This is a genomic window from Sinorhizobium sp. 7-81 (genome assembly GCF_030124405.1).
GTDB classification, from domain to species: Bacteria; Pseudomonadota; Alphaproteobacteria; order Rhizobiales; family Rhizobiaceae; genus Sinorhizobium; species Sinorhizobium psoraleae.
The window spans coordinates 985,803-1,162,929 of record NZ_JASKLT010000002.1 but is presented as its reverse complement, the minus strand read 5'-3'; the positions used below and the strand labels follow the sequence as shown (position 1 = coordinate 1,162,929).

The following is a 177,127-nucleotide window of genomic DNA, read 5'->3' as shown; positions in this document are numbered from 1 at the left end:
GCGGCCGATGCGCTTGCCCTGGACATAGCGGCGGAAGAGAAAGTCGGGAAAGATGGTGAGCAGCGAGCAGATCAGGAATTCCAGCATGGCTCACCCCCTTCGCTCGATCTTGTCGTCGCCAGGAAACGGTGGGGCTTCGAGTTGCACCCATTGCGGCTCGTTCGAGCGCGGCGCCCTGGACGGCGGCGCATTCGGCGGCGACTCGGATGTCGTCGTCGCTCCGCTCTGTTGCGGCCCACGCGTATCCGCCCTCTCGTCGCGGCGGGCAATCCTGGCGAGCGAGCGGGCGATCGACTTCACCGGCGAGGCAAAGTCCGGAAATTCGACCATGGCGAGCAGCAGCGCGGCGATCCAGAACAGATGATTGTGGGTGAAGAGAGCGATCAGACATAGCACGCCGATGATCTGCAACTGCCCCTTGCTGGCGCCATGCGCCATGTGTTCGGGCAGCGCGTGCAGCCTGAGATACAGAATGCCGACCAGGAAGACCATCAGCAGCACGAAGACGAGCATCACGGTAAAAAGGACGTCCGTCTGCCCTGGCGCGGTTATGAAAGGCGGCAAATGGTCGACCGCGGCCGGATGCGACTCTTCCATCTCTGCACTCCTCTTTGCTGAAGTCCGGCCGTAAACTCAATTGCTCCGCGAAAATACTTAACTCCAAATGGAATGATACGCGAAAATATGCTCCGCTGGCATTGATCGCAGTCAAAGTCGACACGTGACAGGGTCGCTCGATTACCCTCGATGGTGAACTGCCTCAATGGCATCTGTAAGCGTCGAATGACGTATGCTACGGTATGTTACTGCAACGTGGTCGCAGGCGGCCGTACCATCTCCAAGAGCGCGTTGCATGAGGCGCACTCGCCGCCCCGCTTGAGGCGGAGCATGCGGGAGACGGCGTCCTTCAGTTCAATGTTCGCCGAAACTGCGCCCTGAGCGACGGCGTTGCGGCAGGCCGCGGACGTTTTGGCTTTGCTTTGCTGCGTGGAAAAGTGAGGGCGAGAATGGATGACGATCCATCCCGAGCGAGTCCGGTCCGAGGTGACCCAACCGGTCGATCATCCATCGAGGCAAAGATCACCGAGATTGTCAGGATCGGCATAGTCGCGCTTTTCGCCTATTGGTCCCTGACGCTAATCGCCCCATTCGCGATCATTCTCGTCTGGGCAGCGATCTTGGCCGTCGCGCTTTATCCGGCCCACGCCGCCCTTGCAGCCATGCTCGGCACCCGGCCTCGGCTGGCAGCGGTCCTGATCACGGTGGTCTGTCTGGCCGTCATCGTCGGTCCGCTTGCGGCCATTGCCGTCAGCTTTGCCGAAGGAGTCCAAACGCTGCTTGCAAGACTAGACAATGGTTCGTTGCTGGTACCAGTACCCCCCGAGAGTGTTCGCAATTGGCCAATGATCGGCGAGCGCATTTATGCTGCCTGGGGTATGGCGTCTGGCAATCTTGAGGCTGTTCTAAGGCAACTCGAGCCTTCGCTGCTGCAGGCGGGGAGCAAGGCTCTCGGCAAGATCGCGAGTATCGGCGTCGACTTGCTCGGCTTCGTGGTTTCCGTGCTTGTTGCCGGATTTCTTTTCGGATCCGGAGAGCGGCTCGCGGAGACTGCGCAAGGCTTCGCCAGCAGGATGGGTGGGGACAGGGGCGTCGGGTTCGTGCGGCTGGCGGTGGCAACGATTCGCAATGTGGCACGCGGCGTTATTGGCGTTGCGCTGCTGCAGGCGTTTCTCTGTGCACTGGTGCTGAGCCTGTTCGACGTTCCTGCACCCGGTGCAATCGCCTTCGTCGTGCTCATTCTCTGCATCGTTCAGATCGGGCCGGCGCTGGTTTTGCTACCCGTGATAATCTGGGCCTGGGTGGCGATGGACTTCGGCCCGGCAGTCTTGTTTACACTCTTGCTGACACCGCTCTTTATCATCGACAACGTTATGAAACCTATCTTGGTGGCGCGCGGGCTTTCAACGCCAACGCTTGTCATCTTGCTAGGGGTGCTCGGAGGCACGCTCTCCTACGGCCTGATCGGCCTGTTCCTGGGGCCGATCGTCCTTAGTGTCTTCCATGATTTGCTGATGATCTGGATGCATTCGGGTGCGGTGCCGGAAAAGTCGCTGCCTGAGTCTTCACGATTGCCGCGCCAGACGTGACCATTTACGTGGGGCGCATCACTGTAGCGAATGTCCTTTGCTCGAGGCCTGTTCAGACTCAATTTTCGGGGACCGATACGCCCGCCTCTCGCAAACCTTCGATGAAGTGCTGCTGGTCCTCAGGACGACGAATTCGCAAGGCGACCTCCTTTCGGATGTTCTCGAGGAAGCCTGGAGCGTTCGTTTTCAGCCATTTCTCTTCTTCGTGTGCCTGGTCCGACTTGCCGAGCTTCCCAAGAATAGCAAGCAATATGACGCGATAAATCGGATTGGCGCGAAGGTCGGCCAAGTGCGCCCATCGCTCAGCGGCGACGTAATCGCCTCTGATATAGGCGCAGACCGCCAGGGCCGCCTCAAAATACCCTACCGGGCCTGGGTTCTGCGCGACGGTTTCCGACAAGAGCTCGCAACCAGGATGCCACTGACCCGACAGAGCAAGCCGGAAACCATATTCGCCGGCGAGTTCAGTGTCGTTAGGATTGATGGCAAACGCGCGCGCCCCCACCGCCAAGGCAGCGTCGACTTCGCCCCGGAAGAAAAGAGTGAGCATCTGTGCTTGCAGGGCGCGTACGTCCTGGGGATCCAGTTCCACGGCGCGTACCGCTGCCTCGATCGCCCGCTCCAGCGACACCGGGGACGACCGATCAAGACGATACCGGAAACGAAGCTCGTCGATATAGGTCATTGACAGAAGCGCCCAAGCCGTAGCGTAGTTCGGGAATTGCCGGGTCGCGTGCTGAAGGCATTCCTGAACAGACGCATGCGTTTGCGGGTTCAAATCGCTGCGATAACCATAGTAGGCCAAGGTGCATGCATATGCTTCCCAATCGTCCGGAATTGACTGCGTGAACTGCGTGGCATTCGCCTGGAAAACAACGCCATAGGGTTGTGCCACGGCGGTCGCCACGGCGGCGGCGGCTTTCTCCTGCAGTTCGATGATCTTATGCGTTGCTAAGCTCTCGTCATAGTTGTTTGCCCACATTACCGACCCGTCGGACCGTAGGATGAGTCTTATCCCAAGCCGAAGCCTTTCGCCATCGAGGCGAACCCGCCCCTCCAGCGCATAGGCCGGTCCGCCGTCGGTGTCCGACGAGTCATCGGGGTTTTCACGGGTGACGACGATGATCTCCTTGAACTTGGCAATCTTGCCGACGACCTCGTCGGCGAGTCCTCGCGTTATCATCGCCGAGTCTGGTGTTCCGGAGAGATCCTCAAACGGTGCGACAACCAGTTTCGGGATGTTAGGTCGAATGCGGCCGGTGTTCGCGTCGTAGTCTGCAGTGATAGAAGGGCGAAGGAGAGCACTTGCTGCCAGGCCGCCAAGGGCAAAAGTAAGCGCCGCAATTCCGAACCAAATCCATCGTCGAAAATGTTGAACGGAAGAATCCCATCTGGCGCTTAAAGAGGAACCGAGGTCAGCCGCGCTCTGCGCGTCGACGCGCCTTTCGAACGTTGGCACGTAGGCGCCTTTCGGTATCCTGATCACGATCGGGTCGTTGCGGCCCGACACGAGATAGTAGCGTTCGAGCGCGCGACGAATACGGCCCGCTTCGATCCGCACCGCTGGATCCGTTTGAGCGTCGAAAGAGGAATCTCTACCGAAGACCTCGGTTGCTATCGAATACGCCTTTATACGGTCGGCCCGGCCTGCAACGGTCTCCTCAATGACGTAGGCCAGGAACTTGCGCGCGCGGTCCGGCGCATCGAACTCGGTGCTGAACCGAATTCGATCGAGTTGTGCAAGAATTTCCGCGTCGGTGGGTAGAGCAGTTGTCGGTTCGACCCGGACGCCCCGCTGGTCTGCTACCATGTCCGCCCCCAATCGACACAACGCAAGCTTGTGTCCAGCGGTACTGTAAGCTCCCGTATCTTACGTCCGCACCCGGTCAAAGCGCAATATATATTAGACCGATGTATTAAAGTTGTATTTCATTTCGAACTCGGAGGGGTGGAGCGAAATGAACGGGCGATCAGGGTGGAGTGACGAGGAACACGGCCTGGCAGCGGCCTTGCGTCGGTTTCCTGCACGCTCGTTGCAGATCAGGGAGTTGTCGATCCGCGACGAGAGCTTCAGGGGGATGTGCGAGGACTTCGCAGCCGCTGAAAACGCGCTTGCTCACGCCGATCAGCTTCCTTTTCACGTACGCGAGGAGCGCCGCGCGGAGTTCAGGAGCTTGGTAGAGAGCCTGGCGGCAGAGATTGAGCAGGCGCTCGGGCCGGCGAAAGGTCTCATCTAATTAGAGAGTTTGCCGCTTTACCTGGCGTCGGAGCCGGCGTCCGAACGGTCTGCTCGCTGTTCAGCGCGCAGAATACAAGGAAGATCCGCTGGATCAGGGTTCTTGTAAGGCAAGGGGCACAGTATTGGGAGTCGAATAATGCATACGTCAATATTGGCTCACTCGGGGAGATTCATAGGTACCGTCCCCATGGGGCCGCATACGCAAGGGGAAGTCGAGTCGAGGCCGATCAGCAGCTTCGTCAACGGACAAAGCATTTACTCTTCCGGGGAAAGGGCCGGTCAGGCCTACCGAGTAGAATTCGGGGCCGTTCGCGTGTACCGCGTGCTTGCGAACGGCCGACGACAAATTCTTGCATTCCATTTCGGAGGAAACTGGTTCGGTCTGCAAAATGAGGACCTGCACCGTTCCAATGCCGAAGCGATAGGCATCACTGGTGTAAAGAGCGTCAGCCTGCACGAAGATCCGCTTATCTGGCAGGGTTTGTTGCCCGCGGTGTTGGAGAACTTCCTGTCGGCTCAGGAACACCAATTGGTCATTGGCCGCCAAAGCGCCGTCGAAAGGGTCGCGGCATTCCTACTCGAAATGTCGGATCGTTCGGGTCATTCGCATAGGTTCGAACTATCCATGCCCCGCGTCGACGTCGCCGACTATCTCGGGCTGACGATCGAGACCGTTTCGCGTTCGCTTACGAAGCTGAAGAACAAGCGCATTATCAACTTGTACGGTGCTCGCGGCATCGAGATCCTTGAGTATCGCGCGCTTCAGAACTTGTGTCTTTAGTGATTTGCCCAACATCGACCTTTGTACTGCAGGGTCGAAGGCACTTTTGGCGCTCCGACATGGAGGAAGGAGCGGGGCGGAGGCGGGGCCAAGGCTCAAACGAGACCTCTGTCGGCAGTGTACCCGCTGTGGCTTCGAAGTCGCATAATCTATCATTGGTAACCACAGGTTGCCGGGGGCACAAGCGGCGGCGCGACCCCGCAGGCTTGGGAGCGAAAATGAGCCTACCGCCCCCCCTGTATTGACGCACCCTGTGTCCAAACACCTCACAAGCAGATGCAAACGACGAACTGCGCATCGCGACTGCAAGTGGCTAGACCGCCGGAGTGCCACGGGTGAGTGCCGCGACCCTCTTCACATGCGCCACCGCTGCCGTGCCGCCGGCAGTCTTGATGAACAGATCGAGCGTCTCCTCGTCATCGGCTCCAACCGGCATCAGCGCCTGATCCATGTAGACCTTTGAAGCCGGATCGCGGGAGATCCTGTAGGCGGTAGCAGCCAACCGGACGATCGCGCCTGCGAGCGCCACATGCTTGCGCGCCGTCTCCCATATAAACTGCGGCCAAAAGATCAGCGGATGTACCCGCTTCATGCCCGGCCGCCGCTCCGACGGCCGCTTCAGGCGCAGAAGACCGCTCTGCAGCGGATGGACGTTTTCGAGCGGCACCATCGTCGCAAAGGAAACGAGCAGCTTGATGAGGCTTCCAAGCGGCACGCCCGTCGCGGCCGCGCGGCGCAGCAGCGTCTGCATGTGCTCGGGCGAATAGTAGAGCTGCCATGCCTCGCGGTAGATGTTCTCCCACGCCTCACGGCTCATCCCCGGATGCGCCGTGCACACATGCTCGACATCATAGACGTTGAGGTCGGCCGCCATCTCGACGCCGCTCTTCCACAGCTTCTGATGGTCCTCCGAGCCCGGCAGCGGCGTGAGGACGAAGAACTCGACGATGTCGACCGGCAGTTCGTGTTGGATGATGGCGATGTCGCGCCGGATGGTCTCGGGCGTATCCGCCGGAAAGCCGAGGATATAGCCCGCGAGCGTCATGATGCCCTGCGCCTTCCAGGCAAGCAGCATCTTGCGGTATTCGGTGATCTTGTTCTGGTGCTTCTTTGCTGCGGCGAGATTGTCCGGATTGACGTTCTCGAGGCCGATGAAAACGCGGGTAACGCCGGCGCGCTTTGCCTTCTCAATGAAGTTCGGGATCTTGTGGCAGAGCGTATCGACCTGGATCATCAAGCCGAGTGGAATACCGTCTTTCTCTCGTAGTTCGATCAGCCGGTCGAAGATCGCCTCCCATTCCTTATTGCGGGCGAAATTGTCGTCGGTGATGAAGAATTTGTGGACGCCCTGCGCCCAGTTCATCCGCACCAGCTTCTCGATGTCGTCGGCCGAACGGAAGCGCGACTTGCGCCCCTGCACGTTGATGATCGTGCAGAAGGAACATTGATAGGGACAGCCGCGCCCGGCATCAAAGCTCGTGCTAAGGCCGAACGTGTGAGCGACGTTTTCCTTCGGCAGGAACGGGACCGGCGTGCCGTCAAGGCCGGGCAGGTCGTTGATGAAGTTGTAGATCGGCGCTAGTCTGCCGGTCGCCGCATCCCGCAGCACCGCGTCAAGACGGCCCTCGGCCTCGCCCGCAAACATGGAAATGCCCATCTCCCGGCACGCGTCGAGTTCTACCGCCTTGCTGTCCAGCATGGCAAGACAGCCTGACACATGAAAGCCGCCCAAGGCAACGGGGATGCCAACCGCGCGGAACGGCCGCGCAATATCGAGGGCGCGCGGAAACTGGTTGGATTGGACCCCGACAAGAGCCACCAAGCCAAAATTATCGTGTCGGCTAAACATACGCAGGAGCGCCGGGAAATCGATCCGCGTATTCGTCTCGTCGATCACCGTAATATCGATGGAAACATCCGGGCCGAGCACCTTGCGCTCAGCACAGTCAGCGGCAATGCCATAGAGCGCGGCGAGTGAGTTCGAGGGGATCATCGCGCGCCACCAGCGGATCACGTAGCCATCGTCATCATAGTGCGAGGGCTTGATCAGGATGAGCTGGAAACGTCTCCCCTCAGCTTCCGAAACATGCGACAAGGTTGTATCTTTCGCGTTTGAAGCAATGGCGAAGCCTAACAGAGCCTTGCCACAAGGCAAGACCACGCAAATTCTTTCATTTCTCAGTGCAATCTGCGGAGCCGGTACAAAAACTCTCTTCCTCAGGCGGTAACCCGTCCGGCGGTTGCCAGAACGGGTCGGGCGCAACTTAGCGCTCTGGCGACACTGTTCACCGATCAGGCAGTCTTTGCTACACTGCTCGCGGCGGCAATAGCGCGTTCTGGTCGATCCGCCATGGTGGAGGCGTGGGTGCTATTTCGGCTGGCCATAGCGTGTGGTCTCATTGCGGCAACAGTCGCCGTTCAAGCATCTTTCATGTCCGCCGGGCTTGGTGTTTTTCGCAGGTTGGAAAGAGAACGTCGAGACTTCCTGCTTCGTTACCCGACGCTGGTGACCGTCGTCTGGATAATCTACCTGATCACTCCGATTGCGCTTGATGTCGTGCTCTGGGCAACCTTCTACTATCTTGCGCAAGCGCTGCCTAACTTTGATGACGCGCTCTACTTCTCGACCGTCACCTTCACGACGGTCGGCTATGGCGACATCGTTCTCGGCAAAGACTGGCGCCAGGTTGCAACTTTCGAGGCCGTCAATGGCTGGATCATTTTTGGATGGGCTACGGCACTGATGATGGCCGTGATCCAGCGTCTACATTTTCACGGAGACAGCCAGGCAGGATAGGGCCAAGACCGTGAGTGGCGGATGCCTGCGAACTCACGCCGATGGCGGCAAGAGAAACAGCGTGAGTCCGAAAATGGCATAGACCGCCAGCGCCATGACGCCGGCATACCAAGCTGCGCGCCCACCGTTGGACAAGAGCGTTGCGGCCATCGTTGCAATCAGCATCATTGCGACCGCCCCGGGCCAGAACTGCAGGGACATCGGCTCCGGACCAACAAAATAGCTGACGAGCACCAGGACCGGGGCGACGAAAAGCGCGATCTGTGCGGCGCTGCCCAATGCAATGCCGACGCTGAGGTCGAGGCGATTGGCGCGCGCCGCCGAGAAAGCGGTTGTCATTTCCGCAGCTCCGCCCACCAAGGCTACGACGATGAACCCGACGAAGGCAGGCGTCATCCCGAGACGTTGAGCAGCGACCTGTACTGAGCCGACGAAGATCTCACTGACCATCGCGACGAAAAGCGTGACGCCAACCAGCACAACGATCCCGACCGCAAGCGGCCACGGTTTCTCATCCTCGTCGACGTGGCCGCCGCTGGTGAAAAGCTCCCGGTGCGTCTTCAGGGAAAACAGCATGCCAAGTCCATAGACGGCGATGAGGAGCAGAGAGAGGCTCAAGCTCAGTTGCTGTGAGAAGGTGCCGGCGGGGACGCGGTCCACTTCGCTGATAAGGGAGGGGACCAGAATCGCGATCGTGGCAAGGAACAACAGGCTAGCCTGAAAGCGTGCGCTAACCCTGTTGAACTCCTGCAGGTGATGCTTGAGACCTCCGACGAAAAACGCACCGCCAAGCATGAACAGCGCATTGGTGACGATCGCGCCCGCAATCGACGCCTTGACCAATAGATATTGGCCTGCATGCAGGGCCGCGAGCGAAATCACGAGTTCGGTCAGATTGCCGAGCGTGGCATTGAGCAAGGCGCCGAGGGTATCGCCCAATTTCGCGGCGACGGCCTCGGTCGCGCGGCTCAGCAGTGCCGCGAGCGGCACGATCGCTGCGACCGATAGGAGGAACAGCAAGGTATGCGCCTCGGGCGATACTTGCTCTAGCAGAATGACGGCGGGGACGAAGAGGATAAACACAAGGAGAGGGGTTCGCCGAAGCTCACTCAGAGCAGCCCTTGCAGCATTGGCCGAGGATGGCGGCACAATGGAGCGTCTACCCTGGAAATCGCGCATCGGATCGTCCTCCGGCCTCAGGCGCACGCCGCAGAATGCGCCCATGAAACTGTTGCTACACCGCTTGCAGCGCATCGATGCGCATCAACCCAAGGCGAATGCGCCCCGCACCTCCTCTAATCGGCGACCACACTCGTCGTCCGGATCGAAGCGGTCGATGAACTGCACGATCGCCTCGGTGCTCGGTCGGAGATCGCGTTCGAGACGATGCAGGACAAAGACGATCATCACATTGAAAAAGGGTGTCCGTCTGCCCCGGTGCGGTGAACGGCTTGCAATTTGGTTGGCCGCAGCCGGACGCAACGATTGTTAGATCTCTGCGCTCCCTCTTTAAAGGCCCGGCAAGAATCCAATTGCCGGCGAAAACGCTCAACTCCCAAGCAAGCAGGTCACGACTGATTGTCTTGATTATTCAAATAGAATGATACGCAAAAACATGCGGCTGGCATTGATCACAATCAAAGGACATGGGACGGCCACGAGCCCGATGCGAGCCAGTTTATTTGCCGCGCCACGCATTTCGAGGGCTCTGGCTGCCATTCGGCAGGCAGCAGACCGAACTTCGGTCAGGCCGTGAAAATCACGAGGAACCCGGCTGAGGCAGTTGGCTTCTGGCTAGCCTCTTCAACTTCACGAAGGAGATGCCCACCATCCAAGTTTCTGATTTAAAAGGCCTTCGAGAAATCGAGAGACCTTTTACGTAGCGCCCCTTGTCGGCCGCTTTTCCGAAGACCTTTCGACGCCTGCACTGGCCAGGGACGGGAAAGAGAATTGGGGTGACTGACGATGCCGGCTTGGAGTTCACCGGCGTCACTTACACGCCGCAATGGCGGCCCACACAACAAAGCCGGCCCATGCTATCCGCACAGGCCGGCAAGTCGGCAAATCCGCAAAAAACAGCTTCATCGTCGCTGAAAAACACAGGCAGTTTAGGAGCGTGGGCAACTTCGAACCACGGACTTAAGTCCTACATCGATGGGTTAAAGGTCCGACGACCGTTGCTGAATAGATCCTCCAGAACATATCCCTAATCGCTTACGGAATGACGGAGGTCCCCAACTGCCGCCGTGGGCGTGCGGGAGCCCTACTGAATGTCCTTAAATCGAATACGATTTAAGGACATCCAGCCATTCAAAGCACTACAGCGTCCCTTGCGCGTCTAAGACGCGCGGCGCTGTAGAGCGACGCGAACAGTCCCTTCTGTCACCGCTTTGGGACTCCCGTAGCAAAATTCGGCTCCGGAATTTCGCTTCAATGCGCCACCTGCGATGCGGCCGACATCACCTCCTCCGGTGCCGGAGCACGGAACATATTGCTGCCGTCCGGTGTCGCTTCGGTGAAACACCAGCGCACCACCCCATCCCTGTCGAGCAGGAATTGTCCGACGAGCTGGCCCATGCCGGTCGCTATCATTCGGCTATCGTCATCCGTGATCTCATAGTCATCCGTCTTGTCGAGATATTCCGAGGCGACAATCGGGTTCATCGGTTCGGGCAATTCGCCGGGCATGTCGATGCGCATCGCCGTTACCGTCGGCATGCCAAGCTTGTGCGGCCAATCATCCTCGTTTTCGGTGAACTCCAGATTCGGCAGACCGAAGGCGCGATGCGAGATCCGTTCCGGATCGGCCGCGGCGAGAAGGTTCGGCAGGGGGTGGTAGCGGAAGTAGAGCCGCGCCCGGTCGGTCGGTGTATTCACAACCGTCAGGCTTTCGACGCCCTTTTCGTTCAACGCCCCCTTGAGCTGCGCCATGGCGGCAATGTGCCGGCGGCAAAACGGACAATGCAGGCCTCGAAACAGGCCGACCAAAACCGGCTTGCGACCGCGAAAATCGTCAATGGCGATCTTGCCCTCCCGCGTGATCGCGTCGAGCACGACGTTCGGCGCACGATCGCCGGGCTGCAATGGCCCTGTGCTGCGATATTCGACCATGATTGCTCTCCTCCCGCGACGGTACGGCGCCAGACATCTTCGCGGCAAACGATCGCGGTAATCCTTGAGTCCAGGCCGCTGTCTCGGACCGACAGGCTTCATCTGGCAGCGCGATGCCTTAGTCGAGAAACGGCAATATCACCAATGCTTCAGGATCAAGATCGTGACGCACGCAGAGGTCTCGAGCCAGTGTAAAATAGCGCTCGGCCTCGTCCAGATCTCCCGCGTCGAGGCAGAGCGCTCCAAGGCCATCATAGCATGGAAACAGGACCTGTGCTTCGCCCGTTTCGACCGCGAGATCGAGCGCCTCGCCGTAAAGGCGGCGGGCGTCGTTCGGCTGGTCGTGGCATTGGTATATCTGCCCGAGCACAAGCAGGGAAACCGGCAGATGATCGCGCTGGTCGAGAGCGCGGTCGATTTCGATCGCCTTCTCGGCAGCCGGCACTCCGTCGGCCGCACATCGGTCGGTGAAGGTACAGTAGGCGACGGCGAGATTGGTTAGCAGCCGTGCCTCGAAGCCGAGATCGCCGGCACGCCGCGCCATGTTCAGACCGCGTCGGCAGACATCGATCGCGAGCTTCGGGTCCACGATCGTATAGAGCACGCCGAGGTTCGTGTACCCGCGGCAGGCCGCCTGCATCAGGGTGGCCGCCTCGGCGACGGCAACACTCTCCTCCACCGCGGCGATCGCCTCGCGCCGGCGGCCGCGCCGCGCAAGCGCCACGCCCTTGGTGTTCAATGCCTCCGCCGTAACCAAGGCTGCCTCGCGCCGCATCTCGTCACCGGCGTCGAGCCCCAGGTCCTTGACCCGGCTCAACGCTTCGTCCGCCCACTCCGAAGCAGCAAGATAGTCGCCCATGCGGAATGCAAGATGTCCGCGCTCCTGCAGAAGCGAAGCGCTCTCCACCGGCGCATCCACCCTTGCGAGGAGAACGGCAGCTTCGGTGAAATTCGCCTGGGCCTGTTCGCGATTGCCGGCCTCCCAGAGGAGATGGCCGAGCTTGCGAAGGATCCGCGCGGAGGCCACCGGGTCGGCCGAGACGCGTTCGCAGGCGAGCAGTGAGCGATAATGCTCCTCCGCGGCACCGCGCTCACCGGCCGGGCCCAGGAGATCCGCGACGCGCTCGCGGGCGACGAACCATTCCGGCCTTTCTTCGCCCAGGGCCGCAAGGGCCGCCATGGCCTGCCGATAGTAGCGGATGGCATCCTCGTTTGCGCAGAGCTGGCGCGCCCGATCGCCGGCCGCCATCAGATACCGTGCGCCCTTGCTCCGGTCTTTCGACTGGCTGAAGTGATGGCCGAGCAGCGCCAGTTCCTCGAAGCGCTGCGGGTTCTCGCCGTAACGACGCTCCAGAGCCTCGGCGATGGCCGCATGAATTTCCGCGCGACGCTTTACGAGCAGGTTGTTGTAGACGACCTCGTGAAACAGCGACTGCATGAAACGATAGGTCTGCGACGATCGCTCGCTCCCCGCCTCTTCTATGATTTCCGTGTCGCAAAGCAGTTCCAGACCCTGGTCCACGTTGGCTGGCGCGACAGCGATGCTCTTTAGCAGGTGCGCCTCGAAGCTCGGGCCGATAACCGCGGCGCAGTGGACCAGCCGGCGCACCTCCTGCGGCAATCGGTCGATTCTCGCGAGCAGTATCGCCTCGATGCCGATCGGAATGTCGACGGTCGCTTCACCGCCGGCCACGTGCCAATGGGAATCATCGCGCCTGAGCATGTCCAGGTCGATCAAGCTGCGGACAATCTCCTCGACGAACAGCGGGTTGCCACCGGCCCGACGCAGGATCCGCTCACACAGTTCTTTGGGCAGGCCGCCTTCCCCGAACAAGGCCGAGAGGAGGCGTTGGCCATCGGGCGCGGATAGGGGTCCGAGGCGCAGGGCGGTGAGACTGGTGCGGCCGGGCGCGAGCCGGTCAGCACCGGCATCCGGGCGCTGCGTCGTCAAGAGCATCAGCGGCCTGCGATCCAGCCTGTCCAGCGCGAAACGGAGCGCCTCCAGCGATGCCGAGTCGGCCCAGTGCAGGTCCTCTATGACGAGAAGCAGCGGCGCCTGGTCGAGTCGCCGCTCCAAGATGGTCCGGATGGCGGAGAACAGCTGTCGCCGAACCTGTTCCGGAGCGACGTGCTGCAGCATTCCATCGCGATCGCCGATGCCTAGAATATGAAAGAAGAGCGGCATGAGCTGTTCGATTTCCGCGGGCGGAAAGCCGATTTCCGCGAGGCCGAGCGACAGGCCCTCCTGCGTCTGCTCCGGTGTGTCGGTCGAAGATATGCCGTAGGCGCTGCGCAGAACCTTCGCGAGCGTTCCGTAGGAGGGCTCGCCGAGTGGAGAGCATCCCGCCCGCCGCACGACGACGTGTGCGAACGATGCGTCTTCGGCAAGGCCGGCGAGAAAATCGTTGACGAGGCGCGACTTGCCGATGCCTGCTTCGCCGGTAAGCCGCACCAGTTGCGCCGTGCCGCCGCAGGCCAGCGCAAGACAGTCGCGCAAGCGGCCGATTTCCTTGTCGCGCCCGATGAGCGGCGCGCTCAGGCCGAGCGCATCAAGCCCCCGCGCCGCGCGTGGCACCTCGAGCGCCCCGGTCAGACGATGAACGTGTACGCTGCCCGCCTTGCCCCGCAAGGCGACCGCCCCAAGCGTCTCATAGGCAAAGGCATGTCGCGTGAGGCGGTGCGTCACCGGCCCGACGAGTATTTCATCCGGACCGGCCATCGATTGCAGGCGCTGCGCGGTGTTCACCGTATCTCCCGTGACCGAATAGGATTTGCTGTCGCCCGCACCGAAGGCGCCGGCGACGACAGGCCCGGTATTGACGCCGATATGGAGGTTCAGCGGCAGGCCGATCCGTTTCCGCCAGCGTTCGCCCACCTGCGCCGCCCGACGCACCATTTCCTGCGCGGCACGGAGCGCCCGTTCCGGATCGTCCTCATGCGCCACCGGCGCACCGAAGAGGGCGAGCAGCGCGTCGCCGATGAACTTGTCGACGAACCCTCCGAATGCTTCCACTGCTTCCGTCAGTTCCTCGAAGAGTTCGTTCTGCAGCGCCTGCAAAGTCTCCGGATCGACCTGTTCGCCGAGGGCGGTGAAACTGCAGAGATCGGCAAAGACGACCGTGACCGTGCGACGATCGGCGCCGCTGTCCACGCTCGAACGTGCCGGCGAAACTACCGGTAACGCCGTCCCGGAGACTTGAGGCCGCGGCAAAGGGGCGGATCGGGGCACGGACGGCGCCGAAGCACTGACCTGGGTGCCACATTGCGGGCAAAAGGCGAAATGCGGCGGACAGGAATAGCCGCAGCCGGGACACAGGATCTGCTGTTTCGCACCGCACTTCGGGCAAAACGCAAAACCGCTCTCAATTTCGTAACCGCATTCGTGACAATTCATCTCGAACGAACCCTCGAGAAAGTCCGCCATGCCCAGGAGAAGCCCCGGCCACTCGGGCATGAATGCCCGATGACAATGGACTTGTTGCATTGGCTTGGCAAGCAAACGCGGGATAAGCGGCGCGGCAATGCGCGGCGACACACGGCAATCGCATCAAGGTCCGCGGAAATAATCTGACGCAAAAGATGACGCGCGCGCAATTTTGCGCTAGTACCCTGCACCGGCGCTCCAGGATCGCCATATACGCGCAATGACTTTCGTCCGTGAAGGGAACACGTTCATGCCTGCCTATCGCTCCCGCACCACCACCCACGGCCGCAACATGGCCGGCGCCCGCGGCCTCTGGCGCGCGACGGGCATGAAGGACAGCGACTTCGGCAAACCGATTATTGCAGTGGTGAACTCGTTTACCCAATTCGTGCCGGGTCATGTGCATCTCAAGGATCTTGGCCAGCTCGTCGCCCGCGAGATCGAGGCGGCCGGCGGCGTCGCCAAGGAATTCAACACGATCGCCGTCGACGACGGCATCGCCATGGGCCATGACGGCATGCTCTATTCGCTGCCCTCGCGCGAGATCATTGCCGACAGCGTCGAGTACATGGTCAACGCGCACTGCGCCGACGCCATGGTCTGCATCTCCAACTGCGACAAGATCACCCCCGGCATGCTGATGGCGGCGCTGCGCCTCAACATCCCTGCCGTCTTCGTCTCCGGCGGTCCGATGGAAGCGGGCAAGGTCGTGCTGCACGGCAAGAAGCACGCACTCGATCTGGTCGACGCCATGGTCGCCGCCGCCGACGACAACATTTCCGATGAAGACGTCAAGGTTATCGAGCGTTCGGCCTGCCCGACCTGCGGCTCCTGCTCCGGCATGTTCACGGCGAACTCGATGAATTGTCTGACCGAGGCGCTCGGCCTTTCGCTCCCCGGCAACGGTTCGACGCTCGCCACCCATGCCGATCGCAAACGCCTCTTCGTCGAGGCCGGCCATCTGGTGGTCGATCTCGCACGCCGCTACTACGAACAGGAAGACGAGCGCGTCCTGCCGCGCGCGATCGCCTCCAAGCAGGCCTTCGAGAATGCAATGACGCTCGACATCGCCATGGGCGGCTCTACCAACACCGTGCTGCACATTCTCGCCGCGGCTTATGAGGGCGAGGTCGATTTCACCATGGACGACATCGACCGGCTGTCGCGCAAGGTGCCGTGCCTGTCGAAGGTTGCGCCCGCGAAGGCCGACGTGCATATGGAAGACGTGCACCGCGCCGGCGGCATCATGTCTATTCTCGGCGAACTCGACAAGGGCGGCCTCATCAACCGCGACTGCGTGACCGTGCACAGCGAAACGCTCGGCGACGCCATCGACCGCTGGGACATCACCCGCACGTCGAGCGAAACCGTCCGCGACTTCTACCGCGCGGCTCCCGGCGGCATTCCGACACAGGTCGCGTTCAGCCAGGACGCGCGCTGGGAGGATCTCGACACCGACCGCGAGAAGGGCGTCATCCGCTCGGTCGAGCACCCTTTCTCGAAGGATGGCGGCCTCGCCGTGCTCAAGGGCAACATCGCGCTCGACGGCTGCATCGTCAAAACGGCGGGCGTCGACGAGAGCATCCTGACGTTTTCCGGCCCTGCGCGGGTCTTCGAGAGCCAGGACGCCTCCGTCAAGGCGATTCTCGCCAACGAGATCAAGGCGGGCGACGTCGTGGTCATCCGTTATGAAGGCCCGAAGGGCGGCCCGGGCATGCAGGAGATGCTCTATCCGACGAGCTATCTGAAGTCGAAGGGCCTCGGCAAGGCTTGCGCGCTGATCACCGATGGCCGCTTCTCCGGCGGTACCTCTGGCCTCTCCATCGGCCACGTTTCGCCGGAAGCGGCGAATGGCGGCACGATCGGCCTCGTGCGCGAAGGCGACATGATCGACATCGACATCCCGAACCGCACGATCAGCTTGCGCGTCGACGAAACCGAGCTTGCCGCTCGCCGCTCCGAGCAGGACGCCAAGGGCTGGAAGCCGGCCGAGCAGCGCAAGCGCAAGGTGACGACGGCGCTCAAAGCCTATGCCGCCTTTGCGACCTCTGCCGACCGCGGCGCCGTCAGGGATCTCGGCGACCGGTGATCGGCGCAACTCGCAAACGCAAGAAGGCTCCCGTCGCGGCGGGAGCCTTTTCGTTGCGAGCCGCTTGAATCACATGTAACGGGTCTCGGCTGGCGCGTTCCACCAGTTGTTGTGCAGCCCGTCCATGTACTGGATCGGCAAGGCCGCAAGCACGGCCGGATCGACATCGTCGAGGCATGCAATGTTGATGGAGACGAAGGCGCCGCCGATCTGCTCGACATATCCATGGCCATAGGGCGCCACGCCGCAAGTCGTGCAGAACCGGTGATGACCGCTCATCGTAGCGAACTGATAGTCTCCGATGCCGGCCTCCTCGCACATCAGCCGGAAATCCTCAGGCTTCACGTTCGCGCCCCAATAGCGCGTTTTCGAGCAGTACGAGCAATTGCAACGGCTGGTCCCGGCCTCGAGATCAGCATCGACCTCGTAACGAATCCGTCCGCAATGGCAGCTCCCCTTGTAGGTCGTCTTCATCATCGTTCCTCCGCCTGAACAGCCGCAATGTCGTACCGCATGACGACACGGCGCTGCCGAGATCAGCACGATCTTCGGCGGAAAGCCATCCTTATTATCCACGGCTTTCGCGGGGGCAAGGCGGCCGCACGGCGTTGTCCCTTCTCGCGGCATGCGGGAAGAAGGTCGCGGCAGCGGGATCAAGGCAAGCCACGAAACGACCAGCCAGCCGTCAGGTGAGCGCCAGCAGATCGGCGCGCAAACGGTCCGCGCCGCCTTCACCGAGGCTCCTGTCGACCGCTTCATGCGTATCCTTCCAGATCGGCACGGCTTCCGCGAGCAAACTCCCGCCCTCCGCCGTCAGCCTCAGACGCCTGAGACGCCGGTCAGTCGAGTCGACAAAAACCTCGACGAGACCGCGACGCTCGAGCGGCTTCAGCGCCGCCGTCAGCGTCGTCCGGTCCATGGCAAGCAGGGACGCCACCGCGCTCATGCTCGGCGGTTCCGGCCGGTTGAGCGACATCATCAGTGAGAACTGCCCATTCGTTATGTCGAGCGGCCTCAACGCCTCGTCGAACTGACGGGCAAGCGCCCGGGCGGTGCGCTGCACGTGCAGGCACAGACAGGTATCCTTCACGAAAAGGGTGGTGGAAAATGGTATCGGCGGCGACTTTGACATGGCTGAGTAATGTTGATATCAACGTAATTAGTCAAGTGCTACATTTCGTGAGGAGGAAAGAGCATGAGACCGGACCATGCCGTGGTGTCACGTGAGGAGTGGCTGAAGGCGCGCAAATCGCTTCTCTCACTGGAAAAGGAACACACCCGGCTACGGGACAGGATCAATGCGGAGCGTAAGGCTCTGCCCTGGGTGAGGATGGACAAATCCTATGTCTTCGAAACCCTTGCCGGCCCCAAGACATTGCCGGAGCTTTTCGACGGGCGCAGCCAGCTGGTCGTCTATCACTTCATGCTTGGAGAGAACTGGGAAGCGGGCTGTCCAAGCTGCTCGTTTCTCGCCGACCACTTCGCCGGCATGCTGCCGCATCTAAACCACCACGACGTCATACTGATCGCGGCTTCGAACGCGCCGCTCGCCAAGATCGAAGCCTATCGCAAGCGGATGGGCTGGCATTTCCCCTGGGTATCCGCCTGGGGCAACGACTTCAACCGCGATTTCCATGTGTCCTTCACACCCGCCGAACTCGCAGGCGACAAGGTGATCTACAATTTCAGCGAGATCGACAGCGGCGACGCCTATGAAGAGCTTCCCGGTCTCAGCGCCTTCTACAAGGACGAGGACGGAACCGTCTACCATACCTATTCCACCTATGCTCGCGGCCTGGAGGAACTGGTCGGCACCTTCATGCTGCTCGATCGGGCGCCCAAGGGCCGGAATGAAGGCACGATCATGGATTTCGTGCGGCGCCACGACGAATACGAAGAAGCGCCCAGGCAAAGCGCCTGAGCTTGATATGAACGAGGAACCAATCGGCATTCCCGCGCGTTGCTACGTTTCGCGGAGTTCCAGGTTGGAGCGCCGCGTCTCGCCATGGAGGGATCAATGAAGGCGGAACCGCAGGAGGAGCACCGCTGGCTGGAACAGCTGCTCGGTGAGTGGGAAGTCATGTCGCAACCGTCAACCGACACCGGCCAGTCGCAGGCGCCATGGACGGAAAACGTCCGTTCGATGCAGGGCCTATGGTTCGTCTGCGAAGGACAAGGCACGATGCCGGACGGCCGCATCGGCCAATCGTTGATGACTCTCGGCTTCAATCCTCAGACCAACCGCTATGTCGGCACCTGGGTCGGCTCCATGATGACGCATATGTGGATCTATGACGGCGTACTCGAAGACGACGGCAAGACGCTGACGCTCGACTGTGAGGGGCCGGATTTCGACAGACCTGGCAGGTCCGCCAGATATCAGGACGTGATAACCCTCATCGACGCCGACCATCGCAGGCTGACGGCCCGTGTCCAGACCGAAGACGGGAACTGGAAGGAGATCATGGCCGCGGAATATCGCCGACGCTGACGCATGGCGCCCAGAACTATGCAGCTGCTCTGCGACAACGACATGCTTAAAAACGAGGATGCAAAGCGCGTTGCTTGAATTCATTGAACGCGACGCGGCTTAGTCGACGGCAAGCAAACCACTGTTCCGCTGCCGCGAATGGCAGCGCAATCCCCCAACAAAACCGGAGGACAGACAATGACGGGTCAGCATGGGAAATTCGTCTGGTACGAACTGATGACGACCGACACGAAGGCCGCCCGAACTTTTTACGAGAACGTGATTGGCTGGAGCGGCAGCGATGCCGGCATGCCGGGCATCGAATATACGCTGTTCTCCATGGGTGGTCAGCAGGTGGCGGGATTGATGACGATGCCCGAGGGCGCGCTCGAGATGAATATCCCGCCGGCGTGGCTCGGCTATGTCGCGGTCGATGACGTGGACGCGGCCGCCGCCAAAGTCGCCGCAGACGGCGGCAACGTCCACCGCGCTCCGGATGACATCCCTGGCGTCGGCCGCTTTGCCATCGTCACCGATCCGCATGGCGCCGTGTTCGCGCTGTTCAAGGGGACAAGCGAGGCGCCCCAGGCCCTTGAGCAGATGGCGCCTGGAAACGTCGGCTGGCACGAACTGATGGCCGGCGATCTCGATACCGCCTTCGCCTTCTATTCCAACCTGTTCGGCTGGACCAAGGACCAGGCCATGGACATGGGCGATATGGGCACCTACCAGATCTTCTCCTGGAACGGCACGCAGATCGGCGGCATGATGACCAAGCCGGAAGACATTCCCGCTCCCTATTGGCTCTATTATTTCAACGTCGAGGCGTTGGACGCCGCGATCGAGCGAGCAAAATCCGGCGGCGGGAAGATCGTCCTGGAGCCTATGGAAGTGCCCGGCGGCGCCTGGATCGTCCAATGCATAGATCCGCAGGGCGCCCTTTTTGCCCTCGTCGCACCGAAACGGTGACGGCGCAGTTTCGGACGCACGGGCCTAGAGCGCCGTGCGTTCAAACGAACGCACAAAGGACGCTCTAGCACTTGGATCTAGAGCATCTTATCCGCTTTCGGTGATTCCGCCTGAAAGCGGGATACTCTAGTCGACACGTGACTTTTTCTCATGAGCGAGGGGCATCCCGGCACGAGTGCCCCTCGCTCGATGCTCTCGGCAGTGGCCTGCCCGTGTGGGAGTCACGCTGTAACCGTCTCGACGCTGACCCGGCGATCGCTTCCCCGCTGAACCGGCTCCGGCATCATGCGGGCATACCTGGCGAGAAAATCGAGGACGGCACGGACGCGCGCGGGAAGCGCGCCACCCTGACCAAGGAACACGGCATGGATTTCTTCCAGATCGCCGGGATTTAGATCTTCCAAAACGGGAACGAGCCGTCCGACGCGAATGTCGGTGCGAACCGTGAATTCCGCAAGCCGAGCCAATCCGGTACCGGCAAGGGCGAGATGACGTAACCCCTCGCCGTCGCTTACCTGCAGCGTCCCGGAAGCCGGCATGACGATCGTTTCTCCGTCTGCTTTGATCGGCCAGCCGTCGACGGCGCGTGCGTAGCAGAAGCCGAGCCGGTTATGAGCCTTGAGCTCTTCGATGTTCGAGGGCGTCCCGTATCGGTCGAGATAGGAGGGAGCCGCCACGACCACCATTCGCGTGGCGCCGAGCTTGCGGGCAAGCAGCGCCGAATTCTTCAAAGGTCCTGATCGGATCGCGATATCGGCTCGCGCCTCCATTAGGTCGACCACCGCATCGGTCTGGACGATGTCGAGCGAGACGGCGGGAAAGCGCTCCCGGAATTCCGGCAGGAGCGGCATCAGGACATGGGTTGCAAAAGAAGCGCTCACATTCACCCGAACCCGTCCTGTCGGCATTTCGCCCCCGGCGGCACAGCGTTCGGCCTCTTCGATATCGGAGAGAATGCGGGCGGTGCGCTCGTAGAAGGCACAGCCCTCCGGCGTCAGTTGCAACCGTCGCGTGGACCTGTTGACGAGGCGGACGCCGAGCCGATCCTCAAGCCGGAGCACGAGTTTGCTGACCGCCGAAGGCGTCATGCGATAGTGGCGCGCTGCCGACGAGAAGCCGCCAAGCTCGACCGCTTTGGCGAACACTTCCATTTCCCCCGAGCGATTGACCGAGAGTCGCGACATATGACTTCAACTCACAAATGATGTTCCGAACTGCAGTCTAGCTCCAAAACGCAAGCAGCGCCATGTTCATGTCTCGATAGGTGTTGAGACAAAAAAGGAGTTGCAAAATGGAGTATCGACGGCTTGGCTCGTCCGGTTTGAAGGTTCCGGCGCTGAGCTTCGGCGCAGGCACGTTCGGCGGCAAGGGCCCGCTCTTCGGCGCCTGGGGCACGACGGACGACGCGGAAGCACGCCGGCTCGTCGACATCTGCCTCGAAGCGGGCGTCAACCTCTTCGACACGGCGGACGTCTATTCGGATGGCGCCTCGGAGGAGGTACTCGGCGCGGCGATCAAAGGCCGCCGCGGAAAGGTGATCCTTTCCACGAAAATGTCGCTTCCCATGGGTGACGGCCCGAACGACGCAGGCTCATCCCGGTCGCGTCTCGTCGGTGGCGTCGACGCGGCGCTGAAGCGTCTCGGAACCGACTATATCGACCTGATGCAATTGCACGCTTTCGACGCCGGCACGCCGATAGAGGAAGTGCTGTCGACGCTCGACGACTTGGTGCGCGCCGGCAAGCTCCGCTATGTCGGCGTCTCCAATTTCTCCGGCTGGCAATTGATGAAATCGCTCGCGCTCGCCGAGAGATACGGCTATCCCCGCTACGTCGCGAACCAGGTCTATTATTCGCTGGTTGGCCGCGACTATGAGTGGGAACTGATGCCGCTCGGCATCGATCAGGGTGTTGGGGCGCTGGTCTGGAGTCCGCTCGGTTGGGGTCGGCTGACCGGCAAGATCCGCCGCGGCGAGCCGTGGCCGGCCGGAAGCCGGTTGCATGACACCGCAACGTTCGGACCGCCGGTCGACGATGACAAGCTCTACGACATCGTCGATGTGCTCGATGCCTTGGCGGAGGAAACCGGCAGGACGGTGCCGCAGATTGCCATCAACTGGCTTCTGCAGCGGCCGACCGTTTCGAGCGTCATCATCGGCGCGCGCAATGAAGAACAACTCCGGCAGAACCTTGGCGCTGTCGGCTGGTCGCTCTCCGCCGATCAGGTGGCACGCCTCGACAAGGTCAGCGCCGCGACGGCGCCCTACCCGCATTTCCCCTATTACAGGCAGGAAGGCTTTGCCCGCATCAACCCTCCGCCGGTCTGAGAAATACGACACGGCGCAAAGGAAAGCCGGCAGCAATCGCGCTGCCGGGGTTTCGGCTTGCTTTCTTTCTTCGCATTGCACAAAATTCTCTCGAATGGCCGGCAACGGACCGGCCATCGAGGGGAAAAATCTGCATGTCGATCAAGGCCAGTGTCTACCACCTCACCCACTACACCTATGACCGACCGGTAAGGCTCACACCGCAAATCATCAGGCTGAAACCGGCGGCGCATTCCAAGACCAAGGTCATCAGCCATTCTCTGAAGGTCTCGCCTGCCAACCACTTCGTCAATCTGCAGCAGGATCCTTACGGCAACTACCTCGCCCGCTACGTCTTCCCCGATCCGGTGACGGAATTGAAGATTGAGGTCGACCTGGTCGCCGACATGACCGTCTACAATCCGTTCGATTTCTTCGTCGAGGAGGAAGCGGAGCACTGGCCTTTCCGCTATCCCGAAGACCTCAGCGAGGATTTGAAGATCTACATGGCGCCGGAGCCGATGGGGCCAAGACTTTCGGTATTCATGGAGAGCGTCGACCGATCGCGCCAGCGCACCATCGACATGGTGGTCGGCCTCAACACGCGGCTGCAGAAGGAAATCGGCTATGTCATCCGTATGGAGGCGGGTGTCCAGTCGCCGGAAGAGACACTCGGCAGTGCCAAGGGTTCGTGTCGCGATTCGAGTTGGCTGCTGGTGCAGATCCTTCGCAACCTCGGCCTTGCCGCCCGTTTCGTCTCCGGCTACCTCATTCAGCTTACGCCGGATCTGAAGGCGCTCGACGGCCCGTCCGGCACCGAATACGATTTCACCGACCTTCACGCATGGGCCGAGGTTTACCTTCCGGGTGCCGGCTGGGTCGGGCTCGATCCAACCTCCGGCCTGCTTACCGGAGAGAGCCACATTCCGCTTGCTGCCACCCCGCACTATCGAAACGCCGCGCCCATATCAGGGGAGTTCTTCGGCGATCCGGACACGAGAACCGATTTCGCCTTCGACATGAAGGTCGCCCGCGTCGCGGAGCATCCCCGCATCACCAAGCCTTTCTCCGACGAGAGCTGGGATGCGCTGAACGCGCTTGGCGACAAGGTCGACCGCGTCCTCGCCGAGAATGACGTGCGTCTGACCATGGGGGGCGAGCCGACCTTCGTCTCGGTCGACGACTTCGAATCCGACGAATGGAACACGGCCGCAGTCGGTCCGACGAAACGCGAGAAGGCGGACACGCTCATTCGCCGCCTGCGCGACCGCTTCGCGCCGGGGGGCTTCCTGCATTATGGACAGGGCAAGTGGTATCCGGGCGAAAGCCTGCCACGCTGGACCTTTTCCCTTTACTGGCGCAAGGACGGCGTACCGATCTGGCGGGAGGCTAAGCTGATCGCCGAGGAAAACGGTCGGCACCAGATCGCGGAGCGGGACGCCGAGCGCCTGCTCGTCGCGATCGCCGGCGAACTCGACGTCGATGCGGACATGGTCGTCCCCGCCTACGAGGATCCGGCCGAGTGGATCATCAAGGAGGCGAACCTTCCGGACAATGTCGATCCTTCCAATTCGAAGCTTAAGGATCCCGAGGAGCGCAGCCGCCTTGCCCGCGTCTTCGAACGCGGCCTGACGACCCCGACGGGCTATGTTCTGCCGGTGCAGGCCTGGAACGCGCGTGCTGGCGGACCACGATGGATGAGCGAGAAATGGAAGACGCGGCGCGGCCGGATTTTCCTCGTTCCCGGCGACAGCCCGGTCGGCTATCGCCTGCCCCTCGGCTCGCTGCCCTACATCGCGCCCTCCGCCTACCCCTATATCAATCCGGTGGATCCGACCGTTCCACGCGAAGACCTGCCCGATTTCAGCGAAAACCGGGGCCGGGCACAGCACTCACGCTTCCAACCGTCCGAGGAGCCGCAGACACCGCTACCGCCCCCTCGCGACGAGATCGACGGCGACGTCCGCACCGCGATCAGTGTCGAGCCACGCGACGGCCGGCTCTGCGTCTTCATGCCGCCGACAACGAGCATCGAAGAATATCTCGATCTCATCGCTTCGACCGAGCGGGCGGCCGCCTCGCTCGGCCTGCCGGTGCATATCGAGGGTTATCCGCCGCCGCAGGATGAGCGCATCAACGTCATCCGCGTTGCCCCGGATCCCGGCGTGATCGAGGTCAACATCCATCCTGCCGCTAACTGGCGGGAATGCGTCGACATCACCACGGCGATCTACGAGGAGGCCCGTCAGAGCCGGCTCGGCACCGACAAGTTCATGATCGACGGCCGCCATACGGGAACGGGCGGCGGCAACCACGTGGTCGTCGGCGGCCGCAGCCCCAACGACAGTCCTTTCCTGCGCCGGCCGGATCTGCTGAAGAGCATCGTGCTGCACTGGCAGCGCCACCCTTCGCTCTCCTATCTCTTTTCCGGCCTCTTCATCGGGCCGACCAGCCAGGCGCCGCGCATCGACGAGGCGCGCCACGATTCGCTCTACGAGCTGGAGATCGCACTTGCGCAGGTGCCGCCTCCCGGGTCCGATCGCCCTCCCCCCTTGCCGTGGCTGGTGGACCGGCTGTTCCGCAACCTGCTCGTCGACGTCACCGGCAATACCCATCGCTCTGAAATCTGCATCGACAAGCTGTTCTCTCCGGACGGCCCGACCGGGCGGCTCGGGCTGATCGAGTTCCGCGGCTTCGAGATGCCGCCGAACGCGCGCATGTCGCTCGCCCAGCAATTGCTCGTCCGCGCGCTCATCGCCCGCTTCTGGAAAAGCCCGATCGGCGGCGGCTTCGTGCGATGGGGTACGGTCCTGCACGACCGCTTCATGCTGCCGCATCATGTCTGGCAGGATTTCCTGGACGTGCTTGCCGACCTGCGCGCCCATGGCTTCGATTTGAGGTCCGAATGGTTCGAGGCCCAACTCGAATTCCGTTTCCCCTTCTGCGGCGAGGTCGAATACGAAGAGGCGAAGCTCGAGCTTCGCCAGGCCCTCGAACCGTGGCATGTGATGGGGGAGCAGGGCGCGATCGGCGGCACCGTGCGCTATGTCGATTCCTCGGTCGAGCGCTTGCAGGTGAAGCTCGAAACCGCCAACCCGGAGCGCTACACGGTCGCCTGCAATGGCCGTCCCGTGCCGCTCTCAAGGACCGGGAAAGGCGGCGTGGCCGTCGCAGGCGTCCGTTACAAGGCCTGGCAGCCCGCCTCCGGCCTGCATCCGGTGCTGCCGGTCAACACTCCCCTTACATTCGATATTTATGATACATGGTCGAATCGGGCGATCGGCGGCTGTATCTACCATGTGGCGCATCCCGGCGGGCGCAGTTATGAGACATTTCCGGTCAACGGCAACGAGGCCGAGGCGCGCCGTCTGGCGCGCTTCGAACCCTGGGGCCACACCACCGGCGGATATCGACTCCAACCCGAGAGCCCGCCGGCAGAATTTCCGCTGACGCTCGACCTGAGACGCCCGGCAGGAGTGTAGATGGCGAAGAAACAGACGGCAGAGGCGACAGAGCAGGATCGGCTCGACGGTGACCCGGTGTTCGGTTATCGCGCCCTTCCGGGTGTCGCCGACGAAATGCTCGATCCGCACGGCAATGTCCGACCGGTCTGGCAGCGGCTGCTCTCGACCCTTGGCCGTCTGGACGAAACGGATCTCGCCAACCGCTTTGCCCGCGCCGACCGCTACCTCCGCGATGCCGGTGTTTTCTATCGAGCCTATGGCGGCAGGGGGAGTTCTGAACGGAGCTGGCCGCTATCCCACATTCCCGTCCTGATCGACGAGGCGGAATGGGCGGTCGTTTCGCAAGGGCTGATCCAGCGCGCCGAACTGCTCGAACGCGTGGTCGCCGACATCTACGGCGAAAACCGGCTGGTTGAGGAAGGGCTGCTGCCCCCCGCCCTCGTCGCCTCCAATCCTGAGTTCCTGCGCCCTCTCGTCGGCGTCAAACCGGCCGACGGGCATTTCCTGCACTTCTGTTCCTTCGAGATCGGCCGCGGACCGGACGGTAACTGGTGGGTGCTTTCCGACCGGACCGAGGCTCCCTCGGGGGCCGGCTTCGCGCTGGAAAATCGCGTTGCGACGACGCGCGCCTTTTCCAACCTCTATGCCGAAACCCATGTGCACCGATTGGCGGGCTTCTTCGGCGCCTTTCGCGATACGCTCCAGGCTCGAAAACAACATCCGGACGACCGCATTGCCGTCCTCTCGCCCGGCATCGCCAACGAGACCTATTTCGAACACGCCTATATTGCCCGCTATCTTGGCTTCATGCTGCTCGAAGGCGAGGACCTGACGGTCGTCGGCGGCCGGGTCATGGTTCGCACGGTTGCCGGCCTCAAGCCTGTCGGCGTGCTCTGGCGACGCCTCGACGCCGCCTTCGCCGATCCGCTCGAACTCAATCAGTCCTCCCATATCGGCACGCCCGGGATCGTCGAGGCGCTCAGGGCCGGCTCCGTCTCGATCGTCAATGCGCTCGGCTCCGGCATCCTGGAAACGCGCGCCTTTCTCGCCTTCATGCCGGCGATCTGCCGTCACCTGCTCGGCGAGGAGCAAAAGCTGCCGTCAATCGCTACATGGTGGTGCGGACAGCAGTCCGAACGCGACAATGTCGCCGGCAATATCGAGCGCATGGTGATCGGCCCTGCCTATTCGACCCGCCCGTTTTTCGACGACAACGGACAATCCGTTCTTGGTACTTCGCTTTGCGAGGGAGGCAGCTCCGTTGCGGAGCGCCTTGGGACCGGTGGCGGCAAGCTGGTGGGTCAGGAAGTCGTCACGCTCTCGACGACGCCCGCCTGGGTGCGCGGCCGGCTGACGCCGCGGCCGATGAGCTTGCGGGTCTTTGCCGCGCGCACGCGCGACGGCTGGCAGATCATGCCTGGCGGCTTCGCGCGCATCGGCTCCGGCGACGACGTGGCTGCGATCGCGATGAAAGCGGGCGGCACGACCGCCGACGTCTGGATCGTCAGTGACAAGCCGGTCGAGCGCACGACGCTGCTCCCGGCCGAGGAAAGCTTCACGCGCAACATGCCGGGCAGCCTGCCGAGCCGCGCGGCCGACAATCTCTTCTGGCTCGGCCGTTATATCGAGCGGGCGGAAGGAGCCCTCAGAATCCTTCGCGCCTGGCACGGACGGTTCGCCGAAGCCGCCGACCCGAATATGCCGCTTCTGAAGGACGTCACCGACTATCTGGCCGCCCTCGACATCAACGCGCGCCAGCCGGTGCCCGACAGCCTGCTTGCCAATATCGACAGCGCGCTCTTCAGCGCAGGCAACATCCGCGACCGGTTTTCGCCCGATGGTTGGCTAGCTCTCAACGACCTGTCGCGGACGGCGCGAAAGTTCCACGCGACCGTGCAGGCCGGCGACGACGCTACGCATGCGATGACGATTCTGTTGCGCAAGCTCGCCGGGTTTGCCGGTCTCGTCCACGAAAACATGTATCGCTTCACCGGCTGGCGTTTCCTGTCGATCGGTCGTTACATCGAGCGCGGCCTGCACATGACCCGCCTGCTCGGGCACATGTCGGGGCCTGAGGCTCCGGACGGAGCCTATGACATGCTGCTCGAGATCGGCGACAGCGTCATGACCCACCGCCGCCGCTACAACGTCAACACCGCGGCCTTGACCGTCACCGACCTGCTCGCCCTCGATCCGCTCAATCCGCGCTCGATCCTCTATCAGTTGAACGAGATCAAGACGGAGGTCGAGCTCCTGCCGAACGCCTTCGTCAACGGCCAGATGTCTCCCTTCTACCGCGAGACGATGCGGCTTCATTCCGGCCTTGCGGTGATGACGCCGGAGGCCATGACCGCGACCGTCTACAAGCAGCTCGAACGGGACCTGGAACGGCTCTCGGATCTGCTCGCGCAAACCTATCTCGGCTGAGGGCGCGGCCTTGATGCTCTACGATATCAATCTGAAGATCACCTACGGCTACGAGGTTCCGGTTGCCGGCGGGCGCCATCTCGTGCGTGTGCTGCCGGCCTCGATTCCAGGTCGTCAACGCCTTGTCGTCGGCTCGATAAGCTGCCAACCGACCCCGGGCGAGCGGGTCGAAAGCGTGGACTTCTTCGCCAATCCGACCACGTCGATTCTTTTCCGTTCCGTGCACGACAGCCTGGCCATTCGCATGCAGGCGCGCGTTCAGGTCGAAGCGCAGGCGCTCACCGCCGATCTTTCTCCGCCGCTTGCGGGTCTGCCGGCTCAGCTCGCCGCGTACTGGTCCGTCGACGCGGAGGCTCCCCACCACTTCGTCGGGCCGAGCCCTCTCCTGCCGGACGCTCCGGAGATCGCGGCCTACGCACGCACGATCGCTGGCGAGGGAATGACCGTGCGGCAGATCGGGGCGGCGATCTGCGAGCGCGTCCACCGCGACTTCGTCTACGACACCGAGGCGACGACCGTGAACACGACGGCTGCGGAAGCCTTCAAGCTCAAGCGCGGCGTCTGCCAGGATTTCACCCATGTGATGATTGTCGCTCTTCGCAGTCTCGGTATTCCGGCCGGCTATGTCAGCGGTTTCCTCAGAACCTTGCCGCCGCCCGGCAAGGAGCGGCTGGAAGGCGCCGACGCGATGCATGCCTGGGTTCGATTCTGGTGTGGCACCGCCGGCGGCTGGATGGAACTCGACCCGACGAACAATATTCCGGCCGGCACGGATCACATCGTCGTCGGCCACGGCCGCGACTATGGCGACGTCGCGCCCGTCATCGGCGTCCTGAAAAGCTATGGCAGCCAGACGACGGAGCAGGCGGTTGACGTCATTCCCGTCGATTGATCCGAATTGATACAAGCAGGTCCCGTTTCGGAACAATCAAGCCGCCGGGAAACCGGTTGAAATCATGGACTTTCGCGCAATTCGCTAAAATTCAAGCAATCGGCTGAACGGGACCGTAACGTGTCGCCGCTAGATGTCCGCCCCAAGCTTGCAATGAATTTCTTGGGGTGTGCGGAGATGGTAAGACGATCAATGGTGAGCCGGTCCTTCGGCATGATGCTGAAGGACCGCGGCGGCAATTTCGGAATGATGACGGCGCTGGTGGCGCCGCTGCTGTTGGCCGCGGGTGGCGTTTCCATCGACATGGCCAACATGCTGATGACCAAGAACCAGCTTCAGGACGCGACCGATGCCGCGGCGCTGGCCGCGGCTTCCGCGCTGGTCTCCAATGAACAGCCCAACATCGAAGCGGCCAAGTTGATCGCGCGCAAGTTCCTGAAGGCGCAGATGGCGGGCTCGAGCGCGACGGACAGCCCTGCCGCGGGCGAACCGGAACGAACGCCGGCCACACGGGCGGCGGACAGCCCAACGCCAACTTCCGAGACACCGGACTGGGACGATATCAATGTCTCGGAGGTGAACATCATCGAGACGCCCAACGGCACCAAGGGGAAATCCTTCAAGGTCTCGATCGTCAACAAGCACCTGATCCAGTTCAACGCGATGACGCGCCTCCTCGGCACGGATTCGATCGAGCTTGAAACGCGGGCAACGGCGGAAAGCGCGACCGAGAGCAAGAACGCCTTGTCGATGTATCTCGTGCTCGACCGCTCGGGTTCGATGGCCTGGAAGACGAATACGGTCGATACGACGAAGTCCAAGTGCCCCAATTATACCGAGGCGAACTGGGGCAGATATCCGAACCTGTCGGCGACCAGCCCGTGCTACGTCACCAAGATCAACGCACTGAAAACGGCCGCTGGCGATCTCTTTGCCCAACTCCTGCTCGCCGATCCGGAATCGATCTATGTTCGCACCGGCGCCGTGTCCTACAACGCGTCGCAGGATCCCGCAGGCAGCCTCGCCTGGGGAACGACCGGCGCGGCTGCCTATGTCAACGCACTGGTCGCGACCGGCGGCACGGCCTCGGGCAACGCCTTCAAGACCGCCTATCAGAAGGTGATCGCATCGACGGAAGACACGGCGCACAACGGCAAGAACGGACAGATTCCGACCAAATACATCGTCTTCATGACCGATGGCGAGAACAACTACGCCAACGACGACACCGTCACCAAGTACTGGTGCGACATCGCAAAGGCCAACAAGGTCCAGATCTACAGCGTTGCCTTCATGGCACCGGACCGCGGCCAGGCTCTGCTGAAATATTGCGCTTCCTCAATCTCGCATTATTTCGAAGCCGAGGAAGCGGCCGACCTCGTCGCCGCCTTCAAGGCAATCGGCGAACGCGCCTCCGCCATGGTCTCCCGCCTCACCGAATAATCGAACCAAGACCACGCTTGCGATGTCGTCCGGCTCCAACGGGCGGCATTTTTCTTTGTGCCGCCGACCGAAAAACGCGTTGCGAACCGCTCCGCGCACAAGCATGCGCTGTTTTAATCCTTTTAAAAACACCTGTTGCAAGCGCTTCGGATCGATGCATAAATTGCCTTATCTCTCCCGGTCGGCTCCGGCCCGCGGTCTCCCACACGCAAAAAGGGCAAACAGAAAAAGGTATGACATTTCTTATGATGAACCGGCTCTCCACCTCCGAACTGCCGCATCCCGCGCCGAGGTCGTCCGAGCCAGGCCAACTCGCGGTGGAGATCCTCGAACGCCTCAAATACCGCATAGGCAAGGACCCGAAAGTCGCCAAGCCGCATGACTGGCTCACGGCCGCCATTCTCGTCGCCCGTGACCGCATCACCGACAAGTGGATGGATTCGACCCGCAAGACCTATGCGACCGGCGCCAAGCGCGTCTACTATCTTTCGCTCGAGTTCCTCATCGGCCGCCTGATGCGCGACGCCATGACGAATATCGGCCTGATGGACGAAATGCGTGACGCGCTGGCGTCACTCGGCGTCGATATTGACGTGATCGCTGGGCTCGAGCCTGATGCAGCGCTCGGCAATGGCGGCCTCGGCCGCCTTGCCGCCTGTTTCATGGAATCCATGGCGACGGTCGATGTGCCCGCCTATGGCTATGGCATCCGCTACATGCACGGCCTGTTCCGTCAGCAGATGGCCGACGGCTGGCAGGTCGAACTGCCCGAGACGTGGCTCGCCCACGGCAATCCCTGGGAATTCGAACGGCGCGAAAGTTCCTATGAAATAGGTTTCGGCGGCGGCGTGGAAACCGTCAACATCGACGAGGAAGTTCAGCGCTACGTCTGGAAGCCGGCCGAACGCGTCATCGCCACCGCCTTCGATACGCCGGCCGTCGGCTGGCGCGCGAAACGCGTCAACACGCTGCGCCTGTGGGGTGCGCAGCCGATCGATCCGATCCTGCTCGACGCCTTCAACGCCGGCGACCACATCGGCGCACTGCGCGAAAGCAACAAGGCGGAAAGCCTGACACGCGTGCTCTATCCGGCCGACGCGACACCATCCGGGCAGGAGCTGCGCCTGAGGCAGGAATATTTCTTCTCATCCGCCTCGCTGCAGGACATCCTGCGTCGCCATCTGCAGCAGTATCCAGATTTCACGTCGTTGCCGGATGCGGTCGCCATCCAGCTCAACGATACCCATCCGGCCGTGTCCGTCGCGGAACTCGTGCGACTCCTGACCGACGTTCACGGGCTCGATTTCGAGCAGGCCTGGGACATCACCCGACGCACTTTCTCCTACACCAATCATACGCTGCTGCCGGAAGCGCTGGAGAGTTGGCCGGTGCCGCTCTTCGAGCGGCTGCTGCCGCGCCACATGCAGATCGTCTACGCCATCAACGCGAAAATTCTGATCGAAGCGCGCAGGCAGAAGCACGCGACCGACGAGGAGATCCGCAGCATTTCGCTCATCGAGGAGACGGGCGAAAGGCGCGTGCGCATGGGCAATCTCGCCTTTGTCGGTTCGCATTCGATCAACGGCGTCTCGGCGTTGCACACCGAACTGATGAAAGAGACGGTCTTTGCCGATCTGCACCGGCTTTATCCGGACCGCATCAACAACAAGACCAACGGCATCACGCCGCGCCGCTGGCTGATGCAGTGCAATCCGGGCCTGTTCGGTCTCATCCGCGAGGCGATCGGCGACGAGTTCATGGACAATACCGAGGCGCTGCAGGCGCTCGGGGCCTTTGCCGACCAGGCGGACTTCCAGGAGAACTTCGCCGCCGTCAAGCGCGCCAACAAGGTGAAACTCGCAAAGCTCGTCCAGAGCACCCTCGGCATTCGGCTCGATCCGTCTGCGATGTTCGACATTCAGATCAAGCGCATCCACGAATACAAGCGGCAGCTCCTGAACATCATCGAGGCCGTCGCGCTTTATGACCAGATCCGCTCGCATCCCGAACTCGACTGGGTGCCGCGCGTCAAGCTCTTCGCCGGTAAGGCGGCGCCGAGCTATCATAACGCCAAGCTGATCATCAAACTTGCGAACGACGTCGCTCGCGTCATCAACAATGACCCAGCCGTGCGCGGTCTCCTGAAGATCGTCTTCATCCCCAACTACAACGTGTCGCTTGCCGAAGTGATGGTGCCGGCCGCCGATCTTTCCGAACAGATCTCGACCGCCGGCATGGAGGCCTCCGGCACCGGCAACATGAAATTCGCGCTCAACGGCGCGCTGACCATCGGCACGCTCGACGGCGCCAACGTCGAAATGCGCGACTGGGTCGGCGAGGAAAACATCAAGATCTTCGGCATGACCGCGGAGGAAGTGGCGAAAGCGCGGGCGGAGGGGCACAACCCGCGTGCCATCATCGAAGGCTCACGCGAGCTCTCGCAGGCGCTCGCCGCGATCGCCTCGGGCGTTTTCTCGCCCGACGACCGAAATCGCTTCTCCGGTCTTGTCGACGGGCTCTACAACCATGACTGGTTCATGGTCGCCGCTGATTTCGAGGCCTATGCCAAGGCACAGCGCGAGATCGATCAGCTCTGGACCAGGCCATCCTCCTGGTACGCGCAGGCGGTCCGCAATACCGCCCGCATGGGCTGGTTCTCGTCCGACCGCACGATCCGGCAATATGCCGGCGAAATCTGGAGAGCTGGATGACGGTTTCGCCCGGTAAGGACCCAGCGCCCGCCCCGTCCGGTGTGCTGCCAGCGCCGGACATCGCGGCAATACTTTCCGGCAACCATCATAATCCCTTCGCGGTTCTCGGCGTTCATGCGGCCGGCAAAAGCTATGTCGCCCGCTGCTTCATCCCCGGCGCCGAGGACGTGACGGCAGAAACGCTCTCGGGCAAGGAGATCGGCACGCTCCAGCGCCGCGACGATGCCGGCTTCTTCGAAGGCGTCGTATCGCTGCGCAAGGAACAGCCCATCCGTTATCGCGCGTCCAACAGCGGCGGTGAATGGATCGTCGTCGATCCCTACAGCTTTGGTCCCGTCCTCGGACCGATGGACGACTACTACATCCGCGAAGGCTCGCATCTCAGGCTCTTCGACAAGATGGGCGCCCATCCGATCTCGCACGATGGCGTTGAAGGCTTCCACTTTGCCGTTTGGGCTCCGAACGCGCGACGCGTTTCGGTGGTCGGTAATTTCAACGATTGGGATGGACGGCGCCATGTGATGCGTTTGCGCGCCGACACCGGCATCTGGGAGATTTTCATTCCCGGCGTGCCGGCCGGCACGCCGTACAAGTATGAAATCCTCGATAGCGAAGGGACACGCCTGCCGCTGAAGGCGGATCCCTTCGCCCGCCGCTCCGAACTCCGCCCAGACACCGCGTCAATGACGACGGGCGAGATCGCGCAGGTATGGGACGACGAGGCGCATCGCCAGCACTGGGCCGAGGTCGATCCGCGCCGGCAGCCGATTTCCATCTACGAGGTGCATGCAGGCTCCTGGCAGCGCCGCGACGATGGCGAGATGCTCTCGTGGGACGAACTGGCGGACCGGCTCATTCCCTACTGCATCGACATGGGCTTCACGCATATCGAGTTCCTGCCGATTTCCGAATTTCCGTTCGATCCTTCCTGGGGCTACCAGACCACAGGACTCTACGCGCCGACTGCTCGTTTCGGCGAACCTGAGGGGTTCGCCCGCTTCGTCAACGGCTGCCACAAGGTCGGTATCGGCGTCATCCTTGACTGGGTGCCGGCACATTTCCCGACCGACGAGCACGGGCTTCGTTGGTTCGACGGTACGGCGCTCTACGAGCATGCGGATCCGCGCAAGGGCTTTCATCCCGACTGGAACACGGCGATCTACAATTTCGGTCGCCAGGAGGTTCTGGCTTATCTGGTCAACAACGCCCTCTATTGGGCGGAGAAGTTCCACGTCGACGGCCTGCGCGTCGATGCCGTCGCGTCGATGCTCTACCTCGATTATTCGCGCAAGCACGGCGAGTGGGTGCCGAACGAATATGGCGGCAACGAGAATCTGGAGGCCGTCCGCTTTCTGCAGACGATGAACACCCGGCTCTACGGCATCCACCAAGGGGTGCTGACGATCGCCGAGGAGTCGACCTCCTGGCCGAAGGTTTCGCATCCGGTCCATACCGGCGGCCTGGGCTTCGGCTTCAAATGGAACATGGGCTTCATGCACGACACGCTGCAATATCTTGCGCGCGAGCCCGTGCACCGGAAGTTCCATCACAACGACATGACCTTCGGGCTGCTTTACGCGTTCAGCGAGAATTTCGTGCTGCCGCTGTCGCATGACGAGGTCGTGCACGGCAAGGGATCCCTGATCGCCAAAATGGCCGGCGACGACTGGCAGAAGTTCGCCAATCTCAGGGCCTACTATGCCTTCATGTGGGGTTATCCCGGCAAGAAGCTTCTGTTTATGGGCCAGGAATTCGCTCAATGGCGCGAATGGTCGGAGGAGCGCGCGCTCGACTGGAACCTTCTCGAATACAATCTGCACGAGGGCATGCGTCGTCTCGTGCGCGACCTCAACGGCACCTACCGTTCGAAAGCAGCGCTGCATGCACGCGACTGCGAGGGCGAGGGCTTCGAGTGGCTGATAGCCGACGATCGCGACAATTCGGTTTTCGCCTGGCTCAGAAAGGCGCCGGGCGAAAAGCTCGTGGCCGTCGTCACCAATTTTACCCCGATCTACCGGGAAGGTTACGACATCCCGCTTCCGGTGGCGGGGCGATGGAAGGAAATCCTCAACACCGATGCGGAGATCTACGGAGGGAGTGGCAAGGGCAACGGCGGTGCCGTGCATGCGGAGAGAAAATCGACGGGAATAACGGTCGCAACCATCACGTTGCCGCCTTTGGCAACACTGATGCTGGAGCAGGAGTAGCGCCTTCGTGCGCGACAGACGAAGCGAAAAGTACTTGCGTGGGCCGCGAGGCGTCTGAACCGCCTGGCCGTCCTCGAAGAACAGTGATTTTGGGGAGGACAAATGGTGGAAAAGCGTACACAACCCTTGGCCCGCGATGCCATGGCCTATGTTCTCGCCGGCGGCCGCGGCAGCCGACTGAAGGAATTGACGGACCGCCGCGCCAAGCCGGCCGTCTATTTCGGCGGCAAGGCGCGCATTATAGATTTCGCGCTCTCCAATGCATTGAATTCCGGTATCCGCCGCATCGGGGTCGCTACCCAATACAAGGCACATTCGCTGATCCGGCACCTGCAGCGCGGCTGGAACTTTTTCCGCCCCGAGCGCAACGAGAGCTTCGACATCCTGCCGGCAAGTCAGCGCGTCTCCGAAACGCAATGGTATGAAGGCACGGCGGATGCCGTCTATCAGAACATCGACATCATCGAGGACCACGGTGTCGAGTACATGGTCATCCTTGCCGGCGACCATATCTACAAGATGGACTACGAACTGATGCTGCAGCAGCACGTCGACTCCGGCGCCGATGTAACGGTCGGCTGCCTGGAAGTGCCGCGGATGGAAGCGACCGGCTTCGGCGTCATGCATGTCGACAATCAGGACCGCATCATCGCCTTTGTCGAGAAGCCGGCCGACCCTCCCGGAATTCCCGGCACTCCGGACCTGGCGCTCGCCTCCATGGGCATCTATGTGTTCCACACCAGGTTTCTGATGGATCTCCTGCGCCGCGACGCCGCTGACCCGAAGTCGAGCCGCGACTTCGGCAAGGACATCATCCCCTACATCGTCAACAACGGAAAGGCGGTCGCCCACCGCTTCACCCGGTCCTGCGTTCGCTCGGACTTCGAGCGGGAAGCCTATTGGCGCGACGTGGGCACGATCGACGCCTACTGGCAGGCCAATATCGACCTCACCCATGTGACGCCCGAACTCGATATCTATGACAACACGTGGCCGATCTGGACCTTTGCCGAAATCAAGCCGCCGGCAAAATTCGTCCATGACGACGAAAATCGCCGCGGGTCGGCAACATCCTCTCTTGTCTCCGGCGACTGCATCATCTCGGGCGCAACGCTCAACCGCAGCCTGTTGTTCACCGGCGTCCGCGTCAATTCCTACTCCAGGCTCGAAAATGCCGTTGTCCTGCCAGATGTGACTATCGGTCGGCACTCGACGCTGCGCAACGTGGTCATCGACAGCCGCGTCGTGATCCCGGAGGGGCTGATCGTCGGCGACGATCCGGAACTGGACGCCAAGCGCTTCCGCCGCACGGAAAGTGGCGTCTCCCTGATCACGCAATCGATGATCGACAAGCTGGGAATGTAGGTCTGCCGCGTATGAACATCCTGTCCGTTGCGTCCGAGGTCTATCCGCTTGTCAAGACCGGGGGGCTCGCCGACGTCGTCGGCGCCCTCCCGGCGGCTCTCGTCCCGCACGGTATCAGGACGCGCACGCTTGTGCCCGGCTATCCCGCGGTGTTGCAGAAGCTGAAGAAGAAAAAAAAAGTCGCCGGATTCGACAACCTGTTCGGCCATCCGGCGTCCGTTCTGGGAGCCGAGATCGACGGGCTCGACCTCCTTGTCCTCGACCAGCCCGCGCTCTATGCGCGCGACGGCGGCCCTTATCTCGACGCGACCGGGCGCGATTATCCCGACAATTTTCGCCGGTTTGCCGCCCTCTCGCTGGCGGCCGCGGAAATCGCCGGCGATAACGTCATCCCGGGCTGGAAACCGGACATCGTCCATGTTCACGATTGGCAGACCGCGCTGACGCCCGTCTACATGCATTTCGGCGCGGCGCGCGATACGCCGACCGTGATGACGGTTCATAACATCGCTTTCCAGGGGCAGTTCGGCGCTTCGATCTTCCCGGAGCTCGGCCTGCCGCCGGAGGCCTTCTCCATGCAATTCGTCGAATATTACGGCGATGTCGGCTTTCTGAAAGGCGGCCTGCAGACAGCGACGGCGATCACGACGGTGAGCCCCTCCTATGCACAGGAGATTCTGACCCCGGAATTCGGCATGGGCCTCGACGGCCTGCTGGCAAGCAGGGTCACGGACCTGAGCGGGATCGTGAACGGCATCGATGCCGATACTTGGGACCCGCAGAAGGACCCCCATATCGTCCGGCATTTCGGCAACGGCACGCTGAAGCAGCGCGCCGTCAACCGCAAGGCGCTCGAAGAACGCTTCGCGCTGGAGAAGGGCAAGGGCCCGATCTTCTGCGTCGTTAGCCGGCTGACCTGGCAGAAGGGCATGGACCTTCTCGCCGAGGTGGTGGACGACATCGTTGCGCTTGGCGGCAAGCTGGTTATCCTCGGGTCGGGCGATGCGGCGCTCGAAGGCACATTGCTTGCAGCCGCCTCACGCCACCGCGGACACATCGGCATGGTAACCGGCTACGACGAGGCGCTGTCGCACCTGATGCAGGCGGGCTCCGACGCGATCATCATCCCGTCGCGCTTCGAGCCGTGCGGCCTCACCCAGCTCTATGGTCTGCGCTACGGTTGCGTACCGATCGTCGCCCGCACGGGCGGCCTCGCCGATACGATCATCGACGCCAACGAGGCTGCGCTATCGGCCAAGGTCGCCACCGGATTCCAGTTCGCGCCGATCACGGCCGGCGGATTGCGCCTTGCGATCAGGCGCGCGTTCCGTGCATACAGCGAACCGAAAGTATGGGCACGCCTGCAGAATCAGGGCATGAAGTCCGACGTCTCATGGGCCAAGAGCGCGGAACGCTACGCCTCGCTCTATTCCGGTCTCCTCGCGAAAGGCTAAGACAGATGATTAAAACCGTCTCCACCAACCCCTATGGCGATCAGAAACCCGGCACGTCCGGCCTGCGAAAGAAAGTTCCGGCGTTCCAGCAGAAGAACTATGCCGAGAACTTCATCCAGTCGATTTTCGATTCGCTCGAAGGCTTCGAGGGTCAGACGCTGGTGATCGGCGGCGATGGCCGCTACTACAATCGCGAAGTCATCCAGAAGGCCATCAAGATGGCGGACGCGAATGGCTTCGGCCGCGTACTTGTCGGCCGCGGCGGCATCCTGTCGACCCCGGCCGCTTCCAATGTCATCCGAAAATACAAGGCTTTCGGCGGCATCGTGCTGTCCGCGAGCCACAATCCCGGCGGGCCGACCGAGGATTTCGGCATCAAATACAATGTCGGCAACGGCGGCCCTGCTCCGGAAAAAGTAACGGACGCGATCTTCGCCCGCACCAAGGTCATCGACAGCTACAAGATCGCCGAGGTCGCCGACGTCAATCTGGACCTGGAAAGCTCCCACCAAGTCGAGAACATGACGGTGACCGTCATCGACCCGGTTGCCGACTACGCGGAACTCATGGAGAGCCTGTTCGACTTCGCGGCAATCCGCAAGCTGATCGCCGGCGGTTTCCGCGTGGTCTTCGATGCGATGAGCGCGGTCACCGGCCCCTATGCCAAAGAGATCATCGAGAGGCGGTTGGGAGCACCAAAAGGCTCGGTCATGAATTTCATACCGTTGCCCGACTTCGGCGGCCACCATCCGGACCCAAACCTGGTGCACGCCCGCGCTCTCTACGAAACCATGATGGCGCCTGACGCCCCGGATTTCGGCGCCGCCTCCGACGGCGACGGCGACCGCAACCTCATCATCGGCAAAGGCATCTTCGTCACGCCTTCGGACAGCCTCGCAATGCTTGCCGCCAATGCGCATCTGGCACCCGGCTATGCCAAGGGACTGGCCGGAATCGCGCGCTCGATGCCGACCAGCGGCGCCGCCGATCGCGTGGCGGAAAAGCTCGGCATCGGCCTCTATGAGACGCCGACCGGCTGGAAATTCTTCGGCAACCTGCTCGACGAGGGTCTGGCAACGATTTGCGGCGAGGAGAGCGCCGGCACGGGGTCCAACCATGTGCGCGAGAAGGACGGGCTCTGGGCGGTGCTGCTTTGGCTCAATATCCTTGCCGTGCGGAAGGAAAGCGCGCTCGACATCGCCCGCAAGCACTGGGCGACCTACGGCCGCAACTACTATTCGCGCCACGACTACGAAGAGGTCGATACGGACGCCGCCAACGGTCTCATCGCAGCGCTGAGAGACAAGCTCGCCAGCTTGCCGGGCAAGAGCTTCGGCGCGCTCACTGTCGAGAACGCCGACGATTTCTCTTACAACGATCCGGTCGACAAGTCGGTCAGCAAGAACCAGGGCATCCGCATCCTCTTCAAAGGCGGCTCGCGTGTCGTCTACCGCCTTTCCGGTACTGGAACGTCGGGCGCAACCTTGCGCGTCTATATCGAGCGGTTCGAAGCCGACTCGGCGCGCCACGACCTCGACACGCAGGCAGCACTCGGCGATCTGATCGCCGTCGCCGACGAGATCGCCGAGATCAAGAAGCGCACCGGCCGCGACGCGCCGAGCGTGATTACCTGACGGCTGGCCGCGCGCTCTGCATTTGAGATCAACGACCGGACAAAGGTGCGCCCTTCATGCCGACTGCCGGAATTTCGCGCCTTGGGGCGACACCTACGTCGGGGGGGACACACTTTGCAGTCTGGTCCCGCAATGCCGCGCGCATCGACCTCTGCCTGTTCGACAAGACCGGCAGCAAGGAACTCCGTCGCCTACCGCTCTCTCGCGACGGAGACGTTCATAGTCTGACGCTCGCTGACGCGCCGGCCGGCACCCGCTACGGCCTGCGCGCCGACGGCATCTACTCGCCTGAGCATGGGCTCTGGTTCGATCCGTCGAAGCTTCTGGTCGATCCCTACGCGATCGAGCTCGATCGCCCTTTTCGCCATGATCCCCGTCTGACCGTCTTCGGCGAGGAGACCGCCGATCTGGTGCCGAGAGCGATCGTGACCGAAACGAAGGCGGTAAAGGTAAAACCGCCACTGTTCCAACCGGGCGGACTGATCTACGAGGTGGCCGTCAAACCGTTCACCATCCTGCACCCGGGTATTGTCGAGAAGAAACGCGGTACCGTCGCCGCACTGGCGGAGCCGGCGGTTATCGACCACCTGAAGCGCCTCGGCGTCTCGGCGGTCGAACTGATGCCGATCGTCGCCTGGATTGACGAACGGCACCTGCCGCCGCTCGGTCTGCACAACAGTTGGGGCTACAATCCGATCGCCCCGATGGCGCTCGATCCGCGGCTGGTGCCCGGCGGCGTCAAGGAACTGCGCAAAACCGTCGAGACGCTGCACAAGGCCGGCATCGGCGTCATCCTCGATCTCGTCTTCAACCATTCCGGAGAAAGCGATCGGCTTGGGACGACGCTCTCCATGCGCGGGCTCGACAATCTCATCTATTATCGCCACGCGACCGATCGACCCGGCGAACTCATCAACGACACCGGCTGCGGCAATACCATTGCCTGCGACCACCCGATGGTGCGCGACCTGATCCTCGCCAGCCTCCGCCACTTCGTGCTCAATGCCGGCGTCGACGGCTTCCGCTTCGACCTCGCATCGATCCTCGGGCGCGACATGAGCGGCTTCCGCCGCGACGCCGCGCTTTTTGCGGCCATCGCCGCGGATCCGGTACTTGGCGACCGCGTTCTCATCGCCGAACCTTGGGACACCGGTCCCGGCGGCTACCAGCTCGGCAATTTCCCCGAACCCTTCCTCGAATGGAACGACCGCGCGCGGGACGACATTCGCCGCTACTGGCGCGGCGACCGGCACACGATCGGCGCACTGGCGACCGCGCTCGCCGGCTCTTCGGACACATTCTCGCGCTGGGGCGAGACGGCCACCCGCAGCGTCAACTTCATCGCCGCGCATGACGGCTTCACGCTGACGGATCTCGCCTCTTATGCGCGCAAGCACAACGAGGCGAACGGCGAAGACAATCGCGATGGCCACGACGAGAACTATTCGTGGAACAATGGCGCTGAAGGCCCCATCGACGATCCGGAAATCGCGGCAGCGAGACGGGCCGACGCCATGGCGCTTGTCGGTACTCTTTTTGCCTCGCGCGGTACGATCATGCTGACGGCCGGGGACGAAGGCGGGCGCAGCCAGCGCGGCAACAACAACGCCTATGCGCAGGACAACGCAGTGACCTGGCTCGATTGGGCGAAGCTCGACCCGAAACTTGTCGACCACACGGCCGCGCTCTCAGCGATGCGCCGGCGTTTCGACGTCTTCGCCGGGACGGAGTTCTTCACTGGCAAGGGCGACGTCGCCTGGCTGCGTCTCGACAGCCAACCCATGACGCTCGAGGATTGGGAACATCCGGCGACCGACAACCTCGTTATGCTGCTTGCGACCGGGGACCTGGAGCAGCGGCGAGCGACCCGGCTCGCCGTGGTCATCAACCGCGGTCATGCGCCGCATCCCTTGCGCCTTCCGACGAGCCTCGATGGTGCGTGGCGCGACGCTCTTTCCAAGGCGGCGGCGCCCGCTTCTGTCGCTCCCCGCTCCGTCAGCTTTTTTGTCGAGATTTTCTGAGTTTTTACCATCACTTGCTAGGTCTACCCCTACCGGCCTATAGATCGGTGGGAGGCCCATGTTTCAGGACAATCATATGCCGCAAGACATTTCACTTTCGGACGTCAAGAAGCTAATCGGCCAGGAGATCGGCGTCTCCGACTGGATCACCGTAACCCAGAAGACCATCGATAATTTTGCCGAGGCGACAGGCGACTATCAGTTCATTCATACGGACCCGGTGCGCGCCGCGGCGGAAACGCCGTTCGGAGGCACGATCGCCCACGGCTTCCTGTCGCTCTCGCTGCTTTCGGCGATGAACTACAATTGCCTGCCGAAGATCCGCGAGCAGACGATGGGCATCAACTACGGCTTCGACAAAGTCCGCTTCGTCGCGCCGGTGAAGAGCGGCGCCAAGGTGCGCGGCCGTTTCATTATGGCCGACGCCCGCTTTCGCGGCGCCGGCATGCTGATGATCACCTATGACGTGACAGTGGAGATCGAGGGCGAACGCAAGCCCGCCTTGACCGCGACATGGCAGACGATCATCCAGTTCGATCCGAAGGATCGGCCGGCCGATGCCTGAGCGAGCGGAAAGCGAGGAGCTTGTCCGTCGAGCCTTTCGCGGCCAGGGCAAGTCCTGCGAAGAACTCGATTCCCCGTTCATGGCTCGGCTCTGCAGGCTGGCAGCTGAACGGCTCGATGGCGAAAGCGCTGTCGGCAGCCGGGTCATTGGCTGGCAAGGCGATCCTTCGTCCAAGGCGGACTCCGTGGCGCTGCGGCTGGCCGGTGCGCTGCATGCCCTTGTGTTGTCGAATCGAGACCCGGCGCTGATTTCGTGTTATCCGCCGAATGTTGCCGACGACGAGACGCTCTGGGGAGCGTGCGAGGCTGCCTTCCGGAAACATGATGATTTTATCCTCGACCGTCTGCGTTCAGCGCCGCAGACGAACGAAGTGCGCCGGTCCGGCGCGCTGCTTGTCGGCTTTCTCACCCTGACTCGCGCCTTCGGCAAACCTTTGGTCCTTTCGGAAGTCGGTGCGAGCGCCGGCTTGAACCTGCACTGGGACCGCTACGGCTACGATCTTTCCGGCAGCCAATGGGGCGATATGGGATCCGGCGTCATCATCTCGCCCGAGTGGTCGGGAGTAGTGCCGCCCGGCGGGCCGGTCGAAATCGTCGGACGGGCAGGATGCGACATCAACCCACTCGATCCTGCAAACGAAGAGGACCGGTTGCGTCTGCTCTCCTACGTTTGGGCCGATCAGCCGGACCGGATCGAGCGGACCCGGAACGCGCTGGCGATCGCGGCGGCATACAGTAGTCCCATCGAGCGCGCAGACGCTGTCGACTGGCTGAAACGGCGCCTCGTCCATCCGTTCCCCGGTGCGATCCACGTCATCTACCACTCGGTTGCCTGGCAATATTTGCCTGAGTCCGCCCAGCAAGAAGGCGAGGCCGTGATCGCGGCAGCAGGAATGGCGGCAACGGCAGATGCACCGCTCGCCCGGCTGCAGATGGAGGCGGATGGCTTGCGGCCCGGCGCCGCGCTCTCGCTCCAGACCTGGCCCGGCGGTGAGAAGAACCTGATCGGCCGGGCGGATTTCCATGGCCGATGGATTGAGTGGACCGGCTTGCCGAGGAAAGGATGATTTCACCGTTCAATGAAACAATGAAATGATCTAAGGGCCGTCAGAATGTGATCACATGACGGATCACCCGACCCTGGTCGAGAAGATCGAAAGCCTCGTTGATTTCTTCGAGCGGCCCCGTGCTCGATAGCAGCCGATCGACCGGCAGCTTGCCGCGCTGGAAGAGGGCGATGAATCGCGGGATATCCCGGCTCGGCACGCAGCTTCCCATGTAGCTGCCGCGAATCGTACGTTCCTCGGCAACGAGACTGACCGCCGGGATCGAGATCTGGCTCGAAGGGTGGGCAAGTCCCGCCGACGCCGTCAAGCCGCCGCGCCGGGTGATCCGGTAGGCGAGCTCGAATGCCTTCACCGATCCCGCCGCCTCCACCGCATGATCAACGCCGCCGCGTGTCGCCTCGCGGATCTTCTCGGCCGCGTCCGGATCGCCGGCCAGGAACGCGTCGGTCGCGCCGAGCTGGAGCGCCAGCTTCAGCTTGTCTTCCGACAGGTCGACGGCGACGACACGTTCGGCGCCAGCGGCAATTGCGCCTAGAACCGCCGCCAACCCGACGCCACCGAGGCCGACGACGGCGACCGACTGACCGGGCCTGACCTGGCACGTGTTGACGACAGCACCGACGCCGGTCAACACGGCGCAGCCGAACAAGGCCGCTTCGACCATCGGCAGGTCCGCCTCGATCCTGACGGCCGAGTGACGCGAAACGACGGCATAATCGGCAAAGGCGGAAACGCCGAGATGGTGATGCACCGGAACCGCATCGCAGTGCAGACGGCGTTCGCTTGAAAGCAGCGCCCCCTTGCCGTTTGCCTCTGCACCCGGAATGCAGAGCGCCGGCCTGCCTTCCGCGCAGGGCAGGCAATGGCCGCAGCTCGGCATGAAGCTCATCACCACCCGATCGCCGGGCACGATGTCGCGCACACCGCTGCCGACCGCCTCCACGGTACCGGCCGCCTCGTGACCAAGCGCCATCGGCACCGGACGCGGCCGATCGCCATTGATGACCGAAAGATCGGAATGACAGAGACCGGCCGCGCCAATTCTTACCAGGAGCTCGTCGGGCCCCGGTGGATCGAGGTCGATGACTTCAATCGAAAGAGGCCGGGTATTGGCATAGGGGCCCTCGACCGGAGATTTCCTGAGCAGCGCGACACGGGTTTTCATAAACACCCTCTCGATGATTCACCCGACAACACCATAGAGAGCGCCGGCGCAGAGGGGCAAGGCATCGCCTTGGCAGAGTCACACCTCAAAAAGAAAGCGGCGGATCGACCGCCGCTTTGATTTTGTAGACACCGGGCGCGACTGCTGTGGCGCTCAGTGACCCGCGTCCTCGGCACCCTCCGAGAGAAGGCCGAACACATAGGGCGAAAACGACCGCCAGCACTCGACGCGGAACGCATCCTTAGCCGTCCGGAACAGGACGATCTCCACCTTGCCGAGCACCGTGCGCGAGCAGGCGCCGACCGGAAAGATCGCAAGCGACAGGTCCTGCGGGCAACCGCTGTTGATCGCCACCTCGGCACCCGGGCCGCTGACTATAACAGCCGAGTTGCGGTGGGAAATGTCGACCGCCGAATGCATTACGCCGCTTGACGCGGCAGCCGCCATCAAATCCTTGCCGTCCTCGTCGATCACCAGCCATTCATCGGGGCCGAGCCAGAGCGCGTGGCGACCGCCGGTCGAGGCGGACGTCTTCGGCCGCACCGGCAGAGTGGCCCCGAGCGCCGCGGAGAGAGCCGAAACCGCGTCCGGTGCCGCGCGCAGCGATATCCGCGAGGCGGGCGCCGCGGGCGTCAGGATTGCCGCCGGCGAGCCGCCACGGAGGCCGGCGAGCGGAGCGTTGCGGATTGCAGTTGCCTGGTCAGCCATGGAGGCGACCTCCTTCCTTGTCAAAGAACACCATGTCGCTCACCTCGACGGCGATCGTCCGGTCGGCCATCGGGATGTAAAGGGTCTGCCCGAGGCGCTCCCGTCCACCGGCGACCACCGCCAGCGCGATCGACCGGCCGCAATTTTCCGACCAGTAGGACGAGGTGACATGGCCGAGCATGGTCATCGGCTTCGGTTCGTTCGGATCGGCAACGATCTGCGCGCCTTCCTCCAGAACCACCTTCGGATCCTTGGTGAGGAGACCAACGAGCTGCTTGCGACCGTCCTTGACGAGGTCCGGGCGCTTCAGCCCGCGAATGCCGACGAAATCCGGCTTCTTCTTCGATACCGCCCAGGAAAGGCCGGCATCGTCCGGTGTGAGGGTCCCGTCGGTATCCTGGCCGACGATGATGTAACCCTTCTCGGCGCGCAGCACGTGCATGGTCTCGGTGCCGTAGGCGCAGGCGCCCATCGGTTCCGCCCGAGCCCAGATCGCCTCCCATACGGCCTGGCCGTAGTCCGCCGGAACGTTGACTTCGAAGCCGAGTTCGCCGGTAAACGACATGCGGAAGAGCCGTGTCGGCACACCGCAGATCCGGCCTTCGGCAACGCTCATGTGCGGGAAGGCTTCATTGGAAAGATCGATGCCTTCGACGAGCGGCGCGATGATCTCGCGTGCCTTCGGACCCTGCACCGCGATGACGGCCCATTGCTCGGTGGTCGACGTGAGCCAGACTTTCAGATGCGGGAACTCCGTCTGCAGGTAGTCTTCCATGTGGTGCATGACGCGCGGCGCGCCGCCGGTCGTCGTCGTCACATGGAAACGGTCCTCGGCAAGACGGCCGACGACGCCGTCGTCATAGACGAAGCCGTCGTCGCGCAGCATGATGCCGTAGCGGCAGCGGCCGGGCTTCAGGTTGTCCCAGGCGTTCGTGTACATCAGATTGAGAAACTTGGCCGCGTCGGGACCGACCACCTCGATCTTGCCGAGCGTCGACGCATCGAAGACACCGGCCACATCGCGCACTGTCTTGCACTCGCGGGCGACCGCTTCGTGCATCGTCTCTCCGGCCTTCGGATAGAACCAGGCACGCTTCCAGTTGCCGACATCCTCGAACTCGGCGCCTTGCGCCTCTTCCCAGGCATGCATCGGCGTCTTGCGAGCCGGATCGAAGAGGCTTCCGCGCGAATGGTTGACGATGGCGCCGAAGGTCACCGGCGTATAGGGCTGCCGGAAGGTGGTCAGCCCCACCTGCGGGATCTCCTTGCCGAGCGCTTCCGCCGCGATGGCCAACCCGTGCATGTTCGAGAGCTTGCCCTGATCGGACGCCATGCCGTTGGTGGTGAACCGCTTGATGTGCTCGATCGAATGCATGCCTTCGCGCACGGCCAGGCGAATGTCCTTGGCGCAGACGTCGTGCTGGAAGTCGATGAAGGCCTTGACCGTGGTGTCCGCCCCCGCTCCTTCCGCTGCTCCGATCATGCCGCCCGTCCAGGCGAAGGCATTCTCGCCGGAGATCGCGAGTTGCGATCCGTTTTCAGCACCCGCGCCGCGCGCCGCCAGTTCACCGGCTGCAAGCGCCTCGTCGATCGTCGCCTGAAGATCGTCCGTGCCGTTGCACGCACCGATGGAGAGGCATTCCTGGGCATAGGTGCCCGGCAGGAAGCGCTCCGTCGCGGCGTCGAACTTCACCTTGCCGCGCGACTGCGAGAAGAGGTGCACCGACGGCGTCCAGCCGGCGGAGACGAGCAGTGCATCGACGGTGATCTTGCGCGCAGCACCGCCGCCCCTTCGGGAAACGCTGATCGAGGAGATCCTGAGCTTGCCCGCGGTGTTGACGACCGAATGGCCCGTCAGCACTTCGATGCCGAGCCGGCGCGCTTCGTTGAGCACTGCCTCGCCGGGCTTGTCGCGGCTATCGACGATAACAGGCACGGCGACTCCCGCCTTCCTGAGATCGAAGGCGGCCTCGTAGGCGGAATCATGCGCCGTGTAGATGCCGACCTTGGTGCCGACGGCGACGCCGAAGTGGTTGAGATAGGTGCGTCCTGCCGACGCCAGCATGATGCCCGGCCGGTCGTTGTTGGCGAAGACCATGTGACGCTCGATCGCGCCGTTGGCGAGAACGACCTTCTTCGCCCGCACCTGCCAGAGCCGCTCGCGCGGCAATGCCTTGTCCGGCGACGCGAGATGATCGGTTACCCGTTCGATGAGGCCGACGAAATTGTGGTTGTAATAACCGAACGCGGTCGTGCGGGTCAGCACAGTGACATTGTCCCTGCCCGCGAGCGCCTTGCCGGTCGCCTGCGCCCACTCGTAACCCGGCTTGCCGTCGATGACGGTGCCGCTGTCATAGTGGAGCGCTCCCCCCAATTCCGACTGCTCGTCGCACAGGATGACCTTGGCACCAGCCTGGGCGGCGGCAAGCGCCGCCGAAAGGCCGGCAACGCCGGCGCCGACAACGAGCACGTCGCAATGCACGTAGCGGCTCGCATAATGATCCGGATCGGCTTCCGTCGGCGCAACGCCCAGACCGGCAGCGCGGCGGATGAAGGGTTCATAGAGTTTGTGCCATGCCGCCTTCGGCCACATGAAAGTCTTGTAGTAGAAGCCGGCTGCGAAGAAGGGTGAAAGCAGGTCGTTGAACCCGCCGACGTCGAAGGCAAGGGAGGGCCAGCGGTTCTGCGACGAGACTTTCATTCCGTCGAAAACTTCCTGCACCGTAGCGCGCACGTTCGGCTGGCGCCGCGCCGCGTCGCGCGATACGTCGAGCAGCGCATTCGGCTCCTCCGCGCCGGCGGAAAGAATGCCGCGCGGACGGTGGTATTTGAACGAACGGCCGACGAGGTGGATGCCATGGGCAAGCAGTGCCGAGGCGACCGTATCGCCCTCGAGCGCCGTCAGCGTCCGGCCGTCGAAGGTAAACCGGGCGGTGCGGGCGGGCGTCAGGCGCCCCGCACCCGAAATGCGATTGGCTCCGCTCATTTCGCCACTCCTTCCAAGGCCTCGTAGGTTTCAACCGCGGCGCTCGTCTTCGGAGCGGCGCCGATCTCGGGTTTCGGCTCGCCTGCCTTGTAGGTCAAATGGAAGCGGTCGCTCACCGTGTCGCGCGCTGCGTTGAAGAAGCGACCACAGCCGTGGATGTGCCGCCATCTTTCATAGATCAGACCCTTGGGATTCTGGCGCAGGAAGAAATATTCCTCGAACTCCTCGTCGCTGATCTCAGCGATGTTGGTCGGTCGGGCGATGTGGGCATCGCCGGCATTGCGGAACTCGAGCTCGGAGCGCTCTTCCTCGCAATAGGGGCAGTAAATCAGAAGCATCTGGAATTCCTCGCGTTAGAGCGCCGCTCATTCCGTGGAATGGGCAGAGGTCGCTCTATCCTTTCATTCTAGTGCGCAACGGCGGCAGCGGCCGCCTCGTCGATGAGCCGCCCGGTGCGGAATCGCTCGAGCGTCAGGCCGGCAGCGAGCCTGTGGGGCTCGCCTCGCGCGATGAGATGGGCAAAGAGATTGGCCGAGCCCGGAGTCGCCTTGAAACCACCCGTTCCCCAACCGGCATTGAGGTACAGGCCCGGCACCGGCGTGACGCCCTGGATCGGCGAGCGGTCCTGCGTCACGTCGACGATGCCGCCCCATTGCCGCATCATCTTGACGCGGCGGAACATCGGGAAGAGTTCGCAGATCGCGTCCAGCGTATGGGTGATGATTTGCAAGCCGCCGGTCTGCGAATAGGAATTGTACTGGTCGGTGCCGGCGCCGATGACGAATTCGCCCTTGTCCGACTGCGAGATATAGGCATGCACCGAGTTCGACATCACGACGCAAGGGAAGATCGGCTTCAAGGGCTCGGAGACGAGCGCCTGTAGCGGCTGGCTCTGCAGCGGCACGCGCACGTCGGCCATCTGCATCAAGACCGAGGAGTGACCGGCAGCAGAGATACCGACCTTCTTCGCGCCGATAAAGCCACGATTGGTATCGACGCCAATCACGCGACCGGTTGCATCGCGGCGGATGCCCGTCACTTCACAGTTCTGGATGATGTGAACGCCGCGGTCGGAAGCACCGCGCGCATAACCCCAGGCGACCGCATCGTGACGCGCGGTGCCGCCGCGCCGCTGCAGCGCCGCACCGTTTATCGGATAGCGAGCGGTCTTCGAAATGTCGAGCGGCGGACAATAGGCCTTGGCCTGTTCCGGCGTCAGCCACTCGTTGTCGATACCGTAGAGCCGGTTGGCATTGATGTGCCGCTTGAAGGACTGCTGGTCGTGGATATTGTGCGACAGCATCATGACGCCGCGCGGCGAATACATGACGTTGTAGTTCAGATCCTGCGACAGGTTCTCCCAGAGCTTCAGCGAATGCTCGTAGATGTCCATGCTCTCTTCATAGAGATAGTTGGACCGGATGATCGTCGTGTTGCGGCCGGTGTTGCCGCCGCCGATCCAGCCCTTTTCGAGCACTGCGACATTGGTGATGCCATGCTCCTTGGCGAGGTAATAGGCAGCGCCCAGACCATGCCCGCCGCCGCCGATGATGATGACGTCATATTCCTTGCGCGGCTCCGGCGAGGCCCAATGCGGGCCCCAGCCCTTGTGGCCGCGCAGCGCCTCGCGCGCCACGGCAAAAACAGAATATTTGCGCATCCGCCTGCTACTCCATGAACCCCGAGAAAACGTGTTGTTGGCGTTAGAAATCGCAAATCTGAGAGCCGCGCAACGTTTCTTTTGCGACGCGATTCGGCCAACTTGAGCGGACTTGCGACATCGTGTTAAACACCCCGATAAGCCGCCATTCAGGGGCCGGCAGCGCAGAAGAAGCCCGAACTTGTGTTTTTTTCCGACCCGCTCGCGCTGTCGTCACTGGACTTTGCCCGCACGATCTGTTATCCGATTTTTCAATCGTCGAGCTGTCAGCTCAGCGAACGCAAATTTTTTTGCCTCCCCTTACCTGGCGGTGGGGCTTACAACTCGAAACAAAGGAACGGGATTCACGTGCAGGTACTTGTCCGCGATAACAATGTCGACCAGGCGCTCCGCGCTCTCAAGAAGAAGATGCAGCGCGAAGGCATTTTCCGCGAAATGAAGATGCGTGACTTCTACGAGAAGCCGTCCCAGAAGCGTGCGCGCGAAAAGGCCGAGGCCGTCCGCCGCGTTCGCAAGCTGGCTCGCAAGCGCGCACAGCGTGAAGGCCTTCTGGCTCGCTGATTTGTCGTTTTTTCGACGTTTTCTAATGTAAGTCGTGGCGGGGGCGAGATATCGCCGCCGCCTTTTTGTATGGACACCATGTCCGTCGGCAAGCTAGCGTGATGCGTCAGCTTGCGACGGTCAGCCGCCCGGACGGGATAAGCCGGTCGGATCGCCGGAGGATCTGATGAACCCTGGCTGGAGCCCCGCGTATTCGCCGGTCTCCGTAAACGGAAAGCCCGAAGCTTTCGGGACCTTGTCGCATTGAGGGATCGACTTTGACATTTGCTGCCATGACTGCGGACGTCTCCGCCATCCGTGAGGCGCACCGCCGCCACCAGCGCAGGCCGAAGCTTGCTGCCATGCTCATCCTCGGCTCCGCCCTGCTGCTTGCAGGCTGCCAGACCGACAACTCCGAATCGATGATCCGCGTCGAGCGGGCGCAGGGCTCGGAGGAAAACATCGCCTCGCTGTCGAGCGTCATCGCTTCCAACCCGAGCGATCCGGAAGGATATAATGTGCGCGGCTCGGCTTATGGTCGTGCCGGTGAATTCCGCCGGGCGCTTGCCGATTTCGACAAGGCTATCGAGCTCAACCCGCGCTTCTTCCAGGCCTATGCCAATCGTGCACTCGTCCAGCGCAACATGGGCAACCAACAGGCCGCAGTGGCTGACTACAACGCCGCGCTGCAGATCAACCCGAACTATGATGTCGCTTATATCGGCCGCGGCAATCTCTATCGCCAGGCCGGCCAGCTCGATGCCGCCTTCAACGATTTCAACAAGGCGATCCAGCTCGACACGAGCGATCCCCGCGCCTATCACAATCGCGGCCTGATCTATCAGGCGCGCAACGAGCATGGGCAGGCGATCGAGGATTTCTCGACGGCGATCTCGCTCTCGCCGAGCTCGCCGGAACCCTATAACGGCCGCGGCATTTCCTATGCCGCCCAGGGCGATGACGACAATGCCTTTTCTGATTTCAACACCGCCATCAACCTGAACGGCAAAGTGGCGGAGTCCTGGGCAAACCAGGCCCTGATCTATGAGCGCCGCGGTGAAAAGGCCAAGGCATCGAAGTCCTATTCGCATGCGCTTTCGCTCGATCCCAAATACGAGCCGGCCCGGGCGGGTCTCGCTCGTGTGAAATCGATGTCCTGATCCGATTTTGCAGCTTTCTTGACGCCCGCGACGATCTCGCGGGCGTTTTTTTGTGCTCTCCTCGACATGCGGAACACGTCCGGGCCCACCCCGGCATGGCGGAACCTTCACGGGTCTCAATCCGTTTGACCAATGGCTTCAATAACGGAGACTGAGCCATGATCAAGCAGACCTTCATCGCAGCGGCCGCCTTTGCTGCCCTTTCGGGCGCTGCACCCGCCGCTGCGCAAAGCTATGTCACGCTCGGCCGCCTTACCTGCGGCTCGGAAGGCGGCGCAGGGCTCATCATCACTTCGACGAAGAACCTCATGTGCACCTACAGGCCCGCCAACGGTGCGCCGACCGCCGTCTACGCGGGCATGATCCGGAAGTTCGGCCTTGACGTCGGCGCGACCGGCAAGAGCGTGATGATTTGGGACGTGCTGGCAAAGACCGGCACGCCGGTAACGGCGCACGCCCTTGCGGGCGAGTATTACGGCGTCGGAGCCGATGCGAGCTTTGCCGTCGGCGGCGGTGCCAAGGTGATCGCCGGTGGCACGAACAAGGCTTTCATGTTGCAGCCGGTGAATGTCCAGGTCCAGGAGGGGCTGAACATTGCCATCGGCGTCGACCAATTGACGCTGGCGCCCGCAGGCTGATCATCGCACCAGAGTCCGCCATGTCGCGGAAAACAGGCTCAAGGCCCCGGTCAATCCGGGGCCTTTGCCATTCAGACATGCTCTGGGGCAGCTCAAGCAGAGCGAACTGCAACTGTTCGAACGAGCAAATGTCGAATAGCTTATGGTATCGGTCATTTGCCCGCAGGTGGCAGCAAGAGGCAGATGTCGTCAGGAAGAATGATGAACGACCAGCAGATCCGCGAGCTGATACTATGGACATCCGAGCAGGGAATCCGGGGGAGCGAGGAACCCGAGCTGCTCGCCGGCTTCTGCGAGCGGTGCCAAGAGGCCGGAATCCCCATCGAGCGTGCGCTCGGCCTGATCGACACGCTTCATCCCGAAATCGAGGGCCGTTCCTTCACTTGGGACAGCGAAAGCGGGGACGTCCCCGAGGTCACTCCCTATGGATCGACCGCCACCGGCGAGATGCAGGCGAGCTGGCAGCGCTCGATCTTCTATCACATGCTCATGGAACGTCAGGCGGAGCGCCGCATCCGACTCGCCGCTGAAACGTCCATTCCCTACAATTTTCTCGACACGTTGAAGGCCGAAGGGCACACGGACTGCTTCACCACGATCCACTACTTCACCGATCAGGGCCGCGTCGGCGAGATGGATTGCTTTTACTCCTATTGGACGACGAAAAAGAAGGGGGGCTTCAGCGAAGAGGACCTCAATGCCCTGAGAGTGCTGTTGCCGACGCTTGCGCTCGCCGTCAAGGCGGCCTCATGCGTACGCATCATCGGCACGCTTGCCGATGTCTATCTCGGCCAGGACGCCGGGCAGCGCGTCGTCAAGGGCAGTATCGTGCGTGGGTCGGCCGAGAAAATCGAGACCGTCATGTGGTTTTCCGACCTGCGCAACTATACGCGGATCTCCGATACGGTCGCACCAGAGGAAATCATTCCGCTTCTCAACGACTATGCCGGAACCGTGATCACCGCCATCCACGACCACGGCGGCAGCGTCTTGAAGCTCATCGGTGACGGCGTACTTGCAATCTTCAAAGCCGAGGACCGCGCCAGCGCCTGCGCCTCGGCAGTCGCCGCCGAGCGGCAGTTGCGCCTGATGCTGAGCGAGATGAACGCACAGCGGCTCGAAGACGGAAAGCCGACGACCGACGTCTACCTGGGCCTGCATATCGGCGAAGTCTTTTACGGCAATATCGGCAGCCAGAGCCGGCTCGACTTCACGGTCGTCGGCCCGGCGGTCAACGAGGTAAGCCGGATCGCGTCGATGTGCCGGTCGGTCGAACGACATGTGATCATGTCTTCGGAATTCGTCGAGGCGTGCCCACCTGCGCTTCGCGCCGACGCCGTGTCGCTTGGCCGTTTTGCGTTGCGCGGCATCGCCCGTGCAAGGGAGCTTTTTACCTGGGACCCGGAGATTGCTGCCGGTTGATTCTTACGACATCACATCGTCTTACGACATCGCATCGGCGGAGCGCTTCTCGGCGAACACCCTGACCAACCAATCGATGAACACGCGCACGCGCGGCGAAAGCTGCCGACTGCGCGGATAAAACAGCGAAACCGGCGTCGGCGTCGGCCGGCAATGCTTCAAGACCTCGATAAGCGTGCCGTTTTCCAGGTCGCTCTCGACGTGGTAGCGCGGCGCCTGAATGAGGCCAAGCCCCAGCCGCGCCGCCGCCACGAAGCTTTCCGCCGCGTTGACGGCGACGGTTGCCGGCAGCGTAACTGTGCGAACAACCGTCTCCTCGACAAACTCGAGCGGCAGCAGATTGCCCGTCGCCGAGGAGCGAAACCCGATCATCCTGTGTCTATCGAGGTCGTCGATCGCGCTCGGCAGGCCGAAACGCGCGATATAGGCCGGGGAGGCGCAAGTGATCTCATCGAGCATCGCCACGCGCCGTCCGATCATGTCGCTTGTTTGCGGCTCGCCGACACGCAACACACAGTCGATACCCTCCCGGACCAGATCCACCAGGCGATCCCCTTCGCTCATGTAGAGTTCTATATCGGGATAAGTTTCGAGAAAGGCCGGAAGGCTGGGTAGGACGAAGTGTCGTGCCAGCGTGCCGTGAACATCGACCCTGAGAAGCCCCTTTGGCTTCGCCCCGGCAAACGCACCCTCGGCATCCTCGATATCGTCCAGAATGGCGATGCAGCGCTGATAATAGGCCTCGCCATCAAGCGTAGGGCTCACATGCCGCGTCGTGCGCTGCAGGAGCCGCACACCGAGCCGCGCCTCGAGTTGCTTGACCGCATCGGTCACGGTCGAGCGCGGCAGGCCGAGATCTTCGGAGGCGAGCGTGAAGCTTCTCCGCTCGATGACGCGGGAAAAGACCCGCATGGCATCCAATCTGTCCATTGTTCGATTAGTCCGGATAGTGTTGGCGAGTAACGCATGATTATCCGTAATCGAAACAGGGGCATCTTCTCCTTGTCAACACGCAATGCGCTTCAATCGAAGGAGAGAAGAGATGTCTGCAAATACGAACAAGGTTGCAATCGTCACTGGCGCCTCGCGCGGCATTGGCGCCGCCATCGCCGAACGCCTGGCAAGGGATGGCTTTACCGTCGTCATCAACTATTCCGGCGAAGCCGCGCCCGCCGAGGCGCTGGCGCACAGGATAGAGGAGGGAGGCGGCCGCGCCCTGACCGCCAAGGCGGATGTCAGCAGCGCCGAAGCCGTGCGCCGGATGTTCGATGCTGCGGAAACGGCGTTCGGGGGCGTGGATGTCCTCGTCAACAATGCCGGTATTCTGAAGACCGCCACGCTCGCCGACACCGGCGACGACGAATTCGACCGCCAATTCGCAATCAACGCAAAGGGCACATTCAACACGATGCGCGAGGCCGCAGGGCGGATGCGAGATGGTGGCCGGATCGTCAATTTCTCATCGACGACGTTGGCGCTGAACATGCCCGGCTACGCTGCCTACAACGGCACCAAGGCGGCGGTCGAAGCCTTCACCCGCGTCTTCGCGAAGGAACTGCGCGGTCGCAACATCACCGTCAACGCCGTCGCCCCCGGCCCGATCGCCACCGATCTCTTCCTTACCGGCAAGAGCGACGAGCTGATCGCCAATTTCGCCAAGATGCCGCCGCTCGAACGGCTTGGCCAACCGGACGACATCGCCAATGTCGTCGCCTTCCTCGCCGGTCCCGACGCCGGCTGGGTGAATGGCCAGGTCCTGCGCGCTAACGGCGGCGTCGCCTGAGCGTACCCATTCAATTCAACCCAATGGAAGATCAACTCATGAGCAAGGACGTTATCGTCATCACCGGCGCCTCCAGCGGCTTTGGCGCCCTCACCGCCCGCGCACTCGCAAAGGCGGGGCATGTGGTTTATGCCGGCATGCGCGCAACCGACGGCCGCAACGCAACCCAGGCCGAGGCGGCGAAAACATTCGCCGTCGAGAATGGCGTCGATCTTCGGCCAATCGAGTTCGATGTCATCTCCGACGACTCCGTCGACGCGGCGATCGCCAGGATCGTCGCCGATCAGGATCGGATTGATGTAATCGTGCACAATGCCGGCCATATGTCCTTCGGTCCCGCCGAGGCGTTCACGCCGGACCAGTTTGCCGCGCTTTACGACGTCAACGTGCTCTCGACGCAGCGCGTGAACCGGGCTGCCCTTCCCCACATGCGCAAGCGGGGCAAGGGGCTGGTTGTATGGGTTTCGTCTTCGAGCACGCGCGGCGGCACGCCGCCTTTCCTGGCGCCCTATTTCGCCGCCAAGGCCGCGATGGACTCGCTCGCTGTCTCCTACGCCTCCGAACTCACCCGTTGGGGCATTGAAACCGCCATCATCGTCCCGGGCGCCTTCACCAGGGGAACCAACCACTTCGCCCATTCCGGCACACCGGCGGATACGGCGCGCGCCAGCGAATATACCGAAGGTCCGTACAAGGGTGTGCCCGAACAGGCGCTGACGGGCTTGGCCGCACTCGAGCCGGCCGATGCTGACGCGGGCGCCGTTGCGGCTGCCATCGTCGATATCGTCAAAATGCCCTTCGGCACCCGTCCTTTCCGTACACACGTCGATCCCTCTCAGGACGGCGCGGAAATCGTCAATGGCGTCGCCGACCGCGTTCGGGCGGAAATGTATCGCAACATCGGGCTTCAGGATCTGCTGAAGCCGCATGTCATCGGCTGATCTTAAAGATTCAGGCTCGCCACCGATCGCAGGCGACGATCGTTTACCCGTGTGGCCGGAGCCTCGGATGAAGCTGAGCAGTTCCAGGAGAAGTGTCTAACGGTTTCTCCGTCCGGAATTGCGTGGCGTTCAAACACAAAGATGCCCGCCTCGCGGCGGGCATCTCCGTCTGAATTCTGCGATCTCGTCAGTGATTGATGGCCTTGACGATTTCCTCGGTGACTTTTTTGGCATCGCCGAGCAGCATCATCGTGCCGTCCTTGTAGAACAGCGTGTTGTCGATGCCGGCATAGCCGGAGCCGAGCGAGCGTTTGACGAACACGCAGGTCTTGGCCTTGTCGACGTCGAGGATCGGCATGCCGTAGATCGGCGAGGTCTTGTCGTCGCGCGCCGCCGGGTTGGTGACGTCGTTGGCGCCGATAACATAGGCGATATCGGCCTGGGCGAATTCCGAGTTGATATCCTCGAGCTCGAAAACCTCGTCATAGGGCACGTTGGCCTCGGCGAGCAGCACGTTCATATGGCCGGGCATGCGCCCGGCGACCGGGTGGATGGCGTATTTGACCTCGACGCCATTTTCCTTGAGCTTGTCGGCGAGTTCCCGGAGCGCGTGCTGCGCCTGTGCCACCGCCATGCCGTAGCCCGGCACGATGATCACCTTCGAGGCGTTCTGCATCAGGAAGGCGGCGTCGTCGGCCGAGCCCTGCTTGACGGTCCGCTGGATGCCGTCGTCGCCGCCGGCTTGCGCCGTCTCGCCGCCGAAGCCGCCGAGGATCACCGAGACGAACGAGCGATTCATGCCCTTGCACATGATGTAGGAGAGGATCGCACCCGACGAGCCGACCAGCGCGCCGGTGATGATCAGCGCCAGGTTGCCGAGGGTGAAACCGATGCCGGCCGCCGCCCAGCCGGAATAGGAATTGAGCATCGACACGACCACCGGCATGTCGGCGCCGCCGATCGGGATGATGATCAGAACGCCGAACACCAGCGACAGGAGAACGATCGCCCAGAAATCGAAATGGCTTTCGGTCAGTGCCAGCCCGATGATGAAGAAGACGACGAGGGCGACGAGCGCGATGTTGATCGCATGGCGGTAGGGCAGAAGGATCGGCTTGCCCGACATGCGGCCGTCGAGCTTCAGGAAGGCGATGACCGAGCCGGTGAAGGTGATCGCGCCGATGGCGACGCCGAGCGCCATTTCGACGAGCGCCTGGGCGTGGATCGCACCGATCTCGCCGATGCCGAACGAGGACGGCGCATAGAGCGCAGCGGCGGCCACCAGTACCGCGGCAAGGCCGACGAGCGAATGGAAGCCGGCAACGAGCTGCGGCATCGCCGTCATCGGAATGCGCTTGGCGATGTAGGCGCCGGCACCGCCACCGAGCGCAAGTCCAAGCACGATCAGCAGGAACCCGCCGACCGACGGCTGCGCCAGAAAGAGCGTCGTAACGATGGCGATGCCCATGCCGATCATGCCGTAGGTGTTGCCCCGGCGGCTGGTGGTGGGGTGCGAAAGGCCGCGGAGCGCCATGATGAAGAGGACGCCGGAGACGAGATAGAGGAAGGCTGCGAAATTAGCGTTCATCGGCCGGCCTCACTTGTCTTTTTTCTTGTACATGGCGAGCATGCGCTGGGTGACCAGGAAGCCGCCGAAGATGTTGACCGAGGCAAGCGCCAGCGCGACGAAGCCGAAACCGGTGGCAAGCCCCGAAGCCGAGATCCCGACCGCCAGCAGCGCGCCGACGACGATCACCGAGGAGATCGCATTGGTCACCGCCATCAGCGGCGTATGCAAGGCCGGCGTTACCGACCACACGACGTAGTAACCGACGAAGATCGCCAATACGAAGATCGCGAGACGGAAGACGAAAGGATCGATAGCGCCGCCGGTGGCGCCATGCGCGACCGCTCCGGCCGCATCGGGCACGTATTCGGCCGCGGTCCTGACCGCTTCGACCGCCCGTTCGAGATCGGTGAGCGCCTTGTCGAGAAGTTCATTCGCCATCACTTGTCCCCCTCTTTCGCGCCGCCGAAGGCTGGGTGCACCACGGCCCCGCCGTGGGTCAGCGCCGTCGCCTTGACGAGCTCGTCCTCCATGTTGAGCGCCAGCGCCCTGGTCTCCTTCGAGACCATCGTCTCGAGGAAGGTGACGAGGTTCTTGGCGTAGAGCAGCGAGGCGGAAGCGGCGATGCGGCCCGGCACGTTCAAGTGGCCGATGACCTTGACGCCATCGACGGCGACGACCTTGCCGGCTTCCGCGCCCTCGACATTGCCGCCACGCTCGACCGCGAGGTCGACGGCAATCGAGCCGGGCTTCATCGTCTTCAGCATCTCGCGCGTGACCAGACGCGGCGCCGGCCGGCCGGGAATCAGCGCCGTGGTGATGACGATATCCTGCTTGGCGATATGCTCGGCGACAAGCGCGGCCTGTTTCCCCTGATATTCCTTCGACATCTCCTTGGCGTAGCCGCCGGCGGTCTCGGCCGCCTTGAACTCTTCGTCCTCGACGGCGATGAACTTGGCGCCGAGCGAGGCGACCTGCTCCTTGGCGGCGGGCCTGACATCGGTGGCCGAGACGACAGCGCCGAGACGCCGCGCGGTGGCGATCGCCTGCAGACCGGCAACACCGGCGCCCATGACGAAGATCTTCGCCGCCGGCACGGTGCCAGCCGCCGTCATCATCATCGGCAGCGCCCGATCATATTCGCAAGCCGCGTCGATCACCGCCTGATAGCCGGCGAGGTTGGCCTGGGACGACAAGACGTCCATCGACTGCGCCCGGGTAATGCGCGGCATCAGTTCCATGGCGAAGGAGGTCAAGCCCGCGCCGGCCATCGCCGCGATGGCGGCCTCGTTGCCATAGGGATCCATGATCGCGATGACGATCGCGCCGGACTTGTAGCTCGCGATCTCGGCGTTTGTGGGCCGGCGCACCTTCAGCACCACGTCGGCGCTCGCGGCATCCGCCGTCGGCCCGATGCGCGCGCCAACCTTCTCGTATTCCGCATCAGGAATGCGCGACCTCAGGCCGGCGCCGGCCTCGACGACCACGTCGAAGCCCAGCGACTTCAGTTTCTTGATGCTTTCGACCGAACCCGCGACGCGCCCTTCGTGCGCATCCGTTTCCTTGGCGATAAAGACAACCTCGCTCACAAGTCCCCTCCCGACTCGCAATCGAGCCGAGGCCGGACCACGAGTATCTTGTTCGACTGCTGGAGCGACCACCCTTATGGCGGGCCGCATCCATGGTGACAGGCACTCTTCCGTCGAAGGCGGGCACGCCCGCCGCCGAAAACGTTCCTCACGCGGTGAGGTAGAGCCGGATTGCGTCCGACGGCCGGAGACGGGGCGCCCTCCTGCCCCGCAACCGGCAAGGAATGTCAGAGAAACCGGTCAGCGAAGAAGGAAGAAACCGGCCACGTTGAGGATGATCAACAGCACGAGCGAGCTGAAGAAGCCCATCGTCGTGAAGAAGGCCGCAGCCATCGCAATCAGCAGCGTTGCGCAGAACAACGTGCCGTATTTCGTCGCGTTCAGGAAGAGGTTGTAGGTCTTCTCATGCTCGGAATAGTCCATCGGAGCGCCCGTTTCGACCGGTCCCGAATGATGCTCTGCCATCGTCCAATTCTCCCAGAATGCTGCGGGGCGCGGCCAGTGGCCCCGTCCGCCTTTCAAACTTGATCCACGACGGAACCGCCTGCCGGGCATGTGAGCAGACAGTCCTTTAGCTCCGCATACACAATGCGAAAGCCATGCGCAACGAAAACTCGCCCGCCAGACTGCGGCATAAACGATATCCTGTTCGCGCTCTTTCGTTGGCTGGAACCGACCTGCCTACAGCGCCGCGCGTCCAAATCGGACGCGCAATGGGCGCTGTAGCATTTTGCATCCTGCATGTTTTTATTCTTAAACCGGCTGCGATTTAAGGAAACATTCGGTCGTCAGCCGCTCGCGGAGAAGCGAGAGGAGGCGCGACGGTAGCCGCCTTGCGCAATTCGCGCGGTCGGCAGGATCGTCAGCGGTGCGAACGGCACCTCGTTGCGGTCCGCAAACATCATCCGCCGCTCGAACGGTTCGGAGTCGAAAATCGGATAGCGATCGAGGATGGAGGGTCGTTGACCACGCACCCGCGCGACCAGCAGGGCGCCGTCGGCATTGTAGACACCCAGATTTTCCCGGCACGCCACGACCGTCTCGGAGGCAAAGATACGCTTGTAGAAGGCCGCATGGCGCGGTCGGCAAGCCGTCAGGCAGCGGTCGGCGGTGAAATATTCACAAGCCATCGCGACCGGCCGCAGCGTCAGATAGGGCAGCGCCCGCATCTCGTCGCCTAGCACCTCAGGGTCCACGGCAAGCCGGCCCGGATCGATCAGCACCATACCCGCGTCCAGGAAGGTATCGATCTCCGGACCGAAGATAATTCCGGACGTGCTTGCCCGATGGTCCGGCGTCACGTGATGGACACGCACCGTGCTGACCAGGCTTTCGTCGAGGTAGATGCCGAAGACATAGGCATGGCTGTCGAAGTCGAGGTCATCGATCAGTGTCGACCCTGTCAGCTCCATCAGGTTGACGGCCTTGTAAGCCTTGTACCTGAGCCGCGCGATGTCTTCCATGTCCTCGCCGGTTTCGACGCGCCTGTATTCGACGCGATCGAGCAGTTGCATCAGCTTCTCGGAAAAAATCCCAGGCTCCGCCTGGCGCCCATCAGCACCCATCAATCGACCCCCATAGTTAACAAAGGGTTAACCTATTGACGGTTGACGAGGTGGCAACCACAAAATGACACAGACTGCACTTAACCTTTTGTTAACCTTAACAAAGGGTTAAGTTTTATGGTAAATCCGCAAGTTGAGGACCGAAAACCATCGGCGAGAGGCCGCTGCGGGCGGAATTGCGGAGCGCGGCAGATCTTGAAACGAATGCGCCAGGGTTAAGACACGGCGTCAGGCGATGCGTTGGCTGGACGACTTCGTGGCTCGTTTCCGTGCACCTTGCTTGCACAAGGCGTCGATTGCGGAGGCCGGCATCGGTGCTGCGAAGACATAACCCTGTATCAGATCGGCGCAGTTGAACTCATTGATCAGCTGCAGCTGATCCGCAGTCTCCACGCCCTCGACAACCGTTTTCAGGCCAAGGGCACGGGCGAGATTGGCGGTGCCCCGCAGCAGCTTGAAGCGGCGCGCGTCTTCACGGATGTTGCGAACGAAGGACCGATCGATCTTGATGATGCCCGCAGGCAGCGCATCGAGATAGCTGAGGCTCGAATAGCCGGTCCCGAAATCATCGATGGCGATGGTTATGCCGCGGTCATGCAGGTCTCGGAGGATGCCCTGGACCTTGGTCGGCTCATCCATCAGGCAGCTTTCCGTCACTTCGAGGTGCAGCCGCGCCGGGTCCAGCCCCGTTTCCCGCAGTGCCTCGGTGACTATTGAAGCGATCTCGTCGCCCCTGAGATCGAGGACCGAAAGGTTGACCGACACGGATACGTCCGCCGGCCAGCGCATGCAGTCCGTGCATGCCTGGCGCAGAACATAGCGCGTGATGTCGGTGACGACCCCCATCTCTTCGGCAAGCTGGATGAACACGTTCGGGGGCACAGGCCCACGCTCCGGATGCGTCCAACGCGCCAGCGCCTCGCAGCATTCGATCCGCGATCCGTCCGGAGTGAACATCGGTTGGTAGGACAGGCTCAAGCTATTTGCGGCGAGCGCGTCGCGCAGATCGCTCTTGAGCTTCTGCCGGTCGAGATAGCGGGCGTCCATCTCGCCTTCGAAGGCCGTGCAGCCACCCTTGTTCTTTGCCTTGGTCTCCGAGAGCGCCAGATCCGCCTTGATCTGCAGTTCCTCGAAACGGAAATCGCCGCTTTCCACGATGACGAAGCCGGCGCTCATGGTCATGTTGAACGTGAAGCCGCCGGCCACGTAAATGCCACGCATGCCGGCATGCACGGCCCGGATCCGGTCTTCCAGATCGGAGGCATTTGCCTTGTTGGGAAAGAAGACCACGAACTCGTCGCCCATCAGGCGGGCGGCAATCGCATCGTTGCCCGCAAGGCTCTTGAGGCGTTCGGCGATCGCCTGAAGCAGCTTGTCGCCGACGATATGCCCTCGTGTATCGTTGACGTGCTTGAATTCCGCCACGTCGACGAGGAGAAAGCCCACGTCGCGCTGATGCCCGCCATTGGCAAGCATCGCGTTATGGGCAAGTTCGGCAAAATAGTCTCGGCTCGGCAGTCCCGTCAGCGTATCGAAGCGAACCATCTGCAGGATCTGCCTTTCCGCCTGCACGCGTGCCGTCACATCCTCGAAGATCAACACGATCTCGCCGTTGTCGCGTCGATTCGCCGAAAATTCGAGCGAGAGGTCCTGTGACGTGGAGATCAGCGCTCGCGACCGCTTTCCCTGGATGAGCAAATCGAGCTGCCGCGCGATCTTGTCCTTGTTGTCCGCGCCAAGCGACATGCGGTCGGCGGCATGTTCCAGCACTTCGCTGAGCAGGCGGTCCTTGAGATCGGCCTTGTCGCCGAGCCTCAGGAGTTCGCAGGCGCGTTCATTCGCGACCACGATGCGATTGTGGCCGTCGAGCATGAAAAGCCCGTGGGTCATGTTGTTGAGTGCCGCGTCGAACTGCCCGGCAATCGTCGCGATTTCCCGCGCGGCGAGGACATTCTCGTAAAGAAAGGCGCGCACATTGTTCGCCATCGTCCAGGTGGTCAGGATGAAAGGCAATATCAGCACCGCCAGGACGAGCATGTAGGGGTCTTGCAGGGTCAAGAGACCGACCACGATCGGCAGGCAGGCCGCCGACGACAACAAAAGGACTGCCCGTTCGGAACCATAGTTCCGGCCCACAAGCGAGATCATAGACGCGAGCGTCACCGAAATGCACGCCAGTTCGGAGAAGGAATCCTGACTGACGGCGATTGCATATCCGCAGGCAATGCCGCAGGTCAGCGTCACGCTCACGCCGCCGACGATGTATCGGTTCTCCCATTTTCTGACGGTCGCGTTGTCGGCGCCGGAAAAATCCTGCCGGTCGAACCGGGCCATGTCGATGTTGCGCAGCGCCCAAACGACGACAATAGTCGCGGCGCAGGTCAGATAGAGGGGATCGGAGGTCTTGAGAAAGACAAGCAGGAAGGTCACGACATGCGACAGCATGCCGATCACCAGCGTCCGGCGATGTTCATAGAGCGAACTCACAGACGACAGGTAGACATCTGTCGGAAGAGCGCCCCGTTCATTGGGCATCATGAACCAAGCTCCGGGTTTGCCGGATTGTTAAGGTCGAGGACTTAACGAAAGATTTCGCCTAACTTCCCGAAAGACCTGCCAAATTGCAGGATAGCTTGCAAAACGGCATTGGGGTAGATGCACCGATTCAACCCAGTATTGTAGAAGACTCGAAATAAGCCCGGCTTTCACAACCAAGCATAGTATTTCTGCGTCAGAAATTCGGACTGCGACTTGCACATTTCTTCGACTGGCTGAGGCGCCGCTGCTTTTTTCCGGATGAAATGGTTACCCGACCTTGAAGAAATGCCCTTAATTCCTGCCGCGCTCATCTCCGGAGCCGCCGGACGAACCGGGTCGCCGGCCGCGGATCATCGGCAACGATTCTCCATAGTTGACTTTAACCAATATCTGACTGCAAGGCTTTTTCGAACGGAAACGGAGTTTGATGATGTCGAAACCTGTCGTTGCGGTCCCTTGCGACTTTCGCGAATTCGACGGCAATGTCTGGCATGTTGCCGCCCATCAATATGTGCGTGCGGCGGTCGAAGGCGCTGGTGTCATGCCATTTCTCATTCCCGCGCTGGAAACCGGCAATGACATCGATGAGATCCTCGATCGCGTCGACGGCGTTCTCGCCAGCGGCGCACGCTCCAATGTCCACCCTTCCCTCTACGGAAGGCGAGCGACGGACGCTGACGGTCCGTTCGATCCCGGTCGCGATGCCACCAGCCTGCCGCTGATCCGCCGCGCGCTTGATCGCGGCATTCCGCTGCTCGCCATCTGCCGCGGCATTCAGGAGCTCAACGTTGCCCTCGGCGGCACGCTCGCGACCGAAATCCAGGACCAGCCGGGCATCTGGGATCATCGCAAGCCCGATGTCCCCGAACTCGACGTCGCCTACGGCATTCGCCAGGACGTGATCGTCAAGGAAGGAAGCTGCCTGGCGCCCGTTCTCGGCGTCGGCCGCATCAGGGTCAACTCCCTGCACCGGCAGGCGATCGCCGCGACCGCGCCGCGCCTCGCCGTCGAAGCGGTAGCCGACGACGGTACGATAGAGGCGGTGTCGGTCATCGGCGCCAAGGCCTTCGCCGTCGGCGTGCAATGGCATCCGGAATACTGGGTGAAGACCGATGCGCCCTCGGCCTCGCTTTTCAAGGCCTTTGGTGATGCGGTGCGTGGCTATAGAGAGGCGAAGGCCTGATCTCGCTGGCTCTTTGAGACCACGCAATTCCGGACGGAAACGTTACACACTTTTCCTGGAATGCGCTTTCAGCCTTTGCGCCGGAACGGCGTTTCAACGACCGGCGTGAGGGCCTCTCCGGTCGAAAACCACGCCTTCAAATTGTCGACGACGAGATCGGACATTGCATTGCGGGTCACCACAGACGCGGATGCCACATGCGGCAGAAGCGACACGTTCGGAAGGGCCAGCAGGGCCTCCGGCACATGTGGCTCATTTTCGAAGACATCGAGCCCCGCTCCCGCGATGACACCGTTCTGGAGGGCCGCCACCAGCGCGGCCTCGTCCACGGTCGAGCCGCGGCCCACATTGATCAGCACGCCCTGCGGCCCGAGCGCCGCCAGAACATCGGCGTTGACGGCCTTCAGTGTGCTTGACGTGCCCGGTACGATCACGATCAGCGTGTCGACCGCTTCGGCAAGACTCTTGAGGCTCGAATGATATGCAAAGGCTAGCCCCTCGCGCGGCGTGCGTGTGTGGTAGGCGATCGAGACGCCGAAGGCTTCGAGTCTCCTTGCGATCGCAAGGCCAATCCGCCCCAGGCCGAAGAGCCCGATTTTGCGCCCCCGGAGCGAGAGCGGGGAAAGCGGAAAGGCCCCTTCCCGGATCCAGCGGCCCTGCCGCAGCCATTGCTCTGCCTGCGGCAGGAGCCGCAGCGTGTTGATGAGTAGGCCGATCGCGGTATCGGCGACTTCCTCGGTCAGGACATCCGGCGTGTTTGTGACGACAATTCCTCGCGCCGCCGCGCGGGTAACGTCGACGCCGTCATAGCCAACGCCAAAATTGGCGACGATTTCGAGATGAGGAAATGCATCCATGAGGTCCACCGGCAGGCGGCCGGAGACCGCTATGCCGACGACATCCGCCATGTCCGGCGCCACCAGCTCCGCATCGGCCCGTTCCATGCGCACGATCTCGAACATTTCAGGGAGCCGGTCGAGAATGCGCTGGTTGATCTTGCCGGGCACGAGAATTCTGGGACGGCTCTCGGACATGGATGCTCCTTTCAGGAACCTTTTCAGGCGGTGACGCGGAGCGGACCGGTCGACTGGCGAATGCGCATTTCCGGCTTTATCAGGTGGATGCCGTCCGGCTCATGGCTGCCGGAGAGCTTGTCGAGAAGCGCCCGCGCCGCGCTGCGGCCGACGTCGGCCTGACCGTTCCAGACTGTCGTCAGCGCCGGAGTCGCAATCGAAGCTTCCTCGAGATCGTCGTACCCTGTAACCGAAATATCGACACCCGGCACCAGCCCGGCGCGGGCGATGCCGTTCATCATGCCGATCGCCACCAGGTCGTTCCAGCAGACGACCGCCGTCGGCTTTTGCGGCAGCGACAAAAGATGCACCGCCGCCTCGAAGCCGCCCTGCTTGGAGCGAGGACCGGGAATGCGTAAGTCGGGATCGACGTCGATATTCGCCTTGCGCAGCGCGTTCACATAGCCCTGATAGCGATCGCGGCCGGTCGAGGTCTGGTCGGTGCCGCCGACCATTGCGATGCAGCGGTGGCCGAGCCCGATGAGGTGATTGGTCGCGAGCGAAATGCCATAGGCGTCATCGCCGCGGAAGATCGGCACGTCGAGTCCTTCGATCGACCTGGCGATCAGGATCGCCGGCATGCCGTTGTCCTCGGCAAGCTGGATATCTTCAGGTGGGGTGCCGATCGCCGGCGACATGATGACGCCGTCGCCGCCAAGCTGCAGCAGCGTCTCGATAAAGTCGCGCTGCTTCTCGACGGAATCGTAATGATTGGAGAGGATGAAGGTCTGCTTGTCGCGATCGAGTTCAGCCTCGATCGCCTTGAGGATTTCACCGTAGAACGGATTCATGATGTCGTGCACGACGACACCGATGATCCCCGAACGCGACGTCCTCAAGCTGGCGGCGCGGCGATTGTATATATAGCCGAGCGCCCGTGCCTGCTCCTTGATCTTATCGCGCGTAACGGTCGCCACCAGCGGGCTGTCACGCAATGCCAGGGATACTGTCGCCGTTGAAAGGCCGAGGGTTTCCGCGATTGTCGAAAGCTTGACCTTTTGCGCCACTATGCCCCCCAATTTCAACCGATCTCGTCAGCCCGTTTTAAATCCTCTTTAAACTGTTTAAATCGCCGCCGCAATCGGGAAGTGTCACCGCAGGGGCACGGATCAATCGGGCGCCCTTGCCGCCTGCAGATTGCTGTCGACCACGCGCAGAAGTTTGAGGAGGGTACGCACCTGCTTGTCGGTCAGGCCCCGTGTGGCGAGCTTTTCGGAATGCTGCCCGGCCTCCGCAATTGTCTGCAGCCGCTCACGCCCTGGCGCGGTCAGGTAGACCTTGGTCAGCCGCGCATCCTCTTCGTCCGGGCGGCGTTCCAGGAAGCCTTGCGCCTCCATGCGGCCGATCGTGCGTGTCATCGTCGGCGCCTTGACGCCGAGCTTTGCAGCGAGAGCGCCTGCCGTCAGGCCGTCGGTCTCGGCCAGCGCGAGCATCACGCCATCCTGCCCCGCATAAAGGCCGCTTTCATGCAGATTGCGGGAAAGTACGGTGCGCATCGAGCGCGCCGCCTGTACAAGAACTGAAGCAAGGTCGTGCGGCTCGACGGCAAGCTCGTCCCTCTTCTTGCCGTTCTTGCCTTTCTTTTCGGCCTTGCTCTTCTTGCCCATTGGACCTCCCGCCGAATCCCGTACACTTCCCTTTATAGCAATACAGCTTGTGATTACGAACTGTATGACTCAAATAACAATTTTACGACAATCGGGACGGAGAACCGAAGAGAAATGTCGATGCCCGAGGCCCACTGGAACGATAATCCCGCAGACCTCGCACCTTCCGAGCGGAAGGAATGGATCGCGGTGCTGCCGCTCGGCGCGCACGAGCAGCATGGGCCGCATCTTCCCGTCGAAACCGATCGGCTGATCGCCGAGGGCATCGTTCGGCGCGTCATCGCGGCGCTCCCCGAGGACCTGCCGGCGACGTTCCTCCCGGTCGAACCCGTCGGTTATTCGGTAGAACACATGGATGCGCCCGGCACGCGCACGCTCGCCTATGACGAGGCGATCGGCCGCTGGCTCGGGATTGCCGAAAACCTCCAGCATCTCGGCATCCGCAAATTCGTGATGCTGAACGCCCACGGCGGCAACTCGCCGTTGATGACGATCGTCGCGACCGAGGCGCGGGTGCGCTTCAACATGCTCGCGGTCGCGACGAGCTGGACCCGTTTCGGGCAGCCGGAAGGGTGGATCAGCGCCGAGGACAAGGCGCTCGACGTTCATGGCGGCGACATCGAGACCTCGGTCATGCTGGCGCTCCATCCGGACAGGGTGGACATGACGCGGGCCGCCCGGTTTCCCTCCCGCCAGAGCGACTTCACCGCCCGCTTCAAGCATTTGCGCGCCTACGGTCCGCATGCGTTCGGCTGGAAGATGTCCGACCTTAACCGGGAGGGCGTCGCTGGCAACGCCGGCGCGGCGACTGCCGCGCGTGGTGATGTCCTCCTCACCCACGCGGTGAAAGGCATCATCGAACTACTCGAGGACGTGAAAGCTTTCGACGTCGACGAACTTGCCTAAGACCGCTGGTCGCCCGCGGGCGGACACGACAACATCCGGAGAACCGCCTCGTGACGATCGGCGTCATCGGCGGTGCCGTGCGCGGCTTTCCGGCGCTCGCCGAGCTCCGCTTGCAACTCGGAAAGCCGGTCCTGGAGCTCCGGCGAGCCGGGCGTGGTGACGATAGCATTTCGAGCGAAGGACGAGAGGCGAGCGCGCGACGAAATCGCCCGCCACTATTTGCGCATTGTCCCGTCATCTCCTATATGAGGACGCGACATTGATGCCCGCGGCGCATCGCCAATCCTCGAGGCTCCTATGACCGAAACATCCACGCAGAAGCCGATCCCCGTCACCGTGCTCACGGGCTATCTCGGCGCCGGCAAGACGACGCTCCTCAACCGCATCCTCAGCGAGAACCACGGTCGCAAATACGCGGTTATCGTCAACGAGTTCGGCGAAATCGGCATCGACAACGACCTGATCGTCGAGTCGGACGAGGAAATCTACGAGATGAACAACGGCTGCGTCTGCTGCACGGTCCGCGGCGACCTGATCCGTGTCGTCGAGGGGTTGATGCGCCGTCCGGGCCGCTTCGATGCGATCATCGTCGAGACCACCGGCCTTGCCGATCCGGTGCCGGTCGCGCAAACCTTCTTCATGGATGACGACGTTCGCGCCAAGACCGAGCTCGACGCGGTCGTCGCACTGGTCGACGCCAAGCACCTGCCGCTGCGTCTCAAGGACAGCCGCGAGGCCGAGGACCAGATCGCCTTCGCCGATGTCGTTCTCTTGAACAAGACCGATCTGGTGACACCGGAAGAGCTGGAGCGGATCGAGGCGACGGTGCGCGTCATCAATCCGTCCGCTCGCATCTACCGCACACAGCGCTCCGAGATCGACCTGACGAAGGTGCTCGACCAGGGCGCCTTCAATCTCGAGAAGGCGCTCGAAAACGATCCGCACTTCCTCGATCAGGATGAGCATCACGATCACGTCTGTGGTCCCGACTGCGATCACGACCACCACCATCATGATCATGATCACCACGATCACGATCATCATGACCATCGCCATCATCACCACGATCATGGCCCCTCGCCCATACACGACGTGACGGTGCAGTCGATCTCGCTGCGCGGCGGCGAGATGAACCCGGACCGCTTCTTTCCGTGGATCCAGAAGATCACCCAGACCGATGGTCCGAATATCTTGCGGTTGAAGGGCATCATCGCTTTTGCCGGCGATGCCGAGCGCTACGTGGTCCAGGGCGTGCACATGATCATCGAGGGCGACCACCAGCGCGCCTGGAAGGACGGCGAAAAGCGCGAGTCGCGACTCGTCTTCATCGGCCGCGATCTCGACCGCGAGAAGCTCGAGCGCACCTTCAAGGCCTGCGAGGTGCAGGCATGAGCCCGAATAAACAAGAGAGCCTGGCCAACTAATGCCGACAGTCGCTCCGCTCGATCTCGAAGGCCACGTCGTCGGCGTGGCCTTCCTCAAGGACACACCGTTCTTCGCCGAAGCCTCCGGCACCATCCATCGCCTCGACCATGGTCACAGGACCATTGAAGCCCATGACGGCCTGCTCTCGCTCGACCGTGACGAAGCGAACGACAGCCTGCTGACCGGCGGCGAGGACGGCAAGGTCATGCGCATTCTCGCCGACGGCACGACAAGCCTTGTTGCCGAAGCGCCACGCAAATGGATATCGCAGGTCGCGGCCGGGCCCCAGGGCGCCGTCGCCTATGCCTATGGCAAGACGACGCATGTTCGCCTGGCCGACGGCACGACAAAGGATTTTCCCGAGGAGCGCACGGTCGAGGGCATTGCCTTTGCACCGAAGGGCCTGCGCATCGCCGTTGCCCGCTATAACGGTGTGTCCATGCATTGGGTGGCGATCGCGGGCCAGCCGGTCGATCTCGAATGGAAGGGCGCCCATACCGGGGTCACATTTTCTCCCGATGGGCGTTTCGTCGTCACCAGCATGCAGGAGAACGCGCTGCACGGATGGAAGCTCGATGCCAAGGCGGGGGCCGAAGCGCGCCACATGCGCATGACCGGCTATCCGGCCAAGGTGAAGTCGCTCTCCTGGTCCGCCAAGGGCAAGTGGCTTGCCTCTTCCGGCGCGCCAGCCGCGATCGTCTGGCCGTTCCAGGGCAAGGACGGACCGATGGGCAAGGCGCCGCTCGAACTCGGCACCCGCGCCAACATCATGGTGACGGCGGTCGCCTGCCATCCGGGCGAGGACGTCGTCGCCATCGGCTACGAGGACGGCATGATCCTCGCTGCCCGCTTCGCCGACAGCAAGGAAGTGCTGCTGCGCCGACCTGGAAAAGGTGCAATCACTGCCATGACGTGGAGCAAGAACGGCCGCCAGCTCGCCTTCGGTTCGGCGGCCGGCGACTGCGGCGTGGTGGATCTTGCTGGATAGCCTGTCTTCCGCAGTGCAGGCTGAAGGCCCCTCACCCTAGCCCTCTCCGCGCAAGCGGGGCGAGGGGACGCCAGACGGCAATGATTATTCCTTGATTTGGTGGCGAAGCGGCCGCCAAATGTCCCTTCTCCCAGCCTGTGGGGAGAAGGTGGCGGCAGCCGGATGAGGGGCGAATCGCAATCCGCTTCACCGTAAGCCTCACCACTCGAGTTCCAGATGCGGCCGCCCGTTGGAGGTCTTTTCGACCGTCCGCCCGTTTTCGTCTATCGTCGCCGTCACCCTCTGGCGAAACGCCGAGAAGCTTTCGAACGTCACGACGTCGACCGGCTCATCGAACTTGAACGTCAGGCGATAGCGCCTCGGTTCAGCGCTTATCGCATGAACCGAGAGGATTTCCGCCTCGAAAGCCTGGCCGAGATAGTGGCCCTTCACCCGCGACCCCAGCATCCAGGGATTGAACGGCTGGCGGTTGCCGGCGGCGGCGTGAAGCGTATTCCAGTCGCGGTAGCCGTATTTCGTGGCGACGAGTTCGAGCGATTTGGAGTGGCTGATCGCTTCGCCCTCGGCCGCGAGCCGGGAACGCAGGCGTCTCGCCTGGTCCTTCAGCGCATCGAGTGCGGGGAGCGTCGGTTTTCCATGCGTCATGACAGGGTCTCCTGTTGCGGCATGCAATTTTCAGGATGGGTGCCCGCATTGCCATCGGTTCGCATGCCGTTTCGGCGTGACCGTGTCGAAAAGAGGGACTTCACCAAAGCTTCAAGCTCGCGGACGGCAGGGGCCCTCGCCCGTCGCCTCCATAGGGGAAGACAGGAAGGCTGTCAAACGCGCGTCGCTCGCAGCAACAATGGCGACGACCTCACCAACGAGGCGAACCACGCTTGCGCGCACGCCAAAGCTGTGGGAGGACTCTGCGTCGCGAAGGGAGGACACCATGAGTGAAGTCACCATTCTTGCATTCGCGCTCGTCGCTTTCATCGGCATCGCGACCCCCGGACCAACCGTGCTTCTTGCGCTCACCAATGGCTCTCGCCATGGCGTAAGACGGGCGATATCAGGCATGATCGGCGCCGTCCTGTCGGATTTCGTGCTGATCGGCGCCGTGGCGCTCGGTCTCGGCGCGCTGCTGGCCGCGTCCGAGTTCTGGTTCACGGTCGTCAAATGGCTGGGTGCCGCCTACCTCGCGTTTCTCGGCATCATGCTGCTGCGCTCCCGCGGCACACTGGACATCGCCACCGATCGCGAGAGCGACGGCGGCGCGGCCACGAAACGCGCGATCTTCCTCAAGAGTTTCCTTGTCGCAGTCACCAATCCGAAGGGCTATCTGTTTTTCTCGGCCTTCCTGCCGCAGTTCATCGAGCCTGCCCTGCCGCAGGCGTCGCAATACGCGGTACTCGCCACCGTCTTCGCTTCGATCGATTTCGTGGTGATGTTCGGCTATGCGCTGATCGGCTCCCAAGCGGTCCGTTTCCTCAAGCGATCCGGCGCCATCTGGCTCGATCGTGTGTGCGGAGGCGCGCTCCTGGCGCTCGCGGGATCGCTGGCATTTTACCGGCGCGCTGCGAACTAACCTGCGGCATCGGAGGACGGCGCATGATCGGATACACGATGGTCGGAACAACGGATCTGAAGCGGGCCGAGCGATTTTACGACCCGTTGATGGCGCTGATCGGTCAGGAGCGCTGCTATTGTGATGAACAGGTTACCTCCTGGGGGCGGAGAGATGACGACAGGGCTCCACGCTTCTTTACGGGTTACCCTTTCGACGGCAGCCGCGCCGCGGTTGGCAACGGAACAATGACGGCCTTTCTCATCGAAAGCGCAGACTTGATCAACCGGATGTTCGAGATCGCGATGGAGTGCGGGGGCCGGGACGAGGGGAAACCCGGCTTCCGCCCGCAATATGGCGATGGCTTTTACGCGGCCTACGTGCGTGACCCAGATGGCAACAAACTTGCTTTTGTCTGCTACGATGCCAGGAAACAATCGGCGTCCCGAACGTGAAGGCAACGCGGCCGGAAGCAGCGCCCCCAAAACACTACAGCGCCCCCGCGCCATTTCGGCGCAGGAGCGCTGTTCGTTGTCCGCCTCCGCAGGGTGAGAGGCGGAGATCTCAGGCGGCGTGCTTGAGCGGCGGCAGGGCGAGCTTGCGGCCGCTCGCCACCAGCATTCCAGCCGCACCATCGAGCCAACCGTCCTTGAGCTCGAGCGCCAGGAAACGGTTACGCTCGAACGGTCCCGGCATGACGAGATGCTGCGCCCGCGCGGCGAAGAAGCCGAAGCGTTCGTAGTAGGCGGCGTCGCCGACGAGCAGGATTGCGCCATGACCACGGTTCTTGGCTTCCTGGATCGCCGCCCGCATCAGCATGCCGCCGATACCCCTGCCCTCATGCGCTGGGTCGACGGCAAGCGGGCCAAGGAGAAGCGCGGGAACGGGATGACCTTCCGGGTTTACGCCCGCTTCGACATTCCAAAGACGGACCGTGCCAATCACGTGACCGTCCTGGTCGCGCGCGACAAGGGCAAGCCCCTCGGCCGGTACGCGGCCGCGGCGCAGCTTTTCCGACGACTTCCGGCGACGGTCCGGGCCCATCGCGCGGTCGAGCAGGCTTTCGCGTGCGACGACGTCGCCCGGATTTTCGGAGTCGATCACAAAGGTGGACGGCGCGAAGAACGCGCGCATGGCATCAACAACAGCGGCCATCGGGGCCTCCCGTCATCAAAACCGCTTCAGGCGGATCGGATAAGAATTGTGAAATTGCCGCTCCCGCTTCATCGCGGGAGCAGGCAGGATCAGATCACATAGGCCTTCAGCGGCTCGAAGCCGTTAAAGGCGACGGCCGAGTAGGTCGTCGTGTAGGCGCCCGTGCCTTCGATCAGAACCTCGTCGCCGATCGTCAGCGAGATCGGCAGCGGATACATGTTCTTCTCATAGAGCACGTCGGCCGAGTCGCAGGTCGGGCCGGCGAGTACGCAGGGCTCCATCACGTCGGCGTCGCGTGCTGTGCGGATCGGATAGCGGATCGCCTCGTCCATCGTCTCGGCGAGACCGCCGAACTTGCCGATGTCGAGAAAGACCCAGCGGTGGTTGTCGTTGTCCGACTTCTTCGAAACAAGCACGACTTCCGCCTTGATCACACCCGCATTGCCGACCATGCCCCGGCCCGGCTCGATGATCGTCTCCGGGAGCTTATTGCCGAAGTGCTTCTTCAGCGCACCGAAGATCGCCTGGCCATAGGCTTCGGCCGACGGCACGTCCCTGAGGTACTTCGTCGGGAAGCCGCCGCCCATGTTGACCATCTTGAGCTCGATGCCCTGTTTGGCGAGCTGCACGAACACGCGCTTGGCGTCGGCAAGCGCCGAATCCCAGGCATCGAGCTTCGTCATCTGCGACCCGACATGGAACGACACGCCATAGGAGACGAGGCCGAGCTGATGGGCGTAGACGAGCACGTCGACGGCCATCTGCGGCACGCAGCCGAACTTGCGCGACAGCGGCCATTCCGCACCTTCGCCATCGGTCAGCACGCGGCAGAAGACGCGTGCGCCGGGAGCGGCACGCGCGACCTTCTCGACTTCCTCATGGCTGTCGACCGCGAAAAGGGACACGCCCAGCGCATGAGCGCGGGCAATGTCGCGCTCCTTCTTGATGGTGTTGCCATAAGAAATGCGTTGAGCGGTCGCACCGGCATCAAGCGCCATTTCGATTTCAGCGACGGACGCGCAATCGAAATTGGAACCGAGACCGGCGAGAAGGCGCAGGATTTCCGGCGCCGGGTTGGCCTTGACGGCATAATAGATCGAGCTGTCGGGCAGCGCGTGGCGGAAGGCCTTGAAATTGTCGCGCACGACGTCGAGGTCGACAACGAGGCACGGGCCTTCCGGTCGTCGGGTGTTCAGGAAGTCGATGATGCGTGCGGTGGTCATAGCCATATTCCCCTGATCCATTAGACTCCACAACTGTGGAGGACAAAGGGCATACGCGCGCTTGCACTGGTGCCAGCCGGTGGAGACCCCGGAACCATGCATGCGCTCGATGCGCGAAACGGTGAATCGAAGCCCGCAAAGGCTAAGATTCGGCTTTGTCTGCCATGGATTGGAGGGAATATCCCAACCGCACTTCCGGCAATGAAGGTGTGCCTCTTCAGTAACCCCGGCTGTTGGAAAGCCGGCAGACACCAGAAAGGCCCGCACCGTCGTTGCTTCAAGATGTCCTCGCATTTCCCGGTTGGCCGGAATAGCGACTGGAGGGGTTAGTTCCAGGTACCTTACCGATAACCTCACCTAATCGAGGGTCGGCGGACACCCACAGGCACGTGCGACTTTGGGCAAGGGCGTAGGTAAGAAAAAACCTTGTCGTAATCAAGAGTTTTTTGCGTTCCGCAGTTGAATTTTTTCCGAACCCGACGACATTGTCGGTGTTCACATTCACTGAACAATCGAACCTGCCGGAACGGCCGCGCTAAGCCATTGCAGATAAAAGGACTTCCTCCAAAATGCCAGGCAAGGGCGCAGACACAAACCGGCGCAAGGTCGAGCGCAGGCGGCCCGGTGTCGCGCACGTCCTCCGGCAGGCGAGAGATTGCGGGCGAATCAGCCCGGCGAATATGAGATGAAAGAAGGTCAGCCATGGACACCTTGACCCGAATCCGTGCCTTCATCGACGTCGTGGACGCGGAAGGCTTTTCCGCGGCCGCCCGGCGCGTCGGGAAATCCAAGGCGCTTCTGTCGAAATATGTGCGTGAACTGGAAGACGAGCTCGGCGCCCTCTTGCTGAACCGCACGACGCGGCAATTCTCGCTGACCGAGGCCGGCCACACCTACTACCGAACGGCCTCCGAGATCCTGAAGGAAATCGACAACCTCGCCGATCTCGTGCGCGCCAACAATTCCGATCTGCGCGGACGGCTGCGCATCACCGTGCCGCGGACATTCGTGGATGCGGAAATCGGGCAGTCGCTGATCGACTTCGGCAAACAGCATCCTGAACTGTCGCTCGAAATCGTATCGGACGATCGCTTCATCGATCTTGTGGAAGAAGGCTTCGATGTGGCGGTCCGCATCACCCGACTCGAGGATTCGACACTGATCGCCCGCAAACTCGACGACTTCCAGGTGCTGCTCTGCGCCTCGCCAGACTTCGTGGCGAAGGTCGGCCCACTCAACCATCCGAGCGAACTCTCGAAGATCCCGTGCATTCTCGATACCAACGGCCGGTCCTATTCGAACTGGCGCTTCGTCGAGCCGGACGGCTCGACCTTCACCGTCCCGGTGAACGGGCCGATCGAGGTCAACAGCCCGCTCGCCTCCGCGCGCGCCGCCGTCACCGGCATCGGGATTGCGCCCGTTCCGGACTTCATCGCCCGGCCGAAGATCCTTTCCGGTGAGTTGGTGACGTTGTTCGATGACTTCCTGCCGAAGGACCGCGGCATCTACGCGATCTATCCGCATCGGCGTTATCTGCCGGCGAAGGTGCGCACCTTCGTCGATTTCCTGCACGGCTGGTTCCGCTCGCGATGACCGTGCCAGGGCGAAACGCTGCATCGCCAAGTCCCAATTCCGTCCCATTTGCAGTACATTCGGAAGACGATTCGTCCGGCTCGGGCCAAAAAGGATTTCCACTCCCATGAAAATGCAACGCCTCGTCATGGCCGGCCTCGCGACGCTCGTTGCGCCCGCCCTGGCTGTCGCCCATCCGCACATTTTCGCCGAAGCACGGCTGGAGATCGTTTCCGACGACAAGGGCGAGATCGGCGAATTGCGCAACGTCTGGCGCTTCGACGAACTGTTCTCCGCAAGCGTCGTGCTCGACTTCGACAAGAACTCAAATGCGACCCTCGACCCGGACGAACTCAAGGAGGTCGGCCAGACGGTTCTCGAATCCCTGTCGGAATACAATTACTACACGACGATTTCCGACAACGGCAAATCGGTGAAGGTGAACAAGCCCGACAGCATTACCGTCGACTACAAGGACAACCAGCTCCTGATGATGTTCGCGGTCAAGCCAGCGGAAGCGCTGCCTCTCAAGGGCAAGCTCTCCTTCGGCGTCTATGACCCGACGATGTACACGGCAATGGACTTCCCAACCGATGATGATCTGACGGTCGTCGGCGACAAGATCGAGGCTTGCGAGCGTCAGGTGGTGCGGCCCGATCCGGACGAGGTACTCGCCGAAAACAAGGACACGCTGACCGACGCCTTCTGGAACGACCCTACCGGCACCGACATGTCGAAGCTCTTTGCAACCAGGATCGAGATCAAATGCTAAAGCCACGCAGGATTGGCGGACCGCTGGCGGCTGCGCTCTTGCTCGCGGCCCTTTCGGCGACGGCAGCCGCAGCCCAGTCGCCGCTCGGCATCGGCACTGCCGAACCGTCTGTCCAGACGACGGGCTTCCTCGGCGGTTTCTTTGCCTGGGTGAACATGGAGCAGCAGAGCTTCTACCGGCTGCTCACGGGCACGCTCAAGGGCATGCGCGAGAACCCGTGGCAGCTCTGGTCGCTGATCGGCCTCTCCTTTGCCTACGGCGTTTTCCACGCGGCGGGCCCGGGGCACGGCAAGGCGGTCATTTCTTCCTACATGATTGCCAACGAGACGGAACTTCGCCGCGGCGTCCTTCTCTCCTTTTTATCGTCGATGCTGCAAGGAGTGGTGGCGATCCTGCTGATCGGCGCCGTCTATCTGCTGTTGCGCGGCTCGTCGATCAGCATGACGGATGCCACCCACTCGCTTGAGGTCGCAAGCTATGCGCTGATCGCGGCGTTCGGAGGTTGGCTGGTCTTTCGCAAGCTGCGTTCGATGGTGCGGCCCGCTGCTGCTTCAGCCAGCGACGCGCACACGGAACACAGCCATCACCACCACGATCACCATGATCATGGCGATCACCACCACCATCATCACGTGCATGCTCCCGGCGAGGTCTGCTCAACCTGTGGCCACGCGCATGCGCCGGATCCGGCCATGCTGAAGGGTGATCGTTTTGCGCTGAGCGAAGCCTGGTCGGCGATCGTCGCCGTCGGCCTGCGTCCCTGCTCCGGGGCACTGATCGTACTCTCCTTCGCGCTCTTGAACGGGCTTTATCTCGGCGGCGTTCTCTCGGTCTTCGCCATGTCGATCGGCACGGCGATCACCGTCTCGATCCTCGCCACCATGGCCGTCACCGCCAAGGGTTTTGCCGTGCGTTACGCATCGAGCACTTCTGCCGCAGCACGCGTTTCCAACGGCATTGAGATCGCCGGCGCCGCGATGGTGCTCGTGCTTGGACTTGTACTGCTGGGCGCTGCGCTTCAGGGCTAGAGCATCTCGCTTTCACATGGAATCACAGAAAGCGGATAAGATGCTCTACAGCGCCGCGCGTCCCATCGGACGCGCTAAGGTCGCTGTAGAGAACAATTCCAGGAAAAGTGTTTAACGGTTTTCCGTCCGGAATTGCTCAGTTTCCAGGAGTGAGGTGCGTCACTGTCCGCGTCGGCGCTGATGGCGGGCGCGCAACCAGAAAATCAGGAAGAAACCGAGGACGAAGAGAGCGCCGAAGGCCGCGGCGAGCCACGGCGAAATATCGCCGAGCCAAAGCATGATTGACGGCAAGGCAAAGAAGCCGACGGCGACGACGACAAGAATGACCGCGGCCGCGATTGCGGCGGATCTTTCCCTTTTCTCAGGCGGTTTCAAGCTCGCTCCTTTGCTGCTAGATCGACGCGAATATCCTCGAGGCGGCGCTTCTGGCGGCCATCACCATCGAAGTTTTCAGGCGACAGCCAAGCTTCGAATGCAGTCTTGATGAGCAGCCATTCGCCGTCGATGATCGAGAACCAGGCGGTATCGCGGTTGCCATGCTTTGAAATCATATGCTGGCGGAAAATGCCTTCGAACGTGAAGCCGAGACGCGCTGCAGTGGTGCGGCTCGGTTGATTTTCACTGTGGCATTTCCATTCGTAGCGGCGGTAGCCCAGATCTTCGAAAACATGCCGGGCCATCAGATAGTGCGCCTCCGTCGATAACGGCGAGCGCGCCATGGCCCGCCCGTGGGCCACTCCACCGACTTCCACGACGCCATTGGCCGGGTCCGCCCGCATGTAATTTGCCATGCCGACCACCTTGCCGGTCGCCTTGTCGCGAAAGACCTCTGTGATCCAACCGGACTTCTGCTGGACCGAGCTCAGCCAGGCGTCGAAGTCTCCGATGCCGGAAAAATCGTCCTGGGTGAAATATTTCAGGAGCGGGTTGATCGCCATGCCGCCGAAGGCGTCGTGCCAGAGCGCTTCTAGATGCGCCGCCCGATCATAGGGCTCCAGCCTGACGTATCGCCCCTCGATAAGAACCGGCTGCGGCGCCGGACATCCCTTCCAATTGGCTAGGTCACGCATCGATTGCTCCCGCGTTTTCATTTGCCCCTCGCAATAGGACAGACGCCTGGCCGTTACAAATTCAAACTGCTGATGGACCCATGAAGCGTAACGAATGGGAGGGGAGCGATCCCGCTCCCCGGTGTCCCCGTTGCGCGCCGCCGGGATCAGGCGGGAACCTTGGCTCCCGAGACTGTTGCCTCGATATGGTCGACAAGCGCGTCGGCGAGCCCGAGCCGACCGGCGAGCAGGTCGAGATAGCCGCGTTCGGCCCGGCTCTCCGGCTCGATCGCAAGACGCGACGCGGTATAGATCTCGACGCGTTGCTCCTCCGTCGTGGCGGCAGCGACGATCGCATCGAGATCGACCGGATTGGCGAGCTCCTCCTCAAGGAATGCCGCCGCATCGGCCGAGAGGCCGGAAACCGACAGTTTGCCCATGATGTGAGCACGCTCGGTCTCGTCGATATGGCCGTCAGCGCGGGAAGCGGCGATCATGGAGCGCACCAGGATCAGGGCAAAGTCGTTGCTCACGGCTGCCGGTGCCGTAAAGCCGGAGTCGGCCGGCGGCGGCAGGAGCTCCGGCGTCGGCTGCGAAGCCGGTTCGGCGGCCGGCGCCTTGCCGGCCTGGTAGTTCTTGTAGGCCTGGTAGCCAAGCCCGGCGACCGCGGCGAGACCACCAAGCACCGCCGCATTGCCGGCGAGCTTGCGGCCGGATTTCGTTCCCAGAAGAACCGCCGTGATCGCGCCCGTAGCAAGCGGATTATCCTTGGCAAGCCTGGTCACCTGATCGGCCCGGTCGCGCACCGTGCCGCCGGCGCCAGGCACCTGCGAACCCAAGAATTGATCCAGCAACTTCTTCGCGTCGAACATGGCTTCGCTCCTCTTCGGTTACCGCGCGACGGCAATACAGGAAACGCTCGCCCCGCGTCGTCGTCGGCGGATTGAGACATAGGAACGTTGCGAGAAAAATACAATTCGCGTTGAGCACGAAAAAGGCCGGGGCGCCGGCCTTCGCACGCTTCGGTGTTGCGTAAAATCAGCCCTTGAGGGCGTAGGCTTCTGCGGCAAGCTTGGTAATGCCGGCCCAATCGCCTTTGGCCACCAGTTCTTTCGGCGCCACCCAGGAACCGCCGACGCAGACGACGTTCGGTAGCGAGAGATAATCGCGCGCGTTGCCAAGCGAGATGCCGCCGGTCGGGCAGAACAAGGTGCCGGCGAGCGGCGAGGAAAGCGACTTCAGATAGGCAGCACCTCCGGCCTGCTCGGCCGGGAAAAATTTCATGACCTGATAGCCTTCCTCGCGCAGCCCCATCACCTCGCTCGCCGTCGCCGCACCCGGCAGCAGCGGCACTTCGTGGTCGTTGGCGACCTCGATCAGTTCCTGCGTCGTGCCCGGGCTGACGATGAACTGCGATCCCGCCTCCACGGCCTGCTCGAACTGTGCGGCGTTGAGAATCGTGCCGGCACCGGCGACAGCGCCCTCGACCTCGGCGGCGACCGCCCGGATCGCATCCAGCGCCGCTTGCGTGCGCAGCGTGATCTCGATCGCCTTCAGGCCGCCGGCGACCAGTGCCCGCGCCAACGGCACGGCCGTTGCAGCATCGTCGATGACCAGCACCGGAACCACCGGTTGCAGCTTGAGGATGGAGAGAAGCTTGTCGGTTTTCGCGCTCATGCCGGTCACCTTTTAAAACGATTGAATGTTCCGCTTCGCATACCCTCCCCGGCCCTGCTTGTCGAGACCGAAGGTCGTGAACACATCCTCGCCTTATAACAGCGAAAAATAAAATATCATCGGCGACAAAGAGGTGGCTTGAGCCTTGATGATAAAACGATAGTTTATCCGCAGTCCACCTCTCGAAATGGCGGGAAATCCATGGCGAAGGAGATAGAGCGTAAGTTCCTGGTCGCTGACGGCGGTTGGCAGGAGCACGCGGACAAGGGCATAAAACTACAGCAAGCCTACGTCGTTACCATGGAAGATCGCTCCGTCCGTGTGCGGATCCATGGCAACAAGTGGGCGCGCCTGACCATCAAGATCGGCAAGTCGGCACTCGTTCGCAATGAATACGAATACGATCTGCCCATGGACGATGCTCGGGAATTGCTGACCCAGGCGGTCGGTATCGTCATCGAGAAGCGACGTTATCGCGTCCCCCACAAGGGTTTCACCTGGGAGGTCGACGTCTACGAGGGGGCGCTCGCCGGGCTTGTCGTCGCCGAGGTCGAAATGAAGCGGGAAACGGATTTGCCGGCCCTGCCGAAATGGCTGGGGCGCGAGATTACCGGAGATCGCCGCTATTCCAATCAGGCGCTTGCCACAGAGGGGCTGCTGGAAGCGCAATCATGAGTTATGCGTTCAATCCCGGCTGGCCTTTCACCGAGGATTTTCGGGCTGTCGGGGCCGAACAGATCGAACACGCGGTGGCTGTGCTCGAGCATCGGCCGCAAGGTGTTCACGAAGCAATTCACGACGCCCGCAAGAACTTCAAGCGCCTGCGCTCGCTCTACCGGCTTGTGGCCTCCGACGCGCCGCTGTTCCAGAAGCAGGAAAACGCCCGTATACGCGCGATGGCGCGAAATCTCTCGACCGCCCGCGACGCTGCCGCACTCGTCGAGAACATCAACTACCTGCGCGGGCAGACGAAGAGCGACGAACAGAGTACGGCCCTCGACCAGGTCTACACCATTCTCGCGGAACGCCGCGACCGGATCGCCGAGAGCGAAGCGGACATCGAAGTCAAGATCGCCTCGACAATCATCGACTGCGAGCAGGCACTTGCCGCACTCGCGCATGTTACCTTCAACGACGGCAAACGAAACTCCGCGGCCCGGCTGAAAAAAGGCTGGGGTCGTACCCTGAAGCGTGCCGCGTGCGCGAGGGCAGCCTGCGAAGCGGGCACCGATGCCACGCTTTTCCACGAGTTGCGCAAGCAAGCCCAGGATTACCGGATGCAACTGGCGCTGATGCGGGAGATCTGGCCCTCGGCAATGGGGGCGAAGAGGACGGAAGCCAAGGCGCTCGTAGACGTACTCGGCCATTTGAACGACCTCGCCACGCTCACATCGCTGATCAACGAGGAGCCGGGCCTTGCCGGCAGCAGCCAGAACCAGGCACACCTCCTTTCCGCTGTTATCACGCGGGAAGAGGCGCTGAGAGCGGAGGCGCGGCAACGGGCGGCGGCGGTCTTTCTCGACAAGCCAAAAGATGAAAGCCGAACGATCGAGCTGCTCTGGCTTGAGGCCGGACGGTAGAGTGGCGTGCGGCTTCATTCTGCCGCCGAACCCGGCCGCTGGCCAGCCGGACAATTGGACACGGCGGCTGCGATTGCACTTGGCGGCCGAAAGCTGTATTTGCGTGGCGCATGACCGACATATCCATGACCCCGCGCCCGGAGACACAAGGCCAGTTTCTGGTGGCAGCGCTTTATCATTTCGTTCCCTTCCAGCGCTTCGCCGATTTTCGCGACCCGCTGCAGGCAGTCTGCGACGCCAATGACGTGAAGGGCACCCTGCTCGTCGCCCATGAGGGCATCAACGGCACGATCGCCGGTTCCGACGAGGGCATTGCCGCCGTGCTCGCTTTTCTGCGCGCGCAGCCGGAATTCACCCGCCTCGAACACAAGGAAAGCCGGGCTTCGGTGATGCCGTTCCTCCGCATGAAGGCGCGGCTCAAGAAAGAGATCGTCACCATGGGCGTCGAAAACATCGACCCCAACAAGGTGGTCGGCACCTACGTGGACCCGAAGGATTGGAACGCGCTGATCTCCGATCCGGAGACGCTGGTGATCGACACGCGCAACGACTACGAGACGGCGATCGGCCTTTTCCGCGGTGCCGTCGATCCGAAGACCAAGACCTTCCGCGAGTTTCCGGAGTGGGTGCGCAACAATACCGGCCTGCACAACAAGCCGAAGATCGCCATGTATTGCACCGGCGGCATCCGCTGCGAGAAGGCGACGGCTTTCATGAAGGAGCAAGGCTTCGAAGAGGTCTATCATCTGAAGGGCGGCATCCTCAAATATCTCGAGGAGGTCCCTGTGGAGCAAAGCCTTTGGGATGGTGCCTGCTTCGTCTTCGACGAACGCGTTTCCGTGACGCACGGGCTCGCGGAAGGCGAGCACACGCTCTGCCACGCCTGCCGCCAGCCCCTGACACCGGCTGACCTGTTGTCGCCCCTGCACGAGGAAGGCGTCTCCTGCATCCACTGTCATGAGGTCCGCACCGACGAGGACCGCGAGCGCTATCGCGAGCGGCAGAGGCAGATCTCGCTCGCGAAGAAGCGCGGCGAGCGACATCTCGGAAGCTGACGCGGCGTCTGGGTCCGGCGGGCTCAGCTCAGCGTTAACGAGGCACCCCCTCTGCCCTGCCGGGCGTCTCCCGCACAAGGGGGAGATTCGCCCGAGGCGCCGCCGTCCACCTTATTGATCGCTTCCGCAGGAAGGTTGAATTTTTCGAAGAGGGGTAGCGGGGAGCCCCCACCTTGTCGATCTCCCCCCTTGTGGGGGAGATGCCCGGCAGGCGGGGTATCCTGCCGCTCAGCAATCACTCTCGTTCCAATCAGCTCGGCAGCGTCTCGTACTCTTCCAGGCCAACGACCAACCGATCCCAATGCGGACGGCTGCGGGTGAAGACCGCGTTGGTGGGCTCAAACAGTGACATATCGTCGAGCGTGCCGGCATAGACCGTCCAGCGGTCGGCACCGGACGAGAAGATCTGGCTGCCGCACGTGGGGCAGAAGTGGCGGATCGTCACGTTGCCGTTTTCGGCGAGCTTCTCGTAAGCGCGGAGCTCGCCGGTGACATCGACGTCGGCGCACGAGAAGATCATATAGCAGCAGTGACCGGTACCCGTGGCCCGCTGGCAGTCGCGGCAATGGCAGAAGCCGGAATAGATCGGCGAACCCTTGGCTTCGTATCTTACCGCGCCGCAGAGGCACCCACCCTTCATCCCGCTCATGTCATCTCCTCCTCAAGCTGCCTGCTGCATGTTTCCTGAGATCGGAGCCGATTTAAGGGCAAAAACATGCAGCAATTCAAAGTGCTACAGCGCCGTGCGTCTACGCACGGCGCTGTAGAGGATAGCGAAGCGGCTTTCTTGGTCAAAGAAAAACCGCGCGCCGAGGTTGCAGCGCGCGGTGCATGTCTGCGTTCAACGGGTGAGCTACCAGCTGGGGATGAGTGCTCCCTTGAAGGTGTCGACGATGAAGGTCTTGACGCTGTCGTCGTGATAGGATTCGACCAGCGTCTTCACCCAGGGTGCGTCCTTATCCGCGGCGCGCACCGCAATGACGTTGGCGTAAGGAGACTTCTCGCTTTCGATGGCAATGGCGTCCTCCTTGGGATGAAGGTCGGCCTCGAGCGCGTAGTTGGTGTTGATCACGGCCGCGCCGACATCGGCCAGCGAGCGCGGAAGCTGGGCCGCGTCGAGTTCGGCGAACTCAATGTTCTTCGGATTTTCCGTCACGTCGGCCGGGGTGGCCTTCAGCCCGACGTCCGGATTGACCTTGATGAGGCCCTTTGAGGCGAGAACCAGGAGCGCGCGCCCGCCGTTGGTCGGGTCGTTCGGAATGGCGATCGTCGCACCATCCGTGAGCTCATCCAGGCTCTTCACCTTGTTCGAGTACACACCCATCGGCGTGGTGATGGTCAGGCCCACGCTGACGATATCGTAGCCCCGATCGGCGATCTGGTTGTCGAGATAGGGCTGGTGCTGGAAGGAATTGGCGTTGAGTTCGCCATCGGCGAGCGCCTGGTTCGGAACCACATAGTCGGAGAATTCGAGGATCTCGATATCGAGGCCCTTGGGAGCGGCGACTTCCTTCACCTTCTCCATGATCTGGGCATGCTCGCCCGGGGTCACGCCGACCTTGATGGTCTCCGCAAGGGCGGTGCCGGCCGCAAGGGCGGCGAAGGCCGCGGCTAGAATGAGCTTTTTCACGGAAGTCTCCTTGTTACTGTTAGATGTCTTGGGAGAGGATCAGTTCTTACGGCTGCGTTTGTCGAAGCGGCGGGCAAGGCGGTCCCCCGCGCTCTGCACCAGTTGCACGAGCACGATGAGCACGACGACGACGATCAGCATCACGTCCGGCCTGAAGCGCTGATAGCCGTAGCGGATGCCGAGATCGCCGAGACCGCCGCCGCCAACAGCCCCGACCATCGCCGAATAGCCGATGAGGCTGACGATAGTCATGGTGAGCGCCAGCGTCAGCGCCGGACGAGCCTCGGCCAGAAGCACGTTGAAGACGATCTGGGTCGGGGTCGCGCCCATGGCGCGGGCAGCCTCGATCAGGCCCTTGTCGATGTCGCGGATTGCCGCCTCGACCAGTCGCGCGAAGAACGGAATGGTCGCGATCGTCAGAGGCACGATCGCCGCCTTCGTCCCGATCGAGGTGCCGGTGACGAGACGCGTGAACGGGATAATCGCAACGACCAGGATAATGAAGGGCGTCGAGCGCGTGGCATTGACGATGAGCCCGACGATGCGGTTGATGTTTGGCGCCGGGAACAGCTCGCCCTTGCCGCTGGTTGCGAGGAAAATGCCGATCGGCAGGCCGATCAACGAGCCGATCAGGCCAGCAATCGCCACCATGCGTAATGTGTCGAACGTGGCCTTGGCGATGAGGAGCAGAAGATCAGGCGACATAGCCGAGCACCTCCGTGACCAGTCCGTTTTCGATGAAGAAGCGCTCTGCCCTGGCTGACGTTTCGGCGTCCGCCGCATAGGCAACCACGAGCGAACCATAGGGCTTGCCGCCGATCTCATCGATCGTGCCGGCAATGATATTGACCTCGGCGCCGACCGATTTGATGAGCTGCGAGATCAAAGGCCGTTCGGCCGTGGCGCCGAAGAAGGTGAGGCGAACCACTGCACGATCGCCCGCACTCGCGGCTGGCTTCAGGCCGCGCGCAACGGCATCCGGCAGTTTCGAACCCGGCAATCCGGACAGGAGCGCACGCGTCGTCTCGTGCTTCGGATGCGTGAAGACATCGAAGGTCTTGCCCCGTTCGACGATTTCGCCCCTGTCGATGACGGCCACATCCGACGTGACGGCCTTCACCACTTCCATCTCATGGGTGATGAGCAGCACGGTCAGCCCGAGTTCGGCATTGATCCGCTTCAAGAGCTCGAGGATCGACTGCGTCGTTTCCGGGTCGAGCGCCGACGTCGCCTCGTCCGAAAGAAGCAGTTTCGGCTCGGTCGCGAGCGCACGCGCAATACCGATGCGTTGCTTCTGGCCGCCGGAGAGCTCGGCCGGGTAGCGAGCGTGCTTGTCGGCAAGGCCGACGAGATCGAGAAGCGGCCGCACGCGCGCTTCGATGGCACGGCGATCCATGCCGGCAATTTCCAGCGGCAGCGCGACGTTGCCGAATACGGTGCGCGAGGAGAGCAGGTTAAAATGCTGGAAGATCATGCCGACCGAGCGCCGGAGAGTGCGCAAGCCCGCCTCGTCAAGCGCACCCACGTCGACGCCGTCGACGAGCACCTTGCCGCTCGACGGCTTCTCGAGGCCGTTCACCAGCCGGATCAGCGTCGATTTACCGGCGCCGGAACGGCCGATGATGCCGGTGATGGAGCCTCGCCCGATGTTGAGGTCGACATTATTGAGCGCGGTAAAGGCGCCGCTTTCGCCGGACGCCGCAAAACGCTTGGAGATGCCCTTGAAGGCGACCGAGACATCATCGGATGAGGGCGTGGGCACGGAAGCGGTCATAGTCCGGTCACCCCCGAAGGAGGGAACTTGGCGATGTGATGAGGATACATGATGCTCTCGGATGTTCGAAACTCTTGTCCCTGGCAGCGCCGGGACGGAAAATGCGTCAGCAGCGGGATGGAAAGTGGGCGCGGGTTCTGCCCGCATCACTTTATCGGGCCGACATTCGACAACGCATTCGGAACAGGGAGCAATTCTCTATCATCAGGCAACCGGTCAATTCAACGCCATTGCGGACATGGCTGCCATGCCACGCAATCTATGTCGTTTATGGCGTTTGACTACCCTCTTTCACAGGCAAATTTTTCCGAAAGCACACGGCTGCGCGCAAAAAGCGTGCTTATTTTGGGCCGAGACGCGAGGCCCGCCGCTCACTTTGAGGAAAGCGGCGAATTGAGCAGGCCGGTGGGACACTGCGCGGGGTGCAGCGGGTCGCCTCGCCCGACCTCACGCGCTCTTATGGTTGCCCTTCGGAAACTCTTCCGCCAGTTCCTTGTACCAGTGGCCGCTCTTCTTGATCGTTCGAACCTGCGTCTCGTAGTCCACATGGACGATGCCGAAGCGCATCCGGTAGCCCTCGGCCCATTCGAAATTGTCCATCAGGCTCCAGGCAAAATAGCCGCGCATCGGATAGCCCTTGGCGATCAGATCAGCCGTGACCGACAGGTGATCGGCGATGTAGTCGAGCCGCGGCTGATCGTCGACGATGCCGTTCTCGACACCCATGTTGTAGCAGGCCCCGTTCTCGGTGATGTAGCAGTCGGGCAGCTTGTAGCGGGCATTGAGTGTTTCGACGAGCGTGCCAAGCGCCGGGGCATGGACCTCCCAGCCGATATCGGTTTTCACGTCGCTGACCGGCTTGGCATTAACCGTTGCCGGGTATTCCGCACCCTCGGACGGGTCATCGGAAACCCGCATCGGCGTGTAGTAGTTGAGGCCCCACCAATCGAGCGGCTGCGAGATCGTCGCCATGTCGCCGTCCTCGATCAAGGGCATGCGATCGCCAAGCGCCGACAGGAAGCTTTCGGGATACTCGCCCTTGAAGATCGGGCCGAAGAAGACGCCGTTATGGAAATCGAAGGCGCGTTCGGCCGCGGCTTTGTCCTTGGCACTTTTGCTGCCCGGATAGACCGAATGGGCGTTGATGACGATGCCCGTCGGCAGACTCGATCTTTCGGAGCGGATCGCCTCGACACCGAGGCCATGCGCGAGATTGGTGAAGTGAAGTGCTGCCAGTGCCGCATCCATGTTGCGCTCGCCCGGCGCGTGAACGCCGTAGAGATGGCTGAGCCATACGGAGCACCAGGGTTCGTTGAAAGTGGCGACGGCATCGAGCCGGTCGCCGAGACGGGCGATGACAGTCTTGGCATAGCGTTGATAGGCGTAGGCGGTCGTCCGCGCCGTCCAGCCGCCGTCGCCCATCAGCGCAAGCGGCAGGTCCCAGTGGTAGAGAGTGGCAAAGGCCTTGATGCCGCGGGCCTTCAACCCGTCGACAAGCCGGTCGTAGAAATCGAGCCCTTTCTCATTGATCGGACCCGTCCCCTCCGGAATTATGCGCGGCCAGGCGATCGAGAAGCGATAGGCCTCGACGCCGAGGTTCTCGATCAGGTCCAGATCTTCTTCGAGCCGATTGTAATGGTCGCAAGCGACGTCGCCGTTGTGGCGCCCGAAAACGCGGCCGGGCATGTTGGCGAAGGCGTCCCAGATGGAGGGCTTGCGCCCGTCCGCCTTGCTCGCGCCCTCGATCTGGAACGATGCGGTTGCTACTCCGAAGACAAAGTCACCCGGAAAGCGGTCTGCCAGCTTCTTGGCTTCGATCATTGTTCGGCCTCGTCGTCTGTGCAGCCGAACGCCGAAACCGGCGCGGCTGCATTTTCATCGGATGGAGCGGATGCGGACCGAAGACCGCAGGGGCTTTTCCTCAACCAGCTCTCGTTTTCAAACGTGGCCTAAAGCCGCGACGGCAAATGTCAAGCCGCGAAAAGGGCGAGGTTACCCCCGCCCTCCTCGATCTTGCGTCGTCTACAGCGCCGCGCGTCTTATCAGACGCGCAAAGGACGCTGTAGAACTTTGAATTGCTGCATGTTTTTGTCCTTAGATCGGGTACGATTTAAGGAAACATGCAGTAAGTCAGGCCTTGATCCAGGCGCCGTTGCGCTTCGAGGACTGCACGCAGGCATCGACGAAGACCATGCCTTTCATGCCGTCGTCTATCGTCGGATAGGTGACGGCCGCATCCACCTTCTCGCCATTGCGCTTGGCGAAAATCGCCCGTGCGGCTTCCGAGTAGATATTGGCGAAGCCTTCGAGGTAACCTTCCGGATGGCCGGAGGGGATGCGCGAGACGCGGGCGGCGGCCGGTCCCGCCCCGGCACCGGCACGCGTCAGCAGGCGCTTCGGTTCGCCGAACGGCGTGTACCAGAGATAATTCGGATCCTTCTGCGTCCACTCGAGGCCGCCCTTGGTGCCGTAGACCCGGACCATCAGGCCGTTCTCATGACCGGGCGCCACTTGGCTGCACCAGAGCATGCCCTTGGCACGCGCGCCGTCCTTCGCCTTGAAGCGCATCATCACATGGGCATTGTCGTCAAGTTGACGGCCGCCGACGAAGCTGTCGAGGTCGGCTGAAAGCTCCTCCAGTTCGAGACCGGAAACGAAGCAACCGAGGTTATAGGCATGAGTACCGATGTCGCCGGTGGAGCCGCCGGCGCCGGAACGAGCCGGATCGGTTCGCCACGCGGCCTGCTTCTGGCCGGACTGCTCGATGTTCTCGGTCAGCCAGTCCTGCGGATACTCCATCTGCACGAGCCGGACGGCGCCGATATCGCCGTTCGCCACCATTTCGCGCGCCTGGCGAACCATCGGATAGCCGGTGTAGTTGTGGGTGAGCACGAACAGCGCATCGCTCTCGTCCGCCGCCTTCTTGAGCTTTTTCGCGTCGGCAAGCGTCGAAGTCAGCGGCTTGTCGCAGATGACGTGGATGCCGCGCTTCAGGAATTCCTTGGCAGCGGCGTAGTGGACATGGTTCGGCGTCACGATCGCAACCGCCTCGATACCGTCCTTGAGCTTCGCCTCGCGGATCGCCATCTCCTTGAAGTCGGAATAGACGCGCTTCGGATCGAGGCCCAGTTCACGGCCGGACGCCTCCGCCTTTTCCGGCGTCGACGACAGCGCTCCGGCCACCAGCTCATAATGATCATCCAGCCTTGCCGCGATGCGGTGGACCGCGCCGATGAAGGCGCCGGAACCGCCGCCAACCATGCCGAGCCGGATGCGCTTTTGACGACTTTCCGTGCTGCTTCCCTCAATTGCCATTCTGTTTTCCTCTCCTGAAATGTTTGCGGTGGAATTGCCCCTCATCCGCCTCCCGGCACCTTCTCTCGGAGAGAAGGGACTCGTAGCGGCGCCTCCCCTTGCCGCAGCGGAAGGTGGGCAAGTTCCCTCTCCCCGCGCACGGGGAGAGGGTCAGGGTGATGGGGCAGAGGATCAAATACCCAGCATCCGCCGGTTCGCCGCCTCGTCGGTTCCGCTGTCGGCGAAATCGTCGAACGCCTTTTCAGTGACGCGGATGATGTGCGCCTTGACGAACTCGGCGCCTTCCCGTGCGCCGTCTTCCGGATGCTTCAGGCAGCACTCCCACTCGACGACGGCCCAGCCGGCAAAATCATTGGCGGCCATCTTCGAGAAAACGGCGCCGAAATCGACCTGGCCGTCACCAAGCGAGCGGAAGCGACCAGCGCGGTTCACCCAGCTCTGGTAGCCGCCATAGACACCCTGCCGGCCGGTCGGATTGAACTCCGCGTCCTTGACGTGGAACATCCGGATCCGGTCCTTGTAGATGTCAATATTGTCGAGATAGTCCAGGCACTGCAGCACGTAGTGCGACGGATCATAGAGCATGCAGGCGCGGGCGTGGTTGCCGGTGCGTTCCAGGAACATCTCGTAGGTGATGCCGTCGTGCAGGTCTTCGCCCGGATGGATTTCGTAGCAGACATCGACGCCGCAATCCTCGGCATGATCGAGGATCGGCTTCCATCGCCGGGCAAGCTCGTCGAAGGCGGTCTCAACGAGGCCCGCGGGACGCTGTGGCCACGGATAGACGAAGGGCCAGGCGAGCGCCCCGGAGAAGCTTGCCATGGCGTCCAAGCCGAGATTGCGGGACGCCGTCAGCGCCATCTTCACCTGCTCCACCGCCCATTGCTGGCGCGCCTTCGGATTGCCGCGCACTTCCGGCGCGGCAAAGCCGTCGAAAGCCTCGTCATAGGCCGGATGCACGGCGACGAGCTGGCCCTGCAAATGGGTCGAGAGCTCGGTGATCTCGACACCGTTGTCACGTGCCTTGCCCGTGATCTCGTCGCAATAGGTCTTGGATTCGGCAGCTTTCTTCAGGTCGAACAACCGCCCGTCCCAGCTCGGGACCTGCACACCCTTGTAGCCGCAGTCGGCGGCCCATTTGGTGATCGAGTCCCAGGAATTGAACGGAGCCGTATCACCGGCGAACTGCGCAAGAAAAAGGCCTGGGCCCTTGATGGTCTTCATCCCGAATTCCTCCCTGGATCACGATTCCGGTCCGCATGACCGGTTTCTGGAAAAGGTGCGGCTGCACCCAATTTTCGCGATAGCTGATAGACCTGAAACGTTGCAGGAGGCAGAAGCTAACAGATTTTTCACGAGGGGCAATCCCGCTTCTACCTATCATGCAAGTCGCATTTTCGGTCCTCGCCAAAACGCATGGCCATGTTTTGGAGTGAGCGACGGGCGCCCTGTGACGGGAGCGCCCATCGCTCGCAGCGATCAGACGTAGCGGTTGACCACGTTCTCCAAGAGTTCCTGCTTGCCCGACTTCGGCTGCGGATTGAGGTCGGCCTTACGCACCCAGGCCTCGATCTCCTCCAGCGAGAAGCCGCCCTCGAGCATCTTCTTCGCCTCCGGCACGTTCCAGCCGGCATAACGCTTGTCGAGCGGAGCCGAAAGCGCCTTGTCCTCGATCATCTTCGCCGCCGCCTTGAGACCGCGCGCGCAGCAATCCATGCCGCCGATATGGCCGATCAAGAGGTCTTCCGGGTCGATCGACTGGCGGCGCAGTTTCGCGTCGAAATTGGTGCCGCCGGTCTTGAAGCCGCCGCCTGCAAGCACGTGGTAGTAAGCAAGCGCCATTTCTGGAACGTTGTTCGGGAACTGGTCGGTATCCCAGCCGGACTGATAGTCGTTGCGGTTCATATCGATCGAACCGAAGATGCCGAGCGCGTTGGCGAGCGCGAGCTCATGCTCGAAAGAGTGGCCGGCGAGAATGGCGTGGCCCTGCTCGATGTTGACCTTCACCTCGTTCTCGAGACCGTACTTCTTGAGGAAGCCATAGACCGTGGCGACGTCGAAGTCGTATTGGTGCTTGGTCGGCTCCTGCGGCTTCGGCTCGATCAGGATCGCACCCTTGAAGCCGATCTTGTGCTTGTACTCGACGACCAGGTTGACGAAACGGCCGAGTTGATCGAGTTCGCGCTTCAAGTCGGTGTTGAGCAGGGTTTCATAACCTTCGCGTCCGCCCCAGAGAACGTAGTTTTCGCCGCCAAGCTTCTGCGTCGCGTCGATGCAGGTCTTCACCGTTGCTGCGGCAAAGGCGAAAACGTCCGGATCCGGATTGGTTGCCGCACCCGACATGTAGCGCCGGTTCGAAAAGAGGTTGGCCGTGCCCCAGAGCAGCTTGATGCCGGTCTCGGCCTGCTTCTTGGCGAAATAGTCGACGATCTCGTTGAGATTGCTGGTGTTCTCGGCGAAGTTTCTCCCCTCCGGACGCACATCCGCGTCGTGGAAGCAGTAGAACGGCACGCCGAGGAGTTGGAAGAGTTCGAATGCGACGTCGGCCTTCAGCTTCGCGGCATCCATCGTGTCCTTGAACCACGGCCGCTCAAAGGTCTGGCCGCCGAAGGGATCGCCGCCCGGCCAGACGAAGGTGTGCCAATAGGCGACCGCAAAGCGAAGATGGTCCTCCATCCGCTTGCCGAGAACGATTTCGTCCGGGTTGTAATGGCGGAAGGCGAGCGGATTGGTGCTCTCCGGCCCCTCATATTTGATCTTGGCGATATCGCCGAAAAATCCCGTGCTCACGATCTTGCTCCTCTCATGGATGATGGATCGCCGGCGCCAAGCGGCCCCGGCTATTACGTGGAAGGTAATTGGTTTCATTCCCTCGATCGCCGACAGTCGGCACATCGAAACGCAAACCGAAGGGAAAATTCCGATGCACGACCTCGATCACATTGCCGAAGCCTATATTGCCGCCTGGAACGAGACCGATGCCGTAAGACGCGGCACTCTGATCGAAAGGGCGTTCACGCCGGAGATCGGCTACCGCGACCCGGTCATGCAGGGCGAGGGTCATGAGGCGATCAACACGCTGATTGCCGGCGTGCAACATCAGTTCCCCGGCTTCCGCTTCGCCCTCAGGGGCAAGCCGGACGGGTTCTCCGACATGATCCGTTTTAGCTGGACGCTCGGGCCGAACGGAACCTCCGTTATCGAAGGCACGGATTTCGGCCTTATCGAAGGCGATCGCTTGAAGCAAGTGACCGGCTTCCTCGACAAGATCCCGGCGCAATAGGCGACGGTCGGATGCGCCGCGGCTGATCATAGCGTCGCATCCCTGATCGCCGGATAGAGGCGACGATAACGCTGATAGGCATCCTCATAGGCCGAAACCAACGACGCTTCCGGCGCGATGGTTTCGGCCGTTGCCGGTGCAAAGCAGGTTGCGACAGGGTCGGCGCCGGTCGCGGCGATGAGACCGAGTCGCGCAGCGCCGAAAGCCGCTCCGAAATCCCCGTCCGCCGGCAGGTCGACCGGCAGGTTGAGCGCCGTTGCGATCGACTTCAGCCAGTAGCGTGAGCGCGAACCGCCGCCAATCGCGGTCACGCGCTGGAGCTTCGTGCCGGCCGCGCGGAGCGCCTCCAGGCTATCACGGATGGCGAAGGAGACGCCTTCGAGCACCGCCTGCGTCAGCACTGCACGCGAGCTTTCGTGGCCGAGTCCCGCAAAGGCGCCGCGGATCGCCGCATCATTGTGGGGCGTGCGCTCGCCGGAAAGATAGGGAAGGAAAGTGACGGAACCGGGCGCCTTCAATACGTCGCCGAGTTCGCCGGTAAGCTCTGCGGCACTCTTGCCGGTGACCCCCGAATGCCAATTGAGCGCATCGGTCGCCGAGAGGATGACGCCCATCTGGTGCCAGGTGTTCGGGAGCGCATGGCAGAAGGCATGGACTGCGCTTCCCGGATTGGGAAGGTAGCTGGCATTGGCGGCGAAGAGCACGCCGGAGGTGCCGAGCGACACAAAGGCCTGCCCCTCACCGACCGTACCCATACCGCAGGCCGAGGCCGCGTTGTCGCCGGCACCGCCGGCAACGACGACGCCTGCGCCCATGCCCCAGCGGCTGGCGAGTTCTGGCCTGAGCGTGCCGGCGCTGTCCGTGCCTTCGACGAGATCCGGCATCTGCCGTTCTTCGAGATGGGTCGCTGCCAGCAGGCTCTCCGACCATTTGCGCTTGCCCGTGTCGAGCCAGGATGTGCCGGCGGAATCGGACATTTCCGACATATGTTCGCCGGTCAGCCACAGGCGGAGATAATCCTTGGGGAGCAGGACCCAGCGCACCTTGGCGAAAATCTCAGGTTCGTTCTCGCGCACCCAGGCGAGCTTCGGCGCGGTGAACCCCGGAAAGACGATATTGCCCGTCAGCGCGCGGAATTGAGGATCGCTGTCGAGTACCGCGGCCTGACGGAAGCTGCGGGTATCGTTCCACAGAATGCAGGGACGAAGCACCGCGTCGTGCTCGTCGAGCAGCGTCGCGCCGTGCATCTGCCCGGAGAGGCCGATTCCGCGGACGGCCGCGAGTGCATCCGGATGGGCCGTCCTGAGGCCGGCGATCGCCTCCTCGGTGGCGCGGATCCACTCCGCCGGATCCTGTTCCGACCAGCCGGGATGCGGCCGCGAAACATCGAGCGCTCCCGATGCCGAGCCGATGATCTTCTGCTCGCCATCGATCAGCATCGCCTTGACACCGGACGTGCCGAGATCCAGTCCGAGATACATGGGTGTCCTCCTATGCCTGCTCGATCGGCAGGTTGTCCTTCAGGAAAATGTCGATGCGGATGCGTTCCTGCGCCTCGATCACGGCAAGCCCGTCTGCCTTGGCCTTCAGAACGCGGATCGCGCTTCTCACCTCATGCCCGGCATCCTGGTTGAGCACGGCATCGATCGTGCCGGAGCGAAGCGCGGCGCGGCTGTGCGACGTCAGTTCGTGGGCGATCGCGCAGACCATCTTGCTCTTGCCGGTCTTATCGAGTGCGGCGATGAGACCGCGATTGCCGGCACCGAGGCTGTAGATGCCCGCCAGATCAGGCTCGCGCTCGACGAGCGCGTGCACGAGCTTTTCGACGAGGACCGGATCGTCCTGCCCTTCGATCACCGGGAGCAGCCGGCGCGCCGGAAACTCCTCGGCCATGACGGCGGTAAAGCCCTCGAGCCGGTCGCGATGGTCGCGCACCAGCATCGAGCCGGCCAGCACGGCGATCGGACCCGCACGACCACCGGTAAAGCGGCCCATCAGGGTGCCGGCTGTGCGCCCTGCCGCAATATTGTCGACGCCGGCAAAATGATCGCGTCCCGATCCCGGCAGGTCCGACACGAGCGTTACAACCGCGATGCCGTCGTCCCGCAGTTGCTTCACCGCTTCGGCCACCTCGGGGGCATCGACGGCGACGACGGCCACCCCGGCCGGCCGGCGCTGATGCGCATCCGACAGCGCCTGCACGAGGGCCTGCGCGTCAAAGGCCGGAACGGGAAGAATGGTGATCTGCGTTCGCTCCGAAGCGGAACGCGCCATTGCGGCACGCACCTCGCCCTCGAGTCCGCGCATGAATGAATTATCGCCTGCCGGCAGGATGAATACGAAGGGGTAGTTGCGACCTTTCGCGAGATTGGCGGCAGCGACATCGCGTACATAGCCGAGCGTGACAATCGCGCGCTCGACCTTGTCACGTGTGACGCTCCTGACACCGGGGCGGTTGTTCAGCACCCGGTCGACGGTCGCCAGGCTGACGCCCGCTTTTGCGGCGATATCGTGAACCGTTGGTCGCATCTCTTCCTCCCGGAGAACCCCTTAGAGGAAATTTTGATGTACGTAAATCAAAAATGTCGCCGCCGCGAAAGGAGCGAGATCGCCCGTGTCCCAGCGATCGGTTTCTCAGGTGAAGCGTTTGCTGAAAGCGTGGGTGAAGACGACACCGCCGGCCTCACCCTGGGCTTCGCCGAAGGCCACGTCCATGAACGCGTCGGTGACGCGGACGACGGCGAAACCACCGAGATAGGCGGCCCTCGGCTTGAAGAGGTCGACCCCGTCGGCGCGGTAGGCCATGACCCTCTCATGTTCATGCCCATGGAAAAGGCCGACGACATTGTAGTCTTTCAGCACGTCGAGCAACGTCTGGCGCTGCTCCGGGCTCCACCAGTGGGGCTTCCCGTCTCCCTGATCGTCGAAGGTCTCCGCCGTTGTGTCCCAGACCTCCGTTGAAAACGCATCCCAGCCATAATGCTGGAACAGCACGACCGGCCGGCCGTCAGCGGCATAGGACCCGAGGTCCCCTTTGAGCCAGCCGAGACCGCTTACTGCGCCCCTGTTCTCGTCGCCGCCGAAACGCTGCAATTGGACAAGATGCAAGCCGCCCCAGTCCCAGGAATAGTTGTCCGATAACGGATCATAATTTGTCACCGGCACCGGCGGCTTGTAGAACACGGTCTGGCGGTGCGTAAGCTCGACATAGTCGCGCAGTTCCCGGCGGTACCAGTCGACATTCGGCGGCGGACCGTCCTGGTCGAGGTCGTGATTCCCGAGCCCGACATAGGCGGGAAAGTGAATGTGCTGCGGACCCGGACGTTGCTCGTATCGGCTCTGGAACTGCTGCAGTTGCCGTCCCTCGTGCGGCTGGCGAACCTGACCGCCGCCATCGTCGGTGATGTCGCCGCCGAGAACGAGGCCGAGCGGGCGCTCGATCTTCTGCCCGGCACCGGCGAGGCCACTCGGGTCCCCATCGATCATCACCGGCCAGTGCTGCACGGCAATCGCGTTGAGCGCCGCCACGTGACGCAACAGGTTGGCGTCGGTCTTGCCCTCCGCCTCGCAGTTCGGCGCCAGCCCTTCGGTGGAAACGAGGCAGGCGTGGACGTCGTTGGAGAAGAGAAAGGTGGCATCGACAGGAGGCCACGCGGCCTTTGCAGGCCTGCCGCTTGCCATCAGGGAAAGACCAAGGCCAGCCGCACCGGCAAGAAACGCCCGCCTCGACGGGCCAACGGGGGCATTCTCGCGCGATCCCATCCACTTGCCTCTCAGCTTTCCAGTAAACGAGAGGGCAGGAGTGTGCAGCAAGGCTCGGAGTGCGTAAAGCTCTCGCTGCGGCCAGGAGGCCTCGCCCCTATCCTCTCCCGTTGCACCGGCAGGGGGATGATGAGGGGCAGCGCGCCTCCCGTGACTCAGTGATCGCCGCCGGGACCGGCGCCCTGCGGCTTGCTGATCATCATGACGCCGATGATCAGTGACAGGAAAAGGACCGTCAGGATCAGGAACACGTCGATGAATGACAGGATCACCGCTTGCTTCTGAACCATCGCCGCCATCTGCTTGACCGCGATCGTCGTTCCGTCGAGGCCGTTGGCGGTGAAGTTCGCAGCCATGTTCCGGAGCCGCTCGAGCGCCTCCGGGTTACCCCACTGGATGTGCTCCGCGAGCCGGGCGTAGTGGAAATCCTGGCGTTGCGTCAGCATCGTGTTGATGACGGCGAGGCCGACGGCGCCGCCGAGATTGCGCGTCAGATTGTAAAGGCCGGAGGCATTGCGGATGCGGGCGGGCGGCAGCGTGCCGAGCGCGATGTTGTTGATCGGCACCATGCAGAGCATCAGCGAGCAGCCTCGCAGGATCTGCGGCACGAGCAGTTCCCAGAAATCCCAATCGGCGGTCAACTGGCTCATCGTCCAGGTTCCGGCCGCAAAGCCGGCGAAGCCGATCGTCATCATCACCCGGGGGTCCAGCCGGCCGGCGAGGACACCGGCGATCGGCGCGGTAACGAACATGGCGAGGCCGGAGACGAACATCGTCTCGCCGATCATCAGCGAATCGTAGCCCCGGATGCGCCCGAGGTAGAGCGGATAGAGATAGGTGAGGCCGTAAAGACCGATGCCCATCACGAAGGAAAAGAGCGAACCGAAGGCGAAGTTACGATTGGCGAAGGCCTTCAGATCGACCACCGGGAAATCGACCTTGAAGGCGCGATAGAAAAAGACGATGGCCGCAAGCGCGGTGGCGACAGCACCGAGGACGATGTGATCGTCATTGAACCAGTCGTTGGCATTGCCCTCCTCCAGCACATATTCGAGCGAACCGAGGAAGATCGCCATGGAGGCGAGCCCCCACCAGTCGAACTTCTTCATCAGCCCCGGTTCGGGCTTGTCGAAATCGATGAAGGTCCAGGTCAGCGTCGCCACGATGATGCCGGGAATGACGTTGACGAGAAACAACCAGTGCCAGGAGAAGGCGTGGCTCAGGTAGCCGCCGACCGTAGGACCGATGGTCGGCGCGAGCGTTGCGATCAGGCCGATGATTGGCGAGACGATATTGCGCTTCGACGGCGGGAAGATCGTGAAGGCGGCGGCGAAGACCGATGGGATCATGCCACCCCCGATGAAGCCCTGGATCGCCCGGTAGATGATCATCTGGTCGATATTGGTGGCGGTCGCGGCGAGTGCGCTGGAAGCCGTGAAGCCGGCGGCGGCAACGGAAAACAGCACCCGCGTCGAGACGATGCGGGCAAGCGTGCCCGACAGAGGGATCATGATGACTTCGGCAATCAGGTAAGAGGTCTGCACCCATCCGATCTCGTCCGATCCAGCCGATAGGCCAGCCTGGATTTCGGCGAGCGAGGCCGACACGATCTGAATGTCGAGGATCGCCATGAACATGCCGACGACCATCGCGAAGAACGCGATCAGCCGTCTCGGGTCCATATGCTCCTCGGCTCCGGGCGCGCTTGCCGCGATCGAACCCGCCGTTGCCGTTGCGGCCATCTCTGCCACTCCTCGATTCTGTGGGTGACGGGATATGGGCGGAAGACCGCTCACACTTTTTCTCATCCCGCTCTGCAGCGCCGCGCGTTCGATCGGACGCGCGGAGATCACGTTAACGCTTTGAATTACCTGCGCTTACTGCGCCGCCGCGACCTTCGACTGGCTTGGCGCCGTGCGCGTATCGACATCGACCACGACGCTCAAGCCCGCGCGCAAGTGCCCTTCCGCCAGTGCGTCGGCCGGGAGCTTGATGCGCACCGGGACACGCTGGATGACCTTGGTGAAGTTGCCGGTAGCGTTTTCCGCGGGCAGCAGCGAGAAGACCGAGCCGGACGCCGGCGAGATCGAAGCGACCGTGCCTTCGATCGGATGGTCGTCATAGGCGTCGACGTGGATCTGAACCTTGGATCCCGGCACCAGATGCGCGATCTGCGTTTCCTTGAAATTGGCATCGATATAGAGCTGGTCCACTGGAACGAGGGCCGCGAGACGCTGTCCCGCGGAAACGAGATCGCCGACCTGAACCGCGACATTGCCGATAACGCCGTCATAGGGTGCCTTGAGCACGGTGAAGCCCAGGTCGCGATCGGCCTTGTCGCGGGCAAGCTCCAGCGAACGGATCGTGCTTTCCGCCTCGGTGCGCTGGGCCTGGAGCACGGTGATATTCGCCTTGGCCGCGGCGATATTGGCCCCCGCACCGACGAGGTTCGCGCGCGCCTGATCGAGCGCGACATCGGCGTTGTCGCGCGAGGCGACCGTTCCGACGGCCTTGGACTGGAGGTCACTGGCGCGCTTCTGCGTCAGCTCTGCGCCGCGGACGGTCGCCTCAAGGGCTTTCTTCTGCGCTTCGGCCTGGTTGAGACTCGCCTTCGCCCCGGCGATCTGCGCATCGAAGCGGCTGAGCGCCAGCTTCTGCGTCGCGATCTGCGCCTCGGCCTGCTCCGCAGCGATGCGATAGTCGCCGTCATCGAGCGTGACGAGCGGCTCGCCCGCGTTCACATGCTGGTTGGCGACGACGTTGACCTTGGCGACATAGCCGGACACCTTCGGCGAGATGGTCGCGATGTCGCCCTCGATATAGGCGTCATCGGTCGAGACCATGAAACGTCCGTTGGTCCACCAATCGTAGCCGTACCAGGCAGCGGCGGCGAGCAGTACGAGTCCGATCATCGGGAGCACGGGACTACGACGCTTTTTCCGGGGTGCCGAAACATCGGCAGCGGGGGACTCCGCGACCGACGGGGCCTCGCTCGTAGGTGCTGCGACCTCGGTCTTCGGTGCATCCACGACTTCGAAATCGTCGCCGACGGGGCGGACACGGACAGCGCTGGAGGTGCTGGGAGCGGACATGAGACACCGATTTTTGGTTGGATTGAACTGAACCGTTCGGTTCGATTAAGCTTGACATAACGCCTTTTGGGCCGCATATCAAGTGGCAATCGAACCAGGCGGTTCGATTGCCCAGACGAGAAAATGTACGGGGTCCTCTCCGCGGCCCTTGCCTTATTTGCAATCGTCCGCGTTAGTGATTTTGGATACACTTCAGCCAAGGTCATTCCGATGTAAGGAATGGAAACGTCCGGCAGCCATGACGTCAGCGAAAAGCGCACCGCAGGAAAACTCCCTGCAGGATAAGCAACAGCACCCTTCGAGCGGTGGGCGGCACGCCGCCGGCGAGGATCCGGTCAAACGCGAGCAAATCCTCGAAGGCGCCAAACGCGTTTTCATGAGGAGCAACTTCGACGCCGCCAGCATGAACGATATCACGCGCGAGGCCGGCGTTTCGAAGGGCACGCTTTACGTCTATTTCGAGAACAAGGAAGACCTGTTCGAAGCCCTGATCGCGCGCGAGCGTAACCGCATCGTCAGCAGCATCAAGCAGTCGCTGAACGACATTGAACCGATCGAGGAAGCACTTCACGATTTCGCCGTGACCCTCGTTACCAGCATAACGTCCGACTACACGATCCGAGCAATGCGGACCGTGCTCGGCGTGATCGATCGGATGCCGCAGTTGGCGCAACGTTTTTTCACTGCAACGCCAGAAAACGGCTACACGGTGCTGAAGGCCTATCTCGACCAGCAGGTGGCGACAGGCGAGCTCTCGATCGACGATACGGAACTCGCAGCGAAACAGTTTATCGAGCTTTCAATGGCCGGTTTTTTCAAGGGCCGCCTTTTCGGCATGTGCGACGCCCCCCCGACCGATCGCATCGAAAAGAACGTGGAATCGGCCATCCGCGTCTTCCTGGCCGCCTACGGCCGAAAATCCAACGGCGGCTAGCCACGGCCCGTGCCTTCACGTCGCGCAGCACCGTTCTCTGCCAAATCCAGCAACCGCGATCAAATGCGTCCTTTGACGAGGCCGTAAGACCTTGATTGTCTACTACTGCATGATTCCTTAAATCGGAACCGACTTAAGGATAAAATCATGCAGCAATTCAACATGTTACAGCGTCTTTGTGCACCTTAGAAGACGCACGGCGCTGTGAGGAGTGAACATGAGTGCCATCGGCAGGGCGATCTGGTTCATCGAGAGCCATTTCGCTGAGGATATATCGCTGGACGATATCGCCGAGACTGCCGGCCTGTCGCGCTACCATCTGTCTCGCGTCTTCGGTCTTGCAACCGGCCGATCGATTAGCGCCTATGTTCGCGGGCGTCGTCTGAGCGAGGCCGCGCTGGCGCTTGCCAATGGCACATCGAACATCCTCGAAGTGGCTCTCGATGCGGGCTACGGCTCGCATGAAGCCTTCACCCGTGCCTTTCGCGAGCAATTCGGCGTGACGCCGGAATCCATCCGCAAACAGAGGCATGTCTGCAACGTCATGTTGATGGAGCCAATCAGAATGGACGATACACGCACTTTGAAAATCGAACCGCCGCAGTTCGTGGAGAGCCCCGCACTCCTGCTTGCCGGTCTGGCGGAAGTTTATGCCTACAACCGCACCGAGGGCATTCCCTCGCTGTGGCAGCGCTTCAACGCCTATTTCGGCAATATTCCCGGCCAGCGCGGCAATGTTGCCTATGGCGTCTGCACCCAGGCCGATGGTGAAACCGGCAGGTTCCGTTACATGGCGGCCGCCGAAGTCCAGGACGCCGACGCGCTGCCCGCGGGTTTCTCGACGCTGAAACTGCCGAAGCAGCGTTACGCGGTCTTTATTCATCGCGGCCATGTTTCCGGGATCGCGACCACCGCTCACTATGTTTTCGGGACGTGGTTTCCCGAATCCGGTTACGAGCACGGCGAAACACCGGACCTGTTCGAGCGTTACGACGAGCGTTTCGACCCGCACTCCGGCATGGGCGTGGTCGAAATCTGGGTGCCGTTGAAAGCGTGACTACTGCATGTTTCCTTAAATCGGAGGCGATTTGAGGATAAAAACATGCAGCAATTCAAAGTCCTACAGCGTTCTTCGCGCATCCGATAAGACGCGCTGCGCTGTAGGACAACGCCACCGCGAAAAACGCGAGGGCGCTTGCCACGTCAGGAAGTATCCTTAAATACTGCGGCGAATCTTGCGCGACGACGCGCCACCGAGAAAGGAAAGATCGCCGATGCAGGAAATCCTGACGCTTGCACAGGACCCCGCCGCCTGGGTTGCCCTGATTACCCTTATCGTGATGGAGGTCGTGCTCGGCATCGACAACCTGATCTTCATTTCAATTCTCACGAACAAGCTCCCCGCCGACAGCCGCGTCAGCGCCCGTCGCATCGGTATCGGCCTTGCGTTGATCATGCGGCTGGCATTGCTCGGCACCGTTGCCTGGATCGTGCAACTGACCGAACCGGTCTTCGAAGCCCTCGGCCACGCCTTCTCCTGGAAGGACATGATTCTGATCGCCGGCGGTCTCTTCCTTGTCTGGAAGGCCACCAAGGAGATCCACCACAATGTCGATCCGAGCGATCACGACGAGGACTTCATCGCGACGTCGGCGATCAACAGCTTTGCCGCCGCGATCGGCCAGATCCTGCTGCTCGACCTCGTCTTCTCGGTCGACAGCATCATCACAGCCGTCGGCATGACCCCGCATCTGCCGATCATGATCGTGGCCGTTGTCGTTGCCGTTGCTGTCATGCTCTTCGCGGCGACGCCGCTCGCCAACTTCATCGAAAACAACCCGACGATCGTGATGCTGGCGCTTGCCTTCCTGCTGATGATCGGCACTACGCTGATTGCCGAAGGCATGGGCTTCCATGTGCCCAAGGGCTACGTCTATGCCGCAATGGCGTTCTCGGCCCTCGTCGAGGTGCTGAACATGGTCGCCCGCAACGCCCGCCTGAGAAAACAGCGGGCGGGAAAGCTGCACTAGCACGCAGCGTCATAACCGACGACACAAACAAGAAGGCCTGCATTCGCCCGAATGCAGGCCTCTTTACTGCGGGAGACAAGTGAGGATACGAACCGGACGGGTTGGGAGTTCGACTACCATTTTCGTTGGTCACGGGAGGAAACCGGAAAAATTCCCATGTTCTCCACTTCCGTCGCGTCCGGTTGACACGGTCCGCGTCCTCGACCCGATAAACGCATGACGCACGCGAACGTTCCAATAAAACGTCGTCATATGCCACGCCTGCCTTACCCGATCGGACCAGGGCTTGCCCCGCCGTGCACTTGTCGCCTCTGGCCCGCCTCACCATGGCGACGCCAACAGGAACGGGCCCATCCACTTTCCGTTGACATACGGGGCTTTCTATGGTCTCACGCCAGCCGACTGGAATTGCCCGCCGATACCGCTGGTGCGGCACCCTTGTGGGCCTTTCCTTCCCATAAAATGCGCGCCCACAAGCTGGAAATTCACCCCGGCAAGGCGCCAGAAGCACGTCGAAACGGGCAAAGACCATGGCAGATTCAGCAGTCCGGGTGCGCATTGCACCCTCACCCACCGGCGAACCGCATGTCGGCACAGCCTATATCGCGCTGTTCAACTACCTCTTCGCGAAGAAACACGGCGGCGAGTTCATCCTGCGCATCGAGGATACCGATGCGACGCGCTCGACGCCGGAGTTCGAACAGAAGGTGCTCGACGCGCTGAAATGGTGTGGGTTGAAATGGTCCGAAGGCCCCGATGTCGGCGGCCCCTACGGCCCCTATCGCCAGAGCGACCGCAAGGACATCTACAAGCCCTACGTGGAGAAGATCGTCGAGAACGGCCACGGCTTCCGCTGTTTCTGCACGCCCGAGCGGCTGGAGCAGATGCGCGAGGCGCAGCGCGCCGCCGGCAAGCCGCCGAAATACGATGGTCTCTGCCTTAGCCTCTCGGCCGAGGAAGTGACGTCGCGCGTTGCCGCCGGCGAACCGCACGTTGTGCGCATGAAGATCCCGACGGAAGGCACTTGCAAGTTTCATGACGGCGTTTACGGCGACGTCGAGATTCCGTGGGATGCGGTCGACATGCAGGTGCTCTTGAAGGCCGACGGCATGCCGACCTACCACATGGCCAACGTCGTCGACGACCATCTGATGAAGATCACCCATGTCGCACGCGGCGAGGAGTGGCTTGCTTCCGTGCCGAAGCACATCCTGATCTATCAGTATCTCGGCCTTGAGCCGCCGAAGTTCATGCACCTGTCGCTGATGCGCAATGCCGACAAGTCGAAGCTGTCGAAGCGCAAGAACCCGACTTCCATCTCCTATTACACCGCCCTCGGCTACCTGCCGGAAGCGCTGATGAACTTCCTCGGCCTGTTCTTCATCCAGATCGCTGAAGGCGAGGAACTGCTGACGGTTGAAGAACTGGCGGAAAAGTTCGATCCGGAAAACCTCTCGAAGGCCGGCGCGATCTTCGACATCCAGAAACTCGACTGGCTGAACGCGCGTTGGATCCGCGAGAAGCTTTCCGAGGAAGACTTCGCCGCACGCGTCTTTGTCTGGGCGGCCGAAAACGATCGCCTCAAGGAAGGCCTGAAGCTCGCCCAGTCGCGGATCTCGAAGCTTGGCGAACTACCGGACCTCGCCGCCTTCCTGTTCAAGTCGGATCTCGGCCTGCAGCCGGCGGCCTTTGCCGGCGTGAAGGCCTCGCCCGAGGAACTGCTCGATATCCTCAATACCGTGCAGCCGGATCTTGAAAAGATCCTCGAATGGAACAAGGAATCGATCGAAGCGGAACTGCGCACGATCGCCGAGCGCATGGGCAAGAAGCTGAAGGCCATCGTCGCGCCGCTCTTCGTCGCCGTATCGGGCTCGCAGCGCTCGCTGCCGCTGTTCGATTCGATGGAACTCCTCGGCCGCGCGGTCGTCCGCCAGCGCCTGAAGGTCGCGGCACAGGTCGTCGCATCGATGGCGGGCAGCGGAAAGTAAGGACAGCACCATGAACGAGAAGACAGCAACAGCCAGCCTTTCCTCCGACGCTACGGAAGTGCGCGCACAGAAGCTGAAGCTCTTGCGCGAGCAGATCGGCGACGTCTATCCGGCGCATTTCCACCGGACGATGACAAATGCGGAACTCGCGGCGAAATATGAAAGCCTGGAGCCGGACACCGAAACGCAGGACATCGTGACCGTCGCCGGCCGCGTCTTTTCCTCGCGCAATTCCGGCATGTTCATGGATATCCACGACGCTTCCGGCAAGATCCAGATTTTCTCGCACAAGGACACGACCCCGGAAGAGGCGCGGGCGCTGCTGCCGATGATCGATATCGGGGACATCATCGGCGTCACGGGCATCGTCCGCCGCACCAAGCGCGGCGAACTCACGATCAATGCGCAAGCGATCACCATGCTGACCAAATCGCTTCTACCGATGCCGGAGAAGTGGCACGGGCTTTCGGACATCGAGTTGCGCTACCGCAAGCGCCACCTCGACATCATGACCAACGAGGAGTCGAAGCTCCGCTTCCAGCAGCGCAGCCGGATCGTATCGGGGATCCGCCGCTTCATGGAGAACGACGGCTTCATGGAAGTCGAGACGCCGATGCTGCATTCGGTCTATGGCGGCGCGACCGCCGAGCCCTTCAAGACGCACCACAACACGCTGAAGCTGGACATGTTCCTGCGCATCGCGCCGGAACTGTACCTGAAGCGCACGCTGGTCTCGGGCCTGACCGACAAGGTCTTCGAGATCAACCGCAACTTCCGCAACGAAGGCGTCTCCACCCGGCACAATCCGGAATTCACGATGATGGAGTGCTACTGGGCCTACGCCGACTACGAGGACGTGATGGACCTCGTCGAGCGGATGTTCGCCGAACTGGCGATCTCCATCCATGGCACGACGGAGTTCACCTACGGCGACAAGGAAATCTCCTTCAAGGGACCGTTCCGCCGCGTGCCCATGCCGGACGCCGTCAAGGAAGCGACCGGGATCGACTTCCTCGCGATGAAGACCGACGAGGAGGCGCGCGCCGCAACCGAGGCCGCCGGCTTCGAGGTCGAGAAGGACTGGACCTGGGGCGAATGCCTTGCCTTCGTCTTCGAAGAAAAGGTGGAACCGACGCTGATTCAGCCGGCCCACGTCACGCATTTCCCGAAGGACATCTCGCCGTTTGCCAAGGAAGTGCCGGGCGAGCCGCGCCTCGTCGAGCGTTTCGAGACCTATTGCAACACCTGGGAACTCGGCAACGCCTTCTCGGAACTCAACGATCCGGAAGAGCAGCGCGCTCGCATGGTCGAGCAGCTCGAGCAGGCGCATGCGCGAGGCGAGCAGGCAAAGCAGCTCGACGACGAATTCCTCGATGCGATCGACCAGGGCATGCCGCCGGCCGGTGGCCTCGGCATCGGCGTCGACCGGCTGATCATGCTTCTCACGAACGCTCCGTCGATCCGCGACGTGATCCTGTTCCCGGCCCGACGCCACAAGGCCGACTAATGCATGTCGCCCAAAAGTGTGCAGCGGTTTTGGGACAACGACATGCATAAAAACAAGGATCTAAAGCGCGTTGCATGGGTCCAATTGAACGCGACGCGCTTTGGGCCCGCGCGGACAAACATAGCCATGCATAAAGGCCCGCCTTTCACCCGGCGGGCTTTTTGCTTTTGTCGCGACGGATTGTCTTAATGGCCGGCGGGCGCCTCGGCGCTCTCGACGGTTTGGTCGGCGGCTTCGTCCGCCCCCGCGCCCTCCGTCGCTGCCGCGGACGGATCGATGCAAAGCGAACGATCCTCCATAGCGCTCATCAGAGCGCGTACATCGTCAAGCTGAAGACGAACGATCTTGCCGTGGAACATGCCGGCGGCGTTCGCGGTCCCGTCGTTGTAGGAGGCCCGAAACGGCTCCGCCATTCCCTTGACGCTCTGAGGACCGGGGGCAAAAAGCACCTCGGCGCCGATGGCTGCGCCCCGCACGGCGGCGCGTTCCTCGGGTCCTGCCGCGTCGAGCACGACGACTTGATATAGGTCCGCCTTCTCCTTCTGCGACAGCGCGCCGGTCACGCGCAGCGCCGTCCTGATGCGGTCCGGTCCGCTCGCCCTGTCGGTCTTTACATGCATCCTGACCCAGCGTTGGCCATTGTGATCGAGCTTCAGCGTCCGGATCGTCGTACATTCGAGCCCGGATGGGGACGGCTCGGCGAGACGGGCCATGAGCTTGTCGCGGCCAACATAGACGGCGGCGCCGCCGGACGCTGCGGAAACACTGAGCGCGGCGGACAGGATGACCACCAGCTTCTTGGAAGGACGCAATCTGCTGAAAATAGCCTTCACCTGCGGCTCCGCTGTCGTCGTCAAAATTGCAAAGCCCGCAGGCCGTTACGACGATAGGTCAACGACCTTTCGGAAAGTTTAAGTCCGTTCAGCGGGATAAGAAGAATGCGGTGACCCGGCGCTTCCTCGCCGCGTTGGCTGCGGGAACTCGCGCGGAACTCCTACTGCCCCCCGGGAATAGCCGTTCATCGCGCGTGTTCGCGTGCAGGCCTTGCTCTTGCGACGGGCTCAACTAAAAGGAATGCCGCAAATTCTTCGTTTGAGGGAACCGGCGTGTCATGGCGAATATCAGGATAGTTGGATCAGGCATCATCGGTTGTGCGTCGGCAGCTCACCTCATCGCCGGGTGTCACGAGACGACCGTTTTCGAGAAAGATATCAGCGGTTTGCCTGCCTCGGTCGGCAATGCCGGTAATCTGGCTGTCCCGGAAATCGATCCGCTCGCCCGTCCCGACATGCTTTTCGCCGCACCGAAATGGATTATGGACGTCGCAGATCCTCCCACGACTGGCGAGAACGCCGAACTCGCTCCTTTCAGCATTCGGCGCTTTCAATAGCGTCGCCGTTCTCACCTTCCTCATCCCACTTAGAGAAAAAGAAAAGAAGAAGACATGCACAAGGTTATTTTCGATACGGACCCGGGCGTCGACGACGCGATGGCGCTTCTCTTCCTGCACCGGCACCCGGACATCGATCTCATCGGCATCACCTCCGTTTTCGGCAATGCCTCGGTCGAGACGACGACGCGCAACGCCCTCTTCCTGAAGAAGGCGTGGAACATCGCGGCCCCGGTCGCCAAGGGTCTTGGCGAGACCTTCGATCACGGCCGCCCCCATGTCGGCTGGCCGACGGGCATTCATGGCGAAGATGGGCTCGGCAATATCGACGTGCCGGAAAAGATCGACGTGCCGCTTGATCCTCGTCCGGCGCATCGGTTCATCATCGACACGGTGCGCGCCAATCCCGGCGCGGTAACGCTCATCGCCGTTGGCCGCATGACCAATCTGGCGCTGGCGCTGCGCGACGCTCCCGACATTGCCGGGTTGGTCAAGGACGTCGTGATCATGGGCGGTGCGTTCGACGTTCCCGGCAACATCACGCCGGCAGCAGAAGCCAATATCCATGGAGACCCGGAAGCGGCCGATGCGGTGATGACGGCGCCGTGGCCCGTGACCGTCATCGGTCTCGATGTGACCACGCGCACGGTAATGACGCGGGCCATGCTGGTCGATATCGCCGAGCGTGGCGGCGCGCCGGCAAGGCTCCTGTCCGACATCTCGCAGTTCTACATCACCTTTTACGAGCAGCATGTCGACGACGGCATGATCGTCCATGACAGCTGCGCCTGCGCCTATGTCGTCGCGCCGGACCTGTTCCGTACCCGTAGCGGCTCGGTACGCGTCATCTGCGGTGGCATCGCCGACGGTCAGACGATCCAGAAACCGGACGCGCGGCTGTTTCCGCCGAGCCCCTGGGACGGTCTTCCAAGCCAGAAGGTCTGCACCGGCATAGATGCCGAGGGGGTGCTGAAGCTTATCGCCGACACGCTGTCGTTGAACCGCTAAGGCATGACTTACTGCGTGATCCCTTAAATCAAAATCATGCGGCAATTCAAACTGCTACAGCAAACTTAGCGCGTCCGATTGGACGCGCGGCGCTGTAGACGCGGGCGGCGAAAATCTTGTCCGCATAGCTGGCAGGGGCGCATCTGCCAGCTATCTTAGTCTGCATGAGACCGGACAACCTGCTTTATCCCGCCCCCAAGGGCCTCTACTGCGAACGCGGCGACTTCTACATCGACCCGATACAGCCGGTCGAAAGAGCGCTCATCACGCACGGGCATGCCGATCATGCCCGCGCCGGACATGGCCACGTGCTCGCGACTCGCGAGACGCTGGACATCATGCGCATTCGTTACGGCGACGGCTTTTGCGGTGCAAGCCAGGTCGCTCCGCTCGGCGAGACGATCGCCGTCAATGGCGTGACCGTCCGTTTTCATCCTGCCGGTCATGTGCTCGGCTCGGCGCAGATCGCCGTCGAGGCGGAAGGAACGCGGATCGTCGTCTCGGGCGACTACAAACGACGGCCGGATCGGACCTGCCGGCCCTTCGAGCCCGTCCATTGCGACGTCTTCATCACCGAGGCAACCTTCGGCCTTCCGGTCTTTCATCATCCGGACGATGGCGCCGAGATCGCCCGGCTGCTGATGTCGCTAAGGCAGTTTCCCGAGCGCGCCCATGTGGTCGGCGCCTATGCGCTCGGCAAGGCGCAAAGGGTCATCGCCCTTCTTCGCCAGCAGGGGTACGACCAGCCCATCCACATCCACGGGGCGCTCGCGAAACTCTGCGAATACTATCAGGGCGAGGGCATCGAGCTCGGCGAGATCCGCCACGCGACCCTTGCTGGCGAGGGCCGGCAGGATTTCGCCGGCAACATCATCATCGGCCCCCCGTCCGCCTTCGCCGACCGTTGGGCGCGGCGCTTCGCCGATCCGCTCGCCGTCTTCGCCTCCGGCTGGATGATGATCCGCCAACGTGCCAAGCAACGCGGCGTCGAACTGCCGCTCGTCATATCCGATCACTGCGACTGGGCCGAACTCACGGGAACGATACGCGAGGTCGCACCGGCCGAAGTCTGGGTGACGCACGGCCGCGAGGAAGCCCTGGTACGGTGGTGTGAATTGCAGGGCATCCCGGCGCGTCCCCTTCACCTCGTCGGATACGACGACGAGGGAGAGTGAGAACCATGAAGGCCTTCGCCGAACTGCTCGACCGGCTGGTTCTCACGCCGCAGCGAAATGCCAAGATCCGGTTGCTTGCGGATTATTTCCGCGAAGCCGGCGATCCGAGCCGCGGTTATGCGCTTGCCGCGATCGCCGGCACGCTGACCCTTAATACCGTCAAGCCCCAACTGATCCGCGACCTGCTGCTGGAGCGCATGGACGAGGTGCTGTTTCGCTACTCCTACGACTATGTCGGGGATCTCGCGGAGACGGTTTCACTTGTGTGGGAGCCTCCACAGGAGCGCGTCACAGCGGATGTTCCGCTCGGAGACGTCGTTGAGCGGCTGCAGTTGGCGGGCCGATCCGAGGTGCGCTCGCTCGTCCGCGACATGCTAGATCAACTCGACACGTCGGGCCGTTTCGCCTTCCTGAAGCTCGTGACCGGAGGGTTGAGAATCGGCGTTTCCGCGCGACTGGCGAAACAGGCGCTGGCGGAAATGGGCGGCAAGGATGTCGCCCAAATAGAAACGCTCTGGCATGGACTGACCCCGCCTTACCTGCCGCTTTTTCTCTGGCTCAGCGGCGAAGCGGACATGCCCGTCCTGACAACGCCGGCGGTCTTTCATGCCGTCATGCTCGCGACCCCGGTCGGCGAAGGTGATCTCAAAGGACTGGATCCGGCCGATTTCGCCGCCGAGTGGAAATGGGACGGCATCCGCGTTCAACTGGCGAATATCGGCGGGATGCGACGGCTCTATTCACGCAGCGGCGACGAGATCTCCGGGGCCTTTCCGGAGATCCTGGACGCGGCGGACTTCACCGGCGTCATCGACGGCGAACTGCTGGTCGGAGGGACGATCCGCAGCAACCGGGCAACGGGCACCTTCGCGGACCTGCAGCAACGCCTGAACCGCAAGACCGTCAATCGCAAGATGCTCGATGATTATCCCGCCTTCATCCGCGGATACGATATCCTCTTTTCGGGCGAACGCGACATTCGGGCCGAACCATTCCAGGCGCGCCGCCGGGCGCTCAGTGCCCTGATCGATACCGCCTCGCCGCAGCATTTCGACCTGTCGCCGCTCGTCCCCTTTTCGACCTGGGAGGAACTGGACCGGCTTCGCTCGAACCCGCCGGATCCGGTAATCGAAGGTGTCATGCTGAAGCGGCTCGACTCCGCTTATGTTGCCGGCCGGGCCAAGGGACCTTGGTTCAAATGGAAACGGGAGCCCTTCAATATCGACGCCGTGCTGATGTACGCGCAGCGCGGCCACGGCAAACGATCGAGCTACTATTCCGACTTCACCTTCGGCGTCTGGACCGAAAGCGAAGGGCAAACAGTTTTGGTCCCAGTCGGCAAAGCCTATTTTGGCTTCACCGATGCCGAACTCGAAATTCTCGACCGCTTCGTCCGCGACAACACGGTCGAGCGCTTCGGTCCGGTGCGTGCGGTCCGCGCCGAGCCGGACGCCGGCTTTGTGGTCGAGGTCGCCTTCGAGGGCTTGAACCGTTCCAGCCGCCACAAGTCGGGCGTGGCGATGCGTTTCCCGCGCATTGCCCGCCTCAGGACGGACAAACTGCCGCGCGACGCCGACAGGCTCGAAACATTGCAAGCGATGATCGAGACGAAGGCTCCCCGCTGAAGAACGACGAGATGCCGCGAAACGCAACGTCCGCCAGAATCAGTCGGTGCAAGGCAAGAATTGTTAAGAAGAATTTGTAATCATTTCGCGATTTCTTCGCTGCATGCGACGTTCTGGGGTGATCTTGTGTCAGATAAACGTGCCGTTAACCTTAGAGAATCCAGATTCTCCCGGGTTTTGACACTGAGCTACCTTCCGACAATTATCGCGACATTTGTCGTCGCGATTGCAGGATTCCTCGCCGACAACCAGAACCAGGTCATCTCCGAAGCACGCGTGCGCGCGCTGGTGGCCGATGAGCTCAGCCCGATACGATCGAGGATCGAGTCCAGCATCAACGGCAATGTCCAGCTTGTCCGTGGCCTGATCGGAACGATCGCCACCGAGCCCGAGATGCGGCAAGAGCGCTTCAGCGAGCTTGCTCGCAGCATCTTCACCGAACGAACACAGCTTCGCAACATTGCCGCGGCTCCGGATCTGGTCGTGTCGATGGTCTATCCGACCACCGGCAATGAAAGGGTCATCGGCCTCGACTACCGCAAGAATGAAAGTCAGCGCGCCGCCGTGGTGCGCATGAAGGAAACCGGGAGGATGGTCCTGGCAGGACCAGTCGAGCTCGTTCAGGGCGGCAAGGGCCTGATCGGCCGGTTTCCGGTGTCGACCAATCTTGCCACCGGCAGAAGTCGCTTCTGGGGCGTCGTTTCGGCTGTAATCGATGTCGATCGCCTCTATCGCGACAGCGGTCTCGTCTCTCCTACGCTCGGCATCGACATAGCGATAGCCGGCCAAGATGGCCTGGGACGCGAGGGCGCGGTCTTCTTCGGCGACCCCGCCATCTTCAGCCGGACCCCGGTAGAGATGAGCGTATCCCTGCCCGGCGGTTCATGGCGCATCGCCGCAACCCCGAAAGGCGGCTGGCCGACCACCCCGGCCAACGCCTGGCAGATCCGGCTGCTTATCGCGGTCGGCGGATTGATGATCGTCGTCCCCATGCTCATCACCGGCCGGCTCATGGCCGAGCGCCAGAGGAACATTCGCGCCCTGAAACAAAGCAAGGATCAGCTTCAAGAACTCTCCCATCGGCTGAAGATCGCGCTCGACACCTCCGAGATCGGCATCTGGGAACTCGATATTGAGAGCGGCAAGTTGCTGTGGGATAGCCGGATGAAGGAGCTCTACGGCATCGGGAAATCGATGCGCGAGATCTACGAAGACTGGAAAAATACGCTGCACCCGGACGACCTTGCACGTGCCGAGGAAGAGTTTTCCGAGGCGCTTGCGAGCGGCGGCGCATACAATTCCGAATTCCGCATTTGCCTCGCTGACGGCGAGGTCCGCCATATCCGTGCGATCGGCTCGACTTACGCCGGCGCAGACGGGCGCCGGAAAATCGTTGGCGTCAACTGGGACGTAACGGCAGATTTCGAAACGAGGGCCACGCTTTCCGAGGCCAAGCGGCTCGCCGAGGCCCACAGCGCAGAACTGGAAGCGGCGCGCCATCGCATGGAATTCAACGCACTGCACGATCCGCTCACCGGTCTGCCGAACCGTCGCTTCCTCGACCAGATCCTCGCCGACCGCAGCCGGCATTTCGACGAACGAGCAAAGCTCAGCATCTTTCATATGGACCTCGATCGCTTCAAGCAGATCAACGACACGCTCGGCCATGCGGCCGGCGACGAGATCCTGAGGCACGCGGCGGAACTCCTGCGCCGGAATGCGCGCGAGGATGACTTTGTCGCCCGCATCGGCGGCGATGAATTCGTGATCATCCGGCAGAGCCATGGCCAGGACGAGGACACCGCGCTGGCGTCGCGTGTCATCGAGGCGATGAGCGTGCCGATCCGCTACAAGGATCAGGAATGCCGCATCGGCGTCAGCATCGGCATTGCCGCCCAGTTCCAGTCGGGCGACGAGCTCTCGCAGACACTGGTGAACGCCGACATTGCGCTTTACGAGGCCAAGCGCCGCGGGCGCAACAGGCACGAAACCTTCACCGGCGCGCTGAAGACGGCGGTGTTCAAGACGAAGCAGACCGCCGACGAAATTCTTCGCGGTCTCGAGCAGAACGAATTCATCGCATATTTTCAGCCGCAATTCTGTCCGACATCCCTCGACGTCATCGGCGTCGAAGCGCTGGCGCGATGGGACCACCCGACCAAAGGACTGCTCGGCCCGCATGCATTTCTCAAGACGGCGGAAGATATCAATGTGGTCGCAGCGATCGACCAGAAGATCCTGGAACAGGCGTTGTTCCAGATCTGGCGGTGGGAAGCGAACGGCATCCGCATCCCGAAAGTCTCGGTCAATCTCTCCTATCCGCGGCTGCGCGACGACGGCTTGATCGAGCGCCTCAAGCAGATGCGGATACCGGAAGGGCGTTTTTCCTTCGAACTGCTCGAATCGATCTCCTTCGATGAAAACGACGTAACGGTGCTTTCGAATATCGAGCGCATCAAGGAACTCGGGATCGATATCGAGATCGACGATTTCGGTACCGGCTACGCCTCGATCCTCAGTCTGACGAAGCTGACGCCGCGCCGGCTGAAGATCGATCGCCAGTTGATCCTGCCTATCCTCACCTCGCCGGCGCAGCGGCGGCTCGTCGAATCGATCATCGACATCGGCACGTCGCTCGGTATCGAGGTGATCGCCGAGGGCGTCGAGACCCTGGAACATGCCCACATCCTCAAGGAGCTCGGCTGCCATGGGCTGCAGGGCTACGCCTTCGCCCGTCCGATGAACGCCAACGATCTCGCCACCTTCGTTTTCGAACGCCGTTGGCACGCCGCCTAATGCATGGTTCCTTAAATCGGAATCGATTTAAGGACAAAATCATGCAGCAATTGAAAGTGCTACAGCGACCTTCGCGCGTCCGATCGGACGCGCGGCGCTGTAGAACGGGATGAGGAAAGTGTGAGCGGTTTTCGACCCCATCCCGCTCTACCTTATTGGGATCGATCACGTTTGTTATTTGGGTCGATTCGACCCAAGATAATCGTGATCTAGACACTCGAAAAACGACACCGAATCGGCGTGTTTTTCTTCCCGGACGACTTGGCAGTCGGCTGGAAAAAAGTCATAAAAACACATGCCCTTGCCGCTTCGCGGATGATCCGGGCATTGTTTGCGATGGTCGCTTTTGAGCGACGCTCTCGGGACCTCAGATCCCACTCTCCAACATACCCAAAGAGGGGAACGGAACGATCGAATACGCGGGGAAATTGCTGCCTGTCTTCATTCTCGCCCCCTTTGCGGGAAGCCTCATCGCAATCTTCTTTCCGTCCGATCAACGCGGTGCGACGGCCTGGTTCGCAGGGGCGATCGCCCTTGTCTGTTTTCTGGCGACCGCAGGCCTCTATCCCTTCGTCGCGGCCGGCGGCGTGCTGCGTTATGAACTCGACTGGATCCCCGAACTCGGGCTCAACTTCACCCTGCGGATGGACGGTTTCGCCTGGCTGTTTTCGGCGCTGATCACGGCGATCGGCGTCCTCGTCGTTCTCTACGCCCGCTACTACATGGCTGCCGAAGACCCGGTCCCGCGCTTCTTCGCGCTGTTCCTTGCCTTCATGGGATCGATGCTCGGCATCGTGCTCTCCGGCAACCTGATCCTGCTTGCGGTTTTCTGGGAACTGACGAGCATCGTTTCCTTCCTGCTGATCGGCTATTGGCATCACAATGCCCATGCCCGCGACGGCGCGCGTATAGCGCTGACAATGACCGGCATGGGCGGGCTTTGCATGCTGGTCGGATTGCTGATCATGGGCCGGATCGTCGGGAGCTACGATCTCGATGTGGTGCTCGCCTCCGGCGACGCCATCCGCGACCACCCACTTTACTTGACCGTCCTCATCCTGCTGCTGCTTGGCGCACTCACGAAAAGCGCTCAGTTCCCGTTTCATTTCTGGCTGCCCCACGCGATGGCTGCGCCGACGCCGGTCTCGGCCTACCTGCATTCGGCGACCATGGTGAAGGCCGGCGTCTTCCTGCTTGTGCGGCTCTGGCCGGTGATGGCCGGAACCGAGGCCTGGTTCTGGATCGTCGGTCTCGCCGGCCTCACGACCCTCTTGCTCGGCGCCTATTTCGCGATCTTCCAGCAGGATCTGAAAGGGCTTCTCGCCTATTCGACGATCAGCCATCTCGGGCTCATCACTGTGCTCCTAAGCCTCGGCAGCCCGCTGGCGGCTGTCGCCGCAGTCTTCCACATCGTCAATCACGCCACCTTCAAGGCCTCGCTGTTCATGGCCGCCGGTATCATCGACCACGAAACCGGCACGCGCGACATGCGCAAATTGAGCGGTCTCTTCCACTACATGCCAATCACCGCAACGCTGGCCATGGTGGCGAGCGCGGCCATGGCCGGCGTGCCACTGCTCAATGGCTTTCTCTCCAAGGAAATGTTCTTCGCCGAGGCGATCGAGACGCATCTCGTCAATGCGCTCGACACGATGACGCCCTATGTCGCGACAATCGCGAGCATGTTTGCGGTCACCTATTCTCTGCGCTTCATTCACGGCGTCTTCTACGGCCCCATGCCGAAGGACCTGCCGAAGAAACCGCACGAGCCGCCACGTTGGATGCGCGCACCGGTGGATTTCCTCGTGCTCGCCTGCCTCGTCGTCGGCATTATCCCCGCGCAGACGATCGGACCGTTCCTCCACACGGCCGTCGTCTCGATCCTCGGCGATCGTACACCGCAATACAGCCTTGCCGTCTGGCACGGCTGGAACATCCCGCTGATCATGAGCTTCGTGGCACTGTCGGGCGGGGTCGGGCTCTATTTCCTGATGCGCTCCTACCTTGCGACCAGCGTCGAGGGACCGCCGGTCTTCCGCCTGCTCCAGGGCCAGCGCATCTTCGAACGCGTGCTGGTGACGCTTTCGTGGAAGTGGGCCCGCTCGCTCGAGCAGAGCCTCGGTACGCGCCGCCTCCAGCCTCAGATGTGCTTCGTCGTTGTCCTCGCGCTCGCGGCGGGGGCATTGCCGCTTGTGATCGGCGGTTTCAAGCTGCCGCCTCTCCTCATTCGCGGCGTCGATCCAGCCTTCGCCCTGCTCTGGGTGATCGGCATCGCCTGCGCCGTCGGATCGGCCTACCAGGCCAAGTTCCATCGTCTGGTATCGCTCGTGCTGCTCGGCGGCGCAGGGCTCGTCACCTGCATCACCTTCGTGTGGCTTTCCGCACCCGATCTAGCGGTGACCCAACTGCTCGTCGAAATCGTCACGACCGTCCTCATCCTGCTTGGATTGCGATGGCTGCCGAAGCGCATCGAGCAGCCCGAGGACACGGAAGATCTTCCGTTCCGCATCCGCCTCAGGCGCCTGCGCGACTTTCTTCTCGCAATCCTGGCCGGCGGCGGGATGACGCTCATCGCCTATACGGTCATGACGCGGCCGCTGCCCGATACCATCGCCAGCTATTTCCTTGCGCGAGCCTACACGGAAGGCGGCGGTACCAATGTCGTCAACGTCATCCTCGTCGACTTCCGCGGTTTCGACACGCTCGGCGAGATCGCTGTCCTCAGCATCGTCGCCTTGACGGTCTTTGCGCTTCTACTGCGTTTCCGTCCGCAGGCCGACAGCCTGGAAACCCCCGAACAACAGCGGGTGCAGAACGCTTTCGACGACGATCACCCGGAGCGGGCAACCGGCGACAGCATCGCCGAGTATCTCTTCGTCCCCTCTGTCATCATGCGCTGGATGTTCCCGGTCACTGGACTGCTCGCCGCCTACCTCTTCCTGCGCGGGCACGACTTGCCGGGCGGGGGCTTTGCCGCCGGCATCGCCATGTCGATCGGCTTCATCCTGCAATACATGTCGGGCGGCACCCGCTGGGTCGAGGAGCGGTTGCGCATCCACCCGCTGCGCTGGATGAGCATCGGTCTTCTGGTCGCCGTCGCGACCGGCGCGGGATCGTGGCTCTTTGGCTACCCGTTCCTCACCTCGCACGCGCAATATGCGACCTTGCCGATCATCGGCAAATTTCCGCTGGCGAGCGCCATCCTGTTCGATCTCGGCGTCTTTTCGCTGGTCCTCGGCGCCACGGTGCTGATCCTCATTGCGCTGGCCCACCAGTCGGTTCGCGCGCCGCGCGCCCACACGAGGGCAGCCCGCGCCGAGAAAGAGGGAGTTCGGTAATGGAGCTCATTCTTTCCGCGGGGATCGGAGCGCTGACCGCGTCCGGCGTTTATCTGTTGCTGAGGCCGCGTACCTACCAGGTCATCATCGGGCTCTCGCTGCTCTCCTACGCCGTCAATCTCTTCATCTTTGGCATGGGTCGGCTGCGCGTGAACGCACCGCCGGTGCTCGATCCGGGCGGCGTCGGCGACCTCGCCCGCTATACGGATCCCGTTCCGCAGGCGCTGGTGCTGACAGCGATCGTCATCGGCTTCGCCATGACGGCGCTGTTCCTCGTGGTGCTGCTCGCCTCACGCGGTTTCACCGGAACAGACCATGTCGACGGAAGGGAGCAACGCCATGACTGATTGGCTGCAACACCTTCTCATTCTGCCGATCCTGCTGCCGCTCGCCGTTGGCGCGGCGCTGATCCCGGTCGACGAGCGCAATCGCATGCTGAAGGGCCTGTTCGGTTTCTCCTCGACGCTCGCCGTTTTCATCATAGCGGTGATCCTCATGCGCATGGCCGCGAACACAGGCAGTCTCCCGGCTAGGGGCATTTATCAGCTTGGCAACTGGCCGGCCCCGTTCGGCATCGTCCTGGTACTCGACCGGTTGTCGGCGCTGATGCTCTGCCTGACGGCAGGTCTGGCGCTGGCCGCTCAGGTCTATTCAATGGCACGCTGGCACACGGCAGGGCACCACTTCCATTCGCTGTTCCAGCTTCTGCTCGCGGGCCTCAACGGAGCCTTTCTCACGGGCGATCTCTTCAATCTCTTCGTTTTCTTCGAAATGATGCTGGCGGCGTCCTATGGTCTGTTGCTGCACGGCTCCGGTCCCGTGCGCGTCAAGGCTGGGCTGCACTATATCGCAATCAATCTCGCCGCCTCCTCGCTGTTCCTCATCGGCGTCAGCCTGATCTACGGAGTGACCGGCACGCTCAACATGGCGGACCTCGCTGCCAAGCTCGCAACGCTTGCGCCCGAGAACCGGCAGCTCGTCGAAACCGGCGCCGCGATCCTCGGCATCGCCTTCCTCGTCAAGGCCGGCATGTGGCCGCTGAGCTTCTGGCTGCCGCCGGCCTATGCGGCCGCGACCCCGCCGGTGGCAGCCGTCTTTGCCATCCTGACCAAGGTCGGCATCTATGTCATCATTCGCCTGCATTTCCTTATTTTCGGCGCGGCAGCCGGGGCCTCCGCGGGTTTCGGGCAAGGCTGGCTCGTCGCCGGCGGCATGCTGACGATCTCCTTCGGCGCGATCGGCGTGCTTGCCTCGCAGGCGATGGGCCGGCTCGCCGGCTATTCCGTTCTCGTCTCCTCCGGAACGCTGCTTGCTGCGATCGGCCTCGGGCATGCAGGGATGCTCGCCGGCGCCCTCTTCTATCTCGTCAGCTCGACGCTGACGATCTCCGCCTTCTTTCTGCTCATCGAACTCGTCGAGCGCGGCCGCGATGCCGGCGCCGACGTTCTGGCGGTGACGATGGAAGCCTACGGCGACTTCGATGAGGATGAAGAGGAGGAGGAGGTTGGCGTCGCGATACCCGGAACGATGGCCGTTCTCGGTCTGTGCTTCTGCCTCTGTGCCGTGCTTCTTTCCGGCCTGCCGCCCTTGTCGGGCTTCGTCGCCAAGTTCGCGATCCTGCGCGGCCTCTTCGACATGCCGGGCACCGATCTGGCAACCGCCATGTCTGCCACCGAGTGGACCTATGTCGTGCTTCTGATCCTGTCGGGGCTTGCCGCCATGATCGCGATGAACCGCATCGGCATCCGGACCTTCTGGGCGTCGATCGAAGGCACAGTACCGCGGGTCTTCGTCATCGAGATCACACCCGTTGTCGTCCTGCTCGCCGCCTGCATCTTCCTGAGCCTTCAGGCCGGCCCCGCCATGCGTTACATGCAAGCAGCCGCCGACGATCTGCTCAACCCTTTGTTCCAGAGTGAGCGCATTCTTTCCGCGCCGAGGGCGGGAGGGCAGTAGATGCGCACCTGGTTCCCCTTTCCGCTGCTGTCGATCGCGCTGCTCCTTATGTGGCTGCTCCTGAACCAGTCGCTGGCGCCAGGCTCGATCCTCATCGGCCTCTTTCTCGGCATGGTGCTTGGCTGGGTGACGCTCAAGCTGCATCCCGCAAGATCGCGTCTTCACCGCGTCTCGCGCGCGGCGGGCTTCGCTCTGCAGGTCATTGCCGACATCATTCGCTCGAACATCGCCGTTGCTTCAATCATCCTGCGCGCGCGCCGCGTCCCCGCGAATGCCGGCTTCCTGACAGTTGGCCTCGATCTCGAAGACGAAAATGCACTGGCACTGCTCGCCTGCATCATGACGGCCACTCCGGGAACGGCCTGGCTGGAATACGACCGCCGTCAGAAGATCCTGCTGTTCCATGTGCTCGATATGCAGAACGAGGAGTTGTGGCGCGGGACGGTCAAGCGCTACGAGGCGGCATTGAAGGAGATATTCCAATGACTGAGCTTGCGATCACCTGGTCGGTCCTTCTTTCCCAGATCATGCTCGCTTTGGCGATGGCTTGCGCTCTCTATCGCATAGTCAGGGGGCCGCGGGCGCAGGACAGGATCCTCGCACTCGACACGCTCTACATAAACGCAATGCTGATGCTGCTCTCCTTCGGCATCCGCAGCGCGAACACGATCTATTTCGAGACCGCGCTCATCATAGCACTGATCGGCCTGGTCTCCTCAATCGCCTTCGCGAAGTTCCTCATGCGCGGCGAGGTGATCGAATGAGCCACCTGACCGACCTGCCGGCCTGGGCCGCCCTCGCCGTCTGCGGTTTGCTGCTTCTCGGCGCGGCGACGACGCTGATCGGCTCGCTCGGCCTGTTGCGCCTTTCCGATTTCTACGAACGCCTGCACGCCCCGACGATTGCGACCAGCGGCGGCACGATCCTCATTTGCCTCGCGTCGATGCTCTGCTTTGCCGTACTGCAAAGCCGTTGGATCTTCCACGAAGTGCTGATAATCCTTTTCGTCACCGTGACGACGCCGGTGACGCTGATGCTGCTCGGCCAGGCAGCGCTCTACCGAGATCGCTTCGAGGAACGACAGGGCGTGCCGCGGAAGCCGAAGCCCGAACGCGAGAATGGCCCCTGATGATCGCGCTCTACTCGCGACCGCGAAAACGGCGCTGGTAGGCGGGATCGTAGAGCGAGCTTTCGCGGAAGTCCGCTGCTTCGAGACCGGGACCGACGAAGATCAGCGCGGTGCGCTCGATCGGCTCGACCGCGACCCTGTCCGCAATATCGCCAAGCGTGCCACGCACAACGCGTTCATCCGGCCACGACGCCTTGACGACGATCGCAACCGGGCAGTCGGCGCCATAGAGCGGCGTCAACTCTTCGACCACCCGGTCGAGTGCGTGGATGGCAAGGTGAATCGCGAGCGTCGAACCCGTGGCGCCGAATGCGGCGAGCGTTTCGCTGTTCGGCATCGGCGAGGCACGGCCGGAAACACGGGTAAGCACCAGGCTTTGCGCAACGGCAGGAATCGTCAGCTCCCGGCCGAGCGTTGCAGCGGCAGCGGCGAAAGCCGGCACACCGGGCGTCATGGTATAGGCGATGCCATGTTTCTCGAGCCGGCGGATCTGTTCGGCGACCGCGCTCCAGACGGAAAGATCGCCCGAATGCAGCCGCGCCACGTCCTCGCCAGCCTCTGCGGCGCGGACATATTCCGCTTCGATCTCATCGAGCGACATCGGCGCCGTATCGACGATGCGGGCGCCCGGCGGACAATACTGCAGAAGCTCGGGCGAGACGATCGACCCGGCATAGAGGCAGACCGGGCAGCGGCCGATCAGGTCCCTTCCCCTGACAGTGATCAGGTCTGCCGCACCCGGGCCCGCGCCGATGAAATGAACCGTCATATTCTATCCTCTCAAAATTTCGCTCAGGCCCCGGATCACGATGGTTTTACCCAGGACCATTGCGTGACCGGCATGGCCGGCCGCCAGCCGGTCATCGTCCCGATCGGCGAAGCCCGCGCGATATCGATGCGAATTAGCGAGCCGCCAAGCCGCGCATGGTGCGCGATGAGAACGGCCTCCATTTCCGTCGTCACCGCATTCGCCACCAGCCGGCCGCCCGGGTGGAGCGCGGCGATCGCGGTATCCATCACCCCGGGCTCGCTGCCGCCGCCGCCGACGAAGATCACGTCGGGCGACGCGAGCCCGCGAAGAGCCCCGGGCGCCTCACCCTCGACCACTGTCAGCCCGGGCACGCCAAAGCGCGCCGCATTGCGGCCGATCCGTGCCGCCCGCTCGGGCGAGGCCTCGATGGCGATGGCGCGCATCGCCGGATCCGCCAGCATCCATTCGATGGCGATGGAGCCGGAACCGGCACCGACATCCCACAACAGTTCGCCCTTGCGCGGAGCGAGCGCCGAAAGTGTCAGCGCGCGCATCTCGCGCTTGGTAATCTGGCCGTCATGTTCGAACAGGGCATCGTCGAGACCGGCGGCGAGCGGCAACACCCGCGCGTCCGCATCGGCAACGATTTCAATGGCGCAGACGTTCAAGGGATGCACGTCTTCAAGGGCAAAGCACGATGCGATGTGCCGCGAGATACGTTCACGTCCTCCGCCCAGCGCCTCCAGAACGGTAAGCCGCGACTGACCGAACCCGCTGTCGCAAAGGAGTGCGGCAAGCGCCTTCGGACCGTCCTCGTCGGATGTCAGCACCAGAACACGTGCGCCCGGCTGCAGATGCGGCCGGATGAGGTCGAGCGGCCTTCCGTGCAGCGAAACGGTTGCCGCGTCCTGCAAAGCCCAACCGAGCCGTGACGCCGCAAGGCTGAAGGACGACGGTGCGGGAATGGTTCGCATTTCCTCGGCGTCGATCCGTCGCGCGAGCGTCACGCCGACACCAAAGAGGAACGGGTCGCCGGAGGCGAGCACGACGACCGCGCTGCCCCGTCGCGCAACGATCGCTTCGACGGATTTTTCGAAGGGGCTCTGCCAGATGTGGCGCTCGCCAGTTATCAGGGCGCCTGCAAGCTCGATATGGCGGGCGCCGCCGAAAACGACCGGCGCAGCCGCAATCAGCCGCTTGGCCTCGTCGCCGAGACCCGCTACACCATCCTCACCGAGCCCGATGATCACCAACCAGGGAGCGACAATGACCGAAGCGCTGTTCGATACGTCAGCCATTGGCAGACCTCGCATTCTGATCCTTGGCGGCACGACCGAGGCGAGGCAGCTCGGCGAGCGCCTTGCAGCCGATCCTCGCTACGATGCGGCCATCTCGCTCGCGGGCCGCACCGCCGACCCGCGCCCGCAGCCTCTGCCGACCCGTATCGGCGGCTTCGGCGGCGCGGAAGGACTTGCCGCCTTCCTGAAGGCAGAGACAATCGCCGTGCTGATCGATGCGACGCATCCCTTCGCCGCCCGCATTTCTCACAATGCCGCTACGGCGTCGGAAACCACCGGAACGCCGCTCCTCGCGCTTCGTCGTCCCGCCTGGGAGCGTAAACGCGGAGATCGCTGGACGCGCGTTGAAAGCGCGGCCGAGGCCGTGTCCGCGCTCGGTGACGCCCCGCGCCGCATCTTCCTGGCGATCGGCCGGCAGGAGGCGTTCCACTTCGAGAAGGCCCCGCATCACAAGTACGTCGTCCGCAGCGTCGATCCGGTGACGCCACCGCTCGCACTGCCCGACGTCACCGCGATTCTCGCCAGCGGCCCCTTTGCGGAAGCAGACGAGATCGACCTGCTCCAGGAGCATGGCATTGAGGTCGTGGTCGCCAAGAACAGCGGCGGTAGCGCCACCTACGGCAAGATCGCCGCGGCGCGCAAACTCGGTCTCGAGGTGATCATGATCGAGCGCCGCAAGCCCGCCGACGTTCCGTCGGTCGGCAATTGCGATGAGGCGCTCGAACGCATTCATCAATGGCTTTCCCCGGAATAGGACCGCGGCGTGTAGACGAGATCCGGCTTGCCGTCACGGGGGACGATCCGCGTTTCCGGCGAACCGATGATCACGCAGGTCGCCATATCGGCGCGATTGGCATCGGCTTCGCCGAGCGGCATCACCGTGATGCGCTCGTCCGGCCGACCAGCCGCCCGGCCGAAGATGACCGGGACGTGAGGAGGCAGAACGGTCCGAAGAACGCCGAAGGCTTCGCCAAGCTGCCACGGCCTTGCCTTGCTGATCGGATTGTAGAGGGCGATCACCAGCCCGGACTCGGCGGCAAGCCGCAGCCTTTTCGTGATCACCTCCCAAGGCTTCAGGTTGTCGGACAGTGACATGGCACAGAAGTCATGGCCGAGCGGCGCACCGATGCGGGCGGCGACCGCAAGCATCGCGGTCACGCCCGGCGTGATCACCAGATCGATCTGCCGCCATTCCTCCGGTCCCTTGTCGATCGCCTCGCAGACGGCGGCCGCCATCGCGAAGATGCCCGGATCGCCACCCGAAACGACGCAGACATCCGCTCCCGCCGCAGCGCGGGCAAGCGCCGCCTGGGCCCGGTCCAGCTCCTCGCGATTGTCGGAGGCGATGCGGCGCTGATCGGCCCTGAGGTTCAAACGGTCGAGATAGGGACCGTAGCCGAAGAACTCGGTCGCGGCGGAAATCGCGTCCCGTGTCTCGGGCGTCATCTGCGCCGGATTGCCTGGACCCGTGCCGACGATGAAAAGCCTGCCGGTCATCGCCTGTCCTCCCGGGGCCTATCCTTCCAGCCCGGGACGAGCACCAGCGAAAAATAAGGAGCCTCGTCGTCCGGCTTCTCGCCAAGCGGAATCATCGCCGCATTCTTCATGGTGCCGCGCTCGACATAGATGGCCCCGCCGAGCCGGCCTGCGGCGGCAAGCGCCCGGCGGATTTTTGGCAGGTTGCGGCCGACCTTCATGATGACGGCGGCTTCGGTATCGGCCAAGCGGCGCTGAAGCTCGCCCTCGCCCATCGTGCCGGGCAGCACGGAAAGAACGTCGTCGCCCTGCACCAGCGGCAGCCCCGCTGCCGACCAGCAACCGGACATGGCGGTGATGCCCGGAATGACCTCGACCGGAAACCGTCCGGCGAGCCGCACGTGCAGATGCATGTAGGACCCGTAGAAGAGGGGGTCGCCTTCGCTGAGCACCGCGACTGTCCGCCCGGCCTCGAGATGCACCGCGACGGCCTCTGCGGAGGCATTGTAGAAATCAGTGATCTGGCTCTTGTAGGCGCGGTGGTCTTTGTCGATCTCGATCGTCACCGGATAGTAGAGCGGCAACTCGATAAGATCCGGCTTCAGCAGGCCCTCTACCACCGCGCGGCCATTGCCGTTGCGTCCTGCCTTGGCGAAAAAGGCGACCACGTCGGCTTCGCCGAGCGCCCGCACCGCCTTCACCGTCAGAAGTTCGGGATCGCCGGGGCCGGTGCCGACACCGATCAACCTGCCCATCTCGACCGCGCTCACAGGCCCGGCCTCGCGAGAGAGTTGAGCGCCGCGGCGGTCATCGCGCTGCCGCCGAGACGGCCGCGCACGATCGCGAATGGAACGCCATAGGAATTCTCGGCGAGCGCATCCTTCGATTCCGCCGCACCGACGAAGCCGACAGGCATGCCGAGGATCGCCGCCGGCTTCGGCGCACCGTCGCGCAACATTTCCAGCAGATAAAAGAGCGCAGTCGGCGCGTTGCCGATGGCGACGACGGAACCGGCCATCCGTTCGCCCCAAAGCTTCAATGCGGCCGCCGAGCGCGTATTGCCGATCTCGGTCGCAAGCGTCCCGGTGCGCGGATCGCGAAGGGTGCAGATGACATCGTTGCCTGCCGGCAGCCGCGCCCGCGTCACCCCATGCGCCACCATTTCCGCGTCGCAGAAAATCGGCGCGCCGTTTTTCAATGCGGTCCGCGCGGCGGAAACGAAATCCGGCGAGAAGACGAATTGGCGCGCGGCCTCGACGGAGCCGCAGGCATGCACCATACGCACGGCGAGATCGGCCTCCTCTTCGGAAAAGCCGGAAAGATCGGCCTCCGCCCGAATGATCGCAAAGGAACGCTCATAGATGGCGTTGCCATCGCGGATATAATCGTAGTCCGGCATTTCTATCCCTGTTCAAACGCTGCGGCGATGCGCGCGGCCCCGAGCCGTGTAAGACAGGACCGCGCCGATTCGCCAGCGTCTTTGTTTTGCCTGACCAGCGCACCTAAATGCGCTAGCGCGGTTTTTATACCATTCGCATCCGTGTAGGCGCTCGGCGCGACGGAAGCAGTACCATTTACGACAAGCGCATATCCTGATGGCGCACCGACAAGCGTCAGCTCCGACGATGACGGTCGCGCGCATCCCTTGGGACAGCCGGAGAGATGAACGCTCATCGAACCGTCAAGCAACTCGGGCGCCGCCTCGACCATCAGCCGTGCCACGACCTTCGTCTCCATCAGCGCCGAGGCGCAGGCTCCCGTGCCGGCGCAGGTGGCAATATGATTGCGCGGATCATCCGGGGCAATGCGGAAACCGAGAGAAGACGCGAGCCGCTGTGCCGTCGCGGCCGCCTCGCGGTCGAGTCCGAGCACGAAGAGGCCATGGCCCGGTGCGGGCCGGATCTCCGTCGCACCCAATTCCTCGGCTTTACGCAGGAACGCCGTCAGGCTGGCCGCATCCGTCTGGGCGAAGGCGAAACCGATGCCAAGCACGGTTGCGCCACCGGCCGCCATGTGCATGCCGGCGGCCGATATGGTCGGCTCCGCCCGCAAGATCGGCCTCGCCGGCCGACGCTCTCCGCCCGCCAACTCGTTTCCAAGCGCCTCCGCATCGAGATCACGGCCGCGCGCGCTGTCGCCGATTGCGGCGAGCCTGCCGAGGACGGCCAAGAGGCTGGGAATGGTTTCGCGCGCATCGAGCAGCGCAACCGACCGCGCCGTGCGAGCGGTCCCGCCGAGGGAAAGCAGCCAGGCTACGCCGTCATCCGCCTTCACCGCCTTGAGACGCAAGTCGGCAACGATGTCGTCGAGGTGAACGCGGCCGCCGCCGTCGATGATGATCGATAGCTTCGGCGCGAGCGTGAAAGGCGGATCGAGCGCAGCGATCGCTTCGCGCAACGCCCGTGCAAGCGGACGTGGATCCACGATCTCATCCGCATCGACCCCGGCAAGCGGTGGGGTCTCGATCGCAACGCCTTCGGCAATCGCAATGCCTGCCTCGCTGATTGCCGACGCGAGGCCGGCGACGGTCGCGGCGGTCAGGCCTCGGATCTGCAGATTTCCCCGCGCGGTCACTTCCAGAATTCCGTTGCCGAAGCGCTCGGCCGCCGCGGCAAGTGCCCGCAACTCCCCAGGCGTCATGCCGCCGGTCGCCGGGCGTAGGCGCACCAGCAATCCATCACCGGTCTGCATCGGTTTCGCGAGCGACGGACAGGCGCCCCGCCGCAAGGCGGCATCGGGAGCGGCCCCGTCGGATCTGGGCATGGCACAGCTTGTCATCGCGTTGGTCAATTCTCCCGGCAAGAGGGCAATGGTCTCCGCCATAACCGCTTTCGATGGACGCTATATCACAGCCAAGCGCCTTGAGAGAGATCAAAGGGGAGGTGATAGACCCCCAATCCCGCGGCACGCACGCCTGCTATTCGTCGAAATCGGCGCCCTTGCGCAGGAGATAGATATCCATGATCCAGCCGATGCGCTCGCGCGCCTCGGCGCGCGTCTTGAGGATCTCGTCCTTCACTTCGGCAAGAGGTCCGGAGATGACGATCTCATCCGGCGTGCCAAGATAGGCGCCCCAATAGATTGCGGCATCCGGGTCTTCGATCTTGTGGAATGCTTGCTCCCCGTCGAGCATGACGACGGCAGTTTCGCTTTTATCCGGGAAGCTTTCGGCAAGCCGCCTTCCGGTGGTGATCTCGACAGGCTTGCCGACGAGATTGAGCGGTATGCGATGGCTGGCGCAGAGTGCCTGCAGACTGGTGATGCCGGGAACGACGTCGAAGTCGATAGCCACATGTCCCCGCGCCCTGACGCGTTCCACGATGCGGATCGTGCTGTCGTAAAGCATCGGGTCGCCCCAGACCAGGAAGGCGCCGGTCTGGCCTTCAGCAAGTTCGCCAAGCAGCAATTCCTCATACGTTGCGGCGATGCTGCCGTGCCAGTCGTCGACGCTGCCGCTATAGCTCCGCCCCTCCGTCTGGCGTACCGGCACGGCGAACTCGACCGTGCGGCTGTCGCTCCGCGTCACATAACGCCCACAAATCTCGCGGCGGACCTCGGCAAGCTCGGTCTTCTTCGCCCCCTTGGTCGGAATGAAGAGCACGTCAGCCTTGTTGAGGGCGTTGATTGCCTGAATGGTCACGTGTTCGGGATTGCCCGCGCCGATGCCGATGATCAAGATATGCCGCATAATCTTCCGCCTGCTTCTCGCGCTGCGCGTTCTGTGCAGTCTTTCGCCGATCGCAGGCGGCGACGCAAGGTTTGTCAGCGACAGGCGGGGGCGACGCAGCGCCAGACGCCAGCAATTAAAGTCAGCGGCCGTCGGCAACCTCAGGGTTTTCCGGCAATCGCCAATCTATCGGATCGAAGCCCCTCGAAACGAGAAAAGCATTGGCCTTCGAAAAATGCCGGCAACCGAGAAAGCCCGAATGGGCCGAAAGCGGCGAAGGGTGCGCCGCCTTCAGCACCAGATGCCGGGACTGGTCGACGAATGCCGCCTTCCTTTGCGCATAGGAGCCCCACAGCATGAAGACGACGGGCTGCCGCTGTTCGTTGACCGCCCGAATGACCGCGTCGGTGAAACGCTCCCAGCCCCGCCCCTGGTGCGAAGCCGCCCGTCCCCGTTCGACCGTGAGCACGCTGTTCAAAAGCAGCACGCCCTGCCGCGCCCAGCTTTCCAGGAAACCGTGGCGAGCGGGCGGAATGCCGAGATCGTCCTGGAGTTCCTTGTAAATGTTGACGAGCGACGGCGGCGTGCGCACGCCGGGCCGCACGCTGAAACAAAGCCCGTGCGCCTGCCCGTCGCCATGATAGGGATCCTGCCCGAGGATAACAACGCGGACCTTGTCGAGCGGCGTAAGATCGAGCGCGCGAAAATATTCGCTGCCTCTCGGGAAGATCTGTCGGCCGCCGTCCTTTTCCCCCAGCAGGAACCGCTTGAGGTCGCCCATATAGGCGCTTGAGAATTCCGGGGCCAACGCGGCCTTCCAGCTGTCCTCGATCCGGATGGTCGGTTCCATATGTTGTCGAGCCTCGTTTCGCTTCGACCGGAAATTTAAGCAGTTGAGCGGGCGCCGCAAGCGGTCCTGCGGGATTTCATTCTTCGATTCACCGTTCTGATCGGAACTCCCGAGGAGCATTGTATTTCTGCAGATATAACGCTAACGAGGAGAATAGATCCGTTATATCCTCAAATATCGCGACCGGACGGAGGCACGCATGCGGAGAGGACGAAGAATCTGGCTCAAGGGACTCGCGCTGACCGTGTGGGTCGCCTTGACAGGCGCGGCCCCTGGCCCTGCGCAAGCGGCAGAAAAGATAACCGTCTTCGCAGCGGCGAGCCTGAAGAACGCGCTCGACGCGGTCAACGCCGAATGGCAGAAGGAAAGCGGCAGGCAGGCAACCGCTTCCTATGCCGCAAGCTCGGCGCTTGCAAAGCAGATCGAACAGGGCGCGCCGGCGGATGTCTTCATTTCGGCCGACCTCGCCTGGATGGACTATCTTGCCGACAAGAAGCTGATCAAGGCGGACACCCGCGCCAACCTTCTCGGCAACCGCCTCGTCCTCGTTTCCGCAAAGCCCGATGCGCAAGCGGTCGATATCGAGCCCGGTTTCGATCTCGCCGGTCTCCTCGGAAACGACCGCCTGGCGATGGGCGCGGTCGACTCGGTTCCCGCCGGCAAATACGGCAAGGCGGCACTGGAAAAACTCGGGGTCTGGCCGGCAGTTGCACAGAAGGTGGCGGGGGCGGAAAGCGTGCGGGCCGCACTTCTCCTGGTGTCGCGCGGCGAGGCTCCCTATGGCATCGTGTACCAGACGGACGCAGTGGCCGAGCCCGGTGTCAAGGTGGTCGGCACGTTCCCGGAGGACAGTCATCCTCCCATCATCTATCCGATAGCCGTTACGGTCGACAGCAAGAACACCGACGCAGCCGCCTATCTTGCATTCGTCACGTCGGCCAAGGCTGCGGCGCTCTTCGAGGCCGAGGGTTTCACGGTGCGGAAATAAGCGCGAAGCAACTCACGCAAGCACCCTGCGTGAAATCTCGATAGATTCGCGCAGGTCATGAGGGTGTCGTGGCGCAGGACTTTGACGGGAGATTTGACGCTTGGACTGGATGGCATTGAGCGACGCGGAGTGGACGGCAGTCCGGCTTAGCCTGCGCGTCGCCACGGTCGCGATGTTAAGCAGCCTGCCGCTGGCACTGCTGGCCGCCATGGTGCTTGCGCGTGGGCGCTTCTGGGGCAAGTCGGTCCTGAACGGCCTCGTACATATGCCGCTGGTGCTGCCGCCGGTTGTCACCGGCTTCGTGCTGCTGCTTCTCTTCGGCCGCCGCGGACCGATCGGCGCCTTCCTCGCCGAAAATTTCGGCATCGTCTTCTCCTTCCGCTGGACGGGTGCCGCGCTTGCCTGTGCGGTCATGGGCTTTCCGCTGATGGTGCGCAGTATCCGGCTGTCGATCGACGCAGTCGACCGCAAGCTCGAGGACGCCGCCGCCACGCTCGGCGCCGGACCGGCATGGGTGTTCCTGACTGTGACATTGCCGCTGATCCTTCCCGGCATCATCGCCGGCATGATCCTCTCCTTCGCCAAGGCGATGGGCGAGTTCGGGGCGACGATCACCTTCGTCTCCAATATTCCGGGCGAGACACAGACGCTTTCCTCCGCGATCTACACTTTCACTCAGGTTCCAGGCGGCGATGCCGGAGCGATGCGCCTCGCTGTCGTCTCGGTCGTCATTTCCATGGCGGCACTGATGCTGTCGGAGATTTTCGCGGCATTCGCGGCAAAGCGCTCGGTGACGGCATGAGCCTCGAGGTCGAAGCCCGCCACCGGGTCGGTGCCTTCACAATCGACGCCGCGTTCACCTCTGACGGCAGCGTCACGGCGCTTTTCGGCCGCTCGGGCTCGGGCAAGACCTCACTGATCAATATCATCGCCGGACTTCTCCGCCCCGATAGCGGTCGGATCGTCCTCGACGGCGACGTGATTGCCGACAGCGAGCGGCGGATATTCACGCCGATCCACCGGCGCCGCTTCGGTTATGTCTTCCAGGAAGCGCGGCTTTTCCCGCACATGAGCGTCCGCAAGAATCTCGCCTACGGACGCTGGTTCGCCGGCGCGGAAGAGTCCGCCTCGCAGTTCGGGCGGGTCGTCGAAATGCTCGGCATCGGCCACCTGCTCGACCGTCGTCCCTCGACGCTTTCCGGCGGCGAACGCCAGCGCGTCGCCGTCGGCCGGGCGCTGCTCGCCTCTCCCCGCCTGCTACTGATGGACGAACCTCTTGCCGCGCTAGACGAGGCACGAAAGGCGGAGATCCTGCCTTATCTGGAGCGGCTTCGTGACGAAACGAGAATTCCGATCGTCTATGTCAGCCATTCGGTCGCGGAAGTCGCCCGATTGGCTGAGCGCGTCATCATGATCGAGAACGGTCGGGTCAAGGCATCGGGCGATGCGGCCGCCGTCCTCAGCCAACCGGCTGCAGCGCATGCGATGGATTGGCGTGAGGCCGGCGCGCTGCTCGAGGGCGTGGTCGAGAGCCACGACAGCACACACAATCTGACGGTCGTCCGGGCGGGACAATGTCTCGTGCGCGTGCCGCAACTCTTCGTTCCGCCGGGCCACAGCGTCCGCCTGCATATCGCGGCGCGGGACGTCATGCTGGCCACCGTGCGTCCCGAAGGCATCAGCGCGCTCAACGTGTTCGAGGGAACGGTCACCGATCTCTCGCCCGATGAAAAGGGCAGCATCGACGTTCGCGTGCAGTGCGGCGGCAACGTTATTCTCGCCCGCATCACCGCTCTGTCACGCGACGCGCTCCAGCTCGTACCTGGGAAACCCGTTCACGCGATCATCAAGACCGTGGCGCTCGATCACTGAGGGCGGATGAGGCCCGGCTTTCGCTCGCGTCTTGCCTCACTTGTCCGAAACCGTTTCCGTCACAGAAACAGCATTGGGATCGCGAACGGCCTCGAGCCAGTCGAGGTCATCCTTGATCGCCGCGCAAGCCTTTGCCTCCATAGCCCGGAACCGCTGGATCAGCATCTCGCCGAAAGCCGTGACAGCGGCACCGCCCCCTTGCTTGCCGCCGCGCTGCGATTCCACCGAGGGCTCCTTGAACATCCGGTTCAAGGCATCGACGAGCAGCCAGGCGCGCCGGTAGGACATGTCCATCGCCCGGCCGGCGGCGGAAATCGAACCGGTTTCGCGGATGAGCTCCAGGAGCATGATCTTGCCGCGCCCAAGACGCTCGCCGGGCGGAAAGTCGATACGCAGGATCGGGTGAAGTTTATTGTCTTCGTCAGGCATGCGACGAGCATAGAGTCTCGGCCAAGGTTCTGGAAGTCCGGCCGTATTGCGCGGTGTCAGAGACTCATGCCGCCGTCGATCACATGCACCTGGCCGGTCGTATAGGCAGAAATATCGCTGCCGAGATAGACGGCGAGCGCTGCGATCTCGTCGGGCGTCCCAAGACGCCCCATCGGCTGGCGCGCGATGAAGGCGGCGCGCGCCTGCTCGTAATCGCCCTGAGCCTTCATCCGCTCCTCAAGCGACGGGGATTGGACCGTGCCCGGTGCGATGGCGTTGCAGCGGATGCCCTTGCCGATGAAATCGGTCGCGACCGACTTGGTAAGGCCGACGACCGCCGCCTTGCTCGCCGAATAGACGAAGCGGTTCGGCACGCCCATCGGAACGCCCGCCACCGACGACATATTGATGATCGAGCCGCCGCCTTTTTCGATCATGCCGGGAAGGAAGGCGCGGATCATCCGGAACATGGATTTCACGTTGAGGTCGAAGGCGAAGTCGTAGTCCTTTTCGCTCGCCTCGAGGATCGAGCCGGAGTGGACGAATCCGGCGCAGTTGAAGAGAACGTCGATGGCGCCGGTGCGCACTGCAAACGCGGCGACCGCCTCTTCGCTGAGCACGTCGAGCTTCGCGATCTCGATGCCCTGCGCCGCAAGTTCGCGGAGTTTTTCCTCATTGACGTCGGTCGCAATGACAGAGGCGCCCTCGCGGCTGAAAGCCTCGGCTGCCGCGCGACCGATACCTTGCGCCGCCGCCGTAATCACCGCCCGCTTTCCCGCCAGAAGCCCGCCCATGTTTCCTTCCCCATCCGTGTTGCGCCGCGGACCTGTGCCCGTCTGCTCGCCAAGAGACATCGGAGCCCGCCGATCTGTCAAGCAATTGAAGTGTATTTTTATCGGAAAAAGACAGATAGAAGCGCCCGGATCACGTGCGAATTGTGCATTTTGGTCAGCTAATCGCTCGCGTGGGGTTGATCGGGGCCGACGAAGGATGCAGCGATAGCAGAAAGCCACGCATATCAAGAGACATTCATGCCCGGTCCCGTTCTCGACCCAGTCATCACCGAAAATTCGCTGCCCCCGAAAGCCGACGTCGTCATCGTCGGCGGTGGCATCATCGGCGTCAGCACGGCGCTTTTCCTTGCCGAGCGCGGCATTCAAGTCGTGCTCTGCGAGAAAGGTGCGCTCGGCGGCGAACAGTCGAGCCGCAATTGGGGATGGGTGCGCGTCATGGGCCGCGACCGCCGCGAGATCCCGCTTGCCATGGCGGCACTGAAAATCTGGGACACGCTCGATGCGCGCGTCGGCGGCGAAACCGGATTTCGCCGCAGCGGCATCCTGTATATTTCGGAAAGCGAACAGGATATCGCCAACCGCGACGCCTGGCTGACGCATGCAAGGCAATATGGCGTCGACAGCCGCCAGATCGGCGCGGACGAAACGCAGTCCAGGATGTCGGGAGCCACAACCCGCTACAAAGGCGCGCTATTCACGCCAAGCGACGGTCGGGCCGAGCCGCAGAAGGCGGTGCCGGCAATCGCCGCAGGGGCGCGGCGCGCCGGGGCGCACATCGTTACCGGCTGTGCTGCACGCGGAGTCGAGAGAAGTGCTGGCCGGATCAGCGCCGTCATCACGGAAAAGGGTCGCATCGAAACCACGACAGTCGTCCTTGCCGGCGGCGCCTGGTCGCGGCTCTTCTGCAAGGGCCTCGGAATCCGGTTACCGCAGCTGAAGGTGCGCAACACCGTGCTGAGAACCGCAGCGGTCGACGGCGGACCCGAGGGCGCCGCCGCGACGGCGACCTATGCCTATCGAAAGCGCCTCGATGGCGGCTATACGATCGCCGACGGCAGCGCCAACCTGCACCCGATCGCCCCGGACAGTTTCACTTTTTTTCGTGATTTTCAGCCCGCGCGAAAGGCCGAGGGCGAAGCCGTGCAGGTTGGACTGAGCGCGCAGAGCTGGCGCGAGCTCTTCGAGATCGCGCCCGTGCCGCTCGACCGCCCGGGCGCCTTCGAACGTCACCGGGTCCTCGACCCCCGACCCGATTCGCGCTCCGCGTTAAGGGCGTTTGAGGAGGTGAGAAAGGTCTTCCCGGCACTCCGGCAGACGGCGCCACTGCAGATCTGGGCCGGCCTGATCGATGTTACGCCCGATGCCGTGCCTGTCATTTCCCATGCTGAAAATGTCCCCGGCCTGATCATAGCCACCGGCTTTTCCGGCCACGGCTTCGGTATCGGCCCCGGCGCCGGTCACCTCGTCGCCGACCTCGTCACGGGGGATCGGCCGATCGTCGATCCCGCGGATTTCCGGCTCTCGCGTTTTTCCGACGGCACGCCTATCGAGATCGCGCCGCCGGTCTGAAGGCGCGCTTTCGAGCGCCGACCGCTGAACCGGCCGCGCAAGAAAATTTCCCGCAACGGCCGCCGCTGCCTGTTTTCCATCCGGCATCCGAGACGCAATGGCAGGATTCTGTCTTTCTTCAAGCGGCCGGCGGCCGAGACCGCGAAAACCCTTCATCTCCCCCTGAACTCATGGCAGTCTGTCAGCATATCCCCTCGGGAGAACGGGGATCGCGACGGCACGTGGCAGCGTCGGGCGGAGGAGTACCCGATGGCGCGAGATCGTCGCAGTATCGTGCCGTGAGCCCGGCAATACTGTTCTCTCGATCATTGATTTTGCGCGCAATGCGCAATCCGGATGGGAGGCCGGAACCCGCATGAGCGATCTCGACCGTTTGAGTTTGCATGTCCCCGAACCGGCCGTTCGGCCGGGCGATCAACCCGATTTCTCCAATGTGAAAATTCCGAAGGCCGGCTCCGTGCCTCGTCCCGAGGTGGACGTCGCGCCGGAAGAGATCCGGGACCTTGCCTATTCCATCATCCGCGTGCTCAACCGCGAAGGCGAAGCCGTCGGGCCTTGGGCGGGCCTGCTATCCGATGAGGAACTGCTCACCGGTCTCAGGCACATGATGATGCTACGCGCCTTCGATGCGCGCATGCTGATGGCGCAGCGTCAGGGCAAGACATCCTTCTACATGCAGCATCTCGGCGAGGAAGCCGTAAGCTGCGCCTTCCGCAGAGCCCTTCGCAAGGGCGACATGAATTTCCCCACCTATCGCCAGGCGGGGCTTCTCATCGCCGACGACTATCCGATGGTCGAGATGATGAACCAGATCTTCTCGAACGAGAGCGATCCGTGTCATGGCCGGCAGTTGCCGGTGATGTACACTTCCAAGGAGCACGGCTTCTTCACGATTTCCGGCAATCTGGCTACCCAATATGTCCAGGCGGTCGGCTGGGCCATGGCCTCGGCGATCAAGAACGACACACGCATCGCCGCCGGCTGGATCGGCGACGGCTCGACGGCGGAGTCGGACTTCCACTCCGCTCTCGTGTTCGCGTCCACTTACCGGGCGCCGGTTATCCTCAACATTGTCAATAACCAGTGGGCGATCTCGACCTTCCAGGGCATCGCCCGCGGCGGTTCGGGTACTTTTGCGGCCCGCGGGCTCGGCTTCGGCATCCCGGCGCTGCGCGTCGATGGCAACGACTATCTCGCTGTCTATGCGGTGGCGCGCTGGGCGGCGGAGCGGGCGCGGCGCAATCTGGGGCCGACGCTGATCGAATACGTGACCTACCGCGTCGGCGCGCACTCCACCTCCGACGACCCGAGCGCCTATCGCCCGAAGACGGAGTCGGAAGCCTGGCCGCTCGGCGATCCGGTTCTGCGACTGAAGAAGCACCTGATTGTCCGCGGTGCGTGGTCGGAAGAGCGCCACGCCCAGGCGGAAGCCGAAGTCATGGACGAGGTGATCCAGGCGCAGAAACAGGCGGAAAGCCACGGCACGCTGCATGCCGGCGGCAAGCCTTCCGTACGCGATATCTTCGAGGGTGTTTACGCCGAGATGCCGCCGCACATCCGTCGCCAGCGGCAGAAGGCAGGATACTGACATGGCCAGAATGACAATGATCGAAGCGGTGCGCAGCGCCATGGACGTTTCGATGGCGCGCGACGAGAACGTCGTCGTCTTCGGCGAGGACGTCGGCTATTTCGGCGGCGTTTTCCGCTGCACGCAAGGGCTTCAGGCAAAGTACGGAAAGACCCGCTGTTTCGACGCGCCGATCAGCGAATCCGGCATCGTCGGCACAGCCATCGGCATGGCGGCCTACGGGCTGAAGCCCTGCGTGGAGATCCAGTTCGCCGACTACATGTATCCGGCCTACGACCAGATTACCCAGGAGGCGGCGCGCATTCGCTACCGCTCGAACGGCGATTTCACCTGCCCGATCGTTCTGCGCATGCCGACCGGTGGCGGCATCTTCGGCGGCCAGACACACAGCCAGAGCCCGGAAGCGCTTTTCACCCATGTCTGCGGTCTGAAGGTCATCGTGCCGTCAAACCCTTACGACGCCAAGGGGCTCCTGATTTCGGCAATCGAGGATCCCGATCCGGTGATGTTCCTGGAGCCGAAACGGCTCTACAATGGCCCGTTCGACGGTCACCATGAACGTCCGGTGACGCCGTGGTCGAAGCATGAACTCGGCGACGTGCCGGAAGGGCATTATACGATCCCGATCGGCAAGGCCGAAATCCGCCGGACGGGCTCGGCCGTGACCGTGATCGCCTATGGAACCATGGTGCATGTCGCACTCGCCGCCGCGGAGGAAACCGGAATCGATGCGGAGGTGATCGACTTGCGCAGCCTGTTGCCGCTCGACCTCGATACGATCGTACAGTCAGTGACGAAGACCGGGCGCTGCGTCGTGGTGCACGAGGCGACGCTCACATCCGGCTTCGGCGGCGAGCTCGTGTCCCTCGTTCAGGAGCACTGCTTCTATCATCTGGAAGCCCCTGTCATACGGGTCACCGGTTGGGACACACCCTACCCGCACGCTCAGGAATGGGACTATTTCCCCGGCCCCGCGCGCGTCGGCCGCGCGCTCACCGAAGTGATGGAGGCCTGACGATGGGCGAATTTATCATCAAGATGCCGGATGTCGGCGAAGGCGTCGCCGAGGCCGAACTTGTCGAATGGCACGTGAAGCTCGGCGATCCCGTACGCGAGGACATGGTGCTCGCCGCCGTCATGACCGACAAGGCGACCGTCGAGATTCCCTCGCCGGTCACCGGCAAGGTTTTGTGGCTTGGCGCTGAAATCGGCGACACGGTCGCGGTCAAGGCCCCGCTCGTCAGAATCGAAACCGTCGGCGAAGAGGGCGAAGCACCCCCGGACAGCGTTCCGGAGGCACTTGCCGAAGCCGTGCTGGACGAGCCCGTCGCCGTCTCTGCCCCGCCGGCGGCGAAAGCACCGCCGAAGCCTGAAAGGACCGAGCCAAAGCCGGCACCGGCGCCGCGCGAGGCGTTGGACGTTTCCAAAAAGCCGCTCGCCTCGCCGGCTGTCCGGCTGCGCGCGAAGGACAGCGGCGTGGACCTCAGGCAGGTAACCGGCACCGGGCCGGCGGGCCGGATCACCCACGAGGACCTCGATCTTTTCCTGAGCCGCGGTGCTCAGCCGGCGCCGGCGACAACCGGTCTCGTCCGCAAGACCGCGGTGGAGGAAATCAAGGTCACCGGCCTGAGACGCCGCATCGCCGAAAAGATGACGCTCTCCACCTCGCGCATTCCCCACATCACCTATGTGGAGGAAGTGGACATGACCGCGCTCGAGGACTTGCGCGCGACGATGAACCGTGACCGCAAACCCGATCAGCTGAAACTGACGGTCCTGCCGTTCCTGATGCGGGCGCTGGTAAAGACGATCGCCGACCAGCCGGGCGTCAACGCGACCTTCGATGACGGCGCAGGAATCATTCATCGGCATGCGGCCGTGCATATCGGCATCGCCACCCAGACCCCCGCCGGCCTGACTGTTCCGGTCGTCCGCCACGCCGAAGCGCGCGGAATCTGGGATTGCGCCGCCGAGTTGAACAGGCTGGCGGATGCCGCCCGCACGGGAACCGCAACCCGCGACGAGCTGACCGGCTCGACCATCACCATCAGCTCGCTCGGCGCGCTTGGCGGCATCGCATCGACGCCGGTCATCAACCATCCGGAGGTCGCGATCGTCGGGGTAAACAAGATCGCAGTCCGTCCGGTCTGGGACGGGACGCAATTCGTGCCGCGCAAGATCATGAACCTTTCGTCAAGCTTCGATCACCGCGTCATCGATGGCTGGGATGCCGCGACTTTCGTCCAGCGGCTGAAGACGCTGCTTGAAACGCCGGCGCTGATTTTTGTTGAAGGGTGATGCGGTCATGAAGGAAATTTCCTGCAAACTTCTGGTGCTTGGCGCCGGTCCCGGCGGCTATATCTGCGCCATCCGCGCGGGCCAGCTCGGCGTCGATACCGTGATCGTGGAGAAGGCAAAGGCCGGCGGCACCTGCCTCAACGTCGGATGCATTCCCTCGAAGGCGCTGATCCACGCGGCCGAGGAATTCCACAAACTCCGCACGGCGTCGTCGGGCAAGAATCCCCTCGGCCTTTCGCTGAGCGCGCCGGCGATCGACCTGGCGCAGACGGTCGCCTGGAAAGACGGCATCGTCGGACGGTTGAATGGCGGCGTGACGGGCCTGTTGAAAAAAGCGGGCGTCAAGGCGGTTGTCGGTGAGGCGCGCTTCGTCGACGGCAAGACGGTCGATGTCGAGACCGAGACCGGCCTGCAGCGCATTCGGGCCGAGGCGGTTGTCATCGCCACCGGCTCGGCGCCGGTCGAACTTCCCGACCTGCCCTTCGGCGACAAGGTCATCTCCTCGACCGGAGCGCTGGCGCTGAAGACTGTTCCGCCGACGCTCGCCGTCATCGGCGGCGGCTATATCGGCCTCGAACTCGGCACCGCCTTCGCCAAGCTGGGCTCGAAGGTGACCGTGCTCGAAGCCATGGACCGCATCCTGCCGCAATACGACGCCGATCTTTCAAAGCCGGTGATGAAGCGCCTCGCCGAACTCGGAGTCGACGTCTTCACGCGGACCGCCGCCAAGCGGCTCTCGGCGGACGGCCGCGGCCTGCTTGCGGAAGAAAGCGGGCGCCCCTTCGAGGTACCTGCCGAAAAGGTCCTCGTGACCGTCGGGCGCAAGCCTGTGACGGCGGGATGGGGGATCGAGGAGATCGATCTCGATCGCGCCGGGAAGTTCATCCGCATCGACGACCAGTGCCGCACCTCTATGCGCGGCATCTACGCCATCGGCGACGTCACCGGTGAACCGATGCTCGCGCATCGCGCCATGGCGCAGGGCGAGATGGTTGCCGAGATCGTCGCCGGCCGTAAGCGGAGTTGGGACAAGCACTGCATCCCGGCCGTCTGCTTCACCGATCCGGAGATCGTCAGCGCCGGCCTTTCACCGGACGAGGCGCGCGCGACCGGCATCGAAATCAAGATCGGCCAGTTCCCCTTCCAGGCGAACGGCCGTGCCATGACGACGCTTTCCGAAGACGGCTTCGTCCGCGTCGTCGCACGCGCCGACAATCACCTCGTGCTCGGCATCCATGCGGTCGGGCACGGCGTTTCGGAACTCTCGGCGACCTTCGCGCTGGCGATCGAGATGGGCGCTCGTCTGGAAGACATTGCCGGCACGATCCACGCCCACCCGACCCAGTCGGAGGCCTTTCAGGAAGCGGCTTTCAAGGGATTGGGGCACGCGCTGCATATTTGAGCGGGTGAGATTGCCCCTCAACCCGCTGCCGCGACCTTCTCCCCGCAGGGCGGGGAGAAGGAGCAAGCCGCGCCCCATTCAATCCCATCGCCGCTTCTGCCGAGACCCGGCCGCCTGAAGCCGTCCGCGGGTCAGGCTCCAATTTGCATGTAGAGCAACAAATCAAATCACGACCTTGTCCCCTCTCCCCGCGATCGGGGAGAGGGTTAGTGTGAGGGACAAAGAAGCTCAGAAACTTGCTACTGCAACAGTTCCAGCCCGACCGCCGTCGCCTCGCCGCCGCCGATGCAGAGCGAGGCGATGCCGCGCTTAACCCCATTCGCGCGCATAGCATGGAGTAACGTCACGACGATACGGGCGCCCGAAGCGCCGATCGGGTGGCCGAGAGCACAGGCGCCGCCATGGATGTTGACGATGTCGTCGGAGAGGCCGAGGTCGCGGATCGCCGCCATGGCGACAACGGCAAAGGCCTCATTGATCTCGTAGAGGCCGACGCTGCCTTTCTCCCAATTCAGCTTGTCGAGCAGCTTCTCAGTCGCGCCGATCGGCGCGGTGGTGAACCAGGCCGGCTCCTGAGCATGGCCGGCATGACCGGCAACGATCGCAAGCGGCGTCAGCCCGCGCCTCTCCGCTTCGCTCGCGCGCATCAGGATCAGCGCTGCGGCGCCGTCGGAGATGGAGGAGGAATTGGCGGCCGTGACGCTACCGCCGTCGCGGAAGGCGGGTTTCAACTTCGGTATCTTCGCGGGATCGGCCTTCGTCGGCTGTTCGTCGCGCTCCAGGTTCGCACTCCCGCGCTTGCCACCATCGGTTATCGCCACGATCTCATCGGTAAAGGACTTGTCCTCCGCCGCTTTCAGCGCTCGTTCCAGAGAGCGCAGGGCGAAGGCGTCCTGATCGGCGCGCGAGAATTGATAGTGCTGAGCCGTGTCTTCGGCATAGGTCCCCATCAGCCGACCGGAATAGGCGTCCTCCAGCCCATCGAGGAACATGTGGTCCTTGACCTCGCCGTGGCCGAGCCGGAAACCGCCACGGGCCTTGGGCAGCAGATAGGGAGCGTTGGTCATCGACTCCATGCCGCCGGCAGCGATCACCGACGCACTGCCGGAGAGAAGCGCGTCGTGACCGAGCATGAGCGCTTTCATGCCGGAGCCGCAGACCTTCGAGACCGTGGTCGCGGGCGTTTCCTTTCCGAGCCCGGCGCCGAGCGCCGCCTGCCGCGCTGGGTTCTGGCCGATGCCAGCGGGCAAGACATTGCCCATAAGGACTTCGTCGACCGCATCGAGGTCGGCGCGTTCGAGCGCAGCCTTCAAGGCGATGGCACCAAGTTCCGGTGCCGTCAGGTCCTTCAGCCCTCCCTGAAAGGCCCCCATCGGCGTGCGCGCCGCCGAAACGATAACCACCGGATCGCGATTGCTCATTCTGGTCCTCCTATACGGCCGACGATCGATCGAAGGACTATAGCGCCGGATTGGGGCGAGGCAACGCCCAGCCGACCGTTCCCCGATAGAGAATCGAATCGGAGATAATCACGCGGAAAATCAGAACGTTACGAACGTTGTGGCGCGTCCGGAAAGACGCGCCACAGGAAGATCAGCCCATCCGCTCCGAGGCATAGCTTCCCGGGCTCGGCGGGAAGACGACGACGCGGTTGCCGTTGATGAAGCAGCGGTGGTGGATGTGGGCGTGCACGGCCCGGGCCAGCACCTGGCTTTCGACATCGCGGCCGATCGAGACATAGTCTTCGGCGCTCTGGGCATGGGTGATGCGGGCGATGTCCTGCTCGATGATCGGACCCTCGTCGAGATCGGCGGTGACGTAATGCGCCGTCGCGCCGATCAGCTTGACGCCGCGCTCATAGGCCTGCTTGTAGGGGTTGGCGCCCTTGAAGCTCGGCAGGAAGGAATGGTGGATGTTGATGATCCGCCCCGACATCTTCTTGCAGAGCTGGTCGGATAAGACCTGCATGTAGCGGGCGAGCACCACAAGCTCGGCTTCGCTCTGCTCGACGATTTCCATCAGCCGCGCTTCGGCCTGCGGCTTGTTCTCCTTGGTCACCTTGATGTGGTGGAAGGGAATGTCGTGGTTGACGACCACCTTCTGGTAGTCGAAGTGGTTGGAGACGACGCCGACGATGTCGATCGGCAGCGCGCCGATCTTCCAGCGGTAGAGCAGGTCGTTCAGGCAATGGCCGAAACGCGACACCATCAACAGCACCTTCATGCGCTCTTCGGAATCGCGGATCTCCGCAGTCATCTCGAACCGTTTGATAACCGGCGCAAAGCCTTCGCGCAGTTCCTCCAGCTTCGCACCTTCCTGGCTGATGAAGACCAACCGCATGAAGAACAGGCCCGACTGGAGATCGTCAAACTGTGAGCTGTCGACGATGTTGCAACCCCGTTCGGCGAGGTAGCCGGAAACTGCCGCGATGATGCCGGCCATCGACCTGCAAGTTATTGTAAGGATGTGCGTTTTCACGAATATCTTCCTTAGATCACGATGATTTTGGGATCGACCCAAGATCATAAACGTGATCGATTTCTAATAAGCTAGAGCGGGATGCGGGCGGAAAACCGCGCACACTTTTCCTCATCCCGCTCTAGTGCATGATTGTCGGTCGAATGCACTACACCGCGACGACGGCAACACAGTCGCCCTGCTTTACCAGACCTGGGAAGTGCCGGGCGGCCAGCAGGCCGTCCATTTTTGCCTTCAGCGCGACAGGTTCAACGCCGGTACGACCGATGGGGTAAATGCGGGCTACCACATCGCCCTTGCGCACCTTGTCCCCCAGATCGACGAGCGGCTCGATCAGGCCCCCATCTTCCGCGAACAGGAAGCAGTCCCCATCCGGCATGTCGAGCCATTCGGTTTTCGATGTCTCGACTGCGCCTTTCAGGATGCCGGCGGCGCGAAGCACGTTCCTCACGCCGCGTTTGGCGATGCCAGCGCTGCTGGCGGTTGCGGTTCCGCCGCCGCCAAGCTCGGTGGTGATGAACACCTTGCCCATCTCCTCGGCCGCCGTGTCGTACATTCCGACCGTATCGATCTCCAGCATCTTCATCGACCAGGGCGCGCCGAACGCCTCGACCAGTTCGAAGGCTTTTGCCTCCTGCTCCTTGTCGGGCAGGATGTGCGCGGCGCAGAATGGCAGGAAGTCAAGCGTCTTTCCACCCGAATGGAAGTCGAGGACAATGTCTGCGAGCGGCAGGAGCTCGCGCTGGAAATAGTCGGCGATCTTCTGCGTCACGGTGCCGTCCGGTTTTCCAGGAAAGCTGCGGTTCATGTTGCCCTTGTCGATCGGCGACGTGCGGGTGCCGGCGGCGAAGGCGGGATAGTTCATGGCAGGTACGATGATGACCCGTCCCATCACTTCATCCGGCTCCAATGTGCGGGCGAGGTCGAAAAGCGCGATCGGCCCTTCGTACTCGTCGCCGTGGTTGCCGCCCGTGAGAAGGGCCGTAGGCCCATCCCCATTCTTGACGACGGTGATCGGTATCATCACCGATCCCCAGGCGGAGTCATCGCGGCTGTAGGGCAACCGCAGAAAGCCGTGCTGGACGCCTTCGGCCGAAAAATCGACGCTTGCTGAGATCGGCGATGGCCGCAATATCGTCTCGGTCATTTGATGCTAGTCCTTGATAAAGAGCTGGCGCGGCACGTTGGCGAAGCATTCGACGCCGGTCTCGGTGATGAGAATGCTTTCCGTGGTCTCGAAGCCCATGTCCTCGAGCCACAGCCCCGTCATGAAGTGGAAGGTCATACCTGGCTTGAGTTCGGTCCTGTCGCCTGGACGCAGGCTCATCGTGCGCTCGCCCCAGTCCGGCGGATAGGAAAGCCCGATCGGATAGCCGGTGCGGCTGTCCTTGACGATGCCGTATTTTTTCAGGACCGCGAACAAGGCTTTGGCTATGTCCTCGCAGGTGTTGCCCGGCCTGGCAACGGCAAGTCCGGCCTCCATTCCTTCGAGAGTCGCCTTTTCCGCGTCGAGAAAGGCCTTTGTCGGCTTGCCGAGGAAGACGGTGCGCGACAGTGGCACATGGTAACGATTGTAGCAGCCGGCGATCTCGAAGAAGGTCCCCTCTCCCGCCTTCATGAGCTTGTCGTCCCAGGTAAGATGCGGCGCGGTTGCATCGCGGCCCGACGGCAGCAGCGGCACGATTGCCGGATAGTCGCCGCCGATACCGTCAACCCCGCGAGTGCCGGCGTCATAGATCTCCGCGACCAGATCGCATTTACGCATGCCGACCTCGATCTTGTCGAAGATACGCCGATGCATGCCCTCGACGATGCGGGCCGCGTTGCGCATGTATTTGATCTCGGTCTCGCTCTTGACCGCGCGCTGCCAGTTGACGAGCGCCGTCGCATCGACGAAGCGCGCATTCGGCAGATGCTTTTGCAGCGAGGCGAAGGCGGCGGCGGAGAACCAGTAGTTGTCCATCTCGACGCCGATCCTGAGTGAACCCCAGCCGCGTTCGGCAAGGATGCCGGAGAGGTAATCCATCGGGTGGCGCTCGGTGGACTGCACGTAGTGGTCGGGATAGCCGATGATGTTCTCGTGCTTCAGATAGGCGGTCAGCTTCGCGCCGTTGGCGTCCTGACCGCGGCCAAACCAGATCGGTTCGCCCGACGGCGGTACGATCACGGCCTGGTGCACGTAGAAGGACCAGCCGTCATAGCCCGTCAGCCAGGCCATGTTCGATGGGTCACTGACGATCAGCAGATCGATGCCCTTCGCCTCCATCGACTGGCGCGTTTTCAGCAGTCTTGCTTCGTATTCCGCCAAGGAAAATTTGAGATTGGGTTGCGTCATGTCGTATCCTCTATTCCCCCCAGCGCTAGCTTTCGAACGTGGTCCCGGCCTCCGCCGCATTGGCCTGCGTGAAGGCGAGTGTGGCTATTGCCGTATCCTGGATGCCGGTGCCGGTAAGATCCGCGATGGTGATCTGATCGGCGTCAGCGCGTCCCGGTCTCTGCCCGGCGATGATCTGCCCGAGCTCCGGGAAGTCATTTCCAGCCCCGACGACGCCAGCCTCGATGGCGTGGTGCAGTTCGCCGAGCCTCCGCGTTTGCGCGAGACTGTCGGCCACATAAAGATCCGCGCGGCCAATGGCGGCGGGCTCGATCTCGTTCTTGTGCTCAGCGTCCGAGCCCATCGCCGTGACATGCTGTCCCTTCTCGAGCCATTCCGCTTTCAGGATGGGCGTGGTCGAGGGCGTCGTCGTGATGATGACGTGTGCGCCCGAGACAGCCGCCTTGGCGCCCGAAACGGCGGCGACAGGGATCCCGAGCTTTGCGGCAAGCTCATCCGCCGCAGCCTTGGCCTTCACATGATCGCGCGCCCAGATGCGTGCTTCGCGGATCGGCCGCACCAGCGCGAGCGCCTGAAGCTGCAGCTTCGCCTGCATCCCGGCCCCCAGAACCGCTGCAACGCTGGCATCCTCCCGGGCAAGATGCTTGGCGGCGACCGCTCCGGCGGCGGCGGTGCGGACATCCGTCAGGTAGCCGTTGTCGAGCAGGAGCGCCTCAACGAGGCCGGTGCGGCTGGAGAGCAACACCATCATGCCGTTGGTGCTCGGCAAACCGATCTTCGGATTGTCGAAGAAGCCGGGGCTGATCTTGATTGCAAAGCCTTCGATGCCGGGAACATAGGCTGTCTTGACGTCCACCTCGCCGCGGTACTCCGGAATGTCCAGCCGCAGGATGGGCGGCATTGCCACGGCCTTCGTCGCCAAGGCATGGAAAGCACCCTCGATGCAACCGACCACTTCGAGATCGAGCGATACGACCGCCCTCAGGTCGGCCTCTGTGAGAATTTTCATTTGTCTCATGTTCTATCCTCCCGAAGGGGATCCGTTTCGCCGTTTATCACGCGCCGGTGCAGCCCCATGTCGATGTTGCGTCCTGAAAGGATCACCGCGACAGGTCCGCCGACGTTCCGGATCTTGCCCGCCAAGAGCGCCGCGAAGCCGACGGCCCCCGCCCCCTCGACAATCTCGCGTTCCTGTTCGTAGGCGTGACGAATGCCGACGGCGATCTCTTCTTCTGAAAGCAGCACGACGTCGTCGAGGAGATCGCGGCACATTGAGAACGTGACCCGGTTGTCGAGTCCGATCCCCCCGCCGAGCGAATCCGCAAGACTTGCCTCTTCCTCGACTTGCACGGGACGGCCAGCGTCGAGGCTTGCCTTCATCGCCGCACCGCGCTCCATCGTCAGCCCGATCACGCGCGCCTTCGGCCGACGTGCTTTGACCGCGGCGGCGACGCCCGCCGCGAGCCCGCCGCCGGATAGTGGCACAAGCACGGTGGACACATCCGGCATGTCCTCGACAATCTCCAGCCCCAAGGTACCTTGGCCTGCAACGATCGCCGGATGGTCGAAGGGCGGTACCATCACCAGCCCCTCATCGCTGACCAGACGGTCGACCTCCTGCTGGGCCTCGTCTTGCGATCTGCCGACGATTCTCACATTCGCTCCGAGGCGTCGGATCTCCGAGACCTTGTTCTCCGGTACCAGCCGCGACATGCAGATCGTCGCGCTCGATCCTTCGGCCTTCGCCGCATGGGCAAGCGCCCGGCCGTGATTGCCGGTCGAGGCCGCCACAACGCCGCGGGCCCGCTCCTTCGGGCTGAGCGACAGGACGGCGTTGGTGGCGCCGCGTAGCTTGAAGCTGCCGGTGGTCTGGTGGTGTTCGAGCTTCAGGCCGACAGGCACGCCGCAGCGCTCGGAAAGCGACGCGGAAAGGACGAACGGCGTGCGCAGGATTCGGCCGGCGATCCGTTGGCGGGCAGCCAGGAAAGTATCGAGCTCCATCACTGACATTCCTCCAGCCATTCAGAGATGCTTCGGGCGAAGCTTCGCGGCACGACAAATTCGCCATCGCGCTCCGAGGAACGCGTGAACATGACCGGGATGCGGTGCAGCGAGGAAAAGGTCGCAACGCCCAGCGTGCGTTCCCAGTCAATCGCCAGACACTTGGAGACGACGTCACGCAGGTCAGGCGTCGAAACCTCAATGCGTATCCGTCCTTCGCTGAGGTCGAGCCTGCAGCCCAATTCGGGCGGGATTTCGGAAGCAATCGTCGACGAGCGCTCTAGCGGGAAGATCCAGAAGCGGCGCGGTCCGGCGCGCACGACCCTCAGGCCGTCGCGGCCAGCGATTTCCCCGACCTGCGTCGGCAGGGCGCCGCCGATCTCGCCGGCAAGCGCCGACTCGAACGCCGCAAGAGCACCCTCCCAGGCATCACATTGAATGAGCGGGCATGGCAGTTGCTTGAGCACCATGTGCGTGGCGGATAACGTCTCAACCATGCATGCGTTCTCCGGCGGGATCGAGGAAGACGGGCGAAACGACACGCGCCCGCACGACTTCATTTTTCATGGGATAGGAGGCAATCACCTCGTCGCCTTTGAAGTCCGCGGCAAGCAGTCCGAGGCCGATGTAGCATTCCAGCTCCGGACTGTAGGTGATCGACGTCATGCGGCCGCAGCCGTGGCCTTGCAGCGGCTCGCCGGGTGCAAAAAGAAGCGCCCCGCCGCGAAGCCGTTTGCCGGGTTCGATGCATTTCAGGCCGACCAGCCGCTGGCGGTTTGCAGCCTGGAAAGCTTCCCGACGGCTCAGGGCCTCGCCGACGTAGCCGCTTCGCTTGGCGACCATCCGTCCCATGCCGAGGTCCGAAAGAGTCGTTCTGCCGTCGATTTCAGGACCGGCCACGTGGCCCTTTTCGATCCGCAGCGCCCCAAGCGCCTCAACGCCGTAGGGTTTCAGGCCATAAGTCGCGCCGACGTCGATGAGGTGCCGCCAGGCGGCTTCTCCGTTCGAGGCTCCGATATAGATCTCATAGGCGCGCTCACCGGAATAGCTGAGGCGTATGATCCTGAGCGGACTGTCCTTGAACGTTCCCTCGGCTAGCCCCATGTGCGGCAGCGCCTCGTTGGAGATATCGATACCCGGGAACGCGGCCGCGAGGATCTTGCCACTCTCAGGCCCCGCAACCGACATGCCCGCCCATTCATCGCTGACCGACGAAACGGAGACGCGCAGATCCGGCCACGCCGTGTCCAGAAGGAATTCCAGCCAGGAAAGCACGTCGGCCGCCTTTGCGGTCGACGTCGTCATGAAGAAGCGGTTTTGCCCCAGGCGCGTCGTCGTTCCGTCATCGAAAACGATGCCGTCGTCGCGCAGCATGACGCCGTAACGGGCCCGCCCCACCTTAAGGCTGGCAAAGCTATTGGCGTAGACCCGATCGAGAAAGACCGCCGCGTCCGGCCCCTGGATGTCAATCTTGCCGAGCGTCGAAATGTCCATGATCCCCGCCGCGGACCGCACGTGCCGCATTTCGTTGACGTAAGCCGTATTCACATCCTTGCCGGACGCCTCGAAGAACCACGGCCGCATCCAGAGCCCGACCTCGAGCATTTGCGCGCCGTTCGCGGTGTGCCAGTCGTCGATCGGCGTGAGACGGTAGGGACGGAAGTGATGACCGGTCGCACGTCCGGCGACCGCCCCGATCGCCACCGGCGCGTAGGGCGGCCGGAACGTGGTCGTTCCAGCTTCCGGGATCGAAATCCCGCGCAGCTTCGCCATCACCTTCAAGGCGTTGATATTGCTGGTCTTGCCCTGGTCCGTTCCCATCCCGAGCGTCGTATAGCGCTTGAGATGCTCGACCGACTCGTATCCTTCCCGCTGGGCGAGCTGGATATCGTCCAGCGTCACGTCCATCTGGAAATCGACGAATGCCTTTCGCTGACCGAAGACCGGCTTGTAGGCAGTCGTCTGACCGAAAGTTTCCTCAATATCCAATGCGGGCGCTTCGGCGACCGCTCCCACCTTTCCAGCGACGGCGGCCGCCGCGCGGCCGGCGCGGCCACCCTCGGCGACGGCCGCCGAGACGCTCAAGCTTCCAGCCGCCGCACCGGCGACGAACTGGGTTTCGGGGAGCTGTCCCGGAACAAAGCCATCGATGTCTGGCCGATAGACAGGCTTGACACCCTGATGCGACGTCAAATGCAGGACCGGAGACCAGCCCGCGGACATGCCGATAAGATCGCAGCTAACGCTTGTGGTGCCTTGCTTTCCGGCGAGGACGACACCCCTTACCCCGTATTTGCCTTTCACATCCACCACGTTCGTCGCGAGAAGAACCTCCGCGCCCATTTGCTTCGCCTTCGCCAGCAGCGTCGGCTCCGCCATCGGCCTTGCGTCGGCGATCGTGACGCGTGCCCCGTGGGCGAGGAGATCGAAAGCGGTGAGATAGGCGCTGTCGTCGGCGGTCGCGATCACGACGTTGTTGCCGGGCAAAACCGAGTAACGATTGACATATGTCCTGATCGCGGACGTCAGCATGGCGCCGGGCCGGTCATTGTTCGAGAACACAATCGGCCGCTCGATCGCGCCGGTGGCGAAGACGATGCTCTGGGCGCGCAGCAGCGTAAAGCTCTTTCTTGCCGCAGCCATACCGTGGCCTGCAAACGGATCTGCATCCTCGATCAGCGCGAGCGTATTCCCGTCGTAGAGTCCGAAGGCGGTTGTGCGCCGCATAATCCGAACGTTCGGCATGCCCTCAAGCTCGGTCCGCATTGCCCGCAGCCATGCCGCTCCCGCAGGTTCGGAAAGCAGCCGTCCGCCGATTTCGAAGTCCTGCTCTATCAAAAGCACGCGCGCTCCAGCTTGCGCGGCCGCCCGCGCAGCCGAAAGCCCGGCCGGCCCACTGCCGACGACCGCCACATCCGTGAAATCGTCACGGGCGTCGTACAGGTCCGGATCCGGCATCATTGTCGCTTTGCCGAGACCCGCCGCCTTGCGGATGACGTGCTCATAGACCATCCAGGCCCGGCGGGTCGGCCCCATGAAGGTCTTGTAGTAGAACCCCGAGGAAAGAAGCGGACTGAACAGGCTGTTGACGCTCTGGACATCGAAGCGCAAGGAGGGCCAGTTGTTCTGGCTTGTCGCTTCCAGGCCGGTTGTCAGTTCGAGCATCGTGGCTGGCAGGTTCGGCTCCCGGCGCGCGCCCGCCCCCACCGTCACCAAGGCATTCGGCTCCTCCACGCCGGCAGTGAGAATGCCGCGAGGGCGATGATATTTGAAGCTCCTGCCAACCAAGGAGACCCCGTTCGCAAGCAGAGCGGAAGCCAGGGTATCGCCCTTGAACCCCGAGTACGGGCGGCCATCGAACGTAAACTTGAGGGCTTGCGAGCGGTTGAGATATCCGCCTGACGCAAGACGCTTTTCGGTGGGTGTCATGCCCGTTGCCTTCTTGAAAAACTGACCGAACCGATCGAATGCGTGACCGTGTCGCGCTCGACGACGAGCCATTGGCGGCAGCCGAGAACGTGCTGCCAATATTCGCGATGCAGCCCCTTGGGATTGGCCCGCACGTACACATAGCGGTACCAGGCATCGAGATCCGGATTGTCGTGCGCGGGCCGCTCGACGGTGGCATCGCCGCCGTAACGGAATTCGCCATGGTCACGTACGCCGCAGCAGGGGCAGTCGATACGAAGCATCCCGCTCTCCTATTGAAGCCAGGCGAAGGGGCCGGCACCCGCTTCGTCGATCATGTGCCCGCTGCGGAAGCGCCCCAGCCCGTAGCCGCGGACGAGGGCCGGCGTCTCGCCAGTCGCCAGCATCTCGGCGAAGCACCAACCGGATGCGGGCGTCGCCTTGAAGCCGCCGTAACACCAGCCGCCGTTCAGATAGAGGCCATCGACAGGCGTCCGCGAGATGATCGGGCTTGCGTCCGGCGTCATGTCCATGATGCCGCCCCAATGGCGCAGCAGGCGCAGGCGCGAGATGTTCGGCATCAGCGCGATCGCTGCCTCGCAGACCTCCCGCAGCACGCCGGTGTTTCCGCGCTGGGAGTAGGAGTTGTAACCGTCGAGGTTGCCGCCGAAGACGAGACCGCCCTTGTCCGACTGGCTGACATAGAAGTGGTCCGCCCCGTAGGCCACGACATGGTCGACCAAAGGCTTGACCGGCTCGGTCACGAAGGCCTGGAGCAGATGGCTCTCGATTGGGAGTTCCAGCCCGGCCTTCTGGCCAAGGACGGACGTATGGCCGGCCACCGCAAGACCGACCCGGTCGGCACCGATGCGACCGCGGGTCGTTTCAACGCCGACGATCCGATCACCCCGCCAGACAAAGTCCGTAACTTCGCAACCCTCGATGATGTCCACGCCATGACCGCTCGCCGCCCGCGCGTAGCCCCATGCCACCGCATCATGGCGGGCGGTCCCGGCTCGCCCCTGGAAGATCGCGCCATGGATCGGAAACCGCGCGGTGTCGGAGAAGTCGAGATAGGGCACGAGCTTGCGCACGGCGTCCCGGTCGAGAATCTCCGCATCGATACCGTTCGAGCGCATCACGTTGGCGCGGTGGGTAAACGTATCGAGCTGATCCGCCGAATGTGCCGTGACGAGCTGGCCGCGCTGCGAGAACATGACGTTGAAGTTCAGGGCGGTCGACATTCCCTCCCAGAGCTTCATGGAGAACTCGTAGAACTGGGTATTGCCGTCCAGCAGGTAATTCGAGCGGATGACCGTCGTATTCCGCCCCACATTCCCGCCGCCGATATAGCCCTTTTCCAGTACGGCGACATTGCGGACGCCGTGGTTCTCGGCGAGATAGAAGGCGGTTGCGAGGCCGTGTCCGCCGCCTCCGATGATAACGACGTCATAGGAGGCCTTTGGACTGGCGGCGCGCCAGGCGCGTTGCCATCCCCGGTTGCCTGTGGCTGCGTGGCGCAGCAGCGAGAAGACCGAATAACGGCTCATGACAAAGTCCTATCGAACGATCGGGCCGAGCGGCGTGCGTGTCAGCACCTCGGGTCCGGTCTCCGTCAACAACACGGTGTTGGAGACGAAATCGTCGCCCTTGCCGGTCCCCATCAGCCAGGAAAGGATGTGGAAGCTCATCCCCGTGCGGATCTCGAGATCGGAATCGTGCCTGAGACCCGTCACCGTATTCCCCCCCGTCCAAGACGGTGGCTGGCCAACACCTACACAGTAGCCGCAGTGATGGCGGCGGTAATGGGAAAGGCCGGCATCGTCGACGACAGCCTGCCAGGCGGCGTAGACATCACGGGCGCGCGCGCCGGGCCTGAGCGCCCCGACGACGGCATTGAAGGCCGCCGCCGTCACTTCCGCCATGCGCTGATCGGCGTCGCTGATGCCCCCAAGCCGGATCAGACGCCCCAGGGGCGCGTGGTAGCGCGAGATGCATCCGGAAAGCTCGATGAAGACCGGTTCCCCCTGGCGGTAGTTTCCGGATCCCCACGTCGTGTGCTCCTCGCCAAGCCGCGAGGCCGGACGGATGAAGGGGCCAAAGCCCGGCACATGACCTCCCGCGCGGGTCATCGCCGCGATGCACTCGGCAGCAACGTCGCGCTCCCGTGCACCGTCGGCGATCATCTCGATGGCGGCGGCGGCCGCAGTGTCGGTGATCGCCGCAGCCCGCCGCATGAGGACTTGTTCCTCGGCGCTCTTCACCAATCTCAGGTGGTCCACCAGATTGGAGACGTCGCTCCACTCGGCGCGCACCAGCGACTCCAGTCGCCGTGCAAGCCCGTGGCTCAGCCCGGACGTCCAGTGCTCGAGCCCGAGCCGCTTTCCGGCGAAACCCTGATCGTTGAGAATGCGCGACGCCAGGTCGGCCGCGGTTTCGCTGTCGCTGTGACCGCGGAACTCGGCCGCGCGGACGTGATTTTCGATCGTCACCCGCTCCATCGCGCGGGTGACGAGCGTCGGCTCACCCTGGAGCGGAACGATGAGAAGGTGGGGCGCGAAGTAGCCCCAGTGATCGAGGCCGGTCAGGTAGAAGACGTTTTCCGGCGATGCAAAGACCGCCGCGTCGAGTCCTCGATCGACGAGCCCCACTCTGACAGCTCCAAGACGGCGCGCAATTTCGCCATCGGTAAAGGGATTACCGTCCATGTTGTCTCTCTTGTCTCCCGTCCTCAGTCGGCGGAGCTTTGAATGGATATCAATGTGCGTCTATTCGACGACGATCAGTTCCCGCGGCGAGGCGCAGAGCTTCTCTCCGCCCTTGTCCGTGACGACGAATGATTCCGATATCGCCAAGCCGAAGTCACTGAGCCAGACGCCAGCCATCATGTGAAAGCACATGCCGGGCTGTAACTCGGTCCTATCGCCCGGTCGCAGACTGACGGTGCGCTCGCCCCAGTCCGGTGGATAAGCCAGGCCGACCGGATAGCCAACGCGGCTTTCCTTCTTCAGCCCTCGGCTGCGCAGAACCGCCTGCCATGCGGCCTCGACTTCCTCGGCGGTGTTGCCGGAACGCGCCTTTTCGAGCCCCGCGTCGACGCCGTCCACGATGGCTTTCGCGATGTCGAGATAGGTTTGAGTCGGCGGGCCGAAGTGCACGGTGCGGGTAAGAGCCACATGGTAGCGCCGCCTCACGCCAGCGATCTCAAGAATCGCAAGGCCGGATTGCGGCAACGGATCTTCCGTCCAGGTCAGGTGCGGGGTGGCGGTGCCTTCGCCGACGGGCATCAGCGGGCAGATCGCCGCGTAGTCGCCGCCGAGGCCATCCACGCCCATGATCTGAGCATTATAGAGTTCGGCGATAACCTGGTTTTGCGGCACTCCTGGGGCCATCTTCCCGATCGCCCGCTCCATCGCATGGGAGCAAATGGCACCCGCCTCGCGTATCAGGGCGAGTTCGGGCTCGGATTTGATCAGGCGCGCCCAGTTGACCAGATCGCCGTTGTTGGAAAAGCTCGCATTCGGGAGGCCCTTGACGAGATGGGCATGGCACCGCGCCGTATAGTAGTGCGCGTCCATCTCCACGCCGATGCGAGCCGTCCCCCAACCACGGGCGCGCACAAGCGCAGCAAGCTCGTCGAAGGGATGGCCGTCTGGATTCTGCACCAGATATTCCGAGAACGGCACGACGTTGCTCTGAGGTAAGCCGGTCGTCAGAAGAGCACTCTTCTTGTCCTGCGCCCGGCCGAACCAGATGGGCAGATCCTCGTCCAAGTGCACGAGCACGCATTGCGGAACATAGAACGACCAGCCGTCGTAGCCGGTGAGCCAGCACATATTCGCAGGATCCTGGCAAATGATGAGGTCGAAACCCGCCCGCTCCATTCGCTTTTTCACATCACGGATCCGGCGGGAATACTCCGCCGCGGTAAAAACAGGCGACCTGCTCACGACATCTCCTTTCACCTACATGACGCCATAGATGTGTACATCATTTTGCGTGACACGCAACTGGGTCGGAGATTTTTCGCATTTAGTTGGGACCTACCTTGCGAAAACCGAGCCCAGATGTATACTTCTATCGCTCGCGAGGCATCCTTGCCATCCGAGATGAACACCATCTTCAAAAAAAGGGGAACCCATGTTCAAATCTCTCATTTCCCGCAGAAATGCTCTGAGGGCTGCGGCTCTCACCGTCGCCGCCGTGTCCTTCTCCGGCTACGCCCATGCGGAATCGACGCTTGAGAAAGCAAAGGCCGCCGGCTATATCCGCATCGGGTTTGCCAATGAGGCGCCCTTCGGATTCGCCACTCCGGACGGAAAGCTCACGGGAGAGGCTCCGGAAGTCGCCAAGGCCGTGCTCAAGAAAATGGGCATCGCGGAAGTGGACGGCGTGCTCACCGAATTCGGTTCGCTCATTCCCGGCTTGAAGGCAGGCCGCTTCGACATCATTGCGGCGGGCATGTTCATCAATCCCAAGCGCTGCGCCGAAATCACCTTCTCCGAGCCCTCTTATGGCATCGGGCAGGCCATGCTGGTGGCGAAGGGCAATCCCAAGGCAGTAAAAGACTATTCCACTTTCGCGTCCAACAAGGATCTGAAGCTCGCGGTGATGGCGGGTGCTGTGGAAAGTGGCTACGCGAAGGATGCTGGCGTCTCCGCCGAGCAGGTTGTCTCCCTTCCTGATCAGTCCAGTCTCGTTGCCGCTGTACAGGCCGGCCGCGCGGATGCGGCAGCTCTGACCGCGCTCTCGATCGCCGATATGGCCAAGAAGGCGGAAGGGGTAGAGTCGACCGAACCCTTCGGCGAAGTTGCCGGAAAGTCGGTGAAGGGCCATGGCGGCTTCGGCTTCCGCAAGGAAGACAAGGATCTCGTCGAGGCCTTCAACAAGGAACTCGTTGCCTTCCTTGGCACCCCGGAGCATATCGCCCTCGTCGAACCGCTGGGCTTTGGAAAAGGCTATCTGCCGAACAAGACGACAGATGAGCTTTGCGCAGGCGAATAACGCCTTCTGGCCGGCGGCGCGAAAGCGCCGCACTTCCAATCCCTGCGTTCATGAGGGGCCCAGATGTGGATTCGTATGCTCGCCGTGATGCTCGCGGCAACGTTGCTGCTGATTGCCCTGCTTTCAGCCAACGCTGAATACCGGCTGTTCATGCCGGGTTTGCTCGAAGGCGCTGTCCTGACGGTAGAGATAACGCTGCTGGGAGCCGTGCTCGCTGTGTTCATGGCGCTGGTGGCGGCGCTCGCAAAGCTCTACGGCCCTCTGCCGATAAGGTGGCTTTCGACGACCTACATTGAGATCTTCCGCGGGACTTCCGCGTTGGTGCAGCTCTTCTGGCTCTATTTCGTGCTGCCGCAATTCGGCGTTTTCCTTGACGCCTTCCTGGTGGCGGTTCTGGCGCTCGGCCTGAACATTGGAGCCTATGGAGCGGAGGTGGTGCGAGGTGCCATCCTCTCCGTAGCCCGCGGACAGTGGGAGGCTTCGATTGCGCTCAATATGTCGAAGGCCCAAATGCTGCGTCGGATCATCCTGCCTCAGGCCTTTACGGCCATGATCCCTCCCTGGGGCAACCTTTTTATCGAACTGGTGAAGTCTACCTCGCTCGTTTCCCTGATTACGCTGGCGGACCTCACCTTCAAAGCCCAGCAAATGAACCAGACAACACTGAAGACGGTACCCGTGTTTACCCTCGTGCTGCTGATCTATCTGGCCATTTCTCTAACCGTCACCATTGTCATGCGCCTGCTTGAGCAGCGTGCGTCGAAGGGACTGACACGCGGAAGGGCCGCCTGATGTGGGATTGGACATTCACATTCGAGATTCTGCCGGTCCTTGCTCGGGCGGCGATCATGACGGTCGAAGCGACCGCTCTCGGTTTCGTCATAGCCGCGACACTCGGGCTTGTGCTCGCCTCCATCAGATTGGCCTTTCCGGTGGCCGGCGTCGCGGTCACGGTGTTGGTGGAACTCATCCGGTCGACGCCCCTGCTCATCCAGATATTCTTCCTCTACTTCGTCTTGCCGAAGGCAGGAATTGTGCTGGATGCGTTCACGGCAGGCGTGGCAGCGATAGGCATTCACTACGCCGCCTACTGCTCCGAGGTTTACCGGGCCGGATTCGAGAACATTCCGAGGGGACAATGGGAGGCATCCATCGCCCTCAATCTGTCTCCATGGAACACCTTCAAGGATATAATCCTGCCTCAGGCTCTGCCTCCCGTCGTTCCTGCGCTCGGAAACTATCTGATCGCGCTTTTCAAGGAGACGCCCTTGCTCTCGGCCATTGCGGTCCTCGAGCTCATGCAAACCGCAAAGAACATCGGGTCTGAAACCTTCCGCTATACCGAGCCCGTCACGCTCGTCGGGGTGTTCTTCCTTGTCATGAGTCTGGTTTCAGCGGGCATCATACGGATGCTCGAATCCTGGTTGCAGCGGAGATAAAAATGAACGACATGCCAATGGTACGCTTCGAGAACGTTTCAAAACGCTACGGCCCCCTCACCGTTCTCGACAATCTCAACCTGGATATCGGCCGTGGCGAGAAGGTGTCGATCATCGGCCCATCGGGCTCCGGCAAGACGACCGTCTTGCGCATGCTCATGACCCTGGAGGCCATCAATGACGGTGTTATCTGGGTCGATGGGGAACCCATGACGCATATGATGCAGAACGGCAAACTTGTGCCCGCGACCGCCAAGCATATACGCCGGATCCGCGCGAAGATCGGCATGGTATTCCAGTCCTTCAACCTGTTCCCGCACATGACGGCGATGGGAAACTGCATCGAAGCTCCGATAACCGTGCTCGGGATGAAGCGTTCGGAGGCTGAAGAACGCGCGGCGGAACTCTTGGACATGGTCGGCCTGTCGGCGAAGAAAGATCACTATCCTTCGCAGCTGTCAGGCGGACAACAGCAGCGTGTAGCAATCGCACGCGCGCTTGCCATGCGGCCGAAGATCATGCTCTTCGACGAGGTAACGTCGGCGCTCGACCCGGAACTTGTGGGCGAAGTTCTGCAAGTTATAAGGAAGATCGGCCGCGAACACGACCTGACCATGCTCATGGTTACCCACCAGATGGGTTTCGCCAAAGAGTTTTCGGACAGGGTGTGCTTCTTCTATCAAGGCAAGATTTGCGAACAGGGGGCCCCTGCGGAAATCTTCGGAAACCCCAATAACGAAAGGACAAGGCAGTTTCTCAACGCTGTCTTGGAAGCAGGATAACCTTGCACCCTGAATTGCCCGACAACGCCCAAATCATCGGGTCCTCCCAGCCGGCATCGGTCAGGGAGAGGTTCGATCGGATATACCACACTCTCAGGGACCGAATCTGCCTGCTCGAGTACGCGCCGAGCGGCCGCCTGTCCGAGGAAGAGTTGGCGAAGGAATTCTCCACCAGCCGCACGCCCATAAGACGTGTCCTGGCAAGGTTGGAATCCGAGGGCTTGGTGGAATCGGTGCATGGCGTGGGAACGATCGTCACCGACCCCGATATCGGCGAGCTGGTGCAGATCTATCATTTGCGCATGGAACTTGCCCTCCTTGTCGGCAAGCTTTCGCCGATCCCTCGCAGCGCGGAGGATCTGGAGCGGATCAGGGCCCTCATCGCCCGCTGCGACGAAGAGATGAAAAACCCCACGCAGAAGGCCTTCCTGCATCTGAACATGGCGTTTTTTGCCGAAATCAGAGCGTTCACAGGAAACCTCCCGCTGCGGGAGATCAGCGAGCGGTTGTACTACCAGGTGGTTCGTGTCGTCCTGAAGATGATGCCGAAGCTAGGTCTGGCCGAAGAGTTCTCGGCCTTTCGCAGCGAAATGCAAGCGGTCCTGTCCGCAGCCGAAATCCGCGACTGGGAGGCGATCGGATACATTCGCCGAGCCCACATTTCCATGAGCTTTCACCGCATGATGAACTACGCCGATACATCGGAGCTGTCCGAAGAGCGTTCCAAGGCATGATGAAGCTCGACGCCATTGATTTGCGCATCCTGGAAGCGATCCAGAAGGACGGGAGAATTACCAAACTGGCGCTTGCCGAGAAGGCGGGGCTCTCGCCAACACCTTGCTGGCTGCGACTGAGAAAACTGGAAAAGGCCGGCATAGTAACCGGCTACCATGCACGGCTCGCCATGCGCCGGGTCGCCCCGGTCACGAGCGTTCTCACCGAGATCACGCTCGGCAATCACCGCCAGACCGATTTCGAACGCTTCGAACGCGTGGTCGCCTCGGTTCCCGAGATTGTCGCCTGCTGGTCAGTCGGCGGAGGCGTCGACTACATACTGAAAATCATGACACCCGACGTCGACGCCTACCAGCGGCTCATCGATGGCTTGCTGGATCGCGAGCTGGGCATAGACCGCTATTTCACCTACATCGTCACCAAGACGGTCAAGGAAGAAACCCTGCTCCCGCTCACCAGCCTGCTCCCTCAGACGCCATAGATAAATCCGGCTGTGCGGCCCGGTTATTTAGTCCAACTCTCTGATGCATGTGTCCGGAATAGACAACTTCTCTCCCTGTTGGCGTCCAGAATACCCGCAACAAGAGAGGAGATCGGACATGACTGCTGTTTTCGCGCGCACGACCTTCCACGACGCATTGAACCACCTGAATGATCGGCAGCTTTTGCGGGAGCTCGCCTACGTTGGAGGGCGGTGGGTTGCCGGACAGGGCGGCAAAGCCTTTGAGGTTTCCGACCCTGCAACGGGCGCGACACTTTCCTGGGTCGCCTCGCTCGACGCAGACCAGGCTTCCGAGGCTGTCGATGCCGCTGCGGCGGCTTTTCCCAACTGGCGTGGCCTGCTGCCGCAGGCACGTGCCGCCATTTTGCGTAAGTGGTACGAGCTGATGCTTGCCGCCAAGGAAGACCTCGCGCTGCTGATGACGCTCGAACAGGGCAAGCCGCTTGCAGAATCGCGCGGAGAGATCGACTACGCCGCCTCCTTCATCGAGTGGTATGCCGAGGAAGGCAAGCGGCTCAACGCGGAAAGCGTGACGAGCCACCTGCCGGGCGCGGAGATGATCGTACGCCGCGAAGCACTCGGGGTCGTTGGCATCGTAACGCCCTGGAACTTCCCCTCCGCTATGCTCACCCGAAAGGCGGCTGCCGCTCTTGCGGCCGGCTGCACCGTCGTTGCTCACCCCTCCTCCGAGACGCCGCTTTCCGCTCTCGCGCTTGCGGAACTCGGCGAGCGTGCCGGCATTCCGGCCGGGGTCTTCAATATTGTCACCGGTGATGCCGCGACCGTTGTCGGCCGCCTGTGCGAGGAGCCCCGCGTTCGCGCCATGAGCTTCACCGGCTCGACCGAGATCGGCAAGCTGATCGCCCGCCAGTGCGCACCGACGATGAAGCGGCTGGTGATGGAACTCGGCGGCCATGCGCCGCTCATCGTTTTCGCCGATGCCGACGTGGAGAAGGCGGCGGACATCGCGATCGCCGCAAAGTTCGCAACCTCCGGGCAGGACTGCCTCGCGGCGAACCGGATCTATGTCGAACGGCCGATCCTGAAAGCCTTCAACGAAGCTTTCGCCGCACGCGTCGCCCGCCTCAATGTCGGCGCCGGTCTCGCACAAGACACGGAGATCGGCCCTCTGATGCACGAGCGTGCCATCGCCAAGATCGAGGAGCAGGTCGCCGACGCGCTGAAGCGCGGCGCGAAACTCGCCATCGGCGGCAAACGTCACGCCGCCGGGCCGCTGTTCTTCCAACCGACCGTGCTCACCGATGTGCCGGACGATGCGTTGATCATGCGCGAGGAAACCTTCGGCCCCGTGGCGGCCGTCACCGCATTCGACAGCGAGGATGAGGTGATCGCCCGGGCGAACGACACCGAATATGGCCTCGTGGCCTATGTCGTAACTGAAAACGGCGCTCGCCAGCTGCGGCTCGCCCGAGCGCTCGAGTACGGCATGGTGGCGGTCAACCGGGTGAAGATCACCGGCGGGCCGATTCCCTTCGGCGGCTGGAAACAGTCCGGCCTCGGACGCGAAGGCTCCCGCCATGGCATGGAGGCCTTCACCGAACTCAAATATCTTTGCATCGACACTGCCGCCTGAACGGATTTGACGAAAGGAACGACCATGCTCGAAAGAAGCAACGAACTCACCGCCTGGGACCGCGACCACTTCTTCCATCCGTCCACGCATATGGGAATGCATGCCCGCGGCGAGACCCCGACCCGGGTTATCGGCAGCGGCGAAGGCGTGTACATCACCGATGTTGCCGGCAAGCGCAGCCTTGACGCCTTTGCCGGCCTCTACTGCGTGAACGTCGGCTACGGCCGGCAGAAGATCGCCGAGGCGATCGCGGAACAGGCGAAGAACCTCGCCTATTATCACGCCTATGTCGGTCACGGCACCGAAGCCTCGATCCGGCTCTCCAAGATGATCATCGATCGCGCGCCGAAAGGCATGAGCCGTGTCTATTTCGGTCTCTCCGGCTCCGACGCCAACGAAACCAACATCAAGCTCATCTGGTATTACAACAATATCCTCGGCAGGCCCGAGAAGAAGAAGATCATCTCTCGCTGGCGCGGCTATCACGGTTCAGGCGTCATGACCGGCTCACTGACCGGCCTGCAGCTTTTCCACAATGCCTTCGATCTGCCGCGCGCGCCGATCCTGCATACCGAGGCTCCCTATTATTTCCGCCGTCCGGACCGCTCGATGAACGAAGAGCAGTTCTCGCAACATTGCGCCGACAAGCTGGAGGAGATGATTCTCGCCGAAGGGCCGGATACGATCGCCGCCTTCATCGGCGAGCCGATCCTCGGCACAGGCGGCATTGTGCCGCCGCCGAGAGAATACTGGCAGACGATCCAGGCGGTGCTTGAGAAATACGACATTCTGCTCGTCGCCGACGAGGTCGTCACGGGCTTCGGGCGCCTGGGAACAATGTTCGGCTCCGATCACTACGGCATCAAGCCTGATCTCATCACCATCGCCAAGGGCCTGACGTCGGCCTACGCGCCGCTTTCTGGCAGCATCATCTCGGAAAAGATGTGGCAGGTACTGGTGCAGGGATCGGACGAACTTGGCCCGATCGGCCACGGCTGGACCTACTCCGCCCATCCGATCTGCGCTGCCGCGGGCATCGCCAACCTCGAACTGATCGACGAGCTTGGTATTGTCGAGAATGCCGGTTCAACCGGCGCCTATTTCCGGTCCGAACTCACAAACGCGCTCTCGGGCCACAAGCACGTCGGCGAAGTGCGCGGAGATGGCCTCATGGCGGCAATCGAATTCGTCGAGGATCGAGATGATCGGAAGTTCTTCGATCCCGCGCAGAAGATCGGCCCGAAGGTGGCGACCGCGCTGGCGGAACGAGGCGTTCTCGGCCGCGCGATGCCGCAGGGCGACATCCTCGGCTTTGCTCCGCCACTCTGCCTGACGCGCGAGGAGGCCGATATCGTCGTCAAGGCGGCAGTCGGCGCAATCACCGAAGTCCTCGGCAGCAAATAACGGGCTGAGTTCCGGTCGTTCAGATCTGGCGGAGCGCTGGTTTCCTCGGCGCTCCGCGAACTATGCGGCCCTGTTGGTGATGGAACCGGGCTGGTTCGCTAACACCTGTCAGCGACCGGCGGGCTGAAACAGCTCCACGAAATTGCCGGAGGGGTCTATGAGCAGGATCTGCGATCCGCCGGGTCCGGTCACGATGTCATTGCGGAACTTGACACCGGCGGCTCGCAATTGGGCGACCTCGGCAGCCAGATCATCGACGATGAGGTGGATCCGGTTCCAGCCGCCCGGTTGAGGACGCTCGCCGTCGGGCATCGGTCGTCCCGCAGAGCTCGTCGGGCCACTCAGCAGCAGCCGCAACGCTCCTCGCTTCACGTCCGCAAAAGCGGGAGCGTGGTTGGAGAGAAGCGAAAAGCCCAGATGTTTCGTGTACCACGCGATGGCAGCCTCGACGTTATCTACCATGTAGCGCACGTTGACGGTTGTTTCCGACATGCCTTCCTCCCGATCCGAGTTCACCGAGCAGATTGACGTCCATACTCTACGACAACGATCACGGAAGCGGAAATTGCTCAGCCGAGAATTCGGGCTGGCAACCAGACGCCCCCATCCAATCAGGCTGCTGCTGGATCGAGAAGCGCGATGTCGATATCTGTCATCTCGACGCGACGCTCGAAGGCGATACCGTTTTCGTCGAACAGGTGGCAGTCGGCGGCGCGGATGCCGGTCCTGACCTCTTCGTCCGCACGGATCGCCACGGTTCCCGGCAGCATGGCGCAATAGTTCTCGCCCTCGCCGCCGAGCGAGGCATAGGCAACCGTATGGGCGCCGAGGCGCTCGATGACCGAGGGCGTGACCGTCAACGTCAGGTCGCCTGAACCGATCTGGATATGCTCGGGGCGCACGCCGAGCGTCAAGCTCGCGCCGGCCATGCCGCTACGCGGCTCGACCGGAACGATCGCCGTCTGCCCCTTGTACTCGACCTCGACGCCTGCGTCGCTCACCCCCCTGTAGTTGACCGGCAGGAAGTTCATTTTCGGGTTGCCGATGAAGCCGGCCACGAAGGTGTTGGCGGGCTTGTGATAGAGTTCGAGCGGCGCGCCCGTCTGGGCGATCTCTCCGGCATTCAGCACGACGATCCGGTCCGCCATCGTCATCGCTTCGACCTGGTCGTGCGTGACGTAGATCATCGTCGCTTTCAGCTGCCGGTGCAGTTTCGCCAGTTCGATGCGCATGTCGGCACGCAAGGCCGCGTCAAGGTTCGACAGCGGCTCGTCGAAGAGGAAGATCTTCGGCTCGCGCACGATCGCCCGGCCAATCGCGACGCGCTGCCGTTGGCCACCCGACAGCATTCCGGGCTTCTGCTGCAGGCGCTGGTCGAGATGGAGAATGCGCGCCGCATGCTCGACCCTGGCCCTGAGCTTCTCCTCCGGCATCTTTTCCACGCGCAACGGAAAGGCGATGTTCTCGAATACGGTCATGTGCGGATAGAGCGCATAGGACTGGAAGACCATGGCGATGCCGCGCTTGACCGGCGGCAGATCGTTGACTCGCCTGCCGTCGATGACGATGTCGCCCGCCGTTGTCTCGTCAAGGCCAGCGATCATTCTGAGCAGTGTGGACTTGCCGCAACCCGACGGACCGACGAAGACGACGAACTCGCCGTTCCTGACTTCGAGCTCGACGCCCTTCAGCACTTCGTAGGTGCCGTAGAATTTCTGAACCTTTTTGAGATTGAGCTGTCCCAAGAATCTGTCTCCGGCCACCAGGGCGAGGCGGCTTTGCCGCCAGAATAAGCGGAGACCGCAGGCTTGCGCTCCGCGGTCTCTGTCGGGCTTACTTGTACTGTTCGAGTTCGCCTGCCGCTTTCTTCAAGGCATCGGCCGGCTCCGCCTTGCCGGTAACGACCGACTGCACCATGTCGATCATTGCGTTCTGAAAGCCTTTGTAATCCGTGAAGAGCGGTTCCGGGCCACCATAGGCGATGCCGTCGATCAACGGCTTCCAGGACGCGTCGGCCTTGACGAATTCATCAACCTTCGGGGAAGGGCGCAGCGGCGTCAGTCCTGCGCCGCCCTGCAACTCGTATTCGCCCTGCGGACCGGGAGATGTAATGAACTTGGCGAATTCGATTGCCTTTTCCTCGACGCCGGTACCCTTGAAGATCGCCAGGCTGTCCGTGATCAGCAGCGTCCCTTCACCCTTGGCCGAAGGGCCGAGCGGCAGCGGCGCGATGCCCCAGTTAATCTTCGTTTCCTTGAGCAGCGCAGCCGCCCCGGAGCCCGACTGGATCATGCCAGCCTTGCCGTCAAGGAAGATGGCACGGATTTCGTTCTGCTCGTAAGCGGTCGCCCCTTCGACCGAATAGGGCGTGATGTCCTTGTAGGCCTGCAGCGCCGCCAGCACTTCCGGGCTGTCCATCACGATCTTGTCGCCGTCGATGACCTTGCCGTTGTTGGTGTAAACCCAGTGCATGAACTGGTGCATTGTGTTGTCGAAGGTCTTGGCCGGCAGACCATAGCCCGCAATGCCGGTCTTTTCCTTGATCTGTTTCGCAAAGGCGATCTCTTCCGCCCAGGTTTTCGGCGGCGTTTCCGGGTCAAGGCCGGCCTGCTTGAAGAGGTCCTTGTTCCAATAGAGCGCCTTGGTCGAAAAGGCGACCGGCACGCCCCACTGGGTATCATCGAAGGTCACCGTATCGACGATGTTCGGATAGTAGCTCTTCTTCTCTTCCTCGGTCATGGGGACCGGAACGATCATATCGTTCTCGGCGAACTCCTTGAGTGTGCGGGATCCCACATAGGCCATGCCGACTGGCGTACCGGCCGCGGCAAGCGTCGTCGCCTTGTCCTGGCACTGGGCCCAGCCGACGACTTCCGGCACCACCTTCCAGCCGGCGTTCTTGCCTTCCCATTCCTTGATGTATTTCTCGTGGATCGGATCGATCTTGTCGCCGCAGTAGATCCAGCTGATCTCCTGGTCCGCGGCCTGCGCGGCGACGCTCCCGAGCGCGGTCGATCCGAGCAAGGCAAGCGTTAGAAAAGCAGTCTTGTAAGCAATGGTCACGATGGAACTCCCCTTTTCTGGTAGTTGCTTATTGTTTCACCGCGCCGGCGGTCAGACCGCTGACGAGATAGCGTTGCAGGAAGAAAATGACGATGACAGCCGGCGCGATGCCGACGAAACTCGCGGCCATCAGTTCATTCCAGACCACTTCCTGCCGGCCGAAATAGGCAAAGAGACCTACCGGCAACGGCATGTACTCGGTCTTGGAATTGAAGGTCAGTGCGAAGATGAACTGCTGGGCATAGGAGCCGATGAAGGTGGTGATCGCGACCACCGTGATGCCCGGCATGGCGATCGGCAGGATCACCCGGCGAAGCGTGTAGAAGTGGCTGGCGCCGTCGACGAAGGCTGCCTCGTCCAGTTCCCGCGGGATCCGCATCATGTAGGTGCGCAAGAGCCAGATCGCCGAGGGGATGAGGAATGCGACACCCGGCACGATCATGGCGAAATAGGTGTTGAGCACGCCGAAGCTGCGCATGAGCCGGAAGAGCGGGATCAAGAGCACCGCGCCGGAGAACATGTTTACCGCCAGGAAGGCCGCAAGCAGCGCGCCGCTGCCGCGGAACCTGAAGCGCGCAAATGCATAGGCTGCCGGCACCACCAGCGCCAGCACGACCGCGGTGACGATGATGGAAACGAAGAACGAATTGAAGATGTAGCGGGCGAATCCCGGCACGCTTACCCACATGGTCTTGTAGGCGGCGAAGGAGCCATTCTCCGGCCAGAAGCGATAGGGCGATGAAAAAAGCAGGCTGAGCGGCTTCAGCGACACCAGGAAGCCTTCGACAAAGGGGGCGAGAATGAAACTCAGGAAGACAAAGATCCCCGCGTAGATTCCGACCAGCTCGTACCAGCGATAGCGATTGATCAGGGCCGGCTGGCTCATCGGCTTTCTCCGGAGGCAAGGCGGTGGGTGACGCGGAAGTAGAGCAGGCAGAAGATCGACAGGAAGATGCAGATCACCACGGCACGCGCGGCACCCTCGCCATATTTCTTCGAGCCGATCGCCGTTCGATAGGTGTCGATGATCATCGTCGTCGTGTCACCGTTCGGGCCGCCCTGCGTGAGGATCCAGATGATGTCGAACGAGTTGAAGGTGGCGATCAGCGAGAGCATCGACATGGTGATCATTGCCGGCACAAGCAGCGGCAGCGTGATACGGCGAAACCGGTAGAAGCGGCCGGCCCCGTCCGTCCATGCTGCCTCGTAGAGATCCTGCGGGATCGCCTGGATCGAGGCCAGCAGATAGAGCGTCACCAGCGGCACGCCGATCCACACATCGGTGATGATCGTTGCCCAGAAGGCCGTCGAACCGTGGGCGAGGAAGGCGACCGGACCGTCGACCAGACCCAAGTTTTGCAGCACGCCGGAAATCATCCCGAACTGGCCGTTGTACATCCAGCCCCACATGAAGATGCCGATTGCCATCGGCACGATCCACGGCGGCATGGTGAGGACGCGAAACAGGGCGCGTCCCGGCACCGCCGCGTTCAGCATGACGGCGCCGAAGGTACCGATCACCATCTTGATCGACACGGAAAAGAAGGTCCAAACGAACGTCCGGGCGATCACTTCCGCGAAGGTGCCGTTGAAGATCTTGTCGTAGTTGAGCGTGCCCACCCACTTGGTCGTTTTCTTCAGCGAAGCATCCGTAAACGACAGGATGAATGTGTCCACGAGCGGATAGGCGACGATAACCGACACATAGAGAAGAGCCGGCAGAAGCAGGATCCAGGCGAAGATGATCGTGCTGCGCCGAACACTCATGCCCCTTCCCTCTCAGGCCGCACGGGCGTGCAGCGCTTCGTCGAAGCGGTCCCATAGCGGGCGAAGATCGACGACCGTCCGCTTCATCCGAGCCTCATCCATGGAAAGCGCCAGGATGCCTGCCTCCAGGGCATCGAGCGGCGAAACCGGGAGCGGCCCCTCGTCCCCGACGTGGGCGATGATCTCGGTCGCCATCTGCTCGTCGGCGCCGTAGTGCTGCGAAAGCGCCGTCTCCTTGGCGTATTTCTTCTCAACCACCTTCTTGCCGGAAAGCACCTCGTGGACATCGAGATAGCCGCGGATGAAGTCGCCTTCGGCCATGCCGCGCGACCCCATCACGCAGAAGCGGCGGAACTGGTCCGGCACGTTCAAGTTGGTGTGGAAATTCATCGCGACACCGTTGGCGTACTCGATGATCGCAACCTGATAATCGATGATGTCGCCATCGCTGTCGAAGACCTTGTCCGATCCGAGCCACCCACTTGGTTTGCGGTGGAATAGCTGAAGATCGTTGATGCCTTCGCGGGCGGGATCGTTGGCGGGGGTGAAGCTCTTGCGGCCGCCGAAGCTCGCGACGCGCTCGGGCCGGGCGCCGACGACGCCGTTATAGAGATCGAGGTCATGGCAGCATTTTTCGAGCATGAAGCTGCCGGCGAAGCGTCCATAGCGGCGCCAGTCACGCATGAAAAATGCGCCATGATAGGGTTCGATGTGTTCGGCAGCCTCAATCGAGACGATCTGGCCGAGCGTTCCCGCGGCCTGAGCGGCGCGAAGATCGCGATACAACGGCGCGTAGCGCAGCACGAGGCCGACCATCAGGCGGTCATGGCCGTGCTTCGCCAGAAGGCCTGCAAGCTCCAGGCTCTGCTCGATCGTACTGACCATCGGCTTTTCGCAGAAGATCTTGAGTCCGGCCTCGAGGCCGATGCGGATATGATCTAGATGCATGTGATTGGGCGAGCCGATCATCAGGAGATCGAGCTTCTCGCCGGCGATCAGCTCCTCAGGCGAGGCATAGGCTCTGCCGGGGGATATGCCTTTCTCGACGAGGGTCGCAAGGCCGGCGGGCGCCGGATCGACATAGCCGGCGATCTCGAAGCTTTCGTCTATCGCCTTGAAGACATAGCCCAGATACCCCAGACGGAATCCGAGTCCGATTATCCCGACCTTCATGCTGTTGCTGTTCCCTTGCCTTTTGGCGTAATTTATTTTCGTAGACTGAGATAGATTTTTGGGTGCGTCAACAAAAAATCGAACATTTCGGCAAAACGTGAAATTCATTTTCACGAGCACCCAAATGGGTCCTGTGATCTGTTTTGGGGTTACGACTTTTGCGAGCAGTGAGGTCCGTCGGGGACGGCTCCTAGGCGCGCACCCGCCCGGAAAGAAACCGTTCGACTACCTGAAGCGCACCGTGGATAAGCACCGCCAGGGCGGCGACGATCAGTCCGCCTTGAAGGACGAAGGCGAGGTTGTTGGACTGCAGACCGGCGATGATGACTTCGCCGAGCGTCTTGGCGGCAACGGTCGAACCGATCGTCGCGGTGGCGAGACTGATCACGACGGACAATCGGATCCCAGTCAGGATCACCGGCAGCGCCAAGGGAAGCTCGATGTTGAAGAGCCGCTGGCGCTCTGTCATACCCGCGCCGCGTGCAGCCTCCATCACCGTTGGCGGCAAGGTCGTCAACCCTGTCAGCGCATTTTCGAAGATCGGCAGTAGGCCATAGAGGAAGAGGGCGATCAGCGTCGGCTTCTCACCGAAGCCGAAGATCGGCACGGCCAATGCCAGCACTGCGACCGGCGGAAAGGTCTGGCCGATGTTCACCAGGCTGCGCGAAAGCGGCAGAAACTCGGCGCCGGCCTTCCGCGTGACGAGGATCGCAAGGGAGACTGCCACGGCGGTCGCGGCAAGCGTTGCGACAAAAACCGTCCTGAGATGCAGCAGCGTCAGCCAGAACAGACTGCCCTGATTATAGATCGCCGGCGCATTTGCCTGCACCAGCGGCCTCAGCAAGGGTTCGAACCAAAGGGGCTGCAGCAGGAAGACGAGCAACAGCAGCAGGACCGCGAACCGGACGAGACTGGGCAGCCACGCCATTACCGCGGCCTCGCCGCCCGTTTTGCCAGCCCTTCGAGGCTGACCTTGCCGAGGATCGCACCGTCAGGCGCGACAACCGGCAGGGCCGAGCGCCCGGACCACAAGAGTTCGGAGAGCGCCTCGCGCTGGCTGAGCGTCGCCGGTATCGGCGCGCCCTCGGCCGCGCCCGGCTCGACCGCATCCGCCGCCGTGTCGATCGCCAGCAACCGGAACGGCCGTTCGCTGGTGCCTATCAGAGTTTCGACGAAGGATGTCGCCGGCTCTACCAGCATCTGGGCCGGCGTCGCGTATTGTACGACGTCGCCCTTGTCCATCACGGCAATCCTGTCGGCAAGGTGAAAGGCCTCTTCCATGTCGTGGGTGACGAGAACGATCGTCGTGCCGAAATGTTTCTGGATGGCGACGAGGTCGTCCTGCGCCTTGGAGCGGATAATGGGATCGAGGGCGCCAAAGGGCTCATCCATCAACAGCACGTTCGGTTCCGCCGCAAGCGCTCGCGCGACGCCGACCCGCTGCTGCTGGCCGCCGGAAAGCTCATGCGGATAGCGTGCGCCGAAGGCCGCCGGATCAAGCTGGAACAGCGTCAGCAGTTCCTCGACCTTCGCATCGATGCGTTTCCTGTCCCAGCCGAGGAGTGTCGGCACGGTAGCGATGTTCTGGGCGACCGTGCGGTGCGGAAACAGCCCGTGGCCCTGGATGGCATAGCCGATCCTGCGGCGAAGCTCGAAATCCGGCAAGGCGCGATTGTCCTGACCATCGATTTTAATTGTGCCGGAGGTCGGCTCGACCAATCGGTTGACCATTCTGATCAGCGTCGTCTTGCCGGAGCCGGACGTGCCGACGATCACCGTTATCGTGTGCGGCTCGACGGTCAGCGACACATCGTTGACGACGGTCGTGTCGCCATAGCGCTTGGTGACATGTTCGATTTCGATCATGCGGCATTGCCCTGGTTGCGGTCCGTTACGGTCATTTCGATCAAGGCATCGAGCACGATGGCCGCCGCGAAGGCCAGGACGACGGTCGGCACAGCGCCCAGCAGCACGAGATCCATGGCCGTCTGGCCTATGCCTTGGAAGACGAAGACGCCGAAACCGCCGCCGCCGATGAGCGCGGCTATGGTTGCGAGCCCGATGTTCTGGACGAGGACGATGCGGATTCCCGTGAGGATCACCGGAAAGGCGAGCGGGAACTCGATGCCGGCAAGCCGCTGCCAATCGGTCATGCCAATGCCGCGTGCGGCGTCGTTGGCGTCACGCGGAACGCCGGCGAGCCCGACCACCGTGTTGGCGACGACGGGCAGCAACGAATAGAGAAACAGCGCGACGAAGGCGGGCGCGACGCCGATGCCGCGAATGCCGATCGCCGCGGCACCCGGCACATGGATCGCGATCCAGCCGAGTGGTGCGATCAGGATACCGAAAAGTGCGATCGACGGAATTGTCTGGATGGCGTTGAGGACATTCAACACACCGGCACGCAGCGGCTCGACGCGATGGCAAAGCACGCCGAGCGGCAATCCGATCACGGTCGCCGCCGCGAGCGATCCGAGCGCGAGCGTCACGTGCCGGCCCGCCTCCTTCCAGAAGGTGTCGGCACGGCTTGCATATTCCTTCAGCATGGAAAGTCCGTCCCAGCCGCCGCCAAGCAGCATCGCACCGGCGATTGCAAGAACAGCGGCAAGGAAGACTAGCCGGATGACGGGTCCCGGGTTCAAACGCGTCAGCGCGTCGGCAACCAGAAGGGAAAAGGCGAAAACCATCACCCAGAACCCCGAGGCAGGCGAGACACGGGCATAGGTGTTTTCCGGCGGCATCAGATGGTTGGCGGCCATTCCGATCAGAACGCCAAGCGCGACGAGAGTCGCAAAAGCCACGGTTATTCGCACCAGGTTCGGCGTCTTGAAGAGGGCAACCGCCGCGGCAAATGCGAGAAGGGCGAGAAGCGCGTATCCGAGCGATGGCGGCAGGGCCTCCAGAATTGCCTTCGCTTCGCCCTGGACGATCCGGTTGGCCCGGAATGTTGCAAACGGCGCAAGAAGCGCCCCATAGACAGCAAGCGCGGCAATGACAATGCCGAGCTTGTCGATGCGGAGGGGCAAGCCTTCCTTTCCCTGGATCATGCCATCACCCACGGCGCTTCTGGAGTTGCCCGCCCGATTGGATGGACGAGGGCGCCTGGCCGACTGGAACAAGCGCCATCCCATCATCACATCATTTCAGGAAGCCGTTCTTCTTCAAGAAGTCCTCTGCAACGGCCTTGGCCGGCTCGCCGCCAACCTGTACGCGGCCATTGAGCTCCTGCAGCGTGACCAGGTCGAGCTTTTCGAAGACCGGCTTCAAGAGCTCCTCGATCTGCGGATTTTCCTTGAGCACGGCTTCGCGAATGATCGGCGCGGGCTGATAGACGGGTTGGACGCTCTTGTCGTCTTCGAGCACGACGAGACCGGAGGGCGCAATGCCGCCGTCGGTGCCGTAGACCATCGCGGCATTGGCGCCGTTCGTCTGGTTTGCAGCCGCCGCAATCGTGGCGGCCGTATCGCCGCCGGAAAGCGTGATCAGTTGCTCGGGTTTCAGCGTAAAGGAATAGGTCGTCTGGAACGCTGGCAGCGCCGCGGCGGAGTTGACGAATTCGGACGAGGCCGCGAGCACAACCTCACCGCCGCCCGAGACATACTTGCCGAAGTCGGAGAGCGTCTTGACCTTGTTGGCGTCCGCGACCTCCTTACGCAGCGCGATCGCCCAGGTGTTGTTGGCCGGCGATGGCGTCAGCCAGACGATCTTGTTGGCATCATAGTCGAGCTTCTTGGCCTGCTCGTAGGCCTTCGCAGCGTCCTTCCAGGCAGGATCATCGGCCTTCTCGAAGAAGAAGGCGGCGTTGCCGGTATATTCCGGATAGATGTCAATCTCCCCCGCGGTAATCGCCTTGCGCACGACGGGCGTCGCGCCAAGCTGAACACGATCCGTGGTCTTGATGCCGTTGGCATTGAGAACGGAGAGAATGATATTGCCGAGTACGCCCCCTTCCGTATCGATTTTTGAGGAAACGACGACATCGGCCTCAGCCGCGGCGGCGGTGAGCGCAAGGGCAAAAGCGGTACCGATAACAGTCTTGATCAGGCGCATGATTGTCTCCCTCGATTTAGTCTCGCAGTTTGATCACGGATTTTCCGCTGCGTCGGGGTAAGCCATTCCATATATGTCAGGGTCCGGCGAAAAATAGAGCGCATTGCGTGTGCGAACCAACGGTTGAATTCTTAACACGCACAGCCTTCGATTGGACATTGCAATCGATACCGTTCTCAGCCACTCTCCCCTCTGCGCATGGGAATTGTTTTGGGGGAAACATGTCCGTCTATATTCTCGCGCTTTTGATCGGTGTGGTGGCGGGGCTTCGCGCCATGACCGCGCCCGCCGCAGTCAGCATCGCGACGGCCGCCGGCTGGCTGCCTGTCGCCAATAGCTGGGCGGCTTTCATGGGCTTCCGCTTCACGCCGTATATTTTCGGCCTGCTGGCACTCGTCGAATATGTCACCGACCAGCTTCCGAGCACGCCGAGCCGCAAAGTGCCGCAGCAGTTCGGCGCACGCATCGTCAGCGGCGGCTTTTGCGGCGCGGTGATCGGCACTGCGGGCGGATCGCTTGTCGGCGGTGCGATCGCCGGCGTCATCGGAGCGGTCGTCGGCACGCTCGGCGGTTACGAGGCACGAAAGCGACTTGGCCTGGCCATTGGCAAGGATTTGCCGGTAGCCCTTCTCGAAGATCTGGTTGCAATTCTGCTAGCCTTTTGGGTGGTGTCCTCCGTGTCATGAGCAAGCACTTCGACGCAATCATCATCGGAGCCGGCCAAGCGGGACCATCGCTCGCCGGGCGGCTGACGGGTGCCGGCAAAACCGTTGCGCTCATCGAACGCAAGCTTTTCGGCGGCACCTGCGTCAACACCGGCTGCATGCCGACCAAGGCCATGGTCGCCAGCGCATATGCGATCCACACCGCCCGCCGCGGCGCCGAATACGGCATGACGACCGGCACCATTTCCGTCGACTTCGCGCGTGTCATGGCGCGGAAGGAAAAGGTGCGCCTCGATGCGCGTTCGGGCGTCGAAAGCTGGCTCAAGAGCATGAAGAACTGCACCGTCATCGAGGGCCATGCGCGCTTCGAAAGCCCGACGGACGTCCGGGTCGGCGATGAGCTGATTTCCGGCGACCAGATTTTCATCAACACGGGCGGGCGCGCCGCCATTCCCGATTTTCCGGGTGTGGACGAGGTCTCCTATCTCACCAACACGTCGATGATGGACCTCGCCGATCTTCCGGATCACCTGGTCATCATCGGCGGCAGCTATATCGGGCTCGAATTCGCCCAGATGTTCCGTCGCTTTGGTTCCGAGGTCACCGTTATCGAGAAGGGGCCGCGCCTGATCGGGCGCGAAGATCCGGAGGTCTCCGATGCGATCCGCGACATTCTCGAAAGGGAAGGCATCAATATTCGCCTCAACGCCGAGTGCATCCGTTTCGCCAAGCACAAGGACGGGGTTGCCGCCGGCGTCAATTGCACGTCAGGGGCCCCCGAAGTCATTGGGTCGCATGTGCTGCTCGCCACCGGTCGCCGGCCGAATACGGACGACCTCGGGCTCGACAAGGCCGGCGTGAAGACCGACGCGCGGGGCAATATTGAGGTCGACGATTTCCTGCGATCGAGCGTTCCGCATATCTTTGCAATGGGCGACTGCAACGGCCGCGGTGCCTTCACCCACACCTCCTACAACGACTTCGAAATCGTCGCCGCCAACCTCCTCGACAATGATCCGCGCCAGGTGACAGAGCGGATCCAAACTTACGCGCTCTATATCGACCCTCCGCTCGGGCGCGCCGGCATGACGGAGAGCGAGGCCCGCAAGAGCGGCCGCAAGCTTTTGATCGGCACGCGGCCGATGACGCGGGTCGGACGCGCCGTCGAGAAGGGCGAGACGCAGGGCTTCATGAAGGTGATCGTCGACGCGGATACGAAAGAAATTCTCGGCGCATCGATCCTCGGCACCGGCGGCGACGAGGCGATCCAGAGCATTCTTGACGTCATGTATGCGAAGAAGCCCTATACTCTGATTACCCGCGCCATGCACATCCACCCGACGGTGTCGGAACTGATCCCGACGGTGTTCGGGGATTTGTCGCCGGCGCCCTAAAAACGGGCTTCAGCGGCTCGCCTCATCCGCCTGCCGACAGCCTCCCCCGAGAGCGGGGAAGGGAAAGACTGGAACAACTGGAATCCGCTCGGAAACCCAGGATACGGCGCATCGGCGGGCACGTCCCCTCTCCCCGCGTGAGGGAGAGGGGAAGCACGACGTTCAGGTCCTATCGCTGAACCAGCGCAGCGACATGCAGGAGAGCCCCGCATCGATCTTGCCGATTTCCGTGGTCTTCAGCGGCACGACCTTGTAACCGGCCTTATCGAGCATCTCGATGGTGCGCGGGAAGTCGGAGCCGACCATGACAACGTCGTTGACGCGGAGCGCATTGGCCGCCGGTTCCTCACCCTCCGGGATGATGATCTGCTTGAACTTCTTGAAGACACCCGAGCGCGCCAGGCGGTTGGTGGAAAGCACGGTCTCGTCGTCGAGCAGCGAGCAATCCGTCTTGAAGTGCAGAACGCCTTCAGGCGTTGCGACGATCTCGCTCTTGCGGCCGAGCTTGTCGAGACAGGCCTGCAGCGCTTCGGCGCCTGCCTTGTCGGTGCGGGCCGAGAGACCGATCATCACACTTTCGCGCGTCGTCAGCACATCGCCGCCATCGGCATAGCCGGTACCCGGCAGGTCGAGAACGGCCTCGAACATTTCCCGCAGGGTCGGCTCGATTTCCGCGGTTTCCTTGACGCGGGTCGCCGCACCGGGGCGCAGCAGGATCGCGCCCTCGGTGAAGACCAGCGCCGGGTCCTCGACGAAGATCGAATCCGGGAAGGCTTCGAGTGCCGGCAGGACCGTCACCTTGACGCCCGCGTCGCGCATTGCGGTAACATAGGCGTCATGTTCGGCCGTCACCCCCTCATAGGTCGGGTTGCCGCGATCGTCCGCGCGCAGACCATTGACGACGGACTGCGAAGGCTTGCGGACAATGATGGAGTTAAACTCGTAGGCGGGACGCGGCTGCGGCATTCTGTGCTACCTCTGGTTTGGACAAACCGTTTCTACTGCATGATTCCTCAAATCGAAATCGATTTGAGGACAAAATCATGCAGCCTCTCTGCTTCGAACCAACGGGAAAAATGATGTGAGCCATATTCCCCAGATCGATTACGATGCCGCGTCCGATGCGATCCGCGCGGCGCACGACGAGGAGGTTCGCCTTCGCGGGCGGATGACGAATATGAAGCGCACATTGCTTCATTCGCCGACGGCGCACCGCATCTACGCGGAATGGTTCACACTGCGTGATGAGTTGCGCCCTGCCCTTGACGACCGCGCTGCCTGGCTGCTCTGCCACGCGATTTCCGAGGCGATGCATTCCCGCATCGCCATGGGGTTCTTTCGTCGCGCCTTCGCCAATGCGGGGATCGATTTCAACTCGATTATGCCGAGCGAAGACGAAGAATGCCTGATTGCGTTCGGGCGCGCTATCGTCGCGGATTCCAACAACGTTCCCGCCGAGATCTGGGACGGATTGAAGGGGCGCTACGATAACACGACGCTGGTCAACCTCGTTGCCTTTGCGGGCATCATGGTCGCAACCGCATTGTTCAACAATGTCGTCGAGGTCGATTTCGACCCGGAATTGCTGCCTTACACTGGTGCGTCCACCGCCTGACGAAACCGTCATTGGCCGCGGCGCTATTCCGATATCCTGCTCGTGAATGCGGGATTGCCGCGCAACGTGTTGCTGACGGTGCAGATCTCGTTTTCCGCGGCTTCGGCGATGGCGTGACGGACGGTATCGTCGAAATCGCCCTTGATCGAGAATTCGATGTCGAAGCGTGCAACACGCGACGGCTCGTCGTGTGCCTTCTCGCCGGTGACCTTTGCAGACACTTCCGTCAGCCTGTCGAGCACACCGAAGCGGCTTGCGGCAATGCGGGCGCTGAGCACCAGACAGCTCGCAAGCGAAGCATAGAGAAGATCGAGCGGGCCATAACCCGGCTGTGACGGGCTGGTGACGATATCGAGTTCGCCGCCGGTGACCGATGTCACGTGCGGGAAACCTGTGCGCCCGACGACGGCGGTCGCGCCCGTCTCCCTCGTCCTTACCTTCAACTCAGCCATTCACCGTCCCCTTCCCGCTGCGCACGCGAACCGGCGCACTATCGAGGCAAAGCTCCGCTCCCGCAACAACGCCGCGGACCTTATTAGGCCCGCGGCGCGATTTGTTCCCGAGAAAAGGACGTGGACTGCAGACGATCCGCTTCCGTCGCTTAGTTCTTCTTCACCAGGCGGTAGAAGACGAAGTCGGAAGTCGCGCCGTTGACGTAGCCCGCGACACTATTCTTCATCGCCACCTGGGTCGCCGCCTGGAACATGATCACGATCGGCGATTTCTCCTGCACTTTCTTCTGCAGGTCCACATACATCGCGTTCCGCTTGGCGGGATCAGCCTCGGCCTTGGCCGCCTTGGTGGCCGCATTGAGTTCGGCCGGCACCGCCCAGGCGTTACGCCAGGTCGTCGTCGACTGATAGTGATCGTCGGAGTTGTCCTCGTTGAAGGCGAAGGCAGCGGCGTTGGAATCCGGATCCATGAAATCCGGGCCCCAATAGAGCAGCATCGCTTCATGGGTGCGGGCCCGATACTTGGTGATCACCTGACTGCCGGTACCCGGTATGATCTCGAAATTGATGCCCGCTTCTGCGAACGAGGCCTGCAGCGACTGCGCCATGTCGGTAAAGGGCGTCGAGTTGATGACATCGAGCGTCACCTTGATCGGCGTCTTGATCCCCGCGTCGGCAAGGATCTTCTTCGCCTTTTCGACGTCGTAGCCATAGGGCGTCTCGTCGAGCGAGCCGGGGAAGCCCTTCGGCCAGAAGGCCTGGTGAACTTCCATCTGTCCTTTGAGGAAGCTGTCGGTCATGCCCTTGTAGTCGACAAGGTAGCGCGCCGCTTCCCAGACGGCTTCCGGCTGCAGGGCAGCCGTCTTC

General features: G+C 62.4%; 156 protein-coding genes. 76 read left to right on the top strand and 80 right to left on the bottom strand.

The window, feature by feature from the left end; genetic code table 11:
* Positions 1 to 90: 90 nt before the first annotated feature.
* Positions 91 to 597 carry a hypothetical protein gene (locus tag QN224_RS12505; protein ID WP_283976895.1) on the bottom strand — a complete coding sequence of 169 codons (507 nt, stop codon included), beginning with the start codon at positions 595 to 597 and terminating at the stop codon, positions 91 to 93.
* A 410-nt stretch (positions 598 to 1,007) separates the two neighbouring features.
* Here QN224_RS12505 and QN224_RS12500 point away from each other — a divergent pair, with 410 nt between their 5' ends.
* Positions 1,008 to 2,147: an AI-2E family transporter gene (locus QN224_RS12500; RefSeq protein ID WP_283976894.1), complete on the top strand. Its 1,140-nt coding sequence runs from the start codon at positions 1,008 to 1,010 to the stop codon at positions 2,145 to 2,147.
* A gap of 58 nt (positions 2,148 to 2,205) precedes the next feature.
* Here the strand turns inward: QN224_RS12500 and QN224_RS12495 are convergent, their stop codons facing one another.
* Positions 2,206 to 3,957, bottom strand: coding sequence for a hypothetical protein (locus QN224_RS12495; protein ID WP_283976942.1), 1,752 nt, complete (start codon positions 3,955 to 3,957; stop codon positions 2,206 to 2,208).
* A 148-nt stretch (positions 3,958 to 4,105) separates the two neighbouring features.
* On the opposite strand from QN224_RS12495, the gene QN224_RS12490 reads away from it, so the two are divergent.
* Together QN224_RS12490 and QN224_RS12485 are read left to right on the top strand one after the other, a co-directional pair.
* A complete protein-coding gene (locus tag QN224_RS12490; protein ID WP_173509106.1) occupies positions 4,106 to 4,384 on the top strand; it encodes a hypothetical protein in 279 nt (92 codons plus the stop codon).
* A 138-nt stretch (positions 4,385 to 4,522) separates the two neighbouring features.
* On the top strand, positions 4,523 to 5,167 hold the full coding sequence (locus QN224_RS12485) for a helix-turn-helix domain-containing protein (RefSeq protein WP_336621106.1): 645 nt from the start codon (positions 4,523 to 4,525) through the stop codon (positions 5,165 to 5,167).
* Positions 5,168 to 5,480: 313 nt separating this feature from the next.
* Here QN224_RS12485 and QN224_RS12480 read toward each other — a convergent pair whose 3' ends face one another.
* Positions 5,481 to 7,262, bottom strand: coding sequence for a radical SAM protein (locus QN224_RS12480; protein WP_283976893.1), 1,782 nt, complete (start codon positions 7,260 to 7,262; stop codon positions 5,481 to 5,483).
* Between the two features lie 255 nt (positions 7,263 to 7,517).
* On the opposite strand from QN224_RS12480, the gene QN224_RS12475 reads away from it, so the two are divergent.
* Complete coding sequence (locus QN224_RS12475; protein ID WP_283976892.1) at positions 7,518 to 7,964, top strand: potassium channel family protein; 447 nt, start codon at positions 7,518 to 7,520, stop codon at positions 7,962 to 7,964.
* 33 nt (positions 7,965 to 7,997) lie between these two features.
* Here the strand turns inward: QN224_RS12475 and cax are convergent, their stop codons facing one another.
* From cax to QN224_RS12460, 3 genes are all read right to left on the bottom strand, one after another.
* Positions 7,998 to 9,143 carry a calcium/proton exchanger gene (gene cax / locus QN224_RS12470; protein ID WP_283976940.1) on the bottom strand — a complete coding sequence of 382 codons (1,146 nt, stop codon included), beginning with the start codon at positions 9,141 to 9,143 and terminating at the stop codon, positions 7,998 to 8,000.
* Positions 9,144 to 10,394: 1,251 nt separating this feature from the next.
* Positions 10,395 to 11,075, bottom strand: a complete 681-nt coding sequence (locus QN224_RS12465; protein WP_283976891.1) for a peroxiredoxin-like family protein — start codon at positions 11,073 to 11,075, stop codon at positions 10,395 to 10,397.
* Between the two features lie 118 nt (positions 11,076 to 11,193).
* Complete coding sequence (locus QN224_RS12460; protein WP_283976939.1) at positions 11,194 to 14,469, bottom strand: adenylate/guanylate cyclase domain-containing protein; 3,276 nt, start codon at positions 14,467 to 14,469, stop codon at positions 11,194 to 11,196.
* Between the two features lie 280 nt (positions 14,470 to 14,749).
* On the opposite strand from QN224_RS12460, the gene ilvD reads away from it, so the two are divergent.
* Positions 14,750 to 16,588 (top strand): dihydroxy-acid dehydratase, encoded by a 1,839-nt coding sequence (ilvD, locus tag QN224_RS12455; RefSeq protein ID WP_283976890.1) that lies wholly within the window; start codon positions 14,750 to 14,752, stop codon positions 16,586 to 16,588.
* Positions 16,589 to 16,657: 69 nt separating this feature from the next.
* Here the strand turns inward: ilvD and QN224_RS12450 are convergent, their stop codons facing one another.
* Entirely contained in the window at positions 16,658 to 17,062 is a 405-nt protein-coding gene (locus QN224_RS12450) for a GFA family protein (protein WP_173510137.1), read from the bottom strand.
* A 211-nt stretch (positions 17,063 to 17,273) separates the two neighbouring features.
* The gene (locus tag QN224_RS12445; protein ID WP_283976889.1) at positions 17,274 to 17,720 is read right to left on the bottom strand and encodes a MarR family winged helix-turn-helix transcriptional regulator; all 447 of its coding nucleotides are present in this window, start codon (positions 17,718 to 17,720) and stop codon (positions 17,274 to 17,276) included.
* Between the two features lie 63 nt (positions 17,721 to 17,783).
* Between QN224_RS12445 and QN224_RS12440 the strand changes: the two genes are divergently transcribed.
* The 3 genes from QN224_RS12440 to QN224_RS12430 all read left to right on the top strand — a co-directional run bounded on the left by QN224_RS12440 (position 17,784) and on the right by QN224_RS12430 (position 20,027).
* Positions 17,784 to 18,509 carry a thioredoxin family protein gene (locus tag QN224_RS12440; RefSeq protein WP_283976888.1) on the top strand — a complete coding sequence of 242 codons (726 nt, stop codon included), beginning with the start codon at positions 17,784 to 17,786 and terminating at the stop codon, positions 18,507 to 18,509.
* Between the two features lie 96 nt (positions 18,510 to 18,605).
* Complete coding sequence (locus QN224_RS12435; RefSeq protein ID WP_269281340.1) at positions 18,606 to 19,079, top strand: DUF1579 domain-containing protein; 474 nt, start codon at positions 18,606 to 18,608, stop codon at positions 19,077 to 19,079.
* Positions 19,080 to 19,256: 177 nt separating this feature from the next.
* Positions 19,257 to 20,027 (top strand): VOC family protein, encoded by a 771-nt coding sequence (locus QN224_RS12430; RefSeq protein WP_283976887.1) that lies wholly within the window; start codon positions 19,257 to 19,259, stop codon positions 20,025 to 20,027.
* Positions 20,028 to 20,248: 221 nt separating this feature from the next.
* On the opposite strand, the gene QN224_RS12425 is transcribed toward QN224_RS12430, so the two are convergent.
* Positions 20,249 to 21,211 carry a LysR family transcriptional regulator gene (locus tag QN224_RS12425; protein WP_283976886.1) on the bottom strand — a complete coding sequence of 321 codons (963 nt, stop codon included), beginning with the start codon at positions 21,209 to 21,211 and terminating at the stop codon, positions 20,249 to 20,251.
* 107 nt (positions 21,212 to 21,318) lie between these two features.
* Here QN224_RS12425 and QN224_RS12420 point away from each other — a divergent pair, with 107 nt between their 5' ends.
* From QN224_RS12420 to QN224_RS12360, 13 genes are all read left to right on the top strand, one after another.
* The gene (locus QN224_RS12420) at positions 21,319 to 22,353 is read left to right on the top strand and encodes an aldo/keto reductase (RefSeq protein ID WP_283976885.1); all 1,035 of its coding nucleotides are present in this window, start codon (positions 21,319 to 21,321) and stop codon (positions 22,351 to 22,353) included.
* A gap of 134 nt (positions 22,354 to 22,487) precedes the next feature.
* Positions 22,488 to 25,814, top strand: a complete 3,327-nt coding sequence (locus QN224_RS12415) for a transglutaminase family protein (protein ID WP_283976884.1) — start codon at positions 22,488 to 22,490, stop codon at positions 25,812 to 25,814.
* Entirely contained in the window at positions 25,815 to 28,223 is a 2,409-nt protein-coding gene (locus QN224_RS12410) for a circularly permuted type 2 ATP-grasp protein (RefSeq protein WP_283976883.1), read from the top strand.
* 13 nt (positions 28,224 to 28,236) lie between these two features.
* The gene (locus QN224_RS12405) at positions 28,237 to 29,115 is read left to right on the top strand and encodes a transglutaminase family protein (RefSeq protein ID WP_283976882.1); all 879 of its coding nucleotides are present in this window, start codon (positions 28,237 to 28,239) and stop codon (positions 29,113 to 29,115) included.
* 177 nt (positions 29,116 to 29,292) lie between these two features.
* The gene (locus QN224_RS12400; protein WP_283976881.1) at positions 29,293 to 30,558 is read left to right on the top strand and encodes a TadE/TadG family protein; all 1,266 of its coding nucleotides are present in this window, start codon (positions 29,293 to 29,295) and stop codon (positions 30,556 to 30,558) included.
* A gap of 248 nt (positions 30,559 to 30,806) precedes the next feature.
* Positions 30,807 to 33,269, top strand: a complete 2,463-nt coding sequence (locus QN224_RS12395) for a glycogen/starch/alpha-glucan phosphorylase (protein ID WP_283976938.1) — start codon at positions 30,807 to 30,809, stop codon at positions 33,267 to 33,269.
* Positions 33,266 to 35,476: a 1,4-alpha-glucan branching protein GlgB gene (gene glgB, locus QN224_RS12390; RefSeq protein WP_283976880.1), complete on the top strand. Its 2,211-nt coding sequence runs from the start codon at positions 33,266 to 33,268 to the stop codon at positions 35,474 to 35,476. The genes QN224_RS12395 and glgB overlap by 4 nt, the downstream gene beginning before the upstream one ends.
* Positions 35,477 to 35,578: 102 nt before the next feature.
* On the top strand, positions 35,579 to 36,841 hold the full coding sequence (gene glgC, locus QN224_RS12385) for a glucose-1-phosphate adenylyltransferase (RefSeq protein ID WP_283976879.1): 1,263 nt from the start codon (positions 35,579 to 35,581) through the stop codon (positions 36,839 to 36,841).
* Between the two features lie 11 nt (positions 36,842 to 36,852).
* On the top strand, positions 36,853 to 38,295 hold the full coding sequence (glgA, locus tag QN224_RS12380; protein WP_283976878.1) for a glycogen synthase GlgA: 1,443 nt from the start codon (positions 36,853 to 36,855) through the stop codon (positions 38,293 to 38,295).
* A 5-nt stretch (positions 38,296 to 38,300) separates the two neighbouring features.
* Positions 38,301 to 39,929, top strand: coding sequence for an alpha-D-glucose phosphate-specific phosphoglucomutase (locus QN224_RS12375; protein ID WP_283976877.1), 1,629 nt, complete (start codon positions 38,301 to 38,303; stop codon positions 39,927 to 39,929).
* A gap of 56 nt (positions 39,930 to 39,985) precedes the next feature.
* A complete protein-coding gene (gene glgX / locus QN224_RS12370) occupies positions 39,986 to 41,950 on the top strand; it encodes a glycogen debranching protein GlgX (protein ID WP_283976876.1) in 1,965 nt (654 codons plus the stop codon).
* 76 nt (positions 41,951 to 42,026) lie between these two features.
* Positions 42,027 to 42,515, top strand: coding sequence for a MaoC family dehydratase (locus tag QN224_RS12365; protein WP_173509084.1), 489 nt, complete (start codon positions 42,027 to 42,029; stop codon positions 42,513 to 42,515).
* Entirely contained in the window at positions 42,508 to 43,581 is a 1,074-nt protein-coding gene (locus QN224_RS12360; protein WP_283976875.1) for a DUF2332 domain-containing protein, read from the top strand. The genes QN224_RS12365 and QN224_RS12360 overlap by 8 nt, the downstream gene beginning before the upstream one ends.
* Positions 43,582 to 43,621: 40 nt before the next feature.
* On the opposite strand, the gene QN224_RS12355 is transcribed toward QN224_RS12360, so the two are convergent.
* From QN224_RS12355 to QN224_RS12335, 5 genes are all read right to left on the bottom strand, one after another.
* Entirely contained in the window at positions 43,622 to 44,746 is a 1,125-nt protein-coding gene (locus tag QN224_RS12355; RefSeq protein ID WP_283976874.1) for a zinc-dependent alcohol dehydrogenase family protein, read from the bottom strand.
* 153 nt (positions 44,747 to 44,899) lie between these two features.
* On the bottom strand, positions 44,900 to 45,454 hold the full coding sequence (locus QN224_RS12350) for a sarcosine oxidase subunit gamma (RefSeq protein ID WP_283976873.1): 555 nt from the start codon (positions 45,452 to 45,454) through the stop codon (positions 44,900 to 44,902).
* On the bottom strand, positions 45,447 to 48,440 hold the full coding sequence (locus QN224_RS12345) for a sarcosine oxidase subunit alpha (protein WP_283976872.1): 2,994 nt from the start codon (positions 48,438 to 48,440) through the stop codon (positions 45,447 to 45,449). The genes QN224_RS12350 and QN224_RS12345 overlap by 8 nt, the downstream gene beginning before the upstream one ends.
* Entirely contained in the window at positions 48,437 to 48,778 is a 342-nt protein-coding gene (locus QN224_RS12340; protein ID WP_283976871.1) for a sarcosine oxidase subunit delta, read from the bottom strand. The genes QN224_RS12345 and QN224_RS12340 overlap by 4 nt, the downstream gene beginning before the upstream one ends.
* A gap of 68 nt (positions 48,779 to 48,846) precedes the next feature.
* Entirely contained in the window at positions 48,847 to 50,100 is a 1,254-nt protein-coding gene (locus tag QN224_RS12335; protein WP_283976870.1) for a sarcosine oxidase subunit beta family protein, read from the bottom strand.
* A 348-nt stretch (positions 50,101 to 50,448) separates the two neighbouring features.
* On the opposite strand from QN224_RS12335, the gene rpsU reads away from it, so the two are divergent.
* The 4 genes from rpsU to QN224_RS12315 all read left to right on the top strand — a co-directional run bounded on the left by rpsU (position 50,449) and on the right by QN224_RS12315 (position 53,860).
* Positions 50,449 to 50,661 carry a 30S ribosomal protein S21 gene (gene rpsU / locus QN224_RS12330; RefSeq protein ID WP_012709405.1) on the top strand — a complete coding sequence of 71 codons (213 nt, stop codon included), beginning with the start codon at positions 50,449 to 50,451 and terminating at the stop codon, positions 50,659 to 50,661.
* A gap of 272 nt (positions 50,662 to 50,933) precedes the next feature.
* Positions 50,934 to 51,800, top strand: coding sequence for a tetratricopeptide repeat protein (locus tag QN224_RS12325; RefSeq protein ID WP_173509077.1), 867 nt, complete (start codon positions 50,934 to 50,936; stop codon positions 51,798 to 51,800).
* A gap of 158 nt (positions 51,801 to 51,958) precedes the next feature.
* The gene (locus tag QN224_RS12320; protein ID WP_283976869.1) at positions 51,959 to 52,438 is read left to right on the top strand and encodes a DUF992 domain-containing protein; all 480 of its coding nucleotides are present in this window, start codon (positions 51,959 to 51,961) and stop codon (positions 52,436 to 52,438) included.
* Positions 52,439 to 52,639: 201 nt separating this feature from the next.
* The gene (locus QN224_RS12315) at positions 52,640 to 53,860 is read left to right on the top strand and encodes an adenylate/guanylate cyclase domain-containing protein (RefSeq protein WP_283976868.1); all 1,221 of its coding nucleotides are present in this window, start codon (positions 52,640 to 52,642) and stop codon (positions 53,858 to 53,860) included.
* Positions 53,861 to 53,881: 21 nt separating this feature from the next.
* Here QN224_RS12315 and QN224_RS12310 read toward each other — a convergent pair whose 3' ends face one another.
* Entirely contained in the window at positions 53,882 to 54,790 is a 909-nt protein-coding gene (locus tag QN224_RS12310; RefSeq protein ID WP_283976867.1) for a LysR family transcriptional regulator, read from the bottom strand.
* Positions 54,791 to 54,902: 112 nt separating this feature from the next.
* On the opposite strand from QN224_RS12310, the gene QN224_RS12305 reads away from it, so the two are divergent.
* Both QN224_RS12305 and QN224_RS12300 read left to right on the top strand, forming a co-directional pair.
* Positions 54,903 to 55,643 (top strand): SDR family oxidoreductase, encoded by a 741-nt coding sequence (locus QN224_RS12305; protein ID WP_283976866.1) that lies wholly within the window; start codon positions 54,903 to 54,905, stop codon positions 55,641 to 55,643.
* Between the two features lie 38 nt (positions 55,644 to 55,681).
* A complete protein-coding gene (locus QN224_RS12300) occupies positions 55,682 to 56,584 on the top strand; it encodes an SDR family oxidoreductase (RefSeq protein ID WP_283976865.1) in 903 nt (300 codons plus the stop codon).
* Between the two features lie 187 nt (positions 56,585 to 56,771).
* On the opposite strand, the gene QN224_RS12295 is transcribed toward QN224_RS12300, so the two are convergent.
* The 6 genes from QN224_RS12295 to QN224_RS12270 all read right to left on the bottom strand — a co-directional run bounded on the left by QN224_RS12295 (position 56,772) and on the right by QN224_RS12270 (position 63,843).
* Positions 56,772 to 58,172 (bottom strand): NAD(P)(+) transhydrogenase (Re/Si-specific) subunit beta, encoded by a 1,401-nt coding sequence (locus QN224_RS12295; RefSeq protein WP_173509072.1) that lies wholly within the window; start codon positions 58,170 to 58,172, stop codon positions 56,772 to 56,774.
* 9 nt (positions 58,173 to 58,181) lie between these two features.
* The gene (locus QN224_RS12290; protein WP_283976864.1) at positions 58,182 to 58,592 is read right to left on the bottom strand and encodes an NAD(P) transhydrogenase subunit alpha; all 411 of its coding nucleotides are present in this window, start codon (positions 58,590 to 58,592) and stop codon (positions 58,182 to 58,184) included.
* Positions 58,592 to 59,740 (bottom strand): Re/Si-specific NAD(P)(+) transhydrogenase subunit alpha, encoded by a 1,149-nt coding sequence (locus QN224_RS12285; RefSeq protein WP_173509071.1) that lies wholly within the window; start codon positions 59,738 to 59,740, stop codon positions 58,592 to 58,594. Before QN224_RS12285 ends, QN224_RS12290 begins: the two co-directional genes overlap by 1 nt.
* 240 nt (positions 59,741 to 59,980) lie before the next feature.
* Positions 59,981 to 60,205: an aa3-type cytochrome c oxidase subunit IV gene (locus QN224_RS12280; protein WP_173509070.1), complete on the bottom strand. Its 225-nt coding sequence runs from the start codon at positions 60,203 to 60,205 to the stop codon at positions 59,981 to 59,983.
* Positions 60,206 to 60,528: 323 nt separating this feature from the next.
* A complete protein-coding gene (locus QN224_RS12275) occupies positions 60,529 to 61,305 on the bottom strand; it encodes a hypothetical protein (RefSeq protein ID WP_173509069.1) in 777 nt (258 codons plus the stop codon).
* A 228-nt stretch (positions 61,306 to 61,533) separates the two neighbouring features.
* The gene (locus QN224_RS12270) at positions 61,534 to 63,843 is read right to left on the bottom strand and encodes a bifunctional diguanylate cyclase/phosphodiesterase (protein WP_283976863.1); all 2,310 of its coding nucleotides are present in this window, start codon (positions 63,841 to 63,843) and stop codon (positions 61,534 to 61,536) included.
* Positions 63,844 to 64,273: 430 nt separating this feature from the next.
* On the opposite strand from QN224_RS12270, the gene QN224_RS12265 reads away from it, so the two are divergent.
* Positions 64,274 to 65,026, top strand: a complete 753-nt coding sequence (locus QN224_RS12265; RefSeq protein ID WP_173509068.1) for a gamma-glutamyl-gamma-aminobutyrate hydrolase family protein — start codon at positions 64,274 to 64,276, stop codon at positions 65,024 to 65,026.
* A 68-nt stretch (positions 65,027 to 65,094) separates the two neighbouring features.
* Here QN224_RS12265 and QN224_RS12260 read toward each other — a convergent pair whose 3' ends face one another.
* The 3 genes from QN224_RS12260 to QN224_RS12250 all read right to left on the bottom strand — a co-directional run bounded on the left by QN224_RS12260 (position 65,095) and on the right by QN224_RS12250 (position 67,706).
* Positions 65,095 to 66,060, bottom strand: a complete 966-nt coding sequence (locus QN224_RS12260) for a 2-hydroxyacid dehydrogenase (protein ID WP_173509067.1) — start codon at positions 66,058 to 66,060, stop codon at positions 65,095 to 65,097.
* Positions 66,061 to 66,083: 23 nt separating this feature from the next.
* Positions 66,084 to 67,106: a LacI family DNA-binding transcriptional regulator gene (locus QN224_RS12255; RefSeq protein WP_173509066.1), complete on the bottom strand. Its 1,023-nt coding sequence runs from the start codon at positions 67,104 to 67,106 to the stop codon at positions 66,084 to 66,086.
* A gap of 102 nt (positions 67,107 to 67,208) precedes the next feature.
* On the bottom strand, positions 67,209 to 67,706 hold the full coding sequence (locus tag QN224_RS12250) for a MarR family winged helix-turn-helix transcriptional regulator (RefSeq protein WP_173509065.1): 498 nt from the start codon (positions 67,704 to 67,706) through the stop codon (positions 67,209 to 67,211).
* Positions 67,707 to 67,820: 114 nt separating this feature from the next.
* Here QN224_RS12250 and QN224_RS12245 point away from each other — a divergent pair, with 114 nt between their 5' ends.
* From QN224_RS12245 to QN224_RS12235, 3 genes are all read left to right on the top strand, one after another.
* Complete coding sequence (locus tag QN224_RS12245; protein ID WP_283976862.1) at positions 67,821 to 68,612, top strand: creatininase family protein; 792 nt, start codon at positions 67,821 to 67,823, stop codon at positions 68,610 to 68,612.
* Between the two features lie 297 nt (positions 68,613 to 68,909).
* Positions 68,910 to 70,004 carry a GTP-binding protein gene (locus QN224_RS12240; RefSeq protein ID WP_283976861.1) on the top strand — a complete coding sequence of 365 codons (1,095 nt, stop codon included), beginning with the start codon at positions 68,910 to 68,912 and terminating at the stop codon, positions 70,002 to 70,004.
* Positions 70,005 to 70,035: 31 nt separating this feature from the next.
* On the top strand, positions 70,036 to 71,025 hold the full coding sequence (locus QN224_RS12235; RefSeq protein ID WP_283976860.1) for a WD40 repeat domain-containing protein: 990 nt from the start codon (positions 70,036 to 70,038) through the stop codon (positions 71,023 to 71,025).
* Between the two features lie 198 nt (positions 71,026 to 71,223).
* Here the strand turns inward: QN224_RS12235 and QN224_RS12230 are convergent, their stop codons facing one another.
* Positions 71,224 to 71,670, bottom strand: a complete 447-nt coding sequence (locus QN224_RS12230; RefSeq protein ID WP_283976859.1) for a glyoxalase superfamily protein — start codon at positions 71,668 to 71,670, stop codon at positions 71,224 to 71,226.
* Positions 71,671 to 71,956: 286 nt separating this feature from the next.
* On the opposite strand from QN224_RS12230, the gene QN224_RS12225 reads away from it, so the two are divergent.
* The gene (locus QN224_RS12225; protein ID WP_283976858.1) at positions 71,957 to 72,592 is read left to right on the top strand and encodes a LysE family translocator; all 636 of its coding nucleotides are present in this window, start codon (positions 71,957 to 71,959) and stop codon (positions 72,590 to 72,592) included.
* 23 nt (positions 72,593 to 72,615) lie between these two features.
* Complete coding sequence (locus tag QN224_RS12220; RefSeq protein ID WP_283976857.1) at positions 72,616 to 73,026, top strand: VOC family protein; 411 nt, start codon at positions 72,616 to 72,618, stop codon at positions 73,024 to 73,026.
* A 109-nt stretch (positions 73,027 to 73,135) separates the two neighbouring features.
* Here the strand turns inward: QN224_RS12220 and QN224_RS12215 are convergent, their stop codons facing one another.
* Positions 73,136 to 73,726: an N-acetyltransferase gene (locus QN224_RS12215; RefSeq protein WP_283976856.1), complete on the bottom strand. Its 591-nt coding sequence runs from the start codon at positions 73,724 to 73,726 to the stop codon at positions 73,136 to 73,138.
* A gap of 89 nt (positions 73,727 to 73,815) precedes the next feature.
* Positions 73,816 to 74,955, bottom strand: a complete 1,140-nt coding sequence (gene odc2, locus QN224_RS12210; RefSeq protein WP_283976855.1) for an ornithine/lysine decarboxylase — start codon at positions 74,953 to 74,955, stop codon at positions 73,816 to 73,818.
* Between the two features lie 696 nt (positions 74,956 to 75,651).
* Here odc2 and QN224_RS12205 point away from each other — a divergent pair.
* The 3 genes from QN224_RS12205 (at position 75,652) to QN224_RS12195 (ending at position 78,321) form a co-directional block, all read left to right on the top strand.
* Positions 75,652 to 76,542 (top strand): LysR family transcriptional regulator, encoded by an 891-nt coding sequence (locus tag QN224_RS12205; RefSeq protein WP_283976854.1) that lies wholly within the window; start codon positions 75,652 to 75,654, stop codon positions 76,540 to 76,542.
* Positions 76,543 to 76,648: 106 nt separating this feature from the next.
* Positions 76,649 to 77,293: a DUF1007 family protein gene (locus QN224_RS12200; RefSeq protein WP_283976853.1), complete on the top strand. Its 645-nt coding sequence runs from the start codon at positions 76,649 to 76,651 to the stop codon at positions 77,291 to 77,293.
* Complete coding sequence (locus QN224_RS12195) at positions 77,287 to 78,321, top strand: nickel/cobalt transporter (RefSeq protein ID WP_283976852.1); 1,035 nt, start codon at positions 77,287 to 77,289, stop codon at positions 78,319 to 78,321. The genes QN224_RS12200 and QN224_RS12195 overlap by 7 nt, the downstream gene beginning before the upstream one ends.
* Before the next feature lie 159 nt (positions 78,322 to 78,480).
* On the opposite strand, the gene QN224_RS12190 is transcribed toward QN224_RS12195, so the two are convergent.
* The 4 genes from QN224_RS12190 to QN224_RS12175 all read right to left on the bottom strand — a co-directional run bounded on the left by QN224_RS12190 (position 78,481) and on the right by QN224_RS12175 (position 81,047).
* On the bottom strand, positions 78,481 to 78,696 hold the full coding sequence (locus QN224_RS12190) for a hypothetical protein (RefSeq protein WP_173509054.1): 216 nt from the start codon (positions 78,694 to 78,696) through the stop codon (positions 78,481 to 78,483).
* A complete protein-coding gene (locus tag QN224_RS12185; protein WP_283976851.1) occupies positions 78,693 to 79,391 on the bottom strand; it encodes a GNAT family protein in 699 nt (232 codons plus the stop codon). Before QN224_RS12185 ends, QN224_RS12190 begins: the two co-directional genes overlap by 4 nt.
* Positions 79,392 to 79,537: 146 nt before the next feature.
* Entirely contained in the window at positions 79,538 to 80,242 is a 705-nt protein-coding gene (locus QN224_RS12180; RefSeq protein WP_283976850.1) for a tellurite resistance TerB family protein, read from the bottom strand.
* A 166-nt stretch (positions 80,243 to 80,408) separates the two neighbouring features.
* Positions 80,409 to 81,047, bottom strand: coding sequence for a 2-dehydro-3-deoxy-phosphogluconate aldolase (locus tag QN224_RS12175; RefSeq protein WP_283976849.1), 639 nt, complete (start codon positions 81,045 to 81,047; stop codon positions 80,409 to 80,411).
* A 201-nt stretch (positions 81,048 to 81,248) separates the two neighbouring features.
* On the opposite strand from QN224_RS12175, the gene QN224_RS12170 reads away from it, so the two are divergent.
* The 3 genes from QN224_RS12170 to QN224_RS12160 all read left to right on the top strand — a co-directional run bounded on the left by QN224_RS12170 (position 81,249) and on the right by QN224_RS12160 (position 83,682).
* Positions 81,249 to 81,722: a CYTH domain-containing protein gene (locus QN224_RS12170; protein ID WP_283976848.1), complete on the top strand. Its 474-nt coding sequence runs from the start codon at positions 81,249 to 81,251 to the stop codon at positions 81,720 to 81,722.
* Positions 81,719 to 82,627, top strand: coding sequence for a CHAD domain-containing protein (locus QN224_RS12165; protein WP_283976847.1), 909 nt, complete (start codon positions 81,719 to 81,721; stop codon positions 82,625 to 82,627). Before QN224_RS12170 ends, QN224_RS12165 begins: the two co-directional genes overlap by 4 nt.
* Positions 82,628 to 82,737: 110 nt before the next feature.
* A complete protein-coding gene (locus tag QN224_RS12160) occupies positions 82,738 to 83,682 on the top strand; it encodes a rhodanese-related sulfurtransferase (protein ID WP_283976846.1) in 945 nt (314 codons plus the stop codon).
* Between the two features lie 250 nt (positions 83,683 to 83,932).
* Here the strand turns inward: QN224_RS12160 and QN224_RS12155 are convergent, their stop codons facing one another.
* The 8 genes from QN224_RS12155 to xylA all read right to left on the bottom strand — a co-directional run bounded on the left by QN224_RS12155 (position 83,933) and on the right by xylA (position 93,191).
* On the bottom strand, positions 83,933 to 84,331 hold the full coding sequence (locus QN224_RS12155; RefSeq protein ID WP_283976845.1) for a GFA family protein: 399 nt from the start codon (positions 84,329 to 84,331) through the stop codon (positions 83,933 to 83,935).
* 204 nt (positions 84,332 to 84,535) lie between these two features.
* Positions 84,536 to 85,312 carry a MetQ/NlpA family ABC transporter substrate-binding protein gene (locus QN224_RS12150; protein ID WP_283976844.1) on the bottom strand — a complete coding sequence of 259 codons (777 nt, stop codon included), beginning with the start codon at positions 85,310 to 85,312 and terminating at the stop codon, positions 84,536 to 84,538.
* A gap of 39 nt (positions 85,313 to 85,351) precedes the next feature.
* On the bottom strand, positions 85,352 to 86,017 hold the full coding sequence (locus QN224_RS12145; protein ID WP_283976843.1) for a methionine ABC transporter permease: 666 nt from the start codon (positions 86,015 to 86,017) through the stop codon (positions 85,352 to 85,354).
* Positions 86,007 to 87,086: a methionine ABC transporter ATP-binding protein gene (locus QN224_RS12140; protein ID WP_283976842.1), complete on the bottom strand. Its 1,080-nt coding sequence runs from the start codon at positions 87,084 to 87,086 to the stop codon at positions 86,007 to 86,009. Before QN224_RS12140 ends, QN224_RS12145 begins: the two co-directional genes overlap by 11 nt.
* A gap of 447 nt (positions 87,087 to 87,533) precedes the next feature.
* Entirely contained in the window at positions 87,534 to 88,907 is a 1,374-nt protein-coding gene (locus QN224_RS12135; RefSeq protein WP_283976841.1) for a GH1 family beta-glucosidase, read from the bottom strand.
* A gap of 309 nt (positions 88,908 to 89,216) precedes the next feature.
* A complete protein-coding gene (locus QN224_RS12130) occupies positions 89,217 to 90,401 on the bottom strand; it encodes a Gfo/Idh/MocA family protein (protein WP_269281224.1) in 1,185 nt (394 codons plus the stop codon).
* A 171-nt stretch (positions 90,402 to 90,572) separates the two neighbouring features.
* On the bottom strand, positions 90,573 to 91,625 hold the full coding sequence (locus QN224_RS12125) for a sugar phosphate isomerase/epimerase (protein WP_283976840.1): 1,053 nt from the start codon (positions 91,623 to 91,625) through the stop codon (positions 90,573 to 90,575).
* A gap of 255 nt (positions 91,626 to 91,880) precedes the next feature.
* On the bottom strand, positions 91,881 to 93,191 hold the full coding sequence (gene xylA / locus QN224_RS12120) for a xylose isomerase (RefSeq protein ID WP_283976839.1): 1,311 nt from the start codon (positions 93,189 to 93,191) through the stop codon (positions 91,881 to 91,883).
* A 133-nt stretch (positions 93,192 to 93,324) separates the two neighbouring features.
* Here xylA and QN224_RS12115 point away from each other — a divergent pair, with 133 nt between their 5' ends.
* Positions 93,325 to 93,684, top strand: coding sequence for a nuclear transport factor 2 family protein (locus tag QN224_RS12115; RefSeq protein ID WP_283976838.1), 360 nt, complete (start codon positions 93,325 to 93,327; stop codon positions 93,682 to 93,684).
* A gap of 26 nt (positions 93,685 to 93,710) precedes the next feature.
* Here the strand turns inward: QN224_RS12115 and xylB are convergent, their stop codons facing one another.
* The 5 genes from xylB to QN224_RS12090 all read right to left on the bottom strand — a co-directional run bounded on the left by xylB (position 93,711) and on the right by QN224_RS12090 (position 100,538).
* Positions 93,711 to 95,165 carry a xylulokinase gene (gene xylB / locus QN224_RS12110; protein WP_283976837.1) on the bottom strand — a complete coding sequence of 485 codons (1,455 nt, stop codon included), beginning with the start codon at positions 95,163 to 95,165 and terminating at the stop codon, positions 93,711 to 93,713.
* Positions 95,166 to 95,175: 10 nt separating this feature from the next.
* The gene (locus QN224_RS12105; protein WP_283976836.1) at positions 95,176 to 96,213 is read right to left on the bottom strand and encodes a LacI family DNA-binding transcriptional regulator; all 1,038 of its coding nucleotides are present in this window, start codon (positions 96,211 to 96,213) and stop codon (positions 95,176 to 95,178) included.
* A gap of 105 nt (positions 96,214 to 96,318) precedes the next feature.
* The gene (locus QN224_RS12100) at positions 96,319 to 97,446 is read right to left on the bottom strand and encodes a metallophosphoesterase (protein WP_283976835.1); all 1,128 of its coding nucleotides are present in this window, start codon (positions 97,444 to 97,446) and stop codon (positions 96,319 to 96,321) included.
* A gap of 155 nt (positions 97,447 to 97,601) precedes the next feature.
* Positions 97,602 to 99,188, bottom strand: a complete 1,587-nt coding sequence (locus tag QN224_RS12095; protein ID WP_283976834.1) for a DHA2 family efflux MFS transporter permease subunit — start codon at positions 99,186 to 99,188, stop codon at positions 97,602 to 97,604.
* Between the two features lie 135 nt (positions 99,189 to 99,323).
* The gene (locus tag QN224_RS12090; RefSeq protein ID WP_283976833.1) at positions 99,324 to 100,538 is read right to left on the bottom strand and encodes an HlyD family secretion protein; all 1,215 of its coding nucleotides are present in this window, start codon (positions 100,536 to 100,538) and stop codon (positions 99,324 to 99,326) included.
* Between the two features lie 238 nt (positions 100,539 to 100,776).
* Here QN224_RS12090 and QN224_RS12085 point away from each other — a divergent pair, with 238 nt between their 5' ends.
* The 5 genes from QN224_RS12085 to lysS all read left to right on the top strand — a co-directional run bounded on the left by QN224_RS12085 (position 100,777) and on the right by lysS (position 106,997).
* Entirely contained in the window at positions 100,777 to 101,472 is a 696-nt protein-coding gene (locus tag QN224_RS12085; RefSeq protein ID WP_283976832.1) for a TetR/AcrR family transcriptional regulator, read from the top strand.
* A gap of 217 nt (positions 101,473 to 101,689) precedes the next feature.
* A complete protein-coding gene (locus tag QN224_RS12080) occupies positions 101,690 to 102,529 on the top strand; it encodes an AraC family transcriptional regulator (RefSeq protein ID WP_283976831.1) in 840 nt (279 codons plus the stop codon).
* Between the two features lie 217 nt (positions 102,530 to 102,746).
* Complete coding sequence (locus tag QN224_RS12075; RefSeq protein ID WP_173509032.1) at positions 102,747 to 103,502, top strand: TerC family protein; 756 nt, start codon at positions 102,747 to 102,749, stop codon at positions 103,500 to 103,502.
* A gap of 530 nt (positions 103,503 to 104,032) precedes the next feature.
* Complete coding sequence (gltX, locus tag QN224_RS12070) at positions 104,033 to 105,490, top strand: glutamate--tRNA ligase (protein WP_283976830.1); 1,458 nt, start codon at positions 104,033 to 104,035, stop codon at positions 105,488 to 105,490.
* Between the two features lie 10 nt (positions 105,491 to 105,500).
* Complete coding sequence (lysS, locus tag QN224_RS12065; protein WP_283976829.1) at positions 105,501 to 106,997, top strand: lysine--tRNA ligase; 1,497 nt, start codon at positions 105,501 to 105,503, stop codon at positions 106,995 to 106,997.
* A gap of 185 nt (positions 106,998 to 107,182) precedes the next feature.
* On the opposite strand, the gene QN224_RS12060 is transcribed toward lysS, so the two are convergent.
* Positions 107,183 to 107,830, bottom strand: a complete 648-nt coding sequence (locus QN224_RS12060) for a hypothetical protein (protein ID WP_283976828.1) — start codon at positions 107,828 to 107,830, stop codon at positions 107,183 to 107,185.
* Positions 107,831 to 108,108: 278 nt separating this feature from the next.
* Here QN224_RS12060 and QN224_RS12055 point away from each other — a divergent pair, with 278 nt between their 5' ends.
* From QN224_RS12055 to mnhG, 11 genes are all read left to right on the top strand, one after another.
* The gene (locus tag QN224_RS12055; protein ID WP_283976827.1) at positions 108,109 to 108,387 is read left to right on the top strand and encodes an FAD-dependent oxidoreductase; all 279 of its coding nucleotides are present in this window, start codon (positions 108,109 to 108,111) and stop codon (positions 108,385 to 108,387) included.
* A gap of 54 nt (positions 108,388 to 108,441) precedes the next feature.
* Positions 108,442 to 109,395 carry a nucleoside hydrolase gene (locus QN224_RS12050; protein ID WP_283976826.1) on the top strand — a complete coding sequence of 318 codons (954 nt, stop codon included), beginning with the start codon at positions 108,442 to 108,444 and terminating at the stop codon, positions 109,393 to 109,395.
* Positions 109,396 to 109,559: 164 nt separating this feature from the next.
* Positions 109,560 to 110,570 carry a ligase-associated DNA damage response exonuclease gene (locus QN224_RS12045; protein ID WP_283976825.1) on the top strand — a complete coding sequence of 337 codons (1,011 nt, stop codon included), beginning with the start codon at positions 109,560 to 109,562 and terminating at the stop codon, positions 110,568 to 110,570.
* 5 nt (positions 110,571 to 110,575) lie between these two features.
* A complete protein-coding gene (locus QN224_RS12040) occupies positions 110,576 to 112,195 on the top strand; it encodes a cisplatin damage response ATP-dependent DNA ligase (protein WP_283976824.1) in 1,620 nt (539 codons plus the stop codon).
* Positions 112,196 to 112,321: 126 nt separating this feature from the next.
* Positions 112,322 to 114,991 carry an EAL domain-containing protein gene (locus QN224_RS12035; RefSeq protein ID WP_283976823.1) on the top strand — a complete coding sequence of 890 codons (2,670 nt, stop codon included), beginning with the start codon at positions 112,322 to 112,324 and terminating at the stop codon, positions 114,989 to 114,991.
* A 410-nt stretch (positions 114,992 to 115,401) separates the two neighbouring features.
* The gene (locus QN224_RS12030) at positions 115,402 to 118,329 is read left to right on the top strand and encodes a monovalent cation/H+ antiporter subunit A (RefSeq protein WP_336621109.1); all 2,928 of its coding nucleotides are present in this window, start codon (positions 115,402 to 115,404) and stop codon (positions 118,327 to 118,329) included.
* Complete coding sequence (locus QN224_RS12025; protein ID WP_173509022.1) at positions 118,329 to 118,676, top strand: Na+/H+ antiporter subunit C; 348 nt, start codon at positions 118,329 to 118,331, stop codon at positions 118,674 to 118,676. Before QN224_RS12030 ends, QN224_RS12025 begins: the two co-directional genes overlap by 1 nt.
* A complete protein-coding gene (locus QN224_RS12020; RefSeq protein ID WP_283976821.1) occupies positions 118,669 to 120,285 on the top strand; it encodes a monovalent cation/H+ antiporter subunit D in 1,617 nt (538 codons plus the stop codon). The genes QN224_RS12025 and QN224_RS12020 overlap by 8 nt, the downstream gene beginning before the upstream one ends.
* Positions 120,286 to 120,771 (top strand): Na+/H+ antiporter subunit E, encoded by a 486-nt coding sequence (locus QN224_RS12015; RefSeq protein WP_283976820.1) that lies wholly within the window; start codon positions 120,286 to 120,288, stop codon positions 120,769 to 120,771.
* The gene (locus QN224_RS12010; protein WP_173509019.1) at positions 120,768 to 121,049 is read left to right on the top strand and encodes a K+/H+ antiporter subunit F; all 282 of its coding nucleotides are present in this window, start codon (positions 120,768 to 120,770) and stop codon (positions 121,047 to 121,049) included. The genes QN224_RS12015 and QN224_RS12010 overlap by 4 nt, the downstream gene beginning before the upstream one ends.
* Complete coding sequence (mnhG, locus tag QN224_RS12005) at positions 121,046 to 121,414, top strand: monovalent cation/H(+) antiporter subunit G (protein ID WP_283976819.1); 369 nt, start codon at positions 121,046 to 121,048, stop codon at positions 121,412 to 121,414. Before QN224_RS12010 ends, mnhG begins: the two co-directional genes overlap by 4 nt.
* A 10-nt stretch (positions 121,415 to 121,424) precedes the next feature.
* On the opposite strand, the gene cobM is transcribed toward mnhG, so the two are convergent.
* Both cobM and cbiE read right to left on the bottom strand, forming a co-directional pair.
* Positions 121,425 to 122,183, bottom strand: a complete 759-nt coding sequence (cobM, locus tag QN224_RS12000) for a precorrin-4 C(11)-methyltransferase (protein ID WP_269281178.1) — start codon at positions 122,181 to 122,183, stop codon at positions 121,425 to 121,427.
* A 35-nt stretch (positions 122,184 to 122,218) separates the two neighbouring features.
* Positions 122,219 to 123,463, bottom strand: coding sequence for a precorrin-6y C5,15-methyltransferase (decarboxylating) subunit CbiE (gene cbiE / locus QN224_RS11995; protein ID WP_283976818.1), 1,245 nt, complete (start codon positions 123,461 to 123,463; stop codon positions 122,219 to 122,221).
* Here cbiE and QN224_RS11990 point away from each other — a divergent pair.
* Positions 123,432 to 124,217: a cobalt-precorrin-6A reductase gene (locus QN224_RS11990; protein ID WP_283976817.1), complete on the top strand. Its 786-nt coding sequence runs from the start codon at positions 123,432 to 123,434 to the stop codon at positions 124,215 to 124,217. The two genes, cbiE and QN224_RS11990, sit on opposite strands and share 32 nt — an antisense overlap.
* Here the strand turns inward: QN224_RS11990 and QN224_RS11985 are convergent.
* The 6 genes from QN224_RS11985 to ung all read right to left on the bottom strand — a co-directional run bounded on the left by QN224_RS11985 (position 124,196) and on the right by ung (position 129,456).
* Complete coding sequence (locus tag QN224_RS11985) at positions 124,196 to 124,960, bottom strand: precorrin-3B C(17)-methyltransferase (protein WP_283976816.1); 765 nt, start codon at positions 124,958 to 124,960, stop codon at positions 124,196 to 124,198. The two genes, QN224_RS11990 and QN224_RS11985, sit on opposite strands and share 22 nt — an antisense overlap.
* Positions 124,957 to 125,709, bottom strand: coding sequence for a precorrin-2 C(20)-methyltransferase (locus QN224_RS11980; protein ID WP_283976815.1), 753 nt, complete (start codon positions 125,707 to 125,709; stop codon positions 124,957 to 124,959). The genes QN224_RS11985 and QN224_RS11980 overlap by 4 nt, the downstream gene beginning before the upstream one ends.
* Positions 125,706 to 126,338: a precorrin-8X methylmutase gene (locus tag QN224_RS11975; RefSeq protein ID WP_173509012.1), complete on the bottom strand. Its 633-nt coding sequence runs from the start codon at positions 126,336 to 126,338 to the stop codon at positions 125,706 to 125,708. Before QN224_RS11975 ends, QN224_RS11980 begins: the two co-directional genes overlap by 4 nt.
* A 2-nt stretch (positions 126,339 to 126,340) precedes the next feature.
* Positions 126,341 to 127,717 carry a precorrin-3B synthase gene (cobG, locus tag QN224_RS11970; protein WP_283976937.1) on the bottom strand — a complete coding sequence of 459 codons (1,377 nt, stop codon included), beginning with the start codon at positions 127,715 to 127,717 and terminating at the stop codon, positions 126,341 to 126,343.
* 139 nt (positions 127,718 to 127,856) lie between these two features.
* A complete protein-coding gene (gene cobF, locus QN224_RS11965; protein WP_283976814.1) occupies positions 127,857 to 128,627 on the bottom strand; it encodes a precorrin-6A synthase (deacetylating) in 771 nt (256 codons plus the stop codon).
* A gap of 121 nt (positions 128,628 to 128,748) precedes the next feature.
* On the bottom strand, positions 128,749 to 129,456 hold the full coding sequence (gene ung, locus QN224_RS11960) for a uracil-DNA glycosylase (protein ID WP_283976813.1): 708 nt from the start codon (positions 129,454 to 129,456) through the stop codon (positions 128,749 to 128,751).
* Between the two features lie 199 nt (positions 129,457 to 129,655).
* Here ung and modA point away from each other — a divergent pair, with 199 nt between their 5' ends.
* The 3 genes from modA (at position 129,656) to modC (ending at position 132,316) form a co-directional block, all read left to right on the top strand.
* Positions 129,656 to 130,444, top strand: a complete 789-nt coding sequence (gene modA / locus QN224_RS11955; protein ID WP_283976812.1) for a molybdate ABC transporter substrate-binding protein — start codon at positions 129,656 to 129,658, stop codon at positions 130,442 to 130,444.
* Between the two features lie 109 nt (positions 130,445 to 130,553).
* Positions 130,554 to 131,246: a molybdate ABC transporter permease subunit gene (modB, locus tag QN224_RS11950; protein ID WP_173510134.1), complete on the top strand. Its 693-nt coding sequence runs from the start codon at positions 130,554 to 130,556 to the stop codon at positions 131,244 to 131,246.
* Positions 131,243 to 132,316: a molybdenum ABC transporter ATP-binding protein gene (modC, locus tag QN224_RS11945; protein ID WP_283976811.1), complete on the top strand. Its 1,074-nt coding sequence runs from the start codon at positions 131,243 to 131,245 to the stop codon at positions 132,314 to 132,316. The genes modB and modC overlap by 4 nt, the downstream gene beginning before the upstream one ends.
* Positions 132,317 to 132,352: 36 nt before the next feature.
* On the opposite strand, the gene QN224_RS11940 is transcribed toward modC, so the two are convergent.
* Positions 132,353 to 132,745 (bottom strand): winged helix-turn-helix domain-containing protein, encoded by a 393-nt coding sequence (locus QN224_RS11940; RefSeq protein ID WP_283976810.1) that lies wholly within the window; start codon positions 132,743 to 132,745, stop codon positions 132,353 to 132,355.
* Positions 132,746 to 132,801: 56 nt separating this feature from the next.
* Entirely contained in the window at positions 132,802 to 133,539 is a 738-nt protein-coding gene (locus tag QN224_RS11935; protein WP_283976809.1) for an SDR family oxidoreductase, read from the bottom strand.
* Between the two features lie 237 nt (positions 133,540 to 133,776).
* Here QN224_RS11935 and QN224_RS11930 point away from each other — a divergent pair, with 237 nt between their 5' ends.
* The 5 genes from QN224_RS11930 (at position 133,777) to lpdA (ending at position 140,396) form a co-directional block, all read left to right on the top strand.
* Positions 133,777 to 135,108, top strand: coding sequence for an FAD-binding oxidoreductase (locus QN224_RS11930; protein ID WP_283976808.1), 1,332 nt, complete (start codon positions 133,777 to 133,779; stop codon positions 135,106 to 135,108).
* Positions 135,109 to 135,463: 355 nt separating this feature from the next.
* Entirely contained in the window at positions 135,464 to 136,696 is a 1,233-nt protein-coding gene (locus tag QN224_RS11925; protein WP_283976807.1) for a 3-methyl-2-oxobutanoate dehydrogenase (2-methylpropanoyl-transferring) subunit alpha, read from the top strand.
* Position 136,697: 1 nt separating this feature from the next.
* Positions 136,698 to 137,711: an alpha-ketoacid dehydrogenase subunit beta gene (locus QN224_RS11920; RefSeq protein ID WP_269281151.1), complete on the top strand. Its 1,014-nt coding sequence runs from the start codon at positions 136,698 to 136,700 to the stop codon at positions 137,709 to 137,711.
* A 2-nt stretch (positions 137,712 to 137,713) separates the two neighbouring features.
* The gene (locus QN224_RS11915; protein WP_283976806.1) at positions 137,714 to 138,994 is read left to right on the top strand and encodes a dihydrolipoamide acetyltransferase family protein; all 1,281 of its coding nucleotides are present in this window, start codon (positions 137,714 to 137,716) and stop codon (positions 138,992 to 138,994) included.
* 7 nt (positions 138,995 to 139,001) lie between these two features.
* A complete protein-coding gene (gene lpdA, locus QN224_RS11910; protein WP_283976805.1) occupies positions 139,002 to 140,396 on the top strand; it encodes a dihydrolipoyl dehydrogenase in 1,395 nt (464 codons plus the stop codon).
* A gap of 239 nt (positions 140,397 to 140,635) precedes the next feature.
* On the opposite strand, the gene QN224_RS11905 is transcribed toward lpdA, so the two are convergent.
* The 12 genes from QN224_RS11905 to QN224_RS33870 form a co-directional block, all read right to left on the bottom strand.
* On the bottom strand, positions 140,636 to 141,817 hold the full coding sequence (locus QN224_RS11905; protein ID WP_283976804.1) for an acetyl-CoA C-acyltransferase: 1,182 nt from the start codon (positions 141,815 to 141,817) through the stop codon (positions 140,636 to 140,638).
* A 172-nt stretch (positions 141,818 to 141,989) separates the two neighbouring features.
* Entirely contained in the window at positions 141,990 to 142,874 is an 885-nt protein-coding gene (gene purU / locus QN224_RS11900) for a formyltetrahydrofolate deformylase (protein WP_283976803.1), read from the bottom strand.
* A gap of 148 nt (positions 142,875 to 143,022) precedes the next feature.
* A complete protein-coding gene (gene doeB / locus QN224_RS11895) occupies positions 143,023 to 144,021 on the bottom strand; it encodes a N(2)-acetyl-L-2,4-diaminobutanoate deacetylase DoeB (RefSeq protein WP_283976802.1) in 999 nt (332 codons plus the stop codon).
* A 6-nt stretch (positions 144,022 to 144,027) separates the two neighbouring features.
* The gene (gene doeA, locus QN224_RS11890; RefSeq protein WP_283976801.1) at positions 144,028 to 145,209 is read right to left on the bottom strand and encodes an ectoine hydrolase DoeA; all 1,182 of its coding nucleotides are present in this window, start codon (positions 145,207 to 145,209) and stop codon (positions 144,028 to 144,030) included.
* 25 nt (positions 145,210 to 145,234) lie between these two features.
* Positions 145,235 to 146,227 (bottom strand): ectoine utilization protein EutC, encoded by a 993-nt coding sequence (gene eutC / locus QN224_RS11885; RefSeq protein WP_283976800.1) that lies wholly within the window; start codon positions 146,225 to 146,227, stop codon positions 145,235 to 145,237.
* Complete coding sequence (gene eutB / locus QN224_RS11880) at positions 146,224 to 147,219, bottom strand: hydroxyectoine utilization dehydratase EutB (RefSeq protein WP_283976799.1); 996 nt, start codon at positions 147,217 to 147,219, stop codon at positions 146,224 to 146,226. The genes eutC and eutB overlap by 4 nt, the downstream gene beginning before the upstream one ends.
* Entirely contained in the window at positions 147,210 to 147,707 is a 498-nt protein-coding gene (locus QN224_RS11875; RefSeq protein ID WP_283976798.1) for a sarcosine oxidase subunit gamma, read from the bottom strand. The genes eutB and QN224_RS11875 overlap by 10 nt, the downstream gene beginning before the upstream one ends.
* On the bottom strand, positions 147,700 to 150,639 hold the full coding sequence (locus tag QN224_RS11870; protein WP_283976797.1) for a sarcosine oxidase subunit alpha family protein: 2,940 nt from the start codon (positions 150,637 to 150,639) through the stop codon (positions 147,700 to 147,702). The genes QN224_RS11875 and QN224_RS11870 overlap by 8 nt, the downstream gene beginning before the upstream one ends.
* A complete protein-coding gene (locus QN224_RS11865) occupies positions 150,636 to 150,902 on the bottom strand; it encodes a sarcosine oxidase subunit delta (RefSeq protein WP_283976796.1) in 267 nt (88 codons plus the stop codon). The genes QN224_RS11870 and QN224_RS11865 overlap by 4 nt, the downstream gene beginning before the upstream one ends.
* 9 nt (positions 150,903 to 150,911) lie before the next feature.
* The gene (locus QN224_RS11860) at positions 150,912 to 152,168 is read right to left on the bottom strand and encodes a sarcosine oxidase subunit beta family protein (protein ID WP_283976795.1); all 1,257 of its coding nucleotides are present in this window, start codon (positions 152,166 to 152,168) and stop codon (positions 150,912 to 150,914) included.
* Positions 152,169 to 152,177: 9 nt separating this feature from the next.
* Positions 152,178 to 153,326, bottom strand: a complete 1,149-nt coding sequence (locus QN224_RS11855) for a Xaa-Pro peptidase family protein (protein ID WP_283976794.1) — start codon at positions 153,324 to 153,326, stop codon at positions 152,178 to 152,180.
* Positions 153,327 to 153,386: 60 nt separating this feature from the next.
* Positions 153,387 to 154,568, bottom strand: a complete 1,182-nt coding sequence (locus tag QN224_RS33870; protein ID WP_283976793.1) for a M24 family metallopeptidase — start codon at positions 154,566 to 154,568, stop codon at positions 153,387 to 153,389.
* 190 nt (positions 154,569 to 154,758) lie between these two features.
* On the opposite strand from QN224_RS33870, the gene ehuB reads away from it, so the two are divergent.
* The 8 genes from ehuB to QN224_RS11810 all read left to right on the top strand — a co-directional run bounded on the left by ehuB (position 154,759) and on the right by QN224_RS11810 (position 162,078).
* Positions 154,759 to 155,622, top strand: coding sequence for an ectoine/hydroxyectoine ABC transporter substrate-binding protein EhuB (ehuB, locus tag QN224_RS11845; protein WP_283976792.1), 864 nt, complete (start codon positions 154,759 to 154,761; stop codon positions 155,620 to 155,622).
* 75 nt (positions 155,623 to 155,697) lie between these two features.
* Positions 155,698 to 156,414 carry an ectoine/hydroxyectoine ABC transporter permease subunit EhuC gene (gene ehuC / locus QN224_RS11840; protein ID WP_283976791.1) on the top strand — a complete coding sequence of 239 codons (717 nt, stop codon included), beginning with the start codon at positions 155,698 to 155,700 and terminating at the stop codon, positions 156,412 to 156,414.
* Entirely contained in the window at positions 156,411 to 157,061 is a 651-nt protein-coding gene (gene ehuD / locus QN224_RS11835; RefSeq protein WP_269286894.1) for an ectoine/hydroxyectoine ABC transporter permease subunit EhuD, read from the top strand. The genes ehuC and ehuD overlap by 4 nt, the downstream gene beginning before the upstream one ends.
* A 2-nt stretch (positions 157,062 to 157,063) precedes the next feature.
* Positions 157,064 to 157,843 carry an ectoine/hydroxyectoine ABC transporter ATP-binding protein EhuA gene (gene ehuA / locus QN224_RS11830; RefSeq protein ID WP_269285718.1) on the top strand — a complete coding sequence of 260 codons (780 nt, stop codon included), beginning with the start codon at positions 157,064 to 157,066 and terminating at the stop codon, positions 157,841 to 157,843.
* A 2-nt stretch (positions 157,844 to 157,845) separates the two neighbouring features.
* Entirely contained in the window at positions 157,846 to 158,577 is a 732-nt protein-coding gene (locus QN224_RS11825; protein WP_283976790.1) for a GntR family transcriptional regulator, read from the top strand.
* Positions 158,577 to 159,059, top strand: a complete 483-nt coding sequence (locus QN224_RS11820; RefSeq protein ID WP_269286897.1) for an Lrp/AsnC family transcriptional regulator — start codon at positions 158,577 to 158,579, stop codon at positions 159,057 to 159,059. Before QN224_RS11825 ends, QN224_RS11820 begins: the two co-directional genes overlap by 1 nt.
* A gap of 118 nt (positions 159,060 to 159,177) precedes the next feature.
* Complete coding sequence (locus tag QN224_RS11815; RefSeq protein WP_283976789.1) at positions 159,178 to 160,674, top strand: NAD-dependent succinate-semialdehyde dehydrogenase; 1,497 nt, start codon at positions 159,178 to 159,180, stop codon at positions 160,672 to 160,674.
* Between the two features lie 24 nt (positions 160,675 to 160,698).
* Positions 160,699 to 162,078: an aspartate aminotransferase family protein gene (locus tag QN224_RS11810; RefSeq protein ID WP_283976788.1), complete on the top strand. Its 1,380-nt coding sequence runs from the start codon at positions 160,699 to 160,701 to the stop codon at positions 162,076 to 162,078.
* 108 nt (positions 162,079 to 162,186) lie between these two features.
* Here the strand turns inward: QN224_RS11810 and QN224_RS11805 are convergent, their stop codons facing one another.
* The 10 genes from QN224_RS11805 to QN224_RS11760 all read right to left on the bottom strand — a co-directional run bounded on the left by QN224_RS11805 (position 162,187) and on the right by QN224_RS11760 (position 172,134).
* Positions 162,187 to 162,570, bottom strand: coding sequence for a VOC family protein (locus tag QN224_RS11805; protein ID WP_173512351.1), 384 nt, complete (start codon positions 162,568 to 162,570; stop codon positions 162,187 to 162,189).
* Between the two features lie 119 nt (positions 162,571 to 162,689).
* Positions 162,690 to 163,823, bottom strand: a complete 1,134-nt coding sequence (locus QN224_RS11800) for a sn-glycerol-3-phosphate ABC transporter ATP-binding protein UgpC (protein ID WP_283976787.1) — start codon at positions 163,821 to 163,823, stop codon at positions 162,690 to 162,692.
* Between the two features lie 88 nt (positions 163,824 to 163,911).
* Positions 163,912 to 165,141, bottom strand: a complete 1,230-nt coding sequence (locus tag QN224_RS11795) for an extracellular solute-binding protein (RefSeq protein WP_173512349.1) — start codon at positions 165,139 to 165,141, stop codon at positions 163,912 to 163,914.
* 28 nt (positions 165,142 to 165,169) lie between these two features.
* Positions 165,170 to 166,027 (bottom strand): carbohydrate ABC transporter permease, encoded by an 858-nt coding sequence (locus tag QN224_RS11790; RefSeq protein WP_173512348.1) that lies wholly within the window; start codon positions 166,025 to 166,027, stop codon positions 165,170 to 165,172.
* A complete protein-coding gene (locus QN224_RS11785) occupies positions 166,024 to 166,908 on the bottom strand; it encodes a carbohydrate ABC transporter permease (protein WP_173512347.1) in 885 nt (294 codons plus the stop codon). The genes QN224_RS11790 and QN224_RS11785 overlap by 4 nt, the downstream gene beginning before the upstream one ends.
* Positions 166,909 to 166,920: 12 nt before the next feature.
* Positions 166,921 to 168,081 carry a Gfo/Idh/MocA family oxidoreductase gene (locus tag QN224_RS11780; protein ID WP_283976786.1) on the bottom strand — a complete coding sequence of 387 codons (1,161 nt, stop codon included), beginning with the start codon at positions 168,079 to 168,081 and terminating at the stop codon, positions 166,921 to 166,923.
* 190 nt (positions 168,082 to 168,271) lie between these two features.
* Complete coding sequence (locus tag QN224_RS11775) at positions 168,272 to 169,009, bottom strand: ABC transporter permease (protein WP_283976785.1); 738 nt, start codon at positions 169,007 to 169,009, stop codon at positions 168,272 to 168,274.
* Positions 169,009 to 169,947: an ABC transporter ATP-binding protein gene (locus QN224_RS11770; RefSeq protein WP_283976784.1), complete on the bottom strand. Its 939-nt coding sequence runs from the start codon at positions 169,945 to 169,947 to the stop codon at positions 169,009 to 169,011. Before QN224_RS11770 ends, QN224_RS11775 begins: the two co-directional genes overlap by 1 nt.
* Positions 169,944 to 171,143, bottom strand: coding sequence for an ABC transporter permease (locus QN224_RS11765; protein ID WP_173512343.1), 1,200 nt, complete (start codon positions 171,141 to 171,143; stop codon positions 169,944 to 169,946). The genes QN224_RS11770 and QN224_RS11765 overlap by 4 nt, the downstream gene beginning before the upstream one ends.
* Positions 171,144 to 171,222: 79 nt before the next feature.
* Entirely contained in the window at positions 171,223 to 172,134 is a 912-nt protein-coding gene (locus QN224_RS11760) for an ABC transporter substrate-binding protein (protein WP_173512342.1), read from the bottom strand.
* A gap of 221 nt (positions 172,135 to 172,355) precedes the next feature.
* On the opposite strand from QN224_RS11760, the gene QN224_RS11755 reads away from it, so the two are divergent.
* Both QN224_RS11755 and QN224_RS11750 read left to right on the top strand, forming a co-directional pair.
* Positions 172,356 to 172,820, top strand: coding sequence for a DUF4126 domain-containing protein (locus QN224_RS11755; protein ID WP_173512341.1), 465 nt, complete (start codon positions 172,356 to 172,358; stop codon positions 172,818 to 172,820).
* A complete protein-coding gene (locus tag QN224_RS11750; protein WP_283976783.1) occupies positions 172,817 to 174,193 on the top strand; it encodes an FAD-containing oxidoreductase in 1,377 nt (458 codons plus the stop codon). The genes QN224_RS11755 and QN224_RS11750 overlap by 4 nt, the downstream gene beginning before the upstream one ends.
* Before the next feature lie 162 nt (positions 174,194 to 174,355).
* Here QN224_RS11750 and QN224_RS11745 read toward each other — a convergent pair whose 3' ends face one another.
* A complete protein-coding gene (locus tag QN224_RS11745) occupies positions 174,356 to 175,159 on the bottom strand; it encodes a dimethylarginine dimethylaminohydrolase family protein (protein ID WP_283976782.1) in 804 nt (267 codons plus the stop codon).
* Positions 175,160 to 175,274: 115 nt separating this feature from the next.
* On the opposite strand from QN224_RS11745, the gene QN224_RS11740 reads away from it, so the two are divergent.
* Positions 175,275 to 175,808, top strand: coding sequence for a hypothetical protein (locus tag QN224_RS11740; RefSeq protein ID WP_283976781.1), 534 nt, complete (start codon positions 175,275 to 175,277; stop codon positions 175,806 to 175,808).
* 23 nt (positions 175,809 to 175,831) lie between these two features.
* Here the strand turns inward: QN224_RS11740 and QN224_RS11735 are convergent, their stop codons facing one another.
* Positions 175,832 to 176,260 (bottom strand): OsmC family protein, encoded by a 429-nt coding sequence (locus tag QN224_RS11735; RefSeq protein ID WP_283976780.1) that lies wholly within the window; start codon positions 176,258 to 176,260, stop codon positions 175,832 to 175,834.
* A 149-nt stretch (positions 176,261 to 176,409) separates the two neighbouring features.
* Positions 176,410 to 177,127: ABC transporter substrate-binding protein (locus QN224_RS11730; protein WP_283976779.1), on the bottom strand; the 718-nt coding region annotated here is incomplete at its 5' end.

Bases quoted from the DNA above. Each gene is read 5' to 3' on its own strand.
- QN224_RS12505 (WP_283976895.1), bottom strand. From the start codon at position 597: ATGGAAGAGTCGCATCCGGCCGCGGTCGACCATTTGCCGCCTTTCATA.
- QN224_RS12500 (WP_283976894.1), top strand. From the start codon at position 1,008: ATGGATGACGATCCATCCCGAGCGAGTCCGGTCCGAGGTGACCCAACC.
- QN224_RS12495 (WP_283976942.1), bottom strand. From the start codon at position 3,957: ATGGTAGCAGACCAGCGGGGCGTCCGGGTCGAACCGACAACTGCTCTA.
- QN224_RS12490 (WP_173509106.1), top strand. From the start codon at position 4,106: ATGAACGGGCGATCAGGGTGGAGTGACGAGGAACACGGCCTGGCAGCG.
- QN224_RS12485 (WP_336621106.1), top strand. From the start codon at position 4,523: ATGCATACGTCAATATTGGCTCACTCGGGGAGATTCATAGGTACCGTC.
- QN224_RS12475 (WP_283976892.1), top strand. From the start codon at position 7,518: ATGGTGGAGGCGTGGGTGCTATTTCGGCTGGCCATAGCGTGTGGTCTC.
- cax (WP_283976940.1), bottom strand. From the start codon at position 9,143: ATGCGCGATTTCCAGGGTAGACGCTCCATTGTGCCGCCATCCTCGGCC.
- QN224_RS12465 (WP_283976891.1), bottom strand. From the start codon at position 11,075: ATGGTCGAATATCGCAGCACAGGGCCATTGCAGCCCGGCGATCGTGCG.
- QN224_RS12460 (WP_283976939.1), bottom strand. From the start codon at position 14,469: ATGAATTGTCACGAATGCGGTTACGAAATTGAGAGCGGTTTTGCGTTT.
- ilvD (WP_283976890.1), top strand. From the start codon at position 14,750: ATGCCTGCCTATCGCTCCCGCACCACCACCCACGGCCGCAACATGGCC.
- QN224_RS12450 (WP_173510137.1), bottom strand. From the start codon at position 17,062: ATGAAGACGACCTACAAGGGGAGCTGCCATTGCGGACGGATTCGTTAC.
- QN224_RS12445 (WP_283976889.1), bottom strand. From the start codon at position 17,720: ATGTCAAAGTCGCCGCCGATACCATTTTCCACCACCCTTTTCGTGAAG.
- QN224_RS12440 (WP_283976888.1), top strand. From the start codon at position 17,784: ATGAGACCGGACCATGCCGTGGTGTCACGTGAGGAGTGGCTGAAGGCG.
- QN224_RS12435 (WP_269281340.1), top strand. From the start codon at position 18,606: ATGAAGGCGGAACCGCAGGAGGAGCACCGCTGGCTGGAACAGCTGCTC.
- QN224_RS12430 (WP_283976887.1), top strand. From the start codon at position 19,257: ATGACGGGTCAGCATGGGAAATTCGTCTGGTACGAACTGATGACGACC.
- QN224_RS12425 (WP_283976886.1), bottom strand. From the start codon at position 21,211: ATGTCGCGACTCTCGGTCAATCGCTCGGGGGAAATGGAAGTGTTCGCC.
- QN224_RS12420 (WP_283976885.1), top strand. From the start codon at position 21,319: ATGGAGTATCGACGGCTTGGCTCGTCCGGTTTGAAGGTTCCGGCGCTG.
- QN224_RS12415 (WP_283976884.1), top strand. From the start codon at position 22,488: ATGTCGATCAAGGCCAGTGTCTACCACCTCACCCACTACACCTATGAC.
- QN224_RS12410 (WP_283976883.1), top strand. From the start codon at position 25,815: ATGGCGAAGAAACAGACGGCAGAGGCGACAGAGCAGGATCGGCTCGAC.
- QN224_RS12405 (WP_283976882.1), top strand. From the start codon at position 28,237: ATGCTCTACGATATCAATCTGAAGATCACCTACGGCTACGAGGTTCCG.
- QN224_RS12400 (WP_283976881.1), top strand. From the start codon at position 29,293: ATGGTAAGACGATCAATGGTGAGCCGGTCCTTCGGCATGATGCTGAAG.
- QN224_RS12395 (WP_283976938.1), top strand. From the start codon at position 30,807: ATGAACCGGCTCTCCACCTCCGAACTGCCGCATCCCGCGCCGAGGTCG.
- glgB (WP_283976880.1), top strand. From the start codon at position 33,266: ATGACGGTTTCGCCCGGTAAGGACCCAGCGCCCGCCCCGTCCGGTGTG.
- glgC (WP_283976879.1), top strand. From the start codon at position 35,579: ATGGTGGAAAAGCGTACACAACCCTTGGCCCGCGATGCCATGGCCTAT.
- glgA (WP_283976878.1), top strand. From the start codon at position 36,853: ATGAACATCCTGTCCGTTGCGTCCGAGGTCTATCCGCTTGTCAAGACC.
- QN224_RS12375 (WP_283976877.1), top strand. From the start codon at position 38,301: ATGATTAAAACCGTCTCCACCAACCCCTATGGCGATCAGAAACCCGGC.
- glgX (WP_283976876.1), top strand. From the start codon at position 39,986: ATGCCGACTGCCGGAATTTCGCGCCTTGGGGCGACACCTACGTCGGGG.
- QN224_RS12365 (WP_173509084.1), top strand. From the start codon at position 42,027: ATGCCGCAAGACATTTCACTTTCGGACGTCAAGAAGCTAATCGGCCAG.
- QN224_RS12360 (WP_283976875.1), top strand. From the start codon at position 42,508: ATGCCTGAGCGAGCGGAAAGCGAGGAGCTTGTCCGTCGAGCCTTTCGC.
- QN224_RS12355 (WP_283976874.1), bottom strand. From the start codon at position 44,746: ATGAAAACCCGTGTCGCGCTGCTCAGGAAATCTCCGGTCGAGGGCCCC.
- QN224_RS12350 (WP_283976873.1), bottom strand. From the start codon at position 45,454: ATGGCTGACCAGGCAACTGCAATCCGCAACGCTCCGCTCGCCGGCCTC.
- QN224_RS12345 (WP_283976872.1), bottom strand. From the start codon at position 48,440: ATGAGCGGAGCCAATCGCATTTCGGGTGCGGGGCGCCTGACGCCCGCC.
- QN224_RS12340 (WP_283976871.1), bottom strand. From the start codon at position 48,778: ATGCTTCTGATTTACTGCCCCTATTGCGAGGAAGAGCGCTCCGAGCTC.
- QN224_RS12335 (WP_283976870.1), bottom strand. From the start codon at position 50,100: ATGCGCAAATATTCTGTTTTTGCCGTGGCGCGCGAGGCGCTGCGCGGC.
- QN224_RS12325 (WP_173509077.1), top strand. From the start codon at position 50,934: ATGACTGCGGACGTCTCCGCCATCCGTGAGGCGCACCGCCGCCACCAG.
- QN224_RS12320 (WP_283976869.1), top strand. From the start codon at position 51,959: ATGATCAAGCAGACCTTCATCGCAGCGGCCGCCTTTGCTGCCCTTTCG.
- QN224_RS12315 (WP_283976868.1), top strand. From the start codon at position 52,640: ATGAACGACCAGCAGATCCGCGAGCTGATACTATGGACATCCGAGCAG.
- QN224_RS12310 (WP_283976867.1), bottom strand. From the start codon at position 54,790: ATGGACAGATTGGATGCCATGCGGGTCTTTTCCCGCGTCATCGAGCGG.
- QN224_RS12305 (WP_283976866.1), top strand. From the start codon at position 54,903: ATGTCTGCAAATACGAACAAGGTTGCAATCGTCACTGGCGCCTCGCGC.
- QN224_RS12300 (WP_283976865.1), top strand. From the start codon at position 55,682: ATGAGCAAGGACGTTATCGTCATCACCGGCGCCTCCAGCGGCTTTGGC.
- QN224_RS12295 (WP_173509072.1), bottom strand. From the start codon at position 58,172: ATGAACGCTAATTTCGCAGCCTTCCTCTATCTCGTCTCCGGCGTCCTC.
- QN224_RS12290 (WP_283976864.1), bottom strand. From the start codon at position 58,592: ATGGCGAATGAACTTCTCGACAAGGCGCTCACCGATCTCGAACGGGCG.
- QN224_RS12280 (WP_173509070.1), bottom strand. From the start codon at position 60,205: ATGGCAGAGCATCATTCGGGACCGGTCGAAACGGGCGCTCCGATGGAC.
- QN224_RS12275 (WP_173509069.1), bottom strand. From the start codon at position 61,305: ATGGGTGCTGATGGGCGCCAGGCGGAGCCTGGGATTTTTTCCGAGAAG.
- QN224_RS12270 (WP_283976863.1), bottom strand. From the start codon at position 63,843: ATGATGCCCAATGAACGGGGCGCTCTTCCGACAGATGTCTACCTGTCG.
- QN224_RS12265 (WP_173509068.1), top strand. From the start codon at position 64,274: ATGTCGAAACCTGTCGTTGCGGTCCCTTGCGACTTTCGCGAATTCGAC.
- QN224_RS12260 (WP_173509067.1), bottom strand. From the start codon at position 66,060: ATGTCCGAGAGCCGTCCCAGAATTCTCGTGCCCGGCAAGATCAACCAG.
- QN224_RS12250 (WP_173509065.1), bottom strand. From the start codon at position 67,706: ATGGGCAAGAAGAGCAAGGCCGAAAAGAAAGGCAAGAACGGCAAGAAG.
- QN224_RS12245 (WP_283976862.1), top strand. From the start codon at position 67,821: ATGTCGATGCCCGAGGCCCACTGGAACGATAATCCCGCAGACCTCGCA.
- QN224_RS12240 (WP_283976861.1), top strand. From the start codon at position 68,910: ATGACCGAAACATCCACGCAGAAGCCGATCCCCGTCACCGTGCTCACG.
- QN224_RS12235 (WP_283976860.1), top strand. From the start codon at position 70,036: ATGCCGACAGTCGCTCCGCTCGATCTCGAAGGCCACGTCGTCGGCGTG.
- QN224_RS12230 (WP_283976859.1), bottom strand. From the start codon at position 71,670: ATGACGCATGGAAAACCGACGCTCCCCGCACTCGATGCGCTGAAGGAC.
- QN224_RS12225 (WP_283976858.1), top strand. From the start codon at position 71,957: ATGAGTGAAGTCACCATTCTTGCATTCGCGCTCGTCGCTTTCATCGGC.
- QN224_RS12220 (WP_283976857.1), top strand. From the start codon at position 72,616: ATGATCGGATACACGATGGTCGGAACAACGGATCTGAAGCGGGCCGAG.
- QN224_RS12215 (WP_283976856.1), bottom strand. From the start codon at position 73,726: ATGGCCGCTGTTGTTGATGCCATGCGCGCGTTCTTCGCGCCGTCCACC.
- odc2 (WP_283976855.1), bottom strand. From the start codon at position 74,955: ATGGCTATGACCACCGCACGCATCATCGACTTCCTGAACACCCGACGA.
- QN224_RS12205 (WP_283976854.1), top strand. From the start codon at position 75,652: ATGGACACCTTGACCCGAATCCGTGCCTTCATCGACGTCGTGGACGCG.
- QN224_RS12200 (WP_283976853.1), top strand. From the start codon at position 76,649: ATGAAAATGCAACGCCTCGTCATGGCCGGCCTCGCGACGCTCGTTGCG.
- QN224_RS12195 (WP_283976852.1), top strand. From the start codon at position 77,287: ATGCTAAAGCCACGCAGGATTGGCGGACCGCTGGCGGCTGCGCTCTTG.
- QN224_RS12185 (WP_283976851.1), bottom strand. From the start codon at position 79,391: ATGCGTGACCTAGCCAATTGGAAGGGATGTCCGGCGCCGCAGCCGGTT.
- QN224_RS12180 (WP_283976850.1), bottom strand. From the start codon at position 80,242: ATGTTCGACGCGAAGAAGTTGCTGGATCAATTCTTGGGTTCGCAGGTG.
- QN224_RS12175 (WP_283976849.1), bottom strand. From the start codon at position 81,047: ATGAGCGCGAAAACCGACAAGCTTCTCTCCATCCTCAAGCTGCAACCG.
- QN224_RS12170 (WP_283976848.1), top strand. From the start codon at position 81,249: ATGGCGAAGGAGATAGAGCGTAAGTTCCTGGTCGCTGACGGCGGTTGG.
- QN224_RS12165 (WP_283976847.1), top strand. From the start codon at position 81,719: ATGAGTTATGCGTTCAATCCCGGCTGGCCTTTCACCGAGGATTTTCGG.
- QN224_RS12160 (WP_283976846.1), top strand. From the start codon at position 82,738: ATGACCGACATATCCATGACCCCGCGCCCGGAGACACAAGGCCAGTTT.
- QN224_RS12155 (WP_283976845.1), bottom strand. From the start codon at position 84,331: ATGAGCGGGATGAAGGGTGGGTGCCTCTGCGGCGCGGTAAGATACGAA.
- QN224_RS12145 (WP_283976843.1), bottom strand. From the start codon at position 86,017: ATGTCGCCTGATCTTCTGCTCCTCATCGCCAAGGCCACGTTCGACACA.
- QN224_RS12140 (WP_283976842.1), bottom strand. From the start codon at position 87,086: ATGACCGCTTCCGTGCCCACGCCCTCATCCGATGATGTCTCGGTCGCC.
- QN224_RS12135 (WP_283976841.1), bottom strand. From the start codon at position 88,907: ATGATCGAAGCCAAGAAGCTGGCAGACCGCTTTCCGGGTGACTTTGTC.
- QN224_RS12130 (WP_269281224.1), bottom strand. From the start codon at position 90,401: ATGGCAATTGAGGGAAGCAGCACGGAAAGTCGTCAAAAGCGCATCCGG.
- QN224_RS12125 (WP_283976840.1), bottom strand. From the start codon at position 91,625: ATGAAGACCATCAAGGGCCCAGGCCTTTTTCTTGCGCAGTTCGCCGGT.
- QN224_RS12115 (WP_283976838.1), top strand. From the start codon at position 93,325: ATGCACGACCTCGATCACATTGCCGAAGCCTATATTGCCGCCTGGAAC.
- xylB (WP_283976837.1), bottom strand. From the start codon at position 95,165: ATGTATCTCGGACTGGATCTCGGCACGTCCGGTGTCAAGGCGATGCTG.
- QN224_RS12105 (WP_283976836.1), bottom strand. From the start codon at position 96,213: ATGCGACCAACGGTTCACGATATCGCCGCAAAAGCGGGCGTCAGCCTG.
- QN224_RS12100 (WP_283976835.1), bottom strand. From the start codon at position 97,446: ATGGGATCGCGCGAGAATGCCCCCGTTGGCCCGTCGAGGCGGGCGTTT.
- QN224_RS12095 (WP_283976834.1), bottom strand. From the start codon at position 99,188: ATGGCCGCAACGGCAACGGCGGGTTCGATCGCGGCAAGCGCGCCCGGA.
- QN224_RS12090 (WP_283976833.1), bottom strand. From the start codon at position 100,538: ATGTCCGCTCCCAGCACCTCCAGCGCTGTCCGTGTCCGCCCCGTCGGC.
- QN224_RS12085 (WP_283976832.1), top strand. From the start codon at position 100,777: ATGACGTCAGCGAAAAGCGCACCGCAGGAAAACTCCCTGCAGGATAAG.
- QN224_RS12080 (WP_283976831.1), top strand. From the start codon at position 101,690: ATGAGTGCCATCGGCAGGGCGATCTGGTTCATCGAGAGCCATTTCGCT.
- QN224_RS12075 (WP_173509032.1), top strand. From the start codon at position 102,747: ATGCAGGAAATCCTGACGCTTGCACAGGACCCCGCCGCCTGGGTTGCC.
- gltX (WP_283976830.1), top strand. From the start codon at position 104,033: ATGGCAGATTCAGCAGTCCGGGTGCGCATTGCACCCTCACCCACCGGC.
- lysS (WP_283976829.1), top strand. From the start codon at position 105,501: ATGAACGAGAAGACAGCAACAGCCAGCCTTTCCTCCGACGCTACGGAA.
- QN224_RS12055 (WP_283976827.1), top strand. From the start codon at position 108,109: ATGGCGAATATCAGGATAGTTGGATCAGGCATCATCGGTTGTGCGTCG.
- QN224_RS12050 (WP_283976826.1), top strand. From the start codon at position 108,442: ATGCACAAGGTTATTTTCGATACGGACCCGGGCGTCGACGACGCGATG.
- QN224_RS12045 (WP_283976825.1), top strand. From the start codon at position 109,560: ATGAGACCGGACAACCTGCTTTATCCCGCCCCCAAGGGCCTCTACTGC.
- QN224_RS12040 (WP_283976824.1), top strand. From the start codon at position 110,576: ATGAAGGCCTTCGCCGAACTGCTCGACCGGCTGGTTCTCACGCCGCAG.
- QN224_RS12025 (WP_173509022.1), top strand. From the start codon at position 118,329: ATGGAGCTCATTCTTTCCGCGGGGATCGGAGCGCTGACCGCGTCCGGC.
- QN224_RS12020 (WP_283976821.1), top strand. From the start codon at position 118,669: ATGACTGATTGGCTGCAACACCTTCTCATTCTGCCGATCCTGCTGCCG.
- QN224_RS12015 (WP_283976820.1), top strand. From the start codon at position 120,286: ATGCGCACCTGGTTCCCCTTTCCGCTGCTGTCGATCGCGCTGCTCCTT.
- QN224_RS12010 (WP_173509019.1), top strand. From the start codon at position 120,768: ATGACTGAGCTTGCGATCACCTGGTCGGTCCTTCTTTCCCAGATCATG.
- mnhG (WP_283976819.1), top strand. From the start codon at position 121,046: ATGAGCCACCTGACCGACCTGCCGGCCTGGGCCGCCCTCGCCGTCTGC.
- cobM (WP_269281178.1), bottom strand. From the start codon at position 122,183: ATGACGGTTCATTTCATCGGCGCGGGCCCGGGTGCGGCAGACCTGATC.
- QN224_RS11990 (WP_283976817.1), top strand. From the start codon at position 123,432: ATGACCGAAGCGCTGTTCGATACGTCAGCCATTGGCAGACCTCGCATT.
- cbiE (WP_283976818.1), bottom strand. From the start codon at position 123,463: ATGGCTGACGTATCGAACAGCGCTTCGGTCATTGTCGCTCCCTGGTTG.
- QN224_RS11985 (WP_283976816.1), bottom strand. From the start codon at position 124,960: ATGACCGGCAGGCTTTTCATCGTCGGCACGGGTCCAGGCAATCCGGCG.
- QN224_RS11975 (WP_173509012.1), bottom strand. From the start codon at position 126,338: ATGCCGGACTACGATTATATCCGCGATGGCAACGCCATCTATGAGCGT.
- cobG (WP_283976937.1), bottom strand. From the start codon at position 127,717: ATGACAAGCTGTGCCATGCCCAGATCCGACGGGGCCGCTCCCGATGCC.
- cobF (WP_283976814.1), bottom strand. From the start codon at position 128,627: ATGCGGCATATCTTGATCATCGGCATCGGCGCGGGCAATCCCGAACAC.
- ung (WP_283976813.1), bottom strand. From the start codon at position 129,456: ATGGAACCGACCATCCGGATCGAGGACAGCTGGAAGGCCGCGTTGGCC.
- modA (WP_283976812.1), top strand. From the start codon at position 129,656: ATGCGGAGAGGACGAAGAATCTGGCTCAAGGGACTCGCGCTGACCGTG.
- modB (WP_173510134.1), top strand. From the start codon at position 130,554: ATGGCATTGAGCGACGCGGAGTGGACGGCAGTCCGGCTTAGCCTGCGC.
- modC (WP_283976811.1), top strand. From the start codon at position 131,243: ATGAGCCTCGAGGTCGAAGCCCGCCACCGGGTCGGTGCCTTCACAATC.
- QN224_RS11940 (WP_283976810.1), bottom strand. From the start codon at position 132,745: ATGCCTGACGAAGACAATAAACTTCACCCGATCCTGCGTATCGACTTT.
- QN224_RS11935 (WP_283976809.1), bottom strand. From the start codon at position 133,539: ATGGGCGGGCTTCTGGCGGGAAAGCGGGCGGTGATTACGGCGGCGGCG.
- QN224_RS11930 (WP_283976808.1), top strand. From the start codon at position 133,777: ATGCCCGGTCCCGTTCTCGACCCAGTCATCACCGAAAATTCGCTGCCC.
- QN224_RS11925 (WP_283976807.1), top strand. From the start codon at position 135,464: ATGAGCGATCTCGACCGTTTGAGTTTGCATGTCCCCGAACCGGCCGTT.
- QN224_RS11920 (WP_269281151.1), top strand. From the start codon at position 136,698: ATGGCCAGAATGACAATGATCGAAGCGGTGCGCAGCGCCATGGACGTT.
- QN224_RS11915 (WP_283976806.1), top strand. From the start codon at position 137,714: ATGGGCGAATTTATCATCAAGATGCCGGATGTCGGCGAAGGCGTCGCC.
- lpdA (WP_283976805.1), top strand. From the start codon at position 139,002: ATGAAGGAAATTTCCTGCAAACTTCTGGTGCTTGGCGCCGGTCCCGGC.
- QN224_RS11905 (WP_283976804.1), bottom strand. From the start codon at position 141,817: ATGAGCAATCGCGATCCGGTGGTTATCGTTTCGGCGGCGCGCACGCCG.
- doeB (WP_283976802.1), bottom strand. From the start codon at position 144,021: ATGACCGAGACGATATTGCGGCCATCGCCGATCTCAGCAAGCGTCGAT.
- doeA (WP_283976801.1), bottom strand. From the start codon at position 145,209: ATGACGCAACCCAATCTCAAATTTTCCTTGGCGGAATACGAAGCAAGA.
- eutC (WP_283976800.1), bottom strand. From the start codon at position 146,227: ATGAGACAAATGAAAATTCTCACAGAGGCCGACCTGAGGGCGGTCGTA.
- eutB (WP_283976799.1), bottom strand. From the start codon at position 147,219: ATGTCAGTGATGGAGCTCGATACTTTCCTGGCTGCCCGCCAACGGATC.
- QN224_RS11875 (WP_283976798.1), bottom strand. From the start codon at position 147,707: ATGGTTGAGACGTTATCCGCCACGCACATGGTGCTCAAGCAACTGCCA.
- QN224_RS11870 (WP_283976797.1), bottom strand. From the start codon at position 150,639: ATGACACCCACCGAAAAGCGTCTTGCGTCAGGCGGATATCTCAACCGC.
- QN224_RS11865 (WP_283976796.1), bottom strand. From the start codon at position 150,902: ATGCTTCGTATCGACTGCCCCTGCTGCGGCGTACGTGACCATGGCGAA.
- QN224_RS11860 (WP_283976795.1), bottom strand. From the start codon at position 152,168: ATGAGCCGTTATTCGGTCTTCTCGCTGCTGCGCCACGCAGCCACAGGC.
- QN224_RS11855 (WP_283976794.1), bottom strand. From the start codon at position 153,326: ATGGACGGTAATCCCTTTACCGATGGCGAAATTGCGCGCCGTCTTGGA.
- ehuB (WP_283976792.1), top strand. From the start codon at position 154,759: ATGTTCAAATCTCTCATTTCCCGCAGAAATGCTCTGAGGGCTGCGGCT.
- ehuC (WP_283976791.1), top strand. From the start codon at position 155,698: ATGCTCGCCGTGATGCTCGCGGCAACGTTGCTGCTGATTGCCCTGCTT.
- ehuA (WP_269285718.1), top strand. From the start codon at position 157,064: ATGAACGACATGCCAATGGTACGCTTCGAGAACGTTTCAAAACGCTAC.
- QN224_RS11820 (WP_269286897.1), top strand. From the start codon at position 158,577: ATGAAGCTCGACGCCATTGATTTGCGCATCCTGGAAGCGATCCAGAAG.
- QN224_RS11815 (WP_283976789.1), top strand. From the start codon at position 159,178: ATGACTGCTGTTTTCGCGCGCACGACCTTCCACGACGCATTGAACCAC.
- QN224_RS11810 (WP_283976788.1), top strand. From the start codon at position 160,699: ATGCTCGAAAGAAGCAACGAACTCACCGCCTGGGACCGCGACCACTTC.
- QN224_RS11805 (WP_173512351.1), bottom strand. From the start codon at position 162,570: ATGTCGGAAACAACCGTCAACGTGCGCTACATGGTAGATAACGTCGAG.
- QN224_RS11790 (WP_173512348.1), bottom strand. From the start codon at position 166,027: ATGAGCCAGCCGGCCCTGATCAATCGCTATCGCTGGTACGAGCTGGTC.
- QN224_RS11785 (WP_173512347.1), bottom strand. From the start codon at position 166,908: ATGAGTGTTCGGCGCAGCACGATCATCTTCGCCTGGATCCTGCTTCTG.
- QN224_RS11780 (WP_283976786.1), bottom strand. From the start codon at position 168,081: ATGAAGGTCGGGATAATCGGACTCGGATTCCGTCTGGGGTATCTGGGC.
- QN224_RS11775 (WP_283976785.1), bottom strand. From the start codon at position 169,009: ATGGCGTGGCTGCCCAGTCTCGTCCGGTTCGCGGTCCTGCTGCTGTTG.
- QN224_RS11770 (WP_283976784.1), bottom strand. From the start codon at position 169,947: ATGATCGAAATCGAACATGTCACCAAGCGCTATGGCGACACGACCGTC.
- QN224_RS11760 (WP_173512342.1), bottom strand. From the start codon at position 172,134: ATGCGCCTGATCAAGACTGTTATCGGTACCGCTTTTGCCCTTGCGCTC.
- QN224_RS11755 (WP_173512341.1), top strand. From the start codon at position 172,356: ATGTCCGTCTATATTCTCGCGCTTTTGATCGGTGTGGTGGCGGGGCTT.
- QN224_RS11750 (WP_283976783.1), top strand. From the start codon at position 172,817: ATGAGCAAGCACTTCGACGCAATCATCATCGGAGCCGGCCAAGCGGGA.
- QN224_RS11745 (WP_283976782.1), bottom strand. From the start codon at position 175,159: ATGCCGCAGCCGCGTCCCGCCTACGAGTTTAACTCCATCATTGTCCGC.
- QN224_RS11735 (WP_283976780.1), bottom strand. From the start codon at position 176,260: ATGGCTGAGTTGAAGGTAAGGACGAGGGAGACGGGCGCGACCGCCGTC.